207 protein-coding genes, 4 tRNA genes, 3 rRNA genes and 2 riboswitches (2 of these 216 cut by a window edge) are annotated in these 230686 nt (G+C 56.0%); of the genes, 129 read left to right on the top strand and 85 right to left on the bottom strand.

The features are described from left to right. On the bottom strand, positions 1–1391 hold the 5' portion of the coding sequence (gene priA / locus ACYAC5_RS18725; protein ID WP_101760641.1) for a primosomal protein N'. The gene continues 808 nt to the left of window position 1, outside the view; 1391 of the gene's 2199 nt are visible here — the first part of the coding sequence; its start codon is at positions 1389–1391; its stop codon lies beyond the left edge, outside the window. A 210-nt stretch (positions 1392–1601) separates the two neighbouring features. On the opposite strand from priA, the gene rpmE reads away from it, so the two are divergent. After that, a complete protein-coding gene (gene rpmE / locus ACYAC5_RS18720; protein WP_007885402.1) occupies positions 1602–1817 on the top strand; it encodes a 50S ribosomal protein L31 in 216 nt (71 codons plus the stop codon). A gap of 77 nt (positions 1818–1894) precedes the next feature. Here rpmE and metJ read toward each other — a convergent pair whose 3' ends face one another. Next, on the bottom strand, positions 1895–2212 hold the full coding sequence (gene metJ, locus ACYAC5_RS18715; RefSeq protein WP_007885403.1) for a met regulon transcriptional regulator MetJ: 318 nt from the start codon (positions 2210–2212) through the stop codon (positions 1895–1897). Positions 2213–2486: 274 nt separating this feature from the next. On the opposite strand from metJ, the gene metB reads away from it, so the two are divergent. From metB to metF, 3 genes are all read left to right on the top strand, one after another. Next, complete coding sequence (gene metB / locus ACYAC5_RS18710) at positions 2487–3647, top strand: cystathionine gamma-synthase (protein WP_101760640.1); 1161 nt, start codon at positions 2487–2489, stop codon at positions 3645–3647. Positions 3648–3649: 2 nt separating this feature from the next. Then, positions 3650–6082 carry a bifunctional aspartate kinase/homoserine dehydrogenase II gene (locus ACYAC5_RS18705; protein ID WP_176972238.1) on the top strand — a complete coding sequence of 811 codons (2433 nt, stop codon included), beginning with the start codon at positions 3650–3652 and terminating at the stop codon, positions 6080–6082. A 218-nt stretch (positions 6083–6300) separates the two neighbouring features. Then, the gene (gene metF, locus ACYAC5_RS18700; protein ID WP_110868177.1) at positions 6301–7197 is read left to right on the top strand and encodes a methylenetetrahydrofolate reductase; all 897 of its coding nucleotides are present in this window, start codon (positions 6301–6303) and stop codon (positions 7195–7197) included. Between the two features lie 125 nt (positions 7198–7322). Here metF and ppc read toward each other — a convergent pair whose 3' ends face one another. Continuing rightward, on the bottom strand, positions 7323–9974 hold the full coding sequence (ppc, locus tag ACYAC5_RS18695; RefSeq protein ID WP_462062085.1) for a phosphoenolpyruvate carboxylase: 2652 nt from the start codon (positions 9972–9974) through the stop codon (positions 7323–7325). Positions 9975–10221: 247 nt separating this feature from the next. Next, positions 10222–11370, bottom strand: a complete 1149-nt coding sequence (gene argE / locus ACYAC5_RS18690; protein WP_101760637.1) for an acetylornithine deacetylase — start codon at positions 11368–11370, stop codon at positions 10222–10224. 169 nt (positions 11371–11539) lie between these two features. Between argE and argC the strand changes: the two genes are divergently transcribed. The 5 genes from argC (at position 11540) to oxyR (ending at position 17273) form a co-directional block, all read left to right on the top strand. Then, positions 11540–12544, top strand: a complete 1005-nt coding sequence (gene argC / locus ACYAC5_RS18685) for an N-acetyl-gamma-glutamyl-phosphate reductase (protein ID WP_192415337.1) — start codon at positions 11540–11542, stop codon at positions 12542–12544. Positions 12545–12559: 15 nt separating this feature from the next. After that, complete coding sequence (argB, locus tag ACYAC5_RS18680) at positions 12560–13333, top strand: acetylglutamate kinase (RefSeq protein WP_192415338.1); 774 nt, start codon at positions 12560–12562, stop codon at positions 13331–13333. A 14-nt stretch (positions 13334–13347) separates the two neighbouring features. Then, entirely contained in the window at positions 13348–14565 is a 1218-nt protein-coding gene (locus tag ACYAC5_RS18675) for an argininosuccinate synthase (protein ID WP_101760634.1), read from the top strand. Between the two features lie 75 nt (positions 14566–14640). Then, positions 14641–16014 (top strand): argininosuccinate lyase, encoded by a 1374-nt coding sequence (argH, locus tag ACYAC5_RS18670; protein ID WP_192415346.1) that lies wholly within the window; start codon positions 14641–14643, stop codon positions 16012–16014. 341 nt (positions 16015–16355) lie between these two features. Beyond that, positions 16356–17273, top strand: coding sequence for a DNA-binding transcriptional regulator OxyR (gene oxyR / locus ACYAC5_RS18665; protein WP_008109652.1), 918 nt, complete (start codon positions 16356–16358; stop codon positions 17271–17273). Here oxyR and sthA read toward each other — a convergent pair. Further along, positions 17256–18656: a Si-specific NAD(P)(+) transhydrogenase gene (gene sthA, locus ACYAC5_RS18660; protein WP_101760632.1), complete on the bottom strand. Its 1401-nt coding sequence runs from the start codon at positions 18654–18656 to the stop codon at positions 17256–17258. The two genes, oxyR and sthA, sit on opposite strands and share 18 nt — an antisense overlap. A gap of 194 nt (positions 18657–18850) precedes the next feature. Here sthA and fabR point away from each other — a divergent pair, with 194 nt between their 5' ends. Continuing rightward, positions 18851–19495 carry an HTH-type transcriptional repressor FabR gene (fabR, locus tag ACYAC5_RS18655; protein ID WP_008109648.1) on the top strand — a complete coding sequence of 215 codons (645 nt, stop codon included), beginning with the start codon at positions 18851–18853 and terminating at the stop codon, positions 19493–19495. A gap of 18 nt (positions 19496–19513) precedes the next feature. Further along, entirely contained in the window at positions 19514–19870 is a 357-nt protein-coding gene (locus ACYAC5_RS18650) for a YijD family membrane protein (RefSeq protein WP_061720276.1), read from the top strand. Between the two features lie 32 nt (positions 19871–19902). Here ACYAC5_RS18650 and trmA read toward each other — a convergent pair whose 3' ends face one another. Beyond that, on the bottom strand, positions 19903–21006 hold the full coding sequence (gene trmA, locus ACYAC5_RS18645; RefSeq protein ID WP_192415340.1) for a tRNA (uridine(54)-C5)-methyltransferase TrmA: 1104 nt from the start codon (positions 21004–21006) through the stop codon (positions 19903–19905). A 112-nt stretch (positions 21007–21118) separates the two neighbouring features. Continuing rightward, a riboswitch (cobalamin riboswitch) is annotated at positions 21119–21301 on the top strand. Between the two features lie 68 nt (positions 21302–21369). On the opposite strand from trmA, the gene btuB reads away from it, so the two are divergent. The 9 genes from btuB (at position 21370) to ACYAC5_RS18600 (ending at position 29950) form a co-directional block, all read left to right on the top strand. Beyond that, on the top strand, positions 21370–23256 hold the full coding sequence (gene btuB, locus ACYAC5_RS18640; RefSeq protein ID WP_309832657.1) for a TonB-dependent vitamin B12 receptor BtuB: 1887 nt from the start codon (positions 21370–21372) through the stop codon (positions 23254–23256). Then, positions 23201–24052, top strand: coding sequence for a glutamate racemase (gene murI, locus ACYAC5_RS18635; RefSeq protein ID WP_309832659.1), 852 nt, complete (start codon positions 23201–23203; stop codon positions 24050–24052). The genes btuB and murI overlap by 56 nt, the downstream gene beginning before the upstream one ends. Positions 24053–24448: 396 nt before the next feature. Next, positions 24449–25988 (top strand): 16S ribosomal RNA (locus ACYAC5_RS18630). 73 nt (positions 25989–26061) lie between these two features. Then, positions 26062–26138 (top strand) — tRNA-Ile (locus ACYAC5_RS18625). A 143-nt stretch (positions 26139–26281) separates the two neighbouring features. After that, positions 26282–26357 (top strand) — tRNA-Ala (locus tag ACYAC5_RS18620). Positions 26358–26559: 202 nt separating this feature from the next. Continuing rightward, positions 26560–29465, top strand: a 23S ribosomal RNA gene (locus ACYAC5_RS18615). A 106-nt stretch (positions 29466–29571) separates the two neighbouring features. Next, a 5S ribosomal RNA gene (gene rrf / locus ACYAC5_RS18610) occupies positions 29572–29687 on the top strand. The 16S, 23S and 5S rRNA genes sit together here with 4 tRNA genes alongside, the layout of an rRNA operon. A gap of 102 nt (positions 29688–29789) precedes the next feature. Beyond that, positions 29790–29866, top strand: a tRNA-Asp gene (locus ACYAC5_RS18605). Positions 29867–29874: 8 nt separating this feature from the next. Beyond that, positions 29875–29950: transfer RNA gene (locus ACYAC5_RS18600), tRNA-Trp, on the top strand. A gap of 105 nt (positions 29951–30055) precedes the next feature. Here the strand turns inward: ACYAC5_RS18600 and hdfR are convergent. Beyond that, on the bottom strand, positions 30056–30877 hold the full coding sequence (hdfR, locus tag ACYAC5_RS18595) for an HTH-type transcriptional regulator HdfR (RefSeq protein ID WP_008106614.1): 822 nt from the start codon (positions 30875–30877) through the stop codon (positions 30056–30058). A gap of 121 nt (positions 30878–30998) precedes the next feature. Between hdfR and ACYAC5_RS18590 the strand changes: the two genes are divergently transcribed. Then, positions 30999–31337 (top strand): MaoP family protein, encoded by a 339-nt coding sequence (locus tag ACYAC5_RS18590; protein WP_008106616.1) that lies wholly within the window; start codon positions 30999–31001, stop codon positions 31335–31337. Positions 31338–31367: 30 nt separating this feature from the next. Here the strand turns inward: ACYAC5_RS18590 and ACYAC5_RS18585 are convergent, their stop codons facing one another. Next, positions 31368–32888, bottom strand: a complete 1521-nt coding sequence (locus ACYAC5_RS18585; RefSeq protein WP_110867717.1) for a YifB family Mg chelatase-like AAA ATPase — start codon at positions 32886–32888, stop codon at positions 31368–31370. Positions 32889–33216: 328 nt separating this feature from the next. Here ACYAC5_RS18585 and ilvL point away from each other — a divergent pair, with 328 nt between their 5' ends. The 6 genes from ilvL (at position 33217) to ilvA (ending at position 39777) form a co-directional block, all read left to right on the top strand. Further along, on the top strand, positions 33217–33315 hold the full coding sequence (ilvL, locus tag ACYAC5_RS18580; RefSeq protein ID WP_071531048.1) for an ilv operon leader peptide: 99 nt from the start codon (positions 33217–33219) through the stop codon (positions 33313–33315). A gap of 149 nt (positions 33316–33464) precedes the next feature. Continuing rightward, positions 33465–35111, top strand: coding sequence for an acetolactate synthase 2 catalytic subunit (gene ilvG / locus ACYAC5_RS18575; protein ID WP_008106622.1), 1647 nt, complete (start codon positions 33465–33467; stop codon positions 35109–35111). Then, positions 35108–35365, top strand: a complete 258-nt coding sequence (gene ilvM, locus ACYAC5_RS18570) for an acetolactate synthase 2 small subunit (protein WP_101762784.1) — start codon at positions 35108–35110, stop codon at positions 35363–35365. Before ilvG ends, ilvM begins: the two co-directional genes overlap by 4 nt. Positions 35366–35383: 18 nt before the next feature. Beyond that, positions 35384–36313 (top strand): branched-chain amino acid transaminase, encoded by a 930-nt coding sequence (locus tag ACYAC5_RS18565; protein WP_007888821.1) that lies wholly within the window; start codon positions 35384–35386, stop codon positions 36311–36313. A gap of 62 nt (positions 36314–36375) precedes the next feature. Next, positions 36376–38226: a dihydroxy-acid dehydratase gene (ilvD, locus tag ACYAC5_RS18560; RefSeq protein WP_222185951.1), complete on the top strand. Its 1851-nt coding sequence runs from the start codon at positions 36376–36378 to the stop codon at positions 38224–38226. A 3-nt stretch (positions 38227–38229) separates the two neighbouring features. Continuing rightward, positions 38230–39777 carry a threonine ammonia-lyase, biosynthetic gene (gene ilvA, locus ACYAC5_RS18555; RefSeq protein ID WP_192415445.1) on the top strand — a complete coding sequence of 516 codons (1548 nt, stop codon included), beginning with the start codon at positions 38230–38232 and terminating at the stop codon, positions 39775–39777. Here the strand turns inward: ilvA and ilvY are convergent, their stop codons facing one another. Next, the gene (gene ilvY / locus ACYAC5_RS18550; RefSeq protein ID WP_008106630.1) at positions 39778–40659 is read right to left on the bottom strand and encodes an HTH-type transcriptional activator IlvY; all 882 of its coding nucleotides are present in this window, start codon (positions 40657–40659) and stop codon (positions 39778–39780) included. A gap of 161 nt (positions 40660–40820) precedes the next feature. Here ilvY and ilvC point away from each other — a divergent pair, with 161 nt between their 5' ends. Beyond that, positions 40821–42296: a ketol-acid reductoisomerase gene (gene ilvC / locus ACYAC5_RS18545; RefSeq protein WP_192415448.1), complete on the top strand. Its 1476-nt coding sequence runs from the start codon at positions 40821–40823 to the stop codon at positions 42294–42296. A 248-nt stretch (positions 42297–42544) separates the two neighbouring features. On the opposite strand, the gene ACYAC5_RS18540 is transcribed toward ilvC, so the two are convergent. The 3 genes from ACYAC5_RS18540 to ACYAC5_RS18530 form a co-directional block, all read right to left on the bottom strand. Further along, a complete protein-coding gene (locus tag ACYAC5_RS18540) occupies positions 42545–43879 on the bottom strand; it encodes an MFS transporter (RefSeq protein WP_101762781.1) in 1335 nt (444 codons plus the stop codon). Positions 43880–44168: 289 nt separating this feature from the next. Next, positions 44169–45176 (bottom strand): inner membrane protein YhjD, encoded by a 1008-nt coding sequence (gene yhjD / locus ACYAC5_RS18535; protein ID WP_101762780.1) that lies wholly within the window; start codon positions 45174–45176, stop codon positions 44169–44171. Positions 45177–45221: 45 nt separating this feature from the next. Beyond that, positions 45222–46121 carry a LysR family transcriptional regulator gene (locus tag ACYAC5_RS18530; RefSeq protein ID WP_101762793.1) on the bottom strand — a complete coding sequence of 300 codons (900 nt, stop codon included), beginning with the start codon at positions 46119–46121 and terminating at the stop codon, positions 45222–45224. Positions 46122–46236: 115 nt separating this feature from the next. On the opposite strand from ACYAC5_RS18530, the gene ACYAC5_RS18525 reads away from it, so the two are divergent. Then, positions 46237–46995, top strand: a complete 759-nt coding sequence (locus tag ACYAC5_RS18525) for an SDR family NAD(P)-dependent oxidoreductase (RefSeq protein WP_309832681.1) — start codon at positions 46237–46239, stop codon at positions 46993–46995. An 82-nt stretch (positions 46996–47077) separates the two neighbouring features. Here the strand turns inward: ACYAC5_RS18525 and ACYAC5_RS18520 are convergent, their stop codons facing one another. Continuing rightward, complete coding sequence (locus ACYAC5_RS18520; protein ID WP_309832683.1) at positions 47078–47926, bottom strand: PhzF family phenazine biosynthesis protein; 849 nt, start codon at positions 47924–47926, stop codon at positions 47078–47080. Positions 47927–48039: 113 nt separating this feature from the next. Between ACYAC5_RS18520 and ACYAC5_RS18515 the strand changes: the two genes are divergently transcribed. Next, on the top strand, positions 48040–48663 hold the full coding sequence (locus tag ACYAC5_RS18515; RefSeq protein WP_101762777.1) for a glutathione S-transferase family protein: 624 nt from the start codon (positions 48040–48042) through the stop codon (positions 48661–48663). On the opposite strand, the gene ACYAC5_RS18510 is transcribed toward ACYAC5_RS18515, so the two are convergent. After that, a complete protein-coding gene (locus ACYAC5_RS18510; RefSeq protein WP_336769066.1) occupies positions 48630–50120 on the bottom strand; it encodes an aminotransferase-like domain-containing protein in 1491 nt (496 codons plus the stop codon). The two genes, ACYAC5_RS18515 and ACYAC5_RS18510, sit on opposite strands and share 34 nt — an antisense overlap. Before the next feature lie 136 nt (positions 50121–50256). Between ACYAC5_RS18510 and ACYAC5_RS18505 the strand changes: the two genes are divergently transcribed. Further along, a complete protein-coding gene (locus tag ACYAC5_RS18505; RefSeq protein WP_176972553.1) occupies positions 50257–50844 on the top strand; it encodes a LysE family translocator in 588 nt (195 codons plus the stop codon). A 67-nt stretch (positions 50845–50911) separates the two neighbouring features. On the opposite strand, the gene ACYAC5_RS18500 is transcribed toward ACYAC5_RS18505, so the two are convergent. The 4 genes from ACYAC5_RS18500 to ACYAC5_RS18485 all read right to left on the bottom strand — a co-directional run bounded on the left by ACYAC5_RS18500 (position 50912) and on the right by ACYAC5_RS18485 (position 54095). Next, a complete protein-coding gene (locus ACYAC5_RS18500) occupies positions 50912–51277 on the bottom strand; it encodes a helix-turn-helix domain-containing protein (RefSeq protein WP_192415454.1) in 366 nt (121 codons plus the stop codon). Beyond that, positions 51277–51579, bottom strand: coding sequence for a type II toxin-antitoxin system HigB family toxin (locus ACYAC5_RS18495; RefSeq protein ID WP_036621935.1), 303 nt, complete (start codon positions 51577–51579; stop codon positions 51277–51279). The genes ACYAC5_RS18500 and ACYAC5_RS18495 overlap by 1 nt, the downstream gene beginning before the upstream one ends. Positions 51580–51709: 130 nt before the next feature. Beyond that, complete coding sequence (gene mqo / locus ACYAC5_RS18490; RefSeq protein WP_192236910.1) at positions 51710–53320, bottom strand: malate dehydrogenase (quinone); 1611 nt, start codon at positions 53318–53320, stop codon at positions 51710–51712. A gap of 535 nt (positions 53321–53855) precedes the next feature. Beyond that, entirely contained in the window at positions 53856–54095 is a 240-nt protein-coding gene (locus tag ACYAC5_RS18485; protein ID WP_007891898.1) for a DUF1158 domain-containing protein, read from the bottom strand. Between the two features lie 284 nt (positions 54096–54379). On the opposite strand from ACYAC5_RS18485, the gene mntP reads away from it, so the two are divergent. The 10 genes from mntP (at position 54380) to ACYAC5_RS18435 (ending at position 65709) form a co-directional block, all read left to right on the top strand. After that, the gene (gene mntP, locus ACYAC5_RS18480; RefSeq protein ID WP_309832697.1) at positions 54380–54952 is read left to right on the top strand and encodes a manganese efflux pump MntP; all 573 of its coding nucleotides are present in this window, start codon (positions 54380–54382) and stop codon (positions 54950–54952) included. A 479-nt stretch (positions 54953–55431) separates the two neighbouring features. After that, positions 55432–56439 carry an N-acetyltransferase DgcN gene (gene dgcN, locus ACYAC5_RS18475; protein ID WP_110867708.1) on the top strand — a complete coding sequence of 336 codons (1008 nt, stop codon included), beginning with the start codon at positions 55432–55434 and terminating at the stop codon, positions 56437–56439. A 1-nt stretch (position 56440) separates the two neighbouring features. Further along, positions 56441–57406, top strand: a complete 966-nt coding sequence (gene dgcA / locus ACYAC5_RS18470; RefSeq protein WP_210081424.1) for an N-acetyl-D-Glu racemase DgcA — start codon at positions 56441–56443, stop codon at positions 57404–57406. 18 nt (positions 57407–57424) lie between these two features. Beyond that, on the top strand, positions 57425–59287 hold the full coding sequence (locus tag ACYAC5_RS18465) for an ABC transporter ATP-binding protein (RefSeq protein WP_462062084.1): 1863 nt from the start codon (positions 57425–57427) through the stop codon (positions 59285–59287). A 21-nt stretch (positions 59288–59308) separates the two neighbouring features. Continuing rightward, entirely contained in the window at positions 59309–60850 is a 1542-nt protein-coding gene (locus tag ACYAC5_RS18460) for a glutathione ABC transporter substrate-binding protein (RefSeq protein ID WP_101762769.1), read from the top strand. Positions 60851–61117: 267 nt separating this feature from the next. Next, the gene (locus ACYAC5_RS18455; protein ID WP_008106670.1) at positions 61118–62047 is read left to right on the top strand and encodes an ABC transporter permease; all 930 of its coding nucleotides are present in this window, start codon (positions 61118–61120) and stop codon (positions 62045–62047) included. Then, positions 62047–62931: an ABC transporter permease subunit gene (locus ACYAC5_RS18450; RefSeq protein WP_007891891.1), complete on the top strand. Its 885-nt coding sequence runs from the start codon at positions 62047–62049 to the stop codon at positions 62929–62931. The genes ACYAC5_RS18455 and ACYAC5_RS18450 overlap by 1 nt, the downstream gene beginning before the upstream one ends. A gap of 2 nt (positions 62932–62933) precedes the next feature. Further along, the gene (locus ACYAC5_RS18445) at positions 62934–63974 is read left to right on the top strand and encodes a DmpA family aminopeptidase (protein WP_462062083.1); all 1041 of its coding nucleotides are present in this window, start codon (positions 62934–62936) and stop codon (positions 63972–63974) included. Next, positions 63974–64795 (top strand): M55 family metallopeptidase, encoded by an 822-nt coding sequence (locus ACYAC5_RS18440; RefSeq protein WP_222235034.1) that lies wholly within the window; start codon positions 63974–63976, stop codon positions 64793–64795. Before ACYAC5_RS18445 ends, ACYAC5_RS18440 begins: the two co-directional genes overlap by 1 nt. Positions 64796–64872: 77 nt before the next feature. Further along, positions 64873–65709, top strand: coding sequence for a fumarylacetoacetate hydrolase family protein (locus ACYAC5_RS18435; protein ID WP_462062082.1), 837 nt, complete (start codon positions 64873–64875; stop codon positions 65707–65709). A 111-nt stretch (positions 65710–65820) separates the two neighbouring features. Here the strand turns inward: ACYAC5_RS18435 and ACYAC5_RS18430 are convergent, their stop codons facing one another. Genes ACYAC5_RS18430 through ACYAC5_RS18405 form a run of 6 tightly spaced genes read right to left on the bottom strand, consistent with a single transcriptional unit; the run spans position 65821 to position 72417 of the window. Then, entirely contained in the window at positions 65821–67347 is a 1527-nt protein-coding gene (locus ACYAC5_RS18430) for a serine hydrolase domain-containing protein (protein ID WP_462062081.1), read from the bottom strand. Beyond that, entirely contained in the window at positions 67344–68084 is a 741-nt protein-coding gene (locus tag ACYAC5_RS18425) for an ABC transporter ATP-binding protein (protein ID WP_462062080.1), read from the bottom strand. Before ACYAC5_RS18425 ends, ACYAC5_RS18430 begins: the two co-directional genes overlap by 4 nt. A 3-nt stretch (positions 68085–68087) precedes the next feature. Continuing rightward, complete coding sequence (locus ACYAC5_RS18420) at positions 68088–68915, bottom strand: ABC transporter ATP-binding protein (RefSeq protein WP_192415463.1); 828 nt, start codon at positions 68913–68915, stop codon at positions 68088–68090. Further along, the gene (locus ACYAC5_RS18415; protein ID WP_462062079.1) at positions 68916–69815 is read right to left on the bottom strand and encodes an ABC transporter permease; all 900 of its coding nucleotides are present in this window, start codon (positions 69813–69815) and stop codon (positions 68916–68918) included. Then, a complete protein-coding gene (locus ACYAC5_RS18410; RefSeq protein WP_008106687.1) occupies positions 69812–70822 on the bottom strand; it encodes an ABC transporter permease in 1011 nt (336 codons plus the stop codon). Before ACYAC5_RS18410 ends, ACYAC5_RS18415 begins: the two co-directional genes overlap by 4 nt. Further along, on the bottom strand, positions 70822–72417 hold the full coding sequence (locus ACYAC5_RS18405; RefSeq protein WP_277974221.1) for an ABC transporter substrate-binding protein: 1596 nt from the start codon (positions 72415–72417) through the stop codon (positions 70822–70824). The genes ACYAC5_RS18410 and ACYAC5_RS18405 overlap by 1 nt, the downstream gene beginning before the upstream one ends. Before the next feature lie 198 nt (positions 72418–72615). On the opposite strand from ACYAC5_RS18405, the gene ACYAC5_RS18400 reads away from it, so the two are divergent. Together ACYAC5_RS18400 and ACYAC5_RS18395 are read left to right on the top strand one after the other, a co-directional pair. Beyond that, complete coding sequence (locus ACYAC5_RS18400; protein ID WP_277974220.1) at positions 72616–73671, top strand: dipeptidase; 1056 nt, start codon at positions 72616–72618, stop codon at positions 73669–73671. A 2-nt stretch (positions 73672–73673) separates the two neighbouring features. Next, complete coding sequence (locus tag ACYAC5_RS18395) at positions 73674–74588, top strand: LysR family transcriptional regulator (protein ID WP_110867695.1); 915 nt, start codon at positions 73674–73676, stop codon at positions 74586–74588. 409 nt (positions 74589–74997) lie between these two features. Here ACYAC5_RS18395 and ACYAC5_RS18390 read toward each other — a convergent pair whose 3' ends face one another. Both ACYAC5_RS18390 and ACYAC5_RS18385 read right to left on the bottom strand, forming a co-directional pair. Then, positions 74998–76350: an MFS transporter gene (locus tag ACYAC5_RS18390; protein ID WP_462062078.1), complete on the bottom strand. Its 1353-nt coding sequence runs from the start codon at positions 76348–76350 to the stop codon at positions 74998–75000. 174 nt (positions 76351–76524) lie between these two features. Next, positions 76525–77427, bottom strand: coding sequence for a GntR family transcriptional regulator (locus tag ACYAC5_RS18385; protein WP_192236923.1), 903 nt, complete (start codon positions 77425–77427; stop codon positions 76525–76527). 135 nt (positions 77428–77562) lie between these two features. Between ACYAC5_RS18385 and ACYAC5_RS18380 the strand changes: the two genes are divergently transcribed. The 3 genes from ACYAC5_RS18380 to ACYAC5_RS18370 all read left to right on the top strand — a co-directional run bounded on the left by ACYAC5_RS18380 (position 77563) and on the right by ACYAC5_RS18370 (position 80184). After that, positions 77563–78591, top strand: coding sequence for a zinc-binding alcohol dehydrogenase family protein (locus ACYAC5_RS18380; protein WP_462062077.1), 1029 nt, complete (start codon positions 77563–77565; stop codon positions 78589–78591). 145 nt (positions 78592–78736) lie between these two features. Continuing rightward, a riboswitch (Fluoride riboswitch) is annotated at positions 78737–78812 on the top strand. 90 nt (positions 78813–78902) lie between these two features. Next, the gene (gene crcB, locus ACYAC5_RS18375; RefSeq protein ID WP_101762757.1) at positions 78903–79280 is read left to right on the top strand and encodes a fluoride efflux transporter CrcB; all 378 of its coding nucleotides are present in this window, start codon (positions 78903–78905) and stop codon (positions 79278–79280) included. A 106-nt stretch (positions 79281–79386) separates the two neighbouring features. Further along, positions 79387–80184: a sugar phosphate isomerase/epimerase family protein gene (locus tag ACYAC5_RS18370; RefSeq protein WP_217549840.1), complete on the top strand. Its 798-nt coding sequence runs from the start codon at positions 79387–79389 to the stop codon at positions 80182–80184. On the opposite strand, the gene ACYAC5_RS18365 is transcribed toward ACYAC5_RS18370, so the two are convergent. From ACYAC5_RS18365 to ACYAC5_RS18355, 3 genes are all read right to left on the bottom strand, one after another. Continuing rightward, positions 80181–80786, bottom strand: a complete 606-nt coding sequence (locus tag ACYAC5_RS18365) for an alpha/beta hydrolase (protein WP_309832734.1) — start codon at positions 80784–80786, stop codon at positions 80181–80183. The two genes, ACYAC5_RS18370 and ACYAC5_RS18365, sit on opposite strands and share 4 nt — an antisense overlap. Positions 80787–80797: 11 nt before the next feature. Beyond that, entirely contained in the window at positions 80798–81739 is a 942-nt protein-coding gene (locus tag ACYAC5_RS18360) for a glutathione S-transferase family protein (RefSeq protein WP_309832737.1), read from the bottom strand. Between the two features lie 99 nt (positions 81740–81838). Further along, positions 81839–82738, bottom strand: a complete 900-nt coding sequence (locus ACYAC5_RS18355; RefSeq protein ID WP_110867690.1) for a LysR family transcriptional regulator — start codon at positions 82736–82738, stop codon at positions 81839–81841. 208 nt (positions 82739–82946) lie between these two features. On the opposite strand from ACYAC5_RS18355, the gene ACYAC5_RS18350 reads away from it, so the two are divergent. The 6 genes from ACYAC5_RS18350 to ACYAC5_RS18325 all read left to right on the top strand — a co-directional run bounded on the left by ACYAC5_RS18350 (position 82947) and on the right by ACYAC5_RS18325 (position 88841). After that, entirely contained in the window at positions 82947–83111 is a 165-nt protein-coding gene (locus ACYAC5_RS18350) for an MbeD family mobilization/exclusion protein (protein ID WP_110867689.1), read from the top strand. Between the two features lie 177 nt (positions 83112–83288). Further along, positions 83289–85253 carry a lipase family protein gene (locus tag ACYAC5_RS18345; protein WP_462062076.1) on the top strand — a complete coding sequence of 655 codons (1965 nt, stop codon included), beginning with the start codon at positions 83289–83291 and terminating at the stop codon, positions 85251–85253. Beyond that, positions 85237–86019: a hypothetical protein gene (locus tag ACYAC5_RS18340; protein ID WP_309832743.1), complete on the top strand. Its 783-nt coding sequence runs from the start codon at positions 85237–85239 to the stop codon at positions 86017–86019. Before ACYAC5_RS18345 ends, ACYAC5_RS18340 begins: the two co-directional genes overlap by 17 nt. Before the next feature lie 50 nt (positions 86020–86069). Continuing rightward, positions 86070–86666: a hypothetical protein gene (locus tag ACYAC5_RS18335; RefSeq protein ID WP_309832745.1), complete on the top strand. Its 597-nt coding sequence runs from the start codon at positions 86070–86072 to the stop codon at positions 86664–86666. Further along, complete coding sequence (locus tag ACYAC5_RS18330; protein ID WP_309832747.1) at positions 86650–87441, top strand: YajG family lipoprotein; 792 nt, start codon at positions 86650–86652, stop codon at positions 87439–87441. The genes ACYAC5_RS18335 and ACYAC5_RS18330 overlap by 17 nt, the downstream gene beginning before the upstream one ends. A 275-nt stretch (positions 87442–87716) precedes the next feature. Continuing rightward, positions 87717–88841, top strand: coding sequence for a GNAT family N-acetyltransferase (locus tag ACYAC5_RS18325; protein ID WP_192415483.1), 1125 nt, complete (start codon positions 87717–87719; stop codon positions 88839–88841). Here the strand turns inward: ACYAC5_RS18325 and ACYAC5_RS18320 are convergent. After that, positions 88838–90670 carry an ABC transporter ATP-binding protein gene (locus ACYAC5_RS18320; RefSeq protein WP_110867683.1) on the bottom strand — a complete coding sequence of 611 codons (1833 nt, stop codon included), beginning with the start codon at positions 90668–90670 and terminating at the stop codon, positions 88838–88840. The genes ACYAC5_RS18325 and ACYAC5_RS18320 overlap by 4 nt on opposite strands. A gap of 64 nt (positions 90671–90734) precedes the next feature. Here ACYAC5_RS18320 and ACYAC5_RS18315 point away from each other — a divergent pair, with 64 nt between their 5' ends. After that, positions 90735–91229: a GNAT family N-acetyltransferase gene (locus ACYAC5_RS18315; RefSeq protein ID WP_462062075.1), complete on the top strand. Its 495-nt coding sequence runs from the start codon at positions 90735–90737 to the stop codon at positions 91227–91229. A gap of 82 nt (positions 91230–91311) precedes the next feature. Here ACYAC5_RS18315 and ACYAC5_RS18310 read toward each other — a convergent pair whose 3' ends face one another. Beyond that, the gene (locus ACYAC5_RS18310; protein ID WP_462062074.1) at positions 91312–92226 is read right to left on the bottom strand and encodes a sugar ABC transporter substrate-binding protein; all 915 of its coding nucleotides are present in this window, start codon (positions 92224–92226) and stop codon (positions 91312–91314) included. A gap of 411 nt (positions 92227–92637) precedes the next feature. Between ACYAC5_RS18310 and ACYAC5_RS18305 the strand changes: the two genes are divergently transcribed. From ACYAC5_RS18305 to ACYAC5_RS18260, 10 genes are all read left to right on the top strand, one after another. Then, a complete protein-coding gene (locus ACYAC5_RS18305) occupies positions 92638–94029 on the top strand; it encodes an MFS transporter (RefSeq protein ID WP_462062073.1) in 1392 nt (463 codons plus the stop codon). A 123-nt stretch (positions 94030–94152) separates the two neighbouring features. Further along, positions 94153–94461 (top strand): type II toxin-antitoxin system RelE/ParE family toxin, encoded by a 309-nt coding sequence (locus tag ACYAC5_RS18300; RefSeq protein WP_101762747.1) that lies wholly within the window; start codon positions 94153–94155, stop codon positions 94459–94461. Positions 94462–94504: 43 nt separating this feature from the next. Continuing rightward, positions 94505–94837 (top strand): HigA family addiction module antitoxin, encoded by a 333-nt coding sequence (locus tag ACYAC5_RS18295; protein WP_101762746.1) that lies wholly within the window; start codon positions 94505–94507, stop codon positions 94835–94837. Between the two features lie 156 nt (positions 94838–94993). Beyond that, positions 94994–96157, top strand: coding sequence for an HD-GYP domain-containing protein (locus ACYAC5_RS18290; RefSeq protein ID WP_192236933.1), 1164 nt, complete (start codon positions 94994–94996; stop codon positions 96155–96157). A gap of 109 nt (positions 96158–96266) precedes the next feature. Continuing rightward, complete coding sequence (gene kdpF / locus ACYAC5_RS18285; RefSeq protein ID WP_081113208.1) at positions 96267–96356, top strand: K(+)-transporting ATPase subunit F; 90 nt, start codon at positions 96267–96269, stop codon at positions 96354–96356. Then, on the top strand, positions 96356–98035 hold the full coding sequence (kdpA, locus tag ACYAC5_RS18280) for a potassium-transporting ATPase subunit KdpA (protein WP_462062072.1): 1680 nt from the start codon (positions 96356–96358) through the stop codon (positions 98033–98035). Before kdpF ends, kdpA begins: the two co-directional genes overlap by 1 nt. 7 nt (positions 98036–98042) lie before the next feature. Further along, positions 98043–100091 carry a potassium-transporting ATPase subunit KdpB gene (gene kdpB, locus ACYAC5_RS18275; protein ID WP_137386708.1) on the top strand — a complete coding sequence of 683 codons (2049 nt, stop codon included), beginning with the start codon at positions 98043–98045 and terminating at the stop codon, positions 100089–100091. Positions 100092–100102: 11 nt separating this feature from the next. Beyond that, positions 100103–100675, top strand: coding sequence for a potassium-transporting ATPase subunit KdpC (gene kdpC, locus ACYAC5_RS18270; RefSeq protein ID WP_462062071.1), 573 nt, complete (start codon positions 100103–100105; stop codon positions 100673–100675). An 89-nt stretch (positions 100676–100764) separates the two neighbouring features. Then, the gene (kdpD, locus tag ACYAC5_RS18265) at positions 100765–103437 is read left to right on the top strand and encodes a two-component system sensor histidine kinase KdpD (protein ID WP_309832765.1); all 2673 of its coding nucleotides are present in this window, start codon (positions 100765–100767) and stop codon (positions 103435–103437) included. 54 nt (positions 103438–103491) lie between these two features. Beyond that, the gene (locus ACYAC5_RS18260) at positions 103492–104001 is read left to right on the top strand and encodes a TIGR00645 family protein (protein WP_101762740.1); all 510 of its coding nucleotides are present in this window, start codon (positions 103492–103494) and stop codon (positions 103999–104001) included. 150 nt (positions 104002–104151) lie between these two features. Here the strand turns inward: ACYAC5_RS18260 and ACYAC5_RS18255 are convergent, their stop codons facing one another. Next, positions 104152–105084: a LysR family transcriptional regulator gene (locus tag ACYAC5_RS18255; protein WP_462062070.1), complete on the bottom strand. Its 933-nt coding sequence runs from the start codon at positions 105082–105084 to the stop codon at positions 104152–104154. A gap of 92 nt (positions 105085–105176) precedes the next feature. Here ACYAC5_RS18255 and ACYAC5_RS18250 point away from each other — a divergent pair, with 92 nt between their 5' ends. From ACYAC5_RS18250 to ACYAC5_RS18235, 4 genes are all read left to right on the top strand, one after another. After that, the gene (locus ACYAC5_RS18250; RefSeq protein WP_309832774.1) at positions 105177–106382 is read left to right on the top strand and encodes an MFS transporter; all 1206 of its coding nucleotides are present in this window, start codon (positions 105177–105179) and stop codon (positions 106380–106382) included. A gap of 53 nt (positions 106383–106435) precedes the next feature. Next, positions 106436–107785, top strand: coding sequence for a cation:proton antiporter (locus ACYAC5_RS18245; RefSeq protein ID WP_192414748.1), 1350 nt, complete (start codon positions 106436–106438; stop codon positions 107783–107785). Positions 107786–107811: 26 nt separating this feature from the next. Beyond that, positions 107812–108159, top strand: coding sequence for a hypothetical protein (locus tag ACYAC5_RS18240; protein ID WP_101762791.1), 348 nt, complete (start codon positions 107812–107814; stop codon positions 108157–108159). 274 nt (positions 108160–108433) lie between these two features. After that, positions 108434–109330, top strand: a complete 897-nt coding sequence (locus ACYAC5_RS18235) for an alpha/beta hydrolase (RefSeq protein ID WP_192414750.1) — start codon at positions 108434–108436, stop codon at positions 109328–109330. On the opposite strand, the gene ACYAC5_RS18230 is transcribed toward ACYAC5_RS18235, so the two are convergent. Both ACYAC5_RS18230 and ACYAC5_RS18225 read right to left on the bottom strand, forming a co-directional pair. Beyond that, on the bottom strand, positions 109331–110248 hold the full coding sequence (locus ACYAC5_RS18230; protein ID WP_192414752.1) for a bestrophin family protein: 918 nt from the start codon (positions 110246–110248) through the stop codon (positions 109331–109333). Between the two features lie 108 nt (positions 110249–110356). Continuing rightward, positions 110357–111259: a LysR family transcriptional regulator gene (locus tag ACYAC5_RS18225; RefSeq protein WP_192414754.1), complete on the bottom strand. Its 903-nt coding sequence runs from the start codon at positions 111257–111259 to the stop codon at positions 110357–110359. Positions 111260–111354: 95 nt separating this feature from the next. Here ACYAC5_RS18225 and ACYAC5_RS18220 point away from each other — a divergent pair, with 95 nt between their 5' ends. Further along, on the top strand, positions 111355–112176 hold the full coding sequence (locus ACYAC5_RS18220; RefSeq protein ID WP_192414756.1) for an SDR family oxidoreductase: 822 nt from the start codon (positions 111355–111357) through the stop codon (positions 112174–112176). Between the two features lie 75 nt (positions 112177–112251). Here ACYAC5_RS18220 and ACYAC5_RS18215 read toward each other — a convergent pair whose 3' ends face one another. From ACYAC5_RS18215 to ACYAC5_RS18205, 3 genes are all read right to left on the bottom strand, one after another. Then, entirely contained in the window at positions 112252–112620 is a 369-nt protein-coding gene (locus tag ACYAC5_RS18215) for a helix-turn-helix domain-containing protein (protein WP_110867668.1), read from the bottom strand. Positions 112621–112707: 87 nt separating this feature from the next. Beyond that, positions 112708–112983, bottom strand: a complete 276-nt coding sequence (locus ACYAC5_RS18210) for a type II toxin-antitoxin system RelE family toxin (RefSeq protein ID WP_462062069.1) — start codon at positions 112981–112983, stop codon at positions 112708–112710. 163 nt (positions 112984–113146) lie between these two features. Then, positions 113147–114079 (bottom strand): nucleoside recognition family protein, encoded by a 933-nt coding sequence (locus ACYAC5_RS18205; protein WP_462062068.1) that lies wholly within the window; start codon positions 114077–114079, stop codon positions 113147–113149. A 315-nt stretch (positions 114080–114394) separates the two neighbouring features. Between ACYAC5_RS18205 and dinD the strand changes: the two genes are divergently transcribed. Continuing rightward, on the top strand, positions 114395–115255 hold the full coding sequence (gene dinD / locus ACYAC5_RS18200; RefSeq protein ID WP_462062067.1) for a DNA damage-inducible protein D: 861 nt from the start codon (positions 114395–114397) through the stop codon (positions 115253–115255). Positions 115256–115327: 72 nt separating this feature from the next. Here dinD and gorA read toward each other — a convergent pair whose 3' ends face one another. Further along, positions 115328–116680, bottom strand: a complete 1353-nt coding sequence (gorA, locus tag ACYAC5_RS18195; RefSeq protein ID WP_222185991.1) for a glutathione-disulfide reductase — start codon at positions 116678–116680, stop codon at positions 115328–115330. Positions 116681–116806: 126 nt separating this feature from the next. Here gorA and rnz point away from each other — a divergent pair, with 126 nt between their 5' ends. Then, on the top strand, positions 116807–117718 hold the full coding sequence (gene rnz, locus ACYAC5_RS18190; protein ID WP_192414762.1) for a ribonuclease Z: 912 nt from the start codon (positions 116807–116809) through the stop codon (positions 117716–117718). Here the strand turns inward: rnz and ACYAC5_RS18185 are convergent. After that, positions 117715–118527 (bottom strand): lysostaphin resistance A-like protein, encoded by an 813-nt coding sequence (locus ACYAC5_RS18185; RefSeq protein ID WP_462062066.1) that lies wholly within the window; start codon positions 118525–118527, stop codon positions 117715–117717. The two genes, rnz and ACYAC5_RS18185, sit on opposite strands and share 4 nt — an antisense overlap. A 40-nt stretch (positions 118528–118567) precedes the next feature. Further along, positions 118568–119410 carry a 23S rRNA (adenine(2030)-N(6))-methyltransferase RlmJ gene (locus ACYAC5_RS18180; protein WP_101762727.1) on the bottom strand — a complete coding sequence of 281 codons (843 nt, stop codon included), beginning with the start codon at positions 119408–119410 and terminating at the stop codon, positions 118568–118570. A 329-nt stretch (positions 119411–119739) separates the two neighbouring features. Here ACYAC5_RS18180 and ACYAC5_RS18175 point away from each other — a divergent pair, with 329 nt between their 5' ends. The 3 genes from ACYAC5_RS18175 to rsmJ all read left to right on the top strand — a co-directional run bounded on the left by ACYAC5_RS18175 (position 119740) and on the right by rsmJ (position 123308). Next, a complete protein-coding gene (locus ACYAC5_RS18175; RefSeq protein WP_233501792.1) occupies positions 119740–120189 on the top strand; it encodes a hypothetical protein in 450 nt (149 codons plus the stop codon). A gap of 318 nt (positions 120190–120507) precedes the next feature. After that, positions 120508–122550, top strand: a complete 2043-nt coding sequence (gene prlC / locus ACYAC5_RS18170; protein ID WP_110867662.1) for an oligopeptidase A — start codon at positions 120508–120510, stop codon at positions 122548–122550. An 8-nt stretch (positions 122551–122558) separates the two neighbouring features. After that, complete coding sequence (gene rsmJ / locus ACYAC5_RS18165) at positions 122559–123308, top strand: 16S rRNA (guanine(1516)-N(2))-methyltransferase RsmJ (RefSeq protein ID WP_176972605.1); 750 nt, start codon at positions 122559–122561, stop codon at positions 123306–123308. Positions 123309–123374: 66 nt separating this feature from the next. On the opposite strand, the gene uspA is transcribed toward rsmJ, so the two are convergent. Further along, a complete protein-coding gene (gene uspA, locus ACYAC5_RS18160; protein ID WP_007889892.1) occupies positions 123375–123812 on the bottom strand; it encodes a universal stress protein UspA in 438 nt (145 codons plus the stop codon). A 418-nt stretch (positions 123813–124230) separates the two neighbouring features. Here uspA and uspB point away from each other — a divergent pair, with 418 nt between their 5' ends. Then, entirely contained in the window at positions 124231–124566 is a 336-nt protein-coding gene (gene uspB / locus ACYAC5_RS18155) for a universal stress protein UspB (protein ID WP_008108136.1), read from the top strand. A gap of 165 nt (positions 124567–124731) precedes the next feature. On the opposite strand, the gene pitA is transcribed toward uspB, so the two are convergent. Then, positions 124732–126231 (bottom strand): inorganic phosphate transporter PitA, encoded by a 1500-nt coding sequence (gene pitA / locus ACYAC5_RS18150; RefSeq protein WP_137386695.1) that lies wholly within the window; start codon positions 126229–126231, stop codon positions 124732–124734. 242 nt (positions 126232–126473) lie between these two features. Between pitA and ACYAC5_RS18145 the strand changes: the two genes are divergently transcribed. Further along, positions 126474–127658 carry a BaiN/RdsA family NAD(P)/FAD-dependent oxidoreductase gene (locus tag ACYAC5_RS18145; RefSeq protein ID WP_137386694.1) on the top strand — a complete coding sequence of 395 codons (1185 nt, stop codon included), beginning with the start codon at positions 126474–126476 and terminating at the stop codon, positions 127656–127658. Here ACYAC5_RS18145 and ACYAC5_RS18140 read toward each other — a convergent pair. Next, positions 127655–128650 carry an autotransporter domain-containing protein gene (locus tag ACYAC5_RS18140; protein ID WP_192414769.1) on the bottom strand — a complete coding sequence of 332 codons (996 nt, stop codon included), beginning with the start codon at positions 128648–128650 and terminating at the stop codon, positions 127655–127657. The genes ACYAC5_RS18145 and ACYAC5_RS18140 overlap by 4 nt on opposite strands. A gap of 566 nt (positions 128651–129216) precedes the next feature. Here ACYAC5_RS18140 and ACYAC5_RS18135 point away from each other — a divergent pair. The 6 genes from ACYAC5_RS18135 (at position 129217) to yfaU (ending at position 134692) form a co-directional block, all read left to right on the top strand. Beyond that, on the top strand, positions 129217–129564 hold the full coding sequence (locus ACYAC5_RS18135; protein ID WP_192414771.1) for a hypothetical protein: 348 nt from the start codon (positions 129217–129219) through the stop codon (positions 129562–129564). A gap of 267 nt (positions 129565–129831) precedes the next feature. Continuing rightward, a complete protein-coding gene (locus ACYAC5_RS18130; RefSeq protein WP_192414773.1) occupies positions 129832–130368 on the top strand; it encodes a CCDC90 family protein in 537 nt (178 codons plus the stop codon). A 177-nt stretch (positions 130369–130545) separates the two neighbouring features. Continuing rightward, positions 130546–131328: an IclR family transcriptional regulator gene (locus ACYAC5_RS18125; RefSeq protein ID WP_101762719.1), complete on the top strand. Its 783-nt coding sequence runs from the start codon at positions 130546–130548 to the stop codon at positions 131326–131328. A 13-nt stretch (positions 131329–131341) separates the two neighbouring features. Continuing rightward, on the top strand, positions 131342–132544 hold the full coding sequence (rhmD, locus tag ACYAC5_RS18120; protein WP_192414775.1) for an L-rhamnonate dehydratase: 1203 nt from the start codon (positions 131342–131344) through the stop codon (positions 132542–132544). Between the two features lie 47 nt (positions 132545–132591). Continuing rightward, positions 132592–133878 (top strand): MFS transporter, encoded by a 1287-nt coding sequence (locus ACYAC5_RS18115; RefSeq protein WP_192414777.1) that lies wholly within the window; start codon positions 132592–132594, stop codon positions 133876–133878. Positions 133879–133891: 13 nt separating this feature from the next. Further along, a complete protein-coding gene (yfaU, locus tag ACYAC5_RS18110) occupies positions 133892–134692 on the top strand; it encodes a 2-keto-3-deoxy-L-rhamnonate aldolase (RefSeq protein WP_192414779.1) in 801 nt (266 codons plus the stop codon). A gap of 109 nt (positions 134693–134801) precedes the next feature. Here yfaU and ACYAC5_RS18105 read toward each other — a convergent pair whose 3' ends face one another. Continuing rightward, positions 134802–135293, bottom strand: a complete 492-nt coding sequence (locus ACYAC5_RS18105; protein ID WP_192414914.1) for a helix-turn-helix domain-containing protein — start codon at positions 135291–135293, stop codon at positions 134802–134804. Between the two features lie 317 nt (positions 135294–135610). Between ACYAC5_RS18105 and ACYAC5_RS18100 the strand changes: the two genes are divergently transcribed. Beyond that, on the top strand, positions 135611–136633 hold the full coding sequence (locus tag ACYAC5_RS18100; protein WP_462062065.1) for an alpha/beta fold hydrolase: 1023 nt from the start codon (positions 135611–135613) through the stop codon (positions 136631–136633). 30 nt (positions 136634–136663) lie between these two features. On the opposite strand, the gene ACYAC5_RS18095 is transcribed toward ACYAC5_RS18100, so the two are convergent. The 3 genes from ACYAC5_RS18095 to proP all read right to left on the bottom strand — a co-directional run bounded on the left by ACYAC5_RS18095 (position 136664) and on the right by proP (position 140344). After that, positions 136664–137635 carry a GGDEF domain-containing protein gene (locus ACYAC5_RS18095; protein ID WP_462062064.1) on the bottom strand — a complete coding sequence of 324 codons (972 nt, stop codon included), beginning with the start codon at positions 137633–137635 and terminating at the stop codon, positions 136664–136666. A 109-nt stretch (positions 137636–137744) separates the two neighbouring features. Continuing rightward, entirely contained in the window at positions 137745–138722 is a 978-nt protein-coding gene (hemB, locus tag ACYAC5_RS18090; protein ID WP_110867652.1) for a porphobilinogen synthase, read from the bottom strand. A gap of 116 nt (positions 138723–138838) precedes the next feature. Next, a complete protein-coding gene (gene proP, locus ACYAC5_RS18085; protein ID WP_101762711.1) occupies positions 138839–140344 on the bottom strand; it encodes a glycine betaine/L-proline transporter ProP in 1506 nt (501 codons plus the stop codon). A gap of 360 nt (positions 140345–140704) precedes the next feature. Here proP and ACYAC5_RS18080 point away from each other — a divergent pair, with 360 nt between their 5' ends. The 3 genes from ACYAC5_RS18080 to ACYAC5_RS18070 all read left to right on the top strand — a co-directional run bounded on the left by ACYAC5_RS18080 (position 140705) and on the right by ACYAC5_RS18070 (position 142583). Continuing rightward, positions 140705–141505, top strand: a complete 801-nt coding sequence (locus tag ACYAC5_RS18080; RefSeq protein WP_462062063.1) for a hypothetical protein — start codon at positions 140705–140707, stop codon at positions 141503–141505. Next, a complete protein-coding gene (locus ACYAC5_RS18075; RefSeq protein WP_101762709.1) occupies positions 141498–141968 on the top strand; it encodes a hypothetical protein in 471 nt (156 codons plus the stop codon). The genes ACYAC5_RS18080 and ACYAC5_RS18075 overlap by 8 nt, the downstream gene beginning before the upstream one ends. Before the next feature lie 111 nt (positions 141969–142079). Continuing rightward, positions 142080–142583: a hypothetical protein gene (locus ACYAC5_RS18070; protein WP_192414786.1), complete on the top strand. Its 504-nt coding sequence runs from the start codon at positions 142080–142082 to the stop codon at positions 142581–142583. Here the strand turns inward: ACYAC5_RS18070 and ACYAC5_RS18065 are convergent. Together ACYAC5_RS18065 and ACYAC5_RS18060 are read right to left on the bottom strand one after the other, a co-directional pair. Then, positions 142551–143510: a D-2-hydroxyacid dehydrogenase family protein gene (locus ACYAC5_RS18065; protein WP_309832813.1), complete on the bottom strand. Its 960-nt coding sequence runs from the start codon at positions 143508–143510 to the stop codon at positions 142551–142553. The two genes, ACYAC5_RS18070 and ACYAC5_RS18065, sit on opposite strands and share 33 nt — an antisense overlap. After that, the gene (locus ACYAC5_RS18060) at positions 143485–145089 is read right to left on the bottom strand and encodes an EAL domain-containing protein (protein ID WP_192414791.1); all 1605 of its coding nucleotides are present in this window, start codon (positions 145087–145089) and stop codon (positions 143485–143487) included. Before ACYAC5_RS18060 ends, ACYAC5_RS18065 begins: the two co-directional genes overlap by 26 nt. A 227-nt stretch (positions 145090–145316) precedes the next feature. Between ACYAC5_RS18060 and ACYAC5_RS18055 the strand changes: the two genes are divergently transcribed. Both ACYAC5_RS18055 and ACYAC5_RS18050 read left to right on the top strand, forming a co-directional pair. Continuing rightward, the gene (locus ACYAC5_RS18055; protein WP_137386681.1) at positions 145317–146081 is read left to right on the top strand and encodes a class II aldolase/adducin family protein; all 765 of its coding nucleotides are present in this window, start codon (positions 145317–145319) and stop codon (positions 146079–146081) included. 11 nt (positions 146082–146092) lie between these two features. Beyond that, positions 146093–147043: an ABC transporter substrate-binding protein gene (locus ACYAC5_RS18050; protein WP_101762705.1), complete on the top strand. Its 951-nt coding sequence runs from the start codon at positions 146093–146095 to the stop codon at positions 147041–147043. A 76-nt stretch (positions 147044–147119) separates the two neighbouring features. Here the strand turns inward: ACYAC5_RS18050 and ACYAC5_RS18045 are convergent, their stop codons facing one another. The 6 genes from ACYAC5_RS18045 to ACYAC5_RS18020 form a co-directional block, all read right to left on the bottom strand. Further along, the gene (locus tag ACYAC5_RS18045) at positions 147120–148166 is read right to left on the bottom strand and encodes an AI-2E family transporter (RefSeq protein ID WP_101762704.1); all 1047 of its coding nucleotides are present in this window, start codon (positions 148164–148166) and stop codon (positions 147120–147122) included. A 229-nt stretch (positions 148167–148395) separates the two neighbouring features. Further along, complete coding sequence (locus tag ACYAC5_RS18040) at positions 148396–148875, bottom strand: Hcp family type VI secretion system effector (RefSeq protein ID WP_192414793.1); 480 nt, start codon at positions 148873–148875, stop codon at positions 148396–148398. A 213-nt stretch (positions 148876–149088) separates the two neighbouring features. After that, on the bottom strand, positions 149089–149763 hold the full coding sequence (locus ACYAC5_RS18035) for a hypothetical protein (protein WP_110867645.1): 675 nt from the start codon (positions 149761–149763) through the stop codon (positions 149089–149091). A 199-nt stretch (positions 149764–149962) separates the two neighbouring features. Beyond that, complete coding sequence (locus ACYAC5_RS18030; protein ID WP_192414795.1) at positions 149963–151612, bottom strand: ABC transporter permease; 1650 nt, start codon at positions 151610–151612, stop codon at positions 149963–149965. 3 nt (positions 151613–151615) lie between these two features. Further along, on the bottom strand, positions 151616–152587 hold the full coding sequence (locus tag ACYAC5_RS18025; RefSeq protein WP_199559723.1) for an ABC transporter substrate-binding protein: 972 nt from the start codon (positions 152585–152587) through the stop codon (positions 151616–151618). Then, entirely contained in the window at positions 152565–153278 is a 714-nt protein-coding gene (locus tag ACYAC5_RS18020) for an ABC transporter ATP-binding protein (RefSeq protein WP_192414799.1), read from the bottom strand. The genes ACYAC5_RS18025 and ACYAC5_RS18020 overlap by 23 nt, the downstream gene beginning before the upstream one ends. 226 nt (positions 153279–153504) lie before the next feature. Between ACYAC5_RS18020 and ACYAC5_RS18015 the strand changes: the two genes are divergently transcribed. Continuing rightward, positions 153505–154728 carry an MFS transporter gene (locus ACYAC5_RS18015; protein ID WP_309832827.1) on the top strand — a complete coding sequence of 408 codons (1224 nt, stop codon included), beginning with the start codon at positions 153505–153507 and terminating at the stop codon, positions 154726–154728. A gap of 214 nt (positions 154729–154942) precedes the next feature. Here the strand turns inward: ACYAC5_RS18015 and ACYAC5_RS18010 are convergent, their stop codons facing one another. Further along, complete coding sequence (locus ACYAC5_RS18010; RefSeq protein WP_462062062.1) at positions 154943–155758, bottom strand: TIM barrel protein; 816 nt, start codon at positions 155756–155758, stop codon at positions 154943–154945. A gap of 127 nt (positions 155759–155885) precedes the next feature. Here ACYAC5_RS18010 and ACYAC5_RS18005 point away from each other — a divergent pair, with 127 nt between their 5' ends. The 3 genes from ACYAC5_RS18005 (at position 155886) to iolB (ending at position 158528) form a co-directional block, all read left to right on the top strand. Then, positions 155886–156068: a hypothetical protein gene (locus tag ACYAC5_RS18005; RefSeq protein ID WP_277974186.1), complete on the top strand. Its 183-nt coding sequence runs from the start codon at positions 155886–155888 to the stop codon at positions 156066–156068. Positions 156069–156182: 114 nt separating this feature from the next. Then, the gene (locus tag ACYAC5_RS18000; RefSeq protein WP_192236963.1) at positions 156183–157688 is read left to right on the top strand and encodes a CoA-acylating methylmalonate-semialdehyde dehydrogenase; all 1506 of its coding nucleotides are present in this window, start codon (positions 156183–156185) and stop codon (positions 157686–157688) included. Between the two features lie 24 nt (positions 157689–157712). Continuing rightward, on the top strand, positions 157713–158528 hold the full coding sequence (gene iolB / locus ACYAC5_RS17995; RefSeq protein ID WP_271461189.1) for a 5-deoxy-glucuronate isomerase: 816 nt from the start codon (positions 157713–157715) through the stop codon (positions 158526–158528). A 71-nt stretch (positions 158529–158599) separates the two neighbouring features. On the opposite strand, the gene ACYAC5_RS17990 is transcribed toward iolB, so the two are convergent. After that, positions 158600–159445, bottom strand: coding sequence for a MurR/RpiR family transcriptional regulator (locus tag ACYAC5_RS17990; protein ID WP_101762694.1), 846 nt, complete (start codon positions 159443–159445; stop codon positions 158600–158602). Between the two features lie 331 nt (positions 159446–159776). After that, a complete protein-coding gene (locus ACYAC5_RS17985; protein WP_137386672.1) occupies positions 159777–161690 on the bottom strand; it encodes a bifunctional 5-dehydro-2-deoxygluconokinase/5-dehydro-2-deoxyphosphogluconate aldolase in 1914 nt (637 codons plus the stop codon). A gap of 549 nt (positions 161691–162239) precedes the next feature. Here ACYAC5_RS17985 and iolD point away from each other — a divergent pair. From iolD to iolE, 3 genes are all read left to right on the top strand, one after another. Then, complete coding sequence (gene iolD / locus ACYAC5_RS17980; RefSeq protein ID WP_192414810.1) at positions 162240–164174, top strand: 3D-(3,5/4)-trihydroxycyclohexane-1,2-dione acylhydrolase (decyclizing); 1935 nt, start codon at positions 162240–162242, stop codon at positions 164172–164174. A 68-nt stretch (positions 164175–164242) separates the two neighbouring features. Then, on the top strand, positions 164243–165256 hold the full coding sequence (iolG, locus tag ACYAC5_RS17975) for a bifunctional inositol 2-dehydrogenase/D-chiro-inositol 1-dehydrogenase (protein WP_217549901.1): 1014 nt from the start codon (positions 164243–164245) through the stop codon (positions 165254–165256). Between the two features lie 65 nt (positions 165257–165321). Continuing rightward, entirely contained in the window at positions 165322–166218 is an 897-nt protein-coding gene (iolE, locus tag ACYAC5_RS17970; RefSeq protein ID WP_137386669.1) for a myo-inosose-2 dehydratase, read from the top strand. 130 nt (positions 166219–166348) lie between these two features. On the opposite strand, the gene glpD is transcribed toward iolE, so the two are convergent. Continuing rightward, positions 166349–167857, bottom strand: a complete 1509-nt coding sequence (glpD, locus tag ACYAC5_RS17965) for a glycerol-3-phosphate dehydrogenase (protein ID WP_110867634.1) — start codon at positions 167855–167857, stop codon at positions 166349–166351. A gap of 228 nt (positions 167858–168085) precedes the next feature. On the opposite strand from glpD, the gene glpE reads away from it, so the two are divergent. The 5 genes from glpE (at position 168086) to malQ (ending at position 174734) form a co-directional block, all read left to right on the top strand. Further along, complete coding sequence (gene glpE, locus ACYAC5_RS17960) at positions 168086–168412, top strand: thiosulfate sulfurtransferase GlpE (RefSeq protein WP_008107933.1); 327 nt, start codon at positions 168086–168088, stop codon at positions 168410–168412. 32 nt (positions 168413–168444) lie between these two features. Next, the gene (glpG, locus tag ACYAC5_RS17955; protein WP_222186062.1) at positions 168445–169269 is read left to right on the top strand and encodes a rhomboid family intramembrane serine protease GlpG; all 825 of its coding nucleotides are present in this window, start codon (positions 168445–168447) and stop codon (positions 169267–169269) included. Between the two features lie 42 nt (positions 169270–169311). After that, a complete protein-coding gene (locus ACYAC5_RS17950; protein WP_008107931.1) occupies positions 169312–170070 on the top strand; it encodes a DeoR/GlpR family transcriptional regulator in 759 nt (252 codons plus the stop codon). 175 nt (positions 170071–170245) lie between these two features. Further along, on the top strand, positions 170246–172651 hold the full coding sequence (malP, locus tag ACYAC5_RS17945; RefSeq protein WP_462062061.1) for a maltodextrin phosphorylase: 2406 nt from the start codon (positions 170246–170248) through the stop codon (positions 172649–172651). A gap of 28 nt (positions 172652–172679) precedes the next feature. Next, positions 172680–174734, top strand: coding sequence for a 4-alpha-glucanotransferase (gene malQ / locus ACYAC5_RS17940; protein ID WP_192414816.1), 2055 nt, complete (start codon positions 172680–172682; stop codon positions 174732–174734). Between the two features lie 39 nt (positions 174735–174773). Here the strand turns inward: malQ and nfuA are convergent, their stop codons facing one another. Both nfuA and gntX read right to left on the bottom strand, forming a co-directional pair. After that, a complete protein-coding gene (nfuA, locus tag ACYAC5_RS17935) occupies positions 174774–175349 on the bottom strand; it encodes a Fe-S biogenesis protein NfuA (protein ID WP_064741235.1) in 576 nt (191 codons plus the stop codon). 58 nt (positions 175350–175407) lie between these two features. Continuing rightward, complete coding sequence (gntX, locus tag ACYAC5_RS17930) at positions 175408–176085, bottom strand: DNA utilization protein GntX (RefSeq protein ID WP_101762685.1); 678 nt, start codon at positions 176083–176085, stop codon at positions 175408–175410. A 35-nt stretch (positions 176086–176120) separates the two neighbouring features. On the opposite strand from gntX, the gene bioH reads away from it, so the two are divergent. Beyond that, positions 176121–176891, top strand: a complete 771-nt coding sequence (bioH, locus tag ACYAC5_RS17925) for a pimeloyl-ACP methyl ester esterase BioH (RefSeq protein WP_462062060.1) — start codon at positions 176121–176123, stop codon at positions 176889–176891. On the opposite strand, the gene ACYAC5_RS17920 is transcribed toward bioH, so the two are convergent. Together ACYAC5_RS17920 and ACYAC5_RS17915 are read right to left on the bottom strand one after the other, a co-directional pair. Further along, on the bottom strand, positions 176875–178560 hold the full coding sequence (locus ACYAC5_RS17920) for an alpha-amylase family glycosyl hydrolase (protein WP_101762683.1): 1686 nt from the start codon (positions 178558–178560) through the stop codon (positions 176875–176877). The genes bioH and ACYAC5_RS17920 overlap by 17 nt on opposite strands. Before the next feature lie 113 nt (positions 178561–178673). After that, the gene (locus tag ACYAC5_RS17915) at positions 178674–181001 is read right to left on the bottom strand and encodes a Tex family protein (RefSeq protein WP_462062989.1); all 2328 of its coding nucleotides are present in this window, start codon (positions 180999–181001) and stop codon (positions 178674–178676) included. 192 nt (positions 181002–181193) lie between these two features. Between ACYAC5_RS17915 and greB the strand changes: the two genes are divergently transcribed. Then, a complete protein-coding gene (gene greB, locus ACYAC5_RS17910; RefSeq protein WP_101762682.1) occupies positions 181194–181682 on the top strand; it encodes a transcription elongation factor GreB in 489 nt (162 codons plus the stop codon). Between the two features lie 146 nt (positions 181683–181828). Here greB and yjbE read toward each other — a convergent pair whose 3' ends face one another. Then, a complete protein-coding gene (gene yjbE / locus ACYAC5_RS17905; protein ID WP_101762681.1) occupies positions 181829–182071 on the bottom strand; it encodes an exopolysaccharide production protein YjbE in 243 nt (80 codons plus the stop codon). A 512-nt stretch (positions 182072–182583) separates the two neighbouring features. On the opposite strand from yjbE, the gene ompR reads away from it, so the two are divergent. Next, complete coding sequence (ompR, locus tag ACYAC5_RS17900; protein WP_001157751.1) at positions 182584–183303, top strand: osmolarity response regulator transcription factor OmpR; 720 nt, start codon at positions 182584–182586, stop codon at positions 183301–183303. After that, on the top strand, positions 183300–184664 hold the full coding sequence (envZ, locus tag ACYAC5_RS17895; protein ID WP_101762680.1) for a two-component system sensor histidine kinase EnvZ: 1365 nt from the start codon (positions 183300–183302) through the stop codon (positions 184662–184664). Before ompR ends, envZ begins: the two co-directional genes overlap by 4 nt. Positions 184665–184700: 36 nt before the next feature. On the opposite strand, the gene pckA is transcribed toward envZ, so the two are convergent. The 5 genes from pckA to ACYAC5_RS17870 all read right to left on the bottom strand — a co-directional run bounded on the left by pckA (position 184701) and on the right by ACYAC5_RS17870 (position 190775). Next, positions 184701–186320 carry a phosphoenolpyruvate carboxykinase (ATP) gene (gene pckA / locus ACYAC5_RS17890; protein ID WP_101762679.1) on the bottom strand — a complete coding sequence of 540 codons (1620 nt, stop codon included), beginning with the start codon at positions 186318–186320 and terminating at the stop codon, positions 184701–184703. 274 nt (positions 186321–186594) lie between these two features. Continuing rightward, positions 186595–187467 (bottom strand): Hsp33 family molecular chaperone HslO, encoded by an 873-nt coding sequence (hslO, locus tag ACYAC5_RS17885; RefSeq protein WP_462062059.1) that lies wholly within the window; start codon positions 187465–187467, stop codon positions 186595–186597. 24 nt (positions 187468–187491) lie between these two features. Further along, positions 187492–187893, bottom strand: a complete 402-nt coding sequence (gene hslR, locus ACYAC5_RS17880) for a ribosome-associated heat shock protein Hsp15 (RefSeq protein ID WP_101762677.1) — start codon at positions 187891–187893, stop codon at positions 187492–187494. Positions 187894–187911: 18 nt separating this feature from the next. Next, positions 187912–188580 (bottom strand): GMP/IMP nucleotidase, encoded by a 669-nt coding sequence (yrfG, locus tag ACYAC5_RS17875; protein WP_101762676.1) that lies wholly within the window; start codon positions 188578–188580, stop codon positions 187912–187914. Positions 188581–188633: 53 nt separating this feature from the next. Continuing rightward, on the bottom strand, positions 188634–190775 hold the full coding sequence (locus ACYAC5_RS17870) for an intracellular growth attenuator family protein (RefSeq protein ID WP_137386663.1): 2142 nt from the start codon (positions 190773–190775) through the stop codon (positions 188634–188636). A 397-nt stretch (positions 190776–191172) separates the two neighbouring features. Between ACYAC5_RS17870 and nudE the strand changes: the two genes are divergently transcribed. After that, the gene (gene nudE / locus ACYAC5_RS17865; protein ID WP_101762674.1) at positions 191173–191739 is read left to right on the top strand and encodes an ADP compounds hydrolase NudE; all 567 of its coding nucleotides are present in this window, start codon (positions 191173–191175) and stop codon (positions 191737–191739) included. A 51-nt stretch (positions 191740–191790) separates the two neighbouring features. Here the strand turns inward: nudE and mrcA are convergent, their stop codons facing one another. Continuing rightward, complete coding sequence (mrcA, locus tag ACYAC5_RS17860; RefSeq protein WP_101762673.1) at positions 191791–194331, bottom strand: peptidoglycan glycosyltransferase/peptidoglycan DD-transpeptidase MrcA; 2541 nt, start codon at positions 194329–194331, stop codon at positions 191791–191793. A gap of 149 nt (positions 194332–194480) precedes the next feature. Between mrcA and pilM the strand changes: the two genes are divergently transcribed. The 12 genes from pilM to trpS all read left to right on the top strand — a co-directional run bounded on the left by pilM (position 194481) and on the right by trpS (position 204463). Continuing rightward, the gene (gene pilM, locus ACYAC5_RS17855; RefSeq protein WP_277974180.1) at positions 194481–195290 is read left to right on the top strand and encodes a pilus assembly protein PilM; all 810 of its coding nucleotides are present in this window, start codon (positions 194481–194483) and stop codon (positions 195288–195290) included. Continuing rightward, positions 195290–195832, top strand: coding sequence for a PilN domain-containing protein (locus ACYAC5_RS17850; RefSeq protein ID WP_277974179.1), 543 nt, complete (start codon positions 195290–195292; stop codon positions 195830–195832). The genes pilM and ACYAC5_RS17850 overlap by 1 nt, the downstream gene beginning before the upstream one ends. Further along, a complete protein-coding gene (locus ACYAC5_RS17845) occupies positions 195825–196319 on the top strand; it encodes a HofO family protein (RefSeq protein WP_101762670.1) in 495 nt (164 codons plus the stop codon). Before ACYAC5_RS17850 ends, ACYAC5_RS17845 begins: the two co-directional genes overlap by 8 nt. Then, positions 196309–196686, top strand: coding sequence for a HofP DNA utilization family protein (locus tag ACYAC5_RS17840; protein WP_277974178.1), 378 nt, complete (start codon positions 196309–196311; stop codon positions 196684–196686). The genes ACYAC5_RS17845 and ACYAC5_RS17840 overlap by 11 nt, the downstream gene beginning before the upstream one ends. Beyond that, entirely contained in the window at positions 196631–197890 is a 1260-nt protein-coding gene (hofQ, locus tag ACYAC5_RS17835; protein ID WP_462062058.1) for a DNA uptake porin HofQ, read from the top strand. Before ACYAC5_RS17840 ends, hofQ begins: the two co-directional genes overlap by 56 nt. A gap of 481 nt (positions 197891–198371) precedes the next feature. Then, positions 198372–198893 carry a shikimate kinase AroK gene (gene aroK, locus ACYAC5_RS17830; protein WP_008107887.1) on the top strand — a complete coding sequence of 174 codons (522 nt, stop codon included), beginning with the start codon at positions 198372–198374 and terminating at the stop codon, positions 198891–198893. Positions 198894–198932: 39 nt separating this feature from the next. Beyond that, complete coding sequence (gene aroB, locus ACYAC5_RS17825; protein ID WP_192236981.1) at positions 198933–200021, top strand: 3-dehydroquinate synthase; 1089 nt, start codon at positions 198933–198935, stop codon at positions 200019–200021. A 64-nt stretch (positions 200022–200085) separates the two neighbouring features. Beyond that, positions 200086–201123, top strand: a complete 1038-nt coding sequence (locus tag ACYAC5_RS17820; RefSeq protein WP_192236982.1) for an SPOR domain-containing protein — start codon at positions 200086–200088, stop codon at positions 201121–201123. Between the two features lie 97 nt (positions 201124–201220). Then, on the top strand, positions 201221–202033 hold the full coding sequence (gene dam, locus ACYAC5_RS17815; protein WP_101762665.1) for an adenine-specific DNA-methyltransferase: 813 nt from the start codon (positions 201221–201223) through the stop codon (positions 202031–202033). Positions 202034–202098: 65 nt separating this feature from the next. Beyond that, the gene (rpe, locus tag ACYAC5_RS17810; protein WP_008107883.1) at positions 202099–202782 is read left to right on the top strand and encodes a ribulose-phosphate 3-epimerase; all 684 of its coding nucleotides are present in this window, start codon (positions 202099–202101) and stop codon (positions 202780–202782) included. Next, positions 202766–203443, top strand: coding sequence for a phosphoglycolate phosphatase (locus tag ACYAC5_RS17805; RefSeq protein ID WP_101762663.1), 678 nt, complete (start codon positions 202766–202768; stop codon positions 203441–203443). Before rpe ends, ACYAC5_RS17805 begins: the two co-directional genes overlap by 17 nt. 15 nt (positions 203444–203458) lie before the next feature. Beyond that, a complete protein-coding gene (gene trpS, locus ACYAC5_RS17800) occupies positions 203459–204463 on the top strand; it encodes a tryptophan--tRNA ligase (RefSeq protein WP_101762662.1) in 1005 nt (334 codons plus the stop codon). A gap of 49 nt (positions 204464–204512) precedes the next feature. Here trpS and ACYAC5_RS17795 read toward each other — a convergent pair whose 3' ends face one another. From ACYAC5_RS17795 to nirB, 5 genes are all read right to left on the bottom strand, one after another. Then, positions 204513–204959 (bottom strand): hypothetical protein, encoded by a 447-nt coding sequence (locus tag ACYAC5_RS17795; RefSeq protein WP_277974176.1) that lies wholly within the window; start codon positions 204957–204959, stop codon positions 204513–204515. A gap of 75 nt (positions 204960–205034) precedes the next feature. Continuing rightward, the gene (gene cysG, locus ACYAC5_RS17790; protein WP_277974175.1) at positions 205035–206399 is read right to left on the bottom strand and encodes a siroheme synthase CysG; all 1365 of its coding nucleotides are present in this window, start codon (positions 206397–206399) and stop codon (positions 205035–205037) included. A gap of 44 nt (positions 206400–206443) precedes the next feature. Next, on the bottom strand, positions 206444–207232 hold the full coding sequence (gene nirC / locus ACYAC5_RS17785; RefSeq protein WP_277974174.1) for a nitrite transporter NirC: 789 nt from the start codon (positions 207230–207232) through the stop codon (positions 206444–206446). A gap of 30 nt (positions 207233–207262) precedes the next feature. Continuing rightward, complete coding sequence (gene nirD, locus ACYAC5_RS17780) at positions 207263–207589, bottom strand: nitrite reductase small subunit NirD (protein WP_110867613.1); 327 nt, start codon at positions 207587–207589, stop codon at positions 207263–207265. Beyond that, positions 207586–210126, bottom strand: a complete 2541-nt coding sequence (nirB, locus tag ACYAC5_RS17775; protein WP_462062057.1) for a nitrite reductase large subunit NirB — start codon at positions 210124–210126, stop codon at positions 207586–207588. Before nirB ends, nirD begins: the two co-directional genes overlap by 4 nt. A 286-nt stretch (positions 210127–210412) precedes the next feature. Here nirB and ACYAC5_RS17770 point away from each other — a divergent pair, with 286 nt between their 5' ends. Beyond that, on the top strand, positions 210413–211696 hold the full coding sequence (locus ACYAC5_RS17770) for a cytosine deaminase (protein ID WP_277974172.1): 1284 nt from the start codon (positions 210413–210415) through the stop codon (positions 211694–211696). A gap of 33 nt (positions 211697–211729) precedes the next feature. Here the strand turns inward: ACYAC5_RS17770 and tsgA are convergent, their stop codons facing one another. Next, positions 211730–212908 carry an MFS transporter TsgA gene (tsgA, locus tag ACYAC5_RS17765; protein ID WP_008101801.1) on the bottom strand — a complete coding sequence of 393 codons (1179 nt, stop codon included), beginning with the start codon at positions 212906–212908 and terminating at the stop codon, positions 211730–211732. A 262-nt stretch (positions 212909–213170) separates the two neighbouring features. Here tsgA and ppiA point away from each other — a divergent pair, with 262 nt between their 5' ends. The 3 genes from ppiA (at position 213171) to ACYAC5_RS17750 (ending at position 214604) form a co-directional block, all read left to right on the top strand. Continuing rightward, positions 213171–213743, top strand: coding sequence for a peptidylprolyl isomerase A (gene ppiA / locus ACYAC5_RS17760; protein WP_277974171.1), 573 nt, complete (start codon positions 213171–213173; stop codon positions 213741–213743). Between the two features lie 98 nt (positions 213744–213841). Then, positions 213842–214012 (top strand): YhfG family protein, encoded by a 171-nt coding sequence (locus ACYAC5_RS17755; protein ID WP_101762654.1) that lies wholly within the window; start codon positions 213842–213844, stop codon positions 214010–214012. Next, complete coding sequence (locus ACYAC5_RS17750; RefSeq protein ID WP_192236990.1) at positions 214002–214604, top strand: putative adenosine monophosphate-protein transferase Fic; 603 nt, start codon at positions 214002–214004, stop codon at positions 214602–214604. Before ACYAC5_RS17755 ends, ACYAC5_RS17750 begins: the two co-directional genes overlap by 11 nt. On the opposite strand, the gene ACYAC5_RS17745 is transcribed toward ACYAC5_RS17750, so the two are convergent. Both ACYAC5_RS17745 and ACYAC5_RS17740 read right to left on the bottom strand, forming a co-directional pair. Beyond that, positions 214596–214919 (bottom strand): helix-turn-helix domain-containing protein, encoded by a 324-nt coding sequence (locus tag ACYAC5_RS17745; RefSeq protein ID WP_192236991.1) that lies wholly within the window; start codon positions 214917–214919, stop codon positions 214596–214598. The two genes, ACYAC5_RS17750 and ACYAC5_RS17745, sit on opposite strands and share 9 nt — an antisense overlap. Continuing rightward, entirely contained in the window at positions 214903–215274 is a 372-nt protein-coding gene (locus tag ACYAC5_RS17740; RefSeq protein ID WP_192236992.1) for a type II toxin-antitoxin system RelE/ParE family toxin, read from the bottom strand. The genes ACYAC5_RS17745 and ACYAC5_RS17740 overlap by 17 nt, the downstream gene beginning before the upstream one ends. Before the next feature lie 148 nt (positions 215275–215422). Between ACYAC5_RS17740 and ACYAC5_RS17735 the strand changes: the two genes are divergently transcribed. After that, complete coding sequence (locus tag ACYAC5_RS17735) at positions 215423–215998, top strand: aminodeoxychorismate synthase component II (protein ID WP_137386648.1); 576 nt, start codon at positions 215423–215425, stop codon at positions 215996–215998. An 87-nt stretch (positions 215999–216085) separates the two neighbouring features. Beyond that, complete coding sequence (gene argD, locus ACYAC5_RS17730; RefSeq protein ID WP_462062056.1) at positions 216086–217306, top strand: bifunctional acetylornithine/succinyldiaminopimelate transaminase; 1221 nt, start codon at positions 216086–216088, stop codon at positions 217304–217306. Here argD and ACYAC5_RS17725 read toward each other — a convergent pair. Together ACYAC5_RS17725 and crp are read right to left on the bottom strand one after the other, a co-directional pair. Beyond that, a complete protein-coding gene (locus tag ACYAC5_RS17725; RefSeq protein ID WP_217549931.1) occupies positions 217303–219381 on the bottom strand; it encodes a YccS/YhfK family putative transporter in 2079 nt (692 codons plus the stop codon). The two genes, argD and ACYAC5_RS17725, sit on opposite strands and share 4 nt — an antisense overlap. Before the next feature lie 58 nt (positions 219382–219439). Further along, positions 219440–220072 (bottom strand): cAMP-activated global transcriptional regulator CRP, encoded by a 633-nt coding sequence (gene crp, locus ACYAC5_RS17720; RefSeq protein ID WP_003852956.1) that lies wholly within the window; start codon positions 220070–220072, stop codon positions 219440–219442. Positions 220073–220377: 305 nt separating this feature from the next. Here crp and ACYAC5_RS17715 point away from each other — a divergent pair, with 305 nt between their 5' ends. After that, positions 220378–220782 (top strand): OsmC family protein, encoded by a 405-nt coding sequence (locus ACYAC5_RS17715; RefSeq protein ID WP_101762649.1) that lies wholly within the window; start codon positions 220378–220380, stop codon positions 220780–220782. A 61-nt stretch (positions 220783–220843) separates the two neighbouring features. On the opposite strand, the gene ACYAC5_RS17710 is transcribed toward ACYAC5_RS17715, so the two are convergent. From ACYAC5_RS17710 to ACYAC5_RS17700, 3 genes are all read right to left on the bottom strand, one after another. Next, positions 220844–221713, bottom strand: coding sequence for a phosphoribulokinase (locus ACYAC5_RS17710; RefSeq protein WP_101762648.1), 870 nt, complete (start codon positions 221711–221713; stop codon positions 220844–220846). Positions 221714–221774: 61 nt separating this feature from the next. Next, positions 221775–221993, bottom strand: coding sequence for a YheU family protein (locus tag ACYAC5_RS17705; RefSeq protein WP_007892223.1), 219 nt, complete (start codon positions 221991–221993; stop codon positions 221775–221777). A 2-nt stretch (positions 221994–221995) separates the two neighbouring features. After that, positions 221996–223012 carry a hydrolase gene (locus ACYAC5_RS17700; protein WP_101762647.1) on the bottom strand — a complete coding sequence of 339 codons (1017 nt, stop codon included), beginning with the start codon at positions 223010–223012 and terminating at the stop codon, positions 221996–221998. Positions 223013–223072: 60 nt separating this feature from the next. On the opposite strand from ACYAC5_RS17700, the gene ACYAC5_RS17695 reads away from it, so the two are divergent. Beyond that, positions 223073–223675: a LysE family translocator gene (locus ACYAC5_RS17695; protein ID WP_280172154.1), complete on the top strand. Its 603-nt coding sequence runs from the start codon at positions 223073–223075 to the stop codon at positions 223673–223675. A gap of 1 nt (position 223676) precedes the next feature. Here the strand turns inward: ACYAC5_RS17695 and ACYAC5_RS17690 are convergent, their stop codons facing one another. Then, positions 223677–224657: a LacI family DNA-binding transcriptional regulator gene (locus ACYAC5_RS17690; protein ID WP_101762645.1), complete on the bottom strand. Its 981-nt coding sequence runs from the start codon at positions 224655–224657 to the stop codon at positions 223677–223679. A 232-nt stretch (positions 224658–224889) separates the two neighbouring features. Here ACYAC5_RS17690 and tauA point away from each other — a divergent pair, with 232 nt between their 5' ends. The 4 genes from tauA to tauD are packed head-to-tail and all read left to right on the top strand — an operon-like array spanning position 224890 to position 228309. After that, positions 224890–225870 carry a taurine ABC transporter substrate-binding protein gene (gene tauA, locus ACYAC5_RS17685; RefSeq protein ID WP_462062987.1) on the top strand — a complete coding sequence of 327 codons (981 nt, stop codon included), beginning with the start codon at positions 224890–224892 and terminating at the stop codon, positions 225868–225870. A gap of 11 nt (positions 225871–225881) precedes the next feature. Further along, positions 225882–226649, top strand: a complete 768-nt coding sequence (tauB, locus tag ACYAC5_RS17680; protein WP_222213387.1) for a taurine ABC transporter ATP-binding subunit — start codon at positions 225882–225884, stop codon at positions 226647–226649. Further along, positions 226646–227473, top strand: a complete 828-nt coding sequence (gene tauC / locus ACYAC5_RS17675; protein WP_101762642.1) for a taurine ABC transporter permease TauC — start codon at positions 226646–226648, stop codon at positions 227471–227473. Before tauB ends, tauC begins: the two co-directional genes overlap by 4 nt. Then, the gene (gene tauD, locus ACYAC5_RS17670; protein WP_110867602.1) at positions 227470–228309 is read left to right on the top strand and encodes a taurine dioxygenase; all 840 of its coding nucleotides are present in this window, start codon (positions 227470–227472) and stop codon (positions 228307–228309) included. Before tauC ends, tauD begins: the two co-directional genes overlap by 4 nt. Before the next feature lie 194 nt (positions 228310–228503). Here tauD and ACYAC5_RS17665 read toward each other — a convergent pair whose 3' ends face one another. Next, on the bottom strand, positions 228504–230405 hold the full coding sequence (locus ACYAC5_RS17665) for an ABC transporter ATP-binding protein (protein ID WP_280172151.1): 1902 nt from the start codon (positions 230403–230405) through the stop codon (positions 228504–228506). 114 nt (positions 230406–230519) lie between these two features. Here ACYAC5_RS17665 and kefG point away from each other — a divergent pair, with 114 nt between their 5' ends. Next, a protein-coding gene (gene kefG / locus ACYAC5_RS17660) for a glutathione-regulated potassium-efflux system ancillary protein KefG (protein WP_101762639.1) crosses the window boundary here: on the top strand, positions 230520–230686 show its 5' end (the start). The gene runs 385 nt beyond the window's last position; the window shows 167 of its 552 coding nt (coding positions 1–167); the start codon lies at positions 230520–230522; its stop codon lies off the right edge, out of view.

Genomic DNA, 230686 nt, shown 5'->3' with positions numbered 1-230686 from the left:
TGGCAGCGCAGCTGGCGATGGTTCTGGTGCAGCGTGTAGTAGCTATCGCAGCGCTGGCACTCGGCCAGCCAGCCGCAATCGTGGCACATCAGCGCCGGAGAGAAGCCACGGCGGTTGAGGAACAGCAGAACCTGATTATCGGCCTGCAGGTGCTGACGCATTTTGCCGAGCAGTGCTGGCGCCAATCCGCCTTTCAGCTGCTGGCCTTTAAGATCGATCAGCTGCTGTAACGCCGGTTTAGCATTGCCCGCGCGTTTGGTGAGATTGAGCTGGCGATATTTGCCGACGCGCACGTTGTGCAAGGTTTCCAGCGCGGGCGTGGCGGAACCCATCACAATTGGAATATCTTCCTCATGCGCACGGAACACCGCCAGATCGCGCGCCTGATAGCGCCAGCCTTCCTGTTGTTTGTACGAGCTGTCGTGCTCTTCATCAATGATGATGACGCCGGGGCGCGCCAGCGGCGTGAACAGCGCCGAGCGTGTACCGATAACAATCGCCGTTTCGCCGCTGCGCGCGCGCAGCCAGACGGCGAGGCGTTCGCTGTCATTCAGTGCCGAGTGCAGCACATCAATCGGCGCATCAAAGCGCTCACGGAAGCGGGCGATGGTTTGCGGCGTCAGGCCGATTTCCGGCACCAGCACCAAAGCCTGTTTGCCGCGTGCCAGCACGTTCTCCAGCACGCTGAGATACACTTCGGTTTTACCCGACCCGGTAATGCCAGCCAGCAGCCACGGCGCATAGTGATCGTCTTCACTGCGCATCGCGCCCACCGCCATCGCCTGATCGGTATTCAGGCGCAGGCGATCCCCTTTGACGGCAAAGCTGGTACGCCAGTCGTGCATCTGCGGCGTGTGTTCACGCAGTTCGCACAAGCCTTTTGCGCGCAACGCTTGCAGCGCGGCATCGGTAAAATCGTGTTCGCTGACCTGATGACGATAGAGCGGTCGCTGACGCAGCATCGCCAGCGCTTGCTGCTGTTTCGGCGCGCGCTTCAGGCTCTCCATCGCCACTTCACGGCCAGCATCATTAATCACCCATTGCCACAGCGGCGCTTCCTGCGCGGGTTTGCCCTGACGCAGCAGCACCGGCAGCGCATGGCTTAGCACTTCGCCGAGCGGCGAATGATAATAGTTGGCGGCCCAATGCAAAATGCGCCACAGGGCGGGCGAGAACAGACTTTGATCGTCGAGCACGCTCTCTATCTGCTTGAGCTGCGTCAGCGGCAGATCGCTGGTCTCACGCGTGCCGATCACAATGCCGATCATTTTGCGATTGCCGAACGGCACATTCACGCGTGCGCCCGCCACCGGCTGCGGCGCATCGGCAGGCAGCAAGTAATCAAACAGGCGAGGTAGCGGAACGGGCAGGGCAACCTGAACAACGGGCATCTGAATCTCTATCCGGTTCTGAATTAAGGAGAAGTAGTGTACACGGCTAATTAGGAAGCGGCTATTTGCTAAAACCGGTTAATTTCTGTATACTATGCCGCCTTCGATGAGATCACTTGTCGGAGCATACACTTAATGTTCAACCGCGTGTGGTGCTGTGCAGGCTGAGCCTGGCACGGAGAGCGACACGGCCTTTTATGAGGTTCTCCCATGAAACAAGGTATTCACCCTAAGTACGAAGCAGTAACCATGACTTGCTCTTGCGGTAACGTGATCAACACCCGTTCAACCATGGCTTCTGGTCTGAACCTGGACGTGTGCGGCAAATGCCACCCGTTCTACACTGGTAAGCAGCGTATTGCTGACACCGGTGGCCGTGTAGATCGCTTCAACAAGCGTTTCAGCGTGCCAGCAAGCAAGAAATAAGATTTTTGGCCGTCGAATCTTCGCGATTCGGCAGCAAGAATAAACCCAGCCTCGGCTGGGTTTTTTTATTTCTGGCTTCAGTATTCCCAACTATCGGGATCGATGCCCATTTCACGCATAATCTGTTTCGCTTCTTCCGGAATCTCATCGCTGCGTTCTTTACGCAAATCGACATCGTTCGGCAGAGGCTGCCCGGTGAAAGCATGCAAAAAGGCTTCACACAGCAGTTCGCTGTTGGTGGCGTGACGCAGGTTGTTCACCTGACGGCGGGTGCGCTCGTCCGTTAAAATCTTCAGCACTTTTAGCGGGATAGAAACTGTGATTTTCTTAACCTGCTCGCTCTTCTTGCCATGTTCAGCGTAAGGGCTGATATATTCGCCGTTCCATTCAGCCATGGGTTACCTTAATCAATAAAAGTTGAATATGGGGAAATCCGTTGATTATGCCCGATTTTTCGATGCCTGACCCCTTAAACCGCAGGTTTTATGCTTGAGCACCGCTTCTGCAAAGGAAAGCGCGCTGAACACCAGGCGATGACGGACAATTTTAGCGGTTATTGATGATTTGCTCAATCTATACGCAAAGACATTTAGATGTCCAGATGTATTGACGTCTATGTGCGGAATGTTATCCTGTTGCTCTTCTTTTTCTTCAGGAACAGTAAGCACCATGACGCGTAAACAGGCAACCATCGCAGTACGTAGCGGTTTGAATGATGACGAGCAATATGGCTGCGTTGTCCCACCGATTCATCTTTCCAGCACCTATAACTTCCTCGACTTCAATGAGCCGCGTGCGCATGACTATTCACGTCGTGGTAACCCAACGCGCGATGTGGTTCAGCGCGCGCTGGCAGAACTGGAAGGTGGCGCAGGCGCGGTATTGACCAATACCGGCATGTCAGCGATTCATCTGGTGACAACCGTGTTCCTGAAGCCGGGCGATCTGCTGGTGGCGCCACACGACTGTTACGGCGGCAGCTATCGCCTGTTCGATAGCCTGAGCAAGCGCGGCGCGTATCGCGTGAAGTTTGTCGATCAGGGCGATAAAGCTGCGCTGGCCGCTGCTCTGGCCGAGAAGCCAAAACTGGTGCTGGTTGAAAGCCCAAGTAATCCACTGCTGCGTGTGGTCGATATCGCCAGCATTTGCGCCGCCGCGCGTGAAGCTGGCGCCATTAGCGTGGTAGACAACACCTTCCTCAGCCCGGCGCTGCAAAACCCGCTGGCGCTGGGTGCCGACTTGGTTGTTCACTCCTGCACCAAATACCTGAATGGTCACTCTGATGTGGTGGCGGGCGCGGTGATTGCGAAAGATCCAGCGATGGCCACCGATCTGGCGTGGTGGGCGAATAATATTGGTGTAACCGGCGCGGCGTTTGATAGCTACCTGCTGCTGCGCGGTTTGCGCACGCTGTCACCGCGCATCGCCGCTGCACAACGCAATGCATTGGCGATAGTTGATTACCTGAAGCAACAACCGCTGGTGAAAAAACTGTATCATCCGTCCCTGCCGGAAAATGCCGGTCATGAGTTTGCGGTACGTCAGCAGCGTGGTTTTGGTGCCATGCTGAGTTTCGAAATCGATGCCGATGAGGCTCGCCTGCGCCGCTTCCTGAAAGCGCTGCAGTTGTTCACGCTGGCCGAATCGCTGGGCGGCGTAGAAAGTTTGATTTCGCATACCGCGACCATGACGCATGCTGGCATGTCTGCAGAAGCACGCGCGGCAGCGGGAATTTCGGAAACACTGCTGCGTATTTCTGTTGGGATTGAAGATCACGAAGATTTAATCGCCGATCTGGATAATGCATTCCGGATCGCAGCCGAGGAGTAATCATGACGAGTTCAGTGGGCGCGGGAACGCCGATCAAGCAGTTGCATAAATTTGGTGGCAGTAGCCTGGCCGACGCACGTTGCTATCAGCGCGTGGCCAGCATCATGGCGGATTACAGCCAGCCAGGCGACTTAATGGTGGTCTCTGCCGCAGGCAGCACCACTAACCAGTTGATCAGCTGGCTGAAATTGAGCCAGAGCGATCGCTTATCTGCTCATCAGGTGCAACAGGCTTTACGGCGTTTTCACAGCGAGTTAATTGCTGCGCTGCTGCCTGCTGAATATGCCGAAACCCTGACGTCTTCCTTTATACGCGATCTGGAAAGACTGGCGGCGCTGCTCGATGGCACCATCACCGATGCGGTGTATGCCGAAGTGGTGGGGCATGGCGAAATCTGGTCGGCGCGCTTGATGGCCGCGGTGCTGAGCCAGCGCGAGATCGAAGCCGCCTGGCTGGATGCGCGTGACTTCTTGCGTGCTGAACGTGCCGCGCAGCCGCAGGTTGATGAAGGCAAATCCTGGCCGCTGCTGCAGGAGCTGTTAACACAGCATCCGCATAAGCGTTTGGTGGTGACCGGATTTATCAGCCGCAGCGAAGCGGGTGAAACCGTGCTGCTTGGGCGTAACGGCTCGGACTACTCGGCAACGCAGATTGGTGCGCTGGCGGGCGTGGGGCGCGTGACCATCTGGAGCGATGTGGCGGGCGTTTACAGCGCCGATCCGCGTAAAGTCTCTGATGCGTGCCTGCTGCCGCTGCTGCGTCTTGATGAAGCCAGCGAGCTGGCGCGTCTGGCGGCGCCGGTGCTGCACACCCGCACCTTGCAGCCGGTTTCCAACAGCGACATCGACTTGCAGCTGCGTTGCAGCTATCAACCGGAGCAGGGCTCGACGCGCATTGAGCGCGTGCTGGCCTCCGGCACCGGCGCGCGTATCGTCACCAGCCACGATGATGTGTGTCTGGTGGAGATTCAAATTCCCGACAATCACGATTTCAAAACCCAGCAGAAAGAGATCGATCTGCTGCTGAAGCGCGCGCAGCTGCGTCCGCTGGCGATCGGCGTGCATCCCGATCGCCGCCTGCTGCAGCTGTGTTACACCTCGGAAGTGGTGAATAGCGCCTTCAACCTGTTGCAGGACGCCGCACTGCCGGGCCATCTGCAGCTGCGCGACGGCTTGGCGCTGGTGGCGCTGGTGGGCGCGGGCGTGACGCGTAATCCGCTGCACAGCCACCGCTTCTGGCAGCAGATCAAAGATCAGCCGGTGGAGTTTGTCTGGCAATCGGAAGATCACATCAGCATCGTGGCGGTACTGCGCGTCGGCCCGACGCAGCACCTGATTCAGGGACTGCATCAGTCGCTGTTCCGCGCAGAAAAACGCATCGGCCTGATCTTGTTCGGCAAAGGCAACATCGGTTCACGCTGGCTGGAGCTGTTTGCCCGCGAGCAGGAAACGCTGTCGGCACGTACAGGATTTGAATATGTGCTGGCGGGCGTGGCAGACAGCAGCCGCAGTTTGCTGAGCTACGACGGTCTGGAAGCCAGCCGCGCATTGGCGTTCTTTGATGATGAAGCGGTCGAGCGCGATGAAGAGTCGCTGTTCCTGTGGATGCGTGCGCACCCGTTCGATGATTTAGTGGTGCTGGACGTCACCGCCAGCGAGCAGCTGGCGCAGCAGTATCATGATTTCGCCAGTCACGGCTTCCACGTTATCAGCGCCAACAAAGTTGCCGGTGCGTCGAGCGGTCAGAGCTGGCGTCAGGTGCGCGATGCTTTCGCCAAAACCGGTCGTCACTGGCTGTATAACGCCACCGTCGGTGCCGGTTTGCCGGTCAATCACACGGTGCGCGATTTACGCGAAAGCGGCGATAGCATTCTGGCGATCAGCGGCATCTTCTCCGGCACGCTGTCGTGGCTGTTCCTGCAATTTGATGGCACGGTGCCGTTTAGCGAGCTGGTTGATCAGGCGTGGCAGCAAGGCCTGACCGAACCAGACCCGCGCGTGGATTTGTCTGGGCAGGACGTAATGCGCAAGCTGGTGATTCTGGCGCGTGAAGCGGGCTACGACATCGAGCCGGATCAAGTGCGTGTCGAGTCGCTGGTGCCGGCAATTTGCGACGGTGAGTCGATTGATCACTTCTTCGAAAACGCCGACGAGCTGAATGATCAGATGCTGCAGCGTCTGGAAGCCGCGCAAGAGATGGGCTTAGTGCTGCGTTACGTGGCGCGTTTCGATGCTAATGGCAAAGCGCGCGTCGGCGTGGAAGCGGTGCGCCCAGAGCATCCGCTGGCCGCGTTGCTGCCGTGCGATAACGTGTTTGCCATCGAAAGCCGCTGGTATCGCGATAATCCGCTGGTGATTCGCGGACCGGGCGCAGGCCGTGATGTTACGGCGGGTGCGTTGCAATCGGATATCAATCGCCTCGCACAGCTGCTGTAATCTGCCTCACTCTGCAGACGGCATCGTCCGTCTGCAATCTTCACCTTCCCCCGCGCATCATGAAACGCTTTCACCTTGAGTGAAGATTTGTCACGCCTGTTCATTAATTTTCAGTTGACGCTAACGTGGGAATCGTTCATTTTGTGCATCTGGACGTCTAAACGTATGGATGTTCGAAGGCCGCAAAATAATCGATGTGTGATGACGAGGTAATTAGGATGAGTTTCTTTCACGCCAATCAACGCGAAGCGTTGAACCAGAGCCTGGCTGAGCTGAACGGGCAAATTAATGTCTCTTTCGAATTTTTCCCGCCACGTACCAGCGAAATGGAAGAAACCCTGTGGAGCTCAATCGATCGACTGAGCAGCCTGAAGCCGAAATTCGTCTCCGTCACCTACGGTGCCAACTCGGGCGAGCGCGATCGTACACATAGCATCATCAAAGGCATCAAAGATCGTACTGGTCTGGAAGCCGCACCGCATCTGACCTGTATCGATGCTACGCGTGATGAGTTGCGCGGCATCGCGCGTGATTACTGGGATAGCGGCATTCGTCATATCGTGGCACTGCGCGGTGATTTACCGCCAGGCAGCGGCAAGCCGGAGATGTACGGTTCGGATTTGGTGGCGCTGCTGAAAGACGTTGGCGATTTTGACATCTCGGTGGCGGCCTATCCGGAAGTGCATCCCGAAGCGAAAAGCGCGCAGGCCGATTTGATTAACCTGAAACGCAAAATTGATGCCGGTGCTAACCGCGCCATCACGCAGTTCTTCTTCGATGTTGAAAGCTACCTGCGCTTCCGCGATCGCTGTGTCGCAACCGGTATCGACGTGGAGATCGTGCCGGGTATTTTGCCGGTCTCTAACTTTAAACAGCTACAACGCTTCGCCACCATGACCAATGTGCGGGTGCCGGGATGGATGAGTGCAATGTTTGAAGGTCTGGATAACGATCCGGAGACGCGCAAAATGGTCGGTGCCAGCGTCGCCATGGACATGGTGAAAATCCTGTCGCGGGAAGGGGTGAAGGATTTTCATTTCTATACGCTGAACCGCGCCGAGTTGAGTTACGCCATTTGCCACACGCTGGGTGTGCGTCCGGCGATGGGAGGTTAATGCCCTCACCCTGTCCCTCTCCCGCCAGCGGGCGAGGGAAGGGTTAGGTGGAGCAATGTTGAAACACCTGTGCTTGATTGGTTCCCTCTCCCGCCAGCGGGAGAGGGTTAGGGTGAGGGGAAAAATTAACCGGTATTACGCATACCCGCTGCAACACCCGCGATCGTCACCATCAGCGCTTGTTCTACACGCGCATCTGGCTCATCACCGCGCTCTTCCTGCGCACGTGAACGATGCAGCAGTTCAGCCTGCAACACGTTCAGTGGATCGGTATAAACGTTACGCAGCGCGATGGACTCAGCAATCCACGGTTGGTCAGCCATCAGATGGGCATCGTTAGCGATGGTCAACACCGCTTTGATATCCGCATCCAGCTGATCGCGCAGCTGCTTGCCGAGCGACCACAGTGATTTATCCACCAGACGCTGATCGTAGTACTCCGCCAGCCACAAATCGGCTTTCGAGAACACCATCTCCAGCATGCCAAGACGTGTGGCGAAGAATGGCCACTCGCGGCACATGTTCTCCAGCTCATCCTGATGACCTTCATCCATCGCTTTCTGCAACGCGGCACCCGCGCCCAGCCAGGCTGGCAGCATCAGGCGGTTCTGCGTCCAGGCGAAGATCCACGGAATGGCACGCAGCGATTCCACACCGCCGGTTGGGCGACGTTTAGCCGGACGTGAACCCAGCGGCAATTTGCCCAGCTCCTGCTCTGGCGTGGCTGAGCGGAAATAGGGCACGAAGTCCGGATTCTCACGCACATAGCCGCGATACATCGTGCAGGAGTGCGCCGACAGACCATTCATGATCTCCTGCCATTCGCGCTTGGGTTCCGGCGGTGGCAGCAGGTTGGCTTCCAGAATCGCACCGGTATACAGCGACAGGCTGGCGATAGTGACTTCGGGCAAACCGTATTTGAAGCGAATCATCTCGCCCTGTTCGGTCACGCGCAGGCCACCTTTCAGGCTGCCCGGCGGTTGTGACAACAGCGCCGCATGGGCTGGCGCGCCGCCACGACCGATTGAGCCGCCGCGTCCGTGGAACAGCGTCAGCGTGATGCCCGCGCTTTCACAGGTTTTGATCAGTGCGTCCTGCGCCTGATATTGCGCCCAGCTGGCGGCCATCACGCCGGCATCTTTCGCCGAGTCGGAATAGCCAATCATCACCATCTGTTTGCCATTGATAAAGCCGCGATACCAGTCGATGTTCAGCAACTGCGTCATCACATCGTTGGCGTTGTTCAGGTCATCAAGGGTTTCGAACAGCGGCGCAACCGGCATGGCGTAAGGAATGCCGGCTTCTTTCAGCAGCAGATGCACGGCCAGCACGTCCGACGGCGTTTTCGCCATGGAGATCACGTAGGAAGCAATTGAACCCTGCGGCGCTTCGGCCACCACTTTGCAGGTATCCAGCACTTCGCGCGTCTCATCGCCCGGTTCCCACTGATGCGGCAACAGCGGACGCTTGGAATTCAGTTCGCGAATCAGGAAGGCTTGTTTATCCGCTTCTGACCAGCTTTCGTAATCACCGAGGCCGAGATAACGCGTTACTTCGGCAATCGCCTGGGTATGGCGAGTGCTCTCCTGACGGATATCAATGCGCACCAGCGGCACGCCGAAACACTTCACGCGGCGCAGCGTGTCCAGCAGCTGACCATTGGCGATGATGCCCATGCCGCACTGCTGCAGAGATTGATAGATAGCGAACAGCGGATCCCACAGCTGATCGTTAGAGACCAGCAAATCGGCCGGACGCGGCAGGCGCTCGCCTTTCAGACGACGGCCAAGGTAAGCCTGCGTGGTCATCAGCTGGCCGCGAAGGCGCTTCAGCACCATGCGGTACGGCTCCAGCGCTTCCGCATCGCCGCACAGCTCGCGCACTTCGTCGCTGCATTCGGACATCGACAGCTCGGAAATCAGCACGCCGATATCGCGCAGGAACAGGTCCGCGGCCTTCCAGCGGCTCAGCTGCATCGCGTGGCGGGTAATCGGTGCGGTGACGTTCGGGTTGCCGTCACGGTCGCCGCCCATCCACGAGGTAAATTTAATCGGCACGAAATCGACCGGCAGCTTAATACCAAAGGCCTCTTCCACTTGCTCATTCAGCTCACGCAGGAAGGCTGGCACGCCTTGCCACAGGCTGTTTTCGACCACGGCAAAGCCCCATTTGGCTTCATCGATCGGCGTTGGACGGTATTTGCGGATTTCGTCGGTGTGCCACGCTTGTGCCACCAGCTGGCGCAGACGGCGCATCACCTGGGTGCGTTCGTAGTCAGAGATATCGCTATGATCGAGTTGCTGCAAACAGCTGTTCACTTCGCCCAGCATATGGATCAGCGTGCGGCGGGTAATTTCGGTGGGGTGTGCAGTCAGCACCAGCTCCAGCGACAGCTCTTCAATCGACTGGCGGATCGCCGCTTCGCTGATATCGCCTTGCTGTTTCAGACGTTCGAAAGTCTTTTTCAGCAGTTCAGGATGGTTCGCGCCATCGCCGCTACGCGAAATGGTTTGATACTGTTCAGCGACGTTGGTGAGATTAAGAAACTGGCTAAACGCACGCGCCACCGGCAGCAGCTCGTCGTTCGACAGATTTTGCAGCGTGGTCAGCAGTTCCTGACGATGAGTGTCATTTCCCGCACGGGATGACTTAGAGAGTTTACGGATGGTCTCCACCTGGTCGAGGATGTTCTCTCCTAGTGCATCCTTAATCGTATCCCCGAGCAGTTTGCCGAGCATACTGACATTACTTCGCATTGCGGAATATTGTTCGTTCATTGGACCCTGACACCCTTATCGTCTTTTTTAATACTCTTACGCCCAACGGGCATAACATCGTCTTTTATCTAGCCACGTATCTTCCTGCGCGTCAATTGCCTTAAATCTACGTAAATGTGCTGCTAAATGGCGGAAATTCAAAGAATTTGCTTGCAGCGAAGCAAGATAAGTTATTCTTATTATCAAATCCCGAACAATGACGGGGCAATTTGCTGATTTAACAGTGAAATGCCCCATTTGTTGTTCATCAATGACAAAAATGCTGTACGACTTGGGTGATAAGCGCATGAGTCGGCTTGATAAATGCGGTATCAATAAACTCATCAGGTTGATGGGCTTGATTGATAGATCCCGGGCCTAATACCAGCGTTGGGCACAACTGCTGGATAAAAGGCGCTTCAGTGCAATAGTTCACCACTTCGGTTGGCACGCCCAGCAGCTTCTCCACCACTTGCACCAGCTCATGATCGGCCGGACATTCGTAGCCTGGAATCGGCGGATGCAGCTCGCCCACGGTAAGACGTCCCGGCCAGCGCGCACTTACCGGCGCCAGCGCGTCATTTAGCAGACCATCCAAATCGCTCAGGGTTAAGCCCGGCAGCGGACGAATATCCATGTGCAATTCACAGCAGGCGCAGATGCGGTTGGCGGCGTCGCCACCGTGAATATGACCAAAGTTCATGGTTGGATAAGGAATGGCAAAACCATCGTGGTTGTAACGCTCTTTCAGCGTGTTACGCAGCTGCATCAGCTGGGTAATGGATTCATGCATCAGTTCAATGGCGTTAACGCCGCGTGACGGATCGCTGGAGTGGCCTGATTGCCCCTGAATACGAATCACATTCGACAGATGACCTTTATGCGCGCGCACCGGCTTAAGTGAGGTGGGCTCGCCGATGATGGCGCAATCCGGACGCAATTGGGTGGATTCAGAGAAATACTTCGCGCCCGCCATGGTGGTCTCTTCGTCGGCGGTGGCGAGGACGTAGAGCGGCTTGCTGAGTTTGGTCACGTCAACGTCACGCAGCGCATCCAGAATAAAGGCGAAGAAGCCTTTCATGTCGGCGGTGCCGAGGCCGTACAGCTTGTTGTCGTGTTCGGTCAGCGTGAAAGGATCGCGCGTCCAGCGGCCGTCATCGTAAGGCACGGTGTCGGTATGACCCGCCAATAACAAGCCGCCTGCGCCCAATCCGCTGCGCGCCAGCATGTTGAATTTATGCCGCGTGCCAGGCACCGGCTGCACTTCAACACTGAAGCCAATATCGCGGAACCAGCCGGCCAGCAAATTGATTAAAGTTTCATTACTCTGATCCAGTGCGCTGTCGGTTGCGCTGATTGATGGCGTGGCAATCAACTGGCGGTAGAGTTCGATAAAAGGTGGTAATTTTGTCTTCACTGTTGACGGTCCTTGGGTTAGGATGTATCAATATTCATGCATTAATAGTGAATAAAAATACAATAACGTCGCTTGCATGTGAAGCATCAAATCTTCCGCAAACGGCATTCTGGGCAACGGGGCAAGGCCGCGACCCGATACGTGTGACTGTAATAAGGTATACAGCCTGATGTTGAATACGCTGATCGTTGGTGCCAGTGGTTACGCTGGCGTAGAGCTTGCCACCTACCTGAATCGCCATCCGCATATGAACATAACCGCTTTGGCGGTTTCAGCGCAAAGCCCGGATGCTGGAAAGTTATTGTCGGATTTGCATCCACAGCTCAAAGGCATTGTCGATTTGCCGCTGCAGCCGCTGAGCGATGCCGCTGAATGGGCCGACAAAGTGGACGTGGTGTTCCTCGCCACGGCTCACGAAGTCAGCCACGATCTGGCACCTGAATTCCTCAAAGCCGGTTGCGTGGTGTTCGATCTCTCCGGCGCGTTCCGCGTAAACGACGATGCGTTCTATACCCAATATTACGGCTTCAGCCATCAGCATCAGGATTGGCTGGACAAGGCGGTTTACGGCCTGGCCGAATGGCAGCACGACAAAATCAAAGACGCAGAGCTGGTTGCGGTGCCGGGTTGCTACCCAACCGCAGCCCAGCTTTCGCTGAAACCGCTGATCGCAGCGGGTCTGCTTAACGATGCACAGTGGCCGGTGATTAACGCCACCAGCGGCGTGAGCGGCGCAGGGCGCAAAGCCAACGTTGGCACCAGCTTCTGTGAAGTGAGCTTGCAGCCGTACGGTTTGTTTAATCATCGTCATCACCCGGAAATTGTGGCGCATCTCGGTACGCCGGTGATCTTCACGCCACATCTGGGCAGCTTCCCACGCGGGATTTTATCGACCACCACTTGCCGCCTGAAAGCGGGCGTGACGCAGCAGGATGTGGCGGATGCCTTCCATAGCGCCTACCACGATAAACCGCTGGTGCGCGTCTATGACAAAGGCGTCCCAGCGCTGAAAGCGGTGGTCGGTTTGCCGTTCTGCGACATCGGCTTCGCCATGCAAGGCGAGCACCTGATTGTGGTGGCTGCCGAAGATAACCTGCTGAAAGGCGCCTCATCGCAGGCGGTTCAGTGTTTAAACATTCGTTTCGGCTTCCCCGAAACGCTGTCTCTGATTTAACGAACGGATAACGCAATGAATCCATTGATCATTAAACTGGGTGGCGTGCTGCTGGATAGCGAAGAAGCGCTGGCTCGTCTGTTTGATGCCCTGCTGGCGTACCGCAATGAACATCAGCGTCCGCTGATCATTGTGCACGGCGGCGGTTGCGTGGTGGACGAGCTGATGAAGAAGCTCGCGCTGCCGGTGAAAAAGAAGAACGGTTTGCGCGTGACGCCAGCCGATCAGATTGACATTATTACCGGTGCGTTAGCCGGTACCGCCAATAAAACGCTGCTGGCGTGGGCGAAGAAATATGGCATCGGCGCGGTGGGTTTGTGCCTCGGCGATGCCAGTCTGGTCAACGTGGCGCAGTTCGATGAAGAGCTGGGACACGTTGGCAACGCGACGCCGGGCAATCCGGCGCTGGTGAACACGCTGCTGGCGGCGGGCTACATGCCGGTGATCAGCTCGATTGGCATCACCGACGGCGGCGAGTTGATGAACGTCAACGCCGACCAGGCCGCCACCGCACTGGCTGCGACCATCGGTGCCGATTTGGTGCTGTTGTCTGATGTCAGCGGTATTCTCGACGGCAAAGGTCAGCGCATCGAAGAGATGACCGCCGCGAAAGCGGAGCAGCTGATTGCGCAGGGCATCATCACCGATGGCATGATCGTGAAAGTGAACGCGGCGCTTGATGCCGCCCGCACGCTCGGTCGCCCGGTCGATATCGCCAGCTGGCGTCATGCTGAACAACTGCCAACCCTTTTCAACGGCGTGTCGATTGGCACCCGGATTCTCGCATAATCAAGGATTAAGACATGAGCACGCAAAACATCAAAAAAATCGTTCTGGCCTACTCCGGCGGTCTGGATACTTCAGCCATCATTCCATGGTTGAAAGAGAACTATGGCGGCTGTGAAGTGGTGGCGTTCGTGGCGAACATTGGCCAGGATCCAGCCGATCTGGAAGGCGTTGAGAAGAAAGCGCTGCAGTCAGGTGCGTCTGAGTGCCACGTGGTTGACCTGCGTGAAGCGTTCATCAGCGAATACGTGTATCCGGTTCTGCAGACTGGCGCCCTGTACGAAGGCACTTATCTGCTGGGTACGTCTATGGCGCGTCCGATTATCGCTAAAGCCCAGGTTGAGCTGGCGCTGAAAGTGGGCGCAGATGCGCTGTGCCACGGCGCAACCGGTAAAGGTAACGATCAGGTGCGTTTCGAAACCACCTACACCGCGCTGGCTCCACAACTGAAAGTGGTTGCGCCATGGCGTGAGTGGGACCTGCGTTCACGTGAAGCGCTGCTGGATTACCTGAAAGAGCGCAATATCCCGACCACCGCGTCGCTGGAAAAAATCTACAGCCGTGACGAGAACGCATGGCACATCTCTACCGAAGGCGGCGTGCTGGAAAGCCCAGCCAATGCACCGAATAAAGATTGCTGGGTGTGGACCGTTGATCCGCTGGAAGCGCCCGATCAGCCAGAAAATGTCACGGTCACCGTGGAGAAAGGTCGCGTGGTGGCGGTGAATGGCGAGACGCTGAGCCCGTTCCAGTGCCTGGAAAAACTCAACGTGCTGGGCGCGAAACACGGCGTCGGCCGTATCGACATCGTGGAAAACCGTCTGGTAGGCATCAAGTCCCGCGGCTGCTACGAAACTCCAGGCGGCACCATCATGGTTAACGCGCTGCGTGCGGTTGAACAGCTGGTGCTGGATCGCGATAGCTTCAAATGGCGTGAGCAGCTGGGCCATGAAATGTCTTACGTGGTTTACGATGGTCGCTGGTTCGCGCCGCTGCGTAAATCTATCCAGGCCGCAGCTGAATCATTGGCAGAAGAGGTGAATGGCGAAGTGGTACTGCAGCTGTATAAAGGCCAGGCCACGGCGATTCAGAAAACCTCTGCTAACAGCCTGTACTCAGAAGAGTTCGCCACCTTTGGCGAAGACGAAGTTTACGATCACCGTCACGCGGGCGGCTTTATCCGCTTGTTCTCACTCTCTTCACGCATTCGTGCGCTGAACGAGCAGAAGAAGTAATACCGCGGCAATCGACCTATTTTGCAAGGGCGGCTTCGGGCCGCCTTTTCTATAACAGATTCAGGAGTAATGCAGATGGCACTTTGGGGCGGACGTTTTTCGCAGGCAGCAGACCAACGGTTCAAACAGTTCAACGACTCGCTGCGTTTTGACTATCGCCTGGCCGAGCAGGACATTACCGGCTCGATTGCCTGGTCAAAAGCACTGGTGACGGTCAACGTGCTGACCAATGAAGAGCAGCAACAGCTGGAAAGCGCGTTGAATGAACTGCTGGCCGAGGTACGCGCCAATCCTGAGCAGATTCTGCAAAGCGATGCGGAAGATATTCACAGCTGGGTGGAAGGCAAGCTGATTGACAAAGTCGGCGCGCTGGGCAAGAAATTGCACACCGGCCGTAGCCGTAACGATCAGGTCGCGACCGATCTGAAACTGTGGTGCAAAGAGCAGGTTGCCGTGCTGCTGGAGGCGACGCGTGAGCTGCAATCGGCGCTGGTCGCCACGGCACAAGCCAATCAGGACGCGGTGATGCCGGGTTACACGCACCTGCAGCGTGCGCAACCGGTGACGTTCGCGCATTGGTGCCTGGCGTACGTTGAGATGCTGGCGCGTGACGAGAGCCGTCTGCAGGATGCACTGAAGCGTATGGATGTCAGTCCGCTGGGTTGCGGCGCGCTGGCGGGTACCGCCTACGAGATTGATCGTCAGCAGCTGGCCGGCTGGTTAGGTTTTGCCTCTGCCACGCGTAACAGCCTCGATACCGTTTCCGATCGCGATCACGTGCTCGAGCTGCTGTCAGACGCCTCGATTGGCATGGTGCATCTGTCGCGCTTTGCTGAAGACCTGATCTTCTTCAACACCGGTGAAGCGGGCTTCCTTGAGCTGTCGGATAAAGTCACTTCCGGATCGTCGCTGATGCCGCAGAAGAAAAACCCGGATGCGCTGGAGCTGATCCGTGGCAAATGTGGCCGTGTGCAAGGTGCGCTGACCGGCATGATGATGACGCTGAAAGGCCTGCCGCTGGCGTACAACAAAGATATGCAGGAAGACAAAGAAGGGCTGTTCGATGCGCTGGATACCTGGCTCGACTGCCTGCATATGTCGGTGCTGGTGCTGGACGGCATTCAGGTAAAACGTCCGCGCTGCCAGGAAGCCGCTGAGCAGGGCTACGCCAACTCGACCGAGCTGGCCGATTATCTGGTGGCAAAAGGCGTTCCGTTCCGCGAAGCCCACCACATTGTGGGTGAAACCGTGGTGGAAGCGATCAAGCAAGGCGTGGCGCTGGAAGCGCTCACTCTGACGCAGTTGAAGCAGTTCAGCGCGGTGATTGAGGATGACGTGTATCCAATTCTGTCGCTGCAATCCTGCCTGGATAAGCGTAATGCGCAAGGCGGTGTCGCTCCTCAACAGGTCGCCTTCGCCATCAGCGAAGCGCAGAAGCGCTTGGGTTAAAAGCTATGCGCATTAGATTGCGCCGCTGCGGTATATGCAGGAATGCGTAGCGGCGCGATTTATCGCGCTCTGTTGATATCCAGCAAGCGAGTGACAAGCAAAAAAAAGCGGGCACCTCTTCGGTAGCCCGCCAACCTCTAGCTTCGGAATTACATTTTGTTATAGGCACATCATCAAGGGCAGGCCACTCCCGGCCAGCACAGTGATTGGTTTTAAGCAGTTTGCAGGTTCTGCTCCAGATCATTTGATGCGCGCATTATTCCCGCTCACGCCTTGATAGGGCCAATCGTTCATTGCTATTCTATCTATCGCCACGGGCTATCGTGGTTTGGAGGATTTCAATGAATATTCGTGATCTCGAATACCTGGTTTCACTTGCGGAGCATCGCCATTTCCGGCGTGCAGCTGACGCATGTCATGTCAGCCAACCTACCTTAAGTGGACAGATTCGTAAGCTGGAAGATGAACTTGGCGTGATGCTGCTGGAGCGAACCAGCCGTAAGGTGTTGTTTACTCAGGCAGGACTGTTGCTGGTGGATCAAGCGCGAACCGTGCTGCGCGAAGTGAAAGTGCTGAAGGAGATGGCGAGCCAGCAAGGCGAAGCGATGTCTGGACCGCTGCACATTGGTTTGATTCCAACCACCGGGCCGTATCTGCTGCCGCACATCATTCCGATGCTGCACAAAACCTTCCCCAAACTCGAAATGTACCTGCATGAAGCGCAGACGCAGCAACTGCTGGCACAGCTCGACAGCGGCAAGCTGGATTGCGCCATCGTGGCGTTGGTGAAAGAGAGTGAAGCCTTTATTGAGGTGCCGCTGTTTGATGAGCCAATGACGCTAGCGGTGTATGCCGATCATCCGTGGCGCGATCGCGATCGCGTGCCGATGTCGGATCTGGCCGGTGAGAAATTACTGATGCTGGAAGATGGGCACTGCCTGCGCGATCAGGCGATGGGCTTCTGCTTCGAAGCCGGTGCCGATGAAGATACGCATTTCCGCGCCACCAGTCTGGAAACGCTGCGCAACATGGTTGCCGCCGGTAGCGGCATTACCTTGTTACCTGCGCTGTCCGTGCCGAATGAACGCGAACGTGATGGCGTCTGCTATTTACCGTGCTACAAGCCGGTGCCGCAGCGCACCATCGCGTTGGTTTATCGTCCAGGATCGCCTCTGCGCAGCCGCTATGAGCAGTTGGCAGAAGCAATCAAAACCCACATGAAGGGTTATCTGGATACCTCGTTAAAACAGGCGGTTTAAGCCGTTTAACGCTGCCACGCGATAGGCTTCGGCCATGGTGGGATAGTTGAAGGTGGTATTCACGAAGTACTCAATCGTGTTGCCGCCGTTCTTCTGTTCCATGATGGCCTGGCCGATGTGAATGATCTCCGCAGCACGCTCGCCAAAGCAGTGAATCCCTAAAATCTCTTTGGTTTCGCGGTGGAACAGAATCTTCAGGCTGCCGACGTGCATGCCAACAATCTGCGCACGCGCCAGATGTTTAAACTGCGCACGACCCACTTCATACGGCACTTTCATCGCCGTCAGCTGCTGTTCGGTTTTACCCACTGAGCTGATCTCCGGAATGGTGTAAATCCCGGTTGGAATATCTTCGATCAGGTGCGCGGTAGCTTCACCTTTGATGATCGCCTGCGCGGCAATGCGGCCCTGATCGTAAGCAGCAGAAGCCAGGCTTGGATAACCAATCACGTCGCCAACCGCGTAAATATGCGGCAGCGCAGTTTGATACATGCTGTTCACCTTCAGCAGGCCACGACCATCCGCTTCCAGTCCGACGTTTTCCAGCGCCAGTGAATCGGTGTTACCGGTTCGACCGTTTGCGTACAGCAGGCAATCGGCTTTCACTTTTTTGCCCGATTTAAGGTGAATTATCACCCCGTCATCAACGCCTTCAATCTTCTCGAACTCTTCGTTGTGACGAATCACCACGCCGCTGTTCCAGAAGTGATAGGAGAGGGAATCTGACATCTCTTGATCGAGGAATGCCAGCAGACGGTCGCGGGTGTTGATCAGGTCAACCTTGACGTTCAGGCCGCGGAAAATCGAGGCATATTCACAGCCAATTACGCCGGCGCCATAAATGATGACGTGGCCAGGTTCATGATGCAGGTTGAGGATGGAGTCGGAATCGTAAACGCGCGGATGGGTGAAATCGACATCCGCGGGATGATACGGGCGAGAACCGCAGGCGATCACGAATTTCGCCGCGGTTAATCGCTCGCGGGTGCCGTCGGGTTGTTCCACTTCGATAGTGTTGGCATCAACAAATCGGGCATCGCCCTGATAAAGTTCACAGCGGTTGCGCTCGTAGAAGCCCTGACGCATAGCGGTTTGCTGACTGATCACGTTCTCGGTGTGGTTGAGAATGTCGGCGAAAGAGGAGCGCAGGAGGCGAGTGTGATCGCTGTAAAGTGGGTTTTGATTGAACTCGATGATACGGCTAACAGCGTGACGCAGGGCTTTGGAAGGGATGGTTCCCCAGTGTGTACAACCGCCGCCGATGTTGTGGTAGCGTTCGATCACTGCAATACGCGCTCCCTGCTTCACCAGCCCCATCGCCGCACCTTCGCCGCCCGGACCGGAGCCAATCACAATGGCATCGTAATCGTAAGACTTTTGCATACCAGTACGTCCTATTTTTTTATCACATTTTTACAACGAGATTCTAACATCTCGCCGCGCACATCTGAATTCTAACAGCGTAAATTGCTGAAGTTTGACAAAGCGTGAGGTTCACAGGCGTTCACAAAGTTTGCACCGCTGTACGCTGAAAAGTTTGTTATAGTGCCTGCCAAATCACCTAAAAGGCCGGGAAAATGGGCGTCAGAGCGCTACAAAAAGAACGTACACGACGTTCACTGATTGAAGCTGCCTTCAGTCAGTTAAGTGCAGAAAGGAGTTTTGCCAGCCTGAGTTTGCGCGAAGTTGCACGCGAAGCGGGGATTGCGCCGACCTCATTTTATCGTCACTTCCGCGATGTCGATGAGCTGGGGCTGACCATGGTGGACGAAAGCGGCTTGATGCTGCGCCAGTTAATGCGTCAGGCGCGCCAGCGTATTGCCAAGGGTGGCAGCATTATCAAAACCTCGGTGGCAACTTTTATGGAGTTCATCGGGAACAATCCCAATGCTTTTCGGCTCTTACTACGCGAGCGCTCCGGAACCTCGGCGGCCTTTCGTGCCGCAGTCGCGCGTGAGATTCAGCACTTCATCGCCGAACTGGCCGATTATCTTGAATTAGAAAATCGCATGCCGCGCAGCTTCACCGAAGCGCAGGCCGAAGCCATGGTGACGATTGTGTTTAGCGCGGGTGCCGAAGCGCTGGACGTTGATATTGAGCAGCGCCGTAAGCTTGAGGATCGATTAGTGCTGCAGCTGCGCATGATCGCCAAAGGCGCTTATTACTGGTATCGCCGGGAGCAAGAGCGTCTGGCGGTTACCCTGGAAAAACCCGAAGAGTAATGTGATAAGGATAATGAAATGATTGAGCAAAACCCACGCGATAAAGGAACGCTTTTATTGGCTTTTATCACCGGTTTAGCGATCAACGGCTCCTTTTCGGTGCTGTTCAGCACGTTTGTTCCCTTTTCGATATTCCCGCTGATTGCGCTTGGCCTCGCGGCCTGGTGTTTGCATCAGCGTTACCTCAACCGCAATATGCCAGACGGCATGCCTTCACTGGCGGCGGCGTTCTTCCTGCTGGGTATTTTGGTTTATAGCGCGCTGGTGCGGGCTGAATATCCGGATATCGGCTCTAACTTTATCCCGACCATTCTGATGGTGGCGCTGGTGTTCTGGATTGGTATGCGTTTTCGCCGCGCGAAGAGCAAGCAGTGAAAAAACGGGAACCTTGGGGTTCCCGTTTTTGTTTAGGCCTTGCGCGTCAGCAGCACGCCGCATTCCATATGATGGGTATACGGGAACTGATCGAACAGCGCCAGACGCGTGACGTCATGCGTTTCTCCCAGTACCGCGAGGTTGTCGCACAGCGTTTGCGGGTTGCAAGAGATATAAAGGATGCGCGGATAGGCCTGCACCATCTTCACGGTTTCCTCATCCAGCCCGCTACGTGGCGGATCAACAAAAATGGTTTCGCATTGATAGCTCTTCAGGTCGATGCCTTCTAAACGATTGAAGCTGCGAACGCCCGTCATCGCCTGGGTAAACTCTTCAGCGGCCATACGAATAATCTGCACGTTATCAATATGGTTGGCAGCAATGTTGTATTGCGCGGACGCGACCGACGGCTTGGCAATTTCCGTGGCCAACACGCTGCGGAAGTTACGCGCCAGCGCCAGCGAGAAGTTGCCGTTACCGCAATAGAGTTCCAGCAGATCGCCTTGCGAATCCTGCGTGACGTCCAGCGCCCACTCCAGCATCTGAATATTCATCGCCGCGTTTGGCTGGGTGAAGCTGTTTTCCACCTGACGATAAATCATCTCTTTCCCCGCGACCGGCAGGCGCTCATCCACGTAATCGCGATCGAGGCAGATTTTGGTTTTGGTGGCGCGGCCAATCAGCTGCACGTCAAAGCCTTCAGCACGCAGGCTGTCGCGCAGGGCGCTGGCGGCGGCGGTCCACTCCTCTTCCAGCTTGCGGTGATAGAGCAGCGAGATAACAATCTGGTTGCTCATCGTCGACAGGTAATCGATCTGGAACAGTTTGAAACGCAGCGCGCGGTTGTCACGGATCGCCGCGATCAGTTTTGGCATCAGCTGGTTGATCAATTCACTGGCCGCCGGGAATTGATCGACGCGGATACGTTGCTTGGTCTGTTGATCAAAGATGATGTGGTAGAGATCGTCTCCGTCGTGCCAGATGCGGAATTCGGCACGCATCCGATAGTGGCTGACCGGCGAACGGAACACCTCCACGTCGGGCGCGGCAAAGGGCATCATCATCGCCTGTAAGCGGCTGACTTTTTCCGCCAGTTGCGCGTCGTATTGTTCAATCGGGAGCTGTTCGGGTGTCATCTTTAATCCTGGTAATAAGCTGGCTTGCCGGGCGATTGTAGGCATTCAACTGCTGATGTCCAGCCCTGCGGAAAACAAGATGGCTGGAAGTCTGGATTTCCGGCCTTCCTGGCCGTAGACTGCGCCTGCCGGCCTCCTTGAGTTAAAAGGGAATCCAGTGTGAATCTGGAGCTGACGCGCAGCGGTAAAGAATGTCGTGGTGATGGCAATTACAAACACTGTCCTGCCGGATGGGAAGTTTTTTCACCATTTATGATTCTCAGCCCGAAGACCTGCCGGTGTGACGTCGCAATACATACGACCATCGCGAGCTATTGGTTGTAGTCGTGCGGCATCCTGCTTCGTCTTTTGGATGCTATAACAATGAAAAAAACACATGCTTCGCTGTTTGCCTTCAGTGCAACGGCGTTGTCTCTCTGGGCGCAATTTGGCTACGCGCAGCAGAATGATGATACGCAAATCGTTACCGCTAACCGCTTCGCGCAGCCGGTCTCGTCGGTGCTGGCTTCGACTTCTGTCGTCACCCGTGACGAGATCGATCAGTGGCAATCCAAGAACCTACTGGAAGTGTTACGCCGCTTGCCGGGCGTGGATATCGCGCAAAGCGGCGGCATTGGGCAAAGCGCTTCTATGTATGTACGTGGTTCGGAAGCGCGCCATACGCTAATTCTGGTTGACGGTGTGCCGTTCTCTAAGCCTGGCATTACCGGCGTTGCTGACTTCAACCAAATCCCTGTTTCCATCATCCAGCGCGTTGAGTTCATTCGCGGCCCGCGCTCTGCCGTTTACGGCGCAGATGCGATTGGCGGCGTGGTGAATGTCATTACGCAAAACCCGAATAATCAAAACTCGCTGACGGCTGGCTTTGGTTCGAAGGGCTATCAGGAATACAGCGGCGGCATCAATCAAAATGTCACGGACCAGACGCGCGTAACGGTGGCGGGCTCTTATCAGGCCACCAACGGCTACAACGTTCAGCCGGGCTCAACGTCTCCGATCGATCGCGATCGTGATGGCTGGCGCAATAAGGCGTTCTGGGCTGGCGTTGACCACAAGTTTAACGAGGCGTTTTCTGGCTTCTTCCGGGGTTACGGTTACGCCGCGAACTCAGATTACGATGCGGGTTATGTCGGTGGTCAGGATGAGCAACAGATCTATAATCACTCGTTTGATACCGGTCTGCGCTTTAATAAAGAGGAATACTCCTCGCAGCTGACCGCCAGTTATCAAAAGTACAAAATCTATAACTACGTTGGGTCTGACGGCCGCTATGCAGATTCCAATAGCCTGGATGACATGGAGCAGCGCAACCTGCAATGGGGTAACACCTTTGCGGTGGGGCATGGCATGGTCAGCGCTGGTCTGGATTGGCAGCAGCAGAAACTGAGTTCGATTGGACAACTCTATTCTGGCGCACCGCGTGATAAAGATGTTTACAAGCAAGACAACACCGGTGCTTACCTGACGGCTCAGCAGCAGTTTGGCAATGTTACGCTTGAAGGTTCGGCGCGTGGCGATGATAACCAGGACTTTGGCCGTCATGGCACCTGGCAAACGGCTGCGGGTTGGGAGTTTGTGCCGGGTTACAAGGCATCACTCTCTTACGGCACGGGTTTCCAGGCGCCGACGTTAGGCCAGCTATATGGTCTGAAGCGCTTTGGTATTAGCTCTAATCCCGATCTGAATCCTGAGAAATCAAAACAGTGGGAAGCCGCGCTGGAAGGTTTAACCGGTCCGGTTAATTGGCGTGTTGCGGCGTATCACAATAAAGTCAGTAATCTCATTACCTATGCTTCTGATCCTGTGACTTTTGAGGGCGGCTATTACAATGAAAAAGCCGTTACGCTGAAAGGTATTGAAGCCACCGCTGATTTTGATACCCGCTTCCTTCATCACCAGATCACCTTGGGTTATCTGGATGCGCGTCGTGATTCAGATGGTGAAACGCTGGCGCGTCGTGCGCGTGAGCAGGCCAAATATCAGCTGGGTATGACGGTGTATGACTTTGATATTGATGTCATCTACCAGTACTTCGGTAAGCGCTACGATAACAACACCAGCGAATATGCCAGCGAGCAGCGTCGTTTATCGAGTTACAGCACGGTAGATCTCGCGGTCTCGTATCCGGTCACATCACAGCTCACCGTTCGTGGTAGAATTGCCAACTTGTTCGATAAAGATTATGAGACAGCGTATGGCTATCCAACTCCAGGAACGGAGTACTACCTCAGCGCCAGCTACAGCTTCTGATCTGCGTCCCACCGTGCTGGTGTTTGACTCCGGCGTGGGTGGGCTCTCCGTTTATGATGAGGTCCGGCATTTACTGCCGGATCTTCACTATCTCTACGCCTTTGATAATGAAGGGTTCCCGTACGGCGAAAAATCCGAAGACTTTATTGTCGAGCGCGTGGTGGCGATGGTGACGGCTATCACTCAGCGTTTCCCGCTTGCGTTGGTGATCATTGCTTGTAACTCGGCCAGCACCCTCTCTTTGCCGGCTCTGCGTGAACGTTTCGAATTCCCGGTTGTGGGTGTGGTGCCTGCGATTAAACCTGCTGCGCGCCTGACGCGTAACGGCGTAGTGGGATTGCTGGCCACGCGCGGCACGGTGAAACGTCCTTATACCCATGAGTTAGTGGCGCAATTTGCCCGCGACTGCAAAATCGAAATGCTTGGCTCTGCTGAGCTGGTGGAGCTGGCGGAAGCCAAGCTGCATGGCGAAGATGTTGAGCTCGCTGATGTACGCCGTGCTGTGCAACCCTGGCTACGGATGAAAGAGCCACCTGATACCGTGGTTCTCGGATGTACGCATTTCCCTTTACTACGTGATGAGCTGCAACTGGTGCTGCCGGAAGGGACAAGGTTGGTGGATTCGGGCGCGGCGATTGCGCGTCGTACCGTTTGGTTATTAGAGCATGAAGCACCGCAGGCGGTTTCATCCGGTCAGAATTTAGCGTTCTGTACGCGTATAGATGATGAAGTGACGAAATTGTCACCGATTTTGCAGCGTTATGGCTTCCCGTTGCTGGAAAAATTAGCAGTTTAGTGGCGTTTCGACGAAAAAATCAGCACTCGGAAATTAATTTGAAATTAGCGCTTGTCAGCTCCGAAGAAATCCCTATACTGCGCCTCCACTGACACGGAACAACGGCTTACGAAGCGAAGTGTTCAGGAGGTGGTCTTCAAGGCAACCTTCAGAAAAGCAAAAATAAATGCTTGACTGAGAATGCGGAAAGCGTAATATACGCATCCCGCGCCGCTAGAGAAATCGCGGCATGCTCTTTAACAATTTATCAGACAATCTGTGTGGGCACTCGCAGGATTGATATCCGCGTCTCCGGACGCAAAAAAATATCAAAGCCTCACGAGTGAACACATAATGAAATTCATTATGACGTTTTACAGATGAGCATCGCTGAACTGGTTTCAGCAAATCAAACTTAAATTGAAGAGTTTGATCATGGCTCAGATTGAACGCTGGCGGCAGGCCTAACACATGCAAGTCGAACGGTAGCACAGAGAGCTTGCTCTCGGGTGACGAGTGGCGGACGGGTGAGTAATGTCTGGGAAACTGCCCGATGGAGGGGGATAACTACTGGAAACGGTAGCTAATACCGCATAACGTCGCAAGACCAAAGTGGGGGACCTTCGGGCCTCACACCATCGGATGTGCCCAGATGGGATTAGCTAGTAGGTGGGGTAATGGCTCACCTAGGCGACGATCCCTAGCTGGTCTGAGAGGATGACCAGCCACACTGGAACTGAGACACGGTCCAGACTCCTACGGGAGGCAGCAGTGGGGAATATTGCACAATGGGCGCAAGCCTGATGCAGCCATGCCGCGTGTATGAAGAAGGCCTTCGGGTTGTAAAGTACTTTCAGCGGGGAGGAAGGCGGTGGAGTTAATAACTTCACCGATTGACGTTACCCGCAGAAGAAGCACCGGCTAACTCCGTGCCAGCAGCCGCGGTAATACGGAGGGTGCAAGCGTTAATCGGAATTACTGGGCGTAAAGCGCACGCAGGCGGTCTGTCAAGTCGGATGTGAAATCCCCGGGCTTAACCTGGGAACTGCATTCGAAACTGGCAGGCTGGAGTCTTGTAGAGGGGGGTAGAATTCCAGGTGTAGCGGTGAAATGCGTAGAGATCTGGAGGAATACCGGTGGCGAAGGCGGCCCCCTGGACAAAGACTGACGCTCAGGTGCGAAAGCGTGGGGAGCAAACAGGATTAGATACCCTGGTAGTCCACGCCGTAAACGATGTCGACTTGGAGGTTGTTCCCTTGAGGAGTGGCTTCCGGAGCTAACGCGTTAAGTCGACCGCCTGGGGAGTACGGCCGCAAGGTTAAAACTCAAATGAATTGACGGGGGCCCGCACAAGCGGTGGAGCATGTGGTTTAATTCGATGCAACGCGAAGAACCTTACCTACTCTTGACATCCAGAGAACTTAGCAGAGATGCTTTGGTGCCTTCGGGAACTCTGAGACAGGTGCTGCATGGCTGTCGTCAGCTCGTGTTGTGAAATGTTGGGTTAAGTCCCGCAACGAGCGCAACCCTTATCCTTTGTTGCCAGCGGTTCGGCCGGGAACTCAAAGGAGACTGCCAGTGATAAACTGGAGGAAGGTGGGGATGACGTCAAGTCATCATGGCCCTTACGAGTAGGGCTACACACGTGCTACAATGGCGCATACAAAGAGAAGCGACCTCGCGAGAGCAAGCGGACCTCATAAAGTGCGTCGTAGTCCGGATCGGAGTCTGCAACTCGACTCCGTGAAGTCGGAATCGCTAGTAATCGTAGATCAGAATGCTACGGTGAATACGTTCCCGGGCCTTGTACACACCGCCCGTCACACCATGGGAGTGGGTTGCAAAAGAAGTAGGTAGCTTAACCTTCGGGAGGGCGCTTACCACTTTGTGATTCATGACTGGGGTGAAGTCGTAACAAGGTAACCGTAGGGGAACCTGCGGTTGGATCACCTCCTTACCTGAAGATACTTTCCCGCGAAGTGCTCACACAGATTGTCTGATAGAAAGTAACGAGCAGAAAAAACCTCTACAGGCTTGTAGCTCAGGTGGTTAGAGCGCACCCCTGATAAGGGTGAGGTCGGTGGTTCAAGTCCACTCAGGCCTACCAAATTTCTTCTCATGCTGCGTTAAAGCGCCGCTCGTATAGTGAACTATACGTCGCGCCACTTTGCCTTGCCTGAAAAGAAATTACCGTTTGTCAAAAACGGAACTCCTGGTGAGTGGTAGTAGTGGTCTCTGCAGTAACTGTATGGGGCTATAGCTCAGCTGGGAGAGCGCCTGCCTTGCACGCAGGAGGTCAGCGGTTCGATCCCGCTTAGCTCCACCATTACAGTGACTCAAAACAATACTTCAGAGCAAACCGGAAACGGTGTGCTGCGAAGTATTATGCTCTTTAACAATCCGGAACAAGCTGAAAATTGAAACGACGTATCGTCTTCATTCTCCGTAATAAGAATGAAGCGGCGATATGTTCGAGTCTCTCAAATGCTTGCAGTCTGCGCGCGTTGCAAAACGCCTGTGGGTTGTGAGGTTAAGCGACTAAGCGTACACGGTGGATGCCCTGGCAGTCAGAGGCGATGAAGGACGTGCTAATCTGCGTAAAGCGTCGGTAAGGTGATATGAACCGCTACAGCCGACGATGTCCGAATGGGGAAACCCGGTGCACCCAGTGCATCATCGCAACATGAATACATAGTGTTGCGAGGCGAACCCGGGGAACTGAAACATCTAAGTACCCGGAGGAAAAGAAATCAACCGAGATTCCCCCAGTAGCGGCGAGCGAACGGGGAACAGCCCAGAACCTGAATCAGTTTGTGCGTTAGTGGAAGCGTCTGGAAAGTCGCACGATACCGGGTGATAGTCCCGTACACGAAAGTGCACAGATTGTGAGTTCGAAGAGTAGGGCGGGACACGTGGTATCCTGTCTGAATATGGGGGGACCATCCTCCAAGGCTAAATACTCCTGACTGACCGATAGTGAACCAGTACCGTGAGGGAAAGGCGAAAAGAACCCCGGCGAGGGGAGTGAAACAGAACCTGAAACCGTGTACGTACAAGCAGTGGGAGCCTCTTTAATGGGGTGACTGCGTACCTTTTGTATAATGGGTCAGCGACTTATATTCTGTAGCAAGGTTAACCGTATAGGGGAGCCGCAGGGAAACCGAGTCTTAACTGGGCGTTAAGTTGCAGGGTATAGACCCGAAACCCGGTGATCTAGCCATGGGCAGGTTGAAGGTTGGGTAACACTAACTGGAGGACCGAACCGACTAATGTTGAAAAATTAGCGGATGACTTGTGGCTGGGGGTGAAAGGCCAATCAAACCGGGAGATAGCTGGTTCTCCCCGAAAGCTATTTAGGTAGCGCCTCGTGAACTCATCTCCGGGGGTAGAGCACTGTTTCGGCTAGGGGGCCATCCCGGCTTACCAACCCGATGCAAACTGCGAATACCGGAGAATGTTATCACGGGAGACACACGGCGGGTGCTAACGTCCGTCGTGAAGAGGGAAACAACCCAGACCGCCAGCTAAGGTCCCAAAGTCATGGTTAAGTGGGAAACGATGTGGGAAGGCACAGACAGCCAGGATGTTGGCTTAGAAGCAGCCATCATTTAAAGAAAGCGTAATAGCTCACTGGTCGAGTCGGCCTGCGCGGAAGATGTAACGGGGCTAAACCATGCACCGAAGCTGCGGCAGCGACGCGTATGCGTTGTTGGGTAGGGGAGCGTTCTGTAAGCCGTTGAAGGTGGCCTGTGAGGGCTGCTGGAGGTATCAGAAGTGCGAATGCTGACATAAGTAACGATAAAGCGGGTGAAAAGCCCGCTCGCCGGAAGACCAAGGGTTCCTGTTCAACGTTAATCGGAGCAGGGTGAGTCGACCCCTAAGGCGAGGCTGAAAAGCGTAGTCGATGGGAAGCAGGTTAATATTCCTGCACTTGGTGTTACTGCGAAGGGGGGACGGAGAAGGCTAGGTTATCCGGGCGACGGTTGTCCCGGTTTAAGCGTGTAGGCTGATACCTTTGGTAAATCCGGGGTATCTTAAGGCTGAGGCGTGACGACGAGCCACCACGGTGGTGAAGTAACTGATGCCCTGCTTCCAGGAAAAGCCTCTAAGCTCCAGGTAACACGAAATCGTACCCCAAACCGACACAGGTGGTCAGGTAGAGAATACCAAGGCGCTTGAGAGAACTCGGGTGAAGGAACTAGGCAAAATGGTGCCGTAACTTCGGGAGAAGGCACGCTGTCATCAGGTGAAGTCCCTCGCGGATGGAGCTGAAGGCAGTCGAAGATACCAGCTGGCTGCAACTGTTTATTAAAAACACAGCACTGTGCAAACACGAAAGTGGACGTATACGGTGTGACGCCTGCCCGGTGCCGGAAGGTTAATTGATGGGGTTATCCGCAAGGAGAAGCTCTTGATCGAAGCCCCGGTAAACGGCGGCCGTAACTATAACGGTCCTAAGGTAGCGAAATTCCTTGTCGGGTAAGTTCCGACCTGCACGAATGGCGTAATGATGGCCAGGCTGTCTCCACCCGAGACTCAGTGAAATTGAAATCGCTGTGAAGATGCAGTGTACCCGCGGCAAGACGGAAAGACCCCGTGAACCTTTACTATAGCTTGACACTGAACATTGAGCCTTGATGTGTAGGATAGGTGGGAGGCTTTGAAGCGTGGACGCCAGTCTGCGTGGAGCCAACCTTGAAATACCACCCTTTAATGTTTGATGTTCTAACGTAGGCCCGTAATCCGGGCTGCGGACAGTGTCTGGTGGGTAGTTTGACTGGGGCGGTCTCCTCCCAAAGAGTAACGGAGGAGCACGAAGGTTGGCTAATCCTGGTCGGACATCAGGAGGTTAGTGCAATGGCATAAGCCAGCTTGACTGCGAGAGTGACGGCTCGAGCAGGTGCGAAAGCAGGTCATAGTGATCCGGTGGTTCTGAATGGAAGGGCCATCGCTCAACGGATAAAAGGTACTCCGGGGATAACAGGCTGATACCGCCCAAGAGTTCATATCGACGGCGGTGTTTGGCACCTCGATGTCGGCTCATCACATCCTGGGGCTGAAGTAGGTCCCAAGGGTACGGCTGTTCGCCGTTTAAAGTGGTACGCGAGCTGGGTTTAGAACGTCGTGAGACAGTTCGGTCCCTATCTGCCGTGGGCGCTGGAGAATTGAGGGGGGTTGCTCCTAGTACGAGAGGACCGGAGTGAACGCACCACTGGTGTTCGGGTTGTCATGCCAATGGCACTGCCCGGTAGCTAAGTGCGGAAAAGATAAGTGCTGAAAGCATCTAAGCACGAAACTTGCCCCGAGATGAGTTCTCCCTGACTCCTTGAGAGTCCTGAAGGGACGTTGAAGACTACGACGTTGATAGGCCGGATGTGTAAGCGCAGCGATGCGTTGAGCTAACCGGTACTAATGACCCGTGAGGCTTAACCTTACAACGCCAGAGGCGTTTTGGTCTGAGAGACCGGATATTTTCAGCTTGTTTACGGATTAAAGAATCAGCGGAAGCGAATGTCATTCGTTTTTGCACAAAGAATTTGCCTGGCGGCTTTAGCGCGGTGGTCCCACCTGACCCCATGCCGAACTCAGAAGTGAAACGCCGTAGCGCCGATGGTAGTGTGGGGCCTCCCCATGCGAGAGTAGGGAACTGCCAGGCATCAATTTAAGACCCGTTACCGGGTCGTGACCTTCCCCGTGACGCGGGAAGGGCGAAACACCTGAAATCAGAACGATTGTCTGATATCAGTACAGAATCGGTGGAGCGGTAGTTCAGTTGGTTAGAATACCTGCCTGTCACGCAGGGGGTCGCGGGTTCGAGCCCCGTCCGTTCCGCCACCCTAATTAGGGGCGTAGTTCAATTGGTAGAGCACCGGTCTCCAAAACCGGGTGTTGGGGGTTCGAGTCCCTCCGCCCCTGCCAGAAAATAATCCTTTGCTTCGGCAAAGGATTTTTTTTGTCCAAAATTCAGCAGTGAAATGAGTTTGAGTTTCACTGTGATCCACTCAAACTCCCTTATTTATTATCTTATTGTGTCAAAACCGGATATTTAAGCAGCTGACGAATGTGACTTTGCTGATCGCTATTCTGCAGCCACACCGCATATAACGGTCGCACGGCGACGGGTGTATCTGGAATAACCATCAAATCACTATAAATGCCGTGCCAAAAATCAGGTAAAAAGGCACAAGCACCGGTGGTGTGCAGTAATTCGCGTGTTAAATGTGCGGATGTGGTGGTTAATACGGGAACATCATCACTGGACAGATAACTTTCATGCTGATGAAAATCTGCGCCCCATTCCAGCTTGATATAGTCATATTTTTCACGCTTCTCGGTTTTACGCGCCCGGAACAATGCGAGCGAAATATGCCCTATTTGCTGGCTGGTTAACTCATCCATTTTTGGCGCTTCAGTTGTGATCAACAGGTCCAACTGACGTTCATGCAATTGCTTAACCAGTAAATGTCGCTGGGCGATACGTGCCTCGAGATGAAGGCTTTCTCGATTCTCATAAAGTGTTTGCAACCAAGGAGTTAAGTACGCTTCCCAAAGGGATGCGCTACCTCCTATTGAAAGCTCATGATGCTGTTGTGTATGCGAAACTTCCTTTTTGGCCATCAGCCAGGTGCTCATCAGGCTTTCGGCATAGGGTAATAAACGCTCGCCTGCTGAAGTCAGCCGGATGTTATTACGGTGACGAGTAAAAAGGTTTACGCCCAGCTGATTTTCCAGCTGACGAATGCGAAAACTAACGGCAGATTGCGTGAGGTAAAGCGCTTCAGCAGCACGCCCGAAATGGCGTGTTCTGCTCACTTCGAGGAAAGTTTTCAGTAATTCCGTATCCACTGCATTCTCCCAAAAATTGTTTGTCGTACTGATTTAAATGTTTTGTTTTACACTCTGTCAAGCCTATCTAATACTCCGCGCCATAAATAGCACGGCCATATGAGAGTCAGGAGCGTGTAAAATGGCGGATAGCTTCGCAACAACGAATCGTTTCTTTGATAACAAACATTACCCACGTGGTTTTTCGCGTCATGGTGATTTCACCATTAAAGAAGCTCAGCTTCTGGAGCGCCACGGTTACGCCTTTAATGAACTGGATCTCGCTAAGCGTGAACCCATTACAGAAGAAGAGCGTTCATTTTTAGAAGTATGTCGTGGTCTTCGTGAGCCACAAACGGAAGCTGAACGTGTATGGTCGAAATATACCGCACGTATCAAGCGACCTAAGCGTTTCCATACGCTATCTGGCGGCAAGCCGCAGATGGATACGGTGGAAGATTTTAGCGATAGCGATGATTAAGAATAGCGGGGCTTATATAAGCCCCGTTTTTTATTCCAGAGTCTTGTGCAGATAGATCATTAAGCGGTCGATGCTGCGATATCCCACCGCTTCCTGCAAATGACTACGAGTAATCTGCTCTTCACCTGCTAAATCAGCTATTGTCCTGGCCACCTTTAAAATCCGCTGCCAGGCGCGTACTGAAAGCCCCAACGAATTCAACACTTCTTCCAGCCATTCAGCATCCTGCTGCTTCAATGGACACCAGCGCAAAATCTCTGGGTTAGAGAGATGAGCATTCACCTTTCCGCTGCGTGCTGTTTGAATCTTTCGTGCGGCGAGGACGCGAGTTAAAACTTCAGCGCTGCTTTCGCTGACTTGTTGTTTCTTACTCAGAGACCCACTGGGAAGAAGTGGGACCTCTAACGATAAATCAAAGCGATCGAGAAAAGGTCCTGATAACCGATTGAGATAGCGCAACACCTGCTGAGGTGATGAGCGATTATGGTTGCCCTGATAATGCCCGGTCGGGCTGGGATTCATCGCGCCGATCAATTGAAAGCGCGCGGGATACGTCACTTTAGCGCGCGTGCGTGAAATGGCGATTTCTCCGGATTCAATCGGTTCGCGCAAAGCATCAAGCGTTCTGCGCTCGAATTCTGGCAGCTCATCGAGGAATAACACGCCATTGTGTGCCAGGGAGATTTCTCCCGGCCGCGGCAAGGAGCCGCCCCCAACCAGCGCATAGAGTGATGAACTGTGATGAGGCGCTCTGAACGGCCGTTTGCGCCACTGATGATGGAGATTGCCACTGCTTACCAGACTGGCGATAGCGGCGCACTCCAGCGCTTCCTGGTCGTCTAACGGTGGCATGATACCGGGCAAACGCGTCGCTAACATGGTCTTGCCGGTGCCAGGCGGCCCAATCAGTAATAGGTTATGCCCGCCAGCTGCGGTGATCTCCAGTGCACGTCGGCCCTGATCCTGGCCAATGATATCGCTGAGGTCCTGCTTTTCCTGTTCAAGCGTTTCGGGCTGATAATGCGCGACAGTGAGAGTGGTTTTGTTATGGAGAAACGCACAGATTTCTACCAGATGTTTGCCAACCAGCGTCTCGCCTTGTTGAATCAACCCTACATCCTGTTGATTCTGTTCAGCTAACACCATTTGTCTGCCTGCTTGCAGTGCCGCCATCGCAGCTGGAATAGCGGCCTGAACGCCACAGAGCGCGCCGTTAAGTGCTAACTCCCCCAGGAATTCAAATTGCCCCAGTTTTGCGTCTGGCAGCTGCTCAGAGGCCGCCAGAATGGCGATAGCGATGGGGAGGTCATAGCGTCCGCCCTCTTTTGGCAGATCGGCAGGCGCCAGATTGATGGTGACGCGTTTCGCCGGGAAGGTGAACCCGCTATTAATAATCGCGCTTCGCACCCGTTCCCGCGCTTCTTTTACCGTGGTTTCAGGCAGTCCAACCAGCGTCAGGGCCGGCAAGCCGTTGCTGATGTGCACTTCCACCGTCACCAGCGGAGCCTGAACACCCAGCGCAGCTCGTGTTAATACCTTCGATAAAGACATAACCGCTCCTTGTTGTCCTTATCATCAAAGCAGCCAGACAGATGAACAATGGCTTACTGCTCAACTTCAGAGCCAGATTCCTTACATTCCCTGATAATTGCCGCTCTTTCACTGAAAATCAAAGCTTGATCGTAAACTCCAAATGAAGATTACGACGCGGGCGTTATGAATTTTTATCACAAATGTAAATAACCTTTTATTTACAATGTGATAACGGCGGGCCGCCAGCGGCATCATAAAATTTTCCAATGAAAATTATTGTCAACGACACGCTAACTATGGTAACTCTGTAGGTATTACTTCGAACAATCGAAAAAACAAACAACACATGAAAGCCCTTCTACAAGTGATTAGCCTAGTCGTGATTAGCGTGGTGGTGATTATTATCCCACCGTGCGGGGCATCGCTTGGAGAAAGAAAGGCTTAAAAATCAAGTCTGGAATTCCAAAAACCCCCGCACCGAAAGGTCCGGGGGTTTTTTTTTAACCAGGCTAAATATCAGCAAATTAGCGAGGAACAGATTATGAGCAGTAGCATAAAATTCTGTTGTTCCCCTAGGAATACAGGAGAATAACCATGACAGGTGCACAGTGGGTAGTTCAGGCTTTACGCGCGCAGGGTGTCGATACAGTGTTTGGCTATCCTGGCGGCGCAATCATGCCAGTGTACGATGCGCTCTACGATGGCGGCGTGGAACACCTACTGTGTCGTCATGAGCAAGGTGCGGTGATGGCTGCTATTGGTTATGCCCGCGCAACCGGCAAGACGGGCGTATGTATCGCCACGTCGGGTCCCGGCGCCACCAACCTGATCACCGGTTTGGCGGATGCGATGATGGATTCGATCCCGGTAGTGGCGATCACCGGCCAGGTATCATCGGCCTTCATCGGCACCGACGCCTTCCAGGAAATAGACGTTCTTGGTTTATCGTTAGCCTGCACCAAACACAGTTTCCTCGTTGAATCGCTTGATGATTTACCCTCAGTGATGGCAGAAGCTTTTGCCATCGCGCAATCGGGTCGTCCCGGCCCGGTACTGGTCGATATCCCGAAAGACATTCAGATCGCCAATGGCGAACTGACGCCTCATCTGCTGCCAGTTGAGGAAGAAATCAGCCACTCCGCTCAGCACATTGCAGAGGCGCGCGCATTGATGGCGCAATCGCATAAGCCGATGCTGTATATCGGTGGCGGCGTGGGTATGGCGCAGGCGGTTCCAGCCTTACGTGCCATGGCGCAGGAAACCGGTATCCCGATGGTTTCTACGCTGAAAGGTCTTGGTAGCGCGGATGCCAGCAGCGATCTTTATCTCGGAATGCTGGGCATGCACGGCACCAAAGCCGCTAACCTCGCGGTACAATCCTGTGATTTGCTGATTGCGGTTGGCGCGCGTTTTGACGACCGCGTTACTGGCAAGCTGGACACCTTCGCACCGCACGCCAGCGTCATCCATATCGATATCGATCCTGCCGAGCTGAACAAACTGCGCCGTGCTCACGTTTCACTGCAGGGCGATATGAATCAGGTGCTGCCGGCACTGAGCATGCCAATGCACATTGATGGCTGGCGCAAAGAAGTCAGCGCGATGAAAAGCGAGTTCGACTGGCGCTACGATCATCCCGGCGAAGCGATTTACGCGCCGTTGCTGCTGAAGCAGTTGTCTGACCGCAAAGCGGACAGCGCCGTGGTCACCACCGATGTAGGTCAACACCAGATGTGGGCCGCTCAGCACATGAGTTTCACCGCGCCAGAAAACTTCATCACCTCGAGCGGTCTCGGCACTATGGGCTTTGGCCTGCCGGCGGCGATTGGTGCGCAGGTGGCACGTCCAGAGGACACAGTGATCTGCGTGTCTGGCGATGGTTCTATCATGATGAACATTCAGGAGCTGGGCACCATCAAGCGCGGCAAGCTGCCGGTGAAAATTCTGCTGCTGGATAACCAGCGTCTCGGCATGGTGCGCCAGTGGCAGCAACTGTTCTTTGATGGTCGCTACAGCGAAACCATTCTGACCGACAACCCCGATTTCCTTACGCTGGCCAGCGCGTTTGATATCCCAGGCCAGCGCATTAGCCGTAAAGATCAGGTCGACGCCGCCCTCGATGCTCTGCTGAACAGTGAAGGTCCTTACTTCCTGCATGTTTCGATAGATGAGCATGAAAACGTCTGGCCATTGGTACCGCCAGGTGCCAGCAACGCAAACATGATGGAGAAAACCGCATGAATCAGCATCAATTGTCTATCGAAGCCCGCTTTCGTCCTGAAATATTGGAGCGCATTTTGCGTGTCGTGCGTCACCGTGGTTTCCAGGTGTGTGCAATGAATATGGCCACCGCGGTCAATGCGGAGAACATTAATATCGAAATGACCGTTGCCAGCCAACGCTCAGTCGATTTACTGTCTTCGCAGTTAAGCAAACTTATGGATGTCGCTTGCGTCGAGATCCAACAACAGACAACACAACAAATCCGCGCATAGTCGCCAAAGGAAAAAGCAATGAGTACGAAGAAAGCAGACTTTATTTGGTTCAATGGTGAGATGGTTAAGTGGGAAGACGCCAAGGTCAGCGTTATGTCTCACGCCCTGCACTACGGTACTTCTGTGTTTGAAGGCGTGCGTTGCTACGACTCACACAAAGGTCCAGTGGTGTTCCGCCACCGTGAGCATATGAAGCGTCTGCATGAATCCGCCAAAATTTACCGTTTCCCGATTAAAGCCAGCGTTGATGAGTTGATGGAAGCGTGCCGCGAAGTGATCCGCGTGAACAAACTGAAAAGCGCTTATATCCGTCCGCTGGCCTTCGTGGGTGACGTGGGTCTGGGTGTGAACCCGCCAGATGGCTACACCACCGATGTAATCATCGCTGCCTTCCCTTGGGGTGCTTACCTGGGCGCTGAAGCGCTGGAAAACGGTATCGACGCCATGGTTTCTTCGTGGAACCGCGTTGCACCAAACACCTTGCCAACCGCCGCGAAAGCGGGTGGTAACTATCTCTCCTCTCTGCTGGTAGGCAGCGAAGCGCGCCGCCACGGCTATCAGGAAGGTATCGCGCTCGACACCAACGGCTATATTTCAGAAGGTGCTGGCGAAAACTTGTTCGAAGTGAAAGATGGCATTCTGTTCACGCCGCCGTTCACCTCTTCAGCGCTGCCGGGCATCACCCGTGACGCCATCATCAAGCTGGCGCAAGACATGGGTATTGAAGTGCGTGAGCAGGTTCTGTCGCGCGAATCCCTGTATCTGGCCGACGAAGTCTTCATGTCAGGTACTGCAGCGGAGATCACTCCGGTGCGCAGCGTCGACGGCATTCAGGTCGGCGAAGGTAAACGTGGTCCGGTCACCGGTCGTATTCAGAAGGCATTCTTTGGCCTGTTCACTGGCGAGACGGAAGACAAGTGGGGCTGGTTGGATCCGGTTAACGCATAACGAGATTTTTTGCGGGCGTCAGATGGCGCCCGCAACCTTATTATTACTGGAGTAAATAGAGCATGCCTAAGTACCGTTCCGCCACCACCACCCATGGACGTAACATGGCCGGTGCCCGTGCCTTGTGGCGCGCGACAGGAATGACCGACGACGATTTCGGTAAGCCGATTATCGCCGTGGTCAACTCATTCACCCAATTCGTACCGGGCCACGTGCACCTGCGCGATCTTGGCAAACTGGTTGCTGAGGAAATCGAAGCAGCTGGCGGCGTGGCCAAAGAGTTCAACACCATTGCGGTGGATGACGGTATCGCCATGGGTCATGGCGGCATGCTGTATTCACTGCCTTCACGTGAGCTGATTGCCGATTCAGTGGAGTACATGGTCAACGCGCACTGCGCCGATGCCATGGTATGTATCTCCAACTGTGACAAAATCACTCCTGGCATGCTGATGGCGTCACTGCGCCTCAACATTCCGGTGATCTTTGTGTCTGGCGGCCCGATGGAAGCCGGTAAAACCAAACTGTCTGATCAAATCATCAAGCTGGATCTGGTTGATGCGATGATTCAGGGCGCCAACCCGAACGTCAGCGATGCCGACAGCGATCAGATCGAACGTTCTGCTTGTCCAACCTGCGGTTCCTGTTCCGGTATGTTCACCGCCAACTCGATGAACTGTCTGACCGAAGCGCTGGGCTTGTCGCAGCCGGGTAACGGTTCACTGCTGGCCACACACGCCGATCGTAAAGAGCTGTTCATTAATGCCGGTAAGCGCATCGTTAGCCTGACCAAACGCTACTACGAGCAGGATGACGTCAACATGCTGCCGCGTAACATCGCCACCAAAGCGGCGTTCGAGAATGCGATGACGCTGGATATCGCTATGGGCGGTTCCACCAACACCGTTCTGCACCTGCTGGCAGCGGCGCTGGAAGGCGAAATCGACTTCAACATCTCCGATATCGATCGCTTGTCTCGTAAAGTGCCGCAGCTGTGTAAAGTGGCGCCAAGTACGCCGAAATATCACATGGAAGATGTGCACCGTGCGGGTGGCGTTATCGCCATTCTCGGTGAGTTAGATCGCGCCGGTTTAATCGACACCAGCGCGCGCAACATCTTGCAGCAGAGCATGCGTGAAACCCTGGATCAGTACGACATCATGCTGACCAAAGATCAGGCGGTGAAGGATATGTTCCGCGCTGGTCCTGCTGGTATTCGTACCACCAAGGCGTTCTCGCAGAACTGCCGTTGGGACACGCTGGATGATGACCGTACCGAGGGTTGTATCCGTACGCGCGAACACGCGTACTCGCAGGATGGCGGCTTAGCTGTGCTTTACGGCAACATTGCCGAAGATGGCTGTATCGTTAAAACCGCGGGTGTAGACAAAGAGATCCTCACCTTCAAAGGCCCGGCGAAAGTGTACGAAAGCCAGGATGATGCAGTTGAAGCGATCCTTGGCGGTAAAGTGGTAGCCGGCGACGTCGTGGTGATCCGCTACGAAGGACCGAAAGGCGGACCGGGCATGCAGGAAATGCTCTATCCGACCACTTATCTGAAATCCATGGGCCTTGGCAAAAGCTGCGCACTGATCACCGACGGTCGCTTCTCTGGCGGCACGTCAGGCTTATCGATTGGTCACGCCTCTCCGGAAGCGGCGAGCGGCGGCACCATCGCGCTGGTGAAAGATGGCGACATGATTGAGATCGATATCCCCAACCGTGGTATCAAGCTGGCGGTACCGGATAACGAACTGCACGCCCGTCGTGAAGAAGAGCAAGCGCGCGGCGATGCGGCTTATACCCCGCACGGCCGCGTACGTGAAGTCTCGTTTGCCCTGCGTGCCTATGCATCACTGGCGACCAGCGCAGACAAAGGCGCGGTGCGCGATAAGTCCAAGCTGGGAGGCTAACCGATGGCTGAGTCTCAACCGCTCTCCGCGACGCCAAACGGCGCGGAGTATTTGCGCGCAGTGCTGCGTTCACCGGTGTATGAAATTGCCCAGGTGACGCCGCTGCAAAAAATGGAAAAAATTTCATCGCGTCTTGGCAACACCATTTTGGTGAAGCGTGAAGATCGTCAGCCGGTGCATAGCTTCAAGCTGCGCGGGGCTTACGCGATGATTGCCGGGCTGAACGAAGAGCAAAAAGCTCGCGGCGTGGTCACGGCTTCGGCCGGTAACCATGCGCAGGGCGTGGCGCTTTCGGCCAGCACGTTGGGCATCAAATCACTGATTGTGATGCCGCTGGCCACGGCAGACATCAAGGTTGATGCAGTACGCGCATTTGGCGGTGAGGCTTATCTGTTTGGTGCCAACTTCGACGAGGCGAAAGCCAAAGCGATTGAGCTGGCAGAGCAGCAGGGTTACACCTTCGTTCCTCCGTTTGACCATCCGGCGGTGATCGCCGGGCAGGGCACGCTGGCGATGGAGTTGCTGCAGCAGGATGCGCATCTCGATCGCGTCTTCGTGCCGGTCGGCGGCGGTGGTCTGGCGGCGGGTGTCGCGGTGCTGATCAAGCAGCTGATGCCGCAGATCAAAGTGATTGCCGTGGAATCGGAAGATTCAGCCTGCCTGAAGGCCGCGCTGGAAGCGGGTGAACCGGTAGATTTGGCGCGCGTGGGCTTGTTTGCGGAAGGCGTAGCGGTCAAACGCATCGGCAGCGAAACCTTCCGTCTGTGTCAGGAGTATCTCGATGACATCATCACGGTGGATAGCGATGCAATTTGCGCAGCGGTGAAAGATCTGTTCGAAGATGTGCGCGCCGTGGCGGAACCTTCCGGCGCGCTGGCGCTGGCGGGTATGAAGAAGTACATCCAGCTGCACGACATCAAAGGTGAGCGCCTGGCGCACGTGTTGTCGGGTGCCAACGTCAACTTCCACGGCTTGCGCTATGTCTCCGAGCGTTGCGAACTGGGCGAACAGCGTGAAGCGCTGCTGGCGGTCACCATTCCAGAACAGCAGGGCAGTTTCCTCAAGTTCTGTCAGACCATCGGCGGGCGCTCCATCACCGAGTTCAACTATCGTTACGCCGATGCGGATAACGCCTGCATTTTCGTCGGCGTGCGCTTAACGCGCGGGCTGGAGGAGCGCGGTGAGATCATCAGCCAACTGAGCGAAGCCGGTTATCACGTGGTGGATCTGTCGGATGACGAAATGGCCAAGCTGCACGTGCGCTACATGGTCGGCGGACGTCCATCGAAGCCGCTGCGCGAACGCCTGTTTAGCTTTGAATTCCCGGAAGCACCGGGCGCGCTGCTGAAGTTCCTGCAGACGTTGGGTGCGCACTGGAATATCTCGCTGTTCCATTATCGCAGCCACGGCACCGATTATGGCCGCGTGCTGGCGGCATTTGAAGCCAACGATCAGGAACCGGATTTCGAAACCCATCTCACCGCGTTGGGTTACGAATGGCATGACGAAGCGAGCAACCCGGCGTTCCGTTTCTTCCTCGCCGGGCAGTGATTACAGCTGGTGCCAGAACGCATTGATAAGCGGCTCTCCGAGCCGCTTTTTTTGTACGCAAACGCCGAGTTCCAGCGGTGCGACAGACTCCACATTCTCCAGCGTTAACACGCGATTGCGCACCGGTTCCGGGCTGTTCTCCAGCACCACATCCGGCAGCAGCGCAATACCACATCCCAGCGCCACCATTGACACAATCGCCTCATGACCGGAAACCGTGGCATAAATCTGCGGATTGGGAATGCGCTGGCGGCGGAACCATAAATCGATGCCGCGGCGTGCAGGTCCTTGTTCCGGGAGGATAAACGGAATTTGCGCCCAATCGGGTTGCTCCTGCGTCGCCTGATTGCGCACCGGGCAAGGCAGCGCCGGAGCGATCAGCACCAGCGGAATCAGGCCCAGTGGCGTAAAATCTATGCTGGCCGGCAGCGATTCTGGGCGACCGGCAATGGCGAGATCGGCGTCGCCGGACTGCACCATCTCAATCGCATCGGCGGCATCACCGGTAGTAAGTTTGATCTCTACCTGCGGATGTTCAGCACGAAAGCGGTCAAGAATCGGCGGCAGATGGCTGTAAGCGGCGGTCACCGAGCAGAACAGGCGCAGTTCACCGCTCAGTGACGGGCCGTTAAGATCCATCACATGGCGTAACTGCTGATACTGCAGCAACGTCTGCTGCGCAAACTGGCGCAGGCGCTCACCGGCTTCGGTTAGCGTGACGGTGCGGTTATCACGCAGGAACAGCGCGTGACCGACATCCTCTTCCAGGCGCTGAATCTGGCGCGAAAGAGTTGAAGGGCTGACGTGCATGGCACGCGCGGTGCGGCCAAAGTGGCAGCTTTCAGCCAGATGAAGGAAGAGTTTCAGGTCTCGTAAATCCATGCGCGTATCGCCTCAAGGTTATGTTGCAAATTATGCAATGTGACCTTGCTAATATATCAATTTAAGCAACGGATTTCCTGTCATATGATGGGGTCATTCGCGGCGTAAGAGATAACGTCGTTACTGAACAAAAACAAACACAACATCTAACCGGAGTACCCATGGCTAATTACTTCAACACATTGAATCTGCGCAACCAATTAGCGCAGCTGGGCAAATGTCGTTTCATGTCACGCGACGAATTCGCTGATGGCGCTAGCTTCCTGAAAGGCAAGAAAGTGGTCATCGTTGGCTGTGGTGCTCAGGGTCTGAACCAGGGTCTGAACATGCGTGATTCTGGTCTGGACGTGGCGTATGCCCTGCGTGCTGAAGCGATTGCTGATAAGCGTGCCTCTTTCCGCAAAGCGACCGACAACGGCTTCAAAGTCGGTACTTACGAAGAGCTGATCCCACAGGCCGATCTGGTGGTTAACCTGACGCCAGACAAGCAGCACTCTGCGGTCGTTCAGGCTGTTCAGCCGCTGATGAAAGATGGCGCTGCGCTGGGTTACTCACACGGTTTCAACATTGTTGAAGTAGGCGAAACCATCCGTAAAGACATCACCGTCGTGATGGTGGCGCCGAAGTGCCCGGGTACGGAAGTACGTGAAGAGTACAAGCGTGGTTTCGGTGTACCTACGCTGATCGCCGTTCACCCGGAAAACGATCCGAAAGGCGAAGGCATGGCGATTGCTAAAGCCTGGGCAGCAGCGACCGGCGGCGACCGTGCAGGCGTGCTGGAATCTTCCTTCGTTGCGGAAGTGAAATCTGACCTGATGGGCGAGCAGACCATCCTGTGCGGTATGCTGCAGGCCGGTTCTCTGCTGTGCTTCGACAAGCTGGTGGCTGAAGGTCATGACGCGGCTTACACCGAAAAACTGATTCAGTTCGGCTGGGAAACCATCACCGAATCACTGAAGTTTGGCGGCATCACGCTGATGATGGATCGCTTGTCTAATCCGGCAAAAATCCGCGCTTATGCGTTGTCTGAGCAGCTGAAAACCATCATGGCTCCGCTGTTCCAGAAGCACATGGATGACATCATCTCTGGCGAATTCTCTTCAGGCATGATGGCTGACTGGGCTAACGACGACAAAAACCTGCTGACCTGGCGTGAAGAGACCGGCGCAACGGCATTCGAAAACGCACCGCAGTTTGATGGCAAAATCGAAGAGCAGGAATATTACGACAAAGGCGTCGTGATGGTTGCGATGGTCAAAGCAGGCGTTGAGCTGGCATTCGAAACCATGGTTGACGCGGGCATCATCGAAGAGTCGGCTTACTACGAATCACTGCACGAGCTGCCGCTGATTGCTAACACCATCGCACGTAAGCGTCTGTATGAAATGAACGTGGTGATCTCGGATACCGCAGAATACGGTAACTACCTGTTCTCCTTTGCGGCAGTTCCACTGCTGAAAGAGTTCATGACCACGCTGCAGCCGGGCGATCTGGGCAAAGCAGTTGAAGGTACGCAGGTGGATAACGCGCAGCTGCGTGACGTCAACGAAGCCGTTCGTCAGCACCCAATCGAATCTGTAGGCCGCAAACTGCGTGGCTACATGACCGATATGAAACGTATCGCTGTCGCTGGCTAAGCCACGCGCGACACAGTTTTCAGCACAATAAAAAACCCCGGCTTGCCGGGGTTTTTTGTTATTGGTGCTCGCTGTTGCTCTAGGTATGTGCTCGGTGTCCCCCTCCTCGGTCCTCCCCCATGAATGGGGGAGGAAGATGCTGCCATATGTTAGTTCTGAAGCTGCATGTGGCAGCGTCTCCTTCCCCCGCTAGCGGGGGAAGGCCGGGATGGGGGACAGCAAGCACGTACAAAGTACAGTCAGCTCAATCACACCGCTTCATACAGCGTTTGATTTCGCGTCTCTTTACAGGCAATCAGCGCGATCAACGTCAGCACCGCCATCGAAGCCAGATAGAAACCCACCGCCTGCAAACCGTAATGGGCGTTCAGCCAGGTGGCGATATAAGGCGCTACCGAGGCACCAAGAATCGACGATAGGTTGTAAGAGAACGATGCGCCGGTATAACGCACTTCCGTTGGGAACAGCTCTGGCAGCAGCGCGCCCATCGGACCAAACGTCAGGCCCATAATGCTCAGACCAAGGATCAGGAAGCCCATTACCAGCACCTGAGAACCGGAACCCAGCAGCATTGGGAACATCAATGCAAAGGCGATAATCATCAACGTAATGGTGATCATGGTTTTACGACGACCAAAGCGATCGGCCAGCAGACCGGCAATCGGCACCATCACACCAAAACCAATCACCGCCACCATCAGCATCCACAGGAAGCTGTTACGCGAATAGCCAAGGCCAGCCGGTGCGGGTGCAGTGCCGTAACTCATCGAATACACGGTCATGATGTAGAACAGCGTGTAAGTGGCGAGCATGATGAAGGTGCCGAGAATGGTGGCGGTCAGATGCTTACTCAGCAGCGTGCCGATCGGCATTTTCACCTGTTTGTTCTCTTTCTGCACTTTGGCGAATACCGGGCTTTCATGCAGCGAAACGCGCACATACAGGCCAATTAACACCAGCACCGCTGAGAGAATAAACGGCACGCGCCAGCCCCAGTTCATGAACTGCTCGTCGGTCAGCAACCATGAAAGCAGCAGGAACGTGCCGTTAGCGAAGAAGAAGCCAATCGGCGCGCCGAGCTGTGGGAACGAACCATAAAGCGCACGTTTCTTCGCCGGAGCATTTTCGGTCGCCAGCAGTGCTGCGCCGCCCCATTCGCCACCAAGGCCAAGACCCTGACCAAAACGCGCCAGCGCCAGCAGCAGCGGCGCTGCCACGCCAATGGTTTCATAACCTGGCAGTAAACCAATCAGCACCGTCGAGACGCCCATGGTCAGCAGCGATGCCACCAAGGTGGCTTTACGGCCAACGCGGTCGCCAAAGTGTCCAAACACGGCAGAACCGATAGGACGCGCCACGAAGGCGATCGCGAAAGTCGCCAGCGACTGCAACGTGGCCACGGTCGGATCGCCCTGCGGGAAGAAGATGTGCGGGAAAATGATCACTGCGGCGGTGGCATAGATATAGAAATCGAAGAACTCAATGGCGGTGCCGACAAGCGATGCCACAACCACTTTGCCACGTGAATTGACCGGTGTGTCGTCGTGTTTTTTGTCGAGTGTTTCTGTGATGGAGGCTTGCATAAGTGTTTCTTAATTGTAAATGTAGACAGAGAATCTTACGCACCTGGTTTGCGGCATTCAATGGCGAAAAACCGCGTCAGACCGGGCTTTTTCGGCGAATAAGTGGATAATTTCTGAGTTGCTGCGATCAGTGGCGGATGGGAACGGGAAGTGTCACTTTTTTGGCGGGAATCTCTGCAAAAGGGCCAAATTAAAGTGACCCTTTAGCGTTTCCTGCTGGTTTTTGCTGAAAAAGCAGCCTGCAGGAGACATTTTTAGCTAGTACGGCAATTGTAACAACCTCGTTGGCTTATTTAGCCTGATGCGGCTGCGGCATCTCTTTATCATCTTTGTATTTGGCGGTGGCGATCCACGCGGCGCAGAACAGCGTCAAACGCGCAAAGAAGTAGAAGAACGCCATTAAGCCGAGTACTGAACCAAAGGCCGCGCCCGACGGCGAGCTTGCCAGCTTCGGCAGCGTCAGCGTCATTACAAACTTGATCACCTCAAAGCCAATCGCCGCCAGCAGCGTGCCGCGGAACAGCGCTTTTTTACGCGGCTTGTGGCGCGGTAAAATCCAGAAGATCCACAGGAACAGCAGATAGTTAGCCAGGATAGAGATAGATAACGCAATCACCGTCATCGCTGGGCGCAGCCACTCAATGTCTTCCAGCCCCAGCGCGTTAACGATCGCTGCCTGCGCCGCGCCGGCAATCGAGGTCAGCGACAGCGTAATCACCAGCGCAAACATCAAACCCAACAGCGAAATCAGATCGCGCGCGTACTTCTTCCAGAATTTCTCCTGATCGTCCGGCGTGCGTTCCCACACGTCGCGTGACTGCGCGCGCACCGCTTCACGCAGGTTGCCCATCCAGTTAATGCCGGAGTAGAGCGCCAGCAGCAAACCGGTTAATCCCACTGTGGCACGCTGCTGAATCGCGGTATTCACCGTATTTTTCAGCGTGGTGGCCAGCGTCGGATCGCTGATGCTGTTAACGATTTTGTTGATCAACTCGGTGAGCAAATCCTGATTCGACGCCAGCACAAAACCGACTGCCGCAAAGGAGACCATCAAAATCGGTATCAGAGAGAGAAAGGAGAAGTAAGTGATCGCCGCGCCAAACTGACTACCGAGGCGATCGTTAAAGCGTTCCAGCGCGCGCATAAAGTGCGCCACCGCCGGAATCGCCTGGAACCGGGCAGCGAAGCGCGACACATTCTGAATCGAGCCGTCCACGGTTTTATTGCCGGTTTTAATATCAATCAGCGGCTTGGCTTCTGCCTCGGCCGCAGTCTGTTTAGGGGTTTTGTCCGTCATAGACGATAGTCATCCTGTTCACTGCGAAAATACAATTATAGTCTGCTAAGTTACATATTCCTGCAGGACTTGGCTGAGCCATTCCATAAACACTCGCACGCGGCGCGCCACGTTGCGGCGATGCGGATAAAGCAGCGAGATCGGCATCGGTTTCGCCGGGAAGTGATGCAGCACTTCAACCAGTTGCCCCGATTCCAGCAGCGGCTGCACGCCAATCGCCGGCACCTGAATAATGCCGAGCCCGGCCATGCAGGCGGCGCGATAGGTTTCGGTGCTGTTTACCGTCACTACGCCGCCGGTTTGAACGTAATGACACTGTTTGCCATCAAAATATTCAAAGCCCAATGAAGGTTGTCCCAGCTGCTGGGTGTAATGCACCATCGCGTGTTGCGACAGATCTTCCAGCCGCACCGGCATGCCGAAGCGGGAAAGGTAGCCGGGGCTGGCGCAGTTGATCAAGGCGTGCGAGCCGATTTTCCGCGCAATCAGCCCGGAATCTTTCAGCTCGCCAACGCGCACTACGCAGTCAAATCCTTCGCGAATCACATCAACCTGACGATCGCTGCTGCTCAACTCAATTTCCAGACCGGGATAGTGCTGCAAAAACTCCGGCAATCGTGGCAGCACAAAGCCGGTCGCCATCGCCACCGACATGTCCACGCGCAATTTGCCGCTTAAGGTGCCGGGATCGTGCTGGAACAGGCTGTCCATGTCGTCGAGCATCGATAGTAAATCGAGGCAGCGATCGTAATAAACCAGGCCGTCCTGCGTCAGATGCACACGTCGCGTGGTGCGATGCAGCAGGCGCGTCCCCATTTGATTCTCCAGCGCCTGCAGCTGGCGGGATACGCTGCCTTTCGGTAAACCTAAGCTTTCTGCCGCACGGGTAAAACTGCCCATTTCTGCCACCCGCACAAAAACCTGCATAGCGTGAATTTTATCCATGTTGTTCACCGATTGTTGTTGTTAGTGAAACAGTGCTGCGTATTCCTCTGCGTTTATAGATCAATTATTCACGAATATCCTTAACACGTGTTCAATTTTCCAACTGGAGCGAAACATGAGTCATAAAATTGCATTGATTACCGGCGGAAATCGCGGTTTAGGCAAGAATGGGGCGCTGAAACTGGCTGCCAAAGGCACCGATATCCTGTTTACCTATCGCGGTCACGCGGAAGAAGCGCAGGCGGTTGTGCAGGAGATTGAAGCGCTGGGCGCGCGTGCGGTGGCGTTGCAACTGGATGTGGGCGACACCAGTACGTTCGACGGCTTCGTGGCGCAGGTTAAAGAAGCGCTGCAGAAAACCTGGCAGTGTGACAACTTTGATTATTTAGTGAACAACGCCGGTCACGGTCACTACAAGCTGTTCGCAGAGACCAGCGAAGATGAGTTTGACGCGCTGGTGAATGTGCACTTCAAAGGGCCGTTCTTCCTGACGCAAAAACTGCTGCCGCTGATCGTTGATGGTGGACGCATCCTGAATATCTCCAGCGGGTTAACCCGTTTGACGCTGCCGGGTTCAGGCACGTACGCCTCAATTAAAGGCGCGATGGAAGTGCTAACACGCTATCAGGCCAAAGAGTTAGGCGAGCGCCACATCCGCGTCAACATTCTGGCGCCAGGCGCGATTGAAACTGACTTCGGCGGCGGCCGCGTGCGTGATACCAAAGATCTCAACGACCATATCGCTTCCGTCACCGCACTGGGCCGCGTTGGTTTGCCGGATGATATCGGCGATGCCATCAGCGCGATCCTCAGCGATGAAACCGGCTGGATCACCGCACAGCGCATTGAAGCCTCAGGCGGCCAAGGTCTGTAAAAATATAAACTGATGCACATATTCGTAGCGGCGCAATTTATTGCGCAATAAATTGCGCCGCTACGGATGGTGCAGATTACAATTACAGCTCAATCGTCCCGTCAATCACCGTCACGGTTTGGCCACCAATCCAGATCGCTTTATCGCTAAAACTCACCTGAATGCGACCTTCCCGCTGAATCGCGCTGCCCTGACGTGCCCGATAATCCCGGGTTTGCTTGTTAGCCTCGAAATAGCGTGCCAGACAGGCGTTGGCGCTGCCGGTCACCGGATCCTCAGTCAAGCTGCCGTTCTCAACCAGCAATGCGCGCACTTCATACTGCTCGTTTTCGCCCGACGGTAACGCACCAAAAATTGCCGTACCGTTAACCTCAGCATGCTGATGTAAACGGTGTAAATCGGCTGCTGACGGCACCACATCCAGCACCGCTTGCGCGCTACTCATCGGAATCAGCAGCCAGCGAATACCCATATCAACGATGGTCGGCATTTGGCTGAGATCGAAGCATTCACTGTTCAGCGCGCTGCTCATCAGCGCATCACTGAACGGCGTTAATGTGGCGGCAGGCGCGGCAAACGCCAGCGCACCGTCATCGCTGATTTTCACCTCAACCAGACCAACGCCGCACTCCTGCACGATTTCGCCCGGCGTTTTCAGCGGCCAACCGGCTTCCAGCAGCGCATGCGCGGTGCCTAACGTCGGATGCCCGGCAAAAGGCAGTTCACCTTCGACGGTAAAAATGCGTACGCGGTAATCGGCCGCCGCATCCTGTGGCGGCAGCACAAAGGTGGTTTCCGACAGATTGGTCCAGCGCGCAATCGCCGTCAGCTGCGCGTCACTCAATCCCTGTGCATCCATGATCACCGCCAGCGGATTACCTTTAAACGCCGATGAGGTAAACACGTCCACCTGTTTAAATGCGACCTTCATTGTCACTCCTTCCTCGTTGAGGTTGTCTGAAATCGGGATTTACATCCTGCTGATTGCGAAAGGCCAGCAACAGGGTTATGAATAGATTAAGAATTCTGGAATCGGAGTCCGCAATGTTAAAAGTTCTTGGCCGTACTTCATCAATAAACGTGCGAAAAGTTCTGTGGCTGTGCGCAGAACTCGATATTGCGTACGAATTAGAACCCTGGGGCGATGATCCACAATCGCTGCACTCGAAAGAGTTTATGGCACTCAATCCCAACGCTATGGTGCCGGTAATAATCGAGGACGACTTCGTGCTGTGGGAATCCAACGCTATTCTGCGCTATCTCGCCAACAGCAATGGCGGCGAATGGCTCTATCCCGACAATCCCCGCGCGCGCGCGCCAGTTGATCAGTGGATGGATTGGCAAGCCACCGAACTTAACACGTCCTGGCGTTACGCATTTATGTCGCTGGTGCGCAACTCGCCGGCGCATCAGGATCCCCGCTTGCTGGCGGCGGCGGTGAAAGGCTGGACGCACACCATGAACATACTCAACCAGCATCTGGAGAAAACCGGGCGCTATGTCGCAGGCCGCAATTTCTCGCTGGCCGATATTCCGGTTGGGCTGGCGGTGAACCGCTGGTTTGAAACCCCGCTGGAACACCCTGACTTCCCGGCGGTTCAGACTTATTACGAACGCCTGACCGAGCGCGAGCCTTACACCACCTGGGGCCGCAACGGCAAACCCTGATCCTGTCCCGGCGCGAGGCCTGTCATTTCACAGGCCAGCGCGCCGGTGCGCTGCAGCGCCCACGTATAACGTTCATCAAACGGGTAGCAGCAGGAGAGGCGCAACGCATGTCTGTAACGATCGCTCAGGGAGTAGAGCGCGCCCGGCGTCACACAGATTTGCTCCTGCAGCAGACGATGAAACATCTCTACGGTATCAATGTTCCCCGGCAGTTCGACCCAAAAAACAAACCCGCCGCGCGGCAGGGTCGCGCGCGTGCCCTGCGGAAAGTGGCGTGCCAGAATCCCGCGCGCCGCATCCAGATTGGCGGCATAGCGCCGACGCAGCGTGCGCAGATGATGATCGTAGCCGCCGCTGGCAAGAAATTCAGCCAGGGTTTCACTTAACAAGCGTGATTCCGCCATCGACGACACCGCTTTGAGGTGAGCGATAGCGTCATGAAAACGCCCGGCAGCAGTCCAGCCGACGCGGAAATCAGGCGCCACGGTTTTGGTAAAGCTGGTGCAGTAAATCACCCAACCCTCGCTATCAAACGCCTTTACCGGCGGCGACAGCGGCCACTCAAACTGCAATTCGTCGTACAAACCATCTTCCAGCAGTGGAACGTGGTAAGTGTTCACTAACTTCGCCAGCCGCTTTTTATTCTCTAGCGGCATCACATATCCCAGCGGGTTCTGCGCGCCGGGCATGGCGATCACCGCCTGAACCCGCTTCTCCTGCAGCAGCATCTCCAGCGCATCCAGCGACAATCCCTGCTGCGGATCGGTAGGAATTTCCAGCGCTTTCAGCCCCAGCGACGCCAGCAGCGGGAACAGGAAGAAATAGGTCGGCGACTCCAAACCAATGCAATCGCCGGGTTTAGTCACCGCGCGCAGCGCCAGCTGAAGTGCTTCCATGCAGCCGTGCGTCAGTGTGATCGCCTGCGGCGGCAAGTTGATGCCGTTGTGCAGGGCACGACGCGCAATCTCCTCCCGTAAGCGCTCACTACCGGGTGGAAGCGCATAGCGTCCGATAATGTCGGGATTCTGGCGCAAAATCGACGCAGTAATTCGCCCGATCCGCGCCGCCGGATAGAAGGTGCCATCCTGCGGACAGGCTAATGAGATATTGGTGTAATCGGGATTATTTTGCGCCGCGAACACTTGCTCAATCAGCTCCAGCTTCTGCGCGCTGGGATCGTTGATTTTTGCCGGTAGCGGTTTTACTGAACGCGTCACGGCGGGCAGCACGCCACGCACGTAATAACCCGACTGCGGCCGCGATTCAATCAGGCCGCGATCTTCGAGGATTTGCCATGCATTGAGCACGGTATTGATACTCACCTGATGCGATTGTGCCACGCGGCGTATCGCCGGCAGCCGTTTACCCGGCTTCAGCGTGCCCTGATGTATCGACTCGGCAAAGCTATCGACCAACTGCTGATACAGCGTTTGACCGGATGAGAGTGGAAGGGACACAAAAGCCTCCGCGCGCGATGGGTACAATTCATTTTTGAGACAACTGTACCCATTACAATAGTGGTTTTGTGTCTCTGTTTCCATTGCAACATACGCATTAGCATGAAGGCATCATTGATTCTTCAGGAAGCGCATCATGCTCGATCCCTCATTCTTCAGCTACGTCACCGTGATGTCGATCACGCCGGGTCCAAATAACCTGCTGCTGGCAACGTCGGGTGTTAACTTTGGCTTTAAACGCACGCTGCCGATGCTGTTTGGCATCCTGCTAGGCTGCGCAATACAGATGCTGCTGGCGAGCGTGGCGCTGGATGCGCTGCTGCACTGGATGGGCGCGATTCGCCTGCCGCTGACGGTAGTCGGCTGTAGCTATCTGCTGTGGCTTTCGTGGAAGATTTTCCGCGCTGGCGCACCGCAGCTACGTGAACGCCCGCGTCCCATGACGCTAATTGGCGGCATCTGTTTCCAGGCGGTTAATCCCAAGGCCTGGTTGATGGTCACCAACGTGGCGCTGATGTACGCCAACAGTAACGGCGTGCTGACGGTGCTGTTGGGATTCGCCGCACTGAATCTGCCGTGCATTTTGATTTGGGCAGCGCTGGGCGATCGCCTTCGCAGCCATCTGCAGGTCGCGTGGAAACGTCAGGCGTTTAACAGTTTGATGGCGCTTTCGCTGGTGGCGACAACAGTGTGGATGTTGTACGACGCGGTGCTGCTGAGCTAGATACTTCGGTGCGCAAAAATGCGCACTTTGCACTTTCCGGGTTGCCATTAATGGCAACCCGTTCGCCTTACAATCCGACCAGGCTCTCTAATGGAATTCCAAACTGCTTATGCAGATTACGGATCATTTCCAGTGACAATGAACGTTTGCCATTGAGCACTTCATAAACGCGATTGCGGCGGCCAATTGCGGGCTCCAAATCCTTGGCAGTAAGCCCTTGTTGTTCCATCCGGAACTTGATGGCTTCAATCGGATCGGCAGCCTCAATGGGATAATGCTTTTTTTCCCATGCCTCAATTAGCATGCTCATCACAATCATATAATCGCTCTCTGGTGTGCCGAGCTCGGGCACATGTTCAAAGAGCGGCGAAATAGCTTCAAGAGCCGCTTCGTAATCCTGTTCGGAATGAATAGGTTTAATGGTTAATGTCATTAGCGTTGCTCCACCGTATTAGCGTCAATCGCGTCATATTCCCGATGTGTGCCGATAAACTTTATAAATATCAGCTTCTGTGGATACGCAATGGCCGCTATCAGTCGATAATCGTTTCCTTTGATGTTGAATACCACTCGGCTGCCTTTAAGGATGCTGGCGTGGCGGTATTGTTCCTTAATATCTGCCGGGCTTGACCAGTCGGCCTTCTGTGCTTCATCAATCCAGGCTCTCAACGGCTGCGAAGAGTCGGGGTTCGCCGTCATAAACTCCCTTAATGACCTTACCGATATGATTCTCATGCAGCGCATCTTAATCCCGTTTTGGGACTATAACAAACTTGAATCCCAATTTGGGACATTTCTTGCGTTAGGCATAAAAAAGAGGCCGCTTTCGCGGCCTCTCATCTTGCCAACATCTGATACTACCTTGTTACTTGCCCACCACGTGCGCGGTTTCGCGCGCTTCATCGTTGGCGGCATCAGGTGTAATCACCGGCTCGTAGTCGAGTTGCAGCACGCGGCTGGTATCGGCCAGCACTTTCTCGGTCAGTGCGACGTCGCCGTTCAGCTTGCGGCCCCACGATGGGATCACCATGCGGATTTTGGTCTGCCACTCCGGTGAACGCATCTGTTCCGGGAAGGCTTTCGCCATCAGCTCGAGCATAATCGGTGCGGCGGTGGAGGCGCCCGGTGAGGCACCCAGCAAGGCGGAAATGGTGCCATCTTCCGAAGTCACCACTTCAGTACCAAGACGCAGCACGCCACCTTCAACGGCATCGTTCTTGATGATTTGCACGCGCTGGCCAGCAGTGACTAAACGCCAATCTTCCTGCTTCGCCTGCGGCACGTAAGCGCGCAACGCTTCCATACGATCGCTGTCGCTTTGCAGCACCTGATCAACCAGATATTTCACCAGGTCGAAACTTTTCAGGCCAACCTGCACCATCGGCTTGAGGTTGCTGGTGTTCATCGCGCCGAACATATCCAGCAGCGAACCCTCTTTGAGGAATTTGGTTGAGAAGGTAGCAAACGGCCCAAAAAGCAGCACCTGTTTGCCATCCAGCACGCGGGTATCGACGTGCGGCACCGACATCGGCGGTGCGCCGACGCTGGCTTTGCCATACACCTTCGCCATATGCTGTTTCACCACGTCAGGATTTTCCGTCACCAGGAATGAACCGCCCACCGGGAAACCGGCGTAGCCTTTCACTTCCGGAATGCCGGATTTCTGCAGCAGCGGCAACGCCGCACCGCCGGCACCGATAAACAGCTGGCGCGTGGTCAGCACACGATTTTCACCGCTGGCCAGATTATGCAGCGTGACCTGCCAGCGACCGTCGCTCAGGCGTTTGATATCACGCACTTCCTGGCGCAGACGCAGGCGGAAATTGGCTTTCTTCTCTAAAGAGGCAATCAGCTGACGCGTTACTTCACCGAAGTTCACGTCGGTACCCATTTCAGTCCAGGTCGCCGCCACTTTCTGTTTGCTGTCGCGGCCGTTCATCACCAGCGGAATCCACTCCGTGATTTGATCGCGATCTTCAGAGTAATTCATGCCGCGGAACAGCGTGCTTTTCTGCAGCGCATTGAAACGCTTGCGCAGGAATTCAACGTTATCGTCGCCCCAGACGAAACTCATGTGCGGCGTACTGTGGATAAAGCTTTTAGGATTGCGCAGGTTGCCTTTCTGCACGTGATACGCCCAGAACTGACGCGAAATCTGGAACGATTCGTTAATCGCGACCGCTTTGGCGATGTCGATGCTGCCATCCGCCTTCTGTGGCGTATAGTTGAGCTCCGCCAGCGCGGCGTGACCGGTTCCGGCGTTGTTCCAGCCATTAGAGGATTCAACGGCCACATCATCAAGACGTTCAACCATCTCAATCGACCAGTCAGGCTCGAGATCTTGCAGCCATGCGCCCAAAGTCGCACTCATCACGCCTGCGCCAATCAGCAGTACGTCGACGTCTTTTCGTTCCTGAAGGTTTGCACTTTCCATTGAAGCGGCGGCGAGCGCCAGATTTACCGCAGTAGTACTCATGAGGCGACATCTCCTCTCTCTGTTGACCTGAAGCTCAACAGGTTCGCAGGCGAAATAGCCGCGCTTCTTTCGAGCGCGTGGCGCTATCTCTCAAAGGTTAAGACTCAGGTATAAGTCACGGGGACGATAACGGTTAACTGCACGTTATGCATATGCATTCGAATATAACATTCTCGTATCGGAATTAAACGTTTGTTTATTTTTTAAAGGCGGAAATGATTCAGCATAAGAATTAATCAGCTCAACCTCGTGGTTATAAGGGATTTTTATCTCTTAATCAGACGGTTAGCGTAATGCAGTTGTTACGCTATTGTGAGGGGTTTTGGCGGGGGTGAAAACGGCGGGTGATATGCATCACATTTTAATATGTTGAAAAATATATGTTTTAACTAAATTGATTATTTATGCGGATTTTATGTTGCGCGATATTTCGCCATGTCGTGTAAAAGTAATGTTACATTTTTGTGGTGATGAATTGAGGTATGGCCGCGTAAAGCTGCCAGAAGAAAAATGCATCACCTTGCCGGAAAAACGATCAGCGCGATCGCCGGCGCCACAGGAAGCGAATCACGAAAAACTCGATCGCGCCCAGCAGCAAAAACCACAAACTAAAGACGATGGTATACAGCTGATTAACATCCATCAGATGCAGGCTTTCCTGCAATTGTTTTGCCAGCTCAATACCAAATGAAGGCGCGGGCAGCAGCAGGGCGGAAAGAAAGCCTAGCAGCAGAATGCCGCCTGGGATGATCAGCGTTTCGAATGGGTTATTCATGGTCATTGTCCAAATCAGTTAGCGCGGGCATTAGCGCATAAAACCGCGCTACGGTGCAATCCCCGCGCCGGCTCGCGCTCAGAAATTTCTTCTATTCCATTCACTTAGCGTCAAAAATAGCGGAAGTTAAGAGTTATAGCCTTTGCTATACTTAAATCCCTGATTTTACTGTCTTTTTTTTGACGTTTTTGCGTGTTAGACTGCGCGCACTTTTTCATTACTGAACAATAAATGCGGACAAGTAGCGGCTTTAGCGCCGGTTCCGCGGCATTGATTGAAAACCCATGACATTTATCGCAACCCTGATTTTGGCCTTTGGCATGTCGATGGACGCTTTCGCCGCAGCACTGGGCAAAGGCGCGTCGCTGCATCGCCCAGGTTTCAAAGAGGCACTGCGAACCGGCCTGATTTTCGGCGTTATCGAAATGTTGACGCCGCTGATTGGCTGGGCAATTGGCCTCGCGGCCAGCCGCTACATCATGGCGTGGGATCATTGGGTGGCATTCGTGCTGTTAACCATGCTGGGCGGCCGTATGATGATGGAAGGTTTTCGTCAAACCGCTGACGAGCCGTGCGAAGCGCCGCAGCGTCATGGTTTTATGGTGCTGGCGTTAACCGCCGTCGCCACCAGTCTTGATGCGCTGGCCGTCGGTGTTGGCCTGGCGTTCCTGCAGGTGAACATCATCATGACCGCCGTCACCATCGGCGCGGCGACCACTATCATGGCAACCACCGGCGTATTGGTTGGACGCTTTATCGGCCCGGTGATGGGCAAATGGGCGGAAGTGTTGGGCGGAGTAGTGCTGATCAGCATTGGCTGCACCATTTTAAGCGAGCATTTAGGCTGGTTTAACTAACCACGTTGTCGTTGCGCCATTCATGGCGACCTCTTCTTCACACCCGCACCAACCCCCAATTCTGTGATCTACTTCAAAAATAATTGCGGTAAAAACGCTCAGCGGCTATACTTTTTGCGTATTTCTTCAACAATTTTTGAACCAGGTGCTTTATGAAACGCTTTTTCCGCTACGTGTTCCGTTCTTATGTCGAGACTTTCAAACACGTACCGCCGGGTGCTTTAAACTAAGCATTCCGCCAGATACCCTCGATAATCGCGGTCAGGGATCGACCTGTGGTTATCAACGATTTTCTTATCTCTTCAGCCGCTAATCTCCCCATTTTTCCTCTAACTCGCTGATAAATCTCCTCACCCATTAGATTTCGATCTGGCTATAGCCGCACGTTATACCCCGCCACTAAACAAGCATTCGTCACCCCATCTTCTGCGTGAAATAGTCGATTCAGGCCCTATAAACCGTCTGAAACGAGAAACATCATGCTGATCCCACAACCTTATTTACTCTTCCTCGGCGATGTAACCGATCCACTGGCCGCTAAAACCGCACGCGGCATTCACGTCTGGCGTCCAGAGCAGTGCGTTGGCGAAATCAAACTGCCGGGCTGCACCGTCACGCTTGGCCTCGACGTCCTCGACATCGCCGCTGCCAAAGCGCGCGGTGCCAAAACCCTGGTGCTCGGCACCGCCAATGCCGGCGGTTACTTGCCCACGCATTGGCTCGACACGGTAAAAAGCGCCCTCTCTGCCGGGATGAACGTGGCCAGCGGTTTGCACCATCGTCTGGTGGATGAGCCGGAGCTGGTGGCGTTGGCCAAAGAGTTCGGCGTTGAGCTGTTCGACCTGCGCCACATGCGTCCAAAACTGGACGTCGGCAGCGGTAAAAAGCGCACAGGTAAGCGTGTACTTACTGTCGGCACCGATTGCTCGGTAGGCAAGATGTACACCTCGCTGGCGCTGGAAGCCGCGATGCGTGAACGCGGCATGCAAGCTGATTTCCGCGCCACCGGCCAGACCGGTATTTTGGTCGCGGGCGAAGGTATCGCGATTGATGCAGTGATTGCCGACTTCATCGCCGGCGCAGTCGAAGCGCTGTCGCCAGCCAATGACGCCGATCACTGGGATATCGTTGAAGGTCAGGGTTCGCTGTTCCATCCTTCCTATGCTGGCGTCAGCATGGGCCTGATCCACGGTGCGCAGCCGCACTGGCTGGTGATGTGCCATGAAATGGGGCGTCCGCATATGCGTCATCTGCCGCATCAGCCAATGGTCAGCCTGAAAGATTGCGTTGAAGCCAACCTGCGCGCAGCGCACGTCACCAGCGACGCGGTTCAGCTGGCCGGTTTCGCCATCAACACCTCGAACTACAGCGAAGACGAAGCGCGCGCCTATTGTGCAGAGATCAGCGCCGAATTCGGCGTGCCTGCTACCGATCCGGTGCGTTTTGGCATTGCGGATATCGCCGCGCTGCTGCAGGAGCGTGGCTAACATGCGGCGCATGCAGATTGAAGTGCTGGAGCTGCCGCTGGCGCGTCCGTTCGCCATCTCACGCGGTACGCGCACCGCAGTCACGGTGATTCGCGTAACGCTGGAGCAGAACGGCTTTATTGGCCGCGGCGAATGTACGCCAACGCCGCGCTACGATGAAACGCCAGAAAGCGTCAACGCCGAACTGGAAGCGCTGCGCGCTGCCATGGAAGCGGACCTGAGCCGCCTCGATCTGCAAAGCCGTTTATCAGCGGGTTCAGCGCGTAATGCGCTGGACTGTGCGCTGTGGCGTCTCGATGCCGCGCTGGCGAAGCACACGCTGTGGCAACAGTGCGAGCGTCGTCAGCCGCCATCGGTGATCACCGCCGAAACTCTCAGCCTCGACTCCATCGAAAACATGGCCGCCGCCGCTGCCGATGCGGTATCACGCGGCGCCATCCTGCTGAAAATCAAACTTAATCGCGACGACATTCTGGAGAAAGTCGCCGCGATTCGTCAGGCCGCGCCGCGCGCCACCTTAATCATTGATGCCAACGAAGCCTGGTCGGGCGTGGATTTGCCCAGCCTGTTCAACGCGCTGGCGAGTTTTAACATCGCGATGGTCGAGCAGCCGCTGCCGGCGGGTCAGGATCAGGCGTTGCAGCGCTTCACGCACCCGATTCCGGTGTGTGCCGACGAGAGCTGCCACACCCGCGAGGACATCGCGCCGCTGCGCAATCGCTACGAGATGATCAACATCAAGCTGGATAAGTGCGGCGGTTTGACCGAAGCGCTGGCGATGGTGGAAGAGGCGCAGAAGCACGATATGCGGTTGATGGTCGGCTGCATGCTCGGTTCTTCACTGGCGATGGAAGCGGCGCTGCCGGTGGCGATTGCCGCTGAACATGTCGATCTCGATGGCCCCATTTGGCTGGCCGCCGATAGCTCGCCCTTCCTTTCTTACGCTCAAGGCCAAATCTGGCTGTAACCCGCATGCGGAGCAACGATGACGGACACTTTACTCACATCCAACGCCGCCAGCGTTGCCGGTTCAGAACCGGTGCTCGCGATTCAGGATCTCAGCGTCAGTTTTCGCGGCCGCAGCGGCGAAAATCAGGCGTTGAAGGGCATCAGTTTTAACATTCATCAGGGCGAAATTGTCGCCGTGGTGGGCGAAAGTGGCTCGGGTAAATCGGTCACCTCGCTGGCGGTGATGGGCTTGCTAGCCGCATCCGGGCGTATCGATCGCGGCAGCATGCAGTTCCGCGATCGTCAGGGCCACGTGCATCAGCTTGCCACGCTGAATGAAACCCAGCGCCGTGCTTTGCGTGGTCGCGAAATGGCGATGATATTTCAGGAGCCGATGACCTCGCTCAATCCGGTGCTGCGCGTCGGCGATCAGCTGACTGAAGCGCTACGTGACCATCAGATTTGCGACAAAAGTCAGGCCGACGCGCGCGCACGTGAATTACTGCGCCAGGTGCGCATCGCCGATGTGGATCGCGTGATGAAAAGCTATCCGCATTCGCTGTCGGGCGGCATGCGCCAGCGCGTGATGATTGCGCAGGCGCTGGCCTGCGATCCGCAACTGCTGATCGCCGATGAGCCGACCACCGCGCTGGATGTCACGGTGCAGGCGCGCATTCTGCACATTCTGCGCGACCTGCAACGCGAGAAGCAGATGGCGGTGCTGTTCATCACCCACGACATGGGCGTGGTGGCAGAAATCGCCGATCGCGTGGTGGTGATGCTGCGTGGCGAAGTGGTTGAGCAGGGCACAGTCAGCGACATCTTTAACGCGCCGCAGCATCCTTACACTAAAGCGTTACTGGCGGCGGTGCCGAAACTTGGCGATATGCGTGAGCACGCATGGCCGCAGCGTTTTCCGCTGTTGGGCAGCAATGCTAGCGATAACAGCGAGCAGCGCACCGCGCGCTATGACGAAACGCCGCTGCTGGATGTGCGTGGCCTGAAAGTGTATTACCCGATTCGCAGCGGGATTTTCTCGGCGCTCACCCATCAGGTGCACGCGGTGGAGCAGATCGACTTCAGCCTGTGGCCGGGCGAAACCCTGGCGATTGTCGGCGAAAGCGGCTGCGGTAAATCCACCACCGGCCGCGCGCTGATGCGGCTGATTAACAGCGACGCCGACAGCATCCATTTCCAGGGCAATGAAATCGCCAACCTGAAAGAGGCGCAGTTCCAGCCGCTGCGCCGTGAAATCCAGATGGTGTTTCAGGATCCTTACGCCTCGCTCAATCCACGTCTCACTGTCGGCTTCACCATTGCCGAACCGCTGCTGCTGCACGGCAGGGTGAAATCGCTGGAAGAAGCGTCGCCGCAGGTTGATGCGTTGCTGAACAGCGTGGGCTTATTGCCGGAACATGCGCGGCGCTATCCGCACGAATTCTCCGGCGGCCAGCGCCAGCGCATTGCGATTGCGCGTGCCATGGCGTTGAAACCCAAAGTGATCATCGCCGATGAAGCCGTCTCAGCGCTGGACGTGTCGATTCAGGCGCAGGTGGTGAACCTGATGATGGATCTGCAACAGCAAACCGGCGTGGCGTGGATTTTTATCTCGCACGACATGGCGGTGGTGGAACGTATCGCAAACCGCGTGGCGGTGATGTATCTCGGCCAGATTGTTGAGCTGGGCCCGCGCCAATCGGTGTTCAACCAGCCGCAACATCCTTATACCCAACGTCTGCTGGCCTCGGTGCCGGTGGCCGATCCCCAGAACCGGCAACCCCGCACTTTCGAAGAGGGCGAAATTCCTTCGCCGCTGCGCAAGGTGGGAGAAACGGTCATTAAACCGCGTTATCGCCAGGTTGCTCCGCAACACTGGGTCGCTGACTTTGTTTCGCGCTAACCCTCAATACCAGGAGATTTCATGAATCCGATTTTTCGCCGTACTGCGCTTGCGCTGGGATTGACCCTCTCGCTGGCCGCCGCCGCTCAGGCGCAGGATCTGCGCATTTCGATGTATGCCGATATCACCGGCCTCGATCCGCACGATACCTCCGATAACGTCAGCTACTCGGTGCAGAGCGGCATCTTCGAGCGTCTGTTCCAGTTCGATGCAAAGATGAAGCTGCAGCCGTGGCTCGCCACCAGCTACACCAGCAACGACAGCGCCACCGAATTTACCCTGACGCTGCGTAAAGACGTGACCTTCCAGGACGGCACGCCGTTCGATGCTGAAGCGGTGAAAGCCAACCTCGATCGCCTTGCCGACCAGAGCAAAGGCCTCAAGCGCAACAGCCTTTACAAGATGATTGCCAAGGTAACGGTGCTGGCGCCGGATCAGGTGAAAATCGATCTGAACCAATCGTTTGGTGCCTTCATTAACACGCTGGCGCATCCGTCGGCGGTGATGTGGAGCCCGGCGATTCTCAAGCAGTATCCGGAAGAAGCGCAGCTGCGTCTGCATCCGGTCGGCACCGGCCCGTTCAAGTTTGTAACGTGGCAGCCGGGCAAAGCGGTGACGCTGGCGAAATACGACGGCTACTGGCAAAAAGGCTGGCCGAAAGTGGATAACGTGATCTTCTCGCCCAGCCCGGAAGATGCCACGCGCGTTGCGGCGCTGAAGTCGGGCCAGGTGGATGCGATCTGGCCGCTGCCATCCGATCTGATCGCCACCGTGCAGAGCGACAGCAAACTGGCGGTGCAGCGCGATCCGAGCATTTATCTCTATTACATGGCGATCAACACTCAGCACAAACCGCTGAATGATGTGCGCGTGCGGCAGGCGATCAACTACGCCATTGACCGCGATCTGTGGCTGAAAGTGGCGTTTGCCGGCATGGGTAAACCGGCCAGTTCGGCGATTCCGGAAGGCGTGCAGTTCTACCAGAAGCAGAGCGCGCCTAACTATCGCTATGCGCCAGATGAAGCCAAAGCGCTGCTGAAGGCCGCCGGTTATCCGAATGGCCTCGATCTCAAACTGTGGGTCACCAACGCCACCGCCAGCGTGCGTGCCGCGCAGGTGTTAAAAGCGCAGCTGGCAACGGTGGGCATTCGTGCCACGGTCACGCCGATGGATTCCGGCACGCGCAACGCCAAACTGTGGGGCGTGAAGGACCCGAAACAGGCGGAATTTGATCTCTACTACGGCGGCTGGTCGACCTCAACCGGTGATGCCGATTGGGCCTTGCGTCCACTCTACGCCACCGAATCCTGGGTGCCGACCTCGTATAACGTTTCGTACTTCAGCAACGCCGAAGCCGACAAAGCGATTGCCGGTGGCTTAGCCACCGCCGATCCGGCCAAGCGTGGTGAAGCCTACGCCGAAGCGCAGAAAGTGTTGTGGAAAGAGGCACCGGTAGCGTTCCTCGGCACGCCAGACAACCTGGTCGGCAAACGCAGCACGCTGAGCGGTGTGTCGATGCTGCCGGATGGTAACTTCCTGTTTAATCAGGCGACGTTTAAGTAAAGGTTGGGTGGGGTTGGGGGCTCGCTGTCCCCCTACGAATGTGCTTGCTGCACCCCACGAATGTGCTCGCTGTCCCCCACGAATGTGCTCGCTGTCCCCCTCCTCGGTCCTCCCCCATAAATGGGGGAGGAAGATGCTGCCACATGCAGCTTCATCACTGGCATGTGGCAGCATCTCCTTCCCCCGCAAGCGGGGGAAGGCCGGGATGGGGGGCAGCCAGCACGATCTGGGAGCAACCAGCACCATCCCAAAAAATAAAGGAACCGCATGTTCGCATACATCATTCGCCGACTGCTGGAGATGATCCCCGTATTGCTGGTGGTCTCGCTGCTGGTCTTCGGCTTCATCAAACTGCTGCCTGGCGATCCGGCGCGTATCTATGCCGGACCGGATGCGCCTTTGGCCGCGGTGGAAGCAGCGCGTCAGCATCTCGGACTTAACGATCCGCTGCCGCAGCAATATATCAACTGGATCGGCGGCCTGCTGCGTGGCGATCTGGGCGTCACTTATCGCACCCAACAGCCGGTGCTGGACGTGATCAAACAGGGCTTTATGCCGACGCTGTGGCTGGCGCTGGCCGGGTTTGCCTGGTCGGTGATTTTGGGCTTATTCCTCGGCGTATTTGCCGCACTGAAACGCGGTAAATGGCAGGACTGGACCTTAATGAGCGTCGCCGTCGGCGGCATCTCCATGCCCACTTTCTGGCTCGGTCTGCTGCTGATCCAGTTCGTCGCCATGCCGTTTGGCCTGTTTTCCGTCAGCGGCTTTAACCAGCCCAGCGACATCGTATTACCGGCGATCACGCTCGGTTCCTCGGTGGCAGCGGTGATGGCGCGCTTCACCCGTTCGGCGTTTCTTGAAGTGGCGCAGGAAGATTACGTGCGCACCGCCAAAGCCAAAGGGCTGCGCAATCGGCTGGTAACGTGGAAACACGTGATGCGCAATGCGTTGATCCCGGTGATCACCATGCTCGGTTTGCAGTTCGGTTTCTTACTCGGCGGATCGATCGTGGTCGAAAGCGTGTTCAACTGGCCGGGATTGGGCTGGCTGTTGATCGAGTCGATCAAGGCGCAGGATCAACCGGTGATCCAGGCATTAGTCATGCTGTTCGTGTTTGAATTTATCGTCATTAACCTGCTGGTCGATCTGCTGTATGCCGTGGTCAACCCAGCAATTCGCCTGCGACAGGAGCCCTGATGAGTCTGCAATCTCTGCCTGCCCACGCGCAGGAGGCGATCCGTTCGCCGTGGCGTGATTTCCTGCACGCGCTGGTGCGTAATCCGCTGGCGCTGGTCTCCGGTGGCTTTGTGCTGCTGCTGGTGCTGGTGGCTATTTTCGCACCCTGGCTGGCGCCATGGGATCCGATGGCGCCGGACTGGATGGCGCTGTCATCGCCGCCGTCCAGCACGCACTGGATGGGCACCGACGAACTCGGCCGCGATCTGTTCAGCCGCATCATTTTCGGCGCGCGTATCTCACTGTACGTTGGCGTGCTGTCGGTGACGCTCGGCATGGTGGTCGGCGTGCTGCTGGGCCTGCTGGCGGGCTATTACGGACGCTGGATCGATATGCTGATTATGCGTGGCTCCGACGTGCTGTTCGCCTTTCCCGGCATGCTGCTGGCGATTGCAGTGGTAGCGATTCTCGGTCCGGGACTCAACAACGTGATCATTGCGGTCGCCATCTTCAGCGTGCCGGTATTTGCCCGTATCGTGCGTGCTTCTACGCTGTCGCTGAAACAGGCAGCGTACGTGGAAGCGGTGCGCTGCGCCGGTGCGCCGGATCGCGTGATTCTGCTGCGCCATATTCTGCCGGGCACGCTGTCAAACGTGATTGTCTATTTCACTATGCGTATCGGCACCAGTATTCTGACCGCCGCCGGGCTGAGTTTTATCGGCCTCGGCCCGGAGCCCGATGTGCCGGAGTGGGGCAATATTCTGGCGATGAGCCGCAGCATGATGATGGCGGGCTTGTGGCACGTCAGCGTGTTTCCGGGTCTGGCGATATTTATTACCGTGCTGGCGTTTAACCTGCTGGGTGATGCGCTGCGCGACACGCTCGATCCCAAACTGAAGAGCTAAGCATGGACTTTCAACAACTGCAGCGCGACCTGCTGCTGCAACGCTGGCGCAACGAGCGTCAGCTGGGACAACCGCGCAGCGCCAGCGGGCCAACCAATCGCATCAGCGATGTGCCGGGCGTGCGCGTCGGTCACTACACGCTAGCTGACGGCGAGCGACAAACCGGCGTTACCGCGATTGTGCCGCCGGGCGACAATCTGTTTACCCAGCCGCTACCTTGTGCGGCGGCGGTGTTTAACGGTTTCGCCAAGCCGGTTGGCCTGGTGCAGGTTGAAGAGTTAGGCGTGCTGCAAACGCCGATTCTACTGAGCAACACGCTGGCGGTTGGCACGCTGTTTACTACGCTGGTGCGCGATGCCATCAGCCGCAACCCTGAGTTGGGCCGCAGCTTGCCCACGGTCAATCCGCTGGCGCTGGAGTGCAATGACGGCTGGCTTAACGATATTCAGACGCTGGCGATCACCGAAGCGATGGCGCAGCAAGCACTCTATGACGCCACGGCAGATTTCGAGCGCGGCAGCGTCGGTGCCGGGCGCGGCATGAGCTGTTTCAGTTTGAAAGGCGGCATTGGCACGGCATCGCGCAGTATTCCGTCGCTTAACGCCACGCTGGGCGTGCTGGTGCTGGCGAACTTTGGCGCGTTAACCGCGCTGACGCTGGATGGCGTACGCCTGGGTGAAATGATCGCGCCGCTGCTGCCGGAACTGACGCCGCAGCGCGATGCCGGTTCCATCATCATTATTATGGCGACCGATGCGCCGCTCGATGCACGTCAGCTGAAGCGCGTCGCCAAACGCGCCGGTGCCGGTTTGGGACGACTAGGCAGCTATTGGGGCCACGGTTCGGGCGATATCGCGCTGGCGTTTTCCACCCAGCCGCAGCCGCAACCGCCAGAAGAGTCCACGCTGGAACCGCTGCTCGCCGCCGCCGCCGATGCCACCGAACACGCGGTGCTGGATGCCTTACTCAGCGCCGAATCTGTCACCGGTTTTCGTGGCCATCATCGGCCGTCGTTAACGGAAGTATTGGATAAATTAATTTGATGAAAATCTTTATCTCAGCCGATATCGAAGGCATCGCCGGCGTGATGCGGCCGGAACAGTGTTCACCCGGCCACGCCGAATACCAACTGGCGCGTGGACTGATGGAACAGGAAGTTAACGCCGCAATCGATGGCGCCTTTGCTGGCGGCGCAACGGAAGTGGTGGTGGCCGACAGCCACGCGCAGATGACCAACCTGCGTGCGGAAAATATCGATCCTCGCGCGCGCATGGTGCAGGGCAAACCGCGCGGCTTATCGATGGTAGAAGGCATTGAGCAGCAGCCGTTTGATGGCCTGTTCTTTATCGGCTATCACAGCGCGGCGGGTGAACCGGGCGTGCTGGCGCACACCATTAACGGCCGTGCGTTCTGGCGCATTCACATCAACGGCAAGGTGATGGGCGAAAGCGACATCTACGCTGCAGCCGCGGCTGAACAGGGCACGCCGCTGTGGTTGGTGAGCGGAGACGATCAGCTTAAAGGCTGGATTGCCGAGCATTATCCCTCGGTGGATTACGTCTGCGTGAAACGCGCCATCTCGCACACCTGCGCCGAATCCATTAGCCCGCAGGCAGCGCAAAATGCCATTCGCGCTGCCGCGACGGCCGCCGTGCAACGCAAACGCCAGGTCAGCACCACGCGCCTGAGCGCGCCCTATGAGATGCAGCTGCAAGCCAGCAAACCTGTGCTGGCGGATCTGTTCAGCCTGATCCCCGGCGTGACGCGCATTGACGCGGTCACCGTAGGCTATCGCGCCGATGACATGAACACGTTGATTAGCCTGCTGAGCGCCTTCTCCTATCTGGCGACCACGCAGTCGTGATTTTCATCAGGTCGGTCCGCATTTCCTGCTGAATTTTGCTAACCTGCGCGCAATTTATAGATCACAACGAGGCAGTCATGCAGCTCTGCAGTTTTTATCTTATTGACCAGCAAAGAAAAAGTTACGGTATTGTGCAGCGAGAGGGCGTGATTGATATCGGCTTGCGTCTTGGCGCTGACTGCCCGGACCTGAAAACCTTGCTGCAACGCGGCGCGTTAAGCGATCTCGACGCCTATGAGTCCCAGCCGATTGATCACCCGTTTAGCGCCATTCGCTTCCTGCCGGTGGTGGAAAATCCTGGCAAAGTGTTCTGCGTTGGCATGAACTACGCCGACAAACGCAAAGAGTTTGCCGAGACGATTGAAGCGCCGACGCTATTTGTGCGTTTCGCGGATTCGCTGGCGGCGCACCAGCAGCCGCTGCTGAAACCCATCACCACGCAGGAATTTGATTACGAAGGTGAGCTGGCGGTGATCATCGGTCAAGCGGCCTATCAGGTGAAAGCCGCCGATGCGCTGCAGCACGTTGCGGGCTACAGCTGCTTTATGGACGCCACGGTGCGCGACATGCAGTTTACCTGGTTCACCGCCGGGAAAAACTGGCAGCAAACCGGCGGTTTCGGACCGTGGATGACCACCGCTGACGAGATCCCCGATCCGCAGCAGCTGGCGATCAAAACCTGGCTCAATCAGCGCGAAGTGCAGAACGACACCACCGCCAGCATGGTGCATCCGGTGGCGAAGATCATTGAGTACATCTCCGCGTTCAGCCCGCTGTCGGCAGGCGATGTGATCATCACCGGTTCACCGGGCGGCGTCGGTAAAAAACGCACGCCACCGCTGTTTATGTTCCCCGGCGATGAGATTGAAGTCGAAATCGAGAAAATCGGTCGTTTACATCATTACGTGGCTTAGCGCCCGTCATACTTCGAGCCGCCGCTGCGTTGGCTACGTGTGCTCACCCCAGTCACTTACTGATGTAAGCTCCTGGGGATTCACCCACTTGCCGCCTTGCTGCAACTCGAATTATTTAGGGCGTGCTGTCTGTAAAAAGCGCACCACGCGGCTACGATTCAATTGCAGCCGCAGGGTGTCGCCTTCGCGCGCAATCGCGAAGCGCTTCTCCCACGGTCCATCCTGCGCGGTAGCTAATAGGCGATCGTTGCCCAGCGACTGCAAACGCGCACGAATCGCCGCCGGGCCGATGCCCATGATTAAGCTGTCGCCCTCAATCACCAACTCGCTGCGCCACTGCGGCGCGAACCAGCGGCCCTGCAGATGATCGAGGCTGGCCTGATCGGCCTGCACCGGCACAAAACGTCGGGCGGCATGACCAATCTCTCCCACAATCGCCGCGCCAGCATGGCGTAGTTGCATCGGGAAAGTGCTGGAGAGCGACACCGCCGTGCCGTGCACATCGTCACGCCACAAGGTTTCGCCTGCGCCGAGCCAGGTGGCGGTCGCGCCTTTGATTTCCAGCCAGTCGGCGGCGTCTTCCGCCACGTAAAGTCCGGGCGTTAAATCGTGTCCTTTCTCCGGTAACGCGCGATTGAGCAGCGCCGCCATCACGCGCAGCACGCTTTCTGAGGTGGTGACATCTTCGCGGTTGGCGACCAGCGCCACGCCGATTTTCAGCTCCGGATGCAGCAGGAAATAGCTCTTATAACCGGCATGCGAACCGCCGTGACCGAACAGCGTCTGGCTGCCAAGCATCGAGCTGGTGATGCCCAAACCGTATCCGCTGGTGCGACCATCGTTGAGATGACGCGGCGCGCTCAGGCGCTGCAGCACGCCCGCGCCTGGTCCGCTATCGGCCAGCAGGCTTTGCAGCCAGCGCGTCAGATGATTCAGGCTGCCAGTGATGCTGCCCGATGCCGAGAGATGCAAACCGGCGCTGGAGAGCTGCCACTGCGCGCCGTTTTGCCAGTAGCCGGGCACTAAACCGGGCACAATATCGAACCAGCTTTCTGGCGCAATCAGGTTGATATCCAGCGGATCGCAGATGTACTGCTGCAGCAGATCATTAAATAACACGCCTTTGGCTTTCAGCGCCTCTTCAACCAGCCGATAGCCGGTGTTGGTGTAGGAGATTTCGCTGCCGGGCGCGTAGTTGAGATCGCCTTCGCGCGCGACAAAATCCAGCAGGTCGTCGGCGCGGGTGGCGTTGTACACCGACAATCCCAGCAGCGATAAGGTTTCACGCACGTCCGGCAAACCACTGCTCATATCCAGCGCCTGGCCGACGGTGATCTGGCCGTTGGCGCCGCGCAGCTGCGGCAGATGCTGCACCAGCGGATCGTCGAGCTTGAGATAGCGGCGGCCCGGCCCGGTCACCAGCGCAGCAAACAGATGTTTGGTGATGGAGGCGAAACGCACCACGCTGTCGGCGCTGAACGGCGTTTGCTGTGCCAAATCGGCCAATCCGGCGCAGTGCGTTGAGTGAATCTGCTGCGCATCAAACAGGATCATCGCACCGCCCGGCGCGTCGGGCTGTCGCCAGCTTTCAGTGATCTGTTGTGCGATATCCGCGGCGCGTTGCCAGTAAGCGGTCATGCCGGTTCCTCCAGCGTCATGCTGAGATTGAAAAGTTGGGCGGTATGTGGATGCTGGATGCGCCGCGCGCGCAGATCGTCGGCGCTCAGCTGTTCCACCATCTCGCCATTCTGCATCACGCCAATGCGCTGACACAGATGCGTTACCACCGCGAGGTTATGCGTCACCATAATGTAGGTGAGTTTGCGCTCGCTGCGGAGATCGCTGAGTAAATTGAGAATTTCGGCCTGCACCGACACATCCAGCGCCGAGGTCGGCTCATCCAGCAGCAGCACTTCCGGTTCGGCGATCAGCGCGCGCGCAATCGCCACGCGCTGACGCTGGCCGCCCGACAGCTGATGCGGATAGCGGAAACGCACCGACGCGGGCAAGCCCACTTCGCCTAACGCCTGGCTGATGCGCTGTTCGGCGCGATCAAGCTGATGCACCAGCAGCGGTTCGTGCAGGATGCGATCGATGGTCTGGCGCGGGTGCAGCGAACCAAACGGATCCTGAAATACCATCTGCACCTGACGATAGAAGGCGCGGCTGCGTTTGGCGCTGAGCTGCATGCCACCAAACAGCATGCTGCCTTGCCAGTCGGCATTCAGTCCGGCGAGCGCGCGCAGGATGGTGGATTTGCCCGAGCCGCTTTCACCGACCAGGCCAAAGCTTTCGCCGTTACCGACCGAGAAACTGACGTCTTTTACCGCCGTGTGCGCACCGAAGTTGATGCGCAGGTTATCGATTTGAATCATAAATTATTCTCGCCACGCGGCATCGCGCTGCAATACGGGTAAACGTTCGCGCGGATGGCGCAACGACGGCAAACACGCCAGCAAACCACGCGTATAGGGATGCTGCGCCTGCTGCAACTGCCCGGCATCCAGCAGCTCAACGATGCGGCCGGCGTACATCACCGCCACGCGATCGCAGAAGTGCGACACCAGCGGCAAATCGTGGCTAATCAGAATCAGCCCCATGCCGCGCGCCGATACCAGCTCGTCAATCAGCTTGAGAATCTCCGCCTGCACCGTGGCATCCAGCGCGCTGGTGGGTTCATCGGCGATCAACAGTTCCGGATCGGGTGCCAGCATCATGGCAATCATCACGCGCTGGCCCATGCCGCCCGAGACTTCATGCGGATAGCGTTGCGCCACGGCTTCAGGGTCGCGAATCTTCACCTGCTCCAGCAGCTCAATCGCCGCCTGCATCGCCGCTTTGTGGCTGCCGCCTTTGTGCTCGCGCCAGGCTTCGGCAATCTGCTGGCCGATGGTCATCACCGGATTGAGCGAATATTTCGGGTCCTGCAGGATAAAACCGACGCGCTTGCCGCGAATTTTGCGCAGCACTTTCTCGCTGGCTCCGCGTAGATCGATGCCGTCAAAGCGCAGCACATCGGCGCTCACTTCCGCGTTGCCCGGCAGTAACTGCATCAGGCTGCGCGCGGTCAGTGACTTGCCGGAGCCGCTTTCGCCGACAATGGCAAACTTCTCGTGGCCAACGCTAAAACTGACGCCGCGCACCGCTTCAACGGTTTCGCTGCGCGAGCGGAAGGCAACGCGCAGGTTCTCAATTTCCACCAACATTTAGCGCTCCTTGGGATCCAGCACGTCACGCAGACCGTCGCCGAGAAAGTTGAACGCCAATGACGTCAGGAAAATCGCGATACACGGCATTAATGGCACCCACCATTCGCTGAACAGGAAACGACGCGCGGTGGCGATCATCGTGCCCCATTCCGGTGACGGCGGCTGCGCGCCCATGCCGAGAAAACCGAGGCTGGCAGCGGTGATGATGATGGAGCTCATGTCCAGCGTGACGCGCACAATCAGGCTCGGCACGCACAGCGGCATAATGTGGCGCAAAATAATGCGCAGCGGCGAAGCGCCGGTCAGACGGCTGGCGGCGATAAAGTCGCTGTGGCGGAACTGCAGGGTTTCGGCCCGCGCCAGACGCGCATACGGCGGCCACGATGTCAGGGCAATCGCCAGAATCGCGCTCTCCACGCCGGGTTTCAGCGCCGCGACAAACGCCAGCGCCAGAATCAGCCGTGGGAAGGCGAGAAAGATGTCGGTCAAACGCATCAGCGCTTTATCGATGAAACCGCCGGCATAACCGGAGATGCAGCCAATCAGCAGGCCGAGCGGCGCGGTGAGCAGCACCACGGCGATCACCATACCGAGCGTGGTGCGGCCGCCGTAGATAATGCGCGTCCAGACATCGCGCCCCAGCTCATCGGTGCCGAGCCAGTGCGCGGCGGAAGGGGCCGCCAGACGGTTTTCCAGATGCTGCATACCGGGTTCGAACGGCGTCAGCCACGGGGCAAACAGCGCCAGCAGCAGCATCACCGCCACCACCAGCAATCCGGCCATCGCCAGCGGATTACTGCGCAGGCTGAGCCACAGGCGATAACGCCGGCCCCACACCGCCTGGCGGCGATTGGCTGGCGTGTCATCGAGCAGCCATTCTCGTGAGAAGAAGATCATTTTACGCGCGGGTCCCAAAGTCGATAGAGAAGATCAGCCAGCTGATTGAGCAGCACATACACGGTGCCGACCAGCAAGGTGGCGCCGATCACCGGGTTCATGTCGGCGTTCATCAGCGATGTAGTGAGATATTGGCCGATGCCAGGCCAGGCGAAGACGTTTTCCGTCACCACCGCGCCCTCCAGCAATCCGGCGTAGGTCAGCGCCAGCACCGTTACCAGCTGAACCGCCACGGTGGGAAACGCATGCCGCCAAATCACCCGCCGTGACGACAAACCTTTGGCGCGCGCGGTGATCACGAACTCGCCGCTCAGCGCGTTAAGCATAAAGGTGCGCGTCATACGCGTGATGTAGGCCATGCTGAAGTAGGCCAGAATCAGCACCGGCTGCGCCATGTGGGCCAGCGCATCCCAGAAGGCGTCCGTTTCTCCGGCCAGCAGCGAATCAATGGTGAGGAAGCCGGTGACCTGCGGCACCATATCCTGCCAGATGATGTCCTGCCGTCCGGGGCCGGGCGCGATGCCGAGCACCGCGTAGAACACCAGCAGGCTCAGCAGCGCCAGCACAAATACCGGCAGCGAATGGCCGGCGAGACAGATCACGCGAATGGTTTGATCGACCCACGAACGTTGACGCACCGCCGCCCACACGCCAAGCGGAATGCCGATCAGCGCCGCGATGATGATGGCCGCCGTTGCCAGCTCCATGGTGGCGGGGAAGAAGCGGGCGATATCGGTAATCACCGGATTCGAGGTGAGAATCGATTTACCGAGATCGCCATGCAGCAGTTGATTGAGGTAGTGACCAAACTGCACGTAAAGGGGCTGATCCAGCCCCATTTCTGCACGCACGCGCTCAACCACCGATTGCGGTGCGTTATCACCGACCGCCGCCAGCACCGGATCGGTGGGCATGACGCGGCCAATGAAAAAGGTCAACACCGACAGACCAAACAGCGTCAGCACCAGGCTTCCCAGGGTGCTGACGATTCTCTTCAGTAACGGCATCAGGCTTTTTTCACCTGCGCATACGGCCACTGCTCCAGCACGGTCATGTGGACATCACTCAGCGCTTTGCTGGTGGCCACGTTTTTGGTCTTCTGCATCATGAAAATAAACGGGCTCTTCTCGCGGCCTAACTGCTGAATCTGCTGATAGAGCGCGATGCGCTTCGTCGGATCCGGCTCATGCAGCGCCTGCTCGGTGAGTTTGTTAAATTCATCGTCTGACCAGCTGCAGCGCCACGCCAGCGTTCGCGCACGCGCGTTATCGCTGTTGTCGGTGTTAACGCAGAAGGCTTCGGTGTTGGAGTTGGGATCAAAGTAATCGGCGCCCCAAACCGTCAATGCCAGCTGATGCTGACGCGCACGCATCTTGGTCAGAACCTGGCGGTTTTCGGCGGCGATCAGTGACACTTTGATGCCAATCGCGCCCAATTGCGTCTGAATTGCCTGCGCGATGTCCGGATAGGGTTGCATGGAGTAGTGATCGAGGGTGATTTCGAAACCGTCCGGATATCCCGCTTCGGCCAGCAGCGCTTTGGCTTTCGCCACATCTTTGTGGAATGGCGTATCGTCCAGCGCCGCCGGGAAGCCGCTCGGCAGGAAGCTTTGATGGGTAACAAAACTCATCGACAGAATGTTTTTCTGAATGCTGTCGTAATCCAGCGCCCACTTCAGCGCCTGCCACACCTGCGGTTTTTTCAGGTAAGGATTATTGGTGTTGCACGACATCAGCATGATGGCCGACAGCGACTGATTCACCAGCGACACGCTGCTGTCGTTTTTCACCTGCAGCAGCTGTTCGGTGGTGAGGTCATATGCGGCATCAACATCGCCTTTTTTCAGCATCAGCGCCTGCGCGGCTGGGTCGGCAATGTGTTTGAGGATCACGCGTTTGGTTTTGCTGGCGCCTTTATATTGCGGGCTGATCTCCAGAATCACCGTTTCGCTGGCATTCCAGGTGCGCAGGGTAAAGGCACCGGAACCAGCGCTGTGCTGTTTCAGCCAGCCGTTACCGAAGTCATTGTTCTGCTGGTTCGCCAGACAGGCTTTCTTCGACACGATGCTGCCGACGGTGGCGGACAAGCAGTAGAGCAGGAAGGTTTCGGCCGCCGGCGCGCCGAGTTTCATCTCCACGGTGTGCGCATCTTTCGCGGTGACCCGCTGCGTCACGTTGTCTTTGGTAAAGCCAAACTGGTTGATAATAAAGGCCGGGCTCTTATCCAGCTTGACGATACGCTCAATCGAGAACGCCACGTCTTCTGCGGTAAGCGGCGAACCATCGGCGAATTTGGCTGCCGGATCGAGATGGAACGTGTAGGTGCCGTTATCGCTGCTGACGTCCCAGCTTTGCGCCAGTTGACCAATCACTTTATCGGCTTGATTGGGATCGGGCGTGACTAAACGTTGATAGAGGTTGCCGCAGATCTGGCCGCCGGTGGCTTCGAAGCTTTCGTGTGGATCGAGGCTGGTGATGTTATCGAGCTGCATCGCGATCACCAGCATGGTCGGCGGCGTCGCGGCAAAGGAAGCATTCAGGCTGAGGTAGGAAACAACAGGTACAGCAGTGCATCCTGCAAGAAAACGTCTTCTGGTAACCATGTAAACTCCCAACTTATTGATAATTAAAATAAAAAATTGCCGTTTGATTGTTTTTTGTCTTGACTTTAGGCACCCGCCGGAGGATTAATACCGGTTCTACGTCCTTTGTTTCACGCGTATGGTTTTGCCCTTTTATGGTGCAATTTGCTCCGCCAGCTGGCAGTGCTGCGCTTTCCCCCGAACATGGAACTGAACAACATGTCTGACTCGATTACCCTCGATATTCCGGTCTTTGACGGCCATAACGATGTGCTGAATAAGCTGTGGCAGCACCATCAGCCGGACGCGGTTAATGCCTTTTTTACTGGCACCAAAACGGGCCAAATGGATTTGCCGCGTATCCGTCAGGGAAATATGGCAGGTGGCATTTTCGCCACCTGGGTGCCGTCCCACCCTCTGATTGCAAGAAGTGCGCCAGACTTCGCAGATTTTCCTCAGGAAATTATCAACTCAGCGCGCGACGCGACTTTTTCCATGCTGGCGCTGCTGCTGCGCATTGAGCAGGCCTCGAATGGCCAGGTGAAGATTTGCCGCAGCGTGCGCGAGATTCGTCACTGCATGGCGAACACGGTGTTAGCGGTGGTGATGCACGTCGAAGGTGCGGAAGCGCTGGATACCCACGGCGAGCTGCTCGACATGCTGTATGCCAGCGGCTTGCGCACGCTGGGACCGCTGTGGAGCCGCCCGAATCAGTTCGGCGACGGCGTGCCGTTCCTCTATCCCTCGTCGCCGGATATCGGCAACGGCCTGACGGCAGCGGGCAAGCAGCTGGTGCGCGACTGTAATCGCCGCCGTATCATGGTCGACTTGTCGCACATGGATGAGAAAGGCTTCTGGCATACCGCCGAAATCAGCGATGCGCCGCTGGTGGCGAGCCACTCCAACGCGCATGTGCTCAGTGCGCAGTCACGTAATCTCACCGATCGCCAGCTGGCGGCGATTGCCGAAACCAACGGCTTTGTAGGCGTCAATTTTGCCGTGCCGTTCCTGCGTGAAGATGGCGATCGCCATGCGCCGACCGGCGTCGATGCCATCGTGCGTCACGTTGAGTATCTGCTGGAAAAAGTGGGGGAAGAGGGCGTCGGTTTTGGTTCGGATCTCGATGGCGCCACCATGCCGGGCGATCTGAAGGACGTGGCCGGATTCCCGCTGCTGGTGCAGGCGCTGGCGCAACGCGGCTATTCACGCGAGCTGCTGGAGAAGATTTGCCACGGCAACTGGCTGCGCGTGCTTGAAGCCACCTGGGGCGAATAATCATGCGGCTGCGGCATATTGAAGTCTTTCAGGCGATTGTGCAGACCGGCAGCATCAGTGCGGCGGCGCGTTTGCTGAATGTGTCGCAGCCGAATGTCAGCCGCGTGCTTAATCACGCCGAGCAGCAGCTCGGTTTTGCGCTGTTTGAGCGGCGCGCGCAGGGCATGGTGGTGACGGCAGAAGGGCGGCGCTTGCTGCCGGAAGTGGAAGATATCTATCAGCGTTTACAGGCGATTACCCAACTGACCGAGCAACTGCGGCGCGGCGAAGGGCAAACGGTGCGCGTGGGTGCTGCGCATGCGTTTGGTCAGATGGTATTAGCACCCGCGCTGGTGAACTGGCGGCAACAGGCGGCGTCGGTCAGCGTGGAACTGGTCACCGAGCACTTCAGCACCTTGTGCCGCATGCTGATGGATAATCAGCTCGATTTCGCGCTGGTGTTTGGTCAGCAGGTGGATGCCGATTTACTGGCGGAACCGCTGTTTCAGTCGTCGATGGTGGCGTTGCTGCCGCGCGATCACACCCACCATGAGCCGGTGACGCTGGAGTGGCTGTGCGCCAACAACCTGTTGATGATGCAGAATCAGGATCCGCTCGGTCGGGTGCTGCACCGCGCGCTGCGCGATAAAGGGCTCAATCCGGCGGTATCACTGTCGATTAAAACCTATTCGGTGATTGCCGATATGGTGCTGGCGGGCGGCGGCGTCGGGATTGTCGATCTGTTTACCGCGTGCCGTTATGCCGACCAGCTCAAGTTGTTGCCGGTCGCGCAGCCGCTACCGTTTGAAGTGATGTTAATCAGTCGCCGCGATCAGCCGCAGTCGCAATCAACGCTGCAGCTGAAACAGGTGATTCGCAACAAGCTGTGGGAGATCGCGCGCCAGTGTGAATCGCAGTTTTTCACCCACCCGGCATAACGCCAATTGCCGGTGCGCATATTCATAGGCACCCGGTCGCCATGCATGGCGACTTTACGGAGCTTATAGCGATTGTGAGTTAAGAAAACGCATTGCTGCTGCAGCGAGGGTGTTGAGGCGACATCCCAATCCGCTGAACGATTGAGGGATTCCAGGACGAGACGCATGGATGCGGCGAGAGGTGGCGTTGAGCAGGAGCGAATCGACACCGGTCCGTCAGGAATCGTGAATGAGTGAAGGTACCGCGAAGCGGCGGGTTGGGCTGGCGCAAGGCCTGGGAGTGCAGAGGGCGTGGCCAGACGCCCTCTGCTCGGTCGCCGCACGAAGGTGCTGCAACTGCCTCAGTACGAGGCGAACGAAAGTCGCACTGCGCTTAACTGACATGTATTACGCCATTCCTGGCGACCATTCAAACCCCATCGGTAATCGGCTTACGCACCAGCAGCAAATAGGCCAGCGCACCCACCACCGTCACACCGGCGCAAATCATCAACGCCAGGCTAAACGACTTGGTGGTATCCAGCACCCAACCGGTGATCACCGGGGCGAACGAGGCGAACACGAAGCTGGCGAAGTTCTGGATGCTGCCGACCGAGGCGGTCATGCGCGCCGTGACGTTGGCGTGAATCAAACCCCAGCACGATGTACCGGCAAAGTGGATGCAGAACAGCGCCATACCAATCATGGTGACCGCGCTGGTGGTGTCGGTGGCACGCGTTACGAAAGCGGTAAACGCGGCGGACAGCAGCATGCCGGTGACGATTGAGACCTTACGCACCTTCACCGCATCATGGCCGCGACGCACCAGCGCATCGACCACATAACCGTTCAGCAGCATGCCCGCCGCGCCGAACAGGAATGGAATCGCAGCCAGTAAACCGGTGCTTTTCAGATCGAGGTGATAAGTGGATTGCAGATAGCCCGGCAGCCACGCGATATACAGCCACGCGGTGTAGTTGATGCCGCTGAAGCCAATCATCATGCCCCACATGGTGCGCTGCCTGAACAGGCCGCGCCACTCGGCAAAACTCAGCGGCTCTTTGCGCGATGCTACGCTGCCCGCCTGCAGATAGTGAATCTCTTCACCGCTCAGCGTGTTGTTATCGCGATCGCGGTACATCAGATACCAGCCGATGGCGAGAAACATGCCGAGCACGCCGATAGTGATAAACATGCCGCGCCAACCCATCACCATCATCATCGCGGCCAGAATCGGTGGCGCAATCGACAAGCCAATCATCGAAGCGGCGTTAAACATGCCCATCGGCATGCCGCGATCTTTGATGTTGAACCAGTCGTTGATCACCTTCACGCCGCACGGGTTCATCGGTGCTTCGCCAATACCTAACCCGATACGCACCAAAATAAACTGGGTGAAGTTATGCACCAAACCGGCGGCCGCCTGGAACAGCGACCAGAAGAACATACCAATCGCCAGCATGATGCGCGGCCCTTTGCGATCGAGCAGCGCACCGCACGGCAGCTGCGCTAAGCCATACGCCAGCGAGAAGGCCGACAGCAGCACGCCAATTTCAGTCGCGGATAAACCCAGTTCTCCCCGGATGGTCATATTGGCCACCGACAGCGAACTGCGGTCGAGATAGTTGATCATGGCGGCGAACAGCAGCAGCAGCATGGCGGTAATCTGGATCTTTCTGATGCGCGGCGAGCGCACCACGTCACTGCGTGCCGGGATAAAATCTTGCCCGTCTGCAGCCGGTTGTGGCGCGTTTTCGCGGCCACGAGCCGAAGTATTTTCCATTGCGACCTCCCGGATCTGGGTACTTATCGTTATGCGTTTGTATGGGATCCTGCGGCAGCAAAACGGTGCTGCCCCAACGGATTGACTTCGAGACTAGAAGCATTCAGAGCGGGATGTTGCGGAGATGTTTCAGATTCGTGCGGGAGCTAATGCTTTGTGGTTTTTAATCGGTTTTTAATTGTACTGGCGGATCGAACGGATCATCGATGTCTTGGCGGTGCCGAGATGAGTGTGCAGGGCGCACAAGGCTTCGACATCCTGACGGCTAATTAGCGCTGTCAGGATCGCCATATGTTCCTCCAGCGCCACGATATTTCTCTGCTTAAGATCGGTTTCATCCCATTGATAATGCGAATGAAAAATCACGGAAATAATCTCCAGCGACTGATTAAAAAACGGATTGTTGGCGGCGGAGAGAATCAGCGTGTGCATCTCTTTATCCAGCGCGGCGAAGTGGCGGTAATTGCTGGCAATGGTGTCACGCATCGAACGATGGCGATCCAGCAGGTCGCGCGCCTGCATCCAGCGCTCATCCTGCGAGGGCAGGTTGAGAAAACGGGTCAGCGCGTGGGTTTCCAGCATTTCACGCAGCTCAAACAGGTTCTCGGCATACTTCTGATCGAACTTCTTCATGCGCCATTGTCCGCGCTTCACCGGTTCCAGCAGGTCATAACGCATAAAGCGCAGCAGGAATTCACGTACCACAACCGGACTGACCTTCACCTGCTGGGCTAACTGCAGCTCGCTAAAGGTATCGCCCGGCATCAGCTGACGCTGATTAATCAGGTTGAAAAAGGTCTGCTCAAACTGCAGCGCCTGCTGATCGATCGGCGGCGTCAGGGCGTTAAAACCATCTTCTTCGCTGGGATCGCGCACGATAACGTAGGTTTCATCCACCTTTTCCAGCACGCCGCGCTCATGCAGATGCTGCAAAGTGTGGCGCACCGTAGTGCGGCTGATGTTGAACATCTCGGCCAGCGCCGCCTGCGGTGGCAACGGCGAACGGATATGCCGTTTGGCAATGCCTTCCAGCATCTGATTAATCACGTTCTGACGTAGATTCTGGCTGCGGCTCATACGCGTCTCCGGTTTTTTATCTATTAAAAACCATACAAAGCCCAAAAAAAGCGGTTGGCTTCACACTTCCCCCAATGCAAAACGCTGCCATCGGCGATTTTCGCCATAACTGCGACAACAGCACAGGAGAAGCCAATGACAATGATGAAAACGCTGGTAGTCGCCGAGCCGCGCCAGATGGTATGGCAGCAGCGCGCGAAGCCGACGCCCGCCGCCCATGAAGTTCTGATCAAACCGATCGCCGCCGGCATTTGTGGCACCGATATCCACGCCTGGGCCGGAAATCAGCCGTTTTTCAGCTATCCACGCGTGTTGGGGCATGAGCTGTGTGGCGAAGTGGTAGAACTCGGCAGCCAGGCCAGCGGCTTCAGGCTGGGCCAGCGCGTGGCGCTGATTCCTTACGTTGCCTGCCAGCAGTGCGATGCCTGTTTAAGTGGCAAAACCAACTGCTGCGAAAAAATCTCGGTGATTGGGGTGCATCAGGATGGCGGTTTCTGCGAATACCTTAGCGTGCCGACCAGCAATTTGCTGGCGGTGGATGAGGTTGATCCCGAAGCCGCCGCGCTGATTGAACCCTTCGCCATCAGCGCGCATGCGGTGCGCCGTGCGGCCGTTACGGCGGATGAGCAGGTTTTGGTGGTGGGTGCAGGTCCGATTGGCCTTGGCGTGGCCGCGATTGCGGCGGCGGCGGGGGCGAATGTGGTGGTGGCCGACACCAGCGAGCAACGCCGTGCACACGTAGCGCAGAAGCTGGGTTTGGCGACGGTAAATCCATTAGACGCCGATTTTGAGGCGCAGTTGCGGGCGGAGTTTGGTGGGCGTTTGCCGGCCAAAGTGATCGATGCCACCGGCAGCCCAGCGGCGATGAACGGCGCGGTGAAACTGATTCGTCACGGCGGCACCATCGTGTTTGTCGGCCTGCACAAAGGCGATCTGGTGATCCCGGATATCGAGTTCCACAAAAAGGAAACCACGCTGCTGGGCAGCCGCAACGCCACGCTGGAAGATTTCGCGAAAGTAGGCGAACTGATGGCGAACGGGCAGCTTCGTGCCGACATGATGCTCAATCGCCATTATGATTTTTCTAAACTGGCAGAGCGCTTTGAAGCGGATGTGATTAACAACCGGGAACTGATTAAGGGCGTGATTCACTTCGAACGTTGATATTGGCACCAACCGTAGCGGCGCAATTTATTACGCAAAGAGGGGTTGGCACGGTGCCTTCACTGATGCGCGCGATAGATCGCGCCGCGACAACACTGTGCCTCCTTCACCATATTGTCTGCATTGCCAAGCCAGCGTATTATCTCCCGCCTAAGGTGATGGCGTGCCACCTTCCTCAACCGCCGTTCTGGTCACAGACGGCTGATGACGCCTGACAACACTCGTATCCCTGCGCGGGAGAAGGCGGTGTGTCAGGTGTTATTCTGTCCTGCCGCGGCCCTGCGCGTCATTCATATCAGGAGCTCCAAACTATGTTGAAGTCGTTACTGGCGGTGGTGCTGGGCGGTGCGGTGGGCTGTACGCTGCGTTGGTTGATCTCATTACGTTTTAACGCACTGTTTCCCAATTTGCCGCCCGGCACCTTGATGGTGAATCTGGTGGGCGGTTTTATCATCGGCGCGGCGCTGGCCTTTTTTGTGCGTAATCCGCATATCGATCCCTTTTGGAAACTGTTAATTGTCACTGGCTTGTGTGGCGGCTTAACCACCTTTTCCACTTTTTCTGCAGAAATTGTTGGGTTGCTACAATCAGGTAAATACCTTTGGGCGATGTCGAGCGTGATGGTGCATGTTATTGGTTCGCTGCTGATGACTTTCGCCGGTTTTGCCGCGGTCAATCTGCTGGGATAACCATCGCGCTTGAAATAACTCCTCAGAGGTAGATACTGATCGCCATTCTGTGCGCGTGACGCACAGAATTTGTCACCGATTATCCGGACGATTAAGGAGCTGTGTCATGCGTTGTAACCCTAAATTCCTTAACCTGGTGTTGTTAAACGGTGAACCTGAGGAGAAGCTGCGTGCCGCACGCGCCGCCGGTTTTGATCAGGTTGAGATCTGGCGCGACGATGTGCAAGCCAGTACGCCACAGTTAGCGAAGCAGTTGCAGCTTGGCTTCACCAATGTGCAGGTGCTGCGCGATTTCACCGGTGCGCCGGATCGCGACCGCCAGCAAAAACGCGAAGAGCTGCGTCAGTTCATTCAGATTGCCCAAACCATCGGCTGCGACACCATCCAGGCACCGGCCAGCACGCGTGACGATTGTGTGGCGGCGCGTATTGATGAAGATTTACGTTGGATGGCATCGGAAGCCGCGCGCTACAACATGCGCATCATGTATGAGCCGATGGCGTGGTGCAGCGTAGATAACACACTGCCGCTGGCGTGGGAACGGCTGCAACGGCTGGACCAGCCGAATATCGGTTTGGTGGTTGATCTGTTCCACATCTGCGCGTTAGGCGGCGATGCGTCGCAGCTGGATGGCATTCCCGCCGACCGTATCTACGAAGTGCAGCTGTGCGATATGGCCGACATGCCACCGCAGGATAAGCAGCCGCTCAGCGAGTACGCGCGTCACCAGCGCCTGTTGCCGGGCGATGGCATCATCGAAGTGGAACGCTTTGTCGATAAGCTGAAAAGTGCCGGTTACAGCGGGCCGGTCGGCATTGAAGTGTTCAACGATAAGTTGAAGGCGCAGCCAGCAGACGTGGCTGCGCAAAAAGCGTGGCAGGCGTTAAATCGTTACTGGCCTTAATCCTGCAAACATTGCGCAATAAAACCGGCGGCATCCATCGCACCCTGCGATGAAATGGTGTGGCCGGTTGCCGCTTCATAACGCGCTTCCACCGTCACGCCAGCCTGCTGTAAACGTTGCTCCGCCGATACGCTTTCGCTAAACGGAATCACCTCATCGGATTTGCCGTGAATCAGCAGCGCAGGCGTATACGGCTGCGGCGTTAATGCGCCATCAAATGCCAGACGGCCGGAAAAGGCCACCACGCCAGCCAGCGGATAGCGGCCCGACGCCAGCGCATCTAACGCCATGATCGAACCCTGCGAAAAGCCCACCAGAATCACTTTGTCCCACGCATCCGCCATGCCGTGCTGCGCCATCAGCTGCTGCAGCGTGTCATCAAAGGCCGCGCGTGCATCACGCACGCGCGCCGGGCGGTTTTCGGGCGTGATGCCGGTCAGGCTAAACCACTGATATCCCATCGCATGTTCGAAAGGATAGGGCGCATTCGGCGAGGCAAACGCCACATCTGGCAGCAGGCGCGCCCAATGTTCGCCGAGCACCGCGAGATCATCGCCGTTGCTGCCGACGCCATGTAAAAAAATCACTAACGCTTTTGCCATCGCACTGCTCCTTATAAACCGTAGGCCGCCATATCCGGGCCAACCGGCACAATGCCGTTGGGATTCAGCGCTTTAATTGAATAATAGCCCTGCTTGATATGATCGATATTCACCGTCTCACGCACGCCAGAGACCGACAGCATACTCTTGAGATAACGATCGAGTAGCGGATAGTCGCGCAGGCGGCGCAGGTTGCATTTAAACAGGCCGTGATAGGCGGCGTCAAAGCGCACCAGCGTGACGAACAGGCGAATATCCGCTTCGGTTAAGCGCTCGCCGAGCAGGAAAGTACGGCCATCCTGCAAACGCAGCTCCAGCTCATCCAGTTGGCTGAACACATCGTTAAATGCCTGCTGATAACTCACCTGCGTGGTAGCAAAACCAGTGCGATAGACGCCGTTATTCAGGCGCGGATAGATCGATTCGTTCAGCGCGTCGATCTCCGCGCGCAGATCCTCGGGATAAAGATCGATGCGATCGTCCGCCAGCGCGCCAAAGCCGCTGTTCAGCATGCGCAGGATATCGGCTGACTCATTATTGACGATGGTTTGCGTCTTTTTGTCCCACAGCACCGGCACGGTGGCGCGGCCGGTGAAATCGGCATCGGCACGGGTGTAGAGTTCGTGAAGGTATTCGGCTTTATTCAGCCAGTCGCGATCTGCGCCAGGATAATCACCGAAGCGCCAGCCTTGCGCGCCAAGCTGCGGCTCAACCACCGACACGCTGATGACCTTATCCAGCCCTTTCAGACTGCGCGCCAGCAGCGTGCGCGAGGCCCACGGACAAATCAGCGCTACATAGAGGTGATAACGATCCGGCTCGGCAGCGAATGCGCTGGAACCATCTGCGCTAATCCAGTGACGAAAACGGGAGGTCTGGCGCACAAATCCGCCTTGTTGATCGGTGGCTTGCACCGGATGCCACTCTGCACTCCACTTACCGTTTACCAGCATCGTCTTCTCTCCTCAGTGTTGATGAAGTGAGCATACAGCGCTGCTGGTTAGGCGATAATCCGGGCAAAATGGCTTTCATTGCTTCCAAAATGGAAGGAATTAGCCGGGCGGATGGTGCTGGAAATGGGCGGCGAGGAAATCGATCAACAGCCGGGTTTTCTGCGCCAGATGACGCGCCGGCGGATAGAGCGCGAACAGGCCCATGGGCGGCGTGGCGAATTCCTCTAATAGCGAGACGATTTCACCGCGCTGCAGTGCGGGTGCGGCAATAAAACCTGGTAGCCGCGCAATGCCCAATCCGGCGATCGCCGCCTGCAAACAGGCTTCGGTATTGGAGAAACAGAGACGACCGCGAATCGGCATGCTGACGCTGTCGCCGCACGGCGTGACAAACGGCCAGTGCCAGGGATCGCGGAAGTTGGTATCGCTGATGCACTGATGTGCCGCCAAATCGCGCCAGTGCTGCGGCGTGCCGTGTTGCAGCAGATAACCGGAAGACGCCGCCACGCGAATCGGCACATCGCCGAGGCGGCGAGCAATCAGGCTGCTGTCGTCAAGCTTGCCGATGCGAATCGCCATATCAAAGCCTTCATCGACAATGTTAACTGCACGATCGGAGAAGTTCACGTCGAGTTCGATCTGCGGATAATGACGCGCGAACTCCACCAGCACGCTGGCCAACACCGCAGTACCAAAGGTACCGGGCGCGCTGATTTTCAGGCGGCCGCTCGGCGTAGTGGCGCTGTCGCGCACCGTGGCATCCAGCGTATCAAAGGCTTCCAGCAGGGTTTTTACCCGCTCGTAATAGGCGCGACCGATTTCGGTGGGCGAGAGCGCGCGCGTGCTGCGTTTAAACAGCTGCACCCCGAGCTCCTGCTCCAGCCGGGAGACCAGCTTCGACGCCTGGCCGCTGCTGGTGCCGAGGCGTTCGGCAGCGCCGGCGAAGCTGCCCACTTCCAGCACAGCGACAAACATGCGGTCACAATCGAGGCGATCCATGAACATTCCAGCTGACGAGAAAATCGTAGGGTGCGGCCTGCTGGCCGCCCGTGTCAAATTCTGCACTGTGCATTTGGGGTGCAGTTCATGACTGGCAACCCTACAAAATCGCGCCGGTCCGCTGTGGATAACCACCGCACCGGGCTGGACGGTCGGGGAAGGGAAATCGAAGCAGAACGCAGTCAGACTGGTGCAGGAGTAACGAACGATGACAAAGCTGGAAAAACAGTTGCTGAGCGCATTAAAGCAGCTACAGCAGGACTATTCGCTGCGGATGAGGGAGTGGGACGCCGCCTTAGGGGAATTGCAAACGATGTTTGGCACTACGCAACGGATGTTATGTTCGATTCACCCGCGAGGCTGTCTGATCTAAAGACCATTTTTCAATAAAGTAATTCAGGTGTGAAACTAATGGGGTATGATTAACCCCCATTAACCCTATAAACCAAATGGAATTGGAATGGAGATAGTTGGCGATAACACCTGTGTAACCAGCGTTGTACCCAAATCTAAAACCGTACTGTGCCGGGGTAAACCCCGGAAATACTGGATGGAGTTGCAGTTTGTTGATGAAAACAACGTGCCGGTTTCCGGACTGAACGTCAGTCTTGAATATCATCCACTGGCTACGGCTGCGGAGGTGGCTGCGTCAAAACGGTTTGGCAAAGACGGCTACGATCCGACGCCTCCGCCAAATCCGCCGGTCGGCGTCACCGACAGCCAGGGCCTGGTGCGGTTTGATAACCTGTACTGGAGCGGCGTTAACGTAAAAGCTGACGGGCAGCAGCTGGCTGACGAGATGGAGCAGCGCCCCTTGGGCGTCAGGCGCAACCCGAACAGCCATCCGGAAAGTAAAAACCGTTCCAAGCCGGCCACCCGGGATCTTACATGGCAGTCAGACGTGCAGAAAAAGGCGGATGCGGCCGGCCAGCGGCACCACTACGTGACAATCGGACAGCTCTGCGACCGGCTTCCAGTGATTGATAACTGGAAAGAGAATGAGCCACCCCGGTTTCATTTCCCCAGCGGCGATGTGATGAAAGGGACGCCGATTGCGCGGGAAGGCCTGGATCAGCGACATGTCATCGAAGTCTGTCCATTCCGGGCGTGGTCGCTGGTGCTGCACGACACGAAAGATTACTCGCTGGCAAACGGCTATAACCTTGGGGTGATGGCCGATATGGCCTACGCAAAGGGCGGTGATACGGTCATAAAACAGTTCTTTTTTGAACAGTGTCTGGATCTGTCCCGCACGCCCGAATACATCGACTTTCCGTCGTTTTCTCAGGCTCTGGTCGTTGACGTGCCGTTCAGTCAGCGTTATACCGCTGCCGAGTTTCTTGATTCAGCAGGCAAAAGTGGTGGTGACAACGATCGTCCGTTGCTCGACAGTACGCAGCTTTTTTACATCGAAAATGCAGAGCAGGTGGTGGTGTCGTGGCGGGGAACGCAGGAGCTCCCCGACTGGCTGACGGATGCCTCTTTTTCGCCACAGCCCTGTCCCGCTGAACTGGCAAAAGCCGGGCGTATTCACGGCGGTTTTTTAGATGCCTACCATCTGGCTAAACGGCGTTTTGATGCACAGTTTTCAGCGATAAGAGCGTCACTTGCTAAAGATGGGAAGAAAAAATTGTTTATCTGCGGGCACAGTCTTGGGGGCGCTCTGGGGCTGACTTATGCTGCAGAGATGAAGGCTATTGAGCCGATCCTTTACACCTACGGTATGCCGCGCACCTTCACTGCGGACGCGGTGGGACGCCTGTATCAGGTGACCCATTACCGGCACGTTAACGACAGCGACACCATCACCAGCGTGCCGTTTGATGCCAATCTGGACAACTGGCTGTACGGCAAGTTTGGGCCTCTCGGCGCCACGTTAGGTTTTTTCTGGGCTCTGACCACCGAACTGCCGGCGCAGATGGGAGGGCTGTATATCGGGGAACACTACTGGCACCACGGCAAGCCGGTGGTGTTCTTCCGCACTACCCAGACCGGTTCATTCGAAGAATGCAGGGTGATGATGAATCCGAATACGTGCAGACGGCTGAAATACAGCCAGCAGTACAAGGTGAAGCTGTTCCTCGTTCCGTCAATGGCAGAGACAGAAAGCGAGGAGGCGAAAGAGGCGCAGGAGGCGTTTATCAGCGAGTTTCCGATGGCCGATATTCAGAAGATTTTCCCACGCAATACCAACCCCGCTTTTGACCACGCGAGCAACCCCGCCCGGCACTCGATGGTGAAAGAGTACCTGCCGTTTCTGAATAACCAACTGCTCGAGATAGCTGATCCGGAGCGGAAGCTGGGCCGTAAAACGTACAGGGCCGACTTCAGGCAGCAGATGGACACATTCGGTGACAGCTCTCCCCCGGAGGAGCTGAAGCGAAACCGGATGTTCCTGGCTCTGCAGGATATGGTGGGGAATTCGCTGATTATTACCCGAAAGTATCCTGGCGGAGAAAATGCTCTCATTCGTTTCAAATCGGTTGCGGAGGAAGAAGTTGAACTGTCTAACTAAAACGCTCGCGGCGCTTTTTCCGGCAATTGCACTGTTGCCGCTGAGCGGCTGCGCCAGTCGTCTGGACTATACGCTGAACCCTCCTGTGAGTAACGATTGGGTGACTGTGACCGTAAAATTACCGCAGGAAACGGAGGCGCTGCCGCTGGATGTTTTGTACCGCTCAGAGACGTGTCGGAAAGAGGTCTATGACAATACCTCCGAGTCGCATATGGCTACCGTCAGGGGGGTTAACCCACAACTTGTCTCTCTCAGTCAGACGGACAGCAGTGGCTACCGGGAAGCGAAGATAGCCCTGAATGGCGGAGGCAAATGTGGCTGGAAGCTGAGCGGCATACGATTAGGGATACAGCTATCAAAAACATCTGCTTTAGCAAATGGAAAGAACATCATATCGACAAGTTATGTCTTTGATTTCGATGATGAAGGATACCGTAATGCATTTGGGTACGGTAACCCCAAAAACGTGGTGGGAAACTTACGGTTTGAGACTGATTTTTTCCCTTTGATTCAGTCTCATAGGGATGGTGAGATGGTAATTACACTGTTCGGGGGAGATATTCGTGATGAAAAATGGAAAAGGTATTATCGCGTTTCCAGCATTAGTAAAATAGTGATCGAGCCGAGTATTCATATGTCGAAGGTCGTGAGAGTCGTTCCTCCAAACTCGCTTCCCGGCGATCTTATTGCAACTTATCCTGATGGTAGTACAGGGATACTTCCGTACATCTATCCAGATTATGAAAAATTGTTGTCGATGAAATGAATAGCTAGTTAGGCTTTTTCTGGACTCTGCCCACCGAACTGCCGGCGCAGATGGGAGGGCTGTATATCGGGGAACACTACTGGCACCACGGTAAGCCGGTGGTGTTCTTCCGCACTACCCAGACCGGTTCATTCGAAGAATACAGGGTGATGATGAATTCAAATACGTGCAGACGGCTGAAATACAGCCAGCAGTACAAGGTGAAGCTGTTCCTCGTTCCGTCAATGGCAGAGACAGAAAGCGAGGAGGCGAAAGAGGCGCAGGAGGCGTTTATCAGCGAGTTTCCGATGGCCGATATTCAGAAGATTTTCCCACGCAATACCAACCCAGCTTTTGACCACGCGAGCAACCCCGTCCGGCACTCGATGGTGAAAGAGTACCTGCCGTTTCTGAATAACCAGCTGCTCGAGATAGCTGACCCGGTGCGGAAGCTGAGCCGTAAAACGTACAGGGCCGACTTCAGGCAGCAGATGGACTCATTCGGTGACAGCTCTCCCCCGGAGGAGCCGAAGCGAAATCGGATGTTCCTGGCCCTGCAGGATATGGTAGGGAATTCGCTGATTATTACCCGAAAGTATCCTGGCGGAGAAAATGCTCTCATTCGTTTCAAATCGGTTGCGGAGGAAGAAGTTGAACTGTCTAACTAAAACGCTCGTGGCGCTTTTTCCGGCAATTGCACTGTTGCCGCTGAGCGGCTGCGCCAGTCGCCCGGATTTTACCATTAATCCGCCCGCCAGCACGGAGTGGGTCACTGTGGCTGTGAAATTGCCTCCTGAGACGGAAGTGATCCCAATGGACGTCTTGTACCGATCAGAGACGTGTCGGAAAGAGGTCTATGACAACACCACTGAGTCGCATGTGACTGCGGTCAGGGGGCTGAATCCTAAACTGGTGACGTTGCAACCTCAGGGGAATGGTGATATCCGGCAGGCGCGGGTCGCCGTTGACGGGGGCGGTCGATGTGAATGGAAGCTCAGTGCTATAAGGGTTGATATACAGCTGAAAGGAGATGATCCGTTAGCCTCGGGGAAACATATTCTTCCAACAAGCTATGTTTTTGGTTTTGATGATCAGGCTTATGGAAGCGGTGAAGGTTCCGGCAGAAAGCGGGAAGTTCATGGCGATTTAACGTTAAAAAACGAGCTATTTCCCATGACCGTCTTTAATCGCGTATTTAATGAGAACACTATAGCGCTGTTTGGCGGAGATACTAACTATGAAAAATGGAGCCGCCACTACAGGCTTTTTGATTCAAAACATATACTTATCGAGCCAGTATTATATTCAAAAAAAATAGTTAGTCTTGAAACCCCTAAGAGCCGGAAGGATAGCCCAGGGATGACCGTATTGTATCCAGATGGGTCAACTGAAAAGGTCGATGACATTTATCCGAACTACGACAAACTGCTTCGGATGAAATAGTTACTTGTTTATCGTTCTGAAAAGGATCTTCTAGAGATCCTTTTTTTCTGCGCGTAATCTCTTGCTCTGTAAACGAAAAAACCACCCGGCAAGGTGGTTTTTCCGAAGGATCAGAGACCGGCAAGTTTCTGAACTGTGGTAACTGGGTGTACGAAACCGCAATTACCAAAACTGGAGTGAACCCGTTCCCCTACACATTCAGTGCGCTGCACCTTTTCCCACGCGGGAAAACCTGTTGAACTAGGCGCCTGCTTTCATCTGGCCGGGAGCCGTGAATGTCTTTGCTACATCTGTCGTCGCTGGCGGAGATCTCCGCCGTCGAATGGGATGCGCTGTTACCTGACGATCAACCGTTTTTACGCCACGCATTTCTCTTGTCACTTGAAGAGAGCGGCAGCGTGCGGCCCGAAAACGGCTGGCAGACGGATCACCTGCTGTGGCGCGAAAACGGCACGCTGCGTGCCGCGATTCCGGGCTATCGCAAACGCCATTCGCGCGGTGAATATGTGTTCGACCATGCGTGGGCGGATGCCTGTCAGCGCGCCGGTATTCCTTACTATCCGAAATGGCTGGGCGCGATTCCGTTCAGTCCGGTGACTGGCGCACGCCTGCTGGGCGATGAAGAAGCGGTGCTGAAACTGCTCAGCGTGCTGCCGGATAACCTCTATCAACACGGTCTGAGCGGCGCGCACATCAACTTCACCACGCCGTTCGCCAACCACATCATGCAGCAGCAGCCAGACTGGCTGGAGCGCCTCGGCTTGCAGTATCACTGGCATAACAAAGGCTACCGCGATTTTCAGGATTTCCTCGACACGCTGATGTCGCGCAAGCGCAAACAGCTGCGCAAAGAGCGTGAGCAGGTGATGAGCAGCGGCTTTGAATTCAGCTGGTATCGCGGCGATGAGCTGCGCGAGGATCAGTGGGATTTTGTTTACACCTGTTATGCCAACACTTACGCGGTGCGCGGCCAGCGGCCCTATCTGACGCGCCACTTCTTTAGCCTGCTGGCGGAGCGCATGCCGCATTCGATTCGCGTGGTGATTTCCTCGCTACAAGGGCAACCGGCAGCGATGGCGTTCTGCTTAATGGACGGCAGCACGCTGTACGGCCGCTATTGGGGCTGTCTGGCGGAGTTTGATCGGCTGCATTTTGAAACCTGCTTCTATCAGGGCATGGATTTCGCCATCGCGGAAGGTGTGCAGCGTTTTGATGCGGGCGCGCAGGGCGAGCATAAGCTGGTGCGCGGCTTTGAGCCGCACATTACCCACTCGTGGCACTATCTGTGTCATCCCGGCTTGCGCGATGCGGTGGCGGATTTTCTGCTGCAGGAACGGGAAGGCGTGCGCGGCTGGGCGATTGAAGCGCGCGACGCCTTACCGTATCGGCGTGGAGATTAATCCGCGCCGACAAAACCGCCGGTCTGATGCTGCCACAGGCGCGCGTAAAGTCCGCCGTGCGCCAGCAGTTCGCGGTGGTTGCCCATCTCGACAATCTCACCCTGCTCCAGCACCACCAGACGATCCATTTTGGCAATAGTGGAAAGACGGTGGGCGATAGCAATCACCGTTTTACCCTGCATCAGCGTTTCCAGGCTCTCCTGAATCGCCGCTTCCACCTCGGAATCCAGCGCCGAGGTGGCTTCGTCCATGATCAGAATCGGCGCGTCCTTCAGCAGCACGCGCGCGATGGCGATACGCTGACGTTGACCGCCCGACAGCTTCACGCCGCGCTCGCCCACGTGCGCATCCAGCCCGGTGCGGCCTTGCGGATCAGAAAGCAGCGGAATGAACTCGTCGGCGCGCGCGCGGATAATCGCCGCCTGCAACTCCTCTTCCGTCGCATCCGGACGACCATACAGCAGGTTTTCGCGAATTGAGCGATGCAGCAGCGACGTGTCCTGCGTGATCATGCCGATTTGTCCGCGCAGGCTTTCCTGCGTCACTTCAGCGATGTTCTGATCGTCAATCACAATACGGCCGCTGTTGATGTCATACAGCCGCAGCAGCAGATTCACCAGGGTGGATTTACCGGCCCCGGACGGGCCAATCAAACCGATCTTCTCGCCCGGCTTGATGTTGAGGTTGAGGCGATTGATCACCTGACGACTGCCGCCATAATCAAAGCGCACATCCTCAAAACGAATCTGGCCGCGCGTCACCTGCATGTTTTTCGCATTCGGTTCATCCTGCACGCTCAGCGGCTGCGCGATAGTATTTAGGCCGTCCTGCACCATGCCGATGTTTTCGAAGATGCCGTTCACCACCCACATGATCCAGCCGGACATGTTCACCAGACGGATCACCAAACCGGTCGCCAGCGCAATCGCGCCAACGCTGATCAGCGACTGGCTCCACAACCACAGCGCCAGGCCGGAGGTGCTGACAATCAGCAAGCCATTCAGCGTCGAGAGCGTGATATCCATGGTGGTGACCATGCGGCTGGCGTGCTGGGTTTTGTCGGTTTGCTCCTGAATGGCTTCGCGCGCGTAACGCTTCTCCAGATCGTTATGCGAGAACAGTTTGATGGTGGCGATGTTGGTGTAGCCGTCGACAATGGTGCCCATCAATTTCGAGCGCGCTTCCGATGACACCACCGAACGCTGTTTAACGCGCGGCACAAAGAAGCTCAGCGACACGCTGTAAGCCACAATCCAGATCACCAGCGGAATCATCAAGCGCCAGTCGGCTTCGGCGAACAGCACCAGCGAGGTCACCGCGTAAATCACCACATGCCAGATGGCGTCCACCAGCTGTACCGCCGAATCACGCAGCGAGTTACCGGTTTGCATGATGCGCTGGGCAATGCGCCCGGCAAAATCGTTCTGGAAGAAATTCAGGCTTTGACGCAGCACGTAGTTGTGATGCTGCCAGCGGATCATGCTGGTCATGCTCGGGTTAATACTTTGATGCACCAGCATATCGTGCGCAGCAATCACCACCGGCCGCAGAATCAGCGCGACAAAACCCATCCACAGCAATATTTGCCAGTTATCGCTGAACAGCGAGGCGGGCGTCGAGTGATTAACCAGGTCAATGATGCGGCTGAGATAGCTGAACAGCGCCACTTCGATCAGTGCTTGCGCCAGCCCGACAATCAGCAGCGCGACAAAACTCGGCCACACCTGACGCAGATAGTAGAAGTAGAACGGCCAGACGCTGGCGGGTGGGGAATCGGTTGGCGCATCCTGGAAAATATTGATAAAACGTTCAAAACGGCGATACAACATAGAATCACTCTTCCCGAAATGGTGAGAGTTAACAGCTTAGTGCAAGTGAAAAGGGATTACCGACATGGATTTACACATTCGCGGTCGTGAGCCGGGCGATGCCGCCGCCTACCAACGCCTTTACAGCCATCCTGACGTTTATCGCTGGACCACGCAGTTGCCGTGTCCGAGCATAGCGACCTGGCAGAAAAAATTCGAAAAGATGGATGAGCTGGGATACATCGGCTTTGTTGCGGAGATTGAGGGTGCGATGGTCGGTGAGCTCACGCTGTTTGTCGAACAGCGTCCGCGTACGCGTCACAGCATCAGTTTTGGTATCAGCGTCGATCCGGCGTTTGGCGGGCGCGGCATTGGTGAAAAGCTGATTCGCCACGCCATCGATTACGCCTTCAACTGGCTCGGCATCATGCGCATTGAGCTGGAAGTGTTCCACGATAACGAACGCGCGCTGCGCCTGTATCAAAAGCTGGGCTTCGAGCGCGAGGGCGTGAAGCGCAAAGCCTGCCTGCGCGACGGCGAATATCACGATATCGTGCAGATGGCTAAACTAAAAAACTGATGGGTTTTGCGCAATAAATTGCGCCGCTACGGAATTGTGCACGCATTCGTAGCGGTGCGATTCATCGCTCGCGTTTGACCTTTTACTGACTCTTCTCAACGTACTTCTGCATATTCTCTTTGGTCACCAGCTCGAACGGGATCCACACGTGTGAATCCACTTTCTCGCCTTTGATCAGCTTCTGCGCCACATCCACCGACGTTTTGCCCTGGCCGACCGCATCCTGGAAAACCGTGACCTGAATTTTGTTCTGCGACAGCGCTTTCAGGCCGTCTGGCGTAGCATCGATACCGCCAATCAGCACCTTTTTATTGCTTTTGGCCAGCGCCATGGCCGCGCCAATCGCCATCTCATCATTATTAGCCGCAACGATATCAATCGCTTCATCGTTGCCCAGCCAGCTATTCATCAAATCCATGCCTTCATTGCGCGCGTAGTTAGCGGGCTGTTTCTGTACCACTTTCATGCCGGGATATTTCGCCACCACTTGCTCAACGTCTTTGGTGCGTTGCAGCGCACCGGCGTCGGTCAGGTTACCGATCATGATCGCCACATTGCCTTTGTAGTTAGCCATTTTCGCCAGCGCTTCCATCTGCAAGGTGCCGGATTCACGCTCGTCGGAGCCGACAAACACCACGCCGGCCGGCAGCGATTTATCGCCCGGCGTGCGGTTGACGTACACCAGCGGAATTTTTGCCTGCTGCGCCAGCCTGGTGAGCTGCGGCGTGCTGGCGGAATCGACCGGATCGACGATGATCGCATCCACGCCCGCACCGATAAAACTCTGCACCTGATCGGTCTGACGTCCGACATCGCCGCGTGCATCTTCAAACTGGATATCGAGTCCACGCGCTTTGGCTTCTTTATCAATCGACTGACGAATAATGGTGAGGAAGTTTTGATCGAAGTAGGCCATCGACACGCCAATTTTTTCCGCCAGCGCCGATAGTGACGTCGATAGCAGGCCGAGCAACATCATCGCCTTGAGGATTTTCATCGCAGACTCCAGAGTAAGCTTGTTATTAGAATGAATGTTTCATCGATATTAAAAATGGCTCAATGAAATCATTTTCAGCCTACGAGCCCGCCACCCGGCTGACAATCAGCAAGGTTGGATTTTGCAGCTAAGCGCACACTTTGCTCTCGGGTGCGTCTTACTTTGCGCGCTCATAGTTGCACTGCGAAGGATTTTCTTAGAGTTGGCGCACATTGCGGTGCAACAGCCTGCTGATTTTTGAGGTTCTGTGCAGCACCGCACCTCACCTTGTGCCAGCGGCTAAATCTGGCGCTATTTTGCGCCGTCGATTCCGCCATTCGCACAATGACCGTGGGTGAAACTGCTTTCTATAGTTGCTCAACAGGGAAATAAAGCGGTATTCCGGCATGTTTCATTTGAGGAATTCAGCCCATGCAAAAAGCCAATCATCGTCCACAGAACAGCCACGTACGTATTGGGATCCTTTGCCTGATCCTGTTTCTTTCCGTAGTGGCGTATGCCGACCGCTCGATCCTGTCGATCTCAGGATCGGCGATCAAAGATGAGTTTGGACTTTCGGCGATCCAGCTTGGCCTGATCCTCTCGGCATTTAGCTGGGCCTATGTGATCGGCCAGATCCCCGGCGGCCTGTTTCTCGATCGTTTCGGCACTAAAAAAGTGTATGGCGTGACGCTGGCGCTGTGGTCGATCTCCACGCTGCTGATGGGTTTTGTCGGCGAGTTCTCTAGCGGCATGACCATGGCGCTGACGCTGATGTTTGCGCTGCGTTTCGCGCTGGGCCTGATTGAAGCACCAAGTTTTCCCGCCAATGCGCGCGCGGTGATCATGTGGTTCCCCAGCGCTGAACGCGGCCGTGCTTCTTCACTCTTTGCCTCGGCGCAATATTTTGCCGTCGCCATCTTTTCGCCGCTTTCCGGCTGGCTGGTGTCGCGCTTCGGCTGGGAATGGCCGTTCTTTGTGCTGGGCGGCATTGGCGTGCTGGCAGTGTTTGTCTGGATGGGCTTAATGCGCAGCCCGCGCCATCATCCGCAGGTCTCGGAAAATGAATTGCGCTACATTGAGCAGGGCGGCGCGCTGGTTGATATCGATTCGGCACAAACGCTAAAAGCGCGTCCGCCGTTGAGCAAAGCGATGTTCAGGAAGCTGCTCAGCAACCGCATGCTGTGGTGCGCCTACATCGGCCAATACTGCATCATCGCCCTGAGCTACTTCTTCATTACCTGGTTCCCAATCTATCTGGTGCAGGCGCGCGGCATGAACATTCTTGACGCCGGCTTTGCCACCATCGCACCGGCGGTATTTGGTTTTCTCGGCGGCATCAGCGGTGGCTATATCTCCGACAAACTTCTGGCAAGCGGCTGGAGTTTATCCTGGGCGCGTAAAACGCCGTATATCGTCGGCATGCTGATGGCGGCATCGCTGGTTCTGGCCGCGGTGATCCCCAGCAACGTCGGCATTATCGCCATGATGTCGTTCGCCTTCTTTGGCAAAGGCGTGGCGGCGGGCGCCGGAACCTGGACGATTGTCAGCGATACCGCACCGAAAGAAGCGGTTGGCCTGGCGGGCGCGATTTTTAACGGCATCGGCAATATGGCGGGTTTTATCACGCCGCTGCTGTTTGGCATCATCGTCGGCTTGACCGGCAGCTACAGCATCGGGCTGGTATTTGTCGGCGCGCATTGCGTGGTCGCCGCACTGCTGTTCCTGCTGGTGATGGGACCGATTGAACGTGTTGGTGAGGAGCAAAATTCCGCAGCCTCTTATGAAAAGCAGGAGAAGGAGCAAGGCATTAAAGCGGTTTAATACTTGGATCATATTTTTTTGGAATCCCGATCTGAAATTCGTTATGATGTTAAATATTGCACTTGAGCACAGTGCGTGAGTGCAATAAATTGCCTGCCATGTTTACATTAGGTGTGGCGGCAGATGAAGGGTTCAATTCACAGTTTCAGGGATGATTGGCTGCGATTATTTTTTGTTTATGCAACGCCGCATAAGCATATCCCGGCCATGATTGAGTCCGCATTGGCGCGCAAGCTCGACATCATCCATGCCGCAACATCGCATCATGATTTGCGTTCACCACCGGGTAATCGCTTTGAGGCCTTAAGACCTCCGCTATTGGGATATTATTCAATACGGATAAATGAGCAGTATCGACTAATTTTTCAATGGGTTAATGGCACGGCAAGAGATCTCTATCTCGATCCACACACTTATCGTAAACACCGCTAGCAGCCACTTGTGGCCAACTGCTAACCGTTAAAGAGAAGCAACAATGAAACAGGCGATGCGTAAACCGACCAGCGTTGGCGATGTTCTGCAGTACGAGTTCCTCGAGCCGCTTAACCTCAAAGTGAATGACCTGGCAGAGATGTTGAACGTGCACCGCAATACAGTCAGTGCATTGGTGAATAACAACCGTAAACTGACCACCGAAATGGCCTATAGGCTGGCAGCTGTTTTCGATACTTCAGTCGATTTCTGGCTGAATCTGCAGCGCCATTTGGATCTATGGGAAGTGGAAAACGATGCCAGAACACAGGAAGAGTTGAGCAGGGTAACGCCGTTAAGTGCCTTTCTGGCGCAGCGTTCAGCGGTTGTAGCCTAAAATCATGGTCGCCATAAATGGCGATCCAACGTCGTAAAATTCGCATTTATACGTACCTCGCGCGCAAACCTCACCGATCGCACAAATCCACTCTGAAGATTTTTTGCTCAGCTGCCGATACCTCCTTACCACCCACTGATATTAAGGAGCGATATCGTGATAAAGCTGATTAATGTTGACGAACTGCGGCAGGGAATGTTTATCCACAAACTGGAGGTTTGGTGGGTCAAAGATAAGCGCATTCGCAACCAAATGCTGATCACTGATAAACGCCAGATCGCGATGATCCGCAATGAGGGGATCCTGCAGTTATGGATCGATCTCGACAAATCGGTACAGGCACCCGTCACGCCTGCGCCGAAAAAAGAGATTCCTCAAACCCCGTTTTTCCAGGAGATGGATCAGGCGCAAAGCATCTTCAATCAGGGGAAACCGCAGGTGCTGGCGATGTTTAACGAGGCGCGCATGGGGCAAGGCCTCGACCTCGATTACACCCTTGATCTGGTTGATCAAATTGCCGGTTCGATCACCCGCGAACCCACGGCGCTGCTGAGCGTGGCGCGGCTGAAAAATCACGACGATTACACCTATCTGCACTCAATGGCGGTGTGCGGTTTGATGATCTCGCTCGGCAAAAAAATGGGCCTCGATGAGCATCAGCTGCGGCGCGTTGGTATGGGCGGTTTGCTGCATGATGTGGGTAAAGCCGCGGTGCCGCTGGAGATTCTCAACAAACCCGGCAAGCTCAGCGATGAAGAGTTCACCGTGATGCGTCAGCATCCGATCGTGGGCGCGCAGATGCTAATGGAAGCCAATGCCGGTGAAGATCTGCTGGATATCGCGCTGCATCACCATGAAAAATATGACGGCAACGGTTATCCGCACGGACTGAAAGGCGACGAAATCTCACTGTATGCGCGCATGGCATCGGTATGCGACGTCTATGATGCCGTCACCTCGAATCGCCCTTATCGCCAAGGCTGGACGCCTGCCGAAGCGATGCACAACATGTTGAGCTGGCGTGGCCACTTCGATAACACGCTGCTGCACGCCTTCGTACGCACCATCGGCATTTATCCGGTGGGATCGCTGGTGCGACTGGCTTCCGGGCGCGTGGCGCTGGTGGTACAGGCGGGCGAAAAATCGCTGCTCAAGCCCAAAGTACATGTGTTCTGGTCGCTGCACGCGCAGCGCGAAGTGAAACCGGAAGCGCTCGATCTCGGCGACAGCTTCTGCACCGACAGCATCACCGGCGCGGAAGACAGCGGCTTATGGCAGAACATCGATCTGAACCGCATCTGGGCGTTAGAAAGCGCTTAATTCTTCACCATTTTTATACTTTATTTACGCCCGCTTCCCGCCTTTTTACCTCTTCTTTATGCCGCGCCGCGCATGCTTGCAGCACTACCTAAATCCTCTGGAGGTTGCTGTGAGCGTGGGCGTGATAGCCGGCATCGTGCTGGTGTTTGTTCTTCTGGGCTACCTGATTTATGCCCTGCTTAATGCGGAGGCATTCTGATGGCGGCGAATGCATTCATGCTAATTGCGGTGTTTCTGCTGGTACTGATGGTGCTGGCACAACCGCTGGGACGTTATCTCGCCCTGTTTGTCGCTGACAAGCCGCTGCTGCCGCGCACCGAAGGCGCGCTGTGGCGACTGGCCGGTGCCGACGGCGATGCCATGCGCTGGCCGCACTATCTGCTGGCGATTCTGCTGTTTAACGCGCTGGGTTTTGCCTTGCTGCTGCTGATGTTGATGACGCAGGCCGCGCTGCCGCTGAACCCGCAGCATCTGCCTAATCTCAGTTGGGATCTGGCGCTCAATACCGCCATCAGCTTCGTTACCAACACCAACTGGCAATCCTACGCCGGGGAAAGCACGCTGAGCTATTTCAGTCAGATGGCGGGCCTCACGGTGCAGAACTTCCTGTCGGCGGCGACCGGTATCGCCGTGGCGTTTGCGCTGATTCGTGGTTTTGCCAACCGTTCGCTGGATACGCTCGGCAACGCATGGCGTGACCTGACGCGCATTACTGTTTACGTGTTGCTGCCAATCAGCCTGGTTATCGCGCTGTTCTTCGTCAGCCAGGGCAGTATTCAAACCTTCGAGCCTTACCATGCGCTCACCACGCTGGAAGGCGCGCAGCAGACGCTGCCGCTCGGGCCGGTGGCGTCGCAGGAAGCGATCAAAATGCTCGGCACCAACGGCGGCGGTTTCTTCAACGTCAACTCTGCGCATCCGTTCGAAAACCCGACGGCGCTGACCAACTTCGTGCAGATGCTGAGCATCTTCCTGATCCCGGCGGCGCTCTGTTTCACCTTTGGTCAGCATCTGGGCGATCGTCGTCAGGGCCACATGTTGCTGTGGGCGATGACCATCATGTTTGTGCTGGCGGTGATCACCGTGATGTGGGCCGAACTGCGTGGTAATCCGCACTTCCTCGCGCTCGGCGCAGACAGCGCCATCAACATGGAAGGCAAGGAGACGCGCTTCGGCATTCTCAACTCCAGCTTGTTTGCGGTGATCACCACGGCGGCGTCGTGCGGTGCGGTTAACGCCATGCATGACTCCTTCACCGCGCTCGGCGGCATGGTGCCGATGTGGTTGATGCAGCTGGGTGAAGTGGTGTTCGGCGGCGTCGGTGCTGGCCTGTACGGCATGCTGCTGTTCGTGCTGCTCGGCGTGTTTATCGCCGGGTTGATGATCGGTCGCACGCCAGAGTACATGGGCAAAAAAATCGACGTATGGGAGATGAAGATGACCGCGCTGGCGATTCTGGTGACGCCAACGCTGGTGCTGCTCGGCACCGCGCTGGCGATGATGACCGACGCCGGTCGCGCTGGCATGGCCAATCCTGGTATTCATGGCTTCAGCGAAGTGCTGTACGCGGTTTCCTCGGCATCCAATAACAACGGCAGCGCCTTTGCCGGACTGAGCGCTAACACGCCGTTCTGGAACCTGCTGCTGGGCTTCTGCATGTTGGTGGGCCGTTTCGGCATCATCATTCCGGTGCTAGCGATTGCCGGTTCGCTGGCGGCGAAGAAAATTCAGCCAGTCGGCAACGGCACGCTGCCAACGCACGGCCCGCTGTTTATCGCGCTGCTGATTGGCACCGTCTTGCTGGTGGGCGCATTGACGTTCATCCCCGCGCTGGCATTGGGCCCAGTCGCGGAACATCTGCAATTAATTCAGGGATAACGGAATCATGAGTCGTCAACAACTGGCGCTGTTTGATGCGGCGCTAACCCGCGTTGCCATGCTGGATGCGCTGAAAAAACTCGATCCACGCGTGCAGTTCCGCAACCCGGTGATGTTTTTGGTGTGGATCGGCAGCGTGCTGACCTCGGTATTAGCGGTGGGCATGGCCAGCGGCGCGCTCAGCGGTAACGCGGGCTTTACCGCCGGCGTCGCCATCTGGCTGTGGTTCACCGTGCTGTTCGCCAACTTCGCCGAAGCGCTGGCGGAAGGGCGCAGCAAGGCGCAGGCCAACAGCCTGAAAGGCATCAGTAAAACCAGCGATGCGAAAAAACTGGCCGAAGCGCGCTACGGCGCAGCCTGGCACAACGTGGCGGCCGATACGCTGCGCAAAGGCGATGTGGTGCTGGTGGAAGCCGGTGACATCATTCCGTGCGACGGCGAGGTGCTGGAGGGCGGCGCATCGGTGGATGAGAGCGCCATCACCGGTGAATCCGCGCCGGTGATCCGTGAATCGGGCGGGGATTTCTCCTCGGTGACCGGCGGTACGCGCATTCTTTCCGACTGGCTGGTGATTCAGTGCAGCGTCAATCCGGGCGAAACCTTCCTTGACCGCATGATTGCGATGGTGGAAGGCGCGAAACGCCGTAAAACGCCGAACGAAGTGGCGCTGACCATTCTGCTGGTGTCGCTGACGATTGTGTTCCTGCTGGCGACCGCCACGCTGTGGCCGTTCTCAGCGTATGGCGGTACGCCGGTCAGCATCACGGTGCTGGTGGCGCTGCTGGTGTGTTTGATCCCCACCACCATCGGCGGCCTGCTGTCGGCCATCGGTGTGGCGGGCATGAGCCGCATGCTGGGCGCGAACGTTATCGCCACCAGCGGCCGTGCGGTGGAAGCGGCGGGCGACGTAGATGTGCTGATGCTGGATAAAACCGGCACCATCACGCTTGGCAACCGTCAGGCGACGCAGTTTCTGCCCGCGCCGGGTGTCAGCGAACAGCAGCTGGCCGATGCGGCGCAGCTGGCATCGCTGGCCGATGAAACGCCGGAAGGGCGCAGCATCGTGGTGTTGGCGAAGCAGAAATTTAACCTGCGTGAGCGTGACTTGAGCAGCATGGGGGCGAGCTTCATTCCCTTCTCGGCGCAAACGCGCATGAGCGGCGTAAACGTGCAGGATCGTCTGATCCGCAAAGGCGCGGTCGATGCGGTTCGTCGCCACATTGAAGCCAATCATGGCCGCTTCCCGTTAGAAGTGAATGCCGCCGTGGAAGAAGTGGCGCGCGCTGGCGGCACGCCGCTGGTGGTGGCCGAAGGCGCGCAGGTGCTTGGCGTGGTGGCGCTGAAAGATATCGTCAAAGGCGGCATCAAAGAGCGCTTTGCCGAGCTGCGCAAGATGGGCATCAAGACGGTGATGATCACCGGCGATAATCCGTTAACCGCGGCGGCGATTGCGGCGGAAGCCGGCGTCGATGACTTTCTGTCGGAAGCGACGCCGGAAGCCAAGCTGGCGCTGATTCGTCAGTATCAGGCCGAAGGGCGCTTAGTGGCGATGACCGGCGACGGCACCAACGACGCACCGGCGCTGGCGCAGGCCGACGTGGCGGTGGCGATGAACTCGGGAACCCAGGCGGCGAAGGAGGCCGGCAACATGGTCGATCTCGACTCGAATCCGACCAAGCTGCTGGAAGTGGTGCACATCGGTAAACAGATGCTGATGACGCGCGGCTCGCTCACCACCTTCAGTATCGCCAACGACGTGGCGAAGTATTTCGCCATTATTCCGGCCGCGTTTGCCGCCACCTATCCGCAGCTCAACATGCTCAACGTGATGGGGCTGCATTCGCCGAACTCGGCGATTTTGTCGGCGGTAATTTTTAACGCACTGGTGATTGTGTTCCTGATCCCGCTGGCGCTGAAAGGCGTGAGTTATCGTCCGCTGAGCGCGGCGGCGCTGCTGCGTCGCAACCTGTGGATTTACGGTGCGGGCGGATTGGTGGTGCCGTTTATAGGTATTAAAGCCATTGACCTGCTGCTAACGCTGCTTGGTCTGGCTTAAGGAGAAGAGAAATGAGTCAGTTACGTCCGGCTATTGTATTGTTACTGGTGCTTACGCTGCTCACCGGCGCGGTCTATCCGCTGCTGACCACCGGTCTGGCGCAATGGTGGTTCCCATCGCAGGCCAACGGTTCGCTGATTGAGCAGGATGGCGCGGTACGCGGTTCCGAGCAGATTGGGCAAATGTTTAATCAGCCGGGCCACTTTTGGGGCCGACCTTCCGCTACCGGCGATGCGCCTTATAATGCGTTGGCCTCCAGCGGCAGCAATCTGGCAGGCAGCAATCCGGCGCTGGATAAAGCGGTAGCGGAACGCGTCGCCGCGCTGCGTGTGGCGAATCCGCAATCGCCCAAAGCGGTGCCGGTGGAGTTGGTCACCGCATCGGCGAGCGGATTAGATCCGGATATTTCGCCAGAAGCCGCGTTGTGGCAGGCACCGCGCATCGCCGCCGCGCGCAAGATGGCGCTGAAAGATGTCGAGGCGCTGATTGTGCGCCACACCGAGCGCCCGCTGCTGCCGTTTGTTGGCGAAGAGACGGTAAACGTGCTGCGTCTGAATCTGGCGCTGGATGATTTACAAGGATAAACACCTCGCGCAATGCATTGCGCCGCTACGGTATATGCACACAATCGTAGCGACGCGATTTATCACGCTGTTTTTACGATGGACGATCGATGAACGACGAAATTGCCCGCCCCGATCCCGATGCGCTGCTGCTGAACCACAGCGACAGCCATCGCGGTAAGCTGAAAATCTATTTTGGCGCCTGTGCGGGCGTGGGCAAAACGTTCGCCATGCTGCAGGAGGCGCAGCGCCTGCGGGCGCAAGGTCTCGACGTGTTAGCCGGCGTGGTAGAAACCCACGATCGTGCAGAGACCGCCGCGCTGCTCAACGGGCTGGCGCTGTTGCCACGGCGAACCACCGGCCGTTCGCGCCACGCCGAATTCGATCTCGATGCCGCGCTGGCGCGCCATCCGGCGGTGATCCTGATGGATGAACTGGCGCACACCAACGTGCAGGGTTCGCGTCATCCCAAGCGCTGGCAGGACATTGAAGAGCTGCTCGAAGCGGGCATTGACGTCATCACCACCGTTAACGTCCAGCATCTGGAAAGCCTGAATGATGTGGTCGGCGGCGTCACCGGCATTCAGGTGCGTGAAACCGTGCCCGATCCCTTCTTTGATAGCGCCGACGAAGTGGTGCTGGTGGATCTGCCGCCGGACGATCTGCGTCAGCGGCTGAAAGAGGGCAAAGTCTACGTCGGCGACCGCGCCGAACGCGCCATCGAAAACTTCTTCCGCAAAGGTAATCTGTTCGCGCTGCGTGAGCTGGCGTTGCGTCGTACCGCCGATCGCGTGGATGACCAGATGCGTGCCTGGCGCGATCGGCAAGGCCGCGACAAAGTGTGGCACACGCGTGACGCCATTCTGCTGTGCATCGGCGACGATACCGGCAGCGAAAAACTGGTGCGCACCGCCGCGCGTTTAGCGGCACGGCTCGGCAGCGAATGGCACGCGGTGTATGTGGAAACGCCGCGCCTCAATCGGCTACCGGAAGCGCGCCGTCGCGCCATTTTACGCACGCTGCAACTGGCGCAGGAACTTGGCGCTGAAACCGCCACGCTCTCCGATCCCGATGAAGCGCGCGCGGTGCTGCGTTACGCGCGCGAGCACAACCTCGGCAAAATTGTGACCGGCCGTCAGCCACAACGGCGTTGGCGGCGCGACAGCTTTGCCCAGCGCCTCGGCGAACTCGGCCCGGATCTCGATTTGCTGGTGGTCGCACTGGATGAACCGGTGCGCGATGCGCCGCATCCGCTCAGCGGCCAGCGCGCCAGCAACGAAAAATGGCGGCTCTATCTGCGCGGCTGTGTGATGGCGCTGCTGCTGTGTATTTTGGTCACCGGCGTCGGCCGCTGGCTGCTGGTGGCGTTTGATCCCGCCAACAGCGTGATGATTTATCTGCTGGCGGTGGTGCTGGTGGCGCTGCGCTATGGCCGCTGGCCATCGGTGTTCGCCACGGTGATCAACATCATCGCTTTCGACCTGTTCTTTGTCGCGCCTACCGGCACCGTGGCGGTGTCGGATTTGCAGTATCTGGTGACCTTCGCGGTGATGCTGGCGGTGGGCGTGATTGTTGGTAATCTGACAGCGGGCGTGCGCTATCAGGCCAAAGTGGCGCGCTACCGTGAACAGCGCGCGCGGCATCTGTATGAGATGGCGAAAGCGCTCGGCAGCGATTTGACGCCGCAGGATATCGCCACCACCAGCCAGCGCATCATCGATGTCACCCTGCAGGCGCGCAGTTTACTGCTGCTGCCGGATGAGCAGGGCGAGCTGCAAACCGTGGGCGATACCGCGATCGGTACGCCGCCGGATCTGGCTATCGCCAAATGGAGTTACAGCAAAGGCCAACCGGCGGGCGCGGGCACCGATACCTTGCCCGCGGTGCCGTACCAGATTTTGCCGCTGAAAAGTGGTAATCACTGTCGCGGCTTGCTGGTGGTGGAACCGGAAAACCTGCGTCAGCTGATGATCCCCGAACAGCAGCGTTTACTGGAAACCTTCACCGTGTTGATTGCTAACGCGCTGGAACGCATGGCGCTGTCGCACAGTGAGGCGGCGTCGCGGCTGGCCGCCGAGCGCGAGCAGCTGCGCAATGCGCTGCTGTCAGCGCTGTCGCACGATCTGCGCACGCCGCTGACGGTGCTGTTTGGTCAGGCGGAGATGCTGATGCTCGATCTCGCCAGCGAAGAGTCGAAGTATGTCGGCCAGGCCAATCAGATTCGTGAACAGACGCTGAGTACTATCCGGCTGGTGAGTAACATGCTGGATATGGCGCGCATTCAATCCGGTGGACTCAATCTGCGCGAAGAGTGGGTGGCGCTGGATGAGGTGATTGGCGGCGCGCTGAGCAGCATGGGCCCGTCGCTGAAGGACCATGAATTTATCCTCGATTTACCCGAGATGGTGCTGATCAAAGGCGACAGCGCCATGCTGGAGCGGGTGTTTACCAATCTGATCGAAAACAGCCTGAAATACGCGGGCAACGCGGCGCAGCACGGTATTCGGGCGTGGCGCGATCGCGATCGGCTGGAGATTGCGGTGTGGGACAGCGGTCCCGGCATCGCGGCGGAGAACCTCACGCGTATTTTTGACAAATTTGCGCGCGGTGATAAAGAGTCGGCGGTGCCGGGCGTCGGCTTGGGTTTGGCGATCGGTAAAACCATTATCGAATCCCATCGCGGGCGCATCTGGGCGGAGAATCGGCCGGAAGGCGGCGCGGTGTTCCGTTTGTCATTGCCGCTGCCCGCCGCGCCTGAAATTTCTGAAGAAGGGCTGAAATAACTTCACATAAGTTCGGTTATACTCGCCCACTTGTCTGTTGATTAATGGGAACTTATGGAACGTTTTATCGAAAACCTGATGTATTCATCGCGCTGGCTGCTGGCTCCGGTTTACATGGGACTTTCGTTGGGCCTGCTGGCGCTGACCATCAAATTCTTCCAGGAAATTTTTCACCTGTTGCCGCACGTCTTCAGCATTGCGGAGAACGATTTGATTCTGCTGCTGCTGTCGCTGGTGGATATGACGCTGGTCGGCGGTTTGCTGGTGATGGTGATGCTCTCGGGTTACGAGAACTTTGTCTCCAAGCTGGATATTGATGAGCACAGAGAGAAGCTGAGCTGGCTCGGTAAAATGGACTCCGGCTCGTTGAAAAACAAAGTCGCGGCCTCGATTGTGGCGATTTCGTCGATTCACCTGCTGCGTATCTTTATGGACGCGCGCAACATCGAAAACGATAAGCTGATGTGGTACGTGATTATCCACCTGACGTTTGTGCTGTCGGCCTTTGTGATGGGCTGGCTGGACAATATGTCGAAGGGGGATAAGAAAGCAGTGAAGATGTAGTTTGTGCGCGCTTTCCCTCACCCCAGCCCTCTCCCGCAAGCGGGCGAGGGGGCTAACCGTGCTACCATCGGCACAAGCGGGCGAGGGGGCTGACCGCGCTACCATCGGTTCCCTCTCCCGTTGGGAGAGGGTTAGGGTGAGGGAAAACCGCTACCGCGTCGCTGGCTGCGTCCCGGCTAACTTCGGCATCACGTCCCGAATCATGGCGAAAAACTTCTGTAACCGCGCCGGATAGTAGCTGGCCCACGGATAAGTTAGCCACACCGGCAGCGGCGGCGCTTGCCACTCCGGCAACAGCTGAATCAAATCCCCTTTCGCTAAATCCTCCTGCACCACCCACGATGACACCACCGCCGCGCCCATCCCGGCAACGGCGGCTTTGCGCACCGCGTATAAACTGTCGCTGGCGAGGCGCGGCGCAATCGCCAGATTCAGCGGCTGACCATCGCTAATACGCTGTAGGGCGATTTCGTTGCGATAAAAGCTGGTCAGCGCCAGCCAGGGCAGGTTGGTGAGCTGCGGGACGTCCTCAACTGGCGGGTGCGCGGCCAGCAGCGACGGTGCCGCCACCACAAAGCGCGGCACTTCCGCCAGCAACACCGCCACGATGGACGCATCGCTGGGCGCACCGACCTGAATGGCGCAGTCGATGTTTTCGCTTATAAAGTCTGGCGTGCGGTCATTCAACGTCCACTCCACGGTTAAGCGCGGATAGCGATGCAGATAATCAATTAACGGTTCAATTAGCTGATCCTGACCAAACGCATGCGGTGCCCGCACGCGCAGGGTGCCAATCGGGTCGTCGCTGGCACCGGTGAGATCATCCTCCAGCGCGTGCCAGGTCGCGACCAGCTGACGCGCCTGCGCATAACAGCGCTCGCCATCGTCGGTGAGTTTCAGCGCATGCGTGGTGCGCATAATCAGTTTGAGACCAAGCCGCTGCTCAAGCGCCTGCAGCCGTCGGCTGATAGTGGGCTGCGTGGTGCCGAGCTGGGCGGCGGCGGCGGAGAGCGATCCGCTCTCGACGATGCGAATAAAGGTCTGCATCAGTTCGATACGATCAAGGCTGGATGGGTTGTTCATACGCACCGCGCATAACAGTTCTGTGTTTGAGCAGTCTACCGCGTATGGCGGCAACGCGCTTTAATAAGCGCACTTTCACGGGGGAATCCACTATGTCAGCTATATCAACGTCAGCCATGCCAGCTGAAAAACTGCCCGCGCCGCTGGTCTTCACGCTCGCGGCCGGTGCCGGACTCAGCGTCGCATCGATTTACTACAGCCAGCCGATGCTGGATATCATCAGCAAACAATTCAACGTTGGGATTGGCAGCGTCGGCATGGTGCCAATGCTGACGCAAGCCGGTTACGCGCTGGGGATTCTGCTGCTGGCTCCGCTCGGCGACCGCCACGATCGTCGCACCATTATTCTGATTAAAGGTTTGCTGCTGGTTGCCGCGCTGCTGCTGTGTGGCTTCTCGGGCGGATTGAACGCCTTGCTGATCGCCAGCTTCGTCACCGGTTTAACCGCCACCGTGGCGCAGGACATCGTGCCCGCTTCAGCGGCGTTAGCGCCGGAGCGCAGCCGCGGCAAAATCGTCGGCACGGTAATGACGGGATTGCTGGTGGGGATTTTGTTGTCACGCGTGGTAAGCGGCGTGGTGGCGGAGTATTTCGGCTGGCGCACCATGTACATGATTGCGGCGGCGGCGGTGTTGCTGATTAGCGTGGCGCTGTGGCGCGTGCTGCCGCGCTTTACGCCGGGCACGTCGGTGAGCTATCCGCGTTTGCTGCTGTCGCTGGCGCATCTGTGGCAGCACCATCAAACGCTGCGCCGCGCCGCGCTGGCACAAGGTTTGTTGTCGGTGGGCTTTAGCGCCTTCTGGTCAACGCTGGCGTTAATGCTCAGCCAAAGCTTCCATCTGGATAGCGCGGTCGCTGGCGCATTCGGCCTTGCGGGTGCGGCAGGCGCTCTAGCCGCGCCGTTAGCGGGCAGCGTGGCGGATCGCATCGGTCCGGCGCGTGTTACGCAGTACGGTGCCACGCTGGTGATGGTGTCGTTCGCGCTGATGTTCCTGCTGCCGCTGCTGCCGATGCCGGCTCAGCTTGGTCTGATTATCATCAGCACCATCGGTTTTGATTTGGGGGTGCAGGCCACGCTGGTGGCGCATCAGACGCTGGTTTACAGCCTGGCGCCAGAAGCACGCAGCCGCCTTAACGCCTTGATGTTTACCGTTGTTTTCATCGGCATGGCGACCGGCGCGGCGCTGGGTAGCCTGGCGCTGGCACATTGGGGCTGGACCGGCGTGGTTGCACTCGCAACATTGGCCGCTGCGCTTGCCCTGATGATTCGCCTCGCAAGCCGTCATCTGAAAAACTGATCGCCTAACATGTGCCAGGCTTAAAGGAGAATGTTATTTAAAAACGGAGCGTTATGAATTTCCTGGCCTGGACCGCCGCCACCGGCGGTCTTTTACTTCTTATGTCACTGGCTTCCGGTTGGATACACCGCGGGCCAGTGACCTCATTTGGTCTCTACCTGTTCGCGGGCATTCTGTGTGGCCCGTGGATGCTCAATCTGCTGCAAGTCGACATCATCGGTCACGCCAACCTCGCCGCGCATCTTACTGAAATCGCGATGGCAGCCTCGCTGTTTATCACCGGGCTGAAACTGCGCTTACCGCTCAACGCGCATTCGTGGCGGCTTGGCGTCAGGCTGGCGTTTCCCGCGATGCTGCTCACCGTCGGCGGCATGACGGTGCTGGTGCACTGGATCACCGGCTTTGACTGGGCGATGTCGCTGGCGTTTGGTGCCATTGTCGCGCCGACCGATCCGGTGCTCGCCAGCCTGATTTCAGTGAACGATGCGCGTGACGACGATGCCCTGCGCGTGGCGCTCTCCAGCGAAGCGGGCATGAACGACGGCTCGGCGCTGCCGCTGCTGATGCTGGCAATTTTGCTGTTGCAGCCGGGCGAACTCAGCACCGCTGCGCTCGGTGAATGGTTCGCCAAAGATGCGCTGTGGGCGATTGGCGGCGGGCTGGGAATCGGCTTTGCGCTGGGCTGGCTGATCGGCCAGCTGGCGACGCATTTACGTACCGCCAATCAGGATCTGGCACCCAACGATCTGTTCGCGCTGGCGCTGATTGCGCTCAGCTATGCCGCCGCGCAGTCGGTGGATGCGTCGGGCTTCCTCGCCACCTTTGCGGCTGGCGTCGGTTTACGTCGTGCGGAATTGCGCGTGGTGAAGCACTATCCGCAAGATGAGATGTCTGAAGAGGAGCGTTTCTTACCGGCTGAAGCGCGCGTGAATACCGGTCAGCGGATGGCGCAGGGCAGCAGCGGCATGGTGAAATCGGTGGGTTTGGTGATCGGCGATGCGCTCTCCTTTGGTGATACTATCGAGCGTTTGCTGGCGGCGGGCATGATGGTGGTGCTCGGTATTACGCTGGCGCAGCACTGGAATCTCACCGGCATTGGCCTGGCGCTGCTGCTGTTTGTGGTGGTGCGCCCGCTGGCGGTGTGGATCACCACATGGCGCTGCGATATTCCGCTGATGCGACGCTTGCTAATTGGCTGGTTGGGTATTCGCGGCATCGGCAGTATCAATTATATTGCCTATGCATGGGTGCACGGCATGCGTGGACCGCAGGCGGAACAGATGGTGGACATGGCGCTGACGTTAGTGGTGTGCAGCATTGTGTTGCACGGCATCACGGTCACGCCATTGTTAAACTGGCGTGCTGCCCGTCAGGCCGCCCGCGCCGAACAGAACGAAAAATGATTTATTGGAAATTATTGGAGCCTATTATGAAAGCGTTATTACTCGCCCTCGTTGGGCTGTCGCTGTCGGCCGGTGCGTTGGCTGCCGACGGTGACAATAATCAGGAAGAGAATGTTTATGCCAGCCAGCTGTGTCATCTGGTGAGCAGTGAAAAGAAGACCAGCGATTTGGATGGCTACACCGAGAAGCTGAAGTCGCAACTCGCGGCCAGCCAGTCTTCTTCGGCCATGCAGCAGCCTGAATTCAATGAAGAAATCGCGCAGGAAGTGATTAGCGCGTGGCTGGAGTTGGGCGAGGATGAGCGCGGCAAACTGCGTAAAGATCAGCAGCAGTGCGAACAAACAGTGATGACGCAATTCCAGCAACAAGATTAATACCCGTCATACTTCGAGCTGCAGGTGCGTTGGCTGCGTGTGTTCACCCCAGTCACTTACTTTTGTAAGCTCCTGGGGATTCACCCCCTTGCCGCCTTCCTGCAGCTCGAATTATTTAGGGTATTCGAAAAAGCTCGCGCCTTTTTAGGCGCGTTTTTTATGGCTTTTTTGTACGATTTACGTACATAATCGCCAACGTCGAAATCAGACACGCGTCACATAATGAGATTCAGCTGTTGAAGCTGGCATTTTTTGCATACTGGCACTGGGCAAGATGATTACACGTCGTCACTTTTTGTTGGCTACTGGAGCAACCGTTCTCTCGATGACCGCGGGCAAGCTGTTTGCCCGCGATGACGTCATTCCGTTGTGGCCCGACGATCCGCCGGGCGGCGGCGGTCCTTCCGGCTTGCTTAAAGTGAATTCGCACGGCTCCTGGACCAATATCGTTTCACCCGCGATTCAGCGTTTCCGCCCGGAAAATCCCAACGGCGAAGCGGTGATTGTGGCGGCGGGCGGCGGCTATCGTTTTATCGGCATGGGCCGCGAAGCCTGGCCGGTAGCGCGCTGGCTTAATGCCAACGGTTATACCGTGTATGTGCTCAGCTACCGTTTGCCGGGTGAGAAGTGGCAGGCGGGCAATCTGGCACCGCTGCAGGATGCGCAGCGCGCCATTCGTCTGGTGCGTTCGATGGAGCGCAAAGTGCATGTGCTGGGCTTTTCTGCCGGTGGCCATCTGCTTGGTATGGCGGCGGCGCGTCCGGATTTCGAATCCTATCCGGCGCAGGATCCGCTTGACCAAATCAGGCCGAAGGTGGATAGCGTTGGCCTGATTTATCCGGTGATCACCCTTGAAGCGCCGTATCAGCACACCAACACGCATCTGATGATGGTGGGGAAAAACGCCACGCCAACCCAGGAAGCCAACTGGTCAGTGCAAAATTACGTCACACGCCAATATCCACCCACGTTCCTCGCGCAGGCCGAGGACGATCGCACCTCCAATCCTCATAATACTGAACTGATGCGCGATACCTGCCGCCGCATGCGCGTGCCGGTTGAGCTGATTGAGCTCAGCAGCGGCGGTCACGGTTTTGGTCTCGGCAAAGCGGGCACGCCTGCCGCGTTGTGGGATCAGGCGTATGTGCGTTGGTTGGATAATCAGAGTTAATTACGTCAAATTGAAATGCGCATCCGGCTGCAGCGGTTCCGGTAGTGGCATATCGCCATTCATCGCTTTCAAATTGCGTTCGATAGTGACGCACAGCGCATCGAGCGGCAGATGATTCGGTGCGGTGCCAAACGGATGTTCCAGCTCCTCCGCCAGCGCTTCCAGCGATAAAAAGGTGTAGGAGATAAACATCGACACCAGCGGCGTCATCAGGTGCAAATCCGCTACCAGCGCAAACGGCAGCAGCGTGCAGAACAGATAAACGGTGCGATGCAGAATTAGGCTGTAGGCGAACGGAATCGGTGTGCTGGCAATGCGATCGCAACCGCCCAGAATCGCTGATAGCTGATTCAGATTCTCATCAATGCTTTGCCAGACAATATCCGACACCAACCCTTCATCGCGGCGTAGCGCCAGCCATTCACTCAAACACACTAAAATCTGCGACGTCGGCATCGGATGATGCAACACCGCGCTGCGCCAGTTAGCCGGCAGCAAACGCTTTAAATCGGCCTGCACATCGGTTTTACGCAGGCGATGTTTCAGACACCAGCAGAACGCCAGCAGCAAGCCGGTAAATTCCCGCACCTGTTCTTCGCTCACGCCACGCATGCTTTTGATCTGCCGCAGCAGCGAGCGCTGGGTGATATGCAGGCTGCCCCACAAGGTGCGGGCTTCAAGAAAGCGCGCATAGCTGGCGTTATTGCGAAAGCCGAGGAAGATGGCGATCGACACCCCAACCAGGCTAAAAGGCGCGGTGGTGAGGTGAATGCCGAAAGTGGAGTACCACGGATAGCCAAAGATGGCGATCAGCGACATCAGCAGGTTAAGCGACAGGCGGAACACGATGTTGCTGAGCACCGATCCATGCCAGTCAAATAGCCGGAGAAACCAGTGTTGGTGAGGACGTACGATCATTTTGCGATGGTGTATTTTTTAGGTTTTGTGGCGACAGGTTACGCCGCCGGGCATGAGGTGATCAACGCCATTGCTACAGGTTTTAAGACAAAAGCCGTGCTGCTCGCCTCACGCATGACGCGGCAGGCTGATTTTCAGCGCATCGATAAACAGCCGCAGCGCCATGGATTGATGCCGGTTGGGTGGGAACCACAGCGCAATCCCCGCCGATTGCACCCGCCAATCGGCCAGCAGCTCCACCAACTGGCCGCTGCGCATCTCTTTCTCGACATACAGCGACGGCACATAAGCAATGCCTAAACCGGCGAGAGCGGCCTGCGCCATCAGCGCGTTGCTGTCCAAAGTCAGCGTGCCTGGCACGTCAATCTCCTGCTTTTCTTCCGCCTGCGCATATTCCCACTGATAACGTTTTCCGCTCGGTAAGCGCTGGCGAATGCACTGTTGCTGTAGCAGATCGCGCGGATGATTAACCGCCGCGTTTCTCGCCAGATAAGCGGGCGCGGCGACGGTGACAAACGTCAGCGGGCCGCCAAGCGGAACGGCCACCATATCCTGCGGCACATCCTCAATCAGCCGAATGCCGGCATCAAAACCGGCGGCGGTGATATCCACCAACGCACCTTGCGCGGCAAAATCGAGCTGGATATCGGGATAGCGCGCGCTAAAGTCCGCCACCACGTGCTCCAGCAGCAAAGCGATCGCGGCATCGCTGGCGCTGATGCGCAGCGTGCCGTAATGCTGATGGCGGCTGGCGGAGATGTCGTGCAGCACATCATCCATCTGGTTCAGCAGCGGCGACAGTCGATCCAGCAGTTGCTGCCCGGCATCGGTGAGCGACACGCTACGTGTGGTGCGTTGAAACAGCTGTACGCCCAGATTGTGCTCCAGCGTTTTCACCAGATGGCTGAGTGACGAGCGCTTGAGGCCGAGCATTTCAGCGGCACGACGAAAGCTGCGCTGCTCGCCCAGCGTTTTGATGGCCTGCAGTTCGTGCCAGGAAGGACGTCTCATTGGTGGCTTTTCCTCACCGGATCATGCGCGATTAGGTGGATTATCTCCACCAGTAAAGCGATCTACCATCAGGTTTTCAATATGAGGAGCACAAGATGAAAACCTGGTTGATTACTGGCGCCAGCAGCGGGCTGGGCCGATTGATGAGTGAACGTTTACTGGCGCGTGGCGATCGCGTAGTAGCGACGGTGCGGCGTGAACAGGTGATGGCCGATCTGCAGCAAACCTATGGCGAACGGCTGCAGGTTATTACGCTCGATCTGGCGCACACCGCCAGCATCGCGCCCACCATTGAACGCGCCTTTGCCGCCGTCGATCGCATTGATGTGGTGGTGAGCAATGCCGCTTACGGCCTGTTCGGCGCAGCTGAAGAGTTGAGCGATGCGCAGATTGATCGGCAGATCGCCACCAATCTTACCGGCTCAATCCAGCTGATTCGCGCGGTGATCCCGCTCCTGCGCCAGCAAGGCGGCGGGCGCATCGCACAGGTTTCCTCGGAAGGCGGCCAGGTCGCTTATCCCAATTTCAGCCTGTATCACGCCACGAAATGGGGGATTGAAGGATTTGTCGAGGCGGTACGCCAGGAAGTCGCCAGTTTCGGTATCGATTTCCTGCTGGTCGAGCCGGGCCCCACCGCAACCCATTTTGGCGCCGGGCTGGACGTGGCAGATGCGCTAGAAGTTTATCGTGAAAACGCTGCTGGCCAATTGCGGCAGGCAATTCTTTCAGGCGATTTCACCATTGCCGGCGATGCCGGGAAATGCGTTACGGCGATGATCGCCACGCTGGATCAGGCCAGCATGCCGCTGCGTTTAGCGCTTGGCAGTACGGCGTATCAGAACATCGAAGCGGCGCTGGAAGGGCGGTTGGCGGAGCTGCGCGGGCAACGCGATGTGGCATTCGGCGCGGATGTGTAATCGTATAATTTAAAAATCACGCGAGTGCCATGCAGAACGCGTGGCACAAAAAAGCCGGGAAGACCGGCTTTTTGTTTAATCATCGGTAAGTTGTTCTGGCATGCACTCGTAAAGCTCAGCGAGCTTGGCGAGATTAAAATCACGCGGTTTTTCGCTTTTTTCCATGGCGGAGACAGACGCTTGCGTGATGCCAAGCGCTTCAGCAACCTGCTTTTGAGTCAGCTTACGATAAATACGCCATGCGGCATGAAGGGTGACACCCTTATTAATGGCGATGTCTACGACGTCACCTGGAATCAAGGCGTCATCATTAATACCGGATTCGTAAGGGATTGATTCCCATAGTTCAGTGAAATCAGCATGTTGAGTCATTTTTTCGAACAGCTCGATGGGAACAATTGCCGCTTTGCGGTTGCCAGCACTGTCAGTGATGAATTCGATCATAGGATGTATGTTCCAGTATTCAGCGTTATCAGTTTTTTGAAAACGAGTTGAGAATCTGTGAATTAAGGCAGCAAATCTCTACCTTGATTATTTATATGTTCCGCTGGTACGTCTCATTACCTGCTGAATAGCGATGATTTTCGGTTCCTCGCCTTTGTTATAGTCGAACAAAACACGATAATTTCCCCATCTAAGCCGATAGTCAGCCTGACCATTTTTCAAAGACTTAACATCCAGATTGGGCGGAACAAGCGGAAACTTTTTTAACTCATTCACTTGCTCATTCAGCTTCTTCCTTTCGTTAGCGTCTGCAATGGCTCGCATCTGATTCAGAGCAGCTTTGCGCCAATGTAGCTCTGGCATTCCCTTACCTCACTTGTTACAAACACTCCTCACTGGATTTAGATATTATAGATATTCTTTTCTATATCTGCAATGTATATAGATTTTTACTGTGTTTTAGTTCTATATAATCACAAAGCAGAGGGTTTGGCGGCTATCCATCATCAACGCTTTTGAGCCATCTTCAGAATAGAATGGCGTGCACCGTCGCACGCAGCGCAATACCGAGCAGAATGCCAGGCACGGCAAAGCGGAACAGGCGCGGGAATCGGCTCGACAGGCCAAGGTAAATCCCGATGCCGGGCAGGTCAAAGGTCTGAATCAGTAATCCCGCCGAGGCGTTGATGTTGTGCGCGCTGTATAATCCTTTCTCCACCAATCCCGCCACCACGCCGTAATAGGCGGTGCCGCCCGCCAGACATTTGGTCAGCGCCGGAAGAATATAGACTTTGGAAATATTCAGCTTATCCAGCAGCGGCGACACCAGACGCGTAAGCATTTCAATCCCGCCCGCTTCTTTCAACATGCCAACCACCGATAATGAAATAATCAGCATCGGCAGCGAACCCAGCGCCAGACGAATCGCATCGGATCCGGCGCTATTAATGATGCCAATCAGCCCCATTTTATTTTCGCTGTTGGTAACGGCCTCATCTTCATTTAATAGCGCCGCATCGGAAAGTTTGCGGCCAAACAGGTGATAGGTTGCCGCCGCTGCTAATACACCGCCGCAGATCGAAATAATTAGCGCTGTGCTCCAGTGTAATCCCGCCGGAATCAGGGGATAAAAGGTGCTGGCCTGGCCCATCGCAAACAGCATCGCCAGCGTGGCCGCCATATGACGATCGGACGTACCGCGCTCTTCCATGATGGCCAGCGCCGCCAGCGGGGCCGCGAAGCTGACGAAATTAAGTTGAATCATGGCAAAAAATGCCAGCCCGGTAATACCGAAGGGTTTTAATAACGGTGTGGCATGACGTACAACAAAATCCAGTACGCCTTTGACCTCCAGATATTTCATGATGAATAACATCACCACCATAATCGGAATCAATGTGTAGAGCGCCACGTCTACCGAGGCTTTGCCTGCGGACATAATGATATCAATAATATTCATGCCCGATTCCGACCTTTGTTCACACCGTTCTCCCCGTAAAAATAAATAAGCTGGCAATGCCATGAAGTTTGCGGTGCGTATTAATGCGCACCCTACAGCAACGAAATAAATCTTATCCTGTGCGTGGATTATTGAGTAGTGAAGAAAACGGATTTTGTATTTCAGGAAATGAAGTATACCCGCCTACTTTAATGACTGATTGCGGTTGAGGTTCAATAAGCATTAACGAAAAACAAGACGGATCTGCTATCGGTATAGCGGAAGGCTGTTCAGTTTGATCCTCCGAGTGATATGTGAACACGCAGCTCTGGGGGAATGATGGAAAACAAACATATTAAGATGCTGACCGATGCTTTTGTAGGCTGTTCTCAACAAACTGATAGCGGTGTGGAGTTCTGGTTGGCGCGGGATGTGCAACATCTGCTGGGATATGGCAAATGGGACAACTTTCAAAGTGTGGTTTTGAAAGCCAAAACGGCTTGCGAGATCTCAGGTCATGATGTGCTGGATCATTTTGCCGACGTCGGGAAAATGATCGAACTTGGCAAAGGTGGGAAGCGCGAGATAGATGATGTCATGCTTACGCGGTACGCATGTTATCTGATTGCCCAAAACGGCGATCCCAGAAAGCAGGAGATTGCCTTTGCGCAGACTTACTTTGCCATGCAGACGCGTAAAGCTGAGCTTATTGAATTAAGGCTGCTGGAAACTGAGCGGGTGCAGGCCAGGAAAAAATTAAGCGGAACTGAAAAAGAGCTTTCAAACGTTATCTACGAACAAACGGGTGGAAGCCAGAACTTCGCACTTATTCGCAGTAAAGGTGATTTTGCACTGTTTAATCGCAGTACCCAGGTTATGAAAGCACAATGGGTAGTACCAGAAAGTCGTCCGTTAGCCGATTTCGCACCAACCATTATTTTAAAAGCCAAGGATTTTGCCACAGAGATTACTATTCATAATGCTCGCACACTCCGAATGCAAAGTGAGCGGCAAATATCTGGTGAGCATGTTAATAATAATCAGGCGGTAAGAGACACGTTACTCAGTCGGGGAATCACACCTGAATGTTTACCGGCTGCAGAAGATGTAAAAAAAGTTGCGCGTAGATTGGCTTCAGCCGAAAAGAAATCACTTGTTAAACCTGCTAAACTGGAAAAAGATAGCGACGAGATTTAATAAGATAATATCAGGATGCTTATGCATCCTGATATTATTCACGAGATTAGCGGGTTATTAAATAAACCGATATTAACGCATCGTCACAAACTCTTCCGCCGCTGTTGGGTGAATCGCTACGGTGTTATCGAAGTCTTGCTTGGTTGCGCCCATTTTCAGCGCCACCGCGAAGCCTTGCAGCATCTCATCCATACCGTTACCGATACCGTGAATGCCGACAATCTTCTCTTCCGGGCCAACGCACACCAGCTTCATACGGCACGGCTGGCGATGCTGGGTAACGGCGGTATACATCGCGGTGAAAGAAGATTTATACACTTTCACCTGATCGTCGCCGTACTGTTCGCGCGCCTGCGGTTCGGTCAGGCCCACGGTGCCAATCGGCGGATGGCTGAACACCACGGTCGGCACGTTGCTGTAATCCAGATGCTCGTCCGGTTTGTTGTTGAACAGGCGCTCGGAAAGACGACGACCTGCCGCCACGGCCACCGGCGTCAGTTCCACCGCGCCGGTGTTGTCGCCCACCGCGTAGATGCCTTTCACGTTGGTGTTCTGGAACTTATCGACCTTGATGTAACCTTTGTCGTTCAGCGCCACGCCGGTTGCTGCCAGGTTGAGGTTGTCGGTCGCCGGCTCACGGCCAATCGCCCACACCAGGCAATCCACGGTTTGCTCGTGGCCGCTTTCCAGCTGCAGCGTCAGGCTGCCGTCGGCGTTTTTAATCACGGCTTTTGGAATCGACTCGGTGTGCAGCGTTGGGCCTTCGGCCTGCATCACTTCTACCAGCGTATCGACGATTAGCGGATCGAAGCTGCGCAGAGGCGCATGCTTACGCACGAAGAGATGGGTTTCCGCACCCAGCGCATTGACCACGCCCGCCAGCTCCACCGCGATGTAACCCGCGCCCACGACCGCCACGCGTTTTGGCAGCGCATCGAGTTCGAAGAAACCGTCAGAATCGATACCGTATTCCGCGCCCGGCACCTTTGGATGGCTTGGACGCCCGCCGGTGGCGATCAGAATATGATCGGCAGTGAGTGTTTCACCATTCACTTCCACGGTGTTGGCATCAATAAAGCGCGCGAAACCTTTGATCACCTCAACCTTGTTTTTACCCAGCACGTTGTCGTACGAGCTGTGAATGCGGTCGATGTAGGCGCTGCGGTTTTTCACCAGAATTGACCAGTCAAACCGGTTTACCGTGGTATCGAAGCCATAATCTGGCCCATAAAGATGAATAGCTTCAGCGATTTGCGCCGCATGCCACATAACCTTTTTCGGTACGCAGCCGACGTTGACACAGGTGCCGCCCAGCTCTTTGGCTTCAATCAGCGCGCACTTCTGGCCATGCATCGCAGCACGGTTAATCGAGGCGATACCGCCGCTGCCGCCGCCGATGGCGAGGTAGTCAAAATGTCTGGTCATCCGTTATGTCCGTCTGTTGGAAGAAAATTGGCATAGAGTTTAACGCTATGACGATTATTGACGCAAAGATTGCACCTATGATTGTAATAGCATTGATTTTTATGTCCGATTACAGGGAAGCATAGCATGCAACTGACATTCCTCGGCACCGGCGGCGGTGCGCCCAGCCTGCAACGTAATGTCACCGCGATAGCGCTGACGCTGTCGAAACGCGGCGATACCTGGCTGTTTGACTGCGGCGAGGCGACGCAGCATCAATACATGCGCTCTGCGCTGAAGCCGGGCAAGCTGGAGAAAATCTTTATCACCCATCTGCACGGCGACCACATCTTTGGGCTGCCGGGCTTGCTCACCAGCCGCTCCATGGCCGGCATCCCCGAACCGATGACCATTTACGGGCCGAAAGGTATTCGCCAGTTTATTGAGACGGCGCTCAGTTTGAGTGGCTCGTACACTTCTTATCCGCTGGAGATTATCGAGATCGACGCCGGTTTGGTGCTGGATGACGGCGAAGTGCGCGTGACGGCCTGGCCGATGAATCATGTGATTGAGTGTTATGGCTATCGCATTGAGCAGCACGATAAACCGGGCTTCCTTGATGCGCCGCGCCTGAAAGCCGAAGGCGTACCGCGCGGGCCGTGGTATCAGGATTTGAAAGCGGGTAAGCGCATCCAGCTGGAAGATGGTCGCGAGATCAACGGCGCGGATTATCTTGGCCCGGCAACCAAAGGCAAAGTGCTGGCAATATTTGGCGATACCGCGCCCACCGACGTGGCGCTCCAGCTGGCCGCAAATGCTGATGTGATGGTGCATGAGACCACACTGGAGGCGGCGCTGCAGGAGAAAGCCAATGGACGCGGCCACTCAACCACCATTCAGGCTGCGGAGGTGGCGAAACAGTCGGGGGCGAAGCGCATGATCGCCACGCATTTCAGCTCGCGCTATTTGTCTAAGGATCGGGAAAAACTGTTGGCGGAGTGCCAGTCGGTGTTTGCAGCGACCGAGCTGGCACATGATTTCGCGGTGTTCGAGGTTTAGTGCTGTAGCGCCGGATAGGTGAAGAACAGCAGATGCGTCATGTTGAACAGGAAATGGATGCCGGTGGCGACCCACAGGCGTCCGCTCCACTGCCACGCCAGGCCGTAAATCAATCCGGCGAGCGTGGCGAAGATCATCAGCAGCGGTCCGCCAGGGAAATGCGCCAGACCAAACAGCAGCGACGTCAGCAACAGGGCCGCCACGGCACCAATGTGCTGGCGCAGACGCTGTTGCAGATAGCCACGAAAGAACGCTTCTTCTGCCAGTGATACGAAGAACAGGTTCGCCAGCATAAAACTGCCCAACCATTCCGGCCAGTGGGGTTCAACGGCCAGGCCACCAAACTGCACCGCGACATACAACAGCAGCGGAATCGCCGCCAGCAGCGCCAGCCACAAAATTTTAAGTCGCGGCGGCGCGGATTGGGTGCGGAACAGCTGCGGCAAGCAGATGAGCAGCACAAACGGAATCAGCGCTTTATCGAAGTTGTACGAGAAACTAAAGGGCAGGCTGAGCGGCCCGGCCTGCACATCTTCCACCTGGCGCGGATTTTTGAAGCCCGGGAAAAAGTGTACAAACAGGCCGATGGCAATGGCAACCAGCGCGGCTTCACTCACCCACTGAATCCAGCGCGCGTTATTTTCCACGCGAATCCAGGCGATGACGGCAATGGCGCCGAGCAGCAGCATCGCTGGCCAATCCAGCACATCCTCGAACAGCCCAAGAATGGTGGCGAGCGTGAGCAGCAGTACCGAAAAACGTTTGGCGGGCGACAGCATAGCAAGCGCGCCAGCCAGAATGATCCACATGATAATAGTCCTGATAGGCTGGCGACGCGGTAAGGCGAACTTACTCTGGCACGATCTGCGTGACGCTGAAGTGACCGGTTCCGGCGGGCACCAGCTTCTGATGCAGCCATGGCAGCAGCTCTTCCATCTGTGCTTTCAGCTTCCACGGCGGGTTAATCACGATCATGCCGGAAGCCGTCATGCCGCGCTGATCGCTGTCCGGACGCACCGCCAGTTCAATCTGCAGAATGTTGCGGATATTGGTGGCCTGCAGATCTTTAACCATGTGTTTGATCTGCTGACGCATCACCACCGGATACCACAGCGCAAACACGCCGGTGGCGAAACGCTTGTGACCTTCCTGAATGCCTTTCACCACATCCTGATAATCGCTTTTCAACTCATACGGCGGATCGATCAGAATCAGGCCGCGACGGCTCAGCGGCGGCAGCTTGGCTTTCAGCTGTTGGTAGCCATCACCACGCGCCACGCGCGCACGGGAATCTTTGCTGAACTCGGTGCGCAGCAGCGGGTAATCGCTGGAGTGCAGCTCGGTCAGCTCCATTTTGTCCTCTTCACGCAGCAGGAAGCGGGCAATCAACGGCGAACCAGGATAGTACTTTAAGGTGCCGTGCGGATTGAGATTACGCACCGCCGAGAGATACGGCTTGAGCAACTCCGGCACATCCGGCTGCTGCCAGATGCGGCCAATGCCTTCCAGATATTCACCGGTACGCTCGGCGTGCTCTCCGCTCAGCAGGTAACGTCCGGCACCGGCGTGGGTATCCAGATAGAGGAAAGGTTTTTCCTTCTCCATCAGGGCGGTGAGGATCAGGCTTTCAACGGTGTGTTTCAGCACGTCGGCATGGTTGCCGGCATGAAAACTGTGGCGATAACTCAGCATAAAAAAAGGGGGTCCGCGGTTGCATCAAAGGGAGTGAAAACATCGTGTGTGGCGCGATTATAGCCGCGCTGCATAAAAATTGCTGACGTTTTGGCTGCCGCTTAAGTTTTGCGCCAATGCGCCGCTATAGCCGGTTGCGATCAGACTTCTTGTCGGTAATTTGCTACGAAATGACGTGATACTCGAAATTTCATCGCGGATTAAGTAAGTTAGTTTCCGATAACGAAGCGGTCATGAGCGAAATGCCAGGTGGTTCTGGCAGGAAACTTTCCGGTGAAGACCGTATAATTTTTTGCTTAAAGCATCTCAAACAACTCCTGGTGACAATAATGAAAAAAATGACTGGTGTCGCGGTGGCAAGCCTGTTGGTACTGACTGGCTGCGCGAAACAACAACCCGTTCATAGTTTAGTAACGCCGCCGACTGCGGACGAACAATCCGCCGCGCAAACCGCGCCAGAGCAGCAAGGTACGCCATTTGTGGCTTCAGCGCCGGCGCAACCCGCGACGGCTTCACTCAGTGACGACCGTTCCAGCAATATTCAGCAGTGCCGTAAAGAGCTCGACGCGATGCGTCTGTATAGCCAAGCGTCATTTGACAGCTATCAGGCCGAATTCCAGAAAATCGGTGCCCAGACCAATAAATACCTGCAAATTAAAGATTCCATTGGCGCGGATATTAACGACTTAGTGATGCCGCGTTATCAATTCCAGATTCGTGAATTGTGCTTCCGTATTAAGACACGTCTGTCACAGCTAATTATTCGTCAGGCCGGTTAAACATCTGTATTTAATCCCCTGAGCATTAAGCTGCCGTACGATAATTCCCGCTTTGCATGGGCTTCAGCACTATTAAACCAATAGCGCTGAAGCCTTTGTTGTCTTTTAAGCCGTGACAGGAACATGTGATGAGACAACGTCATCGGCGGTGATGCTGGATTATTACCGTGTTTTTACTCTCCGCCTGAGTCTTAGCGCAGCCTTTTCTTCATGGGTACAGGCTCAGTGGCATTGATTTTCCTGTCATCAAGCCGCATGTTAGTAAAATGCGTCGCGCGAGCATTCGCGCCACTACTTCATCATGAAAGGACTGCGCTTATGACCAATCCGTTACTCACGCCTTTTTCGCTGCCCCCGTTTTCTGCTATCAAACCTGAACATGTGGTTCCTGCGGTTACCGAAGCGCTGAACGACTGTCGCGCAGCGGTGGAGCGCGTTGTGGCGCAAGGCGCGCCTTACACCTGGGAAAATCTGGTGCAGCCGCTGGCTGAAGTTGACGATCGCTTAGGTCGCCTGTTCTCGCCGGTCAGCCATCTGAACTCGGTGAAAAACAGCCCGGAACTGCGCGAAGCTTACGAGCAAACGCTGCCGCTGCTGTCCGAATACAGCACCTGGGTCGGCCAGAATGAAGGTTTGTATCAGGCCTATCGCAACCTGAAAGAGGGCGATAGCTACGCGGCGCTGGATACCGCGCAGAAGAAAGCGGTGGATAACAGCCTGCGTGATTTCGAGCTGTCCGGTATCGGCCTCGATAAAGAGAAGCAAAAGCGCTACGGCGAAATCGCGGCACGTCTTTCTGAACTGGGTTCGACCTACAGCAACAACGTGCTCGACGCCACCATGGGCTGGAGCAAGCTGGTGACCGATGAAGCGGAGCTGGCGGGTATGCCGGAAAGCGCGCTGGCCGCCGCCAAAGCGCAGGCCGAAGCCAAAGAGCAACAAGGCTGGCTGCTGACGCTGGATATCCCAAGCTATCTGCCGGTGATGACTTACTGCGACAACGCTGCGCTGCGTGAAGAGCTGTACCGCGCGTATTCAACGCGTGCTTCCGAACAGGGCCCGAATGCCGGCAAATGGGACAACGGTCCGGTGATGGCGGAAGAGCTGGCGCTGCGTCATGAACTGGCTCAGCTGCTGGGCTTCGACTCTTACGCCGACAAATCGCTGGCAACCAAAATGGCGGAAAATCCGGCGCAGGTCATCGACTTCCTGACCGATCTGGCGAAACGCGCCCGTCCGCAGGGTGAAAAAGAGCTGGCTCAGCTGCGCGCCTTCGCGAAGAAAGAGTACGGCGTCGACGAGATGAATCCGTGGGATCTGACGTATTACGGCGAGAAACAGAAACAGCATCTCTACACCATCAGCGACGAGCAGCTGCGTCCGTACTTCCCGGAAGCGCGCGCGGTAAGTGGTCTGTTCGAGGTGGTTAAACGCATTTACGGCATCACCGCTAAAGAGCGTAAAGACGTCGATGTTTACCATCCAGACGTGCGCTTCTTCGACCTGTTCGACGAAAGCGGTGAACTGCGCGGCAGCTTCTACCTCGATCTCTACGCACGTGAACACAAGCGTGGCGGTGCGTGGATGGACGATTGCGTCGGCCAGATGCGTAAAGCCGACGGCAGTCTGCAGAAGCCGGTGGCCTATCTCACCTGCAACTTTAACCGTCCGCTGCAGGGCAAACCGGCGCTGTTCACGCACGATGAAGTGATCACGTTGTTCCATGAATTCGGTCACGGTCTGCATCATATGCTGACGCGCATCGAAACGCCGGGCGTGTCTGGCATCAGCGGTGTGCCGTGGGATGCCGTCGAGCTGCCGAGCCAGTTTATGGAAAACTGGTGCTGGGAGCCGGAAGCGCTGGCGTTTATCTCCGGCCACTACGAAACCGGCGAACCGCTGCCGAAGGAACTGCTGGATAAAATGCTGGCGGCGAAAAACTATCAGGCGGCGCTGTTTATCCTGCGTCAGCTGGAGTTCGGCCTGTTCGATTTCCGTCTGCATACCGAGTTCGATCCCGCGCAAGGTGCGCGCATCCTCGAAACCCTGCGTGAAGTGAAGAAGCAGGTTGCCGTGGTGCCAAGCCCGGAATGGGGCCGTTTCCCGCACGCCTTCAGCCACGTCTTTGCTGGCGGATATGCGGCCGGTTACTACAGCTATCTGTGGGCCGACGTGCTGGCTGCCGATGCCTATTCGCGCTTCGAAGAAGAGGGCATTTTCAACCGTCAGACTGGTCAGTCGTTCCTCGACAACATCCTGACGCGTGGCGGTTCCGAAGAGCCAATGGAGCTGTTCAAACGCTTCCGTGGTCGTGAACCGCAGCTCGATGCGATGCTGGAACACTACGGAATTCAGGGATAAACCGGCTTGTGAAAATTGGTCTAATCGATGAAACGGGCGCCGGAGACGGCGCCTTATTACATTTAGCCGAGCGCTGGGGTTTGCAGCAGGACGAACAGGCGACGATGGCGCTGGTGTTAACCGCTGAGCATCTTGAGTTGCGTAAACTGGATGAGCCGAAACTCGGCGGCATCTTCGTGGATTTCGTCTCGGGCGCGATGGCGCATCGGCGTAAATTTGGCGGCGGTCGCGGCGAAGCGGTGGCAAAAGCGGTCGGCATCAAAAGTGGTTATCTGCCAGATGTGGTTGATGCAACGGCCGGTTTGGGGCGCGATGCGTTTGTGCTGGCGGCGCTGGGCTGTCGCGTGCGCATGCTGGAGCGCCATCCGGTGGTGGCGGCCTTGCTGGACGATGGTTTGCGTCGCGGTTATCAGGATGCGGAGATTGGCGGCTGGCTGCGCGATCGGCTGACGCTGCTGCACGCTGTTAGCCAGCAAGCGCTGAGCGATATCACGCCCGCGCCGGATGTGGTCTATCTCGATCCGATGTATCCGCATCGCCAGAAAAGCGCGATGGTGAAGAAAGAGATGCGGGTGTTTCAGTCGCTGGTCGGTGCGGATGATGATGCTGATGCGTTGCTGGAACCGGCGCGCCGTCTGGCGAAGAAGCGCATTGTGGTGAAGCGTCCGGATTACGCGCCGCCGTTAGCGGGCGTGGTGACGCAGGATGCGGTGGTCACCAAAAGCCATCGCTTTGATATTTATCCGCCGCTGGGGTAATAACGCAAACAATGCGCAATACATTGCGCCGCTACAAAAAATCAGGCCGGTAACCCGGCCTGATTTTTATTCTTCGTCTTCGTCGCGCAACGGCACAATCAACATGTCGATATGCACGGTGTTAATCAACTGGCGCGCCGATGACATCAGCTTGCTCCAGAAGTCCTGATGGTGACCACACACCACCAAATCCACATCATATTTCTTAATCGCATCCACCAGCACCTGGCCAAGATCGCCGCTGCCGCTCAGAGTTTCACTGATCGGATAACCGGCGTTAATAGACAGCTCTTTCAGCGCGGTGTGCGTCTCTTCAGAAATACGCTTCTGCATGTCGCCCAGATTGACATCAATCAGCCCGGTGTAGAGGTCTGAATAGTTCACATCAACGTGGATCAGCGAGATTTTTGCATCATAAGGACGGGCCAGCGAAACGGCTTTATCAACCAGCAACTGGCTTTCCGGGGAAAGGTCTACTGCAATCAGGATGTGTTTATAAGCCATGATAAAACTCCTTTCTCAAGATTCGGGGCAATCTTCCTGCTTTCACGGTCGGCGATTCCTTTGCGCGAGACGGCGATGAAGCGCCACCAACCAACTATTTCAGCCTTGCAGGCGGTTTTTGTTATGTCCTGAGTATAGCCAGAGTTGTTAACAAATGCTGCAAGCGCAAGTTCGCTTGTGAGGAAGATCAAGCGTTATCGGCTTTTTCACTCGCCCTGAACGAAAATCATCGCTGGAAAAAAATTCAACAGATCTCCTACACTGAAAATAAGTGCCACTGCCATATGCGTTGCGCACTCAGGTTCGCATAACAACAATGCAATCGACATCATTCAATGGCTGGTTTATTTCCCGTGCGGCGTCTACAGCAATTCCCCGCTGCGTTCGACGTCGTTGCGGCTCCAGCCGGGAGGGGAACATGATCAGCACTATCGCGCTTTTTTGGGCTCTGTGTGTGGTTTGTCTGGTGAATATGGCGCGCTATTTCTCTTCTTTGCGCTCACTTTTAGCCGTTTTGCGCGGTTGCGATCCGCTGTTATATCAATACGTGGATGGTGCGGGTTTCTTCACGTCGCACGGGCAGCCGAGTAAGCAGGTGCGGCTGGTGCGCTATATCTGGGAGAAGCGCTATCACGATCATCATGACGACGAGTTCATTCGCCGCTGTGAGCGCGTGCGCGGGCAGTTTGTGCTGACCAGCGGGCTCTGCTTTTTGGTGGTGGTGAGTTTGATTGCGATGGCTATCTGGCAATAAAAAAGGGCAATAAAAAGGGCGACATCGCGTCGCCCTCATACCCGTCATACTTCGAATCACAGCCGCGTTAGCTGCGCGAGTTCACCTCAGTCACTTACTTGAGTAAGCTCCTGAGGATTCACTCACTTGCCGCCTTGCTGTCATCCGAATTATTTAGGGTATCCATCAGATCAGTTTCAGTGCAATCCAGTAGAGCGAACCCGACAGCAAAATACACACCGGCAAGGTGAACACCCACGCCATAGCGATATTTTTGATGGTGCGACTCTGCAATCCACCGCCATCGACCAGCATGGTACCGGCCACCGACGACGACAGAATGTGCGTGGTAGAAACGGGCATACCGGTGTAACTGGCCACGCCAATCGATACCGCGGCCGTCACCTGCGCCGACATCCCTTGCGCATACGTCATGCCTTTCTTACCGATTTTCTCACCAATGGTGGTGGCAACACGACGCCAGCCAATCATGGTGCCGATGCCCAGCGCCAGCGCCACAGCCACAATAATCCAGATCGGTGCGTACTCAACGGTGCCCAGCAAATCGCTTTTCAGCTTGTTGAGGAAGCGCTTATCGTCCGCGCTGGTTTCCGGCAGCTTGGCCACTTTATCTACGGTATCGGAAACGCACAGCAGCAGGCGACGCATCTGGCTGCGTTGATCAACCGTCAGCTGATCGTAGCTCTGCAGATTGTTCAGCAGCAGCTGCGCACGATCGATAGCCTGCAGCGCACGGCTGCTGTCGCAATGGAACTCCTGCGGACCGCCAAGCGATTCATCTGGCGTTGGCACCACAGGCGGCGCCATCTGCACCATGTGCGTCAGTGATTCGTTGTGCTGCTGATAATACTGCTCCAGATGGTTTACGGCATCGCGCGTGCGGGTGATGTCATAACCCGACGCATTCAGGTTCACCACAAAACCAGCCGGCGCAACGCCGATCAGCACCAGCATAATCAGGCCAATGCCTTTCTGACCATCGTTAGCGCCGTGTGAGTAGCTCACGCCAATCGCGGAAACGATCAGGGCAATGCGCGTCCAGAACGGGGGCTTTTTCTTGCCATCAATCTTTTCACGGTCAGCAGGCGTCATGTGGATGCGTGAACGCTTGGTGGTTCCGCTCCAGTAGCGACGCAGGATAAAGATCAGACCGCCTGCAATCACCAGACCTACAATCGGCGAAAGAATCAGGGACATGAAGATATTGATGACTTTCGGCAGGTTGAGCGCGTCAACCACCGAGGTGCCGGTCATCAGGGCGTTGGTGAGACCAATACCGATGATGGCGCCAATCAATGTGTGAGAACTGGACGCCGGCAAACCCAAATACCAGGTGCCAAGGTTCCAGATAATCGCGGCCAGCAGCATGGAGAAGACCATGGCGAGTCCGTGAGCCGAACCGACATTCAACAGTAAATCGGTCGGAAGCATGTGAACGATGGCATACGCCACGCTCAATCCACCAAGCAAAACACCTAAGAAGTTGAAAACACCCGCCATGACAACCGCCAGTTGCGCCCGCATCGCACGGGTATAAATGACAGTCGCGACCGCGTTAGCAGTGTCGTGAAAACCGTTGATTGCTTCGTAAAACAATACAAACAGCAGAGCAAGAATCAGTAACAGGCTGGTACTGAGGTCGAGACCAGCAAACAGATGTAGCATAAACGTTACGCCATTTTGGGAGGACATGAACGCGGCGCATTATCTGCGACAACGTGCGCGATATGAAAGAAAAATATAGCTCTTTATTGTCTTAAAATTGTAATGCAGCGTATAGATTTAGCTGAAAACAGCTTAAAATTAGTAAGTTACATTATGACACATTTACGGCATTTTTTTGAAGCTGGCGCTAAAAGCCGCAAATCCCTACAATCAGCGCCTTTCGAGCAAGGCGGATAAAAGCAGTGGAAAAGTTTGACGTTATCATTATTGGTGCAGGCGCAGCCGGCATGTTCTGCGCTGCGCAGGCAGGGCAATTGGGTCGCCGCGTATTGCTGCTGGATAACGGCAAAAAAGCCGGTCGCAAGATTTTGATGTCGGGCGGCGGTCGCTGCAACTTCACCAACATGCACACCGAACCGGCGGCGTATCTGTCGCACAATCCGCATTTCTGCAAATCGGCGCTGGCGCGCTACAACCAGTGGGATTTCATCGATCTGGTCAATCGCCACGGCATTGCGTATCACGAGAAAACGCTCGGGCAATTATTCTGCGATGACTCCGCACAGCAGATTGTCGATCTGCTGTTGAAAGAGTGTGATGCCGGCCAGGTGACGCTGCGCCTGCGCAGTGAAGTGCTGAGCGTTGAGCGCGACGATAACGGTTATACCTTGCAGCTGAACGGCACATCGGTGCAGGCAGAAAAACTGGTGATCGCCAGCGGCGGGCTCTCGATGCCAGGCCTCGGCGCCACGCCGTTTGGCTATAAAGTGGCGGAACAGTTCGGCCTGAAAGTGTTCCCGACGCGTGCGGCATTGGTGCCGTTCACGCTGCATAAACCGCTGCTGGAACAGCTCAACACGCTGTCGGGCGTCGCGCTGCCCACCACCATCACCGCGCAGGACGGCACCTTATTTAAAGAAGCGATGCTGTTTACCCATCGCGGCTTATCGGGGCCCGCCGTGCTGCAAATCTCCAGCTACTGGCAGCCGGGTGAATTCGTCACCATTGATTTGTCACCTGCCACTTCGCTGGATGATTTCATTCATGTGCAGCGCGAAGCGCATCCCAATCTCAGCCTGAAAAACAGTCTGGCGAAAATTCTGCCAAAACGGTTGGTGGAAGTGCTGCAGGAGCTAAAGCAGATTCCTGACGTCACGCTGAAGCAGCTTAACAGCAAGCAGCAGGGCGAACTGGTCAGCACGCTGCATCAATGGCGCGTGCAGCCAAACGGCACCGAAGGCTATCGCACCGCAGAAGTGACGCTAGGCGGCGTCGATACCACCCAACTGTCGTCAAAAACCATGGAAGCGCGCGATGTGCCAGGTTTGTTCTTTATCGGCGAAGTGGTGGACGTTACCGGTTGGCTGGGCGGCTACAACTTCCAGTGGGCGTGGAGCTCGGCCTGGGCGTGCGCGCAGGCGCTTTAAAAGGTAATCTTTACACCCAGTTGTGTCTGCCAGTTGCTGGCACCTTCCTGACTTAGGCGATGTTGCCACTTAAGCTGGCTATTAAGCTGAACATTCTCAGTCAGTTGCCAGCCAACGTCGCCGCTATATTGCAGGTGCTTACCGCCTCGGCCAGTACGCAGATTATCTTTATCTACCGCAACATTGCCCGCATGGCCGCTGTACTGCACATAGCGTGTTTCAAGGCCAAATTTCAGGCTATCTGTTGGTCTGAAGTCATATTTCATACCGCCAGAGAACTGCAGCTGTTTTTGCTGTGAATAACCAATATGTAGATTGTCGTTGTCATGAATATCCTTGATGCGTGCCCATTGCATGGTGGCGCCCAGCACTGGGGTGAACGCATGTGAACCCTGCTGCCAGCGCCAGCCAACATCCATACCGATATTGGCGCTGCGGGCTTTTACCTGCGCCACCTTATCTTTTTCATCACTGCTTATATTGCCGCGATAGTGACCGACGCTAATCGGCAGAGCCAGTTGCAGGCCATGCTGTGGCTGCCAGCTCAACATGGCATTGATACCTTGAGTATCAACCTGCCCGTGGCTGTTGCCGCTGGACTGTGAGGGCTCCAGAGTGAAGTGACCTTTACTGATCGCCACACTCAGTGCCAGCTGTCGTTGCTCATCTTCCGTCAGTAATCCACGTAAGCCTACCAGCCAGCCGTAATAGCGGTTTTCACTCTGGTTGTGATTGGCTTCGCTGCGATAGCGCTCATCAACGCTAAAACCCGAAATGAACAGGTCATGGCGACCATCCCGACCTGCAAGTTGTGCATCATAGATAAAGCGTGCTTGCAGATTTTCATCCATACCAAAGAGTGCGGCAGGCAGAGCGGCATAAGCTGGGATTTGTGGCTTAGGTCCTGGCACGGAGGGCGGCGGCGGGGGAGGTGGATTGCCATCGAGCACGGGGTCGATCAGATCCGGATCGGGTGGAAGCGGAGCAATCATCGAGCTCTGCAGCCGGTAAAACCAAAATAAATGGGGCCTGCTACCGGCAAGCTTTCCCTGAATATGCGGGCGATTAGCCGCCGGATTGAAATCATCATACCAGCTGTTTCGTGCGAAAAATTTCCCCACCATTTTTAAGCTGTCAGCGGCTGCATGTTTAACGTTATGCAACAGCGAATCGGAGTGGGGATGCTCGGATAAAGGCGCTAAAACCGCTTCGGTTGATGAGTGAGAAAGGGGGGTTACAGGAAGCGGTGGAATGTCTGAAGAAAAGGGTTTTATCTCTTTAGCATATAACGGCTCGAAGCTACAAAGTGCACCGATAGCCAGCGTCAGCTGAGTCAGGTTCATCGTATCTGGTCGATTTATGGCGAAAGGGTTTGCAACTTATAGTGACCTGTTAGTCGAGCTATTTAAGACCTGTCTTGTTTTGACGGGCAAAATGAATCGCTCGGCAGCTGATCACAGTTAACTGGTTACGTTATGGATGCGGCCGGCAAAATATGTGCGGCCAGCCGAATGCTGTTACTATCGCGCGTTTCCTTTTTCCAGCGGATAAACCATTCATGTTAAAACTCAAATTTATTGTGCCGTTGCTGATCGTCATCAGTGCCGCGGTTTGGTGGCTGATGCCGCATTACAGCGATGAGGACAAAGGCTATTACATCGCCATGTTCTGTTCGCTGACTCACGACGGACGCGGCAATACCGCGCAGGATATGCAGCAGATTATTGAAGGCAGTAATGCAGATTACGCATTGCAGAAGATTCATTTCCAACAGGGTTTGGCTGATCATCTGCAAGCGGTGTGGCAGGATTTGTCGCCCGAACAGCAGCAACAAGCGCGGCAGGAAAGACTCTCCTGCCGCCGTTTGATGTCTGAGAAATTGCTACCGGGCCAGCCGGTTCAGTAATTATTGAACGGGCAGCGCAGGGATTAAAAGCTGCGCCGCCGTTTTAAGAAGCCGCTCAACACCTTCCCGCTCCCATATCGCAAAACGTTTCGCAGCAGAATCTGACGCCAATTTTGCGAGACGCCCCGCATCCGCTTGGACGTTACTTGTTGTACTAATTGATATTTTTCGCAGCGCCGCGCAAAATACACACAGTCACATGGTGCAGCAATCGCTCGCTGAGCATGATGTTGGCACGCGCCTCACATCAACTCAGGAGCTTCACGGATGACACTCGCGATGATGAACACACACAAAGCCTTTAAAGCACTGCAGTTGGCCGGCGTCAGCGACCAACAGGCCGAAGCCATGGTCGAGATCTTTACTGAGATGCAGCAGGATAATGCGTTATCTCGTGCTGATTTAATGAAGGCCGGTGAAGGAATTACAGGGAGCATTAAAGAACTGGATGTTCGACTTACCGGCGATATCAGAGAGCTGGATATTCGGCTTACTGGTGCGATTAAAGAACTGGATAAGCGGCTGAGTGGTGCGATTAAAGAGCTGGATGACCGGCTTAGTGCTGCTATTCGAGAACTGGAGGTTCGGCTTACTAATCTGGATGTTCGACTGAGTAGTGAGATTAAAGCAGTCGATGTTCGCCTGACCAGAGTCGAAGCTCGCCTTGATCGCATAGAAAAAGACATTGAAGTTATCAAAGCCGATGTCTCTGCTTTAAAAACCGATATGCGCTGGATCAAACGTTTGCTAATGGTGATGACCACCACGATGGTCATTGCAGCGATCAAATACATTTTCTCTTAGATCTTGTGCTCCTGCGGCAGGAGTACAGTCGGCTGTACTCTCAGCGCGGCGCGATTCACATTCCCGCACACGCGCTGCCAGCAAACGCGCTCAGCGCCGCGTAATTTGAAGCGGCGCACACTTATCACGAAGTAAAACTACAACACTGCGCTCCAGATCATCAGACTGGAGTCCAGCATGTTGGAAATTACGCCTGTCCCCGCGCTGACGCGCGCCATTGCGATTCTCGACTTTATTGCCCAGCACGGACCGTGCAGTGCCGCCGAGATCATCGAAACGCTGGCGCTTCCCAAAAGCAGCGCCTATCTGCTATTCGCTGAACTGAAAAAACAGCGTCTGATCACTATCGATCGCAACAACAACTATTGCCTGTGGACGCGGCTGGTGGAGTTTGCCGGTCACGCACTGCAGCGCATGGATATCCGCGATATTGCGCGTCCACCTCTGACACGTTTAATGCAGCAGACCAATCTGCTGTGCCACCTCGGCATCCTCGAGGGTGGTCACGCCTGTTACATCCTCAAACTCGAATCCGCCGCCACCATCAGCGTGCGCTCACACGAAGGCAAAAGCCTGTCGCTGTATCGCTCGGGCATTGGCAAATGTCTGCTTGCCTGGCAGCAACCTGAAGAGCAGGAACGCATCATCAGCGGCCTGCGTTTTGTGGCGGTGACGCCAACCTCGCTGCGTAATGCCGACGCGCTGCGTACCGAGCTGGCACGCATTCGCCGTCAGGGCTGGAGCTTTGATAACGGTGAAGATTATCCCGATGTGCGCTGCGTCGCCGCGCCGATTTTCAATGCCCGCCAGCAGCTCGTCGCCGCCATTTCGCTGGTGGGCACCCGACTCGACATTGACGACGACAAACGCGATTACCTTGCTGGCCAGGCGATTGCCTGCGCCCGCGATATTTCCCGTCTGCTGGGCTGGCGTAGCCCGGCGGAAAAACACGCCTCGTAACCAGGAGAAGAGCATGTCCCTACCTAAAATTAAAACTGTCCGCGCCTACTTTGCCGGTGGCGCTACCGCGGATAAAGCAGCGGCTGGCGGCGATTATCACGATCAAGGTGCCAATCACTGGATTGACGACCACGTCGCCACGCCCATGAGCAAATACAAGCAGTATGAGCAGTCGCGTCAATCCTTTGGCATCAACGTGTTAGGCACGCTAATTGTCGAAGTCGAAGCCGATAACGGTCAAACCGGTTTTGCCATTACCACCGGCGGCGAAATGGGCTGCTTCATCGTGGAAAAGCATCTCAACCGCTTCCTTGAAGGACGCTGCGTCAGCGATATCAAACTGATTCACGACCAGATGATGAACGCCACCCTGTATTACGCCGGATCGGGCGGCCTGGTGATGAACACCATTTCATGTGTCGATTTGGCGCTATGGGATCTGTTCGGCAAAGTCACCGATCTGCCGGTGTACAAACTGCTGGGCGGCGCGGTACGCGATGAACTGCAGTTCTACGCCACCGGTGCGCGTCCGGACCTGGCGCAGCAGATGGGCTTTATCGGCGGCAAAATGGCGGTGCAGTGGGGACCGCACGATGGCGATGAAGGCATCCGTAAAGAGGTGGCGCGCATCGCTCACTATCGCGAAAGTTGCGGCCCGGATTTCTGGCTGATGCTTGATTGCTGGATGAGCCAGGACGTCAATTTCGCCACCAGGCTGGCCCACGCCTGCGCACCTTATAACGTCAAGTGGCTGGAAGAGTGTTTGCCGCCGCAACAGTTCGAAGGATACGCCCAGCTGAAACAGCAAGCGCCGCAGGGCATGTTGATCACCAGCGGCGAACATCACGGCACGCTGCAATCTTTCCGCACGCTGGCTGAAACCGGCATCGATATTTTGCAGCCTGATGTCGGTTGGTGCGGCGGCCTGACCACGCTGGTGGAAGTGGCGGCGCTGGCGAAATCACGCGGCCAGCTGGTGGTGCCGCACGGCTCCTCGGTTTACTCGCATCACGCGGTGATCACCTTCACCAACAGCCCATTCAGTGAATTCCTGATGACCAGCCCGGATTGCAGCACGCTGCGCCCGCAGTTTGATCCGCTGCTGATCAACGAACCGGTACCGGTTAACGGTCGCATGCACAAATCGGTGCTGGATAAACCGGGCTTCGGCGTGGAGCTGAATCGCGATGGACTGAAGCGTCCTTATCAACACTAATCGCAGCGGCTGCGGCGACGCGTCGCAGCCCTGCGTGAGGGTTTACCATGAATAATCTGGTGTTAAGCGCGGTTAAAAAGAATCGCGCACGTCTTATTCCTTTCATGTTGATGCTCTACGTGCTGGCGTTTCTCGATCGCGCCAACATTGGTTTCGCCAAAGAGGCATATCAACTTGATACCGGCCTGAGTAATGAAGCTTACGCGTTAGGTGCTGGAATCTTCTTTGTGGTGTACGCGCTGCTTGGCGTGCCGGCCAATTTGCTGATGCGACGCTTTGGCGCGCGCAGCTGGATTGGCGGCACCACGCTGCTGTGGGGATTGCTTTCGGCGGCGATGGCATTTGCTGATACCGAAGCCAAATTCCTGCTGGTGCGTACCTTGCTCGGCGCCGCTGAGGCGGGTTTCTTCCCGGGCATGATTTATCTGACCTCGCTGTGGTTCCCGCAACAGCAGCGCGCTAGCGTCATGGGACTGTTCTACATGGGCGCGCCGCTGGCGTTGACGCTGGGTTCACCGCTCTCTGGCGCACTGCTGGAAATGCACGGCGTGCTAGGCCATCCCGGCTGGTTCTGGATGTTTATCATTGAAGGATTACTGGCGGTGGCAGCCGGCGTTTTCACTTTCAGCTATATCGACGACACACCGGCGAAAGCGCGTTTTCTCAGCGCCGAGGAGAAGCGGGCGCTGCAACGTCAGCTGGAGAGCGAAGAGCAGCAGAAGCCGACTTCACATCTGCGTGATGCGCTGCGCAATGGTCGCGTCTGGCAGCTCGCCATTATCTATATGACCATTCAGATAGCGGTTTATGGCCTGATTTTCTTCCTGCCTTCTCAGGTCGCAGCGTTGTTGGGCACCAAAGTCGGTTTCCTCGCCTCGCTGGTGGCGGCCATTCCGTGGGTGGCCGCGCTGTTTGGCACCTGGCTGATTCCGCGCTATTCCGACCGCAGCGGCGAGCGTCGCCGGGTCGCGGCGTTCACCTTGCTGGCTGCTGCCGTCGGGATTGGTTTGTCCGGATTGGTTTCGCCGCTGTTGGCCATCATTGCGCTTAGCGTCGCAGCGGTGGGTTTTATTGCCGTGCAGCCGGTGTTCTGGACCATGCCGACGCAGCTGCTTTCTGGCACTGCGCTGGCGGCGGGCATCGGCTTCGTCAATTTGTTTGGTGCTGTAGGTGGCTTCCTCGCACCGCTGATTCGCGTAAATGCCGAAATGCACTTTAACAGCAGCGCTGCCGGATTGCTGGCGCTGGCGCTAATTGCCGCCATCGGTTCACTCATTATCCTCAGCCTGAAAGTGGAGCGTCAGTTGCCACACTCTCAGCAGCCAAGTCATTAAGTAAGGAGCAGCTATGCAGGATCCGTTAAATAATCCCTTCAAAGCCGGATTGGCGAAAGGCGAAACGCAGATTGGTTTGTGGCTGAGCAGCACATCGTCGTATCTGGCCGAAATTGCTGCCACCAGCGGCTACGACTGGTTATTGATAGATGGCGAACACGCCCCGAATACCGTACAGGATCTCTATCATCAATTGCAGGCCGTTGCGCCTTATCGCAGCCAGCCGGTGATACGGCCAATCGAATTCCAGACCGCACTGATTAAGCAGGTGCTGGATATCGGTGCGCGCACCTTGCTGGTGCCGATGATCGATACCGCTGAGCAGGCACAGGCGCTGGTGAAGGCGACGCGCTATCCGCCTTATGGCACGCGCGGCGTCGGCGCAGGCGTGGCGCGGGCGGCACGTTGGGGGCGCGTGGAAAATTATATGGCGCGCGCCAATGAAGAGTTATGCCTGCTGATTCAGGCCGAAAGCAAAACGGCGATTGATAATCTCGATGCGTTGCTGGAGGTTGAGGGCGTTGACGGAATCTTTATTGGTCCGGCTGATTTGTCAGCCTCATTGGGCTATCCCGATAATGCCGGGCATCCTGAAGTGCAGAAAGTGATTGAGCAGAGTATCAAACGCATCCGCAGCGCAGGAAAAGCGGCCGGTTTTCTGGCGGTTAATCTGGAGATGGCGGAACGCGCTATTCATTGGGGAGCTAATTTCGTTGCCGTCGGTGTGGATACCATGCTGTATACCGATGCGCTGGATAATCGGCTCGCGCATTTTAAAAAGAGCGTAAATGCGCTGAATAAATCGAGTTACTAATTGAGAAACGGATGGTATGCCATCCGTTTCTATTCAATTAAAGCGTTCATGAATTGGAATGAAGAAGTCTGTTGGCGTCAAATGGCGCCAAAAAAGAGTCAATTATTTATCAACGCATCGCACAACCAATTCGCGGCATATATTTATCGTTACGTACCGCGGGCGTGATAATTGCTTTATTGCGTTCCGTGGCGTCAAATTCCGCCTGACGGCAAAGCACACAGGGATCGCTACTTTCACGCATTGCAAGTTTGGCTTCCTCATCCAGCTGGCGCTTACGGCAATAAAGAGGCGTGCAGCCCAGCACATGTTTAAATGAGCGCGTGAAAGATTGTTGGCTTTCAAAATGATATTTCACTGCCAGGCTAATAATTGGCACATTGCTGTCTTTTAAGTCATTAATGCAATGAGCCAGTTTCTTTTTTCGGATGTAGCGTGCCAGCGTCTCATTGTGATAACGGGCGAAGAGTTTCTGTAAATACCATTTCGAATAGCCAGACTTCAGTGCAATATCATCAATCGTTAAACGTTGATCCAGGTTAGCCATAATCCATTCGGTTACCGAATCAATTACCCCTTCATTATATTTTTGCTGTGTCATCATAGTCCTCCATTAACAGTGGCAGAGTGTAATTTAATTAATCTTTCCAATCTGCAATTAATGTAAAGTTTTCTGGTTATTTGGCTGTTTTAATATTTGTCATCAAGACCGGTCTTGGTTTTCGTGAATTTACAGGTTTTCTTGTTGTGATGATGTTGAGTATTTATCGTAATAACGGGCGTTATTATTAACTCAAATTTTTCATCGCTTCGCGGCGCTTAATTGTAAAAGGTGTGCTTTCTGGCGGCACACCTCATCAATACTTAACGCGGATTAACGTGCCACACTGAAGGTTTTCACTGTTGAGGAATCACCTAATGGGTTTTCGTTTCAAGCCAAAACAGTCACTTGCCGTGATTCTGGCATCAGTGGCATTAGGCGCTGTTGCTCCGGCGCTCGCCGCCAATGTGTATGGTGAACAGCTCGAAGGCTTTAACTATCCCTATCCGCTGCAGCACTTTAACTTCTCCTCGCAGCAGCAAGCGCTGAGTATGGGTTATATGGATGTCAAACCTACGCAGCAGGCCAACGGTGAAACCGTGGTGCTGATGCACGGCAAGAACTTCTGTGGCGCAACCTGGGATGACACCATCAAAGCGCTGAGCCAGAAAGGTTATCGCGTCATCGCGCCAGATCAGATTGGCTTCTGCAGCTCAACTAAACCAGCTAACTATCAATACACCTTCCAGCAACTGGCACAGAACACCCATCAACTGTTGCAGCAACTGGGTATCGACAACGCCATTATGGTTGGGCACTCGACCGGCGGCATGCTGGCGACGCGCTATGCGCTGATGTACCCCAGACAAACGCAGAAGCTGGTGCTGGTCAATCCCATCGGCTTAGAAGACTGGAAAGCCAAAGGCGCGCCGTGGCGCTCGGTGGATCAGTGGTATCAGCGTGAACTCAAGCTGGATGCGGCGGGCATCAAGAAGTACGAACAGCAGACATATTACAGCGGCCAGTGGAAGCCGGAGTATGACAAATGGGTCGATATGCTGGCTGGGCTAAACAGCGGGCCAGGCCACAAGAAAGTGGCGTGGAACTCGGCGCTCATCTACGACATGATTTTCACTCAGCCGGTGTATTACGAGTTTAAAGATCTACTCGTGCCGACCACGTTGATGATTGGCACCGCAGATACCACGGCGATTGGCAGTGATATCGCGCCGCCGGAAGTGAAAGCAAAACTCGGGCATTACAATGTATTGGGTAAGCAGGTGGCGCAACTGATTCCCGGCGCACGCTTAATCGAATTCCCGGGCATGGGGCACGCGCCGCAGATGGAAGAACCGCAGACGTTTAATCAGGCATTGATCACGGATTTAGTGGGTCATTAATTGCAGGGTCGCCATTCACGGCGACCAACATCAACTCAACTTCTTTTTCCCGTTCTTAGCGGCGTACATCCGTTCGTCGCTACCTTCCAGCAGCTGTTCCAGCGACTGCGGATGATCGGGATCGAACTCAACAATGCCCGATGAGAAGTGCAAAGCGTAGCGGCGCTCGAGGTTCTGGGTTTGCTGTTGCAGGAAACCATCAAAGCGCGCCAACACACCTTCGGCATCGGCTTGCTGCAAGCCATTAAACAGCACCACAAATTCGTCGCCGCCCAAACGAGCAAAGATATCCGCATGGCGAAAACTCACCTTCATGGCGTTGGCAAAGTCCATTAATGCGCGGTCGCCTTCGCGATGACCGAGCGTATCGTTAATGGCTTTAAAGCGATCGAGATCGAGGAAAGTCAGGCTGGCCGGTAACTGCTTCAGCTGGCACTCATTCAGCGCCAACTGGCCGAGCGTCATAAAGCCACGGCGGTTGGTGATTTGCGTCAGTTCATCGGATGTTGCGGTCTGGAACGCCACCAGCTCCGCTTCCGCCATTGCGGCTAAATCACGCAATGTATGGATATCATCCGCATCGAACTGGCGCGCATGATGATCGATAATGCACAAGGTGCCGACTTTCGCACCAGCCGGCGTGCGCAATGGGCAACCGGCGTAGAAAAGCACCGGATTTTCGGCATTTTTAACCAGTGGATTATCGAAGAAGCGCTCGTCATCAAGCGCGTTTTCCACCACCATCACATCATCCTGCAGCACGGCGTGGCCACAGAAAGAGGTATTACGCGGTGCGGTGATATCGCTTGAACCCGCAGTGGATTTGAACCACTGATGGTCCTCTTCCAGCAGGCTGACCAGCGCAACGGGTACACCAAACAAACGACGGGCAAGGCGGGTTAAACGGTCGAAACGCTCTTCGGCAGGCGTGTGCAGAATGTTGAGCGCACGTAACTGGGCCAGACGATATGACTCGTCCGCAGGCAGTGCAGGTGCTTTCATCGCGTTACTCTTATTAATTATGGAATTACAGAAACACTGGTGTTTAAGCCACAAAGGCTGAAAGCGCCTGGCAACGGTATGCGATGTCCGATGCCAGGCGTAACGATAATCAGAGCACTTTTTGCTCAGCGAGATCAAGGGCAAAATAGCTGAAAATGAGATCCGCGCCGGCACGTTTAATCGCGCCAAGGCTCTCCAGAACCACATTACGTTCGTCGATGGCACCCGCCTGCGCGGCGAATTTGATCATCGCGTACTCACCGCTCACCTGGTACGCAGCGAGCGGCAGCGTGGTGCGTTCGCGGATATCGCGCAGGATATCGAGGTAAGCGCCAGCTGGTTTTACCATCAGAGAATCTGCACCTTCCGCTTCATCAAGCAGCGACTCACGCAGCGCTTCACGGCGGTTCATCGGATTCATCTGGTAAGTCTTACGATCGCCTTTCAGCGCGGTGCCTGCGGCTTCACGGAACGGGCCGTAGAAGGAGGACGCGAACTTCGTCGAATAAGACATGATGGCGGTATCGGTGAAGCCGGCGGCGTCGAGCGCCTGGCGAATGGCTTTCACCTGGCCATCCATCGCGGCAGAAGGAGCGATAAAGTCTGCGCCGGCTTGTGCCGCAACCACGGCTTGCTTGCCGAGGTTAATCAGCGTTTGGTCGTTATCGACGCCGTGATCGCACAGCACGCCGCAATGGCCGTGGCTGGTGTATTCGCAGAAGCAGGTATCAGACATCACGATCATTTCTGGCACGGTGTCTTTGCAGATACGTGACATACGCGCCACTAAACCGTTTTCATTCCAGGCATCGCTGCCGGTGGCGTCGGTGTGGTGGGAAATACCGAAGGTCATCACTGAACGAATGCCCGCTTTGGCAATACGTTCAATCTCATAAGCTAAACGTTTCTCGGGGATACGCACCACGCCCGGCATGGCGTTAATGGGCACATACTCGTCCACGCCTTCTTCAACGAAAATGGGCAGTGCCAAATCGTTGATGCTGAGGTGAGATTCCTGGAACATTTCGCGCATTGACGCGCTTTTGCGCAGCCTTCTTGGGCGCTGGATCAGATTAAATTCAGACATGCTTTACAACTTATGCAGGTTAAAAAAGTGGCAATAGTTTACCCCTTTTCGCGGCTGTGCATGAAGGATTGTGTGCGGAAACGAAAACTCCCGCCGGGTGGCGGGAGTAGGGAAGATTACTCGTTGATGTCCGGATGCTGCTGCACCAGGTTTTTACGTTTCGCCTCAAGCTTGGCGATCTCGTCATCAATATCTTCGATTTTCTGCTCGATGTTGTCGTGATGCTCCTGCAGGATTTCACGTGCTTCATCCATGTCCGACGCGGCTGGCGTAGCACCGCGCAGCGGCTTATTGGCGGTCTCTTTCATGAAGATACCGGTAATCAAACCAATCACCGCGACAACCATTAGGTAGTATGCCGGCATATACAGATTGTTGGTGGCTTCCACTAAATAAGCGGCGAATGTCGGTGTTAAACCGGCAATCAGCACCGAAATATTGAAGGCACTTGCCAATGCGCTGTAGCGAATGTGGGTTGGGAACATCGCAGGTAGCGAGGATGCCATTACACCGGTAAAGGCGTTTAAGATCACAGCCATCAGCAACAGACCGGCAAAAATCAGACCCAGCACGCCACTGTTAATCAGCATAAAGGCCGGAATCGCGAAGGCAAACAGGGCGATACTGCCGATGATGACAAATGGACGACGTCCAAAGCGGTCACTCAGCATGCCCATTACTGGCTGCACAAACAACATACCCATCATAATGGCGATGATGATCAATACGCCGTGATCTTCCGAGTAGTGCAGGTTATGTGACAGGTAACTCGGCATGTAGGTCAACAGCATGTAGTAGGTCACGTTGGTGGCAATCACCAGACCGATACAGGCCAACAGGCTTTTCCAGTGTTTGGTCGCGATCTCTTTAAACGACACTTTCGGGCCGTCGCGCAGACCTTCACGGTCGCCTTGTTCCAGCTTGTCAACGTGCTGCTGGAACGCCGGCGTTTCTTCCAGGGCATGACGCAGATACAAACCGATAATGCCGAGCGGCAGCGCAATAAAGAACGGAATACGCCAGCCCCACTCGAGGAATTTCTCTTCACCGATAATGGTGGAGATCAGCACCACGACGCCCGCACCGAGCACAAAACCGGCGATGGAGCCGAAATCAAGCCAGCTGCCCATAAAGCCGCGCTTGCGGTCAGGCGAGTACTCGGCAACGAAGATCGATGCACCGGTATATTCACCGCCGACCGAGAAGCCCTGCGCCATTTTTGCCAACAGCAGCAGAATCGGTGCCCAAATACCAATTGAGGCATAGGACGGTATCAAGCCGATACAGAAGGTACTGATCGACATGATAACGATGGTAATAGAAAGGATTTTCTGGCGACCATATTTATCGCCCAACATGCCGAAGAACAAACCACCGAGTGGACGAATCAGGAACGGAACTGAGAACGTACCCAGTGCAGCAATCATCTGTACACTTGGAGAAGCATCCGGGAAGAACACCTTACCCAGCGCGTAAGCCACAAAGCCATAAACACCAAAATCAAACCATTCCATCGCGTTGCCCAGCGAAGCCGCGGTAATGGCTTTACGTAAACGGGAGTCATCGATAATGGTGACATCATCAATCCCGATAGGTTTTACACGCTTCCTACGTAGTTTCATGCAGATACCCTGTATTGGAATTCGAAAAATCCTCAACGCTGCGGACTCAAACAATGCCAACAGTCCGCGGCGTTGAGAAAATTAAAGCATAGCGGGGAAATAACGCTTTTTCCCTGCCCTGCCGGGCAATTATTAGGAAAGTAATGATTGCCAACCGCGACAGAGTATACCGATTTTGTGTGATATTTGTCATGTTCTCACCATTAACTGGCTATTTTTTAGCTAATGCTGTGGCCTGTTAGCGCTTAAAACGCGTCGAAAAAAGGCCGCAATTTCACGCAGCGATTTGCAGTAAGCGTGCGCCATCTCGCGAAACTACATATACTTGCGTGAGTTGCTTTTTTGGAAATCAGGTTTCATATGGCGCGCTTTGTTTTATTTGCCAAAAGTCTCTGTTTTGATGCCGACCAACAGGTGTTTTATCCACTCAATTCTCCCGCTCAACGCGTGGCATTAAGTCCGCTGCAAAGCGCGGTATTACGTCTCGTGCTCAATGCCCAAGGCAAGCTGGTGCGTAATCAGGCATTGCATGTGCTGTTTCAGCGCGAACCTTCTGAGATCCCCTTTGCCGATCGCTTAACGTTGACCATTGCTGAGATCAATCGTCTGGCGCAGCAGGCGCACGCGCCAGGTGCATTGGTACATCAGGTGCCGCTGATTGGCTGCGTGCTGGCCGAGCAGGTCGATGTCGAATCCTTCAATGAGGTCGCTACGCCTGCTGCTGAAGCTGAAAAGCCGGTCACGGTGCAGCCCGAACCTGCTGTGAAAGCGGTCGCCGTGAAGAAAAAATCCTGGCTGTGGCGTGGCGTGCTGGCGGGATTATTACTGCTAAATGTGGCGCTGGCACTAATTATCCGTCAGGAGTTTGCGCCAACCGAACATGATGGCATGCAATTTAAATTTTATGGCCAGGAAGCGCAGACGCAGGTCTTTATCAATGAAAGACTTTCTGCCGATTCTTTTGTCGTTCAGGATGCTATGCGCCGATTCCGCGAGTTAAAACCGCGCCTGCCGGATGGCTCAGTCCCGCCGTTGCTGTACATCAACCGTTCACGCATTCGTGCCTTCAGCAGTGCTTTCCTTTGCCTCCAACCCATCGAGCAAAAGAATAATGGATGTATTTCATGGTTGATATCTAATCAGGAGCTACCTGATGCGTAAGTCATTACTCACATTGGTTGTTATTATTGCGTTCATTCTTCCCTGGGCGTGGGTTCTGTTGGTCCGCCCAACCGTTGTGGTACCCGAATGGTGTGATGTTCCCTATCGCATTGATAATGAAGGGAAGCCAACGGGTACGCTGGATGCGACGGTACGCACACGTTTTAAAGCGGATGGTAGCGGCGCATCAACGCTAATCGGCACGGTGACATTGCCGGATCGTCAATATCGTTTAAATCGCGTTTCTGTCAGTAGCTGGCATCGTCAGGGCGATTTTATGCTGGTGAATACCCGTAAAGTGCAGGCGATGGCCGATGATACGGTGCCCGAGCCACTCGCTGCGCAGATACTTTTCACCTCGGCGCGAGAATCCCACAGTGATTATTATCAGATGTATCAACTCCCCAATGGCGATCAAATAATCAATTATTCTGGTATGCCGCGGCTTTATTGCCATACCTAATTGATGCGCAAATAAATAAGAAAAATTTACTATTAAGCGAGGCGGCAACCTCTGCTTGCCAGCTCCAAAACATTGGGTAATACTCTGCCGCCGTGCTTTGGTGGAGTGTTCATGTCGAGGATAAACGCCCAGTCTTTTAAGAATCCCTGGCTGTCGATGAGCGACAGTGTAGAAAGCAATCTTATCAATCTTGTGCCTGCGGCACAGCGTACGACTGCCGTTTCCATTAGCTCGGTGGCGTGGATTAACTGTGGCGAACGAACCGATGCGCAGCTGGCATTATTGGCGCAACAACCCGATGAACTGCTGCAGCGCCTGAAAAGCTGGCGTCAGGCCGGATTACTCTCCCGCCAGGCGACCGAGAGCTTGCGTCAGCTGCAACGGTTGACGCAAACCAGCATCGCATGTAACCAACCCATCACGCAGCTTGATGAATATCAGCAGTTCGTGGGGCAGTTAACGCCGACGCTGGAGCGCATTAATCAACGTCTCAATGCCCAGCGCGATGTGCCGAATGGCGCGCTGGCGGAAGACAGCCTTGAAGTGGCGCTGCGCATTGCGGAAAAACGGCGCGCAGGCCGTTCAGAGCAGCGAGCGCAGCGGCGCACCCGTTAACCATCCCTGAATATCTTCCACCGCCTGCGTGAAGTAGGTGCGATAATTGCTGTCGGCGACATAGCCGAGATGCGGCGTCGCCAGCACGTTCGGCAGCTGACGCAGCGGATGATTGGCGGGCAGCGGTTCCTGTTCAAACACATCTAATCCCGCACCGGCTAACTGACCCGATTGCAGCGCGGCGATCATCGCCTGTTGATCGACAATGCCGGCGCGCGATGTGTTAATCAGCAGCGCGCCGGGTTTCATCTGCGCCAGCGCCGCTGCATCAATTAAATGGCGTGAGCGCTCGCTCAATACCAGATGAATGGACACCACATCGCTGCTACTGAGCAGCGCCGCCAGCGATGGCGAACGTTCTGCGCCACACTCGGCGGCACGTTCGGCGGTTAAATTCTGGCTCCACGCACACACGCGCATCCCAAACGCCTGCGCCACTTTTGCCATCTCGCCGCCGATTTTACCCAATCCAATTAATCCCAGCGTTTTGCCCTGCAGGCCCATGCCAACGGTGTGCTGCCACGCGCCGTTGCTGCGCAGCGCCTGATTCTCCGGCACGATATGGCGCGCCAATCCCAGCAACAATCCCCACGTCAGTTCCAGCGGTGCCGCGCTGCTGCTGGCGGTACCGCACACCGCGATATAGCGTTCCGCGCAGGCATGTAAATCGATGGAGGCATTACGCATGCCGGAAGTGACTACCATTTTCAGATTGGGCAAGCGGCCAATCAGCTCGGCGCTGAGCGGCGTGCGTTCGCGCATAACCACCAAAATATCGGCGTGCGCGATGCGCTTAACCAATTCATCCTGGTCGGCGAAATGTTCAGTCAGGGAAGTGGTGTGCACCAGCGGGGCGAGAGATGCCCAATCGGCAAGCGACTGGGCGACGTTCTGGTAGTCATCAAGAATGATGCAGTTCAGGCTCATAATGTTCCTCAACGAGAAGTGGCTTGTGCCCTTGCTCGCTGAGCCAGGCACGCAGCCGGTCATTATCCAGCGGACGGGCATAATAGTAGCCCTGAATAAATATCACACCACGCTGCCGCAGGTACTCAAATTGTGTTGCGGTCTCGACGCCTTCGCCCAGCACATCCAGTTCCAGCTTGTGGCACAGATTAATAATCGCATCCAGCACCGGCGTTTCCACGTCGAGGCCTTCAATGGCATTGATAAAGCCGCGATCGATTTTCAGGTAGTCCAGCGGGAAGGTGAGCAGGTAGGTCAGTGAACAGTGGCCGGTACCGAAATCATCAATCGCCACCTTCATGCCCTGCGCGCGCAAATGACGCAGTTTACACGCCACCTTTTCACCCTCTTCAATCAGGCTGCGTTCGGTCAGCTCCAGCGTGATGCACAGCTGTTTGTCTTTGATGCGCTCAGCAAACAATTCAATATCGGCCACGAAATCGTCATGCTGCAGATGCTCCGCCGCCAGATTCAGCCCGAGGTGAAATCCGGGCTCGACCTGCCAGCTCTGAATATCTTCGGCCATCAACTCCAGCAGATGCTGCGTCAACGGCACAATCATCCCTTCGGCTTCAGCGGCGCTGATAAAGATATCCGGACGAATCATCACGCCGTTGGGCCGTTGCCAGCGCAGTAAGGCTTCAACACCGGCGCAGGCGTACAAGGTATTGCTGTATACCGGCTGATAATGCACTGAGAACTGGCGGGCGCGGATAGCGCGACCAATCTCATCGTGCCAGGAAATACGACGACGCAGCCAATTGGCGGTGAGGATCATCAGCAAAATCGAGAAAATCGCCGCCATCGGCAGGAAGATGAACAGCGCCTGACGCCAGGCTTTGAGCAGCTCAGAAGCCGGAACGGTTACATTAACGGTGATGGGATAGCGGCTGGAGTCGGCCTGAAAAGATTCACTTTTCATATACAGCTTTGGCTGCATGTCAGCCGGTCCGCTGGCGATCACTGCGCCACCGCTAAATTGCAGGCTCATGTGGTAACCGCGTGAACCGCCAATGGCGTTCATGAAATCCATCAAATATTGGCCGTCGATTACCGCCCAAAAACCGCTGGTATCGGGAAGCTGACGCATAAACACCACCGCCGGACGATTCGGCACGCCAACCGTTCCGCGCACCGAAATGCTCCACCAGGCTTTGCCGGTTATCGGCGGCGGCTGCATCATCATCTCGGGCAGGGTGCCATGTCGCAGGCCAAAGGCGGACGAGCAAATGATGTCATCGCCTTTCAGCATGCCAATGGATCGAAAATAGGGGTTGAGCGTACCGGCGCGCTGCAGCTGATCTTCGATTTGTGCACAAGGCTGGTACTGATACTGGCGCATCTCAGTGATCATATCCCAGGCGTTGTCACTCATCTTTTCAGCCTGAGTGATCAAGGTATTGGCGGTTGAGATCTGCTGTCGGCTGACGGTGTGGCGCGCTTCGATGGCCGTACAAAGGATGCCGAGCACCAACGGTAGCAACCCGGCACAAACGATTAAGACCCAATCAAAATCGTGATGTCGTTTTTTCAGTGGCACCAGACAATCCTCAGTCGGTTTAAGCTGCGCTTGCGGCGTCAGCAGCATACCATTTTCACAGGGCTGTGTAGGGTAGCGATTTAAGAATAAACCGGTCTGATACAGGTCAATGATCAATCTCACTTTGCGTTTAATGACATTGTTTTGCCGTTATTGGCATTTCCCAGCGGCAAAAACGCTATGCCACGATGTTAGGTAAGCACATTGACCTGAAATGAGGAGCGGAAATGAGCACGGAAACCCTGGATATCACATCATTACGGCAGCGCATCAGCGAAGGCGAATGGCAGGCGCGCATCAAACTGGCGCAGGCTTATCATCTGGCGGCGAAGCTACGCTGGACCGACCATATTTACACCCATTTTTCCCTGCGCGTACCGGGCGATCAGCCGCACTTTCTTATCAACGCTTTCGGGCAAACCTTCGATGAAATCCAGGCGGAAACGCTGGTTAAAATCGACATCGACGGCAATATTATTGACGACCCAACCGGGCTGGGAATTAACCTTGCCGGGTTTGTTATTCACAGTGCGATTCACCGCGCGCGGCCAGATGCCCATGCGGTGCTGCATACGCACACCGCGGCTGGCATTGGCGTTTCGGCGCAGCGAAACGGCCTGCTGATGATTTCGCAACACAGCACGCGTTTCCATAATCGCCTCGGCTATCACGATTACGAAGGTATCGCGCTGGATCTCGACGAGCAGCAGCGCATCGTTGCCGATCTCGGCGATCTTAACGCGCTGATCCTGCGCAATCACGGCCTGCTGACCAGCGGCGGCAGCATTGAAGAAGCTTTCTACAACCTCTATTACCTCGAGCGCGCCTGTCAGGCACAGTTGGCGGCACAATCGGGTGGCGCGGATCTGATCATTCTGCCGGACGCCGTTTCCGAGAAAGCCGCGCAGGCGTTTGATAACAGCATCCGCAATCGCAAATATCAGCTGCACTGGGATGCTTACATCCGCCAGCTCAACCGCAACGCACTCTGAGAATCTCCCCGATGAAATGGCTAAAACCGGTAGTTTCTGCGCTGCTGCTGTGCGCGGCGTTTGGCAGTCAGGCGGCGCCTGATTTGAGTAAAGTCACGCTGGTGCTGGGCGATCAGGCACGCAATCTGCGTTCGCTGATCGAAGCGGCAGATGTCATGAAAGACGCGCCTTATCACTATCGCTGGGCGAATTTCCAGGGCGCGGCGCCGCTGTTTGAAGCGCAGCGTGCGGGTGCGGTCGATACCTCGTACGCTGGCGATTTGCCGGTGCTGATGGCGGCGTCGGGCGGCGTACCGCTGAAGATCATCGCCACCAACGTCGGTGACGCCGGTTCGAACGGGCTGATCGTCCCTGCCGATTCGCCGATCCACAGCGTGAAAGATTTGGCTGGCAAGCAGGTTGTTGTCTCGTCGGCGCGCGGCAGTATCTCGCAGCACTTGCTGTATGAGGCGTTGGAAGAGGCGAAAGTGCCACGTGATACGGTGCCGGTGCGTTTTGTGTTGCCAACCGACGCCAGCGCGGCGTTTAACTCCGGGCAGATTACCGCATGGGCGACCTTCGATCCCTATTTAGGTATTGCGGAAAAGCATGGCGCGCGTCTGCTGCGTGACGGCAAAGGGCTGACAACCGCGCTGTCGTTTGTCACCGCCACGCAAAGCTCGCTCGACGATCCCGCGAAGCGCGCGGCGATTGCGGATTTCACCCATCGTCTGGCCAAAGCGCGCGAGTGGGCGCTGGCGCATCCGCAGCAGTATAACGAGGTATATGCGCAGTTAACGCGCCTGCAACCGGCGGACGCGCAGCAGATTACTGCGCGTATTTCCCATGGCGTACGTGGCGTGACGCCGGATGATGTGGCAAAGGTGCAGAAGGTGTCGGACTTGTTTAGCGAGTTGAATATCCTGCCAAACAAAGTTGATGTACAGGCGATTACCGACAACAGCGTGTTTCAAACCCAATAACGTAAAATCACGGCGCTACGGCATGCACTGAATCTGTAGCGGCGCAATTTATTGCGCGACCTTGAGTAAAAGAGCCTTAACGCGCCCGTTTACCCGGCCGTCCATTACCCAACATAATCGCCAATCGGCTTCCGCCCGGCGTGGTTTCCATCAAAATCTTGGTCACGCTGGTGAGCGGCACCGACAGCAACATGCCGACCGGACCCAGCAGCCAGCCCCAGAAAATCAACGACAGAAACACCACCAGCGTCGAGAGTCCCAGCCCGCGCCCCATCAATCTTGGCTCCAGCATGTTGCCGAACACCATATGAATCGCGCTGAACAGCGCCGCCACCAGCATGGCGTCATAAATATCATTTAACACCAGCGCCTGAATAAATGGCGGAATACCGGCGATGATCGGGCCAATGTTGGGGATGAAATTAAGGATGAACGCCACCACGCCCCAGAACAGCGCGAACTTCACGCCGAGCAGCAGCAGCGACAGCCAAACGGCCACGCCGGTAATCAAACTCACCAGGGTTTTCAGTGCCAGATAGTGCGTCACACCTTTCAGCGCGCGGTGCAGACCGGCGATGCGGATTTGTGGATTGACCATCGCATTGCGCATCTTGTACGGCAGATGACGCACTTCAAACAGCATAAACACCACGGTGAGGATCAGCAGCAGGACGTTGGTCATCGCGCCGGACAGCTGTTTTAGCACCGATGTGGCCATGTCCATCACCACGTTGGGATCGAGGCGCGCAGCCAGCGCTTCGGTAGAGATGTTGATATGAAAACGCGCGGCAAAATGTTGCACCACCGCCAGTTTCTGCTCCAGCATGGCGCGGATTTGCGGATAGGTATCGCTGAAGTCACTGGCCGAGCTGGCGAGTACAGCAATGAGTAACAGCACGACGATAAAAATCACGGTGATCACCAGCGTAATCGCCAGGCCACGTTTGACGCCGCGTCGCATTAGCATCGTAACCAGCGGATTGAGCACAATAGCTAAAAAGCTGGCGAGTAAGAAGGGCACCAGAATGTCTGAGGCGGCGCGAATGCCCGCCAGAATAATCACCAGCATCGCCAGTTTTACCAGGATGTTCTGGCCAATTTTTTCCTGAAGCAGGTTATTCATTCTCTCTCCTGAGACAAAATTTCTCAGGAGAGTGTAGTTGATGAAAATTAACCATCTGTTTTTTAAGATAAAGAGAAATTTTTACAACACGCAACATCCGTAGCTACCTGCATTAACGTCAAGCGGTAGCTGTGAAATTTTCACACCTCGGCTTACCGTGCCGACATCAATACTTATTTAAACATCGGCACAGACAAACAGCGAGCAAGGTAAGGTGTTAACTATTTAATTAAGCGATCATTCGTTCATTCCAACCATCTTTAAACTGAATATTTCCATCGACGTATTTCCACATAATAGTTTCATAACGAATATCGACATTTTCCATATGTGTGCTTGCTATGCCTGCTGGTACGAGTGATGGAGTAATGCTGGTTATTTTTACGTTTTCAAGAACAATGTTAAAGTATTCTGTTTCAATTCCTGCCTCATTAATTCTATACATTTTTATCGTGGCTGATTTAAGTATTCTGCCCTGACACAGCGCGCGAAATAATAATGGCGTTGTCTGGTCAAATTCTTTCTGGAAAACTATTGGGGCATGGATTCTTGCTGCTGTTAACTTTCCGGTATGTCTGTCGGCTGGAACCGATATGTTATGCGTTAGAGTGCGCATTTCAATTGAGCCGAGTCGTGTAGGCATCAGGCATCCACCCGCGATAGGGGATCCGTTTTCATCTGTTAGCCATAAATGAGCTGGAGTTGACATAGTTAAGTTCCTTTTAATTTTAACGAGGGCGGTTAAACCAGACAACAAACGCAAAGGTAATGATTATCAAAACCCCTATGGCCTGAAGTGCGTAGGGGCGAAAGTACGTTACTGCAAAAACACCGAAAGTAATAATTAAAACAAGCGGAACGTAGCCCCAAAAGAAATATGATGCCTGCGCCTTTAACCATTGTTTTAGAAAATTACGCATGCCTACTTCACCATGTTAATTATTGCGTTGGTAATGTCACTCTCAAATGCTTGAGCTTTCATAAAAGTCGGCTCGACGAGGAAATACATCATTTCGAGTCTTTGCATGTGCAGGGCTTGATAATACATCGGCGCTTGCAGCCTAAGCCTTTCAGCACTATCAGCAGCTTGTTGTACGATGCCGTATAGCCCTAGCCCGGTAACAGTTAGCGCGGCGGTCTTTCCTGTCCAGGCGACGATGGATGAGTTAAAGCCTATGCCAAGGCAAACAGCTGTTGTTATTCCAATGATAAAAGTCTGATTGTTTAGTGTGTTAGAGGAGATGATCACGCCTGCTTTTAATAAACCGGAATTGATTGCTGAAAGTTGTTCGCGTGTTTTGAATCTGAAAATTTCTTCAAAATAGATGTGAACCAGCCTATAGATAATGTCACGTCTTTTGACCACTTCAGCAATGCCATCCAGGAAGCGCAAGTCTTCTTCTTTTAGCTTTGCACATACATCTTGATAGTTATCGGTGAAGCAAGATGTGTAATACACCAAGCGTGTTGCTCCGTCGCCAATTTTACTGGCTTGCTGAAGTACCTGGTCTTTTACACCTATAAGAGCTTTTTCAAGCTGTGACGCCATCAACTCATCGGCTTTGATGCCCTTGAGTATCAAATCACTGTGATACATGCCGTTTCCTTACGGTTAGAAATCATCCCTAGTCGAAACTACAATTTACCCATTTAAAGTGTAAGGTCAATGCCGCACGGACATGGGTTTTAAAAAATGTGGATAAGATGACAGTTAAACCCACAATCACAGCTTAAATAATTTTAATCATCAAGGTCCTATTTATGCGTGATGAATCACGCCGCTACGGTATGTATGACTATTTTTCATGACGCCGCATCAGCACCGTGGCCGCCAACATCAAACTCAAACTGGCGCAAAGCGTCAGCGTGGCCATCGCCATACCTTGTCCCACCGAGCCCTGTTCGAACTGACGCCAGATAAAGATCGCCACGGTTTGCGTGCCTGCCGGAGCCAGCAGCAGCGATGTCACCAGCTCGCGCGACGCTACGGCAAACACCATCATCATCGCCGCCAGCAAGCTGGGCGCGACTAGCGGCAGCACAATCAGACGCAGCGCCTGCACACGTGATGCGCCGTGCACGCGCGCCGCCGGTTGCAGCGTGGGTGCCAGCTGGCGCAGCGCGCTACTGACATAACGCACCGGCCACGGCAGCAGCAAACAGCTGTACGACAGCAGCAGAATAAACATCGTGTTGTAGGGCGAAACCGGCCAGAAACCGCGGTTCCACAGCAGAATCAACCCCACGCCCACCACCACGCCGGGCATCGCCGCAGGCAGCAGCGCCAGGCCATCCATCATTGCCAGCAAACGGGTTTTCCCTTCCGATACGCGCCAGGCGATCAGAAAACCCAGCGCGCCGGTCAGCAGCGCCGCGCCGAGCGCCAGGCCAATGCTGGTGGAGAAGGCCGCCAGCGCATCGCCTTGCTGGCTGAACAGCGCGCCGAAGTGGCGTAGCGTCAGATTACTCAGATGTAATCCGCCGGAGAGCGTATTCAGCAAGCCGCTCAGGGTCATCGCGCCGAGCGGCAGCACCACCGCCAGCAGCACGGTGACAGCAAACGGCAGCAGCATTAAGATTTGTAAGCGTCCCGCATGCGCCAGTTCCTGACTCACCGGTTTGCCACCAACCGCCGTCACATCGCTGCTGCCGGTCAGTTTGCGCTGTAGCAGCCACGCCGTGAGCGCCATCAGGCTCAGCATCAGTGACAGCGACGCCGCGCCAGGCAGATCAATCGGCCAGTCGGCGAGTTTGGTTTCAATACCGACGGTCATCAGCGTCAACTTCGCCTGCGCACCGAGCGCCGCAGGCACGCCGTACTCCTCAATCGCCAGCGTAAACGCCAACAGCACGCCGCCCGCCAATGCCGGTAAGGTGAGCGGCAAGGTGATGTGCCAGAAGCCGCGCCACGCCGATGCGCCATGCACGCGCGCCACCCAGGCGAGACGTTGCCCGCTGGCCAGCAGCGAACGCGACACCGCGAAATAGACCACAGGGAAGATGTTCAGCGTCATCACGCCAATCATGCCGCTGCTGCTAAACAGCAGGCTGTCGAAGTTGATGCCGGTGAGTTGTTCGATATACCCGTTGCGTTGCAGCGCCAGCGTCCATGACAGCGCCACAATATAGGGCGGCGTCAGAAAGGGGATCAGAAACAGCAGATCCCACAGCGCCGCGCCCGGCAAGCGGAACAGGCCGCGCAGTGCGCCGAGCGGCAAGCCCAGCAGCAAACTGCACAGCGCCACGCCGCCGCCGATTTTCAGCGTGCCCAGCCACATCGCTGCCAGTTGCGGATCGTCCAGCAGCGCCGGAAAAGCACTAAAAGCGCCGCGCCAACTGCCTTCACCTAAGTAGGGAAACAACGCTTGCAGCACGATAAACAGCAGCGGCAGCGCCACCAGCAGCAATAACGCCAGCAGAATCACGCCATTCAGGGCACGCGACATCGCTTACTGTCCGAACAGGGCGCCAAAGCGCTTTAGCACCGCCGAACGTTCGCTGCTGCCATCCTGATTAGTCGGCAATAACTTGATCTCGGTAAACAGCGGACGTTGCGCTTTGATATCGGTACGCGCCGGCATCAGCCAGGCTTTCGCCACTTGCTCCTGACCTTCATCTGACAGCACGTAATCAACGAACTTTTTCGCATCGTCTGGGTGCTGGCTGCTTTTCAGGATCATCATCGGACGCGGCGCGACCACGGTACCGTTTTCCGGGAAGATCACCTTCACGCTCTCGCCCTGCGCGATGTTGTTATAGGTGACGTAATCGACCGCGCCAAACACCGCCGCTTTCGCGCCTTGCAGCACCGGCGTCACCGCCTGCGCGTTGGGGCCGCTCATCACCATGCCGTTGGCTTTCAGCTGGTCAAACAGCTGCCAGGCTTTTTCGCCTTCGCTGTTTTGCAGGCCAATCAGCAGATCGAGTGACGCGCCAGACAGCGCCGGATCCGGCGTGGTGACGTTATCTTTGAAGGCGGGCGCGGTGAGATCCTGCCAGGTTTTCGGCTCTGGCGTGTTGCTTTGCGTATTCCACACGATGCCGAGCGCGGAAATGCCTTGCGCGACATAGTTGGCGGTTTTGAACTGATCCGGCACCTTCGCCGCGTTGGCGCTGTTGAACGGCAGCAGCCAGCCGCGCTGTTGCAGATCTTCGGCGGTATCCCACGAAGCCGAGATCAGCACGTCGGCTTGCGGATTGGCCTGTTCCGCTTCCAGACGCGCCATCACTTTGCCGGTGGTGGCCTGGAAAATATTCACTTTGATGCCGGTCTGTTTTTCAAATCCGGCGGCAAGACTTTTCGACAGCGAACCCGGACCGGCGGTGTATACAGTCAGCGCCTGGGCGTCGTTGATCATGATGGCGGAAGTCAACATCATCGCGCTGATGGCTCCTGTTTTAACTGACTTGAGAGATGGCATTGCAGTCCCCTGAGAGGTGAGTAACGGAAACAATCTGGCCCTGCGCCAGGTGAATGATGCGGTCGGCCAGCGTGTTGGCTTCGTCGCGATCGTGCGTAACGTAAACAGCGGTGATGCGCGCCGCGCGCAGCAAATCCGCCATGGTGTGAACCAGAGTTTCACGCAGGTCGCGGTCGAGGTTGGAGAGCGGTTCGTCGAACAGCAGAATGGCCGGTTTCGCCACCAGCGCGCGCGCCAGCGCCACGCGCTGCTGTTGGCCGCCTGAAAGCAGCGCCGGTTTGCGATCGCCAAAATCCGCAAGGCCCACCTGCGCCAGTGCGGCATCGGCCTGTTGCCGCGCGGCGGCTTTTTTCATGCCGCGCATGCGCAGCGGAAAGGCGACGTTTTGCGCCACCGACATGTGCGGCCACAGCGCGTAATCCTGAAACACCATGCCGAGGTTACGTTTTTCCGGCGCATCGCAGTGGTGCGGCGATGCCACGCAGCGTTGGCCGATCCACAGTTCGCCGGCGGTGGGCTGCAGCAAACCCGCCAGCAGTTTCAGCAGCGTGCTTTTGCCACAGCCGCTCGGGCCGAGCAGCGCCAGAATTTCGCCTGCGGGAATGGTCAGGGAGAGATCGTGCAGAATAGTCAGGTTATCCACCGACCATCTGAGATTTTTCAGTTCAATAGGCAGCGCGGCATGCGTCATCGGCCACCTCCCGCGAAGGCGTGAGCGTTACGCACGCGCGCCTGAGAAATCAGGGGCGTCATCAGATTGTTATCCTCTTTGGGATTTGATTGGGGGCGAGTCTACGAGCGCGATATGACGAAATGATGACCATAAAACTGGGCATTTCACTGATGCGGATAAAACCAAATGGCGTATAGTTATCCTCTTGTTATAAAAATTCCGTCACCCACGAGCGCAATCACTCATGCCTGACTCGCCTGCCGCCGCACCTGAACACGGCCGTTTTCGCCTCAATTTACTGATCCTTTCCATCGTGAAGTTCAACTTTGCCAGCTATCTCACCATCGGCTTGCCGCTGGCGGTGCTGCCCGGTTTTGTCCATGACGGACTGGGCTACAACGCCTTCTGGGCCGGATTGGTGATCAGCCTGCAATACATCGCCACGCTGCTCAGTCGCCCACACGCGGGACGCTATGCCGATATGTGGGGGCCGAAAAAAGTGGTGGTGCTGGGGCTGGTGGGATGCTTGCTGAGCGGCATCTGTATTTTGCTGTCGGCGCTCAGCGATGGGCAGGGCGTGCTGAGTCTGGTGCTGCTGTGTCTGGGGCGCGTGATTCTCGGCATCGGACAAAGTTTTTCCGGCACCGGCACGTCGCTGTGGGGCGTGGCGCGCGTCGGTTCGCTGCATATTGGCCGGGTAATTTCGTGGAATGGCATTGTCACCTATGGCGCGATGGCGATCGGTGCGCCGCTCGGCGTGGTGATTTTCCGCAGCGGCGGCTTGCTGCTGCTCTCCAGCATCATCATTGCCATTTGTTTACTGGCAATTGCGCTGGCGCTGCCGCGTGCACCGGTGAAAGGCAGCAAAGCCAAGCCGCTGCCGTTCCGTGACGTGCTGAGCAAGGTGTATGGTTTCGGCCTGATTCTGGCGATGGGTTCCGCCGGATTTGGCGTGATCGCCACCTTTATCACGCTGTTTTATCAGGATAAAGGTTGGGATGGCGCCGCCTTCGCGTTGACCATGTTCAGCGCCGCGTTCGTCGGCACGCGTCTGCTGTTTCCGAATGCCATCAACAAGCTCGGTGGTTTGCGCGTGGCGAGTATCTGCTTTGCGGTAGAAGCGATGGGCCTGTTTCTGGTGGCCGGTTCATTCGACCCGTGGATGGCGAAGATGGGCGCGTTCCTCACCGGCGCGGGTTTCTCGCTGGTATTCCCGGCGATTGGCGTGGTGGCGGTGAAAGTGGTGCCGCAGCAGAATCAGGGCAGCGCGCTCGCCACCTATACCGCGTTTATGGATTTATCGCTGGGCATCACCGGCCCGATCGCCGGTTTCATTATGAGTTATGCCGGGGTTTCGCTGGTCTATTTCCTCACCGCACTGCTGGTGTGTTTAGCGCTGTTCTGCACGCTGCGCATGATTAAGCAGATGCCGGAAGAGCCGATGGGGGAGGTTAAAGAGAACGCATAATTTTGCTATTGAACTCAGGCATACCCTAAATAGTTTACGTCAGAGCAAGGCGGCAAGCGTGAGAATCCCCAGGAGCTTACGCCCGTAAGTGACTGGGGTGAGCACGGGCAGCCAACGCAGCTATGGCTTAAAATATGACGGGTATGAAAAAAAGGCCTCCGACCGAGGCCAACACTAACAAAATGTGTCATTAGACACAGATAAGGGTTCGTTTTCAGGCTTGCAGCAACTCGATGCTGTAGCGAATTTGGCGTTCAATCTCAGCGGTATTCCACGTCTCCAGCGATGAGGCAAACGGCTCAAATGCGTAAATGCCTTTATAGCCCAACATCTCCAGACGTTTCACCTGCGCCACACTGTTCAGCACATCGCGGTCGCTGAGCATGATGCGTTGTTCATCGGTCAGCTGCGCCGGCGGGCGGGTATCTTCCACGCCCGACAAATGCACCAGGCCAATATGGTTGATATCAATCTCCTGTGGGAACTCGTTTTCGGCGTTCTCATACAGATGATGATGGAAGGTATCGAGCAGCACCTTAAACGGGACTTTTGCTTGCTGAATCAGCTGCTGCGTCTGCACCGCTGAGCGCAGCGAACTGATCGGGAAGCCCAGCGGTTCCACCAGCCCCTGAATGCCATACTTTTCAAAGCGCGGCGCCAATACTTGCAGCGCTTCCAGCGTCTGCTGGGGCGAAATCTCAATCCCTTCATTGAGCGGACACATCACCAGCGCTTTTGCGCCGATGGCCTGAGCTTCCTGTAACAGTGCGTCGGCTTTAGCCAGCAGCGACTCATCGGCACGGTTAAACGGATAGAGCGCGTTAATCGTCACGATTTCGATGTGGTACTTATCCGCTAGCGCGCGCAACTGCGCCGCGCTGAGATCATCGGTTACCTTGCCGCTCTGCATGTCGTTACGCAGTTCAACCTTGCTCAATCCCAGGCGTTGCACCAGCTGAAAGAAGGCTTCCAGCGTTAGCCTGGGCGCAATTTTACGGTTAATACAGAAACGGGTCGGATCGATGGCCATGTGCGGCTCCTGTAAACGGATACGGATTAGGTGCTGCAAAGAGAACATTTATTTCATTATTATTGAATTATGAAATATCAGATATTGGATCTGCCTCGCAAAAATTTCATATTTCGTTTCGCGTTGCATGGGTAAGCTGGATTTCAGACATAAATTCGGTGCGGGCAACGGCTTAGCGGCAGAGCGGTTTGGCGAGCCTTTAGCGCCAGCAGTGCAGCGCTACGAGCTGATTTACACCCGGCTGTCAGCGCAGGCGGAAAAAATGCGATCCATGCCGCTAAAAGGAAATTTTCTAAAAAGAAGTATTTGAAAAATTCATTTCATTACGATAGCTTCATAGCACGCTTTAAGTATTGCCTGCACACGCAGCGTCGCGGTTCGAACGGGCTATCTGCAGGGAACTTCACATCTAAGAGGCAACGACATGACTATCGTAGGAAACTTTATCGGCGGCAAAATTACCCACAGCGCCAGCAATGAAACCATTCCCGTGTACGATCCGGCGACCGGCAAAGTCGTGCGTGAACTGACGCAGAGCACCGCTGCTGAAGTGGAAAAGGCGATTGAAGTCGCGCATGCCGCCTTCCCGGAATGGTCGAAAACCGCGCCGTTGCGTCGTGCCCGTGTGATGTTCAACTTTAAAGCGCTGATGGAAAAACATCGCGAAGAGCTGGCGGCACTGATCGTGTCTGAGCACGGTAAAGTGTGGTCCGATGCGCTGGGTGAACTGACGCGCGGTATCGAAGTGATCGAGTATGCCTGCGGTATTCCACATCTGATTAAAGGTGAAAACTCACCGAGCGTGGGCACCGGCGTTGACAGCTATTCGCTGATGCAGCCGGTCGGCGTTGTCGCCGGTATCACACCGTTTAACTTCCCGGCGATGGTGCCACTGTGGATGTTCCCCATCGCGCTGGCGTGCGGCAACACCTTTATCCTCAAGCCACCGGCGCTGGATCCTTCCGCATCTGTGCGCATGGCCGAACTGCTGAAAGAAGCGGGCCTGCCGGATGGCGTATTCAACGTGGTGCATTCGTCTAACGAAGATGCCGAGCAGCTGTACAAAGATCCGCGCATCGCCGCAGTCAGCTTCGTGGGTTCTTCCGGCGTAGCGGAGCACATCTATAAAACTGCCAGCGCCCACGGTAAACGCGTGCAGGCGTTTGGCGCGGCGAAAAACCACGCCATCGTGATGCCCGATGCCGATCTCGATGCCACCGTGAACGCCATTATGGGCGGCGCGTTTGGTTCAGCGGGTGAACGCTGCATGGCGCTGCCGGTTGTGGTTGCCGTGGGTGACGACACCGCAGACAAACTGATTGCGCGTCTGACGCCGCTGATCAAAGCGCTGCGCGTCGGTCCTGGCATCCAGAAAGGTACCGAAGAGAATGAAATGGGGCCGGTGGTTTCTGCTGCGCACCAGAAGAAAGTGCTGGGCTACATCGACAAAGGTGAGCAGGAAGGCGCGAAGCTGGTGGTTGATGGCCGCGGCATCCAGGTTGCTGGCCATGCAGAAGGTTACTACGTTGGCGGCACGCTGTTCGACAATGTGACGTCGGATATGACCATCTGGCGCGAAGAGATCTTCGGGCCGGTGCTGAGCATCATGCGTTCCAGCGATTACGACAGCGCACTGCAGCTGGTTAACAGCCACGAATTCGGTAACGGTAGCGCCATCTTCACCAGCAACGGCCACACCGCGCGTGAGTTCGTGCAGAACGTCGAAGCTGGCATGGTTGGCGTTAACGTGCCGGTTCCGGTTCCGATGGCGTTCCACAGCTTCGGCGGCTGGAAGCGTTCGGTATTTGGTGCGCTGAACGTGCACGGTCCAGACGGCGTGCGTTTCTACACCCGCATGAAAACCGCCACCGTGCGTTGGCCGAGCGGCCAGCAGACCGTATCTGAGTTCAGCATGCCGACGCTGGGCTAATTTCGCTCAACAAGGAGGAACAGGATGTCTCTGATTTCGAAAGCGCAAAAACCCGACAGTAACGGCCGCATCCAGCACGTCACGCCGGAAAGCGCGGGCTGGGAATATGTCGGCTTTGATGCCTATCTGCTGAAAAAAGGGCAGAGCCTGAAGCTGAGCAGCGGCGACAAAGAGTTGTGTCTGGTGCTGGTGGCGGGCTTTGCGTCGGTGAAAACCCGTCACGCCGAGTTTCCGAATCTGGGTAAACGTCTGTCGCCGTTTGAACGCACTCCGCCTTACTCAGTTTACGTACCGCATAACGACGAAGTGGAAGTGTATGCGGATAGCGATCTGGAGCTGGCGGTGTGTAATGCACCGAGCAGCGGCAACCTGCCGGCGCGACTGATTGCGCCGGAAGATGTTGGTGTTGAGCAGCGCGGTAAAGGGCGTAATCAGCGTCTGGTGCACAACATTCTGCCGGACAATAAAGAGGCCGACAGCCTGCTGGTGGTGGAAGTTTACACCGATGAAGGCGCGACCAGTTCGTACCCCAGCCACAAGCACGACCAGAAAAACAGCCCGGACGAAACCTATCTGGAAGAGACCTACTATCACCGTTTCGATCCTGAGCCAGGTTTCGCCATGCAGCGCGTTTATACCGACGACCGTTCACTCGACGAGTGCATGGCGCCGTATAACCGCGATGTGGTGACGGTGCCGCGTGGCTATCATCCGGTGGCAACCATTGCCGGGTACGATAACTACTATCTCAACGTGATGGCGGGTCCAAAACGTCTGTGGAAATTTACCTGGGAGAAAGATCACGCCTGGGTGAACAGCGACCAGTATCCGCGTTCGTAGATTGCACATCAATGTAAGAAGGGCAGCCACCTGGCTGCCCTTTTTGTTAGCTGGTCGACTCTGCGAAGAGATTATTCGCTGGGCACGTTGTTGTTCAGCGCCAGCGACACGGCAAGCGTCTGTGCCAGACACAGCGAAGCGACCTGCGAACGGAAGCCATCCACTTGCGCTTCACGCACCACAAAGCACACATCGCTGAAGGCGGCCAGCGGGCTGACCTGACTGTCGGTGATGGCGATCAGATGCGCGCCACGTTTGGCACCCAGCTCAACCAACTCCACCGCTTCACGCGCGTATGGCGAATAGCTGATGGCGATCACCACGTCTTTCGGGTTCACCATGCTCAGCTGCTCGGTGAACATGCCACCGAGGCCGTCGATCAGGAACGCACGACGCTCCAGATGGCGCAGCGCATACACCAGATACGATGCCACGCTGAATGAGCGACGCAGGCCGATGATGTAGATGTTCTCGGCTTCATCGAGCATTTTCACCGCGCGGTTGAGCTGGTCTGGATTGACCTGCATCGCCAGCTGTTGCAGCGCCTGGCTGTTGACCATGGTGAAGACGTTGAGGATTTCGGCCGGGCTTTCGGGTGAAGTGGCGCTGTCGTCGGTGGCGGTCTGGCGGAACAGACGTGCGCGCTCGGTATAGTTAACGGTCTCTTCCATCAGGTGCTGACGGAAAACCTGTTTCATTTCGTTGAAGCCGCTGAAGCCAAAGGCGTTGGCAAAGCGGATCAGCGTGGAGGGCGGCACATCGGCATGTTGTGCGATTGAAGCAACGGTATCGAAAGCGATGCTGTTACTGTTATCAAGGATATAACGAGCCACCTGCTTCAGGCGTTTGCTCAGCGTCTCATAGCGACGACGGATCTCGTCCTGTAACAAGGTTAATTGCGTTGGATTATTGGTCATTACTTCGGCCCGCTAGAAAAGAAAATATGGCTGGATAATGAGCGCTATAGTACCAGATGGATGGAAAATTTCATTTGTTTGACATCATCGTGACGCTTATTTCATCGGTTTATGAAATGCCTCACAGAATATGCAGGTTTTCCCCTCACCCTAACCCTCTCCCGCAAGCGGGCGAGGGAACCGTCTTGTGCGGTACACCGGATCGCGTTCATTACTCAACAATTGCTGGAGCGGTCCCTTCTCCCGCTGGCGGGAGAAGGCCAGGATGAGGGCCAGCGAGCACAATCAAAAAAGCGGCCAATTGGCCGCTTTTTCCCAGCTAACTTCGCACTTAACCGCGTACAGCGCGCCAGTAGCCGATCAACCGCAGGTAGTTCCCTTTCACGGTCTCAACCAGCGCTGTATCATCCAGCTCGCCTTGCAGCCACTGGCGTGACGGCTGGCCGAAGATGGTGCGACCTACCGCGAAACCTTTCACCCACGGCGCTTGCGCTGCGGCGGCGAAACCGGCTTTCAGCGTCTCTTCCGGGGCATCGAGGCCCAGCAGCAGAATGCCGCGGCAGTGCGGGTCGTTCTGCTCGATCAACCCGCTGATCGCCTGCCAGCTTTCGGCAGACAGCGGCGGCAGTTTCCACCAGTCTGGCTGAATGCCAAGGCTGTAGAAGTGGCTCAGCATGTCGTAATAGTAAGATTCGTTACGGTCCGGATTGCTCTCCGGCAGAATCAGCTCCAGCAGCAGTTCGTGCCCGCTCTTGTTACAGCCATTCCACACATCGAGCACCAGCTCATCCTGCTCTTTACGCAGTTCCGCGCTGTCGTGCGGATGGTAGAACACCAGACATTTCACCACGTGCTCGGCTGGCCAGTCGACCAGCTGTGAGCCGATGTTGCCGTGCTCAAGACGCAGCGGACGTGAACTTGGCAGCTCAATTGGACGCCCAATCCACCAGTTTTTACCGGTAATCGCGTTCAGCGCTTTCTGGCCGTAAGTGGTGTCCGCGAGGATGCCGCTCTTTTCATTCAGGCCGGCTTCATTGGCCGCTTCTTCTGCGGCACGCAGCAGCAGCAGTTTCAATTCTGGGATGCGCGCTTCGCTGACGCCCGCTTCGCGCGCCATATCAGCCAGCTGTTTGCGATGGTCGAAGGCGAACACATTCAGCTCTGGCCACTGCTGTTTACGCGTGGTGACGCGATGCAGGTGATTGAGACGTACATCAAGATCCGGACGTTTCACCTCTTTATCGCGGCTTAGGAAATCATCCAGCTCTTCTTTGGTCGGCATCGCCGGTGCACAGCCGTGGCGCGAAACCACCAGCGCGCCACAGGCGTTCGCGTAACGGCACGCTTGCTCCCAGCTTTCATCATTCAGCCAGCCGCGCAGCAGGCCAGACATAAAGGCATCGCCGGCACCCAGCACGTTCAGCACTTCAACGCGCACGCCGCTCTGCAGTTTGGTCTGTTCCCAACTATCCGGGATCTCGCCCTCAAACACCACGCAACCCAGCGGACCGCGTTTGCACACTAATGTGGCCTGGCTCGATTTACGCACATTTTTCAGCGCGGTCAGCGTATCGGTGCTGCCACCAGCGATATGGAACTCTTCTTCCGTTCCGACCACCAAATCGAAATAGTGCAGCACTTCCTGTAGCTGTTGCGTCACTTCGCCCGATTCAATGAAACGCGTTTCGCCGTCGCCGAGTGAGGTCAATCCCCACAGTACCGGACGATAATCGATATCCAGCGCGGTGCGCAGGCCGTTGCGTTTGGCGATATCCAGCGCTTTCAGTACGGCGGCGCGGGTTTGCGGATGCGAAAGGTGCGTGCCGGTGACGGCGACCGCGCGTGAAGAGGTGATGAAATCTTCGTTAATATCTTCCGGCACCAGCCCCATATCGGCGCAGTTGTCGCGGTAGAAGATCAGCGGGAAGCTCTCTTCATCTTTGATCCCAAGGATCACCAGCCCGGTCAGGCGCTGCTTATCGGTAATCAGGCCATCGGTATTGCAGCCCGCACGTTGCAGCTCTTCACGCAAAAAGCGGCCGTTATGCTCGTCACCTACGCGCGCCAGCATCGCCGATTTCAGGCCCTGGATCGCCGTACCGTAGGCCACGTTGCCGGAAGACCCGCCGAGATATTTGTTGAAGCTGGTCATATCTTCCAGGCGTGATCCAATTTGCTGACCGTAGAGGTCGACGGCGATGCGTCCGATACAAATCACATCAAGCCGCTTCTGTTGTGTACTCATACCTATTGTTTCCTTCTGTGATAAGCAGACACTGCGGGCGCTGCCGCCCAACGTCGAGCGCTTTGCTTCCGGGTTCTCAAGGTGCCTGATTGGCTTTGGTCGCAGTATGAGGAATAAAAATTCCAAATTCAATATGAAATGAAACATCCATCACGATTTTGTGAGCCAGGTAAAACTCTGACCAGGCCGCAAAGCGGCGTTTGAATCGTCGGGAGTTTCAGTGATAGTCAGGCTTGTGAGCCAGGTCTCAGGAAAGTGCTGGCGAATCAAGGAAGCTACTGAAGTGAAATGAAATTTCGTTATGACCTGCAAATGACCTGTTACTGTTCCACTTTTCCCCCTTTCGCGGCTTGCGCAGCCCACGTTTCATTGCTGAATTTGATCTCCATCGCAAAATGAAATGTTTCTTCTGTAATCGTGTTTAATGAAAAAAATATTTGTTTATAATCGCCTCACGTTTCACTTAATCCGCGGGCGCCGTGAACGGCAGTTTTTACCCGAACCGCGATGTACCTCGCCGCAGGTACCAGCATGTAAAGGAAGAAGCATATGGGCACAATCAGACTCACCACGGCACAGGCGCTGGTAAAATTTCTTGATAACCAATACCTGAACGTTGACGGCGTTGAAACCAAATTTGTGAAAGGCATTTTTGCCATTTTCGGTCACGGCAACGTGCTGGGATTGGGACAGGCGCTGGAGCAGGACAGCGGCGATCTGGTGGTGCATCAGGGCCGTAACGAGCAGGGCATGGCGCACGCTGCTATTGGCTTTGCCAAGCAGTCGCTGCGTCGTCAGATTATCGCCTGTACCTCATCGGTCGGTCCCGGCGCGGCCAACATGATTACCGCTGCTGCCACCGCGACCGCCAACCGCATTCCTTTACTGCTGCTGCCGGGCGATGTGTTCGCTACGCGCCAACCGGATCCGGTATTGCAGCAGATCGAACAGAGCCACGATCTCAGCATCAGCACCAACGACGCGTTCCGCGCCGTGAGCAAATACTGGGATCGCGTCAGCCGCCCGGAACAGCTGATGACTGCCTGCATCAACGCCTTGCGCGTGTTGACCGATCCGGCAGAAACCGGCGCGGTGACGATTGCGCTGCCGCAGGACGTGCAGGGCGAAGCCTGGGACTTCCCGGAATACTTTTTCCAGAAACGTGTGCATCGTCTGGATCGCCGCTTGCCAACTGCCGCGCAATTAGAAGATGCGCTGGCGCTGATTGCGCGTAAACACAAGCCGCTGATCATTGTCGGCGGTGGCCTGAAATATTCCGATGCCGGGGATGCGCTGCTGAAATTTGCCGAGCGCTTCAACATTCCGTTTGCCGAAACTCAGGCCGGTAAAGGCACCATCGTTTCCGATCACCCGCTCAATGTCGGCGGCGTGGGCGAAACCGGCTGCCTGGCGGCCAACCTGCTGGCGAAAGAGGCCGATCTGGTGATTGGTATCGGTACGCGTTACACCGACTTCACCACCGCGTCGAAATGGATTTTCCAGAATCCGGACGTGAGCTATCTGAACCTCAACGTCAGCAACTTCGACAGCTACAAGCTGGATGCGGTGCAGCTGCTGGCGGATGCGCGTGAAGGTTTAACCGCGCTGGAAAGCGGGCTGCAAGGTTTCGAAAACCATTGGGGCGGCCAGATTGAGCTGTCGCAAAGCAAGCTGTTGAAAGAGACGCAGCGCGTCTATGCCGCCACCTATAACACCGACGATTTCATTCCGGAAATCGCCGACCACGCCGATCGCGAAGCGCTGTTTGCCGAGTTTGAGCGCCTGACGAAATCGGTGCTGACGCAGAGCAGCGTGCTGGGCGCCTTAAACGAGCAACTCCCAAAGGATGCGGTGATTGTCGCGGCAGCGGGCAGTCTGCCGGGCGACCTGCAGCGCGTGTGGCGCACCAAAGATTACAACTCGTACCACGTTGAGTACGGCTACTCCTGTATGGGTTATGAAGTGAATGCCGCGCTGGGCGTAAAGCTGGCGCAGCCGCAGCGTGAAGTCTACGTCATGGTTGGCGACGGTTCGTTCATGATGCTGCACTCCGAGTTGGTCACGTCGATTCAGGAAGGGGCGAAAATCAACGTGGTGCTGCTGGATAACATGACCAACGGTTGTATCAACAACCTGCAGATGGAACACGGCATGGACAGCTTCACCACCGAGTTCCGCTTCCGTAATCCGGAAGGCGGCAAGCTGGATGGCGGCTTTGTGCCAGTGGACTTCGCGGCGATTGCCGGCGGATACGGCTGCAAAACCTACCGCATCACCACGCTGGAACAGCTGGAAGCCGCGTTGATCGACGCGCAGAAGCAGACCGTTTCCGTGCTGTTCGACATCAAAGTGCTGCCAAAAACCATGGTGCACAAATACTTCAGCTGGTGGCACGTCGGCGTGGCGCAAACCTCTACGTCAACGCGCACGCAAGAAGTGGCCGACAACCTTAACGTGCATATCGAACAAGCACGTAAGTATTAAAACCTCTTTTAGGCCGGAGCTCTCCGGCCTTGTTTTACCCTAACTTATCCGACTCTACAGGTGTAATTATGACGCTCAAACTCGGTGTAATTGGTACCGGTGCAATTGGTCAGGAACACATTCGTCGCTGCAATAACGTCTTGCAGGGTGCCAAAGTGGTGGCGGTTTCTGATATCAACGTGGAAGGGGCGCGCGCGGCGCTGCAACGTCTGAATATCGAAGCCGAGGTGTATCAGGATGGTCATCAGGTGATCAACTCGCCAGACGTTGACGCCGTGCTGGTGACATCCTGGGATCCGACCCACGAAGAGTTTACGCTGGCGGCAATCGCGGCCGGCAAACCGGTGTTCTGTGAAAAGCCGCTGGCGCTGAGCGCTGAAGGTTGCCGTCGCATTGTGGATGCCGAGATCAAACACGGTAAACGTCTGGTGCAAGTGGGCTTTATGCGCCCTTACGATGCCGGCTATCGCGCGCTAAAAAAAGTGATCACTGACGGTGAAATCGGCGAACCGCTGATGCTGCACTGCGCGCACCGCAACCAGAGCGTCGGCGAGAATTACACCACCGACATGGCGATCACCAACACCCTGATTCACGAGCTGGACGTGCTGCGCTGGCTAACCGAAGACGACTACAAAACCGTGCAGGTAGTGTTCCCACGCACCACCTCGAAGTCTCATGCCAATCTAAAAGATCCGCAGATCGTGCTGTTCGAAACGCAGAAAGGTATCCGCATTGATGTGGAGATCTTCGTTAACTGCGCGTACGGCTACGACATTCAGTGTGAAGTAGTGGGCGAAGAGGGCATCGCTAAGCTACCGGAGCCTTCGGCGATCCAAACGCGCAAAAACGCGCGTCTCGGCGTGCCGCTGCTAACCGATTGGAAAGACCGTTTCATTGATGCTTATGACGTTGAGCTGCAAGCGTTTATTAATGACGTGAAAGACGGCCAACTGACCGGACCTTCTGCCTGGGATGGTTTTGCTGCTTCCGTGGCCGCCGATGCCTGCCACAAAGCGCAGAACAGCGGTGCGATTGAGCCGGTAACCATGCCGCCGCGTCCGGATTTCTACGCCAAATAACTGAGCTGTGCGCTAAATACTCCTCGGCGGCTCGGCGGCCGCCTCTGTGAATCAGGGACAACACCATGAACAAAGACAACGTTAAACTGGCGATCGCGCCAATCGGCTGGACTAACGACGACATGCCAGAGCTGGGCAGCGAAAACACCTTCCAGCAAACCGTGAGTGAAATGGCGCTCGCGGGCTTTACCGGCAGCGAAGTGGGCAGCAAATACCCGCGCGATCCGGCGATTCTCAAGCCGATGCTAGATATCCGTGGCATTCAGATCTGCAACGCCTGGTTCAGCACCTTCTTCGCCAACGGCGACAAAGCGAAAACCATTGACGAATTCACCAATCACATGAACTTCCTGCATGCGATGGGCGCGCGCGTGATTGGTTGCTCCGAGCAGAGCAAAAGTATTCAGGGCACCACGCTGGCGGTGCTGGAGCAGAAGCCGATTTTCAGCGATGAAGAGTGGCGCTTAACCGCGGAAGGCTACAACGAGCTGGCGGAGATCGCCGCGAAGAAAGGCATGCGCGTCACGCTGCACCATCACATGGGCACCGGGATTCAGACGCCAGCCGAGATCGACCGCTTTATGGAATCGACCAATGAGAATGTTGGCCTGCTGTACGATACCGGCCACATCTACTATTCCGAAGGTTCACAGCAGGCGATGCTGGATGTGCTGACCAAATATCTGCCGCGTATTTTCCACGTGCATCTGAAAGACGTGCGCGACAGCGTGGTAGCCGAAGTGCGTGAGAAATCGCTGTCGTTCCTGGATGGCGTGAAGAAGGGGACTTTCACCGTGCCGGGCGATGGCGTGATCGATTTCAAACCGGTGTTCAAAATCCTCGATGATTACGGCTATAAAGGCTGGATGGTGGTGGAAGCGGAGCAGGATCCGGCGCTGGCCAATCCGTTCGAATATGCGGTAAAAGCGCGTAAATACATCCGCGAGAATGCGGGGTTATAAGGGCAAATTCGCGCAATGCATTGCGCCGCTACGGGATGTACACGCATTCGTAGCGGCGCGATTTTTCGTGCTGTTTTCCATAAAAAAGGCCGTTATCCCATCAGGATAACGGCCTTTTAATTGGCTGAGATTATGACGCTAACGACAACGCCGGTTTCTGTGCGTTGACCGCCAGCCACTCGGCAATGCGCGCCTGCTCGGCTTCGTTCAGCCACATACCTTGTTTGGTACGACGCCAAATCGCATCATCCAGTTCGCGTACCCATTCGTTTTTCACCAGGTAACGCAGCTCGGCTTCGTAGAACTCGTGACCGAAGTTTTCACCCAGATCGTCGATGCTCTTCGCGCCTGCCAGCAGCTCTTCGGTGCGGCTGCCGTAAGTCCGCGCAAAGTGACGCGCCATCCCTTCGCTGATAAACGGATAGCGACGACGCAGGCTGGCGGTGTAATCCTCGCGTGAACCGGAGAAATCCCCGCCCGGCAATACCGCGTTTTTCGTCCACGCCGGGCCGATATTCGGGTAGTATTTGGTTAGTTTCTCCAGCGCATGTTCCGCCAGCTTACGATAGGTGGTCAGCTTGCCGCCGAACACGGACAGCAGCGGCGCCTGGCCGTTGTCGTCATGCACATCCAGCGTGTAATCACGGGTGATGGCCTGCGGCGAATCCGATTCGTCATCGCACAGCGGACGTACGCCCGAGTAAGTCCAGACGATGTCATCTTTGCTCAGCTGCTGTTTGAAGTGTCCATTGAACACGTTCAACAGGTAGCTGATTTCGTTGTCATCGATCTTCACGTCTTTCGGATCGCCTTTGTACTCCACGTCGGTGGTGCCGATGATGGAGAACTCATCCATCCACGGAATCACAAACACGATACGGTTATCTTCGTTTTGCAGGATATACGCCTGCTTTTCGCGATGGACGCGCGGTACCACGATGTGGCTGCCTTTGATCAGACGAATGCCGTACGGCGATTTCAGCTTCAGACCATCGTCGAAGAACTCTTTTACCCACGGACCGGCCGCATTGACCAGACCTTTGGCGCGCCAGGTGTAGGTTTTACCGCTGTCGATATCTTCGGCTTCCACCATCCACAAACCGGCTTCACGCCAGGCGCGGGTCACGCGCGTGCGGGTGCGTACTTCGCCGCCCTGTTTTTCCACTTCCTGCGCATTGAGTACCACCATGCGCGCATCATCAACCCAGCAGTCAGAATATTCGAATCCGCGCGTGATCTCCGGCTTGAGGGCCGAATCCGCGCCAAAACGCAGGCTCTTACTGCCCGGCAGCGTGGTGCGTTTGCCGAGGCGATCGTACATAAACAGGCCCATACGGATCATCCACGCCGGACGCAGATGCGGACGGTGCGGCAGACGGAAGCGCATCGGGAAAGCGATGTGCGGGGCCATTTTCAGCAGCACTTCACGCTCTGCTAACGCTTCGCCCACCAGGCGGAATTCATAGTGTTCAAGGTAGCGCAGGCCGCCGTGAATCAATTTCGAGCTGTTGGAGGAGGTTGCACAGGCCAAATCCCGCGCCTCCAGCATCAGCACCGACAGTCCGCGTCCTGCAGCGTCCACTGCAATGCCGGCTCCGTTAATGCCGCCGCCGATCACGATCAGGTCTTTGGTTTCCACGTCATCTCCTCCGATGTTCGGAATAGTTCTAAAATGTTCGTTTTCGAGCGTAATAATAATCGGAAACCAACATCTACGCCAGCGGTTAACTGAATAAAAACATTTTTGCGTGATATAGCTAACATTCCGACAGGAAAAAAATCACATAACCACAGGACTTGTCAGGTTATCGCGGCGCGTTCTCAGGTTAAACTAGGCGCTAATTGTGATGAAGTAATGAGAGACACCATGGAAACCTTCGAGTGTATTAACGTCCTGCAGGCGCAAGAGCATCTGGCACAAGGTGCGCAGCTGGTGGATATCCGTGATCCGCAGAGCTTTATGATGGGCCACGCGGCGGGCGCGCAGCACCTGACCAACGACAATCTGGCGGATTTCATCGCCAACGCCAATCAGGCTTTGCCGGTGCTAGTGATGTGCTATCACGGCAACAGCAGCAAAGGCGCGGCGCAGTTCCTGCTGGGCCAGGGATTCAGCGCGGCGTACAGCATTGACGGCGGATTTGATGCCTGGCGCGCGGCATTCCCGGCGCAGGTTGCCCTCGGCGACGCCTGAGCCCATCGCATAAGGAAGGAGATCACCGCATGATGCGCATCACCCAGTTCAATAATCCGCGCATGGCGCAGGCGTTTGTCGACTACATGGCGACCCGCGGCGTGACGCTACGCATTGAGCGCGAAAGCCACTTTGTCATTATGTTGGATGACGAAAGCAAGCTGGAGAGGGTCGAAAACGAACTCGCGCAGTTCGTGCGCGATCCCAACCATCCGCGCTATCAGGCGGCCAGCTGGCATAGCGGCAACACCGAAAGTGGCTTGCGCTACGAGCGCACTAATATCTGGGCGAGCATTCGCGAACGCGCAGGTCCGCTCACCATGACCATCATGATCGCCTGCGTCGCGGTATTTATCCTGATGCAGATCGTCGGTGATGATGTGGCGCTGGATTGGCTGGCGTGGCCGGCGGATTCTTCGCAATATTTCCAGGTGTGGCGCTGGTTTAGCCATGCGCTGCTGCACTTCTCGCTACTGCATATCCTGTTCAACCTGATGTGGTGGTGGTATCTCGGCGGTGCGGTCGAGAAGCGTCTCGGCAGCGGCAAGCTGTTTGTGATTATGCTGATCTCGGCGCTGCTAACCGGCTGGATGCAGGCCAAGTTCAGCGGCGTGCTGTTTGGTGGCTTGTCGGGCGTGGTTTACGCGTTGATGGGTTACTGCTGGCTGCGCGGCGAGCGCGATCCCGAAAGTGGTATTTATCTCGAGCGCGGCCTGATTGGCTTTGCGGTCGTATGGTTGGTGATTGGCTGGTACGGCGCATTTGGCCTGTCGATCGCCAACGCCGCGCACGTCACCGGCTTACTGGTGGGTTTAGCGATGGCATTTGTTGATACGCGTAAGATTACGCGTCGTTAGCAGCACCAATAAAAGAAGCGGCCACGAGCCGAGGAGAGAGATGTGAAGCAGACGCAACGTCATGACGCCATTATCGATCTGGTCCGGCGTCAGGGATATGTCAGTACCGAAGAGCTGGTGGATCACTTTGAAGTCAGCCCGCAAACCATTCGGCGTGACCTGAACGACCTGGCCGATCAGAACAAAATCATGCGCCATCACGGCGGGGCGGCGCTGCCGTCCAGCTCAGAAAATACCGCATGGCAGGATCGTAAAATGATGTGGTCGGCGGAGAAAGCGCGCATCGCCGAGCGCGTGGCGAGCCAGATCCCTGATGGCGCCACGCTGTTTATTGATATCGGCACCACGCCGGAAGCGGTGGCGCATGCGCTGCTCAATCACAACAATCTGCGCGTTGTCACCAACAACCTCAACGTGGCGATTCTGCTGATGGCGAAACCTGATTTCCGCGTAATTATCGCCGGCGGCGAAGTGCGCACGCGCGATGGCGGCATCATGGGCGAAGCGACGCTGGACTTCATTTCGCAGTTTCGCCTCGATTACGGCATTCTCGGCATCAGCGGCATTGATATGGATGGTTCGCTGCTGGAGTTCGATTATCACGAAGTGCGCACCAAACGCGCCATCATCGAAAACTCGCGCTGCGTGATGCTGGTGGTGGATCATTCGAAGTTTGGCCGTAATGCGATGGTCAACCTCGGCAATATGAGCCTGATTGATTACATGTATACCGATCAAAGCCCGCCGGCCAGCGTGCTGAAAGTGATTGAACAGCACGAAGTTCACCTCGAACTTTGCTAATGCCGTAGCGGCGCAATTAATTGCGCGATAAATCGCGCCGCTACAAAAATCAGCACCGATTTTTTTCACCGCACCTGCATTTCCCTGTCGCTTTTTTCTGCGCCCCCAGCTTTACTTATCCATTCACCTCTTGCGCTCGCCCGGCTTTACCGTTAACGGACTCGAAGGGATTGATATGTCGCAGCAAAAATTCAATAAAACACGTTTCGACGCCGCGCTCACCCGCCAATGGCAGCATCTCGGACTCACTTCCGCCCAGCAAATGACACCGCAGCAATGGTGGCAAGCGCTGAGCCGCGTGCTGGCAGAAATGCTGGCGACGCAGCCACCTGTGCCAGCCAAACACGGGCAGCGCCACGTCAACTATCTGTCGATGGAGTTTCTGCTGGGGCGTTTGACCGGCAACAATTTGCTCAATCTTGGCTGGTATAACGAAGTGCAAGCCGCGCTGGCGGAACATCGGGTTGAGCTGAGCGAACTGCTGGAAGAGGAGGTGGATCCGGCACTCGGTAACGGCGGATTGGGGCGTTTGGCCGCTTGCTATATGGATTCGATGGCGACCGTCGGCCAGGCTGCGATGGGCCACGGCCTCAACTATCAATACGGCCTGTTTCGTCAGACGTTTGCCGACGGACAGCAGCAGGAAGCGCCGGATGACTGGCAGCGCGATCGCTATCCGTGGTTCCGCCACAACGCCGCGCTGGATGTGCAGGTAGGCCTCGGCGGCAAGGTCAAAGAGAACCACGATGGCAGCCTCAGCTGGCGACCTAAAATTCACCTCAAAGGGGAAGCCTGGGATTTGCCGGTGGTGGGCTATCGCAACGGTATCACGCTGCCGCTACGCTTGTGGAAAGCCAGCAGCGCGCAGCCGTTCGATCTCACCGCGTTCAACAACGGCCAGTTCCTGCAGGCTGAGCAGCAAGGCATTGCAGCCGACAAGCTGACCAAAGTGCTCTATCCCAATGATAATCATGCCGAAGGTAAGCGGCTGCGCCTGATGCAGCAGTATTTCCAGTGCGCCTGCGCGGTGGGCGATATTCTGCGGCGTCATCATCTCGCCGGGCGCGCCATTCGCACTTTGCCTGATTTCGAAGTGATCCAGCTTAACGACACGCATCCCACCATCGCCATCCCGGAGATGCTGCGCGTGCTGCTGGATGAGCATCAACTGAGTTGGGACGATGCGTGGCATATCACCAGCCGCACTTTTGCGTATACCAATCACACGCTGATGCCGGAAGCGCTGGAGCGCTGGGATGAGAAGCTGGTGCGCGACCTGCTGCCGCGCCATATGTTGATCATCCGCGAGATTAATCGCCGCCTGAAAAAGGTGGTGAAGCAACGGTGGCCAGACGATAAAGCGATCTGGCACAAGCTGGCGGTGGTGGCTGATGGTCAGGTGCGCATGGCGAATCTGTGCGTGGTGAGCTGTTTCGCCGTCAACGGCGTGGCGGCGCTGCACTCCGAGCTGGTGGTGAAAGATCTGTTCCCGGAATATCACCTGCTGTGGCCGAACAAATTCCATAACGTGACCAACGGCATCACGCCGCGCCGCTGGTTGAAACAGTGCAATCCGCTGTTGGCGACGCTGATCGATGACAGCTTGCAGGTTGAGTGGGCCAACGATCTCGATGCGCTGGCGTGGCTGGCACCTTTCGCCCGCAAGAAGGCGTTTCGTCAGCAGTTTCGCGACATCAAGCAGCAAAACAAACAGCGGCTGACGCTCTACGTCAAGCGCGTGACCGGCATTGATATCAATCCGGATGCGCTGTTTGACGTGCAGATTAAGCGACTGCATGAGTACAAACGTCAGCACCTCAGTTTGCTGCATATGCTGCACTGCTATCGCCAGCTGCGCGACAACCCGGATAACCCCGACTTCGTGCCGCGCGTGTTCCTGTTTGGCGCCAAAGCCGCGCCCGGCTACTACCTCGCCAAAAATATCATCTATGCCATCAACAAAGTGGCGGAAGTGATCAACAACGATCCACTCGTCAGCGATCGCCTCAAAGTGGTGTTTATCCCGGATTACCGCATCACCGCCGCAGAGCTGATGATTCCGGCCGCCGATCTCTCCGAGCAGATTTCCACCGCCGGTTATGAGGCTTCCGGCACCGGCAATATGAAGCTTGCGCTGAATGGCGCGCTCACTATTGGCACGCTGGACGGCGCCAATGTGGAGATTGCTGAAGCGGTGGGCGCGAAGCATATCTTTATCTTCGGCAACAGCGTGGACGAGGTGAAAGCGCTGAAGGCGGGCGGCTACAGCCCGAAAAAGCTGCGTAAACAGAATCCTTATCTGGATGGTTTGCTGAAGGAGCTGGAGAAGGGCAAGTTCAGCGACGGCGATAAGCATGCGTTTGATTTGATGTTGCAAAGCCTGACCAAAAATGGCGATCCCTGGTTGGTGCTGGCCGACTTTGATGCCTACATCGCCGCGCAGCAGCAGGTGGAAGCGTTGTGGAAAAACCCGGACGCCTGGACGCGCGCAGCGATCCTCAATACCGCTCACACCGGCCGCTTCAGCTCTGACCGTTCAATTCGCGATTATCAGCAGCGGATTTGGCAGGCGGCCCGATAAAGACACGATTGATGATTTTGGAGACACGATGACGCTCAACAAGCTGGACCAGGCGACACAGGATGCCGGCATTTCGCTGCGCTTTATTAACGCGCACGGCGAGCCGGAAACCATCAGCGATGAGACCAAACGCGCGTTGCTGGCAGTCATGGAAACGCCAACCGGTAAAGCGCCACCGCTGCCGCCGGTGCAGGTATTTGCCGCTCGCAGCAAGCGCCAACTGACGCCACAAGGCAGCGGCACTTTTTCCTGGCAGCTACAAACCGAACAGGGCAAAAGCTTCAGCGGCGAAGTGCAGGGCGGAGAACCGCTCACGCTGCCGCCGCGTCTGTCACAAGGTTATCACCAGCTCACGCTGCGCAAAGGTCGCCAGCAGTGGCAAACACGCATCATCATTGCGCCACGCCGCTGTTTTATCCCGGCATCGGTTGAGCAAGGAGAGAAACTTTGGGGCGCGTTAGTACAGCTTTACACGCTGCGATCGGATGACAATTGGGGCATCGGTGACTTCGGCGATTTGGCGCAAATGCTGGAGAACGTTGCCAATAATGGCGGTGATTTCGTTGGCCTTAATCCTTTGCATGCGCTTTATCCTGCACAGCCAGAACATGCCAGTCCTTACAGCCCAACCTCACGTCGCTGGCTCAACGTGCTGTATATCGACGTTAATCGGCTGGAGGATTTTCAGCGTAGCGAGGCAGCGCAGCGTTGGTGGCAAAGGGCGAAAACACGCAAAGCGCTGGATCAGGCGCGCGCGGCTGAGTTTGTCGATTACAGCGCGGTGGCCAAACTGAAATTGGCCGCGCTGCGCTTTGCCTGGCAGCGCTTCCAGCCGCGCGCCGCTGAAGATGCCGGATTCCAGCAATTTATCGTTGAGGGCGGCGACCATCTGCGTTATCAGGCGGCGTTTGATGGCATTCTCGCCGAACGCAGCCAGCAGCATCCTGATGAATGGGGTTGGACCAACTGGCCGGAAGGCTGGCGCAACGCTTTGCTGCCGGAGGTGCAGCAATGGTGTGCGGAACACGAAGAGGAGATTCAGTTCTGGAGTTGGTTGCAGTGGGTGGCGCAAGAGCAGTTTGCCATCTGCTGTCAAATTAGCCAGCAGCTTGGCATGGAAGTGGGATTATATCGCGACTTAGCGGTCGGCGTGGCGCAAGGCAGCGCCGAAACCTGGCAGGATCCGGAACTGTATAAACTCGGCGCTTCCGTTGGCGCACCGCCGGATCGCCTCGGTCCGCAGGGGCAAAACTGGTGTTTGCCGCCGCTCGATCCACATGTGATGCGCGCGCGCGGCTATCAGCCTTTTATCGACCTGCTGCGCGCCAATATGCGTGACTGCGGCGCTTTGCGTATCGATCACGTGATGGCGCTGCTGCGCTTGTGGTGGATTCCCTACGGCGAAAGCGCGGATAAAGGCGCTTACGTGGCCTATCCGGTTGAGGATCTGCTAGCGATCCTGGCGCTGGAGAGTCAGCGCCATCGCTGCATGGTCATTGGCGAAGATCTCGGCACGGTGCCAAAAGAGATCGTCAGCCTGCTGCGCAAAAGCGGCATTTTCTCGTGGAAAGTGTTGTTCTTCGAGCAGCACGGCGATGGCAGCTATCGTCAGCCGCAAGAGTATCCCGTGCAGTCGATTGCCAGCGCCAGTACCCATGATTTGCCGACGTTGGCGGGATTCTGGAGATATGAGGATCTTTTTCTGGGTCACAAACTGGGCTTGTACCAGGAGAGCGTATACATGTCATTGCTAAGGCAAAGGGATAAACAAAAACAGGCGCTATTGGATGCGCTGCATCAGATGAATACGTTGCCTGCGCGCCACGGTACCGTTGCCAGCCGATTGTCCTTCACACCGATGCTCAATCGCGGCTTCCACCGCTATCTGGCGCGCACTAACAGCGCATTGCTGGGGCTGCAACCTGAAGACTGGCTTGCTATGACTTCACCGGTCAACGTGCCGGGTACGGTAGATGAATATCCAAACTGGCGGCGCAAGTTAAGCGTCACAATCGAAAAGATGTTTAGAGGAAACGTGCCGGGCTTATTGAATGCGGTGAATACCGGGCGCAGGAAGCGTTGAAGAACGCGCGGCAGCGTCGGGTCGCTGCCGCGTGCTTAATCAGTAGTACGAGTGCTCGCCGCGCTGGTGCTCGGTCAAATCGCGCACGCCTTTCAGCTCAGGGAAGGCTGCCAGCAGCTCCTTCTCGATGCCATCTTTCAGCGTGACGTCGATCATCGAACAACCGTTACAGCCACCGCCGAATTGCAGAATGGCGATGCCGTCATCGGTGATTTCCATCAGCGATACGCGACCGCCGTGACCAGCCAGCTGCGGGTTAATCTGCGCTTGCAGCAGATATTCCACGCGTTCCACCATTGGCGCATCGTCAGAGACTTTCCGCATTTTGGCGTTAGGCGCTTTCAGCGTCAGCTGCGAACCGAGGTTGTCGGTAACAAAGTCGATTTCCGCGTCATCGAGGTAAGGTGCGCTCAGCTCATCAACAAAGGCTGACAGTTTTTCGAACTTAAATTCGGTATCAGTCGCTTCTACTGCATCGGGTGGGCAGTAAGAAACACCGCATTCTGCGGTTGGCGTACCCGGATTAATGACGAATACGCGAATCTGAGTGCCATCTTCTTGTTTGGACAGCAATTTTGAGAAGTGCTCTTGCGCAGCATCAGTAATAACGATCATGGCGATTGCTCAATAGTTGACTAAATTACTTGGTTATAATACGCCCAACACCGACGCTCTACAAGGTACGGCACAGGCAACCAATGTGTACGCTGGCCGCGCCTTGCGCCAGCAGGATGCGGCTAATTTCCGCCACGGTACTTCCGGTCGTCACAACATCGTCGATAAGCAGGATATGGCGTCCGCGCACCGGCATTTCAAGGCGAAACGCGCCGCGCAGGTTCTTTTTGCGCGCGCTGGCGCTCAATGAATGCTGAACTGCGCCCTGTCGCACCCGCTTTACCGCTTCGCGATATTCACAGCCCAGCCAGCGAGCCAGCGGTTTTGCTAGCAGCGCCGCCTGATTGTAGCCGCGTTGCCAGGCGCGCCGACGATGCAGCGGTACGCTCAGCACCAAATCTACACGCGGCAGCCGGTAATCACGACGCATTGTTAACAATTTTAACAAAATCAGCCGCGCCAGCATCACTCTGAGTGCGGTTACGCGAGAAAACTTCAGCTGCTGCACCCAATCGCTCAGCGGCGGCAGGTAATCGCTGACGCAGCTCAGGCTCTGCCACGGCGGCGGGCGGCGCAGGCAGCGCCCGCAGGGCTGCATTCCACTGGCCGGTAAACCGCAGCAGGGACAGAGTGCCGGTAGCCGCGGAATTTGCTGCACGCAGCGGCTGCACAAACCGTGGCTGGCAATCTGCAACGGCAGGCGGCATAGCCAACACAGGGCCGGGATTGGTAGCATAGCGACCTCCTTATCACTTTTCCGGAGTGTAACCGATGAGTTCGCTTTACTGGCACACCACAGGCACGGGCGATCGCGATCTTGTGCTGCTGCACGGCTGGGGTTTGAACGCCGAAGTGTGGCAAAACATCGTTCCGCGACTCAGCTCGCATTTTCGCCTGCATCTGGTGGATCTGCCGGGCTTTGGCCGCAGCCAGGGTTTTGCGCCGCTGACCTTAGCGGAAATGGCGCAACAGTTGTTGCCGCAGCTGCCCGATCGCGCAGTGCTGCTCGGCTGGTCGCTGGGTGGATTAGTTGCTAGCCAGCTGGCGTTAACCCAGCCAGAGCGCGTTGCAGCGCTGATCACCGTTGCCTCATCGCCGTGTTTTACCGCGCGTGATCAATGGCCGGGCATCAAGCCCGAAACGCTACAAAATTTTCAGCAGCAGTTGAGCACCGATTTCCAGCGCACCGTGGAGCGCTTTCTGGCACTGCAAACCATGGGCACGGAGAACGCGCGACAGGATGCGCGTCAGTTGAAAGAGGTGGTGTTATCGCAGCCGATGCCGTCGGTTGAAGTGCTGGAAGGGGGATTAGAGATTTTGCGTCAGGACGATTTGCGTGCCGCGCTCGACGATCTACCGCTGCGGTTCCTGCGTATTTACGGCTATCTCGATGGGCTGGTGCCGCGTCGTGTCGCAGAAGAACTGGATTCACGCTGGCCAGCTTCATCCTCGGTGGTGATGGAGAAAGCCGCGCATGCGCCTTTCATTTCTCACCCCGATGAATTTACGCAGCTGATCATGACGTTTACCGCAGCCACATAAACTGCCACGCAGCCAGCGTTAAGGGCTGGCTGCCATCCAGCTTCTCCCCGCTAATCACATCCTGCATATGCCGCGCCAGCGGTAACTGTGTCGTCACCTCATGACGGCTGAGATTAAACACACACAGCAACCCCTCATCGCTATCCGGCTGATGGCGACGCAACACCAGCAGGCTATTTTCGCTTTCCAGCAGCGTCATCGGATTATCGGGATGAAACGCGGGCTGCCGCGTGCGCAGTTGAATCAGCGCGCTCAGGCGTTCATACACCTGTTGGCGCAGCGGGTTGCCGCCGCTGATCCACTGTTCCATTTCACGCAGGCTGTACTTCTCCCGGTTGATGGCACGGTTATGACCGGCGGCCCGCACGCCTTCATTGTCGTTGCGCGAGCCAAGAATACTTTGAATGTAAATCGCCGGTACGCCAGGAAATGACAGCAGAATCGCGTGTGCCAGCAGGAAGCGGCGCAAACGCGTGTCATCGTCATCGTCCTGCTGATTGAGCGCATCGAAATAGGTGACATTGATTTCGTAAGGGCTGGTGGTGCCATCGGCATTGTTCTTGTAGGAGACCAGCGCGCCTTCCAGTGCTAAATCACGCACCAGCGCCACAATCTCCACTTCCGACAAAATGCCGCGCGCCGGATTGAGTCCAATGCCGTCGTGCGAGGCAAGAAAGTTAAAGAAAGTGGTGGTGCCACCGCCTAAATCCAGCGTGCTGGCCCATTGACGCAGCGCACGCGCCGATCCCGAATGAATGGCGTGCAGCACCAGCGGCGGCAGCGAAAACTGGTACACCATTTGCGCTTCATCTTTGCCGTTACCGAAATAGCTGATGTTGTCTTTGTGCGGCACGTTGGTTTCGGTGACGATCACCGTGCCGGGCGCCACTTCATTGGCAATGGCGCGAAACAGCTTCACCAGCTGATGCGTTTTCGGCAGGTGAATGCAGTTGGTGCCCGGCGTTTTCCACATGTAGCCCACCGCGTCGAGCCGCACATAATCCGCGCCTTTGTTCAGGTAGTCGAGCAGCACATCGACCATGCGAATCAGCACTTCCGGATTACCAAAGTTGAGGTCGATCTGGTCGGCGCTGAAGGTGGTCCAGATATAGCGCGTCTCGCCGTCGGCCATCGCAAACGGTGTGAGCAGCGGCGAGGTGCGTGGACGCGTCACCGCGCTGAGATCGGTCGCCGGCGGCATGCTGATAAAGAAATCATCCCAACCCGGATCCTGCGCCAGAAAGTGTTGAAACCAGCGGCTGTGCGCCGACATGTGGTTGCAGACAAAATCAAACATCAGCCGCGTTTCGCTGTGCAGCGCGCTGATATGCTGCCAGTCGCCGCAAATCGGATTGACCTGGTGATAGTCGATAACCGAGAAGCCATCGTCGGAAGAGTAGGGAAAGAACGGCAACAGATGCACCAGACTGAAAGTGGATTGCAGATGCTGCTGATAAAAACGCGAGAAGCTGGCGAGGGTTGGCTGTTCGGGTTCGCGGAACTGATCGGCATAGGTAATCAGCACCACATCTTTCTCATCCCAGTGCGCCTTGCGCGGCAGTTTTGCCGTATCGCGTGCGGCACGAATGTGTGAAAGCAGGCGTTCACGCGCCGCGACCGGAAAGCTGCCGTGATAAATCTCATCGATTAAGGCGTTGATAATATCCATGGATCGCTGGGCCACGCGGAAGGTTATTTTTTCAGCGTAGTTGGATGAGGAGATTTATCAAGCTGATACACGCGGAGACTAAGGTTTCTCCGCGCGTTATTTACGGCAGGAACTTAGCGTTTTTTACCGAATGCCGCGGCGAGCGCATCGCCCATCGCGCTATTGCCGGCAGACGAGCTGGCAGGTTTGCCGCGACCTTTGTTATTGGCCGCCGGGCGGGCGTTTTCTTTGCCTGCGCTGCGGTTGCTGCCGCGGGCATTGCTTTCACCAGGCTGCTCGTCCAGACGCATGGTGAGCGCAATACGCTTACGCTGCATATCCACTTCCATTACCTTCACTTTGACGATATCGCCGGCTTTCACCACCTGATGGGGATCTTCAACGAACTTGTCGGAAAGGGAAGAGATGTGCACCAAACCATCCTGATGCACGCCGATATCGACGAAAGCACCGAAGTTGGTGACGTTGGTGACGGCGCCTTCCAGCACCATGCCCGGCAGCAGATCGTTGAGCGTTTCCACGCCTTCAGCAAATTGCGCGGTTTTAAACTCCGGACGTGGATCGCGGCCCGGTTTTTCCAGCTCTTTGATGATGTCTGTGACCGTGGGCAAGCCGAAGCGCTCATCGGTGAAGTCGCGGGCATTCAGATCGCGCAGACCGCCAGCATTGCCCATCAGCTCATTCAGCGCCTGCTCGGTGGCGGCCAGAATGCGCTCGACCAGCGGATAAGCTTCCGGGTGCACAGTTGAGGCATCCAGCGGGTTATCGCCGTGGTTGATGCGCAGGAAGCCCGCGCACTGCTCAAAGGCTTTCGGCCCGAGGCGGCTCACCTTCAGCAGTTGCTGACGGTTCTGGAAGCGGCCATTTTCATCGCGCCAGCTAACAATATTCTGCGCCATCATGCGGGTTAAACCGGCCACGCGGGTCAGTAGCGCCACAGACGCGGTGTTGAGATCGACACCCACGGCGTTTACGCAGTCTTCCACCACCGCATCCAGCTTCTTCGCCAGCTGGCTTTGGCTGACGTCGTGCTGATATTGGCCTACGCCGATCGATTTCGGATCGATCTTCACTAGCTCGGCGAGCGGGTCCTGCAGGCGACGCGCGATGGAAACCGCGCCACGGATGGAAACGTCGAGATCCGGGAACTCCAGCGCCGCCAGCTCAGAGGCGGAATAGACCGATGCACCGGCTTCGCTGACGATCACTTTCTGCGCGTTGATTTGCGGGAACTGCTTCTGCACGTCGAGGAAGAAGCGCTCGGTTTCGCGCGAGGCGGTACCGTTACCAATCGCCACCAGTTCAACCTGATGTTTGGCGCACAGCGCCGCCACAGCCGTGGCCGCTTTCGCCGCCTGGCCGGTGTGCGGATAAATGGTATCGGTCGCGACCAGCTTGCCGGTGGCATCTACCACCGCAACTTTCACGCCGGTACGTAAGCCTGGATCGAGGCCCATGGTGGCGCGCATGCCCGCAGGCGCGGCCATCAGCAGATCGTGCAGGTTACGGGCAAATACGTTGATGGCTTCATCTTCGGCGCGTTCACGAAGGGTGCCCATCAATTCAGTTTCGAGGTGCAGCAGCACTTTGATGCGCCAGGTCCAGCTCACCACCGCTTTACGCCAGCTATCCGCTGGCGCGTTATTCAGGCGCAGCTTGAGGTGTTCGGCGATCAGCGTTTCGCCATAGCTTTCACGCGGGGCTTCATCGAACTGCGGATCGGCATTCAGCGACAGCTGCAGCACGCCTTCGTTGCGACCGCGAAACATCGCCAGCGCACGGTGCGACGGGACGCCGCTCAGCGCTTCGTGGTGATCGAAGTAGTCGCGGAATTTCGCGCCTTCTTCCTCTTTACCTTCTACCACGCGCGCCACCACATGCGCATTCTTCCACAGATATTCACGCACTTTCGCCAGCAGTGTAGCGTCTTCGGCAAAGCGCTCCATCAGGATGTAGCGTGCGCCATCCAGCGCAGCGCGCACGTCGGCGACACCTTTGTCGGCATCAACGTAACTGGCGGCCAGCTGCTCGGGATCCTGCGATGGGTCCTGCCACAGCGTATCGGCCAGCGGTTCCAGACCGGCTTCAATAGCGATCTGTCCGCGCGTACGACGCTTCTGTTTGTACGGCAGGTAAAGGTCTTCCAGCTCGGTTTTATTCAGCGTGCTGTTGATGGCGGTGGCGAGTTCAGGCGTGAGTTTGCCCTGTTCGTCGATGGATTTCAGAATCGACTGGCGACGATCGTCCAGCTCGCGCAGGTAACTCAGACGGCTCTCCAGCAAACGCAGCTGAGTGTCGTCGAGTCCGCCGGTCACTTCCTTACGATAACGTGCGATAAACGGCACGGTGTTCCCTTCATCAAGTAAGCGAACGGCAGCATCAACCTGGTCGGCGCGTGCCTTCAGCTCACCTGCGATAATCTGGCTCAGTGAATCTTTCATCATCATTAACAATGCTTACACAGGGTTGGAAATAGCGGACAGTTATACGGAATGAGGCCGAAAATTGCCAGCCGGTGGCCTGTGAATCCGTCTTTTTCTGAATGCAGCGCGCGCAATCTTGCTGATGGTCAATCGGTCGCTTATTGTTAGCCTCTTTGCTGCGAAGAACCGCCGTCACCACGAGTTGAAGTCATGAAAACCCAACTGATTACCCGCGAAGGCTATAACAAGCTGCGTGCCGAACACGACCATTTGTGGAACGAAAAGCGTCCGGAAGTCACCAAAATCGTCTCCTGGGCTGCCAGCCTCGGCGATCGTTCGGAAAACGCCGATTACACCTACAACAAGCGTCTGCTGCGCCAGATCGATCGCCGGGTGCGCTATCTGCGCAAATGCCTCGCCGATCTGAAAATCGTCGATTACGCGCCGCAGCAGGAGGGCAAAGTGTTTTTCGGTGCCTGGGTGCAAGTGGAGAATGAGCAGGGCGATGTGAAGCGTTTCCGCATTGTTGGCCCGGATGAAATTTATGGCGAGACGATGAAAGAGTACATCTCGATCGACTCGCCGATGGCGCGCGCGCTGATCAAGAAAGAAGTGGATGACGAAGTGGTGGTCAACACGCCGGAAGGGCAGAAGCTGTGGTTTGTGAACAGCATCGATTATGTGAAAGAGACGCCTTAAAAAAGCGCAATCGCCGTTGGTGTAGTACTCAACACTCTTTCGCAAAACGCACACATCGTAGCGGCGCAATTTATTGCGCGATAAATCGCGCCGCTACGAAATGTGCGGTATTAAATGGCAGAGATTAACGGTACGGCCGTGATGCGTTATTTACCGGCCTGGGTCGCGGTGGTGGTTGAGGTACCGCTGCCACCTTTGTCGCCGCCGCCCATGGTCGCCAGCGCCACGCCGAGCAGCGCGCCTACAGCGCCAACACCGATCGCGTCCGAGTTACCCTTCGCCGTCGTGGATGCCTGCGCGCCAGCCGCTTCGCCCGCGCTGGTGGCCGCCTGAACCTGAGTGAAGCTGGTCAGTACCAGTGCGCCCAGCAGAATTACCGTTTTTTTCATTTTTCTCTCTCCACATGAACTCAATAACAACAGGTACGAATCCAGTGTCGGAGATCGAGAGAAGCGAGGAAAGAGGAGATTACTGATTGATTTGTAGGAATTAATTTAACACTGGCCTTGTTTTTCATCGCTCGGGAATTGTTCCGAAAACAGATGCGCATTCCGCGAGAGAAATGCCCTATTTTATGCTGCCATCACTCCAACTCAGGCCTATTCTTCACCATCACCTTAAGTCAAATCGCCCTGAACGCCTCTCTGGCGGCGGGATTTTTTGTCATGAACCAGTAACAGAAAGAAAATGCGCCAAATTTTCAGATAAGCGCTAAGCGGCTTGAAAGCACAGATAAAAAACGCGAAGCGAAGCGCATTTCAGGGTCAAAAATAAATATAAGCTGCTGTTTAATATGCTTTGTAACAATTTCGGCTAGAATATAAACCATTAATGACTGTCACACTGAGGCCTCTTTTTTTAACAATATTGGCTCAGGCAATGGCGCCTTTGGGAGTTGAACATGCAAGAGAACTACAAAATTCTGGTCGTCGATGATGATATGCGGTTGCGTGCGTTGCTGGAGCGCTATCTCACCGAGCAGGGCTTTCAGGTGCGTAGCGTTGCCAACGCCGAGCAAATGGACCGACTGTTAACCCGCGAATCCTTCCACTTGATGGTGCTCGACTTGATGCTGCCGGGCGAAGATGGTTTGTCTATCTGCCGTCGTTTACGAAGTCAAAGCAACCCGATGCCGATCATCATGGTCACTGCGAAAGGTGAAGAAGTGGATCGTATCGTCGGTCTGGAAATCGGTGCGGATGACTACATTCCAAAACCGTTTAACCCGCGCGAACTGCTGGCGCGTATTCGTGCCGTACTGCGTCGTCAGGCCAATGAGTTGCCGGGCGCGCCTTCGCAGGAAGAAGCGGTTATCGCCTTCGGTAAGTTCAAGCTGAACCTCGGCACCCGCGAGATGTTCCGTGAAGATGAGCCAATGCCGCTGACCAGCGGTGAGTTTGCCGTGCTGAAAGCGCTGGTGAGCCATCCGCGTGAGCCTCTGTCACGCGATAAGCTGATGAACCTGGCGCGTGGCCGTGAATACAGCGCCATGGAACGCTCCATCGACGTGCAGATCTCGCGTCTGCGCCGCATGGTGGAAGAAGATCCGGCGCATCCACGTTACATTCAGACCGTTTGGGGTCTTGGCTACGTATTCGTTCCGGACGGCAGCAAAGCATGAGGCGATTGCGCTTCTCACCCCGCAGTTCGTTTGCCCGCACCTTGTTATTGATTGTTACCTTGCTGTTCGTCAGCCTGGTAACAACCTATTTGGTGGTGCTCAATTTCGCCATTCTTCCCAGCTTGCAGCAGTTCAATAAGGTCCTCGCGTACGAAGTGCGTATGTTGATGACCGATCGGCTGCAGCTGGAAGACGGAACGCAGTTGGAAGTGCCACCGGCCTTCCGACGCGAAATTTATCGTGAGCTGGGCATCTCGTTGTACACCAACGCGGCGGCGGAAGAGAGCGGTTTGCGCTGGGCGCAACATTACGAATTCCTCAGTGAGCAGATGGGCCAGCAGCTGGGCGGTCCTACCGATGTCCGTGTCGAGGTGAATAAAAACTCGCCGGTGGTGTGGCTGAAAACCTGGCTGTCGCCGGATATCTGGGTGCGCGTGCCGCTCACCGAAATCCATCAGGGCGACTTCTCACCGCTGTTCCGCTACACGCTGGCGATTATGCTGCTGGCGATTGGCGGCGCCTGGCTGTTTATCCGCATCCAGAACCGACCCTTAGTGGATCTGGAGCATGCGGCGTTGCAGGTCGGTAAAGGCATCATTCCACCGCCGCTGCGTGAATACGGCGCGTCGGAAGTGCGTTCGGTGACGCGGGCGTTTAACCAAATGGCGGCCGGTGTGAAGCAGTTGGCCGACGATCGTACCTTGTTAATGGCGGGTGTCAGCCACGATTTGCGTACGCCGCTGACGCGCATTCGTCTCGCTACTGAGATGATGGGCGAGCAGGATGGTTATCTGGCGGAGTCGATCAACAAAGATATCGAAGAATGCAACGCGATTATCGAGCAGTTCATCGACTATCTGCGTACCGGTCAGGAGATGCAGACCGAGCGTGCCGACCTCAACAGCGTGCTGGGCGAAGTGGTGGCGGCAGAGAGCGGCTACGAGCGCGAGATTGAGAACGCGGTGATGTCCGAGGATTTGATGCTGGATATCAACCCGCTGTCCATCAAGCGCGCGCTGGCGAATCTGGTGGTCAACGCGGCGCGTTATGGCAATGGATGGATTAAGGTCAGCAGCGGCAAGGAGCTGAACCGCGCGTGGTTCCAGGTGGAGGATGATGGTCCGGGCATCAAGCCGGATCAGCTACAGCATCTGTTCCAGCCGTTTGTGCGCGGCGACAGCGCGCGCAGTACCAGCGGCACCGGTCTCGGTTTGGCGATTGTGCAGCGTATTATCGATGCGCATGAAGGCTCGCTGGAGATTGGTGACAGCGACCGGGGCGGATTGCGGATTCGTGCCTGGTTGCCGATTCCGGAAGGCAGCAGCGCTACGGCGGTAGCGAGTATCAATCACAGTGCGTGATACCCGGCGGGCATTTATGCCCACCGGGTTTTCACATCACAACTGCGGACCCGCCTGCACTAACGCTTTACCCGCATCGTTATCGGTATATTTCTCAAAGTTAGTAATAAAGCGCTGCGCCAGATCCTGCGCGGCTTGCTGCCAGGCCGCTTCTGTCGGCCAGCTGCGGCGCGGATCGAGAATCGCGCTATCCACCTGCGGCAGAACTTTAGGCATCTGCAGGTTGAACACCGGCAAGGTGTCAGTCTCAACCTCATCCAGCTCCCCAGCCAGAATCGCATTGATGATGGCGCGCGTGTCTTTCAACGAAATGCGCTTGCCGCTGCCGTTCCAGCCGGTATTCACCAGATACGCCTGCGCACCTGCCGCTTCCATGCGCTTCACCAGCACGTCGGAATATTGCGTTGGGTGCAGCGTCAGGAACGCCGCGCCAAAGCAGGCAGAGAAGGTGGGCGTTGGCTGCGTGACGCCGCGCTCGGTACCGGCCAGTTTGGCGGTGAAGCCAGACAGGAAATGGTATTGCGTCTGTTCCGGCGTCAAGCGTGAAACCGGCGGCAGCACGCCAAAGGCATCGGCGGTAAGGAAAATCACCCGCTTCGCATGGCCCGCTTTCGACACCGGCTGCACGATGTTCTCGATATGCTCGATCGGATAAGAGACGCGGGTGTTCTCGGTCTTGCTGCCGTCGGCGTAATCCACGCTGCCATCGGCGCGCACCACCACATTTTCCAGCAGCGCATTGCGGCGAATCGCCCGGTAGATCTCCGGCTCCGCCTGCTCAGACAGATTGATGGTTTTGGCGTAGCAGCCGCCTTCAAAGTTGAACACGCCGTCGTCATCCCAGCCGTGTTCGTCATCGCCAATCAGCTGGCGATCCGGATCGGTGGACAATGTGGTTTTACCGGTGCCGGACAGGCCGAAGAACACCGCCACATCGCCCGCTTTGCCGACATTAGCCGAACAGTGCATTGAAGCGATGCCTTTCAGCGGCAGCAGGTAGTTCATGATGGCGAACAGCCCTTTCTTCATCTCGCCGCCGTACCAGGTGCCGCCAATCAGCTGCATGCGCTCGGTCAGGTTGAAGGCGACGAAGTTCTCGGAGTGCAGACCTTGCGCCTGCCAGTCTGGATTGGTGCACTGCGCGGCGTTCATCACCACGAAATCCGGTTTGAAGTCAGCCAGTTCGGCTTCGCTCGGGCGGATAAACATGTTTTTGACGAAGTGCGCCTGCCAGGCCACTTCCATCACGAAGCGCACGCTGAGGCGCGTGTCAGGATTGGCACCGCAGAACGCATCAATCACAAACAGGCGTTTGCCGGAAAGCTGCTGGGTGCAGCGATCTTTCAACGCCTGCCAGGTTTCCTGTGACAGCGGCTGGTTATCATTTTTGCCGTTGCCGACATCGTTCCACCACAGCGTGTCGCGCGTGGTGTCATCCCGAACGATGTACTTATCTTTTGGCGAGCGACCCGTGAAGATGCCGGTATCCACGGCAATAGCACCGCTCTGCGTCAGAATGCCTCGCGCATAACCTTCCAGCTCTGGGCGAGTTTCTTCCTGAAACAGGGTGTCGAAATCAGGGTTGTACACCACTTCGGTGGTGCCGCTGATGCCCATAGAGGCGAGGTCTTGCGATGTCAGGCCGTTAACGCGCATGTGACTGCTCCTTTAATCGGTATCTGTTACTGCATATTTTTTATGGGGTGATTCTGTCGCCTGCCTGCATAGCCACGCAGGGCAGATCGCGCGCAGTGTACTCTTCTGAGCACAGCGGAAAAGAGAAGATAGTCAGAAATGCGAGCTGGAACGTGACAAGTAGAGAAATCTGCCACTTATGAAACTAAAGTCAGCGTTATTTAGCTAATAACCGTGATAAATGATAGGGATACGTTCAGCAGGAATGCGGGCGGATGAACCGCCCGGCAGGTAATTAATGCACGTGATCGCTGTTGTTGGTTGGCGCGTTACGAATGGCGGCAATATCCACCGCATCGAACACGTAATGCGATCCGCAATAGTCGCAATTCATATCGATTGCGCCATCCTCTGCGAGGATTTCGTCCACTTCCTCAACCGGCAGCGTGCTCAGCACTTCACCGCAGCGCTCGCGTGAACAGGTGCACTTGAAGCTGACTGGCGACGGATCGAACACGGTGGCTTCTTCCTGATGATACAGGCGCCACAGCACGTCGGTGGCGGGCAGCTCAATCAGCTCTTCGCTCTTCACGGTTTCGGTCAGCGTGGCGAGGTGATTGAAATCATCCAGGCTCGGCTCTTGCGCTGGCAGCACCTGCAGCAGAATACCCGCTGCGCCTTTGTCGCTGGTGCGGATAAACAGGCGCGTTGGCAACTGCTCAGAACGCATGAAGTAATCTTCCAGACAACCCGCCAGCGTATCCGCTTCCAGGCCAACCACGCCCTGATAGCGCTCGCCTTTCTCTGGCGAAATGGTGATCACCAGATAGCCGTTACCGACCATCTCTTTCAGGCTGCTGCCGGGTGCGATCTCCGCGTCTTCTTGCACGCGCGCCACGCCACGCAACTCCTGACGGTTGTTACCGTTGATCACCGCCAGCGTCAGCGGACCGTCGCCCTGTAACTGCACCGTGATATCACCGTCAAACTTCAGCGTTGCCGTTAGCAGGCTGGTGGCTACCAGCAGCTCGCCCAGCAAGGTTTTTACCGGCTCAACGTAGTTGTGATTTTCGACGATTTCACGCCAGGTTTCGCTCACATTGACCAGCTCGCCGCGCACGGCGACGTTTTCGAACAGGTAACGGTGCAGTTGATCGTTTGCAGACATAGTGTTTCTCTCGTTGGGGGCGCGTTATTTATCACCCGACAATTTAAATTTCATCAGATCGCGGCGCTCTTTCTTATCCGGGCGGCGATCGGGGTGCGGCATGGTTAAGGCATTCATCTTGCGTGCCAGCGCGGTTTTCTCGCGCTTGTCGATGCTGGCGGCGGTTTCGGCATACAGCGCCTGGGCTTCGCTGGCCGGACGACGCTGATCGGTCACGGCGGTGATCACCACGGTGCGCTCGTCGTTGCCCTGACGCAGCGTCAATTCAGCATTTAGCTCCACCAGTTTGCTCGGCTTGCTGCGCTGACCGTTGTAATGCACTTTGCCGCCTTCGACCATTTCGCGTGCCAGCGCACGCGTTTTGTAGAAGCGCGCGGCCCACAGCCATTTGTCGAGGCGCACGCCTTCGCTCACTTTCTCTTTCATGGTATTGCGGCTCCTGCTTTAACGCAGCGTCTCACACAATTGGCGATAATCGCGAACCGCCGGATGACGCTGGAAAGATTGATCGGGCCGACCGGAATCCGGATTGCTGACGCCTAAGCACCAGCGAATGCCCCAGCGTGTTGCTGCATCCAGAATCGCTTCGCTGTCATCAATGAATAGCGTGCGCGCGCTGTCAAACGCAGTGTGTTGCTGAACGGCTTGCCAGAGACGCGGATCCTCTTTCGGATATCCAAAGGTATGGGTGGAAAGTAATAAATCAAGGTGGGCAGCTAATCCGGTCTGCTCCAGTTTCACATCCAGATTGTAAGGATGCGCATTGGTCAACAGAATCGTGCGCTTACCTGCGGCACGCAGCGCCTGCAATAGCGGCAGCGTATCTTCACGCATTGCCGCGCGGTGGCGCTTCTCCCACGTCATGGCGCGAATATCCAGCGCCAGTTCCTGCGACCAGTAATCGAGACAATACCAGTTTAGCGTATGCACCACGGCCTGGTATTTCTGCTCAATCAGCTGATGCGCTTCGCCCAGCGTGATGGCGCGTTCGCGGCTCAGGGTTTCCGGAACGTGTTCCAGCCAGAAGTGGCGATCAAAGGCGAGATCGAGCAAGGTGCCGTCCATATCCAGCAGCACGGTATCAATCTCTGACCAGTTAAGCGTAACCTGCATTGTCTTTCTCGCCGCAAAAAAGTGGGCGACAGGGTAGCACAGAAGGGGAGGGCTCAGAACAGCGAGCGCACGCTCTGCATAGTGTTCAGATTGTGGTTGAAGCACTTATCGTAATACTGCTGAATTTCCGCCATGCGCAGGCGATTGCGATGAATACGACGCAGCGCCAGCAAGCCGTTTATCACCGCGCTGGCAATCAGCACCAGCATCAACAGCGTGGTACCCAAATAGCGCCATTGCGCCATGGCATCCGGCTCGTTATGCAGCGCGATATGGCGTGTGCCGTTGGCATCGGTGGTAATACTGGTGATGATGCCGCTGGCGGCGAATGGCGTATGCAGCAGCATGCCGGACATGCGTTGCAGTTCGCGCCATTGCGAAGGTGCATCAAGATCGAACAGCGGTACCGACGGCTGCGGCTGCATCACCATCTGACGACCTTCATCACTGACAATCAGGAAGCCACCCGGCGGTGGACTATTAAGGTTTTCAGCCGCACGACGCGTTTCACGCGCGAAGAAGCTGGAGGTGGCGGTGTTCACCAGATTTTCCAGCGCTTCGGCACTCACCGGACGCAGCAGGACGTTCATGCCATTCAGCTTGCCAGAATCCGCACGGTGAATCAGTGAATCCCAATCTTTGGCGTTGCCGAGATTCACCAGCGCATTTTTCAGGCGTACGCAATCCTGCTGCTGGCTGCACAGATCCTGGGTTTTCAGCACCAAATCCGAGAAGTCATCCAGCAGAATCATGCCCGATTTCTGAATCGCCGAGGCGAGCTGCGGATTGAGTTTGGGATCGGTATTGGTTTCCGGATGCAGCTGGCGCGTGGTGGTATCGAGCAGCGCCGAGGCTTTATCAATGATCTCCGATTGCGGCTGAGGCAGCGGCGCGGCGTTATTCCAGTAAATCGCCGAGCAGTCGAACGGCATGTAGGCGTAGCTACGATTGCTTTGATAATTGCCCGGTACCGAACACATGCCGGTGCCGCCCACTTTCAAAATGTCGCCGATGTGCAGCGGCAGCGCATTCAGCTTATCCACGCTATTCACTTCAATGCTCTCGGTGCCTTTCACCCACGCAAGGCTGAGTTTGATCGGCATGCTGAGAGGAATCCAGGTGAATAGCATGACCAGCACCAGCAGCGAGCCGCACGCCAGCACCAGATTTTTACGCCAGCGCTGCACCGGGAAGTTACGCACTTCGTCCTGGAGCGACAGGAAGCGACCCTGACGCACTACCTGACGATTGAGGTACATATCGACGTCGGTGGTTTGGCCTAAATCGTGCGCTACATACGGCTGCCAGTGCGCGGGATAGATTAAATCAATAATGCCCAGCGAGATGTTGCTCTGCTCCTGATTGGATTCACCAAACAGGCCCCAGCGCTTGGGCGCACCGCGCAGGCAATGCACATCGCGCAAACCTTTGGCGCCAGGGAAGCGATAGAGGAACCACAGGCTAACGGCGATCATCAGGCAGCCGAGCAGCGCAATCCAGCCCATCAGGCTGCCGGGCAGCACCAGACTCAGGAAGAACAGCAGGAAAGCGAAACAGATGGCGACCGCTTCACGCGTGCCGTCGGCGCGAGAAAGCTGATACTCTTCTGAGGTCTCTTTGCGTACCTGCAGCAGCTCAACATTCTCGCTCTCTTCTTTACGAATCGACGCGTTAGTGGACATCGGACGCACCAGTGGCGGCAGCGCCGGTTGTTCTACCGCGTAATTCACCAGCGAATGTCCGTTAAGCGAAATCACCAGCGGCAGCGTTTGCGTGCGGATCAGCTCTACGTGGTTCTCTTCGGCTATGTACTGTTCCCAAAGCGGCGGAAGATGAACTTCGACTTCATCGAGATAGTAGCGCCACTTCTGCGGATCGTCGGTGGAGAGGCCATAGCGGGTGATGGAGCGGGTGACAGGATAAACATTGTTGCTTTGCGCGGTGAGCGTCAGCGCTTGAGGTTCGCGCGGCTTCTTTGCGGATCGCGCGCTGCTGTGTTGCTGCTGTTTCACTAGTAGCGCGATGTACTTTTCAACGGCAGCGCGTTCTTCGTCGGTGAGCTTGCGATTAGGCGGACTGATAAACGGCAGTGGTTTCGCCAACGGCGGACGATGCCGCATAGCGAACCAATAGCCGATACCTGCTAATAAGGAACAGGCGAGCATGACAGCCAGAATGACAATATAAGTGCTCATGCTTTGCTCAATCCAGCCAAAAAACTGCCTTCACGTTAACGAATTACTCCCGGTGAATCCATCAATACAAGTCAATTTTGGCGAGCAGATGTCATTCTGACAAGGGAAAAGTCAGATAAAATAACGCGCAAAATCATTTAATTATAGTTTGTTAGATCATTCCTTAACGGGATGTTAACCAGACATGACTCAACTAAATATCGGTATTTTCTGAATTTAACCCCACACCGTTGACTTATTGTGAATTTTTAACTGCATAGATAACAAGAAGTTGTTAGCAGCCATAAGTGAATGTATGTCACCATAGTTTACTTACGCTGCGTGTCGCACAATAGTTCTGGCTTCGGTATGCTGGCGTCATCACGTTTCACAGGGTTGTGCTAAGTTTGAGGCTGATATGAAAACCCCAATGAAAAAACCTGACATCCTCAATGTGGCAGCGGTGGCCCGCTCCCGCCTGTTCACCATCGAAGCGGTCGATCTCGCTTTCAGTAATGGCGCGCGCCGCGTTTATGAGCGCATGAAACCTTCCGACCGTGAAGCGGTGATGATTGTGCCGATAATTGGCGATGACGTGATCCTGATTCAGGAGTATGCCGTCGGTCTGGAAAGCTATGAACTGGGCTTTCCTAAAGGGCTAATCGATCCTGGCGAAAGCGCCTTTGAAGCCGCCGATCGTGAACTGAAAGAAGAAGCGGGATTTGGTGCCACCAAACTGGAAGCGCTGGGCAAGCTGACCATGGCGCCCTCATATTTCTCCAGCAAGATGAACATCGTGGTGGCGGAAGGTTTGTACGAAGAGAAGCTGGAAGGTGATGAGCCGGAGCCGCTTATTGTCCATCGCTGGCCGCTAAATAATCTGCTGGCGCTGCTGGATGAACCCGACTTCCGCGAAGCGCGTAACGTCAGCGCGCTGTTTATGGTGCGTGAGTGGCTGGTGAAGCAGGGCCGTTTAAGCTACTAAATTGCATCATCATTAAAAAAAGAAAGCCGGCGCATTTGCCGGCTTTTTTGATCAGAACAGTTCGTGGCTTTCGCCGTTGTCCATGAGGGTGGTGCCGACATCATGCACCGAATACTCGGTTGGCTGGGTGCCGTTGATGAAGTACTCCTGACGCGAGTTACCGCCGTTAGCCAACTTGCCGGTGCCGCGATCGATGTTAACGGTAACCACGCCATCTGGCGGTGTTAGCGGCTGTACCGGCACGCCTTCCAGCGCGGATTTCATATAGTCATCCCACGCTGGCTGTGCACTCTTCGCGCCGCCTTCGTAACCGGAGATTTGATCCGGTATCGCACCTGACATGGTGGAGCGACCCAACGCGCGCGAATCATCGAAACCAATCCACACCGACGTCACCACGCCCGGACCATAACCAGAGAACCACGCATCTTTCGAGCTGTTGGTGGTACCGGTTTTGCCGCCGATATCGTTACGCTTCAGGTCACGACCGGCACGCCAGCCCGTTCCCATCCAGCCCGGCTCGCCGAAGATGTTGGTGTTCAGCGCGCTCTTGATCAGGAATGACAGCGGCGTGTTGATCACGTGCGGAGCATACTGCTGCTCGCCACCCGGCTGTGCAGGCACTTGCTCCAGCTCCGGTTGCGGCACGGTTTGGTTCTGCGATTGATCGGAGGTCGCGACATTCTCGACGCTCTCTTCATTCAACGCGACCGACTTTTTGGTATCGCCATAGATCACCGGCAGGTTGCACTGCGGACAGGCAATCTTCGGTTTTTCTTCGAAGATCACGCCGCCTTGTTCATTCTCAATCTTCGCGATGAAGTAAGGATCAATCAGGAAGCCGCCGTTCGCCATCACCGCGTAGCCGCGTACTACCTGCATTGGGGTAAAGGACGCCGCGCCTAAGGCTAACGATTCGGTATGCACGATGTTCTGCGCCGGGAAGCCGAAACGCTGCAGATATTCCGCCGCGTAATCAACGCCCATCGCACGCATCGCACGTACCATCACCACGTTTTTCGACTCGCCTAAGCCCTGACGCAAACGGATTGGACCTGCATACGTTGGCGGTGAGTTCTTCGGACGCCAGTCAGCACCCGCACCGGCATCCCAGCGCGAAATCGGCACGTCGTTGAGAATCGATGCCAGCGTTAAACCGCGATCCATCGCTGCGGTATACAGGAAGGGTTTGATGTTGGAACCCACCTGACGCAGCGCCTGGGTTGCGCGGTTGAACATGCTCTGATTGAAATCGAAACCGCCGACCAGCGCGCGAACCGCACCATCTTCTGGATTGAGTGACACCAGCGCCGAGTTCACCGCCGGAACCTGGCCGAGCCACCAGTCGTCATTCACTTTACGCACCCAAATCTGCTGGCCGGTTTGCAGCACCTGCGTCACGCTGCGCGGCGTTGGGCCTTGCAGCGTGTCAGATTTGTAAGCGCGTGCCCAGCGTACGCCGGCCATATTCAGCGTAACGCTGCTGCCATCTTTCAGCATCGCCGTGGCGTGATCGGCGCTGGCGCTGGTGATCACCGCAGCATTCAGCGGTCCGTAAGTTGGCAGATTTTTCAGCGCATTCTGGATGCGGGTTTGATCCCAGCTCGCTTCGCCCACTTTCCACAGCACATTGGTTGGACCGCGATAGCCGTGGCGCATGTCATACGCCATCACATTGTTACGCACCGCCTGCTGTGCGGCTTCCTGCAGATGGCGGGTGACGGTGGTGTAGACCTTGTAACCATCTTCATAGGCTTTATCGCCATAACGCTTCACCATCTCCTGACGCACCATTTCACTTAAGTAAGGTGCAGAGAAGGCGATTTCCGGGCCGTGATAGCTGGCCGTCAGCGGCGAGTTACGCGCTTCGTTATATTGCTGCTGCGTGATGTAGTTTTGATCCAGCATACGCGCCAGCACCACATTACGACGCGCCAGCGCACGCGTATGAGAATAGAGCGGGTTGAACGTCGAAGGTGCTTTTGGCAACCCAGCAATCATCGCCATTTCACTCAGCGACAGTTGATCAATAGGTTTACCAAAGTAGACCTGCGCCGCCGCGCCTACGCCGTACGCGCGATAGCCGAGATAAATTTTGTTGAGATAGAGCTCAAGGATTTCATCTTTGCTTAGCAGCTGTTCGATACGGATCGCGAGGAACGCTTCCTTAATCTTACGCATCAAGGTGCGTTCCGGGCTGAGGAAGAAGTTACGCGCCAGCTGTTGAGTAATGGTACTGGCGCCCTGCGAGGCGTGACCGGACATCAGCGCAATGCTGGCTGCACGGAAAATCCCCACCGGATCGACACCGTGATGCTCGTAGAAACGGCTATCTTCGGTGGCAATAAACGCTTTGATTAACTCAGGCGGCATCTGTTGTAGGGTCAGCGGGACACGGCGCTTCTCGCCGTACTGGGCGATTAGATCGCCATCCGCGCTGTAAACCTGCATAGGAGTTTGCAGGCGCACATCTTTCAATGTGTTCACATCAGGCAGCTGCGGCTCTATGTATTTGTACAAACCATAAACCGTGCCGGCTCCCAGCAAAATGCAACACACTGCAAGGATCAATAAATACTTTACGAACTTCACCTGAGAATTCCCATCTGTTGTCGTTTGAGCAGTTTATAAGCAACCGCGCGGTAGTATAAAGACAAGCCTGACGCATTCATATACCTGTCAGGCTTGAAGTTGCCGGGGTATCAGCACTCTGACCTTTTAATGATAAGGAGATCGCGCGTATGGCTTTTCAGCGCTGGCAAATTGGACTGGATATCCAAAACGGACAACTGTGTGCCCTTGGCATCGAACGCCGACGTCATGGTTGGCAGTTGCGACACTGGTGGCAACAAACGCTGCCGCAAGATACGTTAAGAAACGGCGTGCTGCAAACCACGCCTGCGTTACTGGATATGTTAGGGCGCTGGCAGCGCCATCTGCCGAAGCGCTATTCACTGCGCGTTGGCCTGCCGCCGCAGTTGGTATTGCAACGCACTTTGCCGCTGCCGGAAACCTCGCTGCGTGAACCCGCGCTGGGGCGCTATGTGGCGGCTTCTGCGCAGCGTCTGTTTCCCGTCGAACCCGCTTCGCTGTCGCTGGATTATCGCTCACCGGGCAAGGATGCACCGCTTTACGTTACCGCGGCACGGCGCGAGGTGATTACGCAATGGCTGACGCCGCTCAAGCAGGCAGGTCTGCGACCGGACGTATTCGAACTGAGTAGCCTGGCGCTGACGCAGATCGCCATGCGCCTGCCGTTACGCCACAACCACTTATTGATTCATCCGCTTAGCGATCATTGGCTATGGACGCTGGTGGGGGAAAGCACTACATCAGGCGCGGCCACCGAACCTCTCACCCTTACGCAGCTGCGCGAAACCTTTCCGCAGATGGAAAGCGTATTCTGCACCTCAACTCAGGTTTTGCCTGAGGAGCAGGTTAAACGCTGCAAGCCGTTTTCGCTGCTGCACTATCTGCAACCGCCGTTGCCTGCACAGGAAGGTATTTTTGCCATCGCGCTTGGGCTGGCGCTGCGGCCGGAGGATGTCTGATGCTGGCGGTCAACCTGCTTCCCTGGCGCATCCAGCAATCGCAGCGGCGGCGCCAGCAGAGCCTCTCGCTGCTGTCGCTTACGCTGGTCTGCACCTTGCTGATCCTCTCATTACTGTGGTGGCGCGGCGTCATTGCACGGCAGCAACAAACGGACGCGCTGATGGATATCACCTCTCTCCTCAGCGCACTGCAGCAACAGCTGGAACAGCAGCAATCGCTGTTGAAGCTGCGTGAATCACTCCTTCAGGCTCAGCAGGCACAGCTGCAACGGCAAGATCAGCATCAGCGCTGGCAGCATTTTTGGCAGCAACTGCCGGAGTTAATGCCAGACACCTTGTGGCTCAATCGCCTCGAACGTCGGCAAGGGCAACTGGTGTTGGAAGGGCGGGCGCAGAGCATGGCGGCGGTCAGTGATTTTCGTCATCAGCTCATGACTCAGCCGCTGTTCAGCAGCGTAAAGCAGGGCGGTGTGAAGCGCGAAGCGGGCGGCGACTATCGTTTTGCTTTGCATGCGCGCGTGCAGGAGGTAGCCGATGAATGAACTCCTGCAGCGCTGGCTGATGCTCACGCTGCCGCTGCGCATGCTGGGACTTTTGACGTTATCGCTGGGGCTGTTTGCGCTGACGTGGATCGTGCTGCTTCGTCCGCAGCAGCAGATGCGTGAAGCGCAAGCGCGGCAGCTGGAACAGATGCGTCAACAGCAGCAACAGCGGTTGCAACAGCTGGCTTCACTTCCGGCGATTGATGTGTTGCAGAGCGAGATTAGCCTGCTGCAGCAACCCACGAAGGATACCGGCACTCAGCAAACGCTGGAGCGAATCGTGGCAGCGCGCGGCAATCAGCTGGAAGCCTGGCATCCGGATAGCCAGCCGCAGCAACTGCAATTAAGGCTTGCCTGGCCGCAATTTCTGCCGCTGTTTAGTGAACTAGCCAGCACCCGATTACCGGTGCCACAACGCTTTCAGCTGCAAGCCGAGCAAGGCGTATTGAACACGCAACTGTGGCTGGAGAGTGACGATGCGGAGTAGCGCCTTGCTGTTGTTACTCTGCAGCTCGCTGGCACTGGCGCGCGATCCTTTCCAGCCGCTGGCAGCAACGCTGTGTCAGACGCAGGTTGCTGCGCCAGAAGGCTGGCGCTTACAGGGCATTATTGGCACGGCGCCGCACTACGTGGCGTGGCTGGTGTCACCTCAAGGCAAAAGCCATCGGCTGGATAATCAAGCGCCTTTTCCCCAGCCGCCCTGGCAAGTCGTGCAGCTTACGTCGCGCATGCTGGTATTGAGCGCAGCACAAAGCTGCACGCCACAGCAAATCACATGGGTAATAAAAGGAGGTTTTTATGAAATGGATGACGTTACTGATGCTGTTGTGTCTGAGCATGCCGCTGCGCGCTAACGACGACCGATTAAGTCTGACGTTTGATGATGCGCCGGTTGAACGCATTTTGCAGGCGCTGGCAGATTATCAGCAGACCAACCTGTTGATTGCGCCGGGCGTTGAAGGTCGGCTGTCGCTGCGCTTAGACAATGTCGGCTGGGATCGCGCGCTCGCGCTGGTGACGCAGCTGGCAAAACTCATCGTGGTGCAGGAAGAGGGCGTTTTGCTGGTCTATCCGGAAAGCTGGCAGCAGCAGCAGGCGCAACAGGAAAAGGTGGAGCGTGAGGAGGAGAAGCAGCAAACGCCGCTGGAACAACAAACCGTGACGCTGCATTACGCCAGCGCCAGCGATATTTACCGCAGCCTGCAAGCCGAACGCTCGTTGATGACGCCGCGCGGTAGCGTCACGATCGATAGCCGCACCAACAGTTTGCTGCTGCGCGATACGGCTGAGGCATTGCGTGACACCGAGCGCTGGTTAAAAGCGCTGGATTTGTCGCTCGAGCAGGTTGAGCTCGCGGCACACATCGTCACCATCAATGAAGAGCATCTGCGCGAGTTAGGTGTTAACTGGGGCACGTCACCGGCAGAAGTGGTAACGCAGGCGTTGCGCAACCCGCTGCTCGAGATTCCTCTTGCGGTGAGTAATCCGGCGTTTCGCGCGGGCGTGACGCTGGGCCAGGTCAGCGGCGAACTGCTCAACCTGGAACTGAGTGCGCTGGAGCAGGAGAACCAAATCGAAATCATCGCCAGTCCGCGCTTGTTTACCTCGCATCAGCAAACCGCCAGCATCAAACAGGGCACGGAAATCCCTTATGAGGTGAAATCGGGCAACAGCGGTGCCACCGCCATTGAATTTAAGGAAGCGGTTTTAGGCATGGAAGTGACGCCGGTGGTGCTGGGAAATGGCCGCATCCAGCTCAAACTGCGGCTGAGCCAGAACTTGCCAGGGCGCAGTGTAAACATTGGCGACAACCAGGTGCTGAGTATTGATAAGCAGGAGATCGAGACTCAGGTGACGCTGCGCGATGGCGAAACCTTAGCGCTGGGCGGCATTTTCCAGCAGCAGCGTACGCAGAGCGAAAAACGCGTGCCCTGGCTGGGCGATATGCCTTTATTAGGGAATTTGTTCCGTCAGCAAACTGATGAGCAGAAGAAAAAGGAGCTGGTGATCTTTATTACTCCCAGACTGGTCAGGGAAGCAGCGCTTACTGCCGGATAAAGCGGAAAATTCGTTCTGTGAGGCCAACTGCGTTGACGCAGGGCTGGAATTAGCTTACAAGGTTTAGCGATTTTCAAAACGGTGTAACGGAACGCGGCAGAATAACCTTCCGAATGACGTTGGTCACAAGCGATACTGACGTCAAAAGAAATATCGCCAAAATAATTCGAGCTCCAGTAAGACGTTAAATGAGTGAATGCACTGTGCTTACATCGGTAAGCGATGACAGTGGATGACCCCGGCCAGCGTGCCTGTAGCACGAAATATAGCGGATCAGCGGAGGTGCGTTACCGTCTCGCGAACCACAGACCGGTCCTGTTAAGAGGTCGCCGGGGGCAATTTATTCGGTTGCCAAACGGCCATGAGTGTTGAGATAATTTTCCGTCTGACTCTTGTTAACGCTCATGAGGTCTCAGTTCCTGTCCCGCCAGCTATGCTGAACGCGGGGTATCATCAACGAATTCTTAGTAATACCGATAAAATGGCAGAGAAACGCAATATCTTTCTGGTTGGGCCGATGGGTGCCGGCAAAAGCACTATTGGTCGTCAGTTGGCTCAGCAACTCAATATGGAATTTTTCGATTCCGATCAGGAAATTGAGCGACGCACCGGAGCGGATGTAGGCTGGGTATTTGATGTGGAAGGCGAAGAAGGCTTCCGCGATCGTGAAGAAAAGATCATTAATGAGCTGACCGAGAAGCAAGGCATTGTCCTCGCGACCGGTGGCGGCTCAGTCAAATCCCGCGAGACCCGTAATCGTCTCTCCGCCCGCGGTGTGGTCGTATACCTTGAAACCACCATCGAAAAGCAACTTGCACGAACCCAGCGTGATAAAAAGCGTCCGCTGTTGCAGGTTGAATCACCGCCGCGCGAAGTACTGGAAGCGCTAGCTGGTGAACGTAATCCGCTTTATGAAGAGATCGCTGATGTCACTATTCGCACTGACGATCAGAGTGCAAAAGTGGTGGCCAATCAGATCATCAACATGCTGGAAAAGAACTAATCCAGCGCCCTGAGGGCTCAGCAATAGGTATCGGTCATCATGGAGAAGATCACTGTCTCACTCGGGGATCGCAGTTACCCCATCACCATCGCTGCCGGACTGTTTAACGATCCGGCTTCTTTTTGGCCGCTCAAAGCAGGCGACAATGCCATGCTGGTGACAAACCAGACCCTGGCGCCGATCTATCTTGAACCCCTGTCAGCGCTGCTCAGCAATGCCGGCATTAAGGTAGATCAGGTCATTTTGCCTGATGGTGAGCAGTACAAAACCCTGGCGGTCATGGACGAGGTGTTCACCGCGCTGCTGAAAAAGCCGCACGGTCGTGATACCACGTTGATTGCACTCGGTGGTGGCGTGATTGGTGACTTAACCGGATTTGCTGCAGCCAGCTATCAGCGTGGCGTGCGCTTTATTCAGGTGCCGACCACGTTGTTGTCTCAGGTTGACTCCTCCGTCGGTGGAAAAACCGCGGTAAACCATCCACTCGGCAAAAACATGATTGGGGCGTTTTATCAGCCCGCGTCTGTCGTAGTGGATACCCATTGCCTGACCACTCTGCCACCGCGCGAACTAGCGTCCGGTCTGGCGGAAGTGATCAAATACGGCATTATCCTTGATGGCGAATTCTTCCAGTGGCTAGAGCAAAATCTTGATGCTCTGCTGGCGCTGGATGAAAAAGCCCTGGCTTACTGCATCCGTCGCTGCTGCGAGCTAAAAGCAGAAGTGGTTGCGGCTGATGAGCGCGAAACCGGCGTACGTGCACTGCTCAATCTGGGCCATACTTTTGGTCATGCGATTGAAGCGCACATGGGCTACGGCAACTGGCTGCACGGCGAAGCGGTGTCGGCTGGCATGGTGATGGCCGCACGTACCGCTGAACGTTTAGGGCAGTTCACCTCGGTTGAAACCGATCGCATTATCGCACTGCTGCTGCGTGCTGGTTTGCCTGTACATGGCCCGGCGAGCATGGCGGCGGAAGATTATTTGCCACACATGATGCGCGATAAGAAAGTGCTGGCGGGCGAGCTGCGTCTGGTGCTGCCTCTCGCTATTGGCCGCTCTGAAGTGCGTGGCGGTGTGGCTCATGATATGGTGCTGGCAGCAATCAACGATTGCCAGAAACCCTGATTATTAGAAGTGATGAGTGGTGATGCGGCGTGTGGGAAGCGCGTCGTTTTACGGAGGAGGCTAAATGGATGAGTTCAAACCGGAAGACGAGTTAAAACCTGACGCCAGTGACCGCCGTCCGACGCGGCCACGCAAATCGTCTTCTGCGCCGAAAGTGAAAGTACCGGTTTCCCGTCAACATATGATGATGGGCATTGGTATTTTGGTTCTGCTGTTGGTGGTGCTGGGGATTGGTTCAGCATTAACCGGCCCAGACGAGAAGAAACCTGCAACCAATACCGCAAATAATGGCGCGGCACCTTCTGCTGGTGGCAGCGAAAAGAACATCGACCTTTCGGGATCGACGTCCATGAGCGGCCAGCAAAACGCCACGCCTTCTGCTGAAGGCAGCGTAGCGCAAAACACCGCGGGCACAACTGCACCAGCGGGCAGCGATGGTCAATCCATCTCGATGCCATCAGTCTCCTCGACGCCGACGCAAGCTGCGCCTGTGGATACGCCAGCTAATCAACAACGTGTCACGCTGCCGGGCGATCTCAATAGTGCGCTGAACAATCAGCAAGGTTCTGTCGATGCCGCAGCACAAGGCGCGCAGGGTAATAGCTCGCTGCCAACCGCGCCAGCCACAGTCAGCGGCAACGGTAAAGCGATCACGCCGCCAGCCATGCGTTCAGAAACCCCCGCGCGCACCAGCAACAACGGTACACGCGAGACGCACGCGTCGACGCCGCATAAAACACCGACCGCCACTAAACCAGCAGCTGTGAAAGAGAACAACACCCGCACCACCGCGACGCGTAATCCCGCGCCTGCCAGTGCGAGCGGTGCCAGCAAATCGTTGCCGTCGGGCGGGAACTACACGCTGCAGTTGAGCGGTGCGTCGAAAGAAGAGAGCCTGAACGCCTGGGCGAGAAAACAGAACCTGAGTGGTTATCACGTGTATAAAACCACGCGTAACGGCGAACCTTGGTATGTGTTGGTGAGCGGCGCTTACGCCACGCCAGCCGATGCGAAACGCGCCGTGGCATCGCTGCCAGCGGAAGTGCGTGCGGCCAATCCGTGGGTAAAACCGCTTAGCCAGGTGAAGAAAGAAAGCCAGTAATGAGATGTGGGGCCGCAAAAATGCGGCCCCGTTTAAAGCGCAGAGCTGCTGTCGGTTCCACCACAGCCAATAATTAAGATGTAATAACCACGACAGCATGAAAAAAAATCGCGCTTTCCTGAAATGGGCCGGAGGGAAATACCCGCTCCTCGATGACATCCGTCGTCATTTGCCACAAGGTGATTGTCTAATCGAACCCTTTGTCGGCGCCGGTTCCGTGTTCCTCAACACCGACTATGACCGCTATCACCTGGCGGACATCAACGGTGATCTCATCAATCTGTATAACATCGTCAAAACGCGTACCGCGGCTTTCATTGAAGACGCGCGACAGCTTTTCAACGCCGAAGGCAACACTGCAGAAACCTACTACGCGCAGCGCATCGCCTTTAATGCGAGCAAAGATGAATATCAGCGCGCGGTGCTGTTTCTGTATCTCAATCGCCACGGTTATAACGGTCTGTGCCGCTACAATTTGCGCGGTGAGTTTAACGTGCCTTTTGGCCGGTATCGCAAGCCGTACTTCCCGGAAGCGGAGCTGCTCTGGTTTGCCGAACGGGCGCAAAAAGCGACCTTTGTCTGTGAATCGTACGATGTTACTCTGAACAACGCCGTTGAAGGCTCAGTGGTTTATTGCGATCCGCCGTATGCCCCGCTTTCGGCGACAGCGAATTTTACCGCTTACCACACCAACAGTTTTAGTCTGCGCGAGCAGCAGCATCTGGCTGAGTTAGCCAATAAGCTTTCGCAGCAAAATCGCATCCCGGTACTGATTTCTAACCACGATACGGTACTCACGCGTGAGTGGTATCAGAATGCGGATTTACACATAGTCAAAGCCCGGCGTTCCATCAGCCGAAGCATAAGTGGTCGCACGCAAGTCGACGAACTGCTAGCGCTTTTCCGCTAGCCTGTTTCGTCCGCGACCAAGGCATTACGCCAGCTCAGGCTGGCGCACAAAATTGGGAGAATCGGATGAAACAATTTTTACTGGCCCCATCAATTCTGGCTGCTGACTTCGCGCGTTTGGGTGAAGACACGGCCAAAGCGCTGGCGGCAGGTGGTGATGTGGTCCATTTCGATGTGATGGATAACCACTACGTTCCCAATCTGACGATGGGGCCGATGGTGCTTAAAGCGCTGCGCGATTACGGCATCACTGCACCTATTGATGTGCATCTGATGGTTAAACCTGTGGATGCATTGATCCCGGAATTCGCTAAAGCGGGCGCCACCTTCATCACTTTCCACCCAGAAGCCAGCGAGCATGTTGATCGCACGCTGCAGCTGATCAAAGAGCATGGTTGCAAAGCCGGTCTGGTGTTCAATCCTGCGACGCCGCTCGACTACCTCGATTATGTAATGGATAAGCTGGACATCATTCTGCTGATGTCGGTGAACCCAGGATTTGGCGGTCAATCCTTCATTCCCGGTACGCTCGACAAACTGCGTCAGGCGCGTCGCCTGATTGATGAGAGTGGCTACAACATTCGTCTGGAAGTGGATGGCGGCGTGAAAATCGATAACATCGGCCAGATTGCTGCCGCCGGTGCCGATATGTTTGTTGCCGGTTCCGCGATCTTCGGTCATCCGGATTACAAAAAAGTGATCGATGAGATGCGTGGCGAACTGGAGAAAGTTAATGGCTCATTTCACTGATATCCGCGCGCTGGCGTTTGACCTCGACGGTACGCTGGTCGATAGCGCGCCGGGCCTGGCACAAGCCATCGATCATGCGCTGAGCGATCTGCAGCTGCCGCCGCCGGGTTTGGCATTGGCTTCTACCTGGATTGGTAACGGCGCTGACGTGATGATGACCCGCGCGCTGACCTGGGCGCTGGGACGCGAGCCGCATGCCGAAGAGCAACGCGATGCGCGTGCGCTGTTTGACAAGTATTACGCGCAAACGGTAGAAGCGGGCAGTACGCTGTTCCCGCAGGTAGTAGAGACGCTGGCGGCCTTGCAGGCGAAAGGCCTGCCATTGGCGATCGTCACCAACAAGCCAACGCCATTTGTGGCGCCGCTGCTGAAGTCGCTCGGGATTGCTGAGTACTTCACGCAGATTATCGGCGGTGACGACGTAATTGTGAAAAAGCCCCATCCAGCGGCCATTTTCCTCGTCCTTGGCCATTTTGGCGTGCTTCCGGGACAATTGCTGTTTGTCGGCGATTCTCGCAATGATATTCTCGCGGCCCAGGCGGCAGGCGTACCGAACATCGGTATGACATTCGGCTACAACTACGGCGAGCCGATTGCTACCAGCCAACCCGATTTAACTCTCGACTCTTTTGACGAACTTTTGCCCGCTATCGGGCTGTGATTATCAGGACATAACATGAGCAAACCCATCGTTTTCAGCGGCGCCCAGCCTTCCGGTGAACTGACCATTGGCAACTATATGGGTGCGCTGCGTCAGTGGGTGCAGATGCAGGATGATTTTCACTGCATTTACTGCATCGTCGATCTGCACGCCATCACCGTACGTCAGGATCCAACCGCGCTGCGTAAAGCCACGCTGGATACCTTAGCGCTCTATCTTGCCTGCGGCATCGACCCGGCAAAAAGCACCATCTTTGTTCAGTCGCATGTGCCAGAGCATGCGCAGCTGAGCTGGGTGCTGAACTGCTACGCCTATTTTGGCGAGCTGAGCCGCATGACGCAGTTCAAAGATAAATCCGCGCGCTACTCGGAAAACATCACCGCAGGCCTGTTTGATTATCCGGTGCTGATGGCGGCCGATATCCTGCTCTATCAAACCAATCAGGTGCCGGTTGGCGAAGATCAGAAGCAGCATCTGGAGCTGAGCCGCGATATCGCCCAGCGTTTCAATGCGCTGTACGGCGATGTGTTCAAAGTGCCTGAACCGTTCATTCCGAAATCGGGTGCACGCGTGATGTCGCTGCTTGAGCCGACCAAAAAAATGTCCAAGTCAGACGACAACCGTAACAACGTGATTGGTCTGCTGGAAGACACCAAAGCGGTGGTGAAGAAGATCAAACGTGCGGTGACCGACTCCGCCGAGCCGCCAGTGGTGCGCTACGACGTCAAAGAGAAAGCCGGTGTATCAAACCTGCTGGATATTCTTGCGGGCGTGACCGGTAAAACCATTGCGCAGCTGGAGCAAGAGTTCGAAGGCAAAATGTACGGCCATCTGAAAGGTGAAGTGGCTGAAGCAGTTTCCGGCATGCTGACCGAGCTGCAGGAGCGCTATCATCGTTTCCGTAATGATGAAGAGTTGCTGAATCAGGTGATGCGCGATGGCGCAGCAAAAGCCCGCGCTCATGCGCAGGAAACGCTGAAGAAAGTGTATGAAGCGGTAGGTTTTGTCGCACAGCCGTAAGCGGTGTGCGGAATAGAACAGAACGGCGGGTCATTTGACCCGCCGTTTTTTATTTGATGCGATGTAACGCCAGTTCCGCGCCATCCCAGAACAGGCGGGCGTTACCGTCAGCCAGCACGCTGATCACCGCGCCCGGCGCAGGTCCCCACGCCTGGTTGCCACAACTCACATTGAAACCGTAGCGGAAGCTGAAATCACGATCCTGGCTCGCGCCATTCGCGGCGCTCAGGCGCGGCTTAGCGTTGCAGTTATCGACGGAAGGATTGATGCTGCGCTCAGCAGTGCCGCGCGTCCAGGTGATCGCATTCGGCTTAAATGCCACGCGCGCGCCCATAAACTGCGGATCATTCTTGATATACAGCTGACCGACTTCCTTCTTAGGCGTTACTGCCACCACCTGCCATTCACCCACCACGTTCGACCAGGTAACCGGTGCGGCGGTAGCAACCGCGCTTAACGGCAATAACAACGCGCAAACCCGTGAAGCAACGCGCATGGAAACTCCTTATTGACGAGAAAGATGGCCCATAGTCTGGCGACAAAGCGCAGCGCTGTACAGTTTTTTGCCGTTTCAAAACCAGCGTAACTGAGAACGCAGTTCCACCACGCGACCAACAATAATCAGAGCCGGACTGGCAAACTGCTGCGCCAGCGTGGCCAGTTCCGCCAGCGTTGCGGTCTCAACGCGCTGCTGCGGCGTGGTGCCGTTCTGCACGATCGCCACCGGCATCGCAGCATCCATGCCGTGTTGCAACAGCTGCTGCTGAATTTCCGGCGCCTGCGCCAGCCCCATATAGAACACCAGCGTTTGCTGTTCAGCCGCCAGCTTGCGCCACTCAATTTCACCATGCTGCTGCAAATGGCCGGTGACGAAACGCACGCTCTGCGCGTGGTCGCGATGCGTCAGCGGAATACCGCTGTAAGCAGAACAGCCCGAGGCGGCGGTGATGCCCGGTACCACGCTAAACGGGATGTTGTGCTGCGCCAGCAGTTCCAGCTCTTCACCGCCGCGGCCGAAGATAAAGGGATCGCCACCTTTTAGTCGCACCACCCGCTTGCCGCTCTGCGCCTGCTCAAGTAAAACCTGGTTGATCTGCGATTGCGGTACGCAGTGATTGCCGGCTTGTTTGCCGACAAAGATGCGCTCCGCATCGCGGCGGACCAGATTAAGAATCGGCGCCGAGACCAGGCGGTCATACACCACCACATCGGCCTGCTGGATGTGCTGCAAACCTTTCAACGTCAGCAGCCCCGCATCGCCCGGCCCGGCGCCTACCAGCACCACTTCGCCTTGCTGCGATAGCGGCGCATCGAACAAAGTCTCGACGATGTGCTCGGCGCGTGTCCGATCGTCATTCGCCAGGGTTTGCGCCAGACGATCGTTCACGAAGAAGCGCTCCCAGAAAGCGCGCCGCTGCGCCATGCTGTAAAAGGTGCGCTTCACGCGATTGCGCAACGATCCGGCCAGTGACGCTAATTCACCGAGATGTTGTGGCAGCATCGCTTCAAGTTTTTCACGCAGCAAACGCGCCAGCACCGGCGCGCGACCGCCAGACGACACGGCGATCATCAGCGGCGAACGATCAACAATCGACGGCATAATCGCGCTGGCTTCCTGCGGCGCATCCACCAGATTGCAAAAGATGCGCCGCCGCTCAGCCGCATCGCCAACCTGCTGATTCACCGCATCATCATCGGTGGCGGCAATCACCAGCCAACAATCCGCGAGCCAGCGCTCGTCAAACGCGCCGGGGAGTAAGGTCAACTTTCCCTGTTGTGCCCACTGCTGAAAAGCGGGAGAGAAATCCAGCGCGCCAACCTGCAAATTGGCACCGGCGTCCAGCAGTAAACGCGCTTTGCGTTCTGCTACATCGCCACCGCCCACCAGCAAACAGCGCTTGCCTTGCAGGCGGCAAAACAGCGGAAAGTAGTCCATAGCTCATCCTGAAAAAAGCCCGCGCAAGGCGGGCTGAAAAAGTGTTAGGCGGTTTTGAGCGGCGCGGCTTGCGCTTCGGCCTGCGGTGTGGCGTACCAGTAACCGAGGCCCATCAGCACCATGCCGGAGAACATATTGCCCAGCGTCACCCACAGCAGGTTGTGGCCGATGCCGCTTAGCGTGAAGTCGGCATTATGCTGACCAAACCACGACAGCGCAAAGACCGTCATGTTGGCAATCGAGTGTTCGTAGCCGGAAGCGATGAACGCCAGCAAACACCACCAGATGGCGATGAACTTCGCCGTGCCTTCGGTACGCACCGCCATCCAAATCGCCAGGCAGACCAGCCAGTTACAGAGCGCGCCTTTAAAGAACAGCGGCATGGCTGGCTGCGTGGTTTTTGCCAGCGCCGCGCTGTGCAGCAGCGATCCGGCATTTGGCAGCAGCGGTCCCGCCGCATAGTAATAAATCAGCGCGACGAATACTGAACCGACAAGATTACCCAGCCAGGTTTGCGGCAGCACGCACCACATCTGGCCTTGCTTGATGCTGCCGGCTTTGACGCCGATGGTCAGGAACATGGTGTGGCCGGTGAACAACTCGGAACCAGCGATGATCACCAGCGTTAAAGCGATACCGAAAGTCGCGCCCATCAGCAGCGGACGATAAGCCGGATCGACCAGATTGCCGAGCGTGAAGATCAGGATAATCGCCAGGCCAACGTAAGCGCCCGCCATCGCCGAGCTGATCCAGAAGGCCAGCGGGCTGTGCTGCGCCGTACGCACAATGCGCGCCGCGTTGGCGGCGCATTTATTCAGGGTGTCAGTAAACATAGTGACGTCTCATAAAGTGAAGGAATGCTGTCAGGCGCAGATCTCGACCTTGCCATCGCGAACGCGCACCGGATAGCTCGCCACCGAGCACGCTTCGTCTTCCAGGCAAAGGCCATCGCTCAGGCGGAAGCGCTGTTTCTTCAGTGGACTCGCCACCCACAGCGCCTGCTGGTGCTCCGCAATCAGACCGCGTGACAACACGCTGGCCTGGGCGAAAGGATCGATATTGCTCAAGGCGTAGAGTTGCTCATCGTCGTGCGGACGGAAGAGGGCAATCTGCTGGCCTTTGATCAGCGCACATACGCCGGTCGCAGGCAGAATTTGGCTGAGTTCACACACCGAATGCCACTGGCTCATGCGTCGATCTCCTCAATCAGAGTGACCGCAATGCGCTCGGCGGGTTGCGCCGGACGATGCTGATCGCGTTGGTTGATGTGCTGTACCAGCGGATCGCGGCGATCGCTGTTGATGAAAGTGCGGAAGTGACGCTGCTGCTGCGGATCCTGCAGCGTCGCGGTCCATTCACATTCCACTGCCGCGCGCAGACGCGCCAGCTCCGTTTCAAGCTGCGTATTCAGACCGAGTTTGTCATCAATAATCACGCTGCGTAGATAGTCAATGCCGCCTTCCATGCTTTCCAGCCACAGCGAGGTGCGCTGCAGGCGATCGCCGGTGCGGATGTAGAACATCATGAAGCGGTCGAGATAGTGCAGCAGCGTATCGCGATCAAGATCGGCAGCCAGCAAATCGGCGTGACGTGGCTTCATGCCGCCATTGCCGCACACATACAGGTTCCAGCCTTTCTCGGTGGCGATGATACCCACGTCTTTGCCCTGCGCTTCGGCGCATTCGCGCGTGCAGCCGGAGACGCCAAACTTCATCTTGTGCGGGGTACGAATGCCTTTGTAGCGATGCTCCAGCTCAATGCCGAAGCCGAGGCTATCGCCTACGCCAAAGCGGCACCAGACGCTGCCGACGCAGGTTTTCGCCATGCGCAGCGCTTTGGCATACGCTTGTCCGGTTTCAAAACCGGCAGCAATCAGCTGCGTCCAGATCGCCGGCAGATCGTCGCGCTGTGCGCCAAACAGGCCAATACGCTGCGAGCCAGTGATTTTGGTGTAGAGATTGTACTGGCGCGCCACGGCGCCAATCGCCATCAATCCTTCCGGCGTGATTTCGCCTCCGGCCGAGCGCGGGATCACCGAGTAAGTACCGTCTTTCTGAATATTGCCGAGGAACAGATCGTTGCTGTCCTGCAGCGGTGCGAGCTGTGGCTTCAACACATATTCGTTCCAGCAGGAAGCCAGCAGTGAACCAACCGTCGGTTTACACACCTCGCAGCCGTAGCCCTGACCATATTTCGCCAGCAGCGCGTCGAACGATGTGATCTCTTCCACGCGAATCAGGTGATACAGCTCCTGACGCGAATAGGGGAAGTGCGCGCACAAATGATTGTTCACTTCGATGCCCTGACGGCTCAATTCAGCGTTCAGCACCTGAGTAATCAACGGAATACAGCCGCCGCAGCCGGTGCCGGCGCGGGTTTCGGTTTTCAGCGCTGCGACGGTGTGGCAACCGCCTTGCACCGCTTTGACGATATCGCCTTTGCTGACGTCGAAGCAGGAGCAGATTTGCGCGCTGTCCGGCAGTGCATCAGCGCCCATTACCGGTTTCTCGCCGCTGCCCGCAGGCAGGATCAGCAACGCCGGATTTTCCGGTAGCGCGATGTTATTCAGCGCCAGCTGCAGCAGATTGCCGTAATCGCTGGTGTCACCGACCAGCACCGCGCCCAGCAGCGTGCGGTTATCTTCGCTGACGATCAGGCGCTTATAGATATTTTTCTGCTCATCAAGCCACACGAAGCTGCGCGCGCCCGGCGTGCGGCCATGCGCATCACCAATGCCACCGACATCAACGCCCAGCAGTTTCAGCTTGGCGCTCATATCTGCTCCGGCAAACGCGTTGTCGCGGCCAACCAGCCGATCGCTGGCGACCTGCGCCATTTTGTAGCCCGGCGCGACTAAGCCATAAATACGGTTCTGCCAGGCGGCACACTCACCAATGGCGAAGATATCCGCATCGCTGGTCTGGCAATGATCGTCAATGGCGATACCGCCGCGCGCGCCCAGCTGCAGGCCGCACTGTTTGGCCAGCTTGTCTTGCGGGCGAATGCCGGTGGAGAAGACGATGAAATCGACATCCAGCGCGCTGCCGTCAGCAAACTCCAGCGTTTTACCGCCTTGCGCGTGATGGACGATCTGCTGGGTGTTTTTGCCGGTGTGAACGCATACGCCCATCTGCTCGATCTTACGACGCAGCTGCTCGCCGCCTTGCGGATCGAGCTGTTCCGCCATCAGCACCGGCGCGAACTCAATGACGTGGGTTTCGACGCCGAGGTTTTTCAGCGCGCCTGCCGCTTCCAGTCCCAACAGGCCGCCGCCAATTACCGCGCCGCGTTTGCTGCGGCGTGAACAGGCTTCAATGGCGTTGAGATCTTCAATGGTGCGATAGACATAGCAATCACTGCCTTCCGCGCCGGTAATCGGTGGAATCCACGGATAAGAGCCGGTGGCGAAAATCAGCGTGTCGTAATGCACCGCGCGACCGCTATTCGAGTGAATCAGTTTTTCATCGCGGTTAATGGTGATGGCGCGTTCGCCGAGCAGCAGCTTTACCTGATGCTTTTCGTAATACCCTTCGCGAACCAGTGAAAGTTCTTCGGCGGTGTGATGGGAAAAATAGGCGGAAAGGTGGACGCGGTCATAGGCGACGCGAGGTTCTTCACAGAAAACGGTTATCGCAAACTGATTAGATTCATCTTTGTCGATAAGTTCTTCTATAAAGCGGTGGCCGACCATGCCGTTGCCAATAATAACGACACTGTGCTTGCTCATGCTTGCCTCAAAAATTGCGGTATCTGTGCCTACCTTAGCGCGGCGCTTTTGGAGCTTATTGATATACATCAAGCGCACCCTTATATACCTATTTCGAGTTATGTAACTGATTTTGAACGAATTAGTTAAGTGGCTTATTTGGTTGATAATTACCTAATCATTTCTTCGCCGTACATTCCGTAGCGGCACGATTCATCGCGCAATAAATTGCACCGCTACGGAATGTGCCCGCGGTGACAGGGGTTTTCATGCTAGCTTTAGGTTTTGTGTTTTACAGGAGTACGGCATGGCCAACCCGTCACTGAAGTGGATCAACAACCTGCGCTTAGCGGGCCAGCAAGGCTTGTGGCAGATCGAAATCGCCAACGGCAAGATTGCGCAAATTCGCCCACAGCCGCCGCAAACCGCAGCCCAGCCTGACGCGCTGGATGCGGAGGGCGGACTGGCGAGCGCGCCGTTTATCGAGCCGCATATTCACCTCGATACCACGCAAACCGCTGGCGAACCCGCCTGGAACCAATCCGGCACGCTGTTTGAAGGCATCGAGCGCTGGGCGGAGCGCAAAGCGCTACTGAGCCATGACGACGTGAAACAGCGCGCGCAGCAAACCCTGAAGTGGCAAATCGCCAACGGGATTCAGCATGTGCGGACTCACGTCGATGTTTCCGATCCCACGCTGACCGCGTTAACAGCGATGCTGGAGGTGAAAGCGGAAATGGCGCCGTGGATCGACATCCAGATTGTGGCGTTTCCGCAGGAAGGCATTCTCTCTTATCCCAACGGCGAAGCGTTGCTGGAAGAGGCGCTACGCATGGGCGCGGATGTGGTAGGTGCGATTCCGCACTACGAATTCACCCGCGAATACGGCGTGGAGTCGCTGCATAAAACCTTTGCGCTGGCTAATCGCTACGATCGGCTGGTGGATGTGCACTGCGACGAGATCGACGATGAGCAGTCGCGCTTTGTCGAAACCGTGGCGGCGCTGGCACACCGCGATGGCAACGGCGAGCGCGTCACCGCCAGCCACACCACGGCGATGCACTCCTACAACAATGCCTACACGTCGCGGCTGTTCCGTCTGCTTAAGCTCTCAAATATCAACTTTGTCGCCAATCCGCTGGTGAATATCCATCTGCAAGGGCGCTTTGATAGCTATCCGAAACGTCGCGGCATCACGCGGGTGAAAGAGCTTATGGAAGCAAATATCAACGTCTGCTTTGGCCACGATGATGTGTTCGATCCCTGGTATCCGCTCGGCACTGCTAGCATGCTGCAGGTGCTGCACATGGGATTGCATGTCTGTCAGCTGATGGGTTACGAGCAGATTGATAATGGATTGCAGCTGATTACCGCCAACAGCGCCAAAACCCTGCAGCTGACGAATTACGGTATTGAAGCAGGTAATGATGCCAGTCTGATTATCCTGCCGGCGGAGAGTGGATTTGATGCGGTGCGGCGTCAGGTGCCGGTGCGTTATTCAGTGCGTAAAGGTGTATTGGTCGCTGCGACGCAGCCCGCCAGCAGCGAGATCTATTTAGCGGGAAAAGAAGCGGTAACCTTCAAACGCTGAAGAGCAGGGCGGACTGCGGTCCGCCCGTCAGACTTAGTGGGTGACGTGACCGTGCTGACGATGTTTGGTTACAAAGCCGAGCAGAACACACATCACAAACACCACGGCGTACAAACCGTTAGCGGTTGAGAGCGCAGCATGTGCGCCACCTTGCGCCACGATTGGGCCGGTTACCACGAAGGTCAACATGGTGCCGACGGTGCCGCAGGTCAGGATGAAGTTCACCAGCTTCGGTGAAGAGACCTTGGTTTGCAGCGATCCCAGCGTGATGATGGTGGTGTAAATCGCGCTTGAGCTGAAGCCCAGCGTCATGATGATCCAGTGCAGCATGCTGGCGTCTTTAGAAGTGACGAACCAGTACATCAAACCGGTGGCCAGCGCCGCCAGCACCATCAGGATGCGCTGCAGATCGAAGAAGCGCAGCACGAAGCTGAACACCCACATGCCGACCATGTACGCGGTCCAGAAGTTACCCACCAGCTGACCGGCAGCGGCGATATCCATGCCCATCGATTTGGTGGCGTATTCCGGCACCCACGAGATGAAGCCGAGCTGGCCGAGGATATAGCAGAGTGCTGCAATCGACAGGAACAGCACGCCGATGCCCCATTTCTCTTTCTCAACGCCTGGCTTAGCGGCTTCGCTTTTCAGCACCGGGAACTCAATGAACAGCGTCAGCACAAAGATCGCGACATAAATGATGCCGATGCAGGCGTAAACCCAATACCACGGCAGCGCGCGCGCCAGTAAGATACCGGCGATGATCGGAAAGATGGTGCCCGCCATGCTGAAGAACGAATCGGTAAACAGCAGACGTGCGCCGCGCTGACGGCCATCGTACAGATGGGTGATCAGGAAGGTACCGATCGACATCGTGATGCCGCTGACGACGCCGAGGATAAACATGCACAGCGAGAAGACGGTGAGATCGTGGCTGGTCATCAGACCGGCAACGGCGAGGATCATCAGCACAAAGCCAAAGATCAGCTGGCGCTTCAACGGCACAATCACCATCAGCCAGGCGTTCAGGAACACCGACACCAAAATGCCCGCATTGAGGAATGTGAAGGTGTTGCTCATTTCTGAAATAGGGCGCTGGAAATACTGCGCGATATTGTCCAGCACCATACCGGTAACGATCACCAGTGCGCCAGTGAGCGCATAGGAGAAATAGCTAATCCAGGTAAGGCCAATGCGATTACGGTTTGTCATGTTCTGAACCTGTTAAGCGCCGAAGGTGGCAAAAAGTGTCATGAATTGTAAGTGTTGCTGTGATCTTAATAAACAACGAGTGTAACAAGGCGGAAATATTTCATTGAGAGTGTGATTTTCATCACGCAAATGATTGCGTGGCGGCAAAAGTATGACAATAGCAACATCCACGTAAATATCGGTAAAACGCTGGCTCTTGGATCACATGCTCTTTACAATCAATCTCGTTTTTGAGCTAGCTCTCCATGGTAAGGAATCTTTCATGCTTAAACGTACTTTGACAGCGGCGGTTGCCCTGTTAGCGCTCTCTTCCGTATCGTCTGCCGCGCTCGCCGCAAAAGGCGATCCTCATGTGCTGCTCACCACCTCTGCGGGCAATATTGAACTCGAACTGAACAACCAGAAAGCCCCGGTTTCGGTGAAAAACTTCGTTGATTACGTCAACAATGGTTTCTACAACAACACCATTTTCCACCGCGTTATTCCTGGCTTTATGATTCAGGGCGGCGGTTTCACTACCGACATGCAGCAGAAGCAAACGGTAGCGCCGATCAATAACGAAGCCGACAACGGCTTGCGTAATCTGCGCGGCACCATTTCGATGGCGCGTACCGCAGATAAAGACAGCGCCACCAGCCAGTTTTTCCTCAACGTAGCCGATAATGCGTTCCTCGATCACGGTCAGCGTGATTTTGGCTATGCGGTATTTGGTAAAGTTGTGAAAGGCCAGGATGTGATCGACAAGATTGCGCAGGTCCCTACCAAAGATGTGGGACCGTACCAAAATGTGCCGTCAAAACCGATTGTTATCCTCTCCGCCAAAGTCCTGCCTTAATTCTGAAACGCGCCATTTTCGCATGGCGCATCATTGGCTCTCCGGCAAAGCAAAAAATTGCTGCTTATACTTAGGGCTCATTGCTTGCCGGAGGCGCTATGACTAGCAAACTCACTGAGAAACAGAAAGCCACTTTGTGGCAGCAGCGCCGTGCTGCGAGCTACCAGGCCAGCTGTCGACTGGCCGGATATACCTATAGCGAAGCTCTTATTGATGCCGAACATGCTGAGGAGCGACTCGAGTCGCTGAGGAGGCAATATGGTGGATAACAGCTTAGCGGTACGCGATCCCTATTTGTGGCATAACGACAATGTGTTGAAGAATCGCCTCGATATTCACGATGAAGCCCAGCTGCGCAAAGCGGAACTGGCTTTCAGCACCGCGCGCCTGGCGACGTTAGAACTTGGCCAGCGCAGCATCGGTTTGCCACGTCTTTGCCATATTCATCGCACGCTGTTTCAGGATCTCTACAGCTGGGCGGGAGAATTGCGCACCATCGATATCTGGCGCGATGAAACGCCGTATTGTCATTGCGAATACATCGAGAAGGAGGGCAACACGCTGATGCAGGCGCTGGAGGAAGAGCGCGGCCTGGCTGACCTTGAGCAGGAAGCGTTCGTGGCGCGTATCGCACATTACTATTGTGAGATCTTCGTGCTGCATCCGTTCCGCGCCGGCAATGGCCGCGCGCAGCGCATCTTCTTCGAGCAGTTGGCACTGCATGCCGGGTATCAGCTTTCGTGGGAAACACTCGAACGCGATGCGTGGCGCGCTGCGATCTCGGCGGGCGTCGCCGGCGATCTGGCACCGCTTACCGCGCAGTTTGCGAAAGTGGTAAGCCCGGCGAAGGTTTTACAGTAACACTTCAAGCCCGTGTTTTTGCACCACGGACAACAGCTTAAGAGATATTCCGCCGGGGCGTTTAGCCCCGGTTTCCCATTTCTGCACGGTTGACACACTGGTGTTGAGATAGCGGGCAAAAACCGGCTGACTAACATTCAAATTCTCGCGCAAGTTCTTAATCGCCTGCGCATCGAGCGCGGCGACATCGCTCAGGCAACGTTCATCAAAATCACGCATGCTCTGTTTGCTGATGGCATCTACTTCAAACAATCCGGATGCCGCGCTGTGAATGGCTGCAAAAGCCGGACTTTTAAATTTACGCGTTATGGTCATGACACATCTCCACTAACTCCCGAACGGCGAGCAGCCGATTCAGAGCCTCATTTGAAATCAGCGAGTATTGTTTTGCCAGCTCACGAAAGCCCTCAAGTTCGCTTTCACTCAGGTTACTCTGATCCTGTTTGGCAAATAAAAAGGTATAAATCCAGTTTTTACCCCCTTTGGCCAGAATGATGGCGCGATCGCGATTTTGCTGCAGACGCTTTTTAAATACGCCACCACCCAAATCATCGGCATAACCCAGTTTTACTGCTGTAATTGCCCGACAAAGTTCTTTATCGCCAATAAGATGCCGACGGGCTTGCTTACTGAACCATTTGGTTTTGAATACTCGCGTTGTAGCTGACATAGTCACTCTCCAAAATATAGCACTGGGTGCGAGAGTAATCAGAATCTTTTTCGTCAGCTAGCGGGTATTAAGATTGAAGGTGTTAACATGGCTTTTTTGCGACCTTTCTTGCGCCAGTTGCCGCAATGACACACTGCTACGACCTACTATGCTGCTGCTAATCGATAACTACGACTCCTTCACCTGGAATCTCTACCAATACTTCTGCGAGCTGGGCGCGGATGTGCGTGTGGTGCGCAACGACGCCATTACGCTGGATGAGATGGCAGCGCTGCCGCTGACGCATCTGGTGATTTCGCCGGGCCCATGTACGCCGGATCAATCTGGCATCTCGCTCGCGGCTATTCGCCATTTTGCCGGGCGCTTGCCGATCCTCGGCGTTTGCCTTGGACATCAGGCGATTGCGCAAGCCTATGGCGCGCAGGTGGTACGCGCGCGGCAGGTGATGCACGGCAAAACCTCGCTGATTCAGCACACCAACCAAGGTGTGTTTCGTGATCTGAATAATCCGCTTACCGTGACCCGCTATCACTCATTGATTGTGGCGCGCGATACGCTGCCCGCTGAGTTTGAAGTCACCGCGTGGAGCCTGCGCGACGGCCAGCCGGATGAGATCATGGGCTTCCGCCATCGCAGCTTGCCGCTGGAAGGCGTGCAGTTCCATCCGGAAAGCATCCTCAGTGAGCAAGGGCATCAGCTGCTGGCTAATTTCCTCAACGCGTAACTTATGTTTGCCTTCGTGTGACTTTTTATGCATATTTTGTGATTATAATTTCACATCAGCTCAACAAATAACCCGATGAGGTCGTCAATGGCAGCGGAAAAACTAGCGGTAACCCGGGAAACGTTCGATAACGTAATTTTGCCTGTTTATGCACCTGCGCAGTTTGTGCCGGTAAAAGGCAAAGGCAGCCGAGTGTGGGATCAGCAGGGCAAAGAGTATATCGATTTCTCTGGCGGTATCGCGGTGACTGCATTGGGCCATTGTCATCCGGCGCTGGTGGAAACGCTGAAAACCCAGGGCGAAACGCTGTGGCACACCAGCAACGTGTTCACCAACGAACCGGCGCTGCGTCTGGCGAGTAAACTGATTGCCGCGACCTTTGCCGATCGGGTGTTTTTCGGTAATTCCGGCGCGGAAGCCAATGAAGCGGCATTCAAGCTGGCGCGTTATTACGCCTGCAAAAAACACAGCCCGTTCAAAAGTAAAATCATCGCCTTCCATAACGCCTTCCACGGTCGCACGCTGTTCACCGTGTCGGTGGGTGGCCAGCCGAAATATTCTGATGGCTTCGGTCCAAAACCGGCGGATATCGTGCATGTGCCGTTCAACGATCTCGATGCGGTGAAAGCGGTGATTGACGACCATACCTGCGCCATCGTGGTCGAGCCGATTCAGGGCGAAGGCGGCGTGATGCCAGCTACGCCAGAATTTATGCAAGGCCTGCGCGCCCTCTGTGATGAACATCATGCGCTGCTGGTGCTGGATGAAGTGCAGAGCGGCATGGGACGCAGCGGCAAACTCTTTGCGTACGAACATTACGGTATCAGGCCCGATATCCTCACCACCGCCAAAGCGCTGGGCGGCGGTTTCCCGGTGAGTGCGATGTTGACCACCAACGAAATCGCCTCAGTAATGGCGCCGGGCGTGCACGGCACCACTTACGGCGGCAATCCGCTGGCGTGTGCCATTGCTGAAACCGCGCTGGACATCATCAACACGCCAAAAGTGCTGGAAGGCGTTGAAGCGCGTCGTCAGCAGTTTGTTGAAGCGCTGCAAGCCATCGAAAGCAAATTCGCTATCTTAAGCGAGATTCGCGGCAAAGGTCTGTTGATTGGTGCCGCGCTGAGGCCGCAGTTCGCCAGCAAAGCGCGTGACATCCTCAACGCTTCCGCCGCGGAAGGGCTGATGATTCTCACCGCCGGTACTGACGTGATCCGTTTTGTGCCGTCGCTGGTGATTGAACCAACCGATATCGCCGAAGGCATGACGCGTTTCGCCAGCGCGATTGAAAAGGTGCTGACCGCTTAATCCGCTTTCGGACGTAACACTTTGAGCCAGCGGCCATGATGCGGTCGCTGGCTCCACGCCAGCGAAGAGATGGTGTGCATTACGCTGAGGTGCTGCAATATCCGCTTCACATGCTGTTCGACAATCGTCACCGGCCCTTCATTAAGATTTTCCGGCGCTTCCAGAATATTGCTGTCGTTGCCCGGACCGTCATACGCCAGCCGCTGCTGACAACGCTGCAGCGCGATTTCACAGGATTGCAGATAACGTTCTGCCAGCTTCGATGTCAGCATGGTGTGCTCGCGCGCCAGAATCGTCATGGCATTAATATGCTCGACGATGAACTGACTGTGCGTAACCCACATGCGCATATCTTTCAGATATTGCAGGTTAAAGCCCGGCTCGCTCGATGCCTGGTTCAATGAGTTGAACAGCGCGTTGTGCGCCTGATTAACCTTTATGCGCTGATAAGCCAGTTTATCGGGCGACTGTTCCGGCCCCAGCAGCAGTTGCAGCGCCTCCTGATAGGCTTCCAGCGCATCGTGCGCGTTCTTGCGCAGCAGCCCGCTTTGCCACTGCGGCCACAGCCAAATCATCCCGGCGAAGGCAATTAAACAGCCCATCAAGGTATCCATCATGCGCGGCAGCAGAAACTGCGCGCCGTTCAGCGACAGCAATTGCAGCGAATACACCGCCGTGACGGTAAAGCCAATCATCGACCAGCCATAATATTTCCGCGTGATCAGATAGCTCGCCAGCGTAATCCCCAGCATAAACAGCAGCGTGATCGATTCCGGCACCGCCAGCTGCAGCGACGCGGCGGCGATCAGCAATCCGGCGAAAGTGCCCAGCGCACGGTGCTGAATACGCACGCGCGTGGCGTTGTAACCGTTCTGGCTGACGAACATGATGGTCATCAGAATCCAGTAAGGTTTGGGGATGTTAAAGAACAGCGCCAGCGAGCTGCCAAACATCAGCATCACAGCGAAGCGGGCTGCGGTGCGTAACGCGGTGGATTTGAATGACAGATAACTGCGCAGCGCCGGCAACAGCGGCAAACGGCGCTGGCGATCGGCCATCAGGTCACGCGTGTAGAGCGGCTTCTGCGTACGCAATACGCGGGCGATGCGACTGAAGTGATACAGGCAGAAGTTGCCGACCGGATTATCCGGATGCTGGCGTGCAATTTTCTCCAGAGCGCCGAGCTGTTTCTCCATGTGAAAACGATCCGGCAGCTGATGGTAGAGAATCGCATCCGCCAGCACGCGCAGCCGCGCCGAAATAATTTTGGCGTTCCAGCGAATCACCGCTTCGGCGTGGCTCTCCTCAACCAGCTTCTGCACCTCTTCGGGCTGATGCAAACTCACGGAGATGTGTTCCTGTAAATCCAGCGCAACCTGAAAAGCGCGCGTCAGGCGTTTGTGGCTGTTATCGCGGCTCGCCGACAGCATATGCATTTGCTGATAGCAGGTGGTGATGAGATCGACCGCCTTTTGCTGGCGCGCCAGCAGCGGCGGCAGCGCTTTCTCCGGATCGGTCAGCTGCGTCAGTAAGGTGTATTTGGCATCGCAGTAATCCGCCAGCTCGCGGAACAGCAGGCTGAGCGATTCGCGCATCGGCTGCTCTTTCCACAGCCAGAACCAGAACCAGTTGAACAAGCCGTACCACAGCGTGCCGCCAATGTAGAGCAGCGGCGGCACCCACATCGGCATGCGTCCCACTAAGCTGAGCGTAAAGATGGCGGCGATGAGTGTGGCGGGCAGCAGGCGCGCGTGCAGCGGGCCGATTTCGCCGGTTACGCCAATCAGCAGCGGCAGCGCCAGCAAAATCAGTGGCAGCGGAATCTGGTAAGCGGTGAGGATTTGCATCAGGAAACTGCCGGTGGCAAACAGCGAACCACCCACAATCAGGCGTTTGAAGAAGCGTTTGTGCGGCGTATCCAGTCCCGCCATGTTGCAGCAGGCCGGCACTAACGAGAACAGCAGACCTTTTTGCAGATCGCCAAACAGCCAACCGAGAGCCACAGGCAGGCACAGCACCAGCGTTTGCCGCAGCGCATAGTTAACTTCGGGATGATAGATGATTCGGCGCCACATCAGCTCATCGCAAATAGAAACGGCGCGATGTTGCCATCACGCCGTGGGTGAGAAGAAATTAGCGGGTGCCGTAAACGACGATGGTTTTACCGTGTGCGGAGATCAGGTTCTGATCTTCCAGCATTTTCAGGATACGACCCACGGTTTCGCGTGAGCAGCCCACGATCTGACCAATCTCCTGACGGGTGATTTTGATTTGCATCCCGTCTGGGTGAGTCATCGCATCTGGCTGTTTGGCCAGATTTAGCAGCGTTTGCGCAATACGTCCGGTGACATCGAGGAAGGCAAGGTTGCCCACTTTCTCAGATGTCACTTGCAGACGACGCGCCATTTGCGACGAAAGTCGCATTAAAATATCCGGGTTTACCTGAATCAGCTGACGGAATTTTTTGTATGAAATTTCAGCCACTTCGCAGGCAGACTTCGCACGCACCCAAGCACTGCGTTCCTGGCCTTCTTCGAAAAGACCGAGTTCGCCGATGAAATCCCCCTGATTGAGGTAGGAGAGAATCATCTCTTTGCCTTCTTCATCTTTAATCAGTACCGCTACGGAACCTTTTACGATGTAGTACAGCGTTTCCGCTTTCTCACCCTGATGGATGAGCGTGCTTTTGGATGGATATTTGTGAATATGGCAATGGGACAGGAACCATTCGAGTGTAGGGTCTGTTTGCGGTTTGCCGAGAACCATTCGCTATTATCCTCTGTTGTAATCGTGCCCAAAACACAGGGGGCATTTTTTCCCTGTCAGGCGGTTTAATCGTCGAGCGTTTCCAGTAAAGGAAAAATTATTCCGGGTGGACTCTTAAGCTACGCTTTTGATTCTTCCGGCCTTCGTCTGTGATGACGAAAATATTTTCAGCACTGTTTGTAGCACAGCTTTTGCGAGCTGTCTTGTGTTGTCTCGCTTCAGCAGAAGGGGGATTACTCTGGATTGCTGTTTGTCAGGTGAAAGCGTACTCTGGCGGCAAAACCGCCGCTTCAGGAGAAAGAATCATGCAGGCACGAGTGAAATGGGTGGAAGGTCTTACCTTTCTCGGAGAATCCTCATCCGGCCATCAGGTATTGATGGATGGTAATTCCGGTGATAAAGCGCCAAGTCCAATGGAGATGGTGCTGATGGCCGCGGGCGGCTGTAGCGCTATTGATGTGGTGTCGATCCTGCAAAAAGGGCGCAGCGATGTGGCCGATTGCGAAGTGAAGCTCACATCGGAACGCCGTGAAGAAGCGCCACGCATTTTTACCCACATCAACCTGCATTTTATCGTTAGCGGTAAAGCATTGAGCGACAAGGCCGTTTCGCGTGCGGTTGATCTGTCAGCGGAAAAATATTGCTCGGTAGCGATCATGCTGGGTAAAGGCGTGGAAATTACCCACAGCTATGAAGTGATCGAGTTATAACTCGGATTGTAGCGGCGCAATTTATTGCGCAATAAATTGCGCCGCTACGGAATGACTCCGCTTATTCAATCCGCTTCCCTTCAATCAGTCGCTGTACCAGCGGCAGCATAATCAGCTCCATCGCCAATCCCATTTTGCCACCCGGCACCACCAGCGTATTGATGTGCGAAATAAACGATCCCTGAATCATCGCCAGCAGATAGGGGAACGCGATGCCTTCCAGACCACGGAAATGAATCACCACGAAGCTTTCGTCGAGCGACGGAATTTCGCGTGCGGCAAACGGGTTTGAGGTATCAACGGTCGGCACGCGCTGGAAGTTAATGTGGGTGCGCGAGAACTGTGGCGTGATGAAGTTAATGTAATCCTCCATTGACCGCACCACCGAATCCATCACCGCTTCGCGTGAATGGCCGCGCTCGCTGGTGTCACGCACCAGCTTCTGAATCCACTCAAGGTTAACAATCGGCACCACGCCAACCAGCAGATCGACATGCTCCGCCACATTTTGCTGCTGCGTGACCACGCCGCCGTGTAAGCCTTCATAGAACAGCACATCGGTGTTTTCCGGCAGCGGCTGCCACGGCGTAAAGGTGCCCGGCACCTGATTCCACGGCACGGCTTCATCGTAGGTATGCAGATATTTGCGCGATTCGCCAAGGCCGGTTTGGCCGTAATGTTTAAACGTCTGCTCCAGCAGGCCGAAGTCGTTGGCTTCCGGGCCGAAGTAGCTGATGTGGCGCCCGAGATCGCGCGCCTTGCGGATCGCCATGTCCATTTCCGGACGTGTGTAGCGATGGAAACTGTCGCCTTCGAGTTCCGCCGCATGCAAATTCAGCTGCTGGAAAATTTTACGGAAGGCGAGGCTGGTGGTGGTGGTTCCGGCGCCGCTGGAACCGGTGACGGCAATAATTGGATGCCTGGCTGACATAACAGAGCTCCCTGTGAAGTCCGGCGATGAGCATTGTTACCACGAATTGCCGCGGGGTGCATCAGCCGCGGAATTCACCCTTCGGCATAATATTGATCGATTCATGCAGTTCCGACCACACCAGCACCACGTCGCCGCGCTCCAGTTGGCGGCGTACGTCGGCGACTTTTTGCAGCAAACTGCGTTCCTGCTCGCCGTAATCAGTGCCTTCGCGTAACACGAAGGTTTCAATCAGGTTTTCCAGCGTGTCCGCTTCGAGTTCTTGCCAGGGAATAATCACAATTACACATCCAGATAGGTTGAGAGCCAGTCGGGCACGCGCTGTTCCAGCCACATTTTCGGTTTAAGAACGGTGCCGCCGACGAAACCGACGTGGCCGCCTTGCTGCGTCAGCTGATACTGAATGGAGGCTGACAGCTGGTCAGGTTGCGGAATAACGGCATCGGTCATAAAGGGATCGTCTTGCGCGTGAATGATCAACAGCGGTTTACGCACGCCGGTCAGCAACGGCATCGCGCTGGCTCGTTGATAATAGTCGTTGGCGTCAATAAAACCGTGCGCACGTGCGGTTATCGCATCATCGAACTCGCGTAAGCGGCGGAAAGCACGTAACTGGCTGAGATCGACCGGCAGCGTGCCAGGCCAGGCGCGCAGTTTGCGCGTGGCGTTCTTTTTCAGCTGCGTCAGTAAATAGTGCTGATAAAAGCGTGAAAACCCCACATCCAGCTTGCCGCTGCAAGGCTCGAGCGCCAGCGGCGCTGAGATGGCGATGCCGGCATCAATCGGTACATCGTGACCTTGCTGACCCAGCAGGCAAGCGAGCATGTTGCCGCCCAGCGAAACGCCGACGGCGGCGGTGGGTACGCTGCCCCATTCGCGCTGCAGCCAGTGAAGGAAGTAGGTGGCGTCTTCGGTTTCACCGGAGTGATAGATGCGCTTTAAGCGATTAGGCTCGCCGCTGCAGCCGCGAAAGTGCATTACCACCGCCAGCCAGCCGCGTGCCTGACACGCCTGCATCAGGCCGTGCGCATACGGGCTGCGAAAGCTGCCTTCCAGTCCGTGAAACATCACCATGCGCGGTTTATGACGCGCCTGCGCCGGATCTTCACTCCACGCTAAATCGACAAAATCGCCGTCCGGCAGGTCAAGACGCTGCCAGTGCGGACGTAACGTAACGCGGCGCCGCAGAATACGCGGCAGCAGCGTTTGCAGATGCGCGTTACTGAATCCGCGCAGGGGTTTAAAACGCTCGCCGCTGGGGCGATCAAAATAGCTTGGGTAAAGGCTTGTCTGATGCATAAGTCGCTGATAGCTTCGATGGGTTGTTCGCTTTACTGGGTGAGGAGCACCCGAATATACATGGAACTGAGTCTTTTTTTATCAATGTTAGGTTTTCTCTGGGTCGCGGCCATCACGCCCGGGCCCAATAATATGTTACTTACCGCCTCGGGTGCTAATTTTGGCTTCCTGCGCACCATTCCGCTGCTGATTGGTATCATGATTGGTATGCAAGTCATGTTGCTAATGGTGGCATTTGGCATCGGCGGCCTCATCCTGCTTTATCCCTCGCTGCATCTCATCCTGAAGATTGCCGGTAGCCTTTATCTGCTGTGGCTGGCATGGAAAATCGCCAGCGCCGAGTATGAAAAACTGGAAACCGACGATGTCACGGTGAAACAGATGCCTTTCTGGCAAGGCGGCTTGCTGCAGTTGATCAACCCGAAAGCCTGGCTGATGGCGCTCGGCGCGGTGGCCAGCTTCAGCCTGGCGGGCAGCGAATATCTGCATTCGGTGGTGGCGATCAGCATCGGCATGTTCATGGTGAACGTGGTTTCCGGGGTGATTTGGATGGGCTTTGGCTCGCTGATTGGACGTCTGCTGCGCAGCCCACGCGCGTGGAAAATCTTCAATATGGCGATGGGCTTGCTCACCGCTGCCTGCGTATTGCTGATTTGGCGCTAAGTTAGCTGGAAGCGCGTTCAACGCGCTTCCACGGCAACACTTCATGGACCACCGACGCGTTAGGCTGGCGGATGCGTTGCAGCAACAGCTGTACGCTGCGCACACCCATACGATTCATCGGCTGCTCAATCGTGGTCAGCGGTGGATTCAGGCTGCTGGTAAAGTTGATGCCATCAAATCCCACCACCGCTAAATCTTCCGGCACGCGTAAACCTGCTTCCAACGCCGCGTGGATGACGCCGACCGCCAACACATCTGATACCGCAAACACCGCATCCGGCGGTTCCGGCTGCGTGAGCAGTTCGCGCAAAGCCGCACTGCCCGCTTCGCAGGTGATATTCTCGGCATAAGCCACACCGCACCAGCTGAGATCCAGCTGCTCCAGCGCCGCGCGATATCCCTCTTCACGCTTATGTGAATAGAGGTAGCGCATATCACAGTTCACCAGCGCAATACGACGTCGGCCTTTGCTCGCCAGATAACGCACGGTTTCGAAAGCCGCTTCTTTATTATCAATCGCCACGCTTGAGGCGGCGATCGACGGATCGTATTCCGCGCACTGCACCCAAGGCTGATCGCCAATCAATTCTTTCAACTCATGCAGGCTGCTGGCGGCATCCATGGTGATCACGCCGTCGACCACTTTGCCGGTGAGCAACGCAATGTAGGCCGCTTCGCGCCGCAGCTGCGATCCTGAGTTACACAGCAGAATGTGGTAACCCTGCGCTTCAGCTTCGGCTTCAATGCCCTGAACCACGCGTGAGCAGAATGGATTGGTGATGTCGGGAATCAGCACTAACAACATATGGCTTTGCGAAGTGCGCAACTGGCGCGCCAGCAGGTTGGGCTGATAGTCGCAGATGTCGATGGCCGCCAGCACTTTGGCACGCGTATCCGGGCGCACGCCGGGATTCTGGTTTAAAACCCGTGAAACGGTGGCTTTTGACACGCCAGCCAGGTGTGCGACTTTTTCTATCGACATGGATTCAGGACCGTTAGTAAAGAGTTAAAAAATGAGATCTCTATCAATATCACAGCTGCCATGTGAGCGTGTGACATATTTACCGCTTTCCTTTTCTTTCCATTTGCACTTTTTGCATAGCCTTGCCCGATGTTGATCTAAGAACGGATCGTCATTAGGGATAATTTTTAATTCCTTTATGAAATTACTGTTGCTGGAGAAACTGCCCAGACAAAACACATTGGGGTGAATGATGATGGCAATGAAAAAAACAATAACGGCGGTCACAGCGGCTCTGGCCCTGATGGCGTTCCAGGCGCAAGCGGTCAACGTTATCGTGGCGTATCAGACCTCGGCTGAACCAGCCAAAGTGGCGCAGGCGGATAACACCTTCGCCAAAGAGAGCGGTGCTACCGTCGACTGGCGCAAATTTGATAGCGGGGCCAGCGTGTTACGTGCACTGGCGTCGGGCGACGTGCAGATTGGTAATATCGGTTCCAGCCCGCTGGCGGTCGCCGCCACGCAAAAGCTGCCGATTGAAGCTTTCCTGCTGGCCTCTCAGCTCGGTAACTCTGAAGCGCTGGTGGTGAAGAAAACCATCAAAGATCCTAAAGACCTGATTGGCAAGCGCATCGCCGTGCCGTTCATCTCGACTACGCACTACAGCTTCCTCGCCGCGCTCAAGCATTGGGGCATCAAGCCTTCGCAAGTGACCTTAGTCAACCTGCAGCCGCCGGCGATTATTGCTGCCTGGAAACGCGGTGATATTGACGGCGCTTACGTCTGGTCTCCGGCGGTCAACGAGCTGGAGAAAGATGGCAAGGTGCTGACGGACTCTTCGCAGGTCGGCAAGTGGGGCGCGCCAACGCTTGATGTGTGGGTGGTGCGTAAAGACTTTGCGCAGCAGCATCCAGAAATCGTCACCGCCTTTGCCCGCAGCGCCGTTGAAGCGCAGCAAGCTTACATTGCCAATCCGGATCAATGGCTGAAGCAGTCAGATAACCTGAGCAAGCTGGCGCGCCTGAGCGGTGTACCCGAAGCGGATGTGCCGGTGCTGGTGAAAGGCAACACGTACCTCACCGCGCAGCAGCAGGTGGAGCAGCTCGGCAAGCCGGTGAACAAGGCGATTGTCGATACTGCCGGCTTCCTGAAAGAGCAGGGCAAAGTGCCAGAAGCGGATAGCGATTACAGCAGCTTCGTCACCACGCGCTTCGTTGCACCCTTAGTGAAATAACCGGAGGCCGTATGCTTAACATCACCCATCTCAATGCGCGTTACGCCGGACAACCCGCGCTGCAGGACATCAACCTGCAGCTGGGCAGCCGAGACCTGCTGGTGGTGTTAGGTCCCTCCGGCTGTGGCAAAACCACGCTGCTGAACCTCATCGCCGGCTTTCTGCCGCTGGAATCTGGCAGCATTACGCTGGATGGCAAAGCGGTAAAAGGGCCGGGCGCTGAGCGCGGCGTAGTGTTTCAAAATGAAGGATTGCTGCCGTGGCGCAACGTGATCGATAACGTTTCGTTCGGTTTGCAACTGGCGGGCATGGCGAAGGCGGAGCGCCATACCATTGCACGCCGTTTGATCCGTAAAGTAGGACTGGAAGGTGCAGAGAAGCGTTTTATCTGGCAGCTCTCTGGGGGTCAACGTCAGCGCGTGGGCATTGCGCGTGCGCTGGCGGCTGATCCTCAGTTGCTGCTGTTAGATGAGCCGTTTGGCGCGCTGGACGCCTTTACCCGCGAACAGATGCAAACCCTGCTGCTGACGCTGTGGCGTGATACCGGCAAGCAGATTCTGCTGATCACCCACGACATCGAAGAAGCGGTGTTTCTCGCCAGCGAATTAGTGCTGCTTTCGCCGGGACCGGGTCGAGTAGTGGAGCGTTTAAAACTCGACTTCGGCCAACGCTTCGCCGCCGGGGAACCGTGCCGCAGCATCAAATCCGATCCGGCGTTTATCGAACGTCGTGAATATGTACTGAATCAGGTATTTTCCCAGCGTGAGGCGTTTATATGAGTGCGGTGATTGATGGGAAGACCCAAATGCGTCGTCGTGGACTGCGCTGGCCGTTCTCGCGCCAGTTCTCACTCAGCCTGCTCAGCGTGGGCTTGTTGCTGCTGTTGTGGTGGGCTATTACCGCGCTCGGCTTAGTGGCACCGCTGTTCTTACCGCCGCCGCAAGTGGTGCTGCAGAAGCTGATATTGATTGCCAGCCCGCAAGGTTTTATGGACGCCACATTATGGCAGCATCTGGGTGCCAGCCTGGCGCGTATGCTGGTGGCGCTGTTCTTTGCCGCGCTGATTGGGATTCCGGTCGGCATCGCCATGGGCCTGAGCCCGGCGATTCGCGGCTTGCTTGATCCGCTGATCGAACTCTATCGCCCGGTACCGCCGCTGGCTTATTTGCCGCTGATGGTGATCTGGTTTGGCATCGGCGAAACCTCGAAGATTTTACTGATTTATCTGGCGATTTTCGCGCCGGTGACCTTGTCGACGCTGGCGGGTGTGAAGAATGCCCAGCAGGTACGGATTCGCGCGGCGCAGGCGCTTGGCGCATCGCGCTGGCAACTGCTGCGCTACGTGATTCTGCCTGGCGCGCTGCCGGAAATCCTCACCGGTTTGCGCATTGGTCTCGGCGTAGGTTGGTCAACGCTGGTGGCGGCGGAACTGATTGCCGCTACGCGTGGACTCGGCTTTATGGTGCAGTCGGCCGGTGAGTTCCTCGCCACCGACGTGGTGCTGGCCGGTATCGCCGTGATCGCCCTGATTGCCTTTGGCTTAGAACTGGGTCTGCGCGCCTTGCAGCGCCGACTGACGCCCTGGAATGGAGAACAGCAATGAACGAACGTCTTAATTTTACCGCGCTGGGCCCGAATATTGGGGCGCAGGTCAGTGATGTCGACCTCAGCCGTCCGCTGAGCGATGCCCAGTTTGAACAGCTCTATCATGGCTTGCTGCGCCATCAGGTGCTGTTCCTGCGCAATCAAGTGATTACCCCGGAACAGCAGCGCGCGCTGGCGATTCGCTTTGGCGATCTGCATATCCATCCGGTCTATCCGCATGCGGAAGGCGTGGAAGAGATCATCGTGCTGGATACGCATCAGGATAATCCGCCGGATAATGACAACTGGCACACCGATGTCACCTTTATACAAACTCCGCCGGCAATTGCAATCCTGGCTTCGAAGCTGCTGCCGGAAAGCGGCGGCGATACCTTGTGGTCAACCGGCATTGCGGCCTATGAAGCGCTGTCTGAACCGTTTAAGACGCTGTTGAATGGACTGCAGGCGGAGCACGACTTTAAGAAGTCGTTTCAGGAGTACAAATACCGTAAAACCGAGGAGGAGCATCAGCGCTGGCAGCAAGCGGTGGCAAAGAACCCGCCGGTGCAGCATCCGGTGATTCGTACCCACCCGGTGAGCGGACGCAAGGCGCTGTTTGTCAACGAAGGTTTTACCACGCGTTTGCTGGGCTTGAGCGAAAAAGAGAGCGATGCGCTGCTTAACTTCCTGTTTTGGCATAGCGCCAAACCGGAATTCCAGGTGCGCTGGCGCTGGCAGGAGAATGATGTGGCGATTTGGGATAACCGCGTGACCCAACACTATGCTAATGCGGATTATTATCCGGCGCGGCGGGTGATGCATCGTGCGACGGTGTTAGGGGATAAGCCGTTTTAATTTGGAATAGTGCTCGCATTCCCCCTCCTCGGTCCTCCCCCATAAATAGGGGAGGAAGATGCTGCCACATGTAAGTGATGAAGCTGCATGTGGCAGCGTCTCCTTCCCCCGCTTGCGGGGGAAGGCCGGGATGGGGGACAGCGTGCACACTTCCATAAATGGGGGAGGACCGAGGAGGGGGACAGCGCGCACACTCAACCCGCCAGCATCTGCTCCAGCTGTTCCTGCGCATCCAGCCACGCCATTTCGACCTCTTCCAGCGCCGCCTTGCTCTCGGCCTGGCGCTGCAGCGCCACATTCAAATCGGCTTTGCGGCTCTGATCGTAAATCGCGCTGTCGGCTAACTGGGCTTCCGCGTCGCTGAGCTGGCTCTGCCACTTCACCATCTGCTTCTCAAGCTTCTCGATCTCTTTACGCAGCGGCTGCGTTTGTGCGCGCAGTTCGGCGTCGCGGCGTTTCTGGTCTTTACGCGATTGCGCGCTGTTGCCGTTATCCTGCTTCGGTGCGGCATCCTGTTGCGCTTGCTTTTGCAGATCGCTCAGCCACTGCTGATAATCTTCCAGATCACCCTCAAACACGTCGACCTTGCCGTCGTGCACCAGATAAAGATCGTCGGTGGTGGCGCGCAGCAGATGGCGATCGTGCGAGACCACCACCAGCGCGCCTTCGAAATCAATCAGCGCTTCGGTCAGCGCCTGACGCATATCAAGATCGAGGTGGTTAGTTGGTTCATCAAGCAGCAGCAGGTTCGGGCGCTGCCAGACGATTAATGCCAGCACCAGACGCGCTTTTTCGCCGCCGGAGAAACGTTCGGTAATTTCGCTGACTTTATCGCCCTGGAAGCCGAAGCCGCCAAGGTAGTCGCGCAGCTGCTGCTCCAGCACTTTCGGCGCGATGCGTGATAAATGCTGCAAGGGTGATTCATCGGCGCGCAGATATTCCAGCTGATGCTGGGCGAAGTAACCGAGCTTAATGCCTTTCGCCAGGCCAACTTTGCCATCCAGCGCGTCGAGCTCACCGGCTAGCAGCTTAATCAGCGTCGATTTACCCGCGCCGTTGCGGCCCAGCAGGCCAATACGTGAACCCGGCACAAGGTTGAGTTTGATGGCGTCGAGAATGATGCGTTCGCCATAACCGGCGGTAACACGCTCCATCTTCAGCAACGGATTCGGCAAGCTTTCTGGCGCGCGGAAACTGAAGCTGAATGGGTTATCGACGTGTGCTGGCGCAATCAATTCCATGCGCTCCAGCATTTTGATGCGGCTCTGCGCCTGCTTGGCTTTGGTCGCCTGCGCGCGGAAGCGATCGATATACTTCTGCAGGTGCGCCACTTTTTCCTGCTGGCTCTGGAACAGCGCTTGCTGCTGCGCCAGCTTGGCGCCGCGCTGACGTTCGAACGAGCTGTAGTTACCGGTGTATTCAAACATCGTCTGCTGTTCGATATGGATGATCTTATCGACCACCGGATCGAGGAAGTCGCGGTCGTGCGAAATCAGCACCAGCGTGCCTTCGTAGCTTTTCAGCCAGCGTTCAAGCCAGATCACCGCATCCAGATCGAGGTGGTTAGTCGGTTCATCCAGCAGCAGCAGATCGGAACGGCACACCAGCGCCTGCGCGAGGTTAAGGCGCATGCGCCAGCCACCGGAGAAATCGCTCACCGGCCGCATTAATTGTTCCTGGCTAAAGCCCAAACCGTGCAACAAACTTGAGGCGCGAGCAGGTATGCTCCACGCCTGAATCGCATCCAGCTTGCCGTGCAGCAGGGCGATGGCGTTGCCATCGTTGCGCGCATTGGCGTCGGCCAATTCGGACTCAAGCTGACGATATTCACGGTCGCCGTCGATAACATACTCCAGCGCGGGTTTGCTCAGCGCCGGGGTTTCCTGATTGACCCACGCCAGCGCCCAGTTGCTCGGGAAGGTGGCGTTACCTGCATCGCTGCTGATTTCGCCCTTCAGCAATGACAGCAGCGTCGATTTGCCGCAGCCATTTTTGCCCACTAAGCCAACTTTCTGGCCTGGGTTAATGGTGGCTGTTGCGTTATCCAGCAGCACATTGGTGCCGCGGCGAATTTGTAGTGCTGAAAAGACAATCATAAGCGCCGTATCGTCAGAATATGTTAATTTACCGGCAACATAATTCGAGAAAATTTGTTGCGTCGAGCATGGTAGCGGAATTCCTGTGCCGTGACGACGCTTTGGAGGGGAACGATGTCGCAGCCACCCAAAATATTGCTGCTTTACGCCCATCCGGAATCACAGGATTCGATTGCTAATCGGGTTTTGCTGCAGTCGGCTATGGAACTGGACCACGTCACGGTGCACGATTTATACGCCCACTATCCGGATTTTTTTATTGATATTCACTATGAGCAGCA

The organism is Pantoea sp. y20, from assembly GCF_054903455.1.
Note: the sequence above shows the minus strand (reverse complement) of the source record. Positions and strands in the feature narration are given on the sequence as shown.

Excerpts from the sequence above, each read along its gene's own strand:
- tauD (WP_110867602.1), top strand. The coding sequence starts at position 227,470 with ATGAACGAACGTCTTAATTTTACCGCGCTGGGCCCGAATATTGGGGCG.
- ACYAC5_RS18705 (WP_176972238.1), top strand. The coding sequence starts at position 3,650 with ATGACGAGTTCAGTGGGCGCGGGAACGCCGATCAAGCAGTTGCATAAA.
- ACYAC5_RS18315 (WP_462062075.1), top strand. The coding sequence starts at position 90,735 with ATGGATTTACACATTCGCGGTCGTGAGCCGGGCGATGCCGCCGCCTAC.
- mqo (WP_192236910.1), bottom strand. The coding sequence starts at position 53,320 with ATGAGTACTACTGCGGTAAATCTGGCGCTCGCCGCCGCTTCAATGGAA.
- ACYAC5_RS18650 (WP_061720276.1), top strand. The coding sequence starts at position 19,514 with ATGATTGAGCAAAACCCACGCGATAAAGGAACGCTTTTATTGGCTTTT.
- ACYAC5_RS18465 (WP_462062084.1), top strand. The coding sequence starts at position 57,425 with ATGACGGACACTTTACTCACATCCAACGCCGCCAGCGTTGCCGGTTCA.
- ACYAC5_RS18175 (WP_233501792.1), top strand. The coding sequence starts at position 119,740 with ATGAAAAAAATGACTGGTGTCGCGGTGGCAAGCCTGTTGGTACTGACT.
- nirC (WP_277974174.1), bottom strand. The coding sequence starts at position 207,232 with ATGTTTACTGACACCCTGAATAAATGCGCCGCCAACGCGGCGCGCATT.
- ACYAC5_RS18590 (WP_008106616.1), top strand. The coding sequence starts at position 30,999 with ATGGCGGATAGCTTCGCAACAACGAATCGTTTCTTTGATAACAAACAT.
- iolE (WP_137386669.1), top strand. The coding sequence starts at position 165,322 with ATGAACAAAGACAACGTTAAACTGGCGATCGCGCCAATCGGCTGGACT.
- ACYAC5_RS18050 (WP_101762705.1), top strand. The coding sequence starts at position 146,093 with ATGAAATGGCTAAAACCGGTAGTTTCTGCGCTGCTGCTGTGCGCGGCG.
- ACYAC5_RS18225 (WP_192414754.1), bottom strand. The coding sequence starts at position 111,259 with ATGAGACGTCCTTCCTGGCACGAACTGCAGGCCATCAAAACGCTGGGC.
- rhmD (WP_192414775.1), top strand. The coding sequence starts at position 131,342 with ATGTCCCTACCTAAAATTAAAACTGTCCGCGCCTACTTTGCCGGTGGC.
- ACYAC5_RS18010 (WP_462062062.1), bottom strand. The coding sequence starts at position 155,758 with ATGGCCATCGATCCGACCCGTTTCTGTATTAACCGTAAAATTGCGCCC.
- mntP (WP_309832697.1), top strand. The coding sequence starts at position 54,380 with ATGACATTTATCGCAACCCTGATTTTGGCCTTTGGCATGTCGATGGAC.
- nirB (WP_462062057.1), bottom strand. The coding sequence starts at position 210,126 with ATGAGCAAGCACAGTGTCGTTATTATTGGCAACGGCATGGTCGGCCAC.
- gntX (WP_101762685.1), bottom strand. The coding sequence starts at position 176,085 with ATGCTACCAATCCCGGCCCTGTGTTGGCTATGCCGCCTGCCGTTGCAG.
- ACYAC5_RS18135 (WP_192414771.1), top strand. The coding sequence starts at position 129,217 with ATGTTAAAACTCAAATTTATTGTGCCGTTGCTGATCGTCATCAGTGCC.
- ACYAC5_RS18080 (WP_462062063.1), top strand. The coding sequence starts at position 140,705 with ATGGCGCGCTTTGTTTTATTTGCCAAAAGTCTCTGTTTTGATGCCGAC.
- ACYAC5_RS18140 (WP_192414769.1), bottom strand. The coding sequence starts at position 128,650 with ATGATTGCTCCGCTTCCACCCGATCCGGATCTGATCGACCCCGTGCTC.
- ACYAC5_RS18430 (WP_462062081.1), bottom strand. The coding sequence starts at position 67,347 with ATGACCGCTTACTGGCAACGCGCCGCGGATATCGCACAACAGATCACT.
- crcB (WP_101762757.1), top strand. The coding sequence starts at position 78,903 with ATGTTGAAGTCGTTACTGGCGGTGGTGCTGGGCGGTGCGGTGGGCTGT.
- ACYAC5_RS18355 (WP_110867690.1), bottom strand. The coding sequence starts at position 82,738 with ATGGATCGCCTCGATTGTGACCGCATGTTTGTCGCTGTGCTGGAAGTG.
- ACYAC5_RS18300 (WP_101762747.1), top strand. The coding sequence starts at position 94,153 with ATGAAGGGTTCAATTCACAGTTTCAGGGATGATTGGCTGCGATTATTT.
- ACYAC5_RS18400 (WP_277974220.1), top strand. The coding sequence starts at position 72,616 with ATGTCTGACTCGATTACCCTCGATATTCCGGTCTTTGACGGCCATAAC.
- ACYAC5_RS18305 (WP_462062073.1), top strand. The coding sequence starts at position 92,638 with ATGCAAAAAGCCAATCATCGTCCACAGAACAGCCACGTACGTATTGGG.
- yfaU (WP_192414779.1), top strand. The coding sequence starts at position 133,892 with ATGCAGGATCCGTTAAATAATCCCTTCAAAGCCGGATTGGCGAAAGGC.
- ACYAC5_RS18365 (WP_309832734.1), bottom strand. The coding sequence starts at position 80,786 with ATGGCAAAAGCGTTAGTGATTTTTTTACATGGCGTCGGCAGCAACGGC.
- ACYAC5_RS17840 (WP_277974178.1), top strand. The coding sequence starts at position 196,309 with ATGCGGAGTAGCGCCTTGCTGTTGTTACTCTGCAGCTCGCTGGCACTG.
- ACYAC5_RS18260 (WP_101762740.1), top strand. The coding sequence starts at position 103,492 with ATGGAACGTTTTATCGAAAACCTGATGTATTCATCGCGCTGGCTGCTG.
- ilvY (WP_008106630.1), bottom strand. The coding sequence starts at position 40,659 with ATGGATTTACGAGACCTGAAACTCTTCCTTCATCTGGCTGAAAGCTGC.
- proP (WP_101762711.1), bottom strand. The coding sequence starts at position 140,344 with ATGAAACTACGTAGGAAGCGTGTAAAACCTATCGGGATTGATGATGTC.
- nfuA (WP_064741235.1), bottom strand. The coding sequence starts at position 175,349 with ATGATCGTTATTACTGATGCTGCGCAAGAGCACTTCTCAAAATTGCTG.
- ACYAC5_RS18125 (WP_101762719.1), top strand. The coding sequence starts at position 130,546 with ATGTTGGAAATTACGCCTGTCCCCGCGCTGACGCGCGCCATTGCGATT.
- ppc (WP_462062085.1), bottom strand. The coding sequence starts at position 9,974 with ATGAACGAACAATATTCCGCAATGCGAAGTAATGTCAGTATGCTCGGC.
- yrfG (WP_101762676.1), bottom strand. The coding sequence starts at position 188,580 with ATGCAGGTTACGCTTAACTGGTCAGAGATTGATACCGTGCTGCTGGAT.
- ACYAC5_RS18540 (WP_101762781.1), bottom strand. The coding sequence starts at position 43,879 with ATGCAAGCCTCCATCACAGAAACACTCGACAAAAAACACGACGACACA.
- iolG (WP_217549901.1), top strand. The coding sequence starts at position 164,243 with ATGACGCTCAAACTCGGTGTAATTGGTACCGGTGCAATTGGTCAGGAA.
- ACYAC5_RS18520 (WP_309832683.1), bottom strand. The coding sequence starts at position 47,926 with ATGAAGGTCGCATTTAAACAGGTGGACGTGTTTACCTCATCGGCGTTT.
- ACYAC5_RS18450 (WP_007891891.1), top strand. The coding sequence starts at position 62,047 with ATGAGTCTGCAATCTCTGCCTGCCCACGCGCAGGAGGCGATCCGTTCG.
- ACYAC5_RS17990 (WP_101762694.1), bottom strand. The coding sequence starts at position 159,445 with ATGACCAATAATCCAACGCAATTAACCTTGTTACAGGACGAGATCCGT.
- malP (WP_462062061.1), top strand. The coding sequence starts at position 170,246 with ATGTCGCAGCAAAAATTCAATAAAACACGTTTCGACGCCGCGCTCACC.
- ACYAC5_RS18230 (WP_192414752.1), bottom strand. The coding sequence starts at position 110,248 with ATGATCGTACGTCCTCACCAACACTGGTTTCTCCGGCTATTTGACTGG.
- metB (WP_101760640.1), top strand. The coding sequence starts at position 2,487 with ATGACGCGTAAACAGGCAACCATCGCAGTACGTAGCGGTTTGAATGAT.
- ACYAC5_RS17740 (WP_192236992.1), bottom strand. The coding sequence starts at position 215,274 with ATGTCAGCTACAACGCGAGTATTCAAAACCAAATGGTTCAGTAAGCAA.
- ACYAC5_RS18675 (WP_101760634.1), top strand. The coding sequence starts at position 13,348 with ATGAGCACGCAAAACATCAAAAAAATCGTTCTGGCCTACTCCGGCGGT.
- envZ (WP_101762680.1), top strand. The coding sequence starts at position 183,300 with ATGAGGCGATTGCGCTTCTCACCCCGCAGTTCGTTTGCCCGCACCTTG.
- aroK (WP_008107887.1), top strand. The coding sequence starts at position 198,372 with ATGGCAGAGAAACGCAATATCTTTCTGGTTGGGCCGATGGGTGCCGGC.
- ACYAC5_RS17795 (WP_277974176.1), bottom strand. The coding sequence starts at position 204,959 with ATGCGCGTTGCTTCACGGGTTTGCGCGTTGTTATTGCCGTTAAGCGCG.
- ACYAC5_RS18115 (WP_192414777.1), top strand. The coding sequence starts at position 132,592 with ATGAATAATCTGGTGTTAAGCGCGGTTAAAAAGAATCGCGCACGTCTT.
- ACYAC5_RS18250 (WP_309832774.1), top strand. The coding sequence starts at position 105,177 with ATGTCAGCTATATCAACGTCAGCCATGCCAGCTGAAAAACTGCCCGCG.
- ACYAC5_RS17700 (WP_101762647.1), bottom strand. The coding sequence starts at position 223,012 with ATGCATCAGACAAGCCTTTACCCAAGCTATTTTGATCGCCCCAGCGGC.
- uspB (WP_008108136.1), top strand. The coding sequence starts at position 124,231 with ATGATCAGCACTATCGCGCTTTTTTGGGCTCTGTGTGTGGTTTGTCTG.
- ACYAC5_RS17725 (WP_217549931.1), bottom strand. The coding sequence starts at position 219,381 with ATGTGGCGCCGAATCATCTATCATCCCGAAGTTAACTATGCGCTGCGG.
- ACYAC5_RS18255 (WP_462062070.1), bottom strand. The coding sequence starts at position 105,084 with ATGAACAACCCATCCAGCCTTGATCGTATCGAACTGATGCAGACCTTT.
- ACYAC5_RS18310 (WP_462062074.1), bottom strand. The coding sequence starts at position 92,226 with ATGAAAATCCTCAAGGCGATGATGTTGCTCGGCCTGCTATCGACGTCA.
- argD (WP_462062056.1), top strand. The coding sequence starts at position 216,086 with ATGGCAGCGGAAAAACTAGCGGTAACCCGGGAAACGTTCGATAACGTA.
- ACYAC5_RS18515 (WP_101762777.1), top strand. The coding sequence starts at position 48,040 with ATGTTAAAAGTTCTTGGCCGTACTTCATCAATAAACGTGCGAAAAGTT.
- ACYAC5_RS18245 (WP_192414748.1), top strand. The coding sequence starts at position 106,436 with ATGAATTTCCTGGCCTGGACCGCCGCCACCGGCGGTCTTTTACTTCTT.
- btuB (WP_309832657.1), top strand. The coding sequence starts at position 21,370 with ATGAAAAAAACACATGCTTCGCTGTTTGCCTTCAGTGCAACGGCGTTG.
- ACYAC5_RS17750 (WP_192236990.1), top strand. The coding sequence starts at position 214,002 with ATGGTGGATAACAGCTTAGCGGTACGCGATCCCTATTTGTGGCATAAC.
- ACYAC5_RS18095 (WP_462062064.1), bottom strand. The coding sequence starts at position 137,635 with ATGAAAGCACCTGCACTGCCTGCGGACGAGTCATATCGTCTGGCCCAG.
- ACYAC5_RS18205 (WP_462062068.1), bottom strand. The coding sequence starts at position 114,079 with ATGAATATTATTGATATCATTATGTCCGCAGGCAAAGCCTCGGTAGAC.
- ACYAC5_RS18530 (WP_101762793.1), bottom strand. The coding sequence starts at position 46,121 with ATGGATAAAATTCACGCTATGCAGGTTTTTGTGCGGGTGGCAGAAATG.
- ilvG (WP_008106622.1), top strand. The coding sequence starts at position 33,465 with ATGACAGGTGCACAGTGGGTAGTTCAGGCTTTACGCGCGCAGGGTGTC.
- ACYAC5_RS18055 (WP_137386681.1), top strand. The coding sequence starts at position 145,317 with ATGAGCACGGAAACCCTGGATATCACATCATTACGGCAGCGCATCAGC.
- ACYAC5_RS18325 (WP_192415483.1), top strand. The coding sequence starts at position 87,717 with ATGTCTTTGCTACATCTGTCGTCGCTGGCGGAGATCTCCGCCGTCGAA.
- yhjD (WP_101762780.1), bottom strand. The coding sequence starts at position 45,176 with ATGACGGACAAAACCCCTAAACAGACTGCGGCCGAGGCAGAAGCCAAG.
- ACYAC5_RS18105 (WP_192414914.1), bottom strand. The coding sequence starts at position 135,293 with ATGACACAGCAAAAATATAATGAAGGGGTAATTGATTCGGTAACCGAA.
- ACYAC5_RS17920 (WP_101762683.1), bottom strand. The coding sequence starts at position 178,560 with ATGGATATTATCAACGCCTTAATCGATGAGATTTATCACGGCAGCTTT.
- ACYAC5_RS18405 (WP_277974221.1), bottom strand. The coding sequence starts at position 72,417 with ATGGTTACCAGAAGACGTTTTCTTGCAGGATGCACTGCTGTACCTGTT.
- ACYAC5_RS18185 (WP_462062066.1), bottom strand. The coding sequence starts at position 118,527 with ATGTGGATCATTCTGGCTGGCGCGCTTGCTATGCTGTCGCCCGCCAAA.
- ACYAC5_RS18025 (WP_199559723.1), bottom strand. The coding sequence starts at position 152,587 with ATGCCATCTCTCAAGTCAGTTAAAACAGGAGCCATCAGCGCGATGATG.
- ACYAC5_RS18295 (WP_101762746.1), top strand. The coding sequence starts at position 94,505 with ATGAAACAGGCGATGCGTAAACCGACCAGCGTTGGCGATGTTCTGCAG.
- tsgA (WP_008101801.1), bottom strand. The coding sequence starts at position 212,908 with ATGACAAACCGTAATCGCATTGGCCTTACCTGGATTAGCTATTTCTCC.
- ACYAC5_RS18035 (WP_110867645.1), bottom strand. The coding sequence starts at position 149,763 with ATGTATCACAGTGATTTGATACTCAAGGGCATCAAAGCCGATGAGTTG.
- ilvL (WP_071531048.1), top strand. The coding sequence starts at position 33,217 with ATGAAAGCCCTTCTACAAGTGATTAGCCTAGTCGTGATTAGCGTGGTG.
- malQ (WP_192414816.1), top strand. The coding sequence starts at position 172,680 with ATGACGCTCAACAAGCTGGACCAGGCGACACAGGATGCCGGCATTTCG.
- dinD (WP_462062067.1), top strand. The coding sequence starts at position 114,395 with ATGATGGAAAACAAACATATTAAGATGCTGACCGATGCTTTTGTAGGC.
- nirD (WP_110867613.1), bottom strand. The coding sequence starts at position 207,589 with ATGAGCCAGTGGCATTCGGTGTGTGAACTCAGCCAAATTCTGCCTGCG.
- ACYAC5_RS18030 (WP_192414795.1), bottom strand. The coding sequence starts at position 151,612 with ATGTCGCGTGCCCTGAATGGCGTGATTCTGCTGGCGTTATTGCTGCTG.
- dgcA (WP_210081424.1), top strand. The coding sequence starts at position 56,441 with ATGCGGCGCATGCAGATTGAAGTGCTGGAGCTGCCGCTGGCGCGTCCG.
- ppiA (WP_277974171.1), top strand. The coding sequence starts at position 213,171 with ATGCTTAAACGTACTTTGACAGCGGCGGTTGCCCTGTTAGCGCTCTCT.
- ilvD (WP_222185951.1), top strand. The coding sequence starts at position 36,376 with ATGCCTAAGTACCGTTCCGCCACCACCACCCATGGACGTAACATGGCC.
- ACYAC5_RS17985 (WP_137386672.1), bottom strand. The coding sequence starts at position 161,690 with ATGAGTACACAACAGAAGCGGCTTGATGTGATTTGTATCGGACGCATC.
- ACYAC5_RS18045 (WP_101762704.1), bottom strand. The coding sequence starts at position 148,166 with ATGAATAACCTGCTTCAGGAAAAAATTGGCCAGAACATCCTGGTAAAA.
- ACYAC5_RS18505 (WP_176972553.1), top strand. The coding sequence starts at position 50,257 with ATGCTCGATCCCTCATTCTTCAGCTACGTCACCGTGATGTCGATCACG.
- metJ (WP_007885403.1), bottom strand. The coding sequence starts at position 2,212 with ATGGCTGAATGGAACGGCGAATATATCAGCCCTTACGCTGAACATGGC.
- ACYAC5_RS18100 (WP_462062065.1), top strand. The coding sequence starts at position 135,611 with ATGGGTTTTCGTTTCAAGCCAAAACAGTCACTTGCCGTGATTCTGGCA.
- pitA (WP_137386695.1), bottom strand. The coding sequence starts at position 126,231 with ATGCTACATCTGTTTGCTGGTCTCGACCTCAGTACCAGCCTGTTACTG.
- ACYAC5_RS18220 (WP_192414756.1), top strand. The coding sequence starts at position 111,355 with ATGAAAACCTGGTTGATTACTGGCGCCAGCAGCGGGCTGGGCCGATTG.
- ilvC (WP_192415448.1), top strand. The coding sequence starts at position 40,821 with ATGGCTAATTACTTCAACACATTGAATCTGCGCAACCAATTAGCGCAG.
- ACYAC5_RS18065 (WP_309832813.1), bottom strand. The coding sequence starts at position 143,510 with ATGAGCCTGAACTGCATCATTCTTGATGACTACCAGAACGTCGCCCAG.
- ACYAC5_RS17710 (WP_101762648.1), bottom strand. The coding sequence starts at position 221,713 with ATGTCAGCCAGGCATCCAATTATTGCCGTCACCGGTTCCAGCGGCGCC.
- ACYAC5_RS18380 (WP_462062077.1), top strand. The coding sequence starts at position 77,563 with ATGACAATGATGAAAACGCTGGTAGTCGCCGAGCCGCGCCAGATGGTA.
- nudE (WP_101762674.1), top strand. The coding sequence starts at position 191,173 with ATGAAAACCCCAATGAAAAAACCTGACATCCTCAATGTGGCAGCGGTG.
- rpmE (WP_007885402.1), top strand. The coding sequence starts at position 1,602 with ATGAAACAAGGTATTCACCCTAAGTACGAAGCAGTAACCATGACTTGC.
- ACYAC5_RS18210 (WP_462062069.1), bottom strand. The coding sequence starts at position 112,983 with ATGCCAGAGCTACATTGGCGCAAAGCTGCTCTGAATCAGATGCGAGCC.
- ACYAC5_RS18585 (WP_110867717.1), bottom strand. The coding sequence starts at position 32,888 with ATGTCTTTATCGAAGGTATTAACACGAGCTGCGCTGGGTGTTCAGGCT.
- tauC (WP_101762642.1), top strand. The coding sequence starts at position 226,646 with ATGAGTGCGGTGATTGATGGGAAGACCCAAATGCGTCGTCGTGGACTG.
- ACYAC5_RS18350 (WP_110867689.1), top strand. The coding sequence starts at position 82,947 with ATGACAAAGCTGGAAAAACAGTTGCTGAGCGCATTAAAGCAGCTACAG.
- ACYAC5_RS18440 (WP_222235034.1), top strand. The coding sequence starts at position 63,974 with ATGAAAATCTTTATCTCAGCCGATATCGAAGGCATCGCCGGCGTGATG.
- ACYAC5_RS18020 (WP_192414799.1), bottom strand. The coding sequence starts at position 153,278 with ATGACGCATGCCGCGCTGCCTATTGAACTGAAAAATCTCAGATGGTCG.
- trmA (WP_192415340.1), bottom strand. The coding sequence starts at position 21,006 with ATGACACCCGAACAGCTCCCGATTGAACAATACGACGCGCAACTGGCG.
- rpe (WP_008107883.1), top strand. The coding sequence starts at position 202,099 with ATGAAACAATTTTTACTGGCCCCATCAATTCTGGCTGCTGACTTCGCG.
- ACYAC5_RS17735 (WP_137386648.1), top strand. The coding sequence starts at position 215,423 with ATGCTGCTGCTAATCGATAACTACGACTCCTTCACCTGGAATCTCTAC.
- yjbE (WP_101762681.1), bottom strand. The coding sequence starts at position 182,071 with ATGAAAAAAACGGTAATTCTGCTGGGCGCACTGGTACTGACCAGCTTC.
- ACYAC5_RS17695 (WP_280172154.1), top strand. The coding sequence starts at position 223,073 with ATGGAACTGAGTCTTTTTTTATCAATGTTAGGTTTTCTCTGGGTCGCG.
- greB (WP_101762682.1), top strand. The coding sequence starts at position 181,194 with ATGAAAACCCAACTGATTACCCGCGAAGGCTATAACAAGCTGCGTGCC.
- ACYAC5_RS18335 (WP_309832745.1), top strand. The coding sequence starts at position 86,070 with ATGGGAGGGCTGTATATCGGGGAACACTACTGGCACCACGGTAAGCCG.
- iolB (WP_271461189.1), top strand. The coding sequence starts at position 157,713 with ATGTCTCTGATTTCGAAAGCGCAAAAACCCGACAGTAACGGCCGCATC.
- argB (WP_192415338.1), top strand. The coding sequence starts at position 12,560 with ATGAATCCATTGATCATTAAACTGGGTGGCGTGCTGCTGGATAGCGAA.
- glpG (WP_222186062.1), top strand. The coding sequence starts at position 168,445 with ATGCGCATCACCCAGTTCAATAATCCGCGCATGGCGCAGGCGTTTGTC.
- cysG (WP_277974175.1), bottom strand. The coding sequence starts at position 206,399 with ATGGACTACTTTCCGCTGTTTTGCCGCCTGCAAGGCAAGCGCTGTTTG.
- gorA (WP_222185991.1), bottom strand. The coding sequence starts at position 116,680 with ATGACCAGACATTTTGACTACCTCGCCATCGGCGGCGGCAGCGGCGGT.
- ompR (WP_001157751.1), top strand. The coding sequence starts at position 182,584 with ATGCAAGAGAACTACAAAATTCTGGTCGTCGATGATGATATGCGGTTG.
- hemB (WP_110867652.1), bottom strand. The coding sequence starts at position 138,722 with ATGTCTGAATTTAATCTGATCCAGCGCCCAAGAAGGCTGCGCAAAAGC.
- ACYAC5_RS18130 (WP_192414773.1), top strand. The coding sequence starts at position 129,832 with ATGACACTCGCGATGATGAACACACACAAAGCCTTTAAAGCACTGCAG.
- ACYAC5_RS18215 (WP_110867668.1), bottom strand. The coding sequence starts at position 112,620 with ATGATCGAATTCATCACTGACAGTGCTGGCAACCGCAAAGCGGCAATT.
- ACYAC5_RS18390 (WP_462062078.1), bottom strand. The coding sequence starts at position 76,350 with ATGGAAAATACTTCGGCTCGTGGCCGCGAAAACGCGCCACAACCGGCT.
- murI (WP_309832659.1), top strand. The coding sequence starts at position 23,201 with ATGGCTATCCAACTCCAGGAACGGAGTACTACCTCAGCGCCAGCTACA.
- dgcN (WP_110867708.1), top strand. The coding sequence starts at position 55,432 with ATGCTGATCCCACAACCTTATTTACTCTTCCTCGGCGATGTAACCGAT.
- dam (WP_101762665.1), top strand. The coding sequence starts at position 201,221 with ATGAAAAAAAATCGCGCTTTCCTGAAATGGGCCGGAGGGAAATACCCG.
- hslO (WP_462062059.1), bottom strand. The coding sequence starts at position 187,467 with ATGTCTGCAAACGATCAACTGCACCGTTACCTGTTCGAAAACGTCGCC.
- ACYAC5_RS17690 (WP_101762645.1), bottom strand. The coding sequence starts at position 224,657 with ATGTCGATAGAAAAAGTCGCACACCTGGCTGGCGTGTCAAAAGCCACC.
- hslR (WP_101762677.1), bottom strand. The coding sequence starts at position 187,893 with ATGAAAGAGAAAGTGAGCGAAGGCGTGCGCCTCGACAAATGGCTGTGG.
- ACYAC5_RS18360 (WP_309832737.1), bottom strand. The coding sequence starts at position 81,739 with ATGCTGGTAAACGGTAAGTGGAGTGCAGAGTGGCATCCGGTGCAAGCC.
- hofQ (WP_462062058.1), top strand. The coding sequence starts at position 196,631 with ATGAAATGGATGACGTTACTGATGCTGTTGTGTCTGAGCATGCCGCTG.
- ACYAC5_RS18320 (WP_110867683.1), bottom strand. The coding sequence starts at position 90,670 with ATGTTGTATCGCCGTTTTGAACGTTTTATCAATATTTTCCAGGATGCG.
- ACYAC5_RS18235 (WP_192414750.1), top strand. The coding sequence starts at position 108,434 with ATGATTACACGTCGTCACTTTTTGTTGGCTACTGGAGCAACCGTTCTC.
- ACYAC5_RS17805 (WP_101762663.1), top strand. The coding sequence starts at position 202,766 with ATGGCTCATTTCACTGATATCCGCGCGCTGGCGTTTGACCTCGACGGT.
- ACYAC5_RS17820 (WP_192236982.1), top strand. The coding sequence starts at position 200,086 with ATGGATGAGTTCAAACCGGAAGACGAGTTAAAACCTGACGCCAGTGAC.
- ACYAC5_RS18435 (WP_462062082.1), top strand. The coding sequence starts at position 64,873 with ATGCAGCTCTGCAGTTTTTATCTTATTGACCAGCAAAGAAAAAGTTAC.
- ACYAC5_RS18425 (WP_462062080.1), bottom strand. The coding sequence starts at position 68,084 with ATGATTCAAATCGATAACCTGCGCATCAACTTCGGTGCGCACACGGCG.
- ACYAC5_RS18015 (WP_309832827.1), top strand. The coding sequence starts at position 153,505 with ATGCCTGACTCGCCTGCCGCCGCACCTGAACACGGCCGTTTTCGCCTC.
- ACYAC5_RS18565 (WP_007888821.1), top strand. The coding sequence starts at position 35,384 with ATGAGTACGAAGAAAGCAGACTTTATTTGGTTCAATGGTGAGATGGTT.
- pilM (WP_277974180.1), top strand. The coding sequence starts at position 194,481 with ATGGCTTTTCAGCGCTGGCAAATTGGACTGGATATCCAAAACGGACAA.
- uspA (WP_007889892.1), bottom strand. The coding sequence starts at position 123,812 with ATGGCTTATAAACACATCCTGATTGCAGTAGACCTTTCCCCGGAAAGC.
- ACYAC5_RS17915 (WP_462062989.1), bottom strand. The coding sequence starts at position 181,001 with ATGAAAGATTCACTGAGCCAGATTATCGCAGGTGAGCTGAAGGCACGC.
- glpE (WP_008107933.1), top strand. The coding sequence starts at position 168,086 with ATGGAAACCTTCGAGTGTATTAACGTCCTGCAGGCGCAAGAGCATCTG.
- bioH (WP_462062060.1), top strand. The coding sequence starts at position 176,121 with ATGAGTTCGCTTTACTGGCACACCACAGGCACGGGCGATCGCGATCTT.
- ACYAC5_RS18070 (WP_192414786.1), top strand. The coding sequence starts at position 142,080 with ATGTCGAGGATAAACGCCCAGTCTTTTAAGAATCCCTGGCTGTCGATG.
- oxyR (WP_008109652.1), top strand. The coding sequence starts at position 16,356 with ATGAATATTCGTGATCTCGAATACCTGGTTTCACTTGCGGAGCATCGC.
- ACYAC5_RS18395 (WP_110867695.1), top strand. The coding sequence starts at position 73,674 with ATGCGGCTGCGGCATATTGAAGTCTTTCAGGCGATTGTGCAGACCGGC.
- ACYAC5_RS18040 (WP_192414793.1), bottom strand. The coding sequence starts at position 148,875 with ATGTCAACTCCAGCTCATTTATGGCTAACAGATGAAAACGGATCCCCT.
- tauA (WP_462062987.1), top strand. The coding sequence starts at position 224,890 with ATGATGGCAATGAAAAAAACAATAACGGCGGTCACAGCGGCTCTGGCC.
- kdpC (WP_462062071.1), top strand. The coding sequence starts at position 100,103 with ATGAGTCAGTTACGTCCGGCTATTGTATTGTTACTGGTGCTTACGCTG.
- argH (WP_192415346.1), top strand. The coding sequence starts at position 14,641 with ATGGCACTTTGGGGCGGACGTTTTTCGCAGGCAGCAGACCAACGGTTC.
- ACYAC5_RS18075 (WP_101762709.1), top strand. The coding sequence starts at position 141,498 with ATGCGTAAGTCATTACTCACATTGGTTGTTATTATTGCGTTCATTCTT.
- ACYAC5_RS17850 (WP_277974179.1), top strand. The coding sequence starts at position 195,290 with ATGCTGGCGGTCAACCTGCTTCCCTGGCGCATCCAGCAATCGCAGCGG.
- ACYAC5_RS17870 (WP_137386663.1), bottom strand. The coding sequence starts at position 190,775 with ATGAGCACTTATATTGTCATTCTGGCTGTCATGCTCGCCTGTTCCTTA.
- ilvA (WP_192415445.1), top strand. The coding sequence starts at position 38,230 with ATGGCTGAGTCTCAACCGCTCTCCGCGACGCCAAACGGCGCGGAGTAT.
- ACYAC5_RS18385 (WP_192236923.1), bottom strand. The coding sequence starts at position 77,427 with ATGAGCCGCAGCCAGAATCTACGTCAGAACGTGATTAATCAGATGCTG.
- sthA (WP_101760632.1), bottom strand. The coding sequence starts at position 18,656 with ATGCAAAAGTCTTACGATTACGATGCCATTGTGATTGGCTCCGGTCCG.
- ACYAC5_RS18460 (WP_101762769.1), top strand. The coding sequence starts at position 59,309 with ATGAATCCGATTTTTCGCCGTACTGCGCTTGCGCTGGGATTGACCCTC.
- aroB (WP_192236981.1), top strand. The coding sequence starts at position 198,933 with ATGGAGAAGATCACTGTCTCACTCGGGGATCGCAGTTACCCCATCACC.
- ACYAC5_RS18240 (WP_101762791.1), top strand. The coding sequence starts at position 107,812 with ATGAAAGCGTTATTACTCGCCCTCGTTGGGCTGTCGCTGTCGGCCGGT.
- rnz (WP_192414762.1), top strand. The coding sequence starts at position 116,807 with ATGCAACTGACATTCCTCGGCACCGGCGGCGGTGCGCCCAGCCTGCAA.
- tauB (WP_222213387.1), top strand. The coding sequence starts at position 225,882 with ATGCTTAACATCACCCATCTCAATGCGCGTTACGCCGGACAACCCGCG.
- ilvM (WP_101762784.1), top strand. The coding sequence starts at position 35,108 with ATGAATCAGCATCAATTGTCTATCGAAGCCCGCTTTCGTCCTGAAATA.
- ACYAC5_RS18420 (WP_192415463.1), bottom strand. The coding sequence starts at position 68,915 with ATGTTGGTGGAAATTGAGAACCTGCGCGTTGCCTTCCGCTCGCGCAGC.
- ACYAC5_RS18410 (WP_008106687.1), bottom strand. The coding sequence starts at position 70,822 with ATGCCGTTACTGAAGAGAATCGTCAGCACCCTGGGAAGCCTGGTGCTG.
- kdpD (WP_309832765.1), top strand. The coding sequence starts at position 100,765 with ATGAACGACGAAATTGCCCGCCCCGATCCCGATGCGCTGCTGCTGAAC.
- ACYAC5_RS17715 (WP_101762649.1), top strand. The coding sequence starts at position 220,378 with ATGCAGGCACGAGTGAAATGGGTGGAAGGTCTTACCTTTCTCGGAGAA.
- ACYAC5_RS18485 (WP_007891898.1), bottom strand. The coding sequence starts at position 54,095 with ATGAATAACCCATTCGAAACGCTGATCATCCCAGGCGGCATTCTGCTG.
- ACYAC5_RS18500 (WP_192415454.1), bottom strand. The coding sequence starts at position 51,277 with ATGACATTAACCATTAAACCTATTCATTCCGAACAGGATTACGAAGCG.
- iolD (WP_192414810.1), top strand. The coding sequence starts at position 162,240 with ATGGGCACAATCAGACTCACCACGGCACAGGCGCTGGTAAAATTTCTT.
- ACYAC5_RS17770 (WP_277974172.1), top strand. The coding sequence starts at position 210,413 with ATGGCCAACCCGTCACTGAAGTGGATCAACAACCTGCGCTTAGCGGGC.
- crp (WP_003852956.1), bottom strand. The coding sequence starts at position 220,072 with ATGGTTCTCGGCAAACCGCAAACAGACCCTACACTCGAATGGTTCCTG.
- ACYAC5_RS18455 (WP_008106670.1), top strand. The coding sequence starts at position 61,118 with ATGTTCGCATACATCATTCGCCGACTGCTGGAGATGATCCCCGTATTG.
- prlC (WP_110867662.1), top strand. The coding sequence starts at position 120,508 with ATGACCAATCCGTTACTCACGCCTTTTTCGCTGCCCCCGTTTTCTGCT.
- argC (WP_192415337.1), top strand. The coding sequence starts at position 11,540 with ATGTTGAATACGCTGATCGTTGGTGCCAGTGGTTACGCTGGCGTAGAG.
- ACYAC5_RS18000 (WP_192236963.1), top strand. The coding sequence starts at position 156,183 with ATGACTATCGTAGGAAACTTTATCGGCGGCAAAATTACCCACAGCGCC.
- pckA (WP_101762679.1), bottom strand. The coding sequence starts at position 186,320 with ATGCGCGTTAACGGCCTGACATCGCAAGACCTCGCCTCTATGGGCATC.
- ACYAC5_RS17845 (WP_101762670.1), top strand. The coding sequence starts at position 195,825 with ATGAATGAACTCCTGCAGCGCTGGCTGATGCTCACGCTGCCGCTGCGC.
- kdpA (WP_462062072.1), top strand. The coding sequence starts at position 96,356 with ATGGCGGCGAATGCATTCATGCTAATTGCGGTGTTTCTGCTGGTACTG.
- ACYAC5_RS17745 (WP_192236991.1), bottom strand. The coding sequence starts at position 214,919 with ATGACCATAACGCGTAAATTTAAAAGTCCGGCTTTTGCAGCCATTCAC.
- ACYAC5_RS17755 (WP_101762654.1), top strand. The coding sequence starts at position 213,842 with ATGACTAGCAAACTCACTGAGAAACAGAAAGCCACTTTGTGGCAGCAG.
- metF (WP_110868177.1), top strand. The coding sequence starts at position 6,301 with ATGAGTTTCTTTCACGCCAATCAACGCGAAGCGTTGAACCAGAGCCTG.
- fabR (WP_008109648.1), top strand. The coding sequence starts at position 18,851 with ATGGGCGTCAGAGCGCTACAAAAAGAACGTACACGACGTTCACTGATT.
- ACYAC5_RS18370 (WP_217549840.1), top strand. The coding sequence starts at position 79,387 with ATGCGTTGTAACCCTAAATTCCTTAACCTGGTGTTGTTAAACGGTGAA.
- ACYAC5_RS18415 (WP_462062079.1), bottom strand. The coding sequence starts at position 69,815 with ATGATCTTCTTCTCACGAGAATGGCTGCTCGATGACACGCCAGCCAAT.
- ACYAC5_RS18525 (WP_309832681.1), top strand. The coding sequence starts at position 46,237 with ATGAGTCATAAAATTGCATTGATTACCGGCGGAAATCGCGGTTTAGGC.
- ACYAC5_RS18180 (WP_101762727.1), bottom strand. The coding sequence starts at position 119,410 with ATGCTGAGTTATCGCCACAGTTTTCATGCCGGCAACCATGCCGACGTG.
- ACYAC5_RS18005 (WP_277974186.1), top strand. The coding sequence starts at position 155,886 with ATGGGTAAGCTGGATTTCAGACATAAATTCGGTGCGGGCAACGGCTTA.
- kdpB (WP_137386708.1), top strand. The coding sequence starts at position 98,043 with ATGAGTCGTCAACAACTGGCGCTGTTTGATGCGGCGCTAACCCGCGTT.
- ACYAC5_RS18345 (WP_462062076.1), top strand. The coding sequence starts at position 83,289 with ATGGAGTTGCAGTTTGTTGATGAAAACAACGTGCCGGTTTCCGGACTG.
- ACYAC5_RS18445 (WP_462062083.1), top strand. The coding sequence starts at position 62,934 with ATGGACTTTCAACAACTGCAGCGCGACCTGCTGCTGCAACGCTGGCGC.
- ACYAC5_RS18495 (WP_036621935.1), bottom strand. The coding sequence starts at position 51,579 with ATGAGAATCATATCGGTAAGGTCATTAAGGGAGTTTATGACGGCGAAC.
- trpS (WP_101762662.1), top strand. The coding sequence starts at position 203,459 with ATGAGCAAACCCATCGTTTTCAGCGGCGCCCAGCCTTCCGGTGAACTG.
- ACYAC5_RS17665 (WP_280172151.1), bottom strand. The coding sequence starts at position 230,405 with ATGATTGTCTTTTCAGCACTACAAATTCGCCGCGGCACCAATGTGCTG.